Annotated in this window: 196 protein-coding genes, 3 tRNA genes, 11 pseudogenes and 1 riboswitch (2 of these 211 only partly in view); of the genes and pseudogenes, 109 read left to right on the top strand and 101 right to left on the bottom strand. The window is 58.7% G+C overall.

Annotation, left to right across the window (positions count from 1 at the left end; genetic code table 11):
• On the top strand, positions 1-711 hold the 3' portion of the coding sequence (locus ACYZTX_RS15865; RefSeq protein WP_462034859.1) for a TSUP family transporter. It extends 69 nt beyond the left edge of the window; the window shows 711 of its 780 coding nt (coding positions 70-780); its start codon lies beyond the left edge, outside the window; its stop codon occupies positions 709-711.
• Here ACYZTX_RS15865 and nudC read toward each other — a convergent pair.
• Positions 679-1509 (bottom strand): NAD(+) diphosphatase, encoded by an 831-nt coding sequence (gene nudC, locus ACYZTX_RS15860; protein ID WP_462034858.1) that lies wholly within the window; start codon positions 1507-1509, stop codon positions 679-681. The two genes, ACYZTX_RS15865 and nudC, sit on opposite strands and share 33 nt — an antisense overlap.
• Before the next feature lie 6 nt (positions 1510-1515).
• A complete protein-coding gene (locus tag ACYZTX_RS15855) occupies positions 1516-2328 on the bottom strand; it encodes a crotonase/enoyl-CoA hydratase family protein (RefSeq protein WP_462034857.1) in 813 nt (270 codons plus the stop codon).
• Between the two features lie 562 nt (positions 2329-2890).
• Between ACYZTX_RS15855 and glgA the strand changes: the two genes are divergently transcribed.
• From glgA to ACYZTX_RS15775, 16 genes are all read left to right on the top strand, one after another.
• On the top strand, positions 2891-4477 hold the full coding sequence (glgA, locus tag ACYZTX_RS15850; RefSeq protein ID WP_462034856.1) for a glycogen synthase GlgA: 1587 nt from the start codon (positions 2891-2893) through the stop codon (positions 4475-4477).
• 16 nt (positions 4478-4493) lie between these two features.
• Positions 4494-6290 (top strand): malto-oligosyltrehalose trehalohydrolase, encoded by a 1797-nt coding sequence (gene treZ / locus ACYZTX_RS15845; RefSeq protein ID WP_462034855.1) that lies wholly within the window; start codon positions 4494-4496, stop codon positions 6288-6290.
• Complete coding sequence (malQ, locus tag ACYZTX_RS15840; protein ID WP_462034854.1) at positions 6287-8365, top strand: 4-alpha-glucanotransferase; 2079 nt, start codon at positions 6287-6289, stop codon at positions 8363-8365. Before treZ ends, malQ begins: the two co-directional genes overlap by 4 nt.
• Positions 8362-11148 (top strand): malto-oligosyltrehalose synthase, encoded by a 2787-nt coding sequence (locus ACYZTX_RS15835; protein WP_462034853.1) that lies wholly within the window; start codon positions 8362-8364, stop codon positions 11146-11148. The genes malQ and ACYZTX_RS15835 overlap by 4 nt, the downstream gene beginning before the upstream one ends.
• Before the next feature lie 21 nt (positions 11149-11169).
• Positions 11170-11484: a DUF2934 domain-containing protein gene (locus tag ACYZTX_RS15830; protein WP_462034852.1), complete on the top strand. Its 315-nt coding sequence runs from the start codon at positions 11170-11172 to the stop codon at positions 11482-11484.
• A 114-nt stretch (positions 11485-11598) separates the two neighbouring features.
• A complete protein-coding gene (glgX, locus tag ACYZTX_RS15825) occupies positions 11599-13758 on the top strand; it encodes a glycogen debranching protein GlgX (protein ID WP_462034851.1) in 2160 nt (719 codons plus the stop codon).
• A 1-nt stretch (position 13759) separates the two neighbouring features.
• On the top strand, positions 13760-14749 hold the full coding sequence (locus ACYZTX_RS15820; protein ID WP_462034850.1) for an acyl-CoA dehydrogenase: 990 nt from the start codon (positions 13760-13762) through the stop codon (positions 14747-14749).
• Positions 14746-15504, top strand: a complete 759-nt coding sequence (locus ACYZTX_RS15815) for a PIG-L deacetylase family protein (RefSeq protein WP_462034849.1) — start codon at positions 14746-14748, stop codon at positions 15502-15504. The genes ACYZTX_RS15820 and ACYZTX_RS15815 overlap by 4 nt, the downstream gene beginning before the upstream one ends.
• Positions 15501-16100: an SAM-dependent methyltransferase gene (locus ACYZTX_RS15810; RefSeq protein ID WP_462034848.1), complete on the top strand. Its 600-nt coding sequence runs from the start codon at positions 15501-15503 to the stop codon at positions 16098-16100. Before ACYZTX_RS15815 ends, ACYZTX_RS15810 begins: the two co-directional genes overlap by 4 nt.
• On the top strand, positions 16097-16756 hold the full coding sequence (locus ACYZTX_RS15805) for a glycosyltransferase family 2 protein (protein ID WP_462034847.1): 660 nt from the start codon (positions 16097-16099) through the stop codon (positions 16754-16756). The genes ACYZTX_RS15810 and ACYZTX_RS15805 overlap by 4 nt, the downstream gene beginning before the upstream one ends.
• A gap of 120 nt (positions 16757-16876) precedes the next feature.
• On the top strand, positions 16877-17635 hold the full coding sequence (locus ACYZTX_RS15800; RefSeq protein ID WP_462034846.1) for a PIG-L deacetylase family protein: 759 nt from the start codon (positions 16877-16879) through the stop codon (positions 17633-17635).
• A gap of 170 nt (positions 17636-17805) precedes the next feature.
• On the top strand, positions 17806-18606 hold the full coding sequence (locus ACYZTX_RS15795; protein ID WP_462034845.1) for an endonuclease/exonuclease/phosphatase family protein: 801 nt from the start codon (positions 17806-17808) through the stop codon (positions 18604-18606).
• Between the two features lie 429 nt (positions 18607-19035).
• Positions 19036-20109: an autotransporter domain-containing protein gene (locus tag ACYZTX_RS15790; protein ID WP_462034844.1), complete on the top strand. Its 1074-nt coding sequence runs from the start codon at positions 19036-19038 to the stop codon at positions 20107-20109.
• Between the two features lie 243 nt (positions 20110-20352).
• Positions 20353-20877, top strand: a complete 525-nt coding sequence (locus tag ACYZTX_RS15785; protein WP_462037053.1) for a tetratricopeptide repeat protein — start codon at positions 20353-20355, stop codon at positions 20875-20877.
• 93 nt (positions 20878-20970) lie between these two features.
• The gene (locus ACYZTX_RS15780) at positions 20971-21429 is read left to right on the top strand and encodes a sigma-70 family RNA polymerase sigma factor (protein ID WP_462037052.1); all 459 of its coding nucleotides are present in this window, start codon (positions 20971-20973) and stop codon (positions 21427-21429) included.
• Positions 21426-22202 (top strand): anti-sigma factor family protein, encoded by a 777-nt coding sequence (locus ACYZTX_RS15775; protein ID WP_462034843.1) that lies wholly within the window; start codon positions 21426-21428, stop codon positions 22200-22202. The genes ACYZTX_RS15780 and ACYZTX_RS15775 overlap by 4 nt, the downstream gene beginning before the upstream one ends.
• A gap of 143 nt (positions 22203-22345) precedes the next feature.
• On the opposite strand, the gene ACYZTX_RS15770 is transcribed toward ACYZTX_RS15775, so the two are convergent.
• Both ACYZTX_RS15770 and ACYZTX_RS15765 read right to left on the bottom strand, forming a co-directional pair.
• Positions 22346-23647 carry an ATP-binding protein gene (locus tag ACYZTX_RS15770; RefSeq protein ID WP_462034842.1) on the bottom strand — a complete coding sequence of 434 codons (1302 nt, stop codon included), beginning with the start codon at positions 23645-23647 and terminating at the stop codon, positions 22346-22348.
• Positions 23648-23651: 4 nt separating this feature from the next.
• Positions 23652-24353 (bottom strand): response regulator, encoded by a 702-nt coding sequence (locus ACYZTX_RS15765; protein WP_449643681.1) that lies wholly within the window; start codon positions 24351-24353, stop codon positions 23652-23654.
• 294 nt (positions 24354-24647) lie between these two features.
• On the opposite strand from ACYZTX_RS15765, the gene ACYZTX_RS15760 reads away from it, so the two are divergent.
• The 4 genes from ACYZTX_RS15760 to ACYZTX_RS15745 all read left to right on the top strand — a co-directional run bounded on the left by ACYZTX_RS15760 (position 24648) and on the right by ACYZTX_RS15745 (position 30745).
• The gene (locus ACYZTX_RS15760) at positions 24648-25805 is read left to right on the top strand and encodes an efflux RND transporter periplasmic adaptor subunit (protein WP_462034841.1); all 1158 of its coding nucleotides are present in this window, start codon (positions 24648-24650) and stop codon (positions 25803-25805) included.
• 15 nt (positions 25806-25820) lie between these two features.
• Positions 25821-28919 carry a multidrug efflux RND transporter permease subunit gene (locus tag ACYZTX_RS15755; protein WP_462034840.1) on the top strand — a complete coding sequence of 1033 codons (3099 nt, stop codon included), beginning with the start codon at positions 25821-25823 and terminating at the stop codon, positions 28917-28919.
• 190 nt (positions 28920-29109) lie between these two features.
• On the top strand, positions 29110-29751 hold the full coding sequence (locus tag ACYZTX_RS15750; protein ID WP_462034839.1) for a DUF1345 domain-containing protein: 642 nt from the start codon (positions 29110-29112) through the stop codon (positions 29749-29751).
• Between the two features lie 535 nt (positions 29752-30286).
• On the top strand, positions 30287-30745 hold the full coding sequence (locus ACYZTX_RS15745; RefSeq protein ID WP_462034838.1) for a hypothetical protein: 459 nt from the start codon (positions 30287-30289) through the stop codon (positions 30743-30745).
• A gap of 56 nt (positions 30746-30801) precedes the next feature.
• On the opposite strand, the gene ACYZTX_RS15740 is transcribed toward ACYZTX_RS15745, so the two are convergent.
• Positions 30802-31233 (bottom strand): autotransporter outer membrane beta-barrel domain-containing protein, encoded by a 432-nt coding sequence (locus tag ACYZTX_RS15740; RefSeq protein ID WP_462034837.1) that lies wholly within the window; start codon positions 31231-31233, stop codon positions 30802-30804.
• A gap of 71 nt (positions 31234-31304) precedes the next feature.
• Between ACYZTX_RS15740 and tnpB the strand changes: the two genes are divergently transcribed.
• Positions 31305-31664: an IS66 family insertion sequence element accessory protein TnpB gene (gene tnpB / locus ACYZTX_RS15735; RefSeq protein WP_412041168.1), complete on the top strand. Its 360-nt coding sequence runs from the start codon at positions 31305-31307 to the stop codon at positions 31662-31664.
• A 17-nt stretch (positions 31665-31681) separates the two neighbouring features.
• Entirely contained in the window at positions 31682-33235 is a 1554-nt protein-coding gene (gene tnpC / locus ACYZTX_RS15730; protein ID WP_462033115.1) for an IS66 family transposase, read from the top strand.
• Between the two features lie 30 nt (positions 33236-33265).
• Here tnpC and ACYZTX_RS15725 read toward each other — a convergent pair whose 3' ends face one another.
• The 3 genes from ACYZTX_RS15725 to ACYZTX_RS15715 all read right to left on the bottom strand — a co-directional run bounded on the left by ACYZTX_RS15725 (position 33266) and on the right by ACYZTX_RS15715 (position 38692).
• Positions 33266-35329 carry an autotransporter outer membrane beta-barrel domain-containing protein gene (locus tag ACYZTX_RS15725; RefSeq protein ID WP_462034836.1) on the bottom strand — a complete coding sequence of 688 codons (2064 nt, stop codon included), beginning with the start codon at positions 35327-35329 and terminating at the stop codon, positions 33266-33268.
• Positions 35330-35582: 253 nt separating this feature from the next.
• A complete protein-coding gene (locus ACYZTX_RS15720; RefSeq protein ID WP_462034835.1) occupies positions 35583-37214 on the bottom strand; it encodes a hypothetical protein in 1632 nt (543 codons plus the stop codon).
• Positions 37215-37228: 14 nt separating this feature from the next.
• The gene (locus ACYZTX_RS15715) at positions 37229-38692 is read right to left on the bottom strand and encodes a hypothetical protein (protein WP_462034834.1); all 1464 of its coding nucleotides are present in this window, start codon (positions 38690-38692) and stop codon (positions 37229-37231) included.
• A 240-nt stretch (positions 38693-38932) separates the two neighbouring features.
• Here ACYZTX_RS15715 and ACYZTX_RS15710 point away from each other — a divergent pair, with 240 nt between their 5' ends.
• The 3 genes and pseudogenes from ACYZTX_RS15710 to ACYZTX_RS15700 form a co-directional block, all read left to right on the top strand.
• On the top strand, positions 38933-39958 hold the full coding sequence (locus ACYZTX_RS15710; RefSeq protein ID WP_462034833.1) for a LacI family DNA-binding transcriptional regulator: 1026 nt from the start codon (positions 38933-38935) through the stop codon (positions 39956-39958).
• Positions 39959-40035: 77 nt separating this feature from the next.
• Positions 40036-40526 (top strand): annotated as a pseudogene (locus ACYZTX_RS15705) (AP endonuclease); the annotation flags it as partial.
• A pseudogene (locus ACYZTX_RS15700) lies at positions 40519-41109 on the top strand (sugar kinase); the annotation flags it as partial. The pseudogenes ACYZTX_RS15705 and ACYZTX_RS15700, both read left to right, overlap by 8 nt.
• A 316-nt stretch (positions 41110-41425) precedes the next feature.
• Here ACYZTX_RS15700 and ACYZTX_RS15695 read toward each other — a convergent pair.
• The 4 genes from ACYZTX_RS15695 to ACYZTX_RS15680 are packed head-to-tail and all read right to left on the bottom strand — an operon-like array spanning position 41426 to position 43851.
• The gene (locus tag ACYZTX_RS15695; protein WP_462034832.1) at positions 41426-41899 is read right to left on the bottom strand and encodes a DoxX family protein; all 474 of its coding nucleotides are present in this window, start codon (positions 41897-41899) and stop codon (positions 41426-41428) included.
• A gap of 33 nt (positions 41900-41932) precedes the next feature.
• A complete protein-coding gene (locus tag ACYZTX_RS15690; RefSeq protein ID WP_462034831.1) occupies positions 41933-42697 on the bottom strand; it encodes an HvfC/BufC family peptide modification chaperone in 765 nt (254 codons plus the stop codon).
• On the bottom strand, positions 42694-43548 hold the full coding sequence (bufB, locus tag ACYZTX_RS15685) for an MNIO family bufferin maturase (protein ID WP_462034830.1): 855 nt from the start codon (positions 43546-43548) through the stop codon (positions 42694-42696). The genes ACYZTX_RS15690 and bufB overlap by 4 nt, the downstream gene beginning before the upstream one ends.
• 27 nt (positions 43549-43575) lie before the next feature.
• On the bottom strand, positions 43576-43851 hold the full coding sequence (locus ACYZTX_RS15680) for a BufA1 family periplasmic bufferin-type metallophore (RefSeq protein ID WP_462034829.1): 276 nt from the start codon (positions 43849-43851) through the stop codon (positions 43576-43578).
• 244 nt (positions 43852-44095) lie between these two features.
• On the opposite strand from ACYZTX_RS15680, the gene ACYZTX_RS15675 reads away from it, so the two are divergent.
• From ACYZTX_RS15675 to ACYZTX_RS15650, 6 genes and pseudogenes are all read left to right on the top strand, one after another.
• Complete coding sequence (locus tag ACYZTX_RS15675; RefSeq protein WP_462034828.1) at positions 44096-44668, top strand: sigma-70 family RNA polymerase sigma factor; 573 nt, start codon at positions 44096-44098, stop codon at positions 44666-44668.
• The gene (locus tag ACYZTX_RS15670; protein WP_462034827.1) at positions 44665-45306 is read left to right on the top strand and encodes a DUF1109 domain-containing protein; all 642 of its coding nucleotides are present in this window, start codon (positions 44665-44667) and stop codon (positions 45304-45306) included. Before ACYZTX_RS15675 ends, ACYZTX_RS15670 begins: the two co-directional genes overlap by 4 nt.
• 815 nt (positions 45307-46121) lie before the next feature.
• Positions 46122-46265, top strand: a complete 144-nt coding sequence (locus tag ACYZTX_RS15665) for a DUF1652 domain-containing protein (RefSeq protein ID WP_462034826.1) — start codon at positions 46122-46124, stop codon at positions 46263-46265.
• 87 nt (positions 46266-46352) lie between these two features.
• A complete protein-coding gene (locus ACYZTX_RS15660; protein ID WP_462034825.1) occupies positions 46353-47999 on the top strand; it encodes a hypothetical protein in 1647 nt (548 codons plus the stop codon).
• 227 nt (positions 48000-48226) lie between these two features.
• Entirely contained in the window at positions 48227-48493 is a 267-nt protein-coding gene (locus ACYZTX_RS15655) for a DUF421 domain-containing protein (RefSeq protein ID WP_462034824.1), read from the top strand.
• A 32-nt stretch (positions 48494-48525) separates the two neighbouring features.
• A pseudogene (locus ACYZTX_RS15650) lies at positions 48526-48924 on the top strand (NAD(P)-dependent oxidoreductase); the annotation flags it as partial.
• A 177-nt stretch (positions 48925-49101) separates the two neighbouring features.
• Here the strand turns inward: ACYZTX_RS15650 and ACYZTX_RS15645 are convergent.
• The 4 genes from ACYZTX_RS15645 to ACYZTX_RS15630 all read right to left on the bottom strand — a co-directional run bounded on the left by ACYZTX_RS15645 (position 49102) and on the right by ACYZTX_RS15630 (position 54795).
• Positions 49102-50289 (bottom strand): pyridoxal phosphate-dependent aminotransferase, encoded by a 1188-nt coding sequence (locus ACYZTX_RS15645; protein WP_462034823.1) that lies wholly within the window; start codon positions 50287-50289, stop codon positions 49102-49104.
• Positions 50290-50330: 41 nt separating this feature from the next.
• Positions 50331-51956, bottom strand: coding sequence for a methyl-accepting chemotaxis protein (locus ACYZTX_RS15640; RefSeq protein ID WP_462034822.1), 1626 nt, complete (start codon positions 51954-51956; stop codon positions 50331-50333).
• Positions 51957-52301: 345 nt separating this feature from the next.
• Positions 52302-53444 carry a glycerate kinase gene (locus tag ACYZTX_RS15635; RefSeq protein WP_462034821.1) on the bottom strand — a complete coding sequence of 381 codons (1143 nt, stop codon included), beginning with the start codon at positions 53442-53444 and terminating at the stop codon, positions 52302-52304.
• A gap of 238 nt (positions 53445-53682) precedes the next feature.
• Positions 53683-54795: a sugar diacid recognition domain-containing protein gene (locus tag ACYZTX_RS15630; protein ID WP_462034820.1), complete on the bottom strand. Its 1113-nt coding sequence runs from the start codon at positions 54793-54795 to the stop codon at positions 53683-53685.
• A gap of 168 nt (positions 54796-54963) precedes the next feature.
• Here ACYZTX_RS15630 and ACYZTX_RS15625 point away from each other — a divergent pair, with 168 nt between their 5' ends.
• Positions 54964-56274 carry an MFS transporter gene (locus ACYZTX_RS15625; protein ID WP_462034819.1) on the top strand — a complete coding sequence of 437 codons (1311 nt, stop codon included), beginning with the start codon at positions 54964-54966 and terminating at the stop codon, positions 56272-56274.
• Between the two features lie 133 nt (positions 56275-56407).
• Here ACYZTX_RS15625 and ACYZTX_RS15620 read toward each other — a convergent pair whose 3' ends face one another.
• A complete protein-coding gene (locus ACYZTX_RS15620) occupies positions 56408-56770 on the bottom strand; it encodes a DUF6124 family protein (RefSeq protein WP_462034818.1) in 363 nt (120 codons plus the stop codon).
• 465 nt (positions 56771-57235) lie between these two features.
• Between ACYZTX_RS15620 and ACYZTX_RS15615 the strand changes: the two genes are divergently transcribed.
• Both ACYZTX_RS15615 and rarD read left to right on the top strand, forming a co-directional pair.
• Positions 57236-58243, top strand: a complete 1008-nt coding sequence (locus ACYZTX_RS15615) for an aldo/keto reductase (RefSeq protein WP_462034817.1) — start codon at positions 57236-57238, stop codon at positions 58241-58243.
• Between the two features lie 153 nt (positions 58244-58396).
• Positions 58397-59284: an EamA family transporter RarD gene (gene rarD / locus ACYZTX_RS15610; RefSeq protein WP_462034816.1), complete on the top strand. Its 888-nt coding sequence runs from the start codon at positions 58397-58399 to the stop codon at positions 59282-59284.
• Positions 59285-59347: 63 nt separating this feature from the next.
• On the opposite strand, the gene hppD is transcribed toward rarD, so the two are convergent.
• A complete protein-coding gene (gene hppD, locus ACYZTX_RS15605) occupies positions 59348-60424 on the bottom strand; it encodes a 4-hydroxyphenylpyruvate dioxygenase (protein WP_462034815.1) in 1077 nt (358 codons plus the stop codon).
• 252 nt (positions 60425-60676) lie between these two features.
• Positions 60677-61622: pseudogene (locus tag ACYZTX_RS15600) on the bottom strand (DMT family transporter).
• Positions 61623-61701: 79 nt separating this feature from the next.
• Here ACYZTX_RS15600 and ACYZTX_RS15595 point away from each other — a divergent pair.
• The 3 genes from ACYZTX_RS15595 (at position 61702) to ACYZTX_RS15585 (ending at position 64821) form a co-directional block, all read left to right on the top strand.
• Positions 61702-62574 (top strand): LysR family transcriptional regulator, encoded by an 873-nt coding sequence (locus tag ACYZTX_RS15595; protein WP_462034814.1) that lies wholly within the window; start codon positions 61702-61704, stop codon positions 62572-62574.
• Between the two features lie 112 nt (positions 62575-62686).
• The gene (locus ACYZTX_RS15590; protein WP_462034813.1) at positions 62687-64222 is read left to right on the top strand and encodes an EAL domain-containing protein; all 1536 of its coding nucleotides are present in this window, start codon (positions 62687-62689) and stop codon (positions 64220-64222) included.
• Between the two features lie 233 nt (positions 64223-64455).
• Positions 64456-64821: a histone-like nucleoid-structuring protein, MvaT/MvaU family gene (locus ACYZTX_RS15585; protein ID WP_462034812.1), complete on the top strand. Its 366-nt coding sequence runs from the start codon at positions 64456-64458 to the stop codon at positions 64819-64821.
• Between the two features lie 175 nt (positions 64822-64996).
• Here ACYZTX_RS15585 and ACYZTX_RS15580 read toward each other — a convergent pair whose 3' ends face one another.
• Positions 64997-65521 carry a DUF4946 domain-containing protein gene (locus ACYZTX_RS15580; RefSeq protein ID WP_462034811.1) on the bottom strand — a complete coding sequence of 175 codons (525 nt, stop codon included), beginning with the start codon at positions 65519-65521 and terminating at the stop codon, positions 64997-64999.
• A gap of 145 nt (positions 65522-65666) precedes the next feature.
• On the opposite strand from ACYZTX_RS15580, the gene gloA reads away from it, so the two are divergent.
• A complete protein-coding gene (gene gloA, locus ACYZTX_RS15575) occupies positions 65667-66188 on the top strand; it encodes a lactoylglutathione lyase (RefSeq protein ID WP_462034810.1) in 522 nt (173 codons plus the stop codon).
• A 144-nt stretch (positions 66189-66332) separates the two neighbouring features.
• Here the strand turns inward: gloA and ahpF are convergent, their stop codons facing one another.
• The 4 genes from ahpF to ACYZTX_RS15555 form a co-directional block, all read right to left on the bottom strand.
• On the bottom strand, positions 66333-67895 hold the full coding sequence (gene ahpF, locus ACYZTX_RS15570; protein ID WP_462034809.1) for an alkyl hydroperoxide reductase subunit F: 1563 nt from the start codon (positions 67893-67895) through the stop codon (positions 66333-66335).
• Between the two features lie 138 nt (positions 67896-68033).
• A complete protein-coding gene (gene ahpC, locus ACYZTX_RS15565) occupies positions 68034-68597 on the bottom strand; it encodes an alkyl hydroperoxide reductase subunit C (protein ID WP_462034808.1) in 564 nt (187 codons plus the stop codon).
• 145 nt (positions 68598-68742) lie between these two features.
• Positions 68743-68910, bottom strand: coding sequence for a hypothetical protein (locus tag ACYZTX_RS15560; RefSeq protein ID WP_462034807.1), 168 nt, complete (start codon positions 68908-68910; stop codon positions 68743-68745).
• On the bottom strand, positions 68862-69686 hold the full coding sequence (locus ACYZTX_RS15555; RefSeq protein WP_462034806.1) for a hypothetical protein: 825 nt from the start codon (positions 69684-69686) through the stop codon (positions 68862-68864). Before ACYZTX_RS15555 ends, ACYZTX_RS15560 begins: the two co-directional genes overlap by 49 nt.
• A 178-nt stretch (positions 69687-69864) precedes the next feature.
• Here ACYZTX_RS15555 and ACYZTX_RS15550 point away from each other — a divergent pair, with 178 nt between their 5' ends.
• Positions 69865-70884 (top strand): DNA-binding protein, encoded by a 1020-nt coding sequence (locus ACYZTX_RS15550; protein WP_462034805.1) that lies wholly within the window; start codon positions 69865-69867, stop codon positions 70882-70884.
• Here ACYZTX_RS15550 and gorA read toward each other — a convergent pair.
• Positions 70881-72239, bottom strand: coding sequence for a glutathione-disulfide reductase (gene gorA / locus ACYZTX_RS15545; RefSeq protein ID WP_462034804.1), 1359 nt, complete (start codon positions 72237-72239; stop codon positions 70881-70883). The genes ACYZTX_RS15550 and gorA overlap by 4 nt on opposite strands.
• Before the next feature lie 131 nt (positions 72240-72370).
• Positions 72371-73210: a UTP--glucose-1-phosphate uridylyltransferase GalU gene (gene galU, locus ACYZTX_RS15540; protein ID WP_056739849.1), complete on the bottom strand. Its 840-nt coding sequence runs from the start codon at positions 73208-73210 to the stop codon at positions 72371-72373.
• Positions 73211-73477: 267 nt separating this feature from the next.
• Between galU and ACYZTX_RS15535 the strand changes: the two genes are divergently transcribed.
• Positions 73478-73666, top strand: a complete 189-nt coding sequence (locus tag ACYZTX_RS15535; protein ID WP_462034803.1) for a hypothetical protein — start codon at positions 73478-73480, stop codon at positions 73664-73666.
• 140 nt (positions 73667-73806) lie between these two features.
• The gene (locus ACYZTX_RS15530; protein WP_462034802.1) at positions 73807-74088 is read left to right on the top strand and encodes a hypothetical protein; all 282 of its coding nucleotides are present in this window, start codon (positions 73807-73809) and stop codon (positions 74086-74088) included.
• Between the two features lie 11 nt (positions 74089-74099).
• On the opposite strand, the gene ACYZTX_RS15525 is transcribed toward ACYZTX_RS15530, so the two are convergent.
• Both ACYZTX_RS15525 and ACYZTX_RS15520 read right to left on the bottom strand, forming a co-directional pair.
• The gene (locus ACYZTX_RS15525) at positions 74100-74330 is read right to left on the bottom strand and encodes a hypothetical protein (RefSeq protein WP_462034801.1); all 231 of its coding nucleotides are present in this window, start codon (positions 74328-74330) and stop codon (positions 74100-74102) included.
• 72 nt (positions 74331-74402) lie between these two features.
• Positions 74403-74759, bottom strand: coding sequence for a hypothetical protein (locus tag ACYZTX_RS15520; RefSeq protein WP_462034800.1), 357 nt, complete (start codon positions 74757-74759; stop codon positions 74403-74405).
• 212 nt (positions 74760-74971) lie between these two features.
• Here ACYZTX_RS15520 and ACYZTX_RS15515 point away from each other — a divergent pair, with 212 nt between their 5' ends.
• From ACYZTX_RS15515 to ada, 5 genes and pseudogenes are all read left to right on the top strand, one after another.
• Positions 74972-75274 carry a DUF1883 domain-containing protein gene (locus ACYZTX_RS15515; protein ID WP_462034799.1) on the top strand — a complete coding sequence of 101 codons (303 nt, stop codon included), beginning with the start codon at positions 74972-74974 and terminating at the stop codon, positions 75272-75274.
• A 29-nt stretch (positions 75275-75303) separates the two neighbouring features.
• Positions 75304-75480 (top strand): hypothetical protein, encoded by a 177-nt coding sequence (locus tag ACYZTX_RS15510; protein WP_462034798.1) that lies wholly within the window; start codon positions 75304-75306, stop codon positions 75478-75480.
• Positions 75481-75667: 187 nt separating this feature from the next.
• Positions 75668-75745: pseudogene (locus tag ACYZTX_RS15505) on the top strand (2OG-Fe(II) oxygenase); the annotation flags it as partial.
• Positions 75746-75758: 13 nt separating this feature from the next.
• Entirely contained in the window at positions 75759-76439 is a 681-nt protein-coding gene (gene alkB, locus ACYZTX_RS15500) for a DNA oxidative demethylase AlkB (protein WP_462037051.1), read from the top strand.
• A gap of 85 nt (positions 76440-76524) precedes the next feature.
• Positions 76525-77589, top strand: coding sequence for a bifunctional DNA-binding transcriptional regulator/O6-methylguanine-DNA methyltransferase Ada (gene ada / locus ACYZTX_RS15495; RefSeq protein WP_462034797.1), 1065 nt, complete (start codon positions 76525-76527; stop codon positions 77587-77589).
• Here ada and acuI read toward each other — a convergent pair whose 3' ends face one another.
• A complete protein-coding gene (gene acuI, locus ACYZTX_RS15490; RefSeq protein ID WP_462034796.1) occupies positions 77590-78573 on the bottom strand; it encodes an acrylyl-CoA reductase (NADPH) in 984 nt (327 codons plus the stop codon).
• Positions 78574-78762: 189 nt separating this feature from the next.
• On the opposite strand from acuI, the gene ACYZTX_RS15485 reads away from it, so the two are divergent.
• The 9 genes from ACYZTX_RS15485 (at position 78763) to ACYZTX_RS15445 (ending at position 85402) form a co-directional block, all read left to right on the top strand.
• Complete coding sequence (locus tag ACYZTX_RS15485) at positions 78763-79827, top strand: NAD(P)H-dependent flavin oxidoreductase (RefSeq protein ID WP_462034795.1); 1065 nt, start codon at positions 78763-78765, stop codon at positions 79825-79827.
• A gap of 153 nt (positions 79828-79980) precedes the next feature.
• On the top strand, positions 79981-80748 hold the full coding sequence (gene modA / locus ACYZTX_RS15480; protein WP_462034794.1) for a molybdate ABC transporter substrate-binding protein: 768 nt from the start codon (positions 79981-79983) through the stop codon (positions 80746-80748).
• On the top strand, positions 80749-81429 hold the full coding sequence (gene modB / locus ACYZTX_RS15475) for a molybdate ABC transporter permease subunit (protein WP_462034793.1): 681 nt from the start codon (positions 80749-80751) through the stop codon (positions 81427-81429).
• 3 nt (positions 81430-81432) lie between these two features.
• Complete coding sequence (gene modC / locus ACYZTX_RS15470; protein WP_462034792.1) at positions 81433-82512, top strand: molybdenum ABC transporter ATP-binding protein; 1080 nt, start codon at positions 81433-81435, stop codon at positions 82510-82512.
• 75 nt (positions 82513-82587) lie between these two features.
• Positions 82588-83628 carry a DNA topoisomerase IB gene (locus ACYZTX_RS15465; protein WP_462034791.1) on the top strand — a complete coding sequence of 347 codons (1041 nt, stop codon included), beginning with the start codon at positions 82588-82590 and terminating at the stop codon, positions 83626-83628.
• Between the two features lie 72 nt (positions 83629-83700).
• On the top strand, positions 83701-83922 hold the full coding sequence (locus tag ACYZTX_RS15460; RefSeq protein WP_462034790.1) for a hypothetical protein: 222 nt from the start codon (positions 83701-83703) through the stop codon (positions 83920-83922).
• Between the two features lie 125 nt (positions 83923-84047).
• Positions 84048-84278 (top strand): hypothetical protein, encoded by a 231-nt coding sequence (locus tag ACYZTX_RS15455; protein ID WP_462034789.1) that lies wholly within the window; start codon positions 84048-84050, stop codon positions 84276-84278.
• A gap of 305 nt (positions 84279-84583) precedes the next feature.
• Entirely contained in the window at positions 84584-84868 is a 285-nt protein-coding gene (locus ACYZTX_RS15450; RefSeq protein WP_462034788.1) for a hypothetical protein, read from the top strand.
• Positions 84869-85192: 324 nt separating this feature from the next.
• Positions 85193-85402, top strand: coding sequence for a hypothetical protein (locus ACYZTX_RS15445; RefSeq protein WP_462034787.1), 210 nt, complete (start codon positions 85193-85195; stop codon positions 85400-85402).
• A 77-nt stretch (positions 85403-85479) separates the two neighbouring features.
• Here ACYZTX_RS15445 and ACYZTX_RS15440 read toward each other — a convergent pair.
• From ACYZTX_RS15440 to nirB, 5 genes are all read right to left on the bottom strand, one after another.
• A tRNA-Leu gene (locus ACYZTX_RS15440) sits at positions 85480-85566 on the bottom strand.
• A 195-nt stretch (positions 85567-85761) separates the two neighbouring features.
• Positions 85762-85835, bottom strand: a tRNA-Cys gene (locus tag ACYZTX_RS15435).
• A gap of 406 nt (positions 85836-86241) precedes the next feature.
• The gene (locus ACYZTX_RS15430; RefSeq protein ID WP_462034786.1) at positions 86242-86682 is read right to left on the bottom strand and encodes a CBS domain-containing protein; all 441 of its coding nucleotides are present in this window, start codon (positions 86680-86682) and stop codon (positions 86242-86244) included.
• Between the two features lie 40 nt (positions 86683-86722).
• Positions 86723-87100, bottom strand: a complete 378-nt coding sequence (nirD, locus tag ACYZTX_RS15425) for a nitrite reductase small subunit NirD (RefSeq protein WP_462034785.1) — start codon at positions 87098-87100, stop codon at positions 86723-86725.
• Positions 87100-89661: a nitrite reductase large subunit NirB gene (gene nirB, locus ACYZTX_RS15420; protein WP_462034784.1), complete on the bottom strand. Its 2562-nt coding sequence runs from the start codon at positions 89659-89661 to the stop codon at positions 87100-87102. The genes nirD and nirB overlap by 1 nt, the downstream gene beginning before the upstream one ends.
• 1132 nt (positions 89662-90793) lie before the next feature.
• On the opposite strand from nirB, the gene ACYZTX_RS15415 reads away from it, so the two are divergent.
• From ACYZTX_RS15415 to ACYZTX_RS15390, 6 genes are read left to right on the top strand one after another with little or no spacing between them, the layout of a single operon-like run.
• Positions 90794-91216: a nuclear transport factor 2 family protein gene (locus tag ACYZTX_RS15415; protein WP_462034783.1), complete on the top strand. Its 423-nt coding sequence runs from the start codon at positions 90794-90796 to the stop codon at positions 91214-91216.
• Positions 91213-91974, top strand: coding sequence for an SDR family NAD(P)-dependent oxidoreductase (locus ACYZTX_RS15410; RefSeq protein WP_462034782.1), 762 nt, complete (start codon positions 91213-91215; stop codon positions 91972-91974). The genes ACYZTX_RS15415 and ACYZTX_RS15410 overlap by 4 nt, the downstream gene beginning before the upstream one ends.
• Positions 91971-93218: an NAD(P)/FAD-dependent oxidoreductase gene (locus ACYZTX_RS15405; protein ID WP_462034781.1), complete on the top strand. Its 1248-nt coding sequence runs from the start codon at positions 91971-91973 to the stop codon at positions 93216-93218. The genes ACYZTX_RS15410 and ACYZTX_RS15405 overlap by 4 nt, the downstream gene beginning before the upstream one ends.
• Positions 93215-94006 (top strand): DUF1365 domain-containing protein, encoded by a 792-nt coding sequence (locus ACYZTX_RS15400; protein WP_462034780.1) that lies wholly within the window; start codon positions 93215-93217, stop codon positions 94004-94006. Before ACYZTX_RS15405 ends, ACYZTX_RS15400 begins: the two co-directional genes overlap by 4 nt.
• On the top strand, positions 93993-95261 hold the full coding sequence (locus ACYZTX_RS15395; RefSeq protein WP_462034779.1) for a class I SAM-dependent methyltransferase: 1269 nt from the start codon (positions 93993-93995) through the stop codon (positions 95259-95261). Before ACYZTX_RS15400 ends, ACYZTX_RS15395 begins: the two co-directional genes overlap by 14 nt.
• Before the next feature lie 14 nt (positions 95262-95275).
• Positions 95276-95761: a DUF2878 domain-containing protein gene (locus ACYZTX_RS15390; RefSeq protein WP_462034778.1), complete on the top strand. Its 486-nt coding sequence runs from the start codon at positions 95276-95278 to the stop codon at positions 95759-95761.
• A gap of 1 nt (position 95762) precedes the next feature.
• Here ACYZTX_RS15390 and ACYZTX_RS15385 read toward each other — a convergent pair whose 3' ends face one another.
• The 4 genes from ACYZTX_RS15385 to ACYZTX_RS15370 form a co-directional block, all read right to left on the bottom strand.
• A complete protein-coding gene (locus ACYZTX_RS15385; protein ID WP_462034777.1) occupies positions 95763-96284 on the bottom strand; it encodes a DUF3833 domain-containing protein in 522 nt (173 codons plus the stop codon).
• Positions 96285-96303: 19 nt separating this feature from the next.
• Positions 96304-96855: a chalcone isomerase family protein gene (locus ACYZTX_RS15380; protein ID WP_462034776.1), complete on the bottom strand. Its 552-nt coding sequence runs from the start codon at positions 96853-96855 to the stop codon at positions 96304-96306.
• A gap of 176 nt (positions 96856-97031) precedes the next feature.
• Entirely contained in the window at positions 97032-97838 is an 807-nt protein-coding gene (locus ACYZTX_RS15375; RefSeq protein WP_462034775.1) for a GGDEF domain-containing protein, read from the bottom strand.
• Positions 97839-98087: 249 nt separating this feature from the next.
• The gene (locus ACYZTX_RS15370; protein WP_462034774.1) at positions 98088-98684 is read right to left on the bottom strand and encodes a DJ-1/PfpI family protein; all 597 of its coding nucleotides are present in this window, start codon (positions 98682-98684) and stop codon (positions 98088-98090) included.
• 414 nt (positions 98685-99098) lie between these two features.
• A riboswitch (cobalamin riboswitch) is annotated at positions 99099-99301 on the top strand.
• Positions 99302-99441: 140 nt separating this feature from the next.
• Here ACYZTX_RS15370 and ACYZTX_RS15365 point away from each other — a divergent pair.
• The 3 genes from ACYZTX_RS15365 to ACYZTX_RS15355 are packed head-to-tail and all read left to right on the top strand — an operon-like array spanning position 99442 to position 102256.
• Entirely contained in the window at positions 99442-100455 is a 1014-nt protein-coding gene (locus ACYZTX_RS15365) for an ABC transporter substrate-binding protein (protein ID WP_462034773.1), read from the top strand.
• Positions 100452-101468, top strand: a complete 1017-nt coding sequence (locus ACYZTX_RS15360; protein ID WP_462034772.1) for a FecCD family ABC transporter permease — start codon at positions 100452-100454, stop codon at positions 101466-101468. Before ACYZTX_RS15365 ends, ACYZTX_RS15360 begins: the two co-directional genes overlap by 4 nt.
• On the top strand, positions 101465-102256 hold the full coding sequence (locus ACYZTX_RS15355) for an ABC transporter ATP-binding protein (RefSeq protein WP_462034771.1): 792 nt from the start codon (positions 101465-101467) through the stop codon (positions 102254-102256). Before ACYZTX_RS15360 ends, ACYZTX_RS15355 begins: the two co-directional genes overlap by 4 nt.
• Positions 102257-102359: 103 nt before the next feature.
• Here ACYZTX_RS15355 and ACYZTX_RS15350 read toward each other — a convergent pair whose 3' ends face one another.
• Positions 102360-103499, bottom strand: a complete 1140-nt coding sequence (locus tag ACYZTX_RS15350) for a nickel/cobalt efflux transporter (RefSeq protein WP_462034770.1) — start codon at positions 103497-103499, stop codon at positions 102360-102362.
• A gap of 8 nt (positions 103500-103507) precedes the next feature.
• Positions 103508-103783, bottom strand: coding sequence for a metal/formaldehyde-sensitive transcriptional repressor (locus ACYZTX_RS15345; RefSeq protein WP_462034769.1), 276 nt, complete (start codon positions 103781-103783; stop codon positions 103508-103510).
• Between the two features lie 220 nt (positions 103784-104003).
• On the opposite strand from ACYZTX_RS15345, the gene ACYZTX_RS15340 reads away from it, so the two are divergent.
• From ACYZTX_RS15340 to copD, 4 genes are read left to right on the top strand one after another with little or no spacing between them, the layout of a single operon-like run.
• On the top strand, positions 104004-105740 hold the full coding sequence (locus ACYZTX_RS15340) for a copper resistance system multicopper oxidase (protein ID WP_462034768.1): 1737 nt from the start codon (positions 104004-104006) through the stop codon (positions 105738-105740).
• Positions 105741-105751: 11 nt separating this feature from the next.
• Positions 105752-106639, top strand: a complete 888-nt coding sequence (locus ACYZTX_RS15335) for a copper resistance protein B (RefSeq protein ID WP_462034767.1) — start codon at positions 105752-105754, stop codon at positions 106637-106639.
• A 55-nt stretch (positions 106640-106694) separates the two neighbouring features.
• Positions 106695-107066, top strand: a complete 372-nt coding sequence (copC, locus tag ACYZTX_RS15330) for a copper homeostasis periplasmic binding protein CopC (protein ID WP_462034766.1) — start codon at positions 106695-106697, stop codon at positions 107064-107066.
• A 3-nt stretch (positions 107067-107069) separates the two neighbouring features.
• A complete protein-coding gene (gene copD / locus ACYZTX_RS15325; protein ID WP_462034765.1) occupies positions 107070-108005 on the top strand; it encodes a copper homeostasis membrane protein CopD in 936 nt (311 codons plus the stop codon).
• A 155-nt stretch (positions 108006-108160) separates the two neighbouring features.
• Here copD and ACYZTX_RS15320 read toward each other — a convergent pair whose 3' ends face one another.
• The 5 genes from ACYZTX_RS15320 to ACYZTX_RS15300 form a co-directional block, all read right to left on the bottom strand.
• The gene (locus ACYZTX_RS15320) at positions 108161-110062 is read right to left on the bottom strand and encodes a potassium transporter Kup (protein WP_462034764.1); all 1902 of its coding nucleotides are present in this window, start codon (positions 110060-110062) and stop codon (positions 108161-108163) included.
• Between the two features lie 255 nt (positions 110063-110317).
• Positions 110318-111538, bottom strand: a complete 1221-nt coding sequence (arsJ, locus tag ACYZTX_RS15315) for an organoarsenical effux MFS transporter ArsJ (RefSeq protein ID WP_462034763.1) — start codon at positions 111536-111538, stop codon at positions 110318-110320.
• Between the two features lie 9 nt (positions 111539-111547).
• Positions 111548-112552: an ArsJ-associated glyceraldehyde-3-phosphate dehydrogenase gene (locus ACYZTX_RS15310; RefSeq protein WP_462034762.1), complete on the bottom strand. Its 1005-nt coding sequence runs from the start codon at positions 112550-112552 to the stop codon at positions 111548-111550.
• 10 nt (positions 112553-112562) lie between these two features.
• Positions 112563-113276 (bottom strand): arsenical resistance protein ArsH, encoded by a 714-nt coding sequence (gene arsH / locus ACYZTX_RS15305; RefSeq protein ID WP_462034761.1) that lies wholly within the window; start codon positions 113274-113276, stop codon positions 112563-112565.
• 89 nt (positions 113277-113365) lie between these two features.
• Positions 113366-113731 (bottom strand): metalloregulator ArsR/SmtB family transcription factor, encoded by a 366-nt coding sequence (locus ACYZTX_RS15300; RefSeq protein WP_462034760.1) that lies wholly within the window; start codon positions 113729-113731, stop codon positions 113366-113368.
• A gap of 443 nt (positions 113732-114174) precedes the next feature.
• Between ACYZTX_RS15300 and ACYZTX_RS15295 the strand changes: the two genes are divergently transcribed.
• Positions 114175-122844, top strand: a complete 8670-nt coding sequence (locus ACYZTX_RS15295) for a GH36-type glycosyl hydrolase domain-containing protein (protein ID WP_462037050.1) — start codon at positions 114175-114177, stop codon at positions 122842-122844.
• Positions 122845-122903: 59 nt separating this feature from the next.
• Here the strand turns inward: ACYZTX_RS15295 and ACYZTX_RS15290 are convergent, their stop codons facing one another.
• The 4 genes from ACYZTX_RS15290 to ACYZTX_RS15275 form a co-directional block, all read right to left on the bottom strand.
• On the bottom strand, positions 122904-123719 hold the full coding sequence (locus ACYZTX_RS15290) for an SDR family oxidoreductase (RefSeq protein ID WP_462034759.1): 816 nt from the start codon (positions 123717-123719) through the stop codon (positions 122904-122906).
• 280 nt (positions 123720-123999) lie between these two features.
• Complete coding sequence (locus tag ACYZTX_RS15285) at positions 124000-124899, bottom strand: LysR substrate-binding domain-containing protein (RefSeq protein ID WP_462034758.1); 900 nt, start codon at positions 124897-124899, stop codon at positions 124000-124002.
• Between the two features lie 5 nt (positions 124900-124904).
• A complete protein-coding gene (locus tag ACYZTX_RS15280; RefSeq protein WP_462034757.1) occupies positions 124905-127118 on the bottom strand; it encodes a xanthine dehydrogenase family protein molybdopterin-binding subunit in 2214 nt (737 codons plus the stop codon).
• Complete coding sequence (locus tag ACYZTX_RS15275; RefSeq protein WP_462034756.1) at positions 127118-127582, bottom strand: (2Fe-2S)-binding protein; 465 nt, start codon at positions 127580-127582, stop codon at positions 127118-127120. Before ACYZTX_RS15275 ends, ACYZTX_RS15280 begins: the two co-directional genes overlap by 1 nt.
• A 118-nt stretch (positions 127583-127700) precedes the next feature.
• Here ACYZTX_RS15275 and ACYZTX_RS15270 point away from each other — a divergent pair, with 118 nt between their 5' ends.
• From ACYZTX_RS15270 to ACYZTX_RS15225, 10 genes are all read left to right on the top strand, one after another.
• Positions 127701-128591, top strand: coding sequence for a LysR substrate-binding domain-containing protein (locus ACYZTX_RS15270; RefSeq protein ID WP_462034755.1), 891 nt, complete (start codon positions 127701-127703; stop codon positions 128589-128591).
• 357 nt (positions 128592-128948) lie between these two features.
• Positions 128949-129878 (top strand): amidohydrolase family protein, encoded by a 930-nt coding sequence (locus tag ACYZTX_RS15265; RefSeq protein ID WP_462034754.1) that lies wholly within the window; start codon positions 128949-128951, stop codon positions 129876-129878.
• 4 nt (positions 129879-129882) lie between these two features.
• On the top strand, positions 129883-130788 hold the full coding sequence (locus tag ACYZTX_RS15260; RefSeq protein WP_134418495.1) for an amidohydrolase family protein: 906 nt from the start codon (positions 129883-129885) through the stop codon (positions 130786-130788).
• Positions 130789-130922: 134 nt separating this feature from the next.
• Positions 130923-132308, top strand: a complete 1386-nt coding sequence (locus ACYZTX_RS15255) for a UbiD family decarboxylase (RefSeq protein ID WP_462034753.1) — start codon at positions 130923-130925, stop codon at positions 132306-132308.
• An 11-nt stretch (positions 132309-132319) separates the two neighbouring features.
• Positions 132320-132916, top strand: coding sequence for a UbiX family flavin prenyltransferase (locus tag ACYZTX_RS15250; protein WP_449644813.1), 597 nt, complete (start codon positions 132320-132322; stop codon positions 132914-132916).
• Complete coding sequence (locus ACYZTX_RS15245) at positions 132913-133950, top strand: CobW family GTP-binding protein (protein ID WP_403139422.1); 1038 nt, start codon at positions 132913-132915, stop codon at positions 133948-133950. Before ACYZTX_RS15250 ends, ACYZTX_RS15245 begins: the two co-directional genes overlap by 4 nt.
• Positions 133951-134042: 92 nt before the next feature.
• Positions 134043-135410, top strand: a complete 1368-nt coding sequence (locus tag ACYZTX_RS15240) for a nucleobase:cation symporter-2 family protein (RefSeq protein WP_462034752.1) — start codon at positions 134043-134045, stop codon at positions 135408-135410.
• Positions 135411-135422: 12 nt separating this feature from the next.
• Complete coding sequence (locus ACYZTX_RS15235; protein WP_462034751.1) at positions 135423-136811, top strand: amidohydrolase family protein; 1389 nt, start codon at positions 135423-135425, stop codon at positions 136809-136811.
• 81 nt (positions 136812-136892) lie between these two features.
• Positions 136893-138059 (top strand): XdhC family protein, encoded by a 1167-nt coding sequence (locus tag ACYZTX_RS15230; protein ID WP_462034750.1) that lies wholly within the window; start codon positions 136893-136895, stop codon positions 138057-138059.
• A gap of 84 nt (positions 138060-138143) precedes the next feature.
• On the top strand, positions 138144-139001 hold the full coding sequence (locus tag ACYZTX_RS15225; protein ID WP_462034749.1) for a hypothetical protein: 858 nt from the start codon (positions 138144-138146) through the stop codon (positions 138999-139001).
• A 282-nt stretch (positions 139002-139283) separates the two neighbouring features.
• On the opposite strand, the gene ACYZTX_RS15220 is transcribed toward ACYZTX_RS15225, so the two are convergent.
• The 3 genes and pseudogenes from ACYZTX_RS15220 to ACYZTX_RS15210 form a co-directional block, all read right to left on the bottom strand.
• Complete coding sequence (locus ACYZTX_RS15220) at positions 139284-139544, bottom strand: DUF1214 domain-containing protein (RefSeq protein ID WP_462034748.1); 261 nt, start codon at positions 139542-139544, stop codon at positions 139284-139286.
• Positions 139457-139990 (bottom strand): annotated as a pseudogene (locus tag ACYZTX_RS15215) (transporter); the annotation flags it as partial. The gene ACYZTX_RS15220 and the pseudogene ACYZTX_RS15215, both read right to left, overlap by 88 nt.
• Positions 139991-140223: 233 nt before the next feature.
• A complete protein-coding gene (locus ACYZTX_RS15210) occupies positions 140224-140652 on the bottom strand; it encodes an arsenate reductase ArsC (protein ID WP_462034747.1) in 429 nt (142 codons plus the stop codon).
• A gap of 686 nt (positions 140653-141338) precedes the next feature.
• Here ACYZTX_RS15210 and ACYZTX_RS15205 point away from each other — a divergent pair.
• Complete coding sequence (locus tag ACYZTX_RS15205) at positions 141339-141500, top strand: DUF2986 domain-containing protein (protein WP_462034746.1); 162 nt, start codon at positions 141339-141341, stop codon at positions 141498-141500.
• Between the two features lie 158 nt (positions 141501-141658).
• Here the strand turns inward: ACYZTX_RS15205 and ACYZTX_RS15200 are convergent, their stop codons facing one another.
• From ACYZTX_RS15200 to ACYZTX_RS15140, 13 genes are all read right to left on the bottom strand, one after another.
• Positions 141659-143080: a mannose-1-phosphate guanylyltransferase/mannose-6-phosphate isomerase gene (locus ACYZTX_RS15200; protein WP_462034744.1), complete on the bottom strand. Its 1422-nt coding sequence runs from the start codon at positions 143078-143080 to the stop codon at positions 141659-141661.
• 132 nt (positions 143081-143212) lie between these two features.
• A complete protein-coding gene (locus ACYZTX_RS15195; protein WP_462034743.1) occupies positions 143213-144304 on the bottom strand; it encodes a mannuronate-specific alginate lyase in 1092 nt (363 codons plus the stop codon).
• Complete coding sequence (locus tag ACYZTX_RS15190; RefSeq protein WP_462034742.1) at positions 144304-145701, bottom strand: alginate O-acetyltransferase AlgX-related protein; 1398 nt, start codon at positions 145699-145701, stop codon at positions 144304-144306. Before ACYZTX_RS15190 ends, ACYZTX_RS15195 begins: the two co-directional genes overlap by 1 nt.
• Before the next feature lie 11 nt (positions 145702-145712).
• On the bottom strand, positions 145713-147230 hold the full coding sequence (algG, locus tag ACYZTX_RS15185) for a mannuronan 5-epimerase AlgG (protein WP_462034741.1): 1518 nt from the start codon (positions 147228-147230) through the stop codon (positions 145713-145715).
• An 86-nt stretch (positions 147231-147316) separates the two neighbouring features.
• On the bottom strand, positions 147317-148705 hold the full coding sequence (locus ACYZTX_RS15180; RefSeq protein ID WP_462037049.1) for an alginate export family protein: 1389 nt from the start codon (positions 148703-148705) through the stop codon (positions 147317-147319).
• Positions 148706-148746: 41 nt separating this feature from the next.
• Positions 148747-150147, bottom strand: a complete 1401-nt coding sequence (locus ACYZTX_RS15175) for an alginate biosynthesis protein AlgK (protein ID WP_462034740.1) — start codon at positions 150145-150147, stop codon at positions 148747-148749.
• Positions 150144-151358, bottom strand: coding sequence for a PilZ domain-containing protein (locus tag ACYZTX_RS15170; protein WP_462034739.1), 1215 nt, complete (start codon positions 151356-151358; stop codon positions 150144-150146). Before ACYZTX_RS15170 ends, ACYZTX_RS15175 begins: the two co-directional genes overlap by 4 nt.
• A 64-nt stretch (positions 151359-151422) precedes the next feature.
• Complete coding sequence (locus ACYZTX_RS15165) at positions 151423-152904, bottom strand: glycosyltransferase family 2 protein (protein WP_462034738.1); 1482 nt, start codon at positions 152902-152904, stop codon at positions 151423-151425.
• Between the two features lie 73 nt (positions 152905-152977).
• Positions 152978-154288, bottom strand: coding sequence for a nucleotide sugar dehydrogenase (locus tag ACYZTX_RS15160; RefSeq protein WP_462034737.1), 1311 nt, complete (start codon positions 154286-154288; stop codon positions 152978-152980).
• 788 nt (positions 154289-155076) lie between these two features.
• Positions 155077-156312 (bottom strand): saccharopine dehydrogenase family protein, encoded by a 1236-nt coding sequence (locus ACYZTX_RS15155; protein WP_462034736.1) that lies wholly within the window; start codon positions 156310-156312, stop codon positions 155077-155079.
• 27 nt (positions 156313-156339) lie between these two features.
• A complete protein-coding gene (gene nspC, locus ACYZTX_RS15150) occupies positions 156340-157437 on the bottom strand; it encodes a carboxynorspermidine decarboxylase (RefSeq protein WP_462034735.1) in 1098 nt (365 codons plus the stop codon).
• A gap of 126 nt (positions 157438-157563) precedes the next feature.
• Positions 157564-158337, bottom strand: a complete 774-nt coding sequence (locus ACYZTX_RS15145; protein ID WP_462034734.1) for a ParA family protein — start codon at positions 158335-158337, stop codon at positions 157564-157566.
• Between the two features lie 109 nt (positions 158338-158446).
• Entirely contained in the window at positions 158447-159382 is a 936-nt protein-coding gene (locus ACYZTX_RS15140; RefSeq protein ID WP_462034733.1) for a Ppx/GppA phosphatase family protein, read from the bottom strand.
• A gap of 237 nt (positions 159383-159619) precedes the next feature.
• Here ACYZTX_RS15140 and ACYZTX_RS15135 point away from each other — a divergent pair, with 237 nt between their 5' ends.
• Entirely contained in the window at positions 159620-159919 is a 300-nt protein-coding gene (locus ACYZTX_RS15135) for a hypothetical protein (protein ID WP_462034732.1), read from the top strand.
• A 130-nt stretch (positions 159920-160049) separates the two neighbouring features.
• Here the strand turns inward: ACYZTX_RS15135 and ACYZTX_RS15130 are convergent, their stop codons facing one another.
• Positions 160050-160508 (bottom strand): winged helix-turn-helix transcriptional regulator, encoded by a 459-nt coding sequence (locus ACYZTX_RS15130; RefSeq protein WP_462034731.1) that lies wholly within the window; start codon positions 160506-160508, stop codon positions 160050-160052.
• A 138-nt stretch (positions 160509-160646) separates the two neighbouring features.
• Here ACYZTX_RS15130 and ACYZTX_RS15125 point away from each other — a divergent pair, with 138 nt between their 5' ends.
• Positions 160647-161918 carry an MFS transporter gene (locus ACYZTX_RS15125; RefSeq protein ID WP_462034730.1) on the top strand — a complete coding sequence of 424 codons (1272 nt, stop codon included), beginning with the start codon at positions 160647-160649 and terminating at the stop codon, positions 161916-161918.
• 27 nt (positions 161919-161945) lie between these two features.
• Here ACYZTX_RS15125 and ACYZTX_RS15120 read toward each other — a convergent pair whose 3' ends face one another.
• From ACYZTX_RS15120 to ACYZTX_RS15100, 5 genes are all read right to left on the bottom strand, one after another.
• Entirely contained in the window at positions 161946-162872 is a 927-nt protein-coding gene (locus tag ACYZTX_RS15120) for a Gfo/Idh/MocA family protein (protein WP_462034729.1), read from the bottom strand.
• Positions 162872-165808 carry a sensor domain-containing phosphodiesterase gene (locus ACYZTX_RS15115; RefSeq protein WP_462034728.1) on the bottom strand — a complete coding sequence of 979 codons (2937 nt, stop codon included), beginning with the start codon at positions 165806-165808 and terminating at the stop codon, positions 162872-162874. Before ACYZTX_RS15115 ends, ACYZTX_RS15120 begins: the two co-directional genes overlap by 1 nt.
• A 135-nt stretch (positions 165809-165943) precedes the next feature.
• Positions 165944-166639 carry a tRNA (adenine(22)-N(1))-methyltransferase gene (locus ACYZTX_RS15110; RefSeq protein WP_462034727.1) on the bottom strand — a complete coding sequence of 232 codons (696 nt, stop codon included), beginning with the start codon at positions 166637-166639 and terminating at the stop codon, positions 165944-165946.
• A 113-nt stretch (positions 166640-166752) separates the two neighbouring features.
• Complete coding sequence (locus ACYZTX_RS15105) at positions 166753-166980, bottom strand: hypothetical protein (protein WP_462034726.1); 228 nt, start codon at positions 166978-166980, stop codon at positions 166753-166755.
• Between the two features lie 214 nt (positions 166981-167194).
• Positions 167195-167488: a hypothetical protein gene (locus ACYZTX_RS15100; protein WP_462034725.1), complete on the bottom strand. Its 294-nt coding sequence runs from the start codon at positions 167486-167488 to the stop codon at positions 167195-167197.
• Between the two features lie 190 nt (positions 167489-167678).
• Between ACYZTX_RS15100 and ACYZTX_RS15095 the strand changes: the two genes are divergently transcribed.
• From ACYZTX_RS15095 to ACYZTX_RS15065, 7 genes are all read left to right on the top strand, one after another.
• A complete protein-coding gene (locus tag ACYZTX_RS15095; protein WP_462034724.1) occupies positions 167679-168809 on the top strand; it encodes a PAS domain-containing protein in 1131 nt (376 codons plus the stop codon).
• The gene (locus ACYZTX_RS15090; RefSeq protein WP_462034723.1) at positions 168806-170242 is read left to right on the top strand and encodes a sigma-54 interaction domain-containing protein; all 1437 of its coding nucleotides are present in this window, start codon (positions 168806-168808) and stop codon (positions 170240-170242) included. The genes ACYZTX_RS15095 and ACYZTX_RS15090 overlap by 4 nt, the downstream gene beginning before the upstream one ends.
• Positions 170243-170484: 242 nt before the next feature.
• On the top strand, positions 170485-171087 hold the full coding sequence (locus tag ACYZTX_RS15085; protein ID WP_462034722.1) for a dimethylamine monooxygenase subunit DmmA family protein: 603 nt from the start codon (positions 170485-170487) through the stop codon (positions 171085-171087).
• On the top strand, positions 171084-172052 hold the full coding sequence (locus tag ACYZTX_RS15080; protein WP_462034721.1) for a PDR/VanB family oxidoreductase: 969 nt from the start codon (positions 171084-171086) through the stop codon (positions 172050-172052). Before ACYZTX_RS15085 ends, ACYZTX_RS15080 begins: the two co-directional genes overlap by 4 nt.
• Positions 172053-172069: 17 nt before the next feature.
• Positions 172070-173110: a heme-dependent oxidative N-demethylase family protein gene (locus tag ACYZTX_RS15075; RefSeq protein WP_462034720.1), complete on the top strand. Its 1041-nt coding sequence runs from the start codon at positions 172070-172072 to the stop codon at positions 173108-173110.
• 88 nt (positions 173111-173198) lie between these two features.
• The gene (locus ACYZTX_RS15070) at positions 173199-174728 is read left to right on the top strand and encodes an APC family permease (RefSeq protein ID WP_462034719.1); all 1530 of its coding nucleotides are present in this window, start codon (positions 173199-173201) and stop codon (positions 174726-174728) included.
• Positions 174729-174782: 54 nt separating this feature from the next.
• Entirely contained in the window at positions 174783-176207 is a 1425-nt protein-coding gene (locus ACYZTX_RS15065) for a gamma-aminobutyraldehyde dehydrogenase (protein WP_462034718.1), read from the top strand.
• A 130-nt stretch (positions 176208-176337) separates the two neighbouring features.
• Here the strand turns inward: ACYZTX_RS15065 and ACYZTX_RS15060 are convergent.
• From ACYZTX_RS15060 to treS, 3 genes and pseudogenes are all read right to left on the bottom strand, one after another.
• Positions 176338-176469, bottom strand: a pseudogene (locus tag ACYZTX_RS15060) (LexA family protein); the annotation flags it as partial.
• A 170-nt stretch (positions 176470-176639) separates the two neighbouring features.
• Positions 176640-176886, bottom strand: a pseudogene (locus tag ACYZTX_RS15055) (IS5/IS1182 family transposase); the annotation flags it as partial.
• Between the two features lie 33 nt (positions 176887-176919).
• Positions 176920-178986 (bottom strand): maltose alpha-D-glucosyltransferase, encoded by a 2067-nt coding sequence (gene treS, locus ACYZTX_RS15050; protein ID WP_462034717.1) that lies wholly within the window; start codon positions 178984-178986, stop codon positions 176920-176922.
• 593 nt (positions 178987-179579) lie between these two features.
• Here treS and ACYZTX_RS15045 point away from each other — a divergent pair.
• A pseudogene (locus tag ACYZTX_RS15045) lies at positions 179580-180033 on the top strand (DUF411 domain-containing protein).
• Here the strand turns inward: ACYZTX_RS15045 and ACYZTX_RS15040 are convergent.
• Positions 180030-181250 carry an MFS transporter gene (locus tag ACYZTX_RS15040; protein WP_462034716.1) on the bottom strand — a complete coding sequence of 407 codons (1221 nt, stop codon included), beginning with the start codon at positions 181248-181250 and terminating at the stop codon, positions 180030-180032. The pseudogene ACYZTX_RS15045 and the gene ACYZTX_RS15040 overlap by 4 nt on opposite strands.
• Before the next feature lie 150 nt (positions 181251-181400).
• Positions 181401-182855, bottom strand: coding sequence for a TrkH family potassium uptake protein (locus tag ACYZTX_RS15035; RefSeq protein ID WP_462034715.1), 1455 nt, complete (start codon positions 182853-182855; stop codon positions 181401-181403).
• A 382-nt stretch (positions 182856-183237) separates the two neighbouring features.
• Between ACYZTX_RS15035 and ACYZTX_RS15030 the strand changes: the two genes are divergently transcribed.
• The 4 genes from ACYZTX_RS15030 to ACYZTX_RS15015 all read left to right on the top strand — a co-directional run bounded on the left by ACYZTX_RS15030 (position 183238) and on the right by ACYZTX_RS15015 (position 189565).
• A complete protein-coding gene (locus tag ACYZTX_RS15030; RefSeq protein WP_462034714.1) occupies positions 183238-183579 on the top strand; it encodes a hypothetical protein in 342 nt (113 codons plus the stop codon).
• Between the two features lie 99 nt (positions 183580-183678).
• Positions 183679-184935, top strand: a complete 1257-nt coding sequence (locus tag ACYZTX_RS15025; protein ID WP_462034713.1) for a TolC family protein — start codon at positions 183679-183681, stop codon at positions 184933-184935.
• Entirely contained in the window at positions 184932-186416 is a 1485-nt protein-coding gene (locus ACYZTX_RS15020) for an efflux RND transporter periplasmic adaptor subunit (protein ID WP_462034712.1), read from the top strand. The genes ACYZTX_RS15025 and ACYZTX_RS15020 overlap by 4 nt, the downstream gene beginning before the upstream one ends.
• Positions 186413-189565, top strand: coding sequence for an efflux RND transporter permease subunit (locus tag ACYZTX_RS15015; RefSeq protein ID WP_462034711.1), 3153 nt, complete (start codon positions 186413-186415; stop codon positions 189563-189565). Before ACYZTX_RS15020 ends, ACYZTX_RS15015 begins: the two co-directional genes overlap by 4 nt.
• A gap of 328 nt (positions 189566-189893) precedes the next feature.
• Here the strand turns inward: ACYZTX_RS15015 and ACYZTX_RS15010 are convergent, their stop codons facing one another.
• From ACYZTX_RS15010 to ACYZTX_RS14975, 8 genes are all read right to left on the bottom strand, one after another.
• On the bottom strand, positions 189894-190934 hold the full coding sequence (locus ACYZTX_RS15010; protein ID WP_462037048.1) for a sterol desaturase family protein: 1041 nt from the start codon (positions 190932-190934) through the stop codon (positions 189894-189896).
• A gap of 372 nt (positions 190935-191306) precedes the next feature.
• Positions 191307-191531 (bottom strand): Arm DNA-binding domain-containing protein, encoded by a 225-nt coding sequence (locus ACYZTX_RS15005; RefSeq protein ID WP_462034710.1) that lies wholly within the window; start codon positions 191529-191531, stop codon positions 191307-191309.
• A gap of 225 nt (positions 191532-191756) precedes the next feature.
• Positions 191757-191832: transfer RNA gene (locus ACYZTX_RS15000), tRNA-Gly, on the bottom strand.
• Between the two features lie 62 nt (positions 191833-191894).
• Entirely contained in the window at positions 191895-192455 is a 561-nt protein-coding gene (pgsA, locus tag ACYZTX_RS14995) for a CDP-diacylglycerol--glycerol-3-phosphate 3-phosphatidyltransferase (RefSeq protein WP_017339130.1), read from the bottom strand.
• A gap of 32 nt (positions 192456-192487) precedes the next feature.
• Positions 192488-194311 (bottom strand): excinuclease ABC subunit UvrC, encoded by a 1824-nt coding sequence (gene uvrC, locus ACYZTX_RS14990; protein WP_462034709.1) that lies wholly within the window; start codon positions 194309-194311, stop codon positions 192488-192490.
• Positions 194312-194313: 2 nt separating this feature from the next.
• Entirely contained in the window at positions 194314-194955 is a 642-nt protein-coding gene (gene gacA / locus ACYZTX_RS14985; protein WP_008015884.1) for a response regulator transcription factor GacA, read from the bottom strand.
• Positions 194956-195081: 126 nt separating this feature from the next.
• The gene (locus tag ACYZTX_RS14980) at positions 195082-195525 is read right to left on the bottom strand and encodes a GNAT family N-acetyltransferase (protein WP_462034708.1); all 444 of its coding nucleotides are present in this window, start codon (positions 195523-195525) and stop codon (positions 195082-195084) included.
• Entirely contained in the window at positions 195525-196283 is a 759-nt protein-coding gene (locus tag ACYZTX_RS14975; protein ID WP_462034707.1) for a carbon-nitrogen hydrolase family protein, read from the bottom strand. The genes ACYZTX_RS14980 and ACYZTX_RS14975 overlap by 1 nt, the downstream gene beginning before the upstream one ends.
• A gap of 624 nt (positions 196284-196907) precedes the next feature.
• Between ACYZTX_RS14975 and ACYZTX_RS14970 the strand changes: the two genes are divergently transcribed.
• The 11 genes and pseudogenes from ACYZTX_RS14970 to ACYZTX_RS14920 all read left to right on the top strand — a co-directional run bounded on the left by ACYZTX_RS14970 (position 196908) and on the right by ACYZTX_RS14920 (position 211230).
• Positions 196908-197996 carry a 3-deoxy-7-phosphoheptulonate synthase gene (locus ACYZTX_RS14970; protein ID WP_462034706.1) on the top strand — a complete coding sequence of 363 codons (1089 nt, stop codon included), beginning with the start codon at positions 196908-196910 and terminating at the stop codon, positions 197994-197996.
• A gap of 288 nt (positions 197997-198284) precedes the next feature.
• Positions 198285-199166 (top strand): esterase/lipase family protein, encoded by an 882-nt coding sequence (locus ACYZTX_RS14965; protein ID WP_462034705.1) that lies wholly within the window; start codon positions 198285-198287, stop codon positions 199164-199166.
• Positions 199167-199271: 105 nt separating this feature from the next.
• Positions 199272-199556, top strand: a pseudogene (locus tag ACYZTX_RS14960) (peptidylprolyl isomerase); the annotation flags it as partial.
• 135 nt (positions 199557-199691) lie between these two features.
• Positions 199692-201560, top strand: coding sequence for an extracellular solute-binding protein (locus tag ACYZTX_RS14955; RefSeq protein WP_462034704.1), 1869 nt, complete (start codon positions 199692-199694; stop codon positions 201558-201560).
• The gene (locus ACYZTX_RS14950) at positions 201560-202621 is read left to right on the top strand and encodes a microcin C ABC transporter permease YejB (RefSeq protein WP_462034703.1); all 1062 of its coding nucleotides are present in this window, start codon (positions 201560-201562) and stop codon (positions 202619-202621) included. The genes ACYZTX_RS14955 and ACYZTX_RS14950 overlap by 1 nt, the downstream gene beginning before the upstream one ends.
• Entirely contained in the window at positions 202621-203643 is a 1023-nt protein-coding gene (locus ACYZTX_RS14945) for an ABC transporter permease (RefSeq protein WP_462034702.1), read from the top strand. Before ACYZTX_RS14950 ends, ACYZTX_RS14945 begins: the two co-directional genes overlap by 1 nt.
• Before the next feature lie 27 nt (positions 203644-203670).
• Positions 203671-205254, top strand: coding sequence for an ABC transporter ATP-binding protein (locus tag ACYZTX_RS14940; protein ID WP_462034701.1), 1584 nt, complete (start codon positions 203671-203673; stop codon positions 205252-205254).
• Entirely contained in the window at positions 205251-206666 is a 1416-nt protein-coding gene (locus ACYZTX_RS14935; RefSeq protein ID WP_462034700.1) for a sigma-54 interaction domain-containing protein, read from the top strand. The genes ACYZTX_RS14940 and ACYZTX_RS14935 overlap by 4 nt, the downstream gene beginning before the upstream one ends.
• 285 nt (positions 206667-206951) lie before the next feature.
• A complete protein-coding gene (locus tag ACYZTX_RS14930; protein ID WP_462034699.1) occupies positions 206952-208343 on the top strand; it encodes a GntP family permease in 1392 nt (463 codons plus the stop codon).
• A 7-nt stretch (positions 208344-208350) separates the two neighbouring features.
• The gene (hbdH, locus tag ACYZTX_RS14925; RefSeq protein WP_462034698.1) at positions 208351-209124 is read left to right on the top strand and encodes a 3-hydroxybutyrate dehydrogenase; all 774 of its coding nucleotides are present in this window, start codon (positions 208351-208353) and stop codon (positions 209122-209124) included.
• A gap of 150 nt (positions 209125-209274) precedes the next feature.
• A complete protein-coding gene (locus ACYZTX_RS14920; protein ID WP_462034697.1) occupies positions 209275-211230 on the top strand; it encodes an acetoacetate--CoA ligase in 1956 nt (651 codons plus the stop codon).
• A gap of 114 nt (positions 211231-211344) precedes the next feature.
• Here ACYZTX_RS14920 and ACYZTX_RS14915 read toward each other — a convergent pair whose 3' ends face one another.
• Positions 211345-212454, bottom strand: coding sequence for a PilT/PilU family type 4a pilus ATPase (locus ACYZTX_RS14915; protein WP_462034696.1), 1110 nt, complete (start codon positions 212452-212454; stop codon positions 211345-211347).
• Between the two features lie 116 nt (positions 212455-212570).
• Between ACYZTX_RS14915 and ACYZTX_RS14910 the strand changes: the two genes are divergently transcribed.
• Complete coding sequence (locus tag ACYZTX_RS14910) at positions 212571-215108, top strand: hybrid sensor histidine kinase/response regulator (RefSeq protein WP_462034695.1); 2538 nt, start codon at positions 212571-212573, stop codon at positions 215106-215108.
• 67 nt (positions 215109-215175) lie between these two features.
• Positions 215176-215451, top strand: coding sequence for a peptidylprolyl isomerase (locus ACYZTX_RS14905; protein ID WP_007898282.1), 276 nt, complete (start codon positions 215176-215178; stop codon positions 215449-215451).
• Between the two features lie 105 nt (positions 215452-215556).
• Here ACYZTX_RS14905 and ACYZTX_RS14900 read toward each other — a convergent pair whose 3' ends face one another.
• From ACYZTX_RS14900 to ACYZTX_RS14855, 10 genes and pseudogenes are all read right to left on the bottom strand, one after another.
• Positions 215557-216492, bottom strand: a complete 936-nt coding sequence (locus ACYZTX_RS14900; RefSeq protein ID WP_462034694.1) for a sugar kinase — start codon at positions 216490-216492, stop codon at positions 215557-215559.
• 131 nt (positions 216493-216623) lie between these two features.
• A complete protein-coding gene (locus ACYZTX_RS14895; RefSeq protein ID WP_462034693.1) occupies positions 216624-217841 on the bottom strand; it encodes an amino acid deaminase in 1218 nt (405 codons plus the stop codon).
• Between the two features lie 39 nt (positions 217842-217880).
• The gene (locus ACYZTX_RS14890) at positions 217881-218645 is read right to left on the bottom strand and encodes an IclR family transcriptional regulator (protein ID WP_462034692.1); all 765 of its coding nucleotides are present in this window, start codon (positions 218643-218645) and stop codon (positions 217881-217883) included.
• Positions 218646-218777: 132 nt separating this feature from the next.
• A complete protein-coding gene (locus ACYZTX_RS14885) occupies positions 218778-219167 on the bottom strand; it encodes a RidA family protein (protein WP_462034691.1) in 390 nt (129 codons plus the stop codon).
• Between the two features lie 30 nt (positions 219168-219197).
• The gene (locus tag ACYZTX_RS14880) at positions 219198-219989 is read right to left on the bottom strand and encodes an amino acid ABC transporter ATP-binding protein (protein WP_462034690.1); all 792 of its coding nucleotides are present in this window, start codon (positions 219987-219989) and stop codon (positions 219198-219200) included.
• Positions 219986-220648 (bottom strand): amino acid ABC transporter permease, encoded by a 663-nt coding sequence (locus tag ACYZTX_RS14875; RefSeq protein ID WP_462034689.1) that lies wholly within the window; start codon positions 220646-220648, stop codon positions 219986-219988. The genes ACYZTX_RS14880 and ACYZTX_RS14875 overlap by 4 nt, the downstream gene beginning before the upstream one ends.
• Before the next feature lie 8 nt (positions 220649-220656).
• Positions 220657-221319, bottom strand: a complete 663-nt coding sequence (locus ACYZTX_RS14870) for an amino acid ABC transporter permease (RefSeq protein ID WP_462034688.1) — start codon at positions 221317-221319, stop codon at positions 220657-220659.
• Between the two features lie 51 nt (positions 221320-221370).
• Positions 221371-222219, bottom strand: coding sequence for a transporter substrate-binding domain-containing protein (locus ACYZTX_RS14865; RefSeq protein ID WP_462034687.1), 849 nt, complete (start codon positions 222217-222219; stop codon positions 221371-221373).
• Positions 222220-222517: 298 nt separating this feature from the next.
• Positions 222518-222800: pseudogene (locus ACYZTX_RS14860) on the bottom strand (type II toxin-antitoxin system RelE family toxin).
• Positions 222790-223038, bottom strand: a complete 249-nt coding sequence (locus tag ACYZTX_RS14855) for a type II toxin-antitoxin system Phd/YefM family antitoxin (RefSeq protein WP_462034686.1) — start codon at positions 223036-223038, stop codon at positions 222790-222792. The pseudogene ACYZTX_RS14860 and the gene ACYZTX_RS14855 overlap by 11 nt, the downstream one beginning before the upstream one ends.
• A 389-nt stretch (positions 223039-223427) precedes the next feature.
• Between ACYZTX_RS14855 and ACYZTX_RS14850 the strand changes: the two genes are divergently transcribed.
• Entirely contained in the window at positions 223428-223859 is a 432-nt protein-coding gene (locus tag ACYZTX_RS14850; protein ID WP_462034685.1) for a thioredoxin family protein, read from the top strand.
• Between the two features lie 30 nt (positions 223860-223889).
• On the opposite strand, the gene ACYZTX_RS14845 is transcribed toward ACYZTX_RS14850, so the two are convergent.
• The 6 genes from ACYZTX_RS14845 to cobN all read right to left on the bottom strand — a co-directional run.
• Positions 223890-225446, bottom strand: coding sequence for a TerC family protein (locus tag ACYZTX_RS14845; RefSeq protein WP_462034684.1), 1557 nt, complete (start codon positions 225444-225446; stop codon positions 223890-223892).
• A 267-nt stretch (positions 225447-225713) separates the two neighbouring features.
• Positions 225714-226580, bottom strand: a complete 867-nt coding sequence (locus ACYZTX_RS14840; RefSeq protein WP_462034683.1) for a LysR family transcriptional regulator — start codon at positions 226578-226580, stop codon at positions 225714-225716.
• Between the two features lie 380 nt (positions 226581-226960).
• A complete protein-coding gene (locus ACYZTX_RS14835) occupies positions 226961-228607 on the bottom strand; it encodes a phospholipase D-like domain-containing protein (RefSeq protein WP_462034682.1) in 1647 nt (548 codons plus the stop codon).
• 100 nt (positions 228608-228707) lie between these two features.
• Positions 228708-229364 carry a vWA domain-containing protein gene (locus ACYZTX_RS14830; RefSeq protein ID WP_462037047.1) on the bottom strand — a complete coding sequence of 219 codons (657 nt, stop codon included), beginning with the start codon at positions 229362-229364 and terminating at the stop codon, positions 228708-228710.
• Between the two features lie 2 nt (positions 229365-229366).
• Positions 229367-230365, bottom strand: coding sequence for an ATP-binding protein (locus ACYZTX_RS14825; protein WP_462034681.1), 999 nt, complete (start codon positions 230363-230365; stop codon positions 229367-229369).
• Between the two features lie 155 nt (positions 230366-230520).
• Positions 230521-230686: the 3' end of a cobaltochelatase subunit CobN gene (gene cobN, locus ACYZTX_RS14820; protein WP_462034680.1), read on the bottom strand. Its footprint extends 3701 nt past the window's final position; only the last 166 of its 3867 coding nucleotides appear in the window; its start codon lies beyond the right edge, outside the window — the gene reads right to left on this strand; its stop codon occupies positions 230521-230523.

Genomic DNA, 230686 nt, shown 5'->3' with positions numbered 1-230686 from the left:
TTCATCGACGCCATTGCCGGCGGCGGTGGTCTGTTGACCACCCCCGCGCTGCTGACTGCAGGCCTGCCGCCGCATCTGGTGCTGGGCACCAACAAACTCAGCTCGACATTCGGCTCGGCCACCGCCAGTTTCACTTTCTACCGACGCAAACTGTTCCATCCCAGGCAGTGGATGCACGCCATTGTCGGCACGCTGGTGGGCGCGCTGACCGGTGCCGTGGTCGCTCACTACCTGCCAGCAGAATGGTTGAACAAGATGCTCCCGGTGATCGTTTTCGCCTGTGGGCTCTACTTGTTGTTTGGCGGCACGCCGAAAACGCCGCTGGACAGCGACGCACCGATCAAGAAAAAGTGGCAATCGACCCAAGGCTTCGGCCTCGGCTTTTACGACGGCGTGGCGGGCCCCGGCACGGGTGCGTTCTGGACCGTCAGCACGATGCTGATGTACCCCATCGACCTGGTGAAGGCCAGCGGCGTGGCGCGCAGCATGAACTTCGTCAGCAACATTGCGGCACTGTCGGTGTTCGTGTTTTCCGGGCAGGTGGACTGGATCATCGGACTGAGCATGGGCCTGTCGGTGATGGTCGGGGCGTTCTTCGGGGCTCGCACCGCCATCAGTGGCGGTGCGAAGTTCATTCGCCCGGTGTTTATCACCGTGGTGCTGGGCTTGACCGTGCGGTTAGCCTGGCAACACTGGTTCAGCGTGACCTAAGCGCCGCGCCACATAGACGTCGATCAGGTAACGGGCAATCGAGCGTGACGCCGGCAACGGCGGCAAGTCGCGCACGTTGAACCACTGGGCGTCTTCGATCTCGTCTTCCTGACACACGATCTCGCCACCGGCGTATTCGGCGTGAAACCCCAGCATCATCGAATGCGGGAACGGCCAGCACTGGCTGCCCATGTACTGGATGTTCTTGACCTCGATCTGCACTTCTTCGCGAACCTCACGAATCAGGCAGTCTTCGGCCGACTCGCCCGGTTCGGCAAACCCCGCCAACGTACTGTAGACCCCGGTGACAAAGCGCGGCGAACGGGCCAGCAGGACTTTATCGCCACGGGTCACCAATACAATCATGCTCGGCGAAATGCGCGGGTAGCTGCGTAAATCACACGGTTCGCAGTACATCGCCCGTTCCCGGGTCACCTGGCTCATCGCCAGCCCGCAGTTACCGCAGAAGCGGTGTTCGCGGGCCCAGGTGCCGATCTGCGCGGCATAACCAAGCACCTTGTAAACCGCGTGATCGCCCTCGAGCATGAACGCCCGCAGGCCTTTCCAGTTGCAGCCCGGCACTTCGCTGTGACTGCGCAGTTCCAGCAGGTAGACCGGTTCGCCGTCCAGGTGGCCGATGCCATGTTCAGCGAGAATCGACAAATCCTGGCGCTTGAGCCATTCGCGGGGGAACAACGCGCCATTGTCATCGAACAGAAAGCCTTCGGGGCTGCGGGCCACGGCCCAGCCGCCGGGCTGGTCGGTATCCAGTACTGCGGTGGTCCAGCGTGAAATCATTTTTTATCAATCCAGAAATTCGGGTTTCTGTTTGCTCATATGGGCGGCCATGGCCACGCGCAGATCAGTGGATTGCAGCATGGCGGCGTTCCAGGTGGCGACATATTCCAGGCCGTCGTCGATGCGATGGTCGCGCATGTAGCTGATCATCTCTTTGGTGCCGGTGATCGCAATCGGTGACTTGCTGGCGATCTCGCGGGCAATGCCCATGACACCGTCGAGCAGGCTGGCCGTGTCGCTGTAAACGCGATTGACCAGGCCCATGCCACGTGCTTCTTCGGCACCGAAAGTGCGACCAGTGTAAGCCAGTTCACGCAGCATGCCGTCACCGATGATCCGCGGCAAGCGTTGCAGCGTGCCAACGTCAGCCGCCATGCCGATGTCGATTTCCTTGATCGAAAACTGCGCGTCCTCGGCGGCGTAACGCATGTCGCAAGCGGCAATAAGGTCGATGGCGCCACCCAGGCAGTAACCCTGAATCGCTGCCAGCACCGGTTTGCGGCAATGGTCGACCGCATTGAATGAGGCCTGAAGGGCGAGGATTTTGCGGCGCAGCAAGCGCGCATTGCGACCCACGTCCTTGCCCAGCTCATTGGCCACGCCGGCCAGCATCATCAGGTCGATGCCGGAAGAAAAATGCTTGCCCGCACCACTGAGGACCACCACCCGGACTTCGTCAGTGTCGTCCACCCACTGGAAAATCTCGATGATCTCGCTCCAGAAGGCCGCATTCATCGAATTTATTTTTTCCGGCCGGTTGATCTGCACATGGGCGACTTTATCGGCCAGTTCGACGGTGAACGCGGTGTACTGAGACATGGCAGTGATCCTTTTACCGGGGCAGAAAATGAGGCCCGAACTATAACAAGGCATCCAGGCCGGCAGTGGCAGCGGTTCGGCCAAAAACTGGACTTGCCGGCTGCGCACCTTAACAGTGCGAGAGCCCGGCCGCGTTTGGCACATTCATGTGACATCTCAAATATTTTTTGAGGCATAAAGTTAAAAAAACATGCCCTTCGTCGGTGCGTTTCTCCCCCCAAGCGGTACGTCCGTACCTCTTTAAACCGATTGTCGAACAATTTTGCCATCTGGCCTCCCCCGCTCTAAGTTCTGGCCTAGACTCAGTTCCGCGGGGCGAAACCGACGGGTCATAAAGCGGAAAGAAAGTCTAAACTTTTGCCGCTCGTGACGGGTCAGGGTAAAGGTAGGTGCGTTGCGACTGGTGCAATCCTTGCAACGTTTACTCCAGCCATTCTGCTTCAACGCATTGGCAGCGCTTGCTCTCCGATGCGTAGCGCGTTTGCGCCCGGCCACAGGAATTGGCTACGAAATACCGTTTGTGCCAGACCTAAGAATTAGATCAACAACACGGGAGACTCATATGATCAGTACGGCTTTAGATATTCAGGGAGAACGTGCTCATCAGCAGGTCGGCGAAACGAGCGCTGTGAGCGCCCCCAGCCACCAATCGATCAGCGTCCCAGGCACCAAGACGCTGACACCGGTGGCCCATCAGAATCCCAATAAAAAGAAAGTACTGTTCGTAACCTCGGAGATCGCCGATCTGGTGAAAACCGGTGGTCTGGGCGACGTTTCCGCAGCACTGCCGCGAGCCATGGCGCATTTGCATGATGTGCGTGTGCTGATTCCCGGTTACCCGCAAGTGCTGAACAGCGAAAACCCGATTCATATCATTGGTGAGCTCGGTGGTCACGCCGCGTTGCCTCCCTGCAAGATCGGGCGCATGGACATGCCCGACGGTCTGGTCATTTACGTGTTGATCTGCCCCGAGCTCTACGAGCGCGAAGGTTCGCCGTACGGCGCCAACAACGGCCGCGACTGGCCGGACAACCACATTCGTTTCGCCCGCCTGGGTCTGGCGGCCGCCGACATTGCCGCCAATCTTGCACAAATCCACTGGTGCCCGGATCTGGTGCACGCCCATGACTGGCCTGCCGGTCTGGCACCCGCCTACATGCACTGGCGTGGACAACGCACGCCGACGCTGTTCACCATTCATAACCTCGCCTACCAGGGCGTGACCAGTCTCGGGTCGTGCCCGGAACTAGGTATTCCCATGCATGCCTTGCAACAAGAAGGCATGGAGTTCTACGGCAAGATGTCGTTCCTCAAGGCTGGCATGGCCTATTCGAGCCACATCACCACCGTCAGCGCCACCTATGCCCAGGAAATCACCACCCCGGCCTTCGGCTGCGGTCTCGACGGTTTTCTCGCCGCCAAGACCCAGCAAGGTCTGCTCAGTGGTATTCCCAATGGCATCGATGAAAGCTGGGACGCCGCCACCGACACGCACCTGTTCCGCCCGTTCAGCATCGGTGACTGGGATGGCAAAGCGGTCAACGCCGCCCACGTCCGTGAGCTGTTTGGCCTGGACGATAGCGAAGGTCCATTGTTCGCCGTGGTGTCGCGACTGGTCTATCAGAAAGGCCTGGACCTGACCGAAGCTGTCTCCGAATACATCGTCAAATCTGGCGGGCAGATCGCAATCATCGGTCGTGGCGAGCCGGAAGAAGAACAAGCCATGCGTGAACTGGCCCTGCGTTTCCCCGGCCAGATCGGCGTGCGCATCGGTTTCAACGAAACAGACGCCCGTCGCATGTTCGCCGGCAGTGATTTCCTGCTGATGCCTTCGCGTTACGAGCCTTGCGGCTTGAGCCAAATGTACGCCCAGCGCTTCGGTTCGTTGCCGGTAGCCCGCAACACCGGCGGTTTGGCCGACACCATTGAAAACGGTGTAACCGGTTTCCTGTTCGACGAATCCACGGCCGAGAGCTATCAGGAAGCCCTGAGCCGGGCATTCAAGGTGTTTGCCTTCCCCGACCTGCTCAACGCCATGCGTTGCCGCGCCATGGCAGCGCCTTTCAACTGGTGCAAGGCGGTCGAACCGTACGCCGAACTCTACGAACAGCTTGTTACTAAGGCATTGGGTAAATCGAGCAAACATTAAAAAGAGGTTTTCATAGATGCCGTTACGGACCCTTGAGACCTGGCCCCACGGCGCAATCATGCTGGACGCTGAGCACACGCGTTTTGCCTTGTGGGCGCCAGATGCGTTTTCCGTCAGTGTCGAACTGGAAAATGGACAATCCTTGCCGCTAACGCCTCAGGCCGATGGCTGGTTCGTGATCAAGACCCGCTGCCCCGCGGGTACGCGTTACCGCTTCAACATCGACGGCGAGCTTGCAGTGCCCGACCCGGCCTCCCGCGCACAGGCCGGTGATATCGACCGCCACAGCGTGGTGGTCGATCCCCTCGCCTATCAATGGCAAAACAGCACCTGGTCAGGCCGTCCCTGGAACGAAGCCGTCATCTACGAATTGCACGTCGGTGCGCTCGGCGGCTTCAGTGACGTCGAGCAGCACTTGGCCCGCCTTGCCGAATTGGGCATCACCGCGATAGAACTGATGCCGCTGGCGCAGTTTCCCGGCGATCGCAATTGGGGCTACGACGGGGTTCTGTCCTATGCGCCCCAAGCCTCCTACGGTTCCCCCGAACAACTCAAACATCTCATCGACACCGCCCACGGTCATGGCCTGGCGGTGATTCTCGACGTGGTCTACAACCACTTCGGCCCGGACGGCAATTACCTGCATCGCTACGCCAAGGCCTTCTTTAATGAAGACAAGCACACACCTTGGGGAGCGGCCATCGACTTCCAGCGACGCGAGGTGCGTGACTTCTTCATCGACAACGCGCTGATGTGGTTGCTGGAGTACCGCTTTGACGGATTGCGCTTTGACGCGGTGCACGCCATCGAAAGCCCGGACTTTCTCCAGGAACTGGCGCAGCGGATTCGGCAGCAGACCGACCCCGCGCGTCATGTGTGGCTGACGGTCGAGAACGAACACAACCAGGCCAGCTTGCTGCAAGAAGGGTTCGACGCGCAGTGGAACGACGATGGCCACAACGCCTTGCACGTGCTGCTGACCGGCGAAACCGACGCCTATTACGCCGACTACGCCGACAATCCCACCGAACAATTGGCACGCTGCCTGAGCCAGGGTTTTGTGTTTCAGGGCCACACCAACCGACACGGCGAAGCAAGGGGTGAGCCCAGCGGTCACTTGCCGCCCAGCGCGTTCGTACTGTTCTTGCAAAACCATGACCAGATCGGCAATCGCGCATTTGGCGAACGACTGCACCAACTGGCCCATCCAGACGCGCTAAAAGCCGCGACAGCGCTGTTGCTGTTGTCGCCAATGATCCCGCTGATGTTCATGGGTGACGAGTTCGCCGCGCAAGAACCGTTCCTGTTTTTTACCAGCCATCACGGCGAACTGGCGGAACGGGTTCGCGAAGGCCGACGTAACGAGTTTTCCGCGTTTGACGCATTTGCCGATCCGGATAAACGCGAAAAGATTCCCGACCCGAACGCGCGGAAAACCTTCGAAGACTCCCGACCGAATCTGACGGCAAGTCGACAATCCGACATTTATGAGTTGTATCGCCAACTGTTGAAAATCCGCCACGAGCAGATCATGACACGCGTGCCCGGCGCTCACCCGCTGGGTGCCGAAGTGCTCGCGCAAGGCGCGGTGACGGCGCGCTGGCAACTGGGCGATGGCAGTCAGCTGCGTATTGACCTGAACCTCAGCGACACGCCTGTGGTCCACTCCCCGCAGGCCGGCGCTTCGTTGTTGTATGAACATCCCTCGAAGTCCGCCGATCTGCTGGAACAAGGCACCCTTGCCCCGTATTGCGCGCTAGTCAGCCTCACGGCCGCAGACCCTTTGCTACCCCCGGATGGAGAGCGCCAATGAGTGATGCGCAACTGGAAATACTGGCCAGCCGTGCCGGCCTGGCAGTCGACTGGATCGACGCCAACGGCCGCCCACAGAAAGTCGCTCCATCAGTGTTACGCAACGTCCTCACCGGACTCGGCCACCCCGCCAGCACCGCACAGGAAATCGACGCCAGCCTGCTGCAATTGCAAGAGGTGCAACAGACCCGGCATCTACCGCCGCTACTGACCGCAGATTTCGGCGTCGGCCTGAGCCTGGCGCATTACTTTGAGCCCGAAACACCGTGCGAGATCCACCTTGAAGATGGCGCGCGGCTCAACCTGAAACTGGACGCCGAGGCGATGCTGCCCGGTCTGGTCCCGGTCGGTTATCAGCACGTCAACATTGATGGACAATCATTTACCTTGGCCGTCGCGCCCACGCGCTGCTACAGCGTCGGCGATGCCGTCGACAGTCCGATTCCGCGTACCTGGGGCCTGAGCGTGCAGCTGTACTCGCTGCGTCGCACCGGCGATGGCGGGTTCGGCGATACCCAGGCGCTGGAAGACTTGGCCCGTGTGGCCGGCGAACGCGGTGCCGAAGCGTTGGCGATCAGTCCGTTGCATGCAATGTTCAGCAACGACACCCAGCGTTACAGCCCGTATTCGCCGTCCAGCCGTTTGTTTCTCAACAGCCTTTACGCCGCACCGGGCGCCATCCTGGGCGAACGAGCGTTGCGGACCGCGATTGATGCAACCGGCCTGGCGGCAGAACTCAAGCAGCTCGAAGCATCGCCGTTGGTTGATTGGCCGGTGGCGGCCGAAGCCAAACATCGCCTGCTGCAGGCGTTGTACGAAGGATTTGTCCAGGGCGAACACCCGTTGCATGCCGATTTCAGTAGCTTCCGTCACGCCGCTGGCGAAGCCCTGGAAAACCACTGCCGCTTCGAAGCCATTCAAGAAGCCCGCGCCGCCAAAGGTGAAAACCTCGACTGGCGCGAGTGGCCGGAACAATGGCGCGACCCGCGAAGTGCCGCCCTCGCCGAATTTGCCGAAGAAAACGCCGGACGCATTGGCTTCTTCGCCTTCTGCCAATGGCTGATCACGCGCTGCCTGGAACGCGCACAAACCGCCGCCCGCAGCAGTGGCATGAGCATTGGTCTGATTGCCGATCTAGCCGTCGGTGCCGATGGCGGTGGCAGCCAGGCCTGGAGTCGCCAGGACGAATTGCTCGCCTCGCTGACCGTGGGTGCACCACCGGACATTCTCAATCGCACGGGTCAGGGCTGGGGCATTTCCGCGTTCTCGCCCGAAGGCTTGGTACGCAATGGCTTTCGCGCATTCATTGAAATGCTTCGGGCCAACTTCGCCCACGCCGGTGGTTTGCGCATCGATCACGTCATGGGCCTGCAACGGCTGTGGGTGATCCCCAATGGCGCGTCACCCGCCGACGGTGCCTACCTCTATTACCCGGTGGACGACCTGCTGCGTTTGCTGACCCTTGAATCCCATCGTCATCAGGCCATCGTCCTCGGAGAGGACCTCGGCACTGTGGCGGATGGTTTGCGAGATAAGCTCATCGCCCGTTCGATCCTCGGCATGCGCGTGCTGTTGTTCGAACAGGACAACGCGCACTTCAACACAATTCTCGACTGGCCGGACAACGCTCTTGCGACCACGAGCACCCATGACCTGCCGACGCTCAATGGTTGGTGGCATGGCCGCGATATCGACTGGAACGCCCGATTGGGTTTGGTCGACGCTCCGGGTGAAATCGAATGGCGACACCACCGCGAACGCGAACGCGAAGGCCTGCGCCGGGTGTTGAGCGAGGACCCGCAGAACTTTCGCGAAGAGTCCCATGAAACCGATCAGGTGCTCGACGCCGCGATACGTTTCCTCGGTCATACCCGTGCGCCGCTGGTGTTGCTGCCGCTGGAAGATGCCTTGGGCATCGAACAGCAGGCCAACTTGCCAGGCACCATCGACACGCATCCCAACTGGTCCCGACGTTTGCCCGGCAACAGTGAAGCTTTGCTCGACGACCCGGATGCCGCCCGACGCCTGGAACTGCTCGCCTGTGCGCGACTTCAGGCGGCCGAGCGTGACCAATGAATCAAACGATTACCCAACCGCTGCGGGCAACGCAGCGGCTGCAATTTCATAAAGGCTTCACGCTGGACGATGCGGTGCCGCTGGTGCCGTACTTCGCCAGCCTCGGCATCAGCCATGTCTACGCGTCGCCACTACTGAGCGCCCGCGCCGGATCCATGCACGGCTACGACGTCGTGGACCCGACCACCGTCAACCCCGAGCTGGGCGGCGAAGCGGCGTTACGGCGTCTGGTCAGTGCACTGCGCGAACAGAACATGGGGCTGATCCTCGACATCGTCTCCAACCACATGGCCGTCGGCGGTGGCGATAATCCCTGGTGGCAGGATTTGCTGGAATGGGGACGCCTGAGCCCTTACGGCGAGTTCTTCGATATCCAGTGGCATTCACCCGATCCGTTGATGACAGGCCAGTTGCTCTTGCCCTTCCTCGGCAGCGACTACGGCATAGCCTTGCAGGACGGCACCCTGCCCTTGCGCTTCGATGCGCAGAAGGGCACGTTTTATGTCGAGCACTATGAGCATCACTTCCCGATCTGCCCGACCCATTACGGCGAACTGCTCAGAACCGATGACCCACTGCACGCCGAATCGCTGAAGTCGCTGGCAGACCGTTTCACCACCCTGAGCTATCAAACTGACGCCCATAGTCTGGCGATGCCGCTGAAAGCCGAGCTGCGTGAACTGGCCAGTGATCCGGCGATTCTGCAAGCCATCCAGCAAAACCTCAGCGCTTATGACTCGCTCACCGCCGAAGGTTTCCACCGTCTGCACGTGTTGCTTGAACACCAAAGCTATCGCCTGGCCAGTTGGCGCACGGCGGCTGATGACATCAACTGGCGGCGCTTTTTTGATGTCAACGAACTGGGCGGCCTGCGCGTTGAACGCCCCGCCGTGTTCGAAGCCACCCACGCGAAAATCTTCGAACTGGTAGCCGAAGGCCTGGTCGACGGCCTGCGCATCGACCACATCGACGGCCTCGCCGACCCTCGGGGTTACTGCCGCAAACTGCGGCGTCGGGTCGACAGCCTGTCGCCGAATCGGCACCTGCCGATCTTCGTCGAGAAGATCCTCGGCGAAGGCGAAACCCTGCACCGTGACTGGTCGGTGGATGGCACCACGGGTTACGAGTTCATGAATCAGTTGTCGCTGCTGCAACACGCTCCCGAAGGTGCCCACACCTTGGGCGAACTGTGGAATCGATACAGTGAACGGCCCGCCGATTTCCGTCAGGAAGCGCAACTGGCCCGCCAGCAGATCCTCAACGGCTCCCTCGCCGGGGACTTCGAAAGTGTCGCCCAGGCCCTGTTGCAAGTGGCCCGGGATGACGTGATGACCCGCGACCTGACCCTCGGTGCGATTCGTCGGGCGTTGCAGGAACTGATCGTGCATTTCCCGGTGTACCGCACCTACATCAGCCCGCGTGGTCGTTCGGCTGAAGACGATGTGTTTTTCCAGCAGGCTATGGACGGTGCCAGGCTTACCCTTAGCGAGGCCGACTGGCCGGTGCTCGATTGCCTGGCCCGCTGGCTGGGGGGTGAATCATGGCGCAAACGCCCGTTGGGCCGCCCGCGCAAGATGCTCAAACATGCCTGCGTACGTTTTCAACAACTGACGTCGCCGGCGGCGGCGAAGGCCGTGGAAGACACCGCGTTCTATCGCTCGGCGGTTTTGCTGTCGCGCAATGACGTGGGGTTCAGCACCGAGCAGTTCAGCGCGCCGGTGGCCGATTTCCATGCGGCTTGCGCCAATCGCCTCGAAGCATTTCCCGATAATTTGCTGGCCACCGCCACCCACGACCACAAACGCGGTGAAGACACCCGCGCGCGCCTGGCGGTGTTGAGCGAGCGCAGTACCTGGTACGCCGAGCAAGTGCCGCTCTGGCAGGCCCTCGCCCGGCCCCTGCGCGACGACGACCAAATGCCGACGACGGGCGATGAGTTGATCCTCTACCAAGCGATCCTCGGCAGCTGGCCGCTCGATGTGCGCAGTGACGATCAAGCAGCGCTTGAAAACTACACTCAACGTGTGTGGCAGTGGCAACAGAAAGCCTTGCGCGAAGCCAAGTTGCAAAGCAGCTGGAGCGCGCCGAACGAGGCTTACGAACAAGCGGTTCAGCAATTCCTGCAACGACTGTTGCTGAGTCCTGAAGGGGAACTGTTGCGCGCGGCCCTATGCAAAGCGGCCAACAGCATCGCTGCCCCCGGCGCACTCAATGGATTGGCGCAAACCTTGCTGCGCATGACCGTGCCTGGGGTGCCGGACCTTTATCAGGGCGCCGAGTACTGGGACTTCTCGCTAGTCGACCCGGACAACCGCCGGCCGGTGGATTACGCCAGCCGTCAGCAGTCCCTGCAGGCGCCATTGGATTTGCCCGAGCTGTTGGCTAACTGGCGGGACGGGCGCATCAAGCAAACCCTGATCGCGCGTACGTTGAACCTGCGGCTAGAGCACACCGAGCTGTTTCGGCGAGGGACGTATCAAGCCCTTGAAGTCGTCGGCAGCCAGGCTCACCGGGTGCTGGCATTTGCTCGCGAGCTGCAAGGAAAAAGGGCCATCGTGATCGTACCGATACGCTGCGCCGAATGGCTGAAAAACAGTGCCGAACCCCGGATTGACGCGCCGCTGTGGGGCGATACACGGGTCAAATTACCGTTCACCACCCCTGATGAAGATTTGAAGGGACTTTTTTCCAGCGTGACAGTCACACACCACAGAGAGCTGGACATCAGCACCGCGCTGGGGGATTTCCCGATCAATCTTTTTATCCAAACTACCCCAACTTGAGTTCAGTTCAGGAGCATTGCGATGAGTACCAACGATAAACGCATCCGCGAATTTGCCTATCAGATCTGGGAATCGGAAGGAAAACCCGAGGGTCAGGAAGCCCGCCACTGGGAGATGGCCCGCAAGCTGGCTGAAGCCGAAGCCCTGGCACCGAGCAAAGCGCCAAAAGCCGCTGGCAGCAAAACCGCTGGCGCCAAGGCCCCAGCCAGCAAATCCACCAATGGCAAGGCTGGCGAGCCAAAAGCCAAGCCCGCCGCGGCATCGAAGGTGATCCCGCCGGGCGAAAAAGCCACCGAGAAAAAGCCTCGAGCAGCGCGAAAACCGCCCGCTGTCTGACGCCACTCACCGTTGACCTGATTGAATACGTGGCGAGTCCTCTCGCCACCGAGGGCTCGCTCGCCCTCAAAAAAAACCAGAGCCAAGAACTGTCCCCCCTTTGCAGGAGCACCTATGACCAATCCAAAGAAAGCCGCGCCAGAACCTCACGCCGAGGCCTCGCGAATCCGTGAAGGCTTGCCCTTCCCGCTGGGCGCGACCTGGGATGGCCTAGGGGTCAACTTTGCCTTGTTTTCCGCCAACGCCACCAAGGTCGAGTTGTGCATCTTCGATGGCGCCGGCGAGGTTGAACTGGAACGCATCGAACTGCCGGAATACACCGACGAGATCTACCACGGCTACCTGCCCGACGCCCATCCGGGGATGATCTACGGCTACCGTGTCTACGGCGCCTACGACCCGGCCAACGGCCATCGCTTCAACCACAACAAATTGCTGATCGACCCCTACGCCAAACAACTGGTCGGCCAGTTGAAATGGTCTGAAGCGCTGTTCGGCTACACCATCGGCCACCCCGACGCCGACCTCAGTTTCGATGAACGCGACAGCGCTCCGTTTGTACCCAAGTGCAAGGTGATCGACCCGGCTCACACCTGGGGCCGCGACCACCGGGTCAGCGTGCCGTGGGACAAGACCATCATTTATGAAACCCACGTGCGCGGCATCAGCATGCGTCACCCTTCCGTCCCCGAGAACCTGCGTGGCACCTTCGCCGGGTTGATGGTTGATGACGTGCTGGAACACATCCGCAAGCTCGGTGTGTCGACGGTTGAATTGCTACCGATTCACGCCTTCGTCAACGACCAGCATCTGTTGCACAAAGGCATGACCAACTACTGGGGCTACAACAGTATCGCGTTCTTCGCCCCCGACCCGCGCTACCTGGCCAGCGGCAAGATCGACGAGTTCAAGGAGATGGTCGCGCACCTGCACGAAGCCAATCTCGAAGTGATCCTCGACGTGGTCTACAACCACACCGCCGAGGGCAATGAGCAAGGCCCGACCCTGTCCATGCGCGGCATCGACAACGCCTCCTACTACCGCTTGATGCCCGACGACAAGCGCTACTACATCAACGATTCCGGCACCGGCAACACCCTGGACTTGAGTCACCCGTGCGTGCTGCAAATGGTCACCGATTCCCTGCGCTACTGGGCGTCGGAAATGCACGTGGACGGTTTCCGCTTCGACCTGGCGACCATTCTCGGGCGCTACCACGATGGCTTCGACGAACGTCACAGCTTCCTCGTCGCCTGCCGTCAGGACCCGGTGCTGCGCCAGGTGAAGATGATTGCAGAGGCCTGGGATTGCGGCCCCGGGGGTTATCAGGTTGGCAAATTTCCGCCGGGTTGGGTCGAGTGGAATGACAAATTCCGTGACACCGTGCGTGCGTTCTGGAAAGGCGACGACGGCCAACTGGCGGACTTCGCCAGTCGCATGACCGCCTCCGGCGAGATGTTCAATCAGCGTGGTCGGCGGCCGTATGCCTCGGTCAACTTCATCACCGCCCACGACGGTTTCACCCTTAACGACCTAGTGTCGTACAACGACAAACACAACGAAGCCAACGACGAGAACAACCAGGACGGCAGCAACAACAACCTGTCCTGGAACCACGGCGTCGAAGGCCCGACCGACGATCCCGAGATCAATGAGCTGCGTCAGCGGCAGATGCGCAACTTCTTCGCCACGCTGCTGCTGTCGCAAGGCACGCCGATGCTGGTGGCCGGCGACGAATTCGCCCGCACCCAGGAAGGCAATAACAACGCCTATTGCCAGGACAGCGAGATCGGTTGGGTCAATTGGGACCTGAGCGAAGACGGCAAGGCCCTGCTCAAGTTCGTTAAGCGTCTGATCAAGTTACGCCTGGCCTACCCGATCCTGCGTCGCGGTCGGTTCCTGGTGGGCAATTACAACGAGGACATCGGCGTCAAGGACGTCACCTGGCTCGCGCCGGATGGCAGCGAAATGTCCATCGAACAATGGGAGGAAGGTCATGGCCGCTGCCTCGGCATGCTGCTCGACGGCCGCGCCCAGGAAACCGGTATCCGCCGCAAGGGCGCTGACGCCACCCTGTTGTTGGTGGTCAACGCGCATCACGACATCGTCAATTTCCTTCTGCCGGAAGTGCCCGACGGCGTTTTCTGGACCTGCATGATCGACACCAACCAACCGTCGATTCGGGGTCAGGAACGCTTCGAGTTCGATCACGAATATTCGGTCACTGGCCGTTCGCTGCTGCTGTTCGAATTGCAGCGTGAGGAAGAAGAGTGAAATGGACCTTCAGGGATTTCTCCAACGTCAGCCAGCGGATTACGCCGACACTCAGGCGTTAGGCCGGTGCCTGCGCGCGCTGGTCGAGGCGGGTCTCGATCAGCTTCCGCTGCCCGGCGGTGGCCAGACACTGGAGCGATTTCAGCGTCTGGCCGAGGTCGGCGGACATGATCTGGGGTTGTGCAAGTTGTACGAGGGGCATACCGACGCCTTGGCGATCATCCAGCAACTCGGCGGTTCGCCGACGCCTTCCAGCACGTGGGGCATGTGGGCGGCAGAACCCCCGCAGGCGCGAGTGCGGGTCAGCCCGCAGGGGCAGATGGTGGCGTTGAATGGGCGCAAGGCCTGGTGTTCAGGTGCTGCGGTGCTGAGTCACGCCTTGCTCACGGCGTGGGATGAACACGACCGGCAACAACTGGTCGCGGTGGCACTGGACCAACCCGGCGTGACGGTCACTGATCAGGGCTGGCAAGCCGTGGGCATGAGCGCCACCGCCAGCGTCGAGGTGCTGTTCGAAGGCGCTGAGGCGCAAGCCATCGGCGACCCCGGCGACTACCTGCAACGGCCAGGCTTCTGGCAAGGCGGGATCGGCATTGCCGCTTGCTGGTACGGCGCTGCGCAAAGCATCGCCGAGCGCCTGCGCCGTCACTGCGCACGCAGTGAAGAACCCCATGCCCTCGCGCACCTGGGTGCGGTCGACAGTGCGTTGCATGCCGCCGCCCAAGTGTTGCGTACCAGCGCATTGACCATCGACGCCGCGCCACTGGATGACGCCGAACGTTTGGCCCGCCGCGCCCGGGCGGTGGTTGAACACGTCGCTGAACAGGTCGTCCAGCATGTCGGCCACGCGCTCGGTGCCGGCCCCTATTGCAAGGACAGACAGTTCGCCCGACTGATCGCTGACCTGCCGGTATTCCTGCGGCAAAGCCACGCCGAACGGGATCTCGCCGCGCTTGGGCAGCAGGTTCTGACGGAGACATGGCAGTTATGAAAACCAACCCCATTGTCGGCCAGGGAACGCCGCTGCATTTATGGCAAACCTCACACCATCTGGCGCAGTTGCCCGTGACCGACATCCTGACTCTAGTGCCGCAAAGCTCACGTGCAGTGATCATCGCCCCCCATCCAGACGACGAAGTCCTGGGTTGCGGCGGCTTCCTGCAATTACTCGCTGCGGCTGGCCGGCCGCTGCAACTGATCTCCGTCACTGATGGCAGCGCCAGCCATCCCGGTTCCGAGCGCTGGCCAGTGGAACGCCTGAGTGTGGTCCGCCCGCAGGAGTCGGCCCAGGCCCTGCGTCGTCTCGGCCTGCCGCTGCACAGCCTGAAATGGCTGCGCGGTGGTTTCGCCGACAGTCAGGTGGCGGCACGGGAAGCCGAGTTGTGTGAGTTCATCGAACGTCATCTGCGGCCCAACGATGTGGTCTTCACCACGTGGCGCGAAGACGGCCATTGCGATCACGAGGCTGTAGGACGTGCCAGTGCCGAGGCGGCAAAACGGGTGGGTGCGACGCTGCATGAGCTGCCCGTCTGGACCTGGCACTGGGCAACCCCTGAAGACAGTTTCGTGCCTTGGCACCGGGCTCGAAAGATTCTGTTGACCCCAGCCCTGGTGGCGCGCAAACGGCACGCCATTCATGCCTTCGCCAGCCAACTGGAGGGTGACCCGCACATCAGCTTGCCACCGGTGCTGGCGCCCTATGTTTTGGACCGGTTACTGCAACCGTTTGAAGTGGTGTTTCTATGAGCGTCGAGGATCGCTATTTCGACGGTTTGTTCGCCGGCAACGACGATCCCTGGGCTTTCCGTCAACGCTGGTACGAACAGCGCAAACGCGCCATAACGCTGGCCGCATTGCCCCGGCCGCACTACCGCGCGATCTTCGAGCCGGGTTGCGCCAATGGGGAATTGAGCGCTGATCTGGCCACACGCTGCGATCGCCTGTTGTGTTGCGACACAGCAGCCGCCGCCGTGGCGCTGGCTCGCACTCGCCTGAGCGTGTTCGACCACACCGAAGTTCGCCAAAGCCGCTTGCCGGGCGATTGGCCGAGCGAGCAATTCGACCTGATTGTGCTCAGCGAAGTCGGCTATTACCTGGACGCCGAAGACCTCAGGCGCCTGATCGAACACGCCACCCGGTCACTGACCGCCGACGGCCAGCTCCTGGCCTGCCACTGGCGCCCACCGATCGAGGGCTGCCCGCTGAATGCCCGACAGGTCCATGACTTACTCCACGAACAGTTGCACTTGCCGCGCCTGATACTGCATCAGGAGGCCGATTTCCTGTTGGAACTCTGGAGCCGGGAACCGCGCTCCGTGGCCGCTCTGGAGGGCTTGCGATGATTGGCATTTTGATCCCGGCGCATAACGAAGAAGCGTTGATCGAAGCGTGCATACGGGCCGCCCTGCGCGCCGCGTGCCATGAACGGCTGGAGGGTGAAACGGTCCTGGTGCTGGTGGTGCTCGACAGTTGCACTGACCGATCCTCAGAGATCGTTGACTGTTATCCGGTGCATAGCCTGGCGATCGAGGCGCGTAACGTCGGCCAGGCACGCGCCGCTGGCGCACGGTTTCTACTGGATCGGGGGGTGCGCTGGATTTCCTGCTCCGATGCCGACAGCCGGGTCGCCAAGGATTGGCTGGTGGCGCAACTGGACCTTGGCGCTGACGCGGTGTGCGGCACGGTGACGGTCGATCAGTGGAACGCGGCCTTCGATGAGTCGGCGCAAATTCGCTATCACCAGCATTATCAGGCCCGCGATGGCCACCGGCATATCCACGGTGCCAACCTGGGCATCAGCGCCGAGGCTTACCGGCGTGCCGGTGGTTTCGAGCCGCTGGCCAGCGACGAGGATGTGCAGCTGGTGCGGCAACTCGAACGCTGCGGGGCGAAGATTGCCTGGAGCCAACGTCCACAGGTACTCACCAGTGCCAGACTGGACAGCCGTGCTCGGGGGGGATTTGGCGATTTCCTGCGAGACATGGTGCAAACCGGATAAAAAAACTACCGGATGGAACATCGAGGCGACGAATAGCCTTACATGAGCAATACTCTGCTCGCGGCAATCCAGGGTTTGGAGCGCTGCACATTGCTATCAACGAGAACAAGGACGTAGCCCATGAAATCGGTAACCATCAACGAAAGCACCCTGCCAGCACAGATCTGGAACAGCGCCCCGCAACTGGACAACATTCCTGTCATCGGCACTCAGACCCTGGTTCCTGCCGGCGCTCGCGCTGTGGTGATAGCCCCGCATCCCGGCGATGAAGTCGTGACCTGCGGTGGTCTGCTGCAGTTGCTCAGCGCCCTGGGTCATCCCCTGCAATTGATCTCGATCACCGACGGCAGCGCCAGCCATCCGGGCTCGCAACAGTGGTCGGAAAAACGCTTGAGCGTGTTCCGCCCCCAGGAAAGCCTCGAAGCCTTGCGCCGGCTCGGGTTGCCGATGCACAGCCTGAAATGGATTCGTGGCGGCTTCACCGACAACGCCCTGGCCGAACGGGAATTTCAATTGACTCAATTCATTGCCCGCTACTTACGCCCCGGGGATGTGGTGTTCAGCACCTGGTGCGAGGATGGGAACGTCGACCATGACGCCGTCGGCCGGGCCAGCGTCAAGGCCGCGGCCATGGTCGGCGCGTCGTTCAACGAAGTACCGGTCTGGGCCTGGCACTGGCCAACCCGTGATCGAGGGCTCATCCCATGGCATCGTGCGCGCAAGGTGCGCCTGGATACCTGGACCGTCGCGCGTAAAAGCCACGCCACCCACGCCTACGCCAGCCAGCTCGACGGCGAACCGGCCATCGGCATCGCTCCGCTGCTGCCCCCGGTACTTTTGGAGCGGATGCGGTTGCCGTATGAAATTGTCTTCGTCTGAAGATCAAAAGATCGCAGCCTTCGGCAGCTCCTACAGGTGTACGCGCAACATGTAGGAGCTGCCGAAGGCTGCGATCTTTTAGCGTCACAAAGACTTACCGCAAATCGCGCTGAACTGCCCGCCCCCGTATCAGTCGCATACATAAGCAGCCCTGATTTAGAGGAGTGAACGTGACCAATGATTCCAAGTGGCAGGCCGTCGAATCCTCTCCATTGAACACGCCCCCGGCGATTCATCGACTGAGAGTGCTGACAGTCAACACTCACAAGGGTTTTACCGCACTCAACCGCCGTTTCATTCTCCCGGAACTGCGTGAAGCGGTACGCAGTACGTCGGCGGACCTGGTGTTCCTGCAGGAAGTCGTCGGTGAACACGATCGCCATTCCTCGCGCTTCAACGATTGGCCGCAGACCTCACAATACGAGTTTCTGGCCGACAGTATGTGGAGCGACTTCGCCTACGGTCGCAACGCGGTCTACCCCAACGGTCACCACGGCAATGCTCTGTTATCGAAATACCCGATCCGCGAACACCGCAACCTCGACGTCTCGATCACCGGCCCCGAACGTCGCGGTCTGCTGCATTGCGTACTGGACGTGCCGGGGCACACTGAAGTCCATGCGATCTGCGTTCACTTGAGCCTGCTGGAAAGCCATCGCCAACTGCAGCTCCAGCTACTTTGCCAACTGCTCGAATCGTTACCCGACGATGCGCCGGTGATTATCGCCGGCGACTTCAACGACTGGCAGTTGCAAGGCAACACCGCCCTTGCCCGACGCGACTACCTGCATGAAGCCTTCGAGCGCCACCACGGCCGTCCGGCGAAGACGTATCCGGCGCGCTTCCCGCTGCTGCGTCTGGATCGGATTTATCTGCGCAACGCCAGCAGTCATGAGCCACGAATACTGGGGCACAAGCCCTGGACGCATTTGTCGGATCATTTGCCGTTAGCGGTGGAAGTGCATCTGTAGCGGTTCAGCCACACGAACCGCCACGAATGATCGTTTCCAGCCTCATTATTGACAGTAACAATCTGCGAGAAACAGTCAGCAACTGGCTCATTCCGAGCCGCTTGAAGACCGACTGTCGGCTGACAAACGCCTCTGATTCGCGGGTTGCGCGATGATTTTTTGTACAAACAAGAACTTAGATAAGCGCAGAAAAACAATCGCTTGCATCGGCTAAATTAGCCGTACCGCTCATCGTTCACTTTCTTGACGCAGTGCCATCGGTCTTCTTAGCTTCACGTACTACCCCCGGAAATACCACCTGGGGCAAACCCCCAGACACCCGCAAAATCGGGCGGCCAGAGGCTTGCCCCACTACATTCGGTCGCCCCTCATTCGGGGTAGGAGAGACGCCAGAGCGAGATCCAGCATGCGATTGCAAGGTAGACCTCCATGAAAACCTCATTCACCCAACAAGAGATCAAAGTCACTTTCTGCACTGTCTCGAGCTCACTCCTTCTGTGCTCATCCATGGAAGTACAGGCAGGGCCGGCCGAAGAAGAAACCACACCCTGGTACCGTCAGGATGTTCCGGTCATGACCTTGCCCGCCGTCACGATCACCGCCCCCTACCCCGGCCATTTCAGCGCCGCTTCCGATACACGAAGTTCACGCCTGACCATCGAAGACGCCGCACCTTTGGCCTGGGATCAACTGTATGGGCAGGCTTCGCGGCAGGCGCAAACCGATGTTCTGGCTCAGGGGTTTTCTAATCCTGGCAGTAGCGAATCCAAAGGTCCGGCGATCCTGACTCTGCAAAGCGGTAGCGGTCATACCCAGCGCGTCGGACTGGTCGGTGGCATGACTCAGTTACAGGGCAACAACAACGGGCTGCTGACCAGTCGCGCCCTCGCCGACCCCGCCAATGACACCCTCAACCTGGAAGGCCAGAGCCTCGGCGCCTACTGGAGCCTGACCGGGCCCCAAGGCTGGCACGTGGACTTGACGGCCAGCGGCGGTCGGGTCAACGGCTACAGCCGTAACGACCAGGGCGCTCGGCAAGTGACCGAAGGCAGTGCGGTGACGTTGTCGGTCGAGGGTGGTTTCCCCATTGGTCTGAGCGATCACTGGGTAGTCGAACCCCAGGCGCAGTTGATCAATCAACGCATTACCCTGGACACCCCGTATGCCGGCTCCGGCAATGCCTCATCCAGCGACCTGACGTCCTGGAGCGGTCGGGTCGGTGCACGGTTGAAAGGTAGTTACGACATCAACGGCCTGGGAGTCGAACCCTATGTTCGAACCAACGTGTGGCACACGGTGTACACCGGCAATACCGTAACCCTCGATCAGGTCGACAAGATCAGCAGCAGCCGCAATTCATCGACCGTCGAAGTGGGGTTGGGGTTGGTGGCCAGAGTGACGCCCGCCGTGAGTCTTTACGTCAGCGCCGACTACAGCACTGATGTGGATGACAATGATTTGAACGGGGTGATCGGCAGTTTGGGTGTGCGGATGCGCTGGTGAAGATCCGGTTTGAAGAAATGTTTTGTCAGGGCTGACGCCATCGCGAGCAAGCTCGCGATTGGCCTCACCCCCTATCTAACTACCCCTCACCGCCACAAACTACGCAGTTGAGATTTCCTTGCAAAGACCGCTTCAAAGAAATGAATAATTGTTCACCCTGTGGTGTTCACCTCTCATCGCCCATGAGAATTGCCCATGAACAACCCAAGCCTGAACTCGCCGACACGTAACGACCGTCTGACCATGAGCCTGCATTGGCTGACCACCCCGCTGGCGCTCGCCGTCGCGTTTTCCAGCTCGCTTGCATTGGCCGACGGCGATGAAGAAGAACCGGCCAAACCCAACTGCCCCAAAGGCCAGGTCTGGGACAGCAAGCAGCAACGATGCCTGAAGCAGAGCAGCGCCCTGGTACCGGACGCCGACCGCACCGATTACGCTTATCGTCTGGTCAAGGACGGTCGCTATGAGGAAGCACTGGCCCTGCTCGATACCCTCAAACAGCCAAACACTGCCAAGGCCTTGAACTATCGCGGCTACGCCACGCGTAAACTTGGGCGCACCGACGAAGGCATCGGCTATTACCTGCAATCGGTCAAACTCAACCCGCAATACGCGCAGGTTCGTGAATACCTCGGCGAGGCTTATGTCATCAAAGGTCGACGTGATCTGGCGCAGGAACAGTTGCAACAGATCAAGTCAATCTGCGGCAACACCTGCGAGGAATACCAGGACCTGGCCGAAGCCATCAACGATTCATCGAAAACCTGACACACCGAGCAGACGGAGGTCGCCATCGCCAGCGAACATGCTATACGGGCAGAACTGAGCCAGCATCTGGCGCGACTATGGCGCTACGGCCTGCTGCTGTCCCGGCAACGGCATGTCGCCGACGACCTGGTGCAGGCGACTTGCGTGCGGGCACTCGAACGTGCTGTGCAGTTTGTTCCGGGCACTCGTATGGACCGCTGGTTGCTGAGCATTCTGCATTCGATCTGGCTCAACGAAGTCCGCGCCCGAAGGGTGCGTCATGGACAAGGGCTGGTGGATGCCGACAACGCCTTGTCGTTCGACGGTGAATACGCAGCGCAAACCCATGTCCTCGCGGCACAGGTGATCCGACGCGTCGATGCCTTGCCCGAAACCCAGCGGGAAACGGTGTTTCTCACCTACGTCGAGGGTTTGTCTTACCGCGAAGTGGCCGAAGTGCTGGACGTGCCTATTGGCACTGTCATGAGTCGCCTGGCCACTGCACGCGCGAAACTCGCCGAGTACCCGCCCTTGCACACCGTGCCGAACCCTACCGCTGGAGAACGTCGATGAACGACCACGCACGCCCGACAACACCCTCGGATGAGCAACTGGTCGCCTACCTCGACGACCAGCTCGACAGCGAACAGCGCATCCGCATCGACTCGGCCATTGCCGAGGACCCGACGCTCAACCTGCGCCTGCAGTGGCTGGCCCGCAGCAGCCTGCCGTTCAAGGAGGCCTACGATGAATTAGGTCGACAGGCGCCCGTGGACCGCTTGCAATCTATGCTCGACACCTTGCCTTCGCCTGAACGTCCGGCCATGAATCGGCGGTGGTTCCTCGCGGCGGCTGCTGGCCTGGTGGTGAGTGGCGTGTTGGCGGATCGGCTGTTTCTCGGGTGGCAGTTGAGTCAGCAAAAGGAAAACTGGCGCGGGCTGGTGGCCGACTACATGTCACTTTACGTGCCGCAAACCCTCGACCACTTGCCCAGTGACGAAGCCACTCAGCGGGCGCAACTGCGGACCATCGATGCGCGCCTGGGCCTGAATCTTGTGCCGGCGAAACTGGCCTTGCCACGGTCCGAGTTCAAGCGCGCGCAAATCCTCGAATACGACGGTGTCGCCATTGCCCAGATCACCTATCTGGATCCGGCGCACGGCCCCATGGCGCTGTGCGTCACCCGCTCCAACAGCGGCAGCCGGCATTTCGCCCATGAACGTCGGCACGGCATGAATGTTGTCTACTGGGCGGACATGGAACATGCCTGGATGCTGATCGGGCATAACCCGGCGGCGGAATTGGAGGACATGGCGAAATTGTTGAGAAGTCGGCAGAACGCGTAGCAGCTGTCGAGCCCGCGAGGCTGCGTTCGAGGACGTAGTCCTCGCAAATCCTGCATGCACGGTTTGCATGAAAGATCGCGTTAGTTGATTCACGACTGCTCCGCAGCCGAACGCAGCCTTCGGCAGCTGCTACAAAGAACGCGTCAGGCAGGGGTCGGCAACCACAACCTGAACCGTGCGCCGCCCAGTGGCGTTGCTTCAACCGTCAGCGTGCCGCCCTGAGCCTCCAGCGCCCGCCGACTGATCGCCAGCCCCAGACCAAACCCGCCCGTGGCCCGGTCCCGACTGCGATCCAGCCGATAAAACGGTTCGAAAATCCGCTCCCGCTCCTCATCCGGAATACCGATCCCATCGTCTTCGACCCAGATCTCGCATCCCTTCGAGCACACCCGCACACCAATCTGAATGCGTTTTTCGCAGTAGCGCATCGCATTGCGCAGCAGGTTCTGGAGTGCGCGGGCAGTCAGGCGTGGGTCGAGGCTGAAGCGTTCGAGCTGGCCGTGGAGCAGCACGTCGATGACGATGTCTGGCGACTCCAATTCTTCATCGACACTCCCCAGAATGCTGTCGATAAATTCATCCAGCGACACGTAGATCTGCTCTGGCAGCCGCGCCGGGTTTTGCAAACGGCTGTAGGACAACAGTTCCAGCACCAGTTCGTCGAGTTCGCGAATGTGCGCGACCAGACCTTGCAGACGCTCGCGACTGGCGGCGGGCAAATCGTCGGACAGCGCCAGCGCCAGGCCGAAATCCAGTCGTGTCAGGGGCGTGCGCAGTTCGTGAGAGACGGCATTGAGCAGGTCGCGTTGCTGGTTGAGCAGGTTTTCGATGTCGCTGGCCATGGTGTCGAAGACATTGGCCAGGCTGCCGATGTTGGAGCTTTGGGAAATCTGTGTGCGCTCGCTCAAGTGCCCCTTGCCGAAACGTTCAGCGGTACCTTTGAGGCGTTCCAGATCACGCCAGTGCGGGCGCAGCCACAGCAACAGGCAAGCAAGCATGGTCGCGCCGATCAGAACGTTGATGCTCCAATACAACAGGCTGACGTCCATCGGGTCCGGCGGCACGACCATCTCCACCACCGTCTGCCCGTTCAGCGGCGACACCGCCAGGGTGCGCCAGCCCCAGTCACCAATGCGCACGACGTTCTCGCCACGCTGCAGACGTTGCCGCTCATCATGGGTGAAATCGGCATCGTCGTTACCGGTCAAGACGATGTGCAGCGGCTGGAATTCCTTGTCCATCTCCGCAGCCAATGCCGGCCATTGTTCCTTAGGCACCGCATGAAACTGTTTGACGATGAGGGTTTGCAGCCCTCGTGAATAGTCGAGGTTGTAGGTGACGAAGCGCTCATGGAAGAGCTTGATCACCACGTCAGGCACCAGGTAGATCGCCGCGCTGTACGAAACGATCGTCACCAGGTACAGGCGAAACAGGATTCTGAACATCGCCTCAGCATTCCCACTCGGAACGGCTGAACAGGTAACCCTTGCCCCACACCGTCTTGATCTTGCGCGCCTCGCCGGCGTGGTCGTCAAACTTGCGCCGCAGCTTGGAAATCGCCACGTCCACCGAGCGGTCGGTGCCATTGAATTCGATGCCGCGCAGACGTTGCAAAATCTGGTCGCGGCTCAGCACTTCGCCGGCATGCCGAGCAAGCACCACCAGCAGGTTGTATTCACCGCTGGACAGCTCGACCAATTGCTCGCGCCAGGTCACGGTGCGCTCGGAGAGGTCGATGCACAGATTGCCCATCAGGATGCGGTCGTTGGCCGTCTGCGGTTCAGTCAGGCTGCTGCGCCGCAGCAAGGTCCGCACCCGGGCCAGCAACACGCGCGGTTCGCAGGGTTTGGTGACGTAGTCGTCGGCGCCCATTTCCAGGCCCAGCACCTGATCGTGGCTATCATCGCGGGCGGTGAGCATCAGTATCGGCAGCGTTGCCGAATCGGCGCGCAGCAAGCGGCAGACTTGCAGGCCGTCGAGCCCCGGCAGCATCAGGTCGAGGATCACCAGGTCCGGCGGATTGACCCGCGCACGCTCGCGCACAGGGTCGCCACGGCTGATCACGCTGACCGAATAGCCGTTGCGTTCCAGATAGCTGGCGATCAGTTCGGAGAGCGCGGTGTCGTCTTCGACCAGGAGGATGTTGGGCATGGGGTGTTTCCAGAAAGTGCAGTGGCGCCTGATAGACCGCAATCGCGAGCAAGCTCGCTCCCACAAGGGATCTCATGGGGACACAAATTCTGTGAACACCACCGAACCACTGTGGGAGCGAGCCTGCTCGCGATTGCGATCGATCAGGCGCAAAGGAATCAAGTCGCCAAGGATATACGCCCTCACCCGTGCCTGAGTAAAACCCTTACACAATTTCACACAGCGCCTACAAAGCTTCACCGCTACCCTCGTCGCCTCCCCGTAGGATGCCGGGGTCATTATTGGGGTATTTACATGTCAAAGAATCTGCTGGCCAGGCTCAGCCTGATTGCACTGGCGCTGACGCTGAGCGCTTGTGACAAGTCCTCGAATGCTGAAGAGGCGGCAACCCTGGCCACGGTTCGCATCGAGACCCTCTCAGCCCGGCCCCTGTCGATCACCAGCGAACTCAGCGGGCGGATTGCGGCACCACGGATTGCCGAAGTCCGTGCGCGGGTTGCCGGCGTGGTGTTGCAACGGGCCTTCCGTGAAGGCAGCGATGTAAAAAAAGGCGATGTGCTGTTCCGTATCGACCCGGCGCCGTTCAAGGCAGACCTGGACAGCGCTGAAGCGGCGCTGCGCAAGGCTGAAGCCAATGCCTTCCAGGCGAAACTACAAGAGCAGCGCTACGCGCAGTTGATCGAAGGCAACGCCATCAGCGGCCAGGATTATGACAACGCCCGGGCCAGCGTCCGGCAAACCGCCGCCGACGTCGCCGCGAACAAAGCCGCCGTGGAGCGGGCGAAACTCAACCTCGGTTACGCCACCGTCACAGCACCGATTTCCGGTCGCATCGGCCGCGCATTAGTGACCGAAGGCGCACTGGTCGGGCAGAACGAAACCACACCACTGGCGCTGATTCAGCAGCTGAACCCGATTCATGCCGACCTTACCCAATCGACCCGCGAACTCAACGACCTGCGCCGGGCGTTCCGTTCCGGCCAGTTGCAACAGGTCGGTCAGGACCAGGCCAAAGCCACGCTGATCCAGGACGACGGCAGTCTCTATCCGTTGCCCGGCAAGTTGCTGTTCGCCGACATCACCGTTGACCCGGGCACCGGCCAGATCATCCTGCGCAGCGAATTCCCCAACCCGGACCTCGACTTGCTGCCGGGCAGCTTCGTTCGCGTGCGTCTGGAGCAGGCGGTCATTCAGCAAGGCATCAGCGTGCCGCAACGGGCCATCCAGCATGACAGTGCCGGTATCGCCCACGTGTTGTTGCTCGACGCCGAACAGCGGGTCGGCCAGCAACCGGTCGAACTGGGCGCCGTACAGAACGATCGCTGGATCGTCACCAGCGGCCTCAAGCCCGGTGATCGCATCGTCACTGAAGGCCTGCAGCACGCCCGTCCCGGTGAACAGGTGCAGATCGACGACACCCCTCTTCCACTTGCCCAGGCTTCTGGTCAGTAAGCAGGACGCTTATTTATGCCGCAGTTCTTTATCGATCGCCCGGTGTTCGCCTGGGTGGTTGCCCTGTTCATCCTGTTGGCCGGCGCCTTGGCCATTCCACAGCTACCGGTTGCGCAATACCCCAACGTCGCGCCGCCGAAAGTCGAAATCTATGCCGTATATCCAGGTGCCTCGGCGCAGACCGTGGACGAAAGCGTGGTCAGCCTGATCGAGGAGGAACTCAACGGCGCTGACCACCTGCTGTATTTCGAATCCCAGAGTAGTCTCGGCAGCGCCATCATCACCGCGACGTTTCAGCCGGGCACTGATCCGGAAATGGCGCAGGTCGATGTACAAAACCGCCTGAAAGTGGTCGAGTCGCGCCTGCCTCAAGCGGTGACGCAGCAGGGTTTGCAGGTAGAGAAAGTCTCCGCCGGTTTCCTGCTGTTGATCACCCTCACGTCCAGCGACGGCAAGCTCGACGACGTGGCGCTCAGCGATTACTTGGCGCGCAACGTGATGAATGAGATCAAGCGTTTGGACGGCGTCGGCAAAGCGCAGCTGTACGGTGCCGAGCGGGCAATGCGGATCTGGATCGACCCACAGAAGCTGATCGGTTTCAACCTGACCCCGGCCGACGTCAACGCCGCCATCGTCGCGCAGAACGCTCAAGTTTCGGCGGGCAGCATCGGCGACTTGCCGACCCGCACCACCCAGGAAATCACCGCGACCATTCTGGTCAAAGGTCAGCTGTCGACCCCGGAAGAGTTCGCTGACATCGTGTTGAAGGCCAATCCCGACGGCTCTACCGTGCGCATCGGCGATGTGGCGCGGGTCGAGATCGGCAGTCAGGAATATCAGTTCTCCACCCGCCTGAACGGCAAACCGTCGACCGCCGTCAGCGTGCAGCTGGCGCCGGGCGCCAATGCCTTGAGCACCGCGACCCTGGTGCGGGCGAAGATGGACGAGCTGGCGCGCTACTTCCCGGCCGGGGTGGAATACAAGATCCCGTACGACACCTCGCCCTTCGTCAAAGTCTCGATCACCAAGGTGGTTTACACCCTCGGCGAGGCGATGTTGCTGGTGTTTGCGGTGATGTTCCTGTTCCTGCAAAACATCCGCTACACGCTGATTCCAACCCTGGTGGTGCCGGTGGCGCTGATGGGCACCTTTGCGACCATGTTGGCGCTGGGGTTCTCGATCAACGTGCTGACCATGTTCGGCATGGTGCTGGCAATCGGCATCCTGGTGGACGACGCGATTGTGGTGGTAGAGAACGTCGAGCGGATCATGGCCACCGAAGGCCTGTCGCCCAAGGAAGCGACGCGCAAGGCGATGAAGCAGATCACCGGCGCGATCATCGGCATCACGCTGGTGTTGGTCGCGGTGTTCATTCCGATGGCGTTCATGCAGGGTTCGGTCGGGGTGATTTACCGACAATTCTCGTTGTCGATGGCGACGTCGATTCTGTTCTCGGCATTCCTCGCCCTGACCTTGACTCCGGCGCTGTGCGCAACATTGCTCAAGCCGATTGCCCAGGGCGAGCATCACGAGAAACGTGGCTTCTTTGGTTGGTTCAACCGGCGTTTCGAGCAACTGACCGTGCGTTATCAGGGCTGGGTCGCCTATGCGTTGAAACGCACGGGCCGCTATCTGTTGATCTACGGTGTGCTGCTGATCGGATTGGGCGTGTGCTTCAGTCGCCTGCCCTCCTCGTTCCTGCCAGTGGAAGATCAGGGCTACACCATCACCGACGTCCAATTGCCACCGGGTGCGAGCAAGAACCGCACGGTGCAGGTGGTCGAGCAAATCGAAGCCCACAACGCCACTGAACCCGGCGTTGGCGACAGCACGGTGATTCTCGGCTTCAGTTTTTCCGGTAGCGGGCAAAACGCCGCCTTGGCGTTTACCACGCTCAAGGACTGGTCTGATCGGGGCAGCGACGACTCGGCGAGTTCGATTGCCGATCGCGCCAACATCGCATTGAGCCAGATCAAGGACGCCGTGGCGTTTGCGGTTCTGCCGCCGCCGGTGGATGGTCTCGGTACGTCCAGCGGTTTCGAATTCCGCTTGCAGGACCGTGGCGGCCTCGGCCATGCCACGTTGATGCAGGCGCGCAGCGAGTTGCTGGCGGCCGCCGAGAAAAGTCCAATCCTGATGAATGTGCGCGAAAGCGCCCTGGCTGAAGCGCCGCAGGTGCAGCTGGAAGTCGACCGCAAACAGGCCAATGCGTTGGGCGTGTCCTTTGCCGACATTGGTAACGTGCTGTCCACTGCCGTCGGTTCGGCCTACATCAACGACTTCCCCAATCAGGGGCGGATGCAGCGCGTGGTGGTCCAGGCTGAAGGCGATCAGCGCAGTCAGGTCGCCGATCTGCTGAAGATTCACGTGCGCAACAACGCCGGGAAAATGGTGCCACTGTCGGCCTTCGTCCGGGCCAAATGGACCCAGGGGCCGGCGCAATTGACGCGCTACAACGGCTACCCGGCGATCAGCATTTCCGGCGAACCGTCGCCCGGACACAGCACCGGCGAAGCCATGGCCGAAATCGAACGGCTGGTGGCGCAAGGCCCGGCGGGATTGGGCCAGGAATGGACCGGGCTGTCATTGCAGGAACGCTTGTCCGGCAGCCAGGCACCGATTCTGCTCGGGCTGTCGCTGTTGATCGTGTTCTTGTGCCTGGCGGCGCTGTATGAGAGCTGGTCGATTCCGACCTCGGTGCTGCTGGTGGTGCCGCTCGGCGTACTCGGCGCGGTACTGGCCGTGACCATGCGCGGGATGCCCAACGATGTGTTCTTCAAGGTCGGGTTGATCACCATCATCGGTCTGTCGGCGAAAAACGCGATCCTGATCATCGAGTTTGCCAAGAGCCTGTACGACGAAGGCCACGACTTGATCGACGCCACGCTGCAAGCCGCGCGCCTGCGGTTGCGGCCGATTGTCATGACGTCGCTGGCGTTCATCCTTGGCGTGGTGCCGCTGGCGATTGCGACTGGCGCGAGTTCGGCGAGCCAGCAAGCGATCGGCACCGGGGTGATTGGTGGGATGATCACGGCGACGCTGGCGGTGCTGTTTGTGCCGGTGTTTTTTGTGGTGGTGATGAAACTGGTGCGCAAGCGCCATAAGGAAATCTAACCCACAACACCTACCCCTGTGGGAGCGAGCCTGCTCGCGATAACGGTGTAACAGTCAACATGGATATTGAATGTTACGGCCTCATCGCGAGCAGGCTCGCTCCCACAAGGGTTTGCATCGACTTCAGGGTTATGGTCACAACCGACCACCCGGGCTAATGTGTTTGCATCCCCAGGCCTATCGAGTTCACATGCCCTTCCTCGCCCGCACCCACCCTCGCCTGTCCGCCGCGGCCACGCTCGGCGTCGCGGTGGGCATTCTGGCTCCGGCCGACTCGATCATCAGCAAAATACTTTTCGGCTGGAATGCCGGGGTCTGGACTTACCTGATCCTGATGCTCCGGCTCACCGCGCGCGCCAAAGCGCCGGACGTGAAGCGCATTGCCGTGGTCGAGGACGAAAACGCGGGGCTGGTGTTGTTTGTTGTGTGCATCGCCGCGATTGCCAGCCTGGCAACCATCACCTTCGAGCTGTCCGGCAGCAAGGACCTGGAAACCACTCGCAAGCTGCTGCATTACGGGTTTACCGCGTTGACGGTGATCGGTTCGTGGCTGCTGATCGGGGTGATTTTCAGCGTGCACTACGCACGGCTGTTTTACACCTGGGGCGGCAAAGACCCGGCACTGCGTTTTGCTGAAGGCCTGACAACGCCCAATTATTGGGACTTCCTGTATTTCTCGTTCACCATCAGCGCGGCGGTACAGACGTCTGATGTCGGCGTGGCGACTCGGGACTTGCGCAAAATTGTGCTGGCGCAGTCGCTGATCGGCTTTCTGTTCAACACGGCCATTCTCGGGTTCTCGATCAACATCGCGGCAGGACTGTTCAATTGATCGCAGCACAAAGGTTTTAGTCATCACCCTCGACGCGGGCGTTAAAAGAGTCGGCAATCCGACTCGCAGGTGCAGCATGAGAACTCACAACTGGATCGACCTGGCCCAGGACCCCTGACCCGCTATCTGCACTGGCGCGCCCGCTATGGCGAAGCCCCCCGCCTGCCACTGGTTCTGATCGATCCCCAATCTACGTCCGGCAACCCTCAACTCGGATTATGGAGAGCGGCCGGGCTCCAGTGGATAAACCCGGTTGCGATCACCCGCTGCGCGAAGGTATTTCAATAGAAGCATGAGCGCGCTGTTGTTATGTTCTGCCTGGCTTCCTGTCACGGTATAGCAGCGAGCGCTATCAGTGCATATCAGCAGACACCTGGGGTGATGTTTGGTCATTAATTTCACAAATGCCAGTCCTTGTAAACTGTCAACAATGACAGTTTACAACCTGTTCAAAAACGGGCTTTTATAGTTCATCCAGGATTAGGGCCGAGCATGGCCTTTGGATACCTTACTTCACGTAACGGAGACCGAAACCATGACCGCTACAATCAAACCTAACAGCTTTGCAAACGGCAACTACGTCAACGCCTCGGCTTTCGCAACTGGCAAAGAATTTCCGGAATTTATCGCTACTTCCCGACTGATCGAGAGGGTCAAAGCAGGCACCAAAATGACTGAAGCCGTGTTGATTACGGCCATTCATCGACCTGCCCCAAAAACAAAAGCAAAAAACTTGCCTGCTCGAGAGCTGTTGATTTCCATTCCCGCAAACTTCGAAACTGGCGACTATGCATTGAAAAGTCGCGATGATGTGAGTTTCAGCTTCAAAGACGAAGATAACACTATCTACGAAGGTATTTCGGGCAACATCGTGGTGGAGCCGGCCACGGGAGAAAGGGTCAAGGGCACCTTCAAAGTCAACCTCGAAATACCGGGCACTGACGAAAAGACCTTTCTTCTCAAGGGCAACTTCCAGGTGTTGAAGGCTGGATAAACTATTCTGACGCCAATAAAAAAGGGAAGCGGAAGCTTCCCTTTTTTATTAAATGTTTAGAACTTGTAATGAGCCCCCATATTGATGCCGAAGTCTTTGGTGACGTTGTCACCTTTACTGGTGTCCAGTTCAGCATGGAGTTGCCAGCGGTCATTCAATGTCCATGAGGCACCTGCCCCCACTTCGAGCCGGCTCCCCGACAGGTCATTGTTGAACTTGTTATCGTTGACTCGCACTTCGTTGTTTTTCGCAAACTCATGCACAATGGCTGCCCGAATATGCGGTTGCAGTACGCTACCATTGGACAGTGTCATACCGCGCCCCAGCGTCACGCCCACCTTGCCAAGCATGGAGTGCGTTGTGTCGGCGTCAGCCTTCAAGCCGTTATCCAGATTGAAGTCCTTACCCTCCACAGCGGCTGCTTGCCACTGAGTAAACACTTCTGCGTAATACCCGTCCTTGAAGTCGATGTGTTGTATCCGCTCCACGAACCCCACATTCCAAGCGAATAGCTGACAACGGATGCTGTACTCCCGATTTCCATCAGGAGCCCATCACCATGATGCGTCCCAATGCCAGTGTTGAAAAAGTGTACCTCTACCCCAAACCGGTGGACTTTCGAAAGTCCATCGACGGCCTGGCTGCGCTGGTCGAACTGGATATCAAAGTCGCGGTGTTTGACCCCGTGCTTTTCGTTTTTCTGAATCGCCACCGCAACCGCGTCAAGGTGTTGTATTGGGAGCGCAACGGCTTCTGCCTTTGGCTCAAGCGTCTGGAGTCCGAGCGGTTCAAAACTTCACCCGATGAACTGGATGAGGCCATCGTGCTGACGGTGCAAGAACTGAACTGGTTACTGGATGGGTTTGACCTCTGGCGCAACCGGCCGCACAAGGTTTTGACTCCAAGGTTTGTTGCCTGACGGGTATAATCCAGGGCATGCGACCATTGCCCGAAAACCTTCCTGACGATCCTGTACTGCTCAAACAGATGCTGCTTGAGAGTTACGAAGCACGCTCGCGCGAGCAGGAAGTCAAAGACGCTTACGCCACCCACATTGTTGATCTGAAAGAACAGATCAAGCTGTTGCGTGACCGTATCTTCGGGCGCAAATCCGAGCAGACGGTCGAGCCCAACACACCGCAACTGGCACTGTTCAACGAGCCCGAAAGCGAGCCGATGCCTTCAGTCGGCGACGCTGACGAAGAAGTCGTTGCTCCGACTCTACGCCGTGGTAAGCGCAAACCCTTGTCGGCTGATCTGCCGCGTATCGAAGTCATCCACGAACTGCCCGAACACGAACTGACCTGTGCCTGCGGTTGCCGCAAGCATGTGATCAGTGAAGAAACCAGCGAACAGCTGGACATCGTGCCGATGCAGATCCGCGTGATCAAACATATCCGCAAGGTTTACGGCTGCCGTGGCTGTGAAACAGCGCCGGTCACCGCCGACAAGCCCGCTCAATTAATCGAAAAGAGCATGGCCAGTCCAAGCGTGTTGGCGATGCTGCTGACCACCAAGTATGTCGATGGCTTGCCGCTGCATCGTTTTGAAACGGTGCTAAGCCGACATGGCATAGAAATCCCGCGCCAAACGCTGGCCCGCTGGATTATCCAGTGCGGCGAACATCTGCAACCGTTATTGAATCTGATGCGCGAGCGGTTGCTGGAAAGTCCGGTCATCCACTGCGATGAAACCCGCGTCCAGGTACTCAAAGAGCCGGATCGAGACCCGACCAGCCAATCCTGGATGTGGGTGCAAGCAAGCGGCCCGCCGGATCGCAAAGTCGTGCTGTTCGACTACACCTCCAGCCGTGCGCAGGACGTACCGCTGCGTCTGCTGGAAAGTTATCGCGGCTACGTCATGACCGACGATTACGCAGGCTATAACGCGCTGGCGTTGCAGCCGGGCGTGGAACGTCTGGCGTGCATGGCTCATGTACGTCGCAAGTTCGTGGAAGCACAGAAAGTGCAGCCCAAGGGCAAGACCGGGCGTGCCGATATCGGGCTGACGATGATCAACAAGCTGTATGGCATCGAGCGTGAGCTGAAAGACGTCAGCGACGAGCAGCGATTTATCGGTCGGCAGGAAAAGAGCTTGCCGATCCTCGCCCAGTTGAAAAGCTGGCTGGATAAAACGCAGTCCCAAGTGACACCGCAAAGCGTGCTGGGTAAAGCGGTTAATTATCTGGCGAGCAACTGGCTTCGGCTGGAGCGTTACGTTGAAGCTGGTTTTTTACCTATCGACAACAACGCGGCGGAGCGTGCAATAAAGCCGTTTGTGATTGGGCGCAAGGCCTGGCTGTTCAGCGATACACCCAAAGGCGCCACCGCCAGTGCGCAGATCTATAGCTTGGTCGAGACCGCCAAAGTCAACGGCCAAGAGCCCTATACGTGGCTGCGCCACGTACTTGAGCGCTTGCCGCATGCCTCGTCGGTGGAAGACTACGAAGCCTTGCTGCCGTGGAACTGCTCACCGGAAATGCCACGGTAAACGAGAGGCCCACCTGGCGATAGGTGTGCTTCATGGATCGGATACGATGTGTTTACCAAACTCACCCGATACACTCGCGCCCAAATTGTTGTAATGACCCTCGGTTAACCCGCCGTCACTCATCGACACTCTGGCATCGTTTTGGAAATGATTGAGTTTGGCCACAGTATCCAGGTAGTAGCCGCTATCACCGAGCCAGGTACCGTAGAGGCCGATGGATGTGCTATCGATTTCGCCGGAGCTGCCGCGACTCAAGTCGAGATTCGACTTGCTGTAACCGGCAAAAACACCCAGCAATACTTGCTCGCCTGCAATCTGTACCGGGGTGTCGACCCCCATGGAAATCCCGTACTGGTTCTGGCTGTAACCATTCCCGTAAGCATTGTTGCTAATACTGTATCGACTACCGAAAGAGCGGACCCACCCCCCTGTTTGCCCCCCGTTGACACGTAAGTCCCCCATCCGGTTGTTCAATAAAACGGTCTCGCCATAGATCACCGTAGGCGCTACGGCGGAAATCGCCATTACCGCACGGGTCGGTGTGCTAACGACCTCTTTATCGGGTTGCAGGTACCAATTATCTCCTTCCTTGACCAGCCGATAAGTAAACGCTCCGACATCGATCCGATCGTTGACGAGGCCGTATTGAGCGCTTCCTGCGACGCTCTGCACCACCTTGATCGACGAGTCATTGACAGGATCAAGACCTGTGCTGGAGACCAGTAACTGATGATTGCCGGCAGCGCCGCCGGTGACGTTCAACAGATCGCTGATTCCCTTGTTGAAATCAGTGCCCATCTCAAATGTACCGCTGCCCGCGAGATTGGCCACGTTCAGCTGGAAGTATTCCTGATTCCCCCCCAGGCGCACTCTGCCGCCGTTGTTAAGTGTGAGGTTATTAACCGACTGGCTGTCAGTCATCTGCCACAGTGCCTGATTGCTGATGGTGAAATTGGCTACATTGTTCACCTCACCGATCAGGCTGGCACCGTTGGCCAACGTCAGGCCGGCAACACTGCCGGGCGCGGCAGTGACATTCCCGGTCATCACGCTCTGGTTGCTGATTGTGGCATTGGCTACCTCTTGCAAATTGCCGGTGAATGTAGACGCGTTGTCGATCACCACGCTTGAGGCGCCCAGCACGTTGCCGGTCATGCTCGCGCGATTGTTGAGGGTTGCAGAGGTAACGTTCTGTAAATCACCGGTCAACGACGCATTGTTTTGCAAGGTGACGTTGGCCGAACTGCCTGAAGCAACCACGACATTGCCAATCAAGTCACTGTTATCCACGAGAAAACCGGCCGAGGCGCCAGGGCCCACTTCAAGCAGCGTACCGTTACCAGCGATCAGGCTCGAGCCATTGCGTACTTCGATGTTGGCCACGGTGGGGAAGTTCGGCGCATTGATGCCGACCACAATGGCCGAGCCGCTCTGGCCTTCCACACGAGTACTGTCCAGCACGATCGTCGTTGGAATGATCGCTGATGCCTGTGTGTCAGTGCCCACGGTCAAGCCGTTGAGACCACCGGTAATCGTGCTACCAGTGGCAGACAATGAACCCTCAAGCATGCGAATCCCGAAACTGTTGGCGCCGGTGCCTTCGACGGTCGAGTTCTGAACGTTGAGTTCACTGAAACGGTTGCCCGCGATCCCGCCTAGCAAACCTCGAACAACAGCCTGGTTACGCAGGGTCACTGTGGAACCGCCGATACTTGAGACGCCTCGTACAGCCGATATGCCGATTCCTGAGACACTGGTCACCGTTGAATTGCTCAGGATGGCGTTGGCGTTCGTCAGGAAAATACCTTGGGCAAAACCACCTTCCCCTGCTGAGGTGACGCTCGAGTTGGTCAGGTCGATCACCCCACCCGCTGAACTGGTGATACCGAGCGTTGCGGCGCCGGAGCCAATGAGTGCGGCGTTGGCTTCAAGTTGCCAGTTCTCAAGGGGCGTATTGGAATCGATGGACTGAGTGGTGCCCGCCGGGACAGTGGCAGCCTGGATCAGTGATGAATTCAACACGAGGGACAAAAACGAAAATGTCCAGATGCCGATCGATGTTTTGGGAAATGGAAATTGCGGCTTTGACGACATAGTTGAGTCCTACTCGATTGCATTCCGTCAGGAACGAGTCTCCGACTCAAACTGTGAGCGAGCCGGACTAAAGCGGCCGCCAGACTACGGTTTACCTATCAAACCATATGTAGGACAAATCCTTGTGTATGTACGATTTATCCATTTTTATTGTGCGAGGCTCCGTATCTGAACGTAAAAGTCTTCGCTTCCACTGATGAAGACGACAACTAATGCCGCCATCATCAGTAGGAAGACTTACTTCAAGCATCCATTAAGGGGTGGGCTCAGGACGCTCTTGCTCGCAATACACCAGGCTCGAGTTCAAGAGCGCGACGGGAACCGTGACCTGAGACTCAATTCCGTTGACCGTATAAGCGATACGCGCATAACGGGTAGCGGGACGTTGGCCCGGGACGGGACTTGGTAACTGGATCTCTTTGATTGCCGTGTAGTTCGTCAGTCTGAACTCCAGGTCGCCGGTCGCCGGCATAGTCGCTGTAGCTTCGATGCGTGTATTGGGGATGGCAGGGGCACCCACCGCGTTGGTTACCCGGCCTTCAAACACCAGATCCACCGTGGCGCCCGTCGGGATATTGGCGTCGCGCCGGATTCTGATCCGCAGGTTGCGCGCCTGATAAGGCGGCATGGGGCCATTCGCCACGGCCGGGTGGTTGAGGCTCGGACAGTTGATACTGGTAACGACGCGCTCCGGTACGATCGTGTTAGCTGCCGTTCTGAAGGCTGAAACAATAATTTGTGGCACCGCCAAATTGATCACGATCGCCGTCACATCGACTTTTGTCGTAATCAGCTGTTTCATCACGTTGGCGCTGCCAGGGTACTCGATGGTCACGTAAGCCTCTCGGGGATTTCCGTTCGCGGCAGTGCCGTTCCCTTCAGCCCGAATCGTGTCCCACGGCAATGTAGTCGTGACCACCCTATCACCCGCACGCACAGGCACCGGATCGCCAACCTGTTTGCCTTGGTAGTAGAACTTGACAATTTCACGCCCTGTGACAGGTCGATCGAGGTCAGTCCACACAGGCCAGTTCATTATTGCAGCAATTCCTGCCTGCGCCGGGCCAAGCGTGTTGGGTGCCGGCACTGGTGTGCCTGCGCCCTGAATGACCACCGGAGAAATATTGGGGTTTTCCAGCTCCGGCAAGTTCGGTTGTTCCGGCCCGGCGTAAGCAAAGTCGACTACGCCAAATGCGGACGGCGAAACCGGAGTGGGCACAATAGTAGAGCGAGACAGTTCATACCAATACTCGAACTCCACGTCTTCGGCCCCGTTGGGATCTCCGAACACCTGTTCAAAAATCTCGTAATCGAGTTCGAATGTCAGTGGGCCTGGAGTGCCTGCGGGTGGAATCACACGCTCCGGCAAGGCAATAGGCGCACCTGCCTGGTCGGAGGTGATGTACGGGATGATCCGGTCACCGGGTAACGAGTTAAGTGGAAAATCGATTTCCATGATGGCTTTGGTCGGTGCAGGATGCACCGTCGAGAAGGTGATCGGCGTACCGCCGGCAGTGACCGGAATTCTTGGAGCATCGAGCACCGGTGCCGGTGTCCTGACCCTTTGGAATAGGGTGGTGATGGCTGCGTTATTACTGATGTTCCCCGGTAAGTCTTTGAGGTTGTAGGAGTAAAAGTACGTGCCCTCCGGCAGGCCAGCCAGAAACGCATGCGTAACCGTGACAACGCCACCAACGGGTAGAGGCACGTCTTTAACGGCTGCCTCCTCGCCCTGCATCAATGAAAAGGTTGTTTGCGTGGAGATATAGAAGTTGACTTTGTCGTTGCCCGCTTCAAATTTTTGATAAGCGGTGGGGATGGTCAGGCTCAGCCCACCGGCGTTGGCGGGGTCGTTCAACCAGGCGTCGTCGATGACGGCAGGCACCGTCCCCCCCATGGTCAGTGGCGTCGGCCTTGTGCCTGTACCATTGGGCCCACCGGGTTGCCGTTGGTAGGCGCGGTCAAGTCGACCAAGGCTTCGGCGAACGGCCCGGAGGTATCGCTGTTATCGAAGGCATCGTAAATGATGAATGCAAGTTCGTAAGGCGTGTACTCACCGTTCGCATCAAACCTCTCGATCAGTGACGTGACGGAAACATCGAACTCGATCGGAAATGTCCAATCCCCCCCAGGCGCGTCGGCTTTGAATTTGGTCTCGACGACATAAGTGGGATCGAATTCGACAGGGGTTACACCTTTCGGGAACAAATGAAGTTCGACTTTAGCACCACCATCGGGGCTTTTATCGTCAATATCGGCTAACTGCACCTTTATGATCCGGTCTTCCCTGAGTTGCTTATAAGTGAATCGCTTATCCGGCAGTAGGCCAACAATGGTTGGTGGTAACGCTAAAATGCCGACATCTGTTTTAACCTGCATATTCATTTTCGTACACTCCATCGATGAGTTAATTACTGAAACATCAATATTATTACTCAATGAAGAATCACGCGACTGCAGGCTGCATGCTCCTGGCATTGATGCTGTGCAACGTTCAACATGATTTACAGCATTTAAAGAGGTTGAAACTAACCCTCCCTGTGTAACGGGGCCACAAGACGCACTTTCACCCGGAACACCCCGATCTATCTTCACCAAGCCTGGTGACGACTTACCTAAAGCAACGCGATTTCGATAAAGCGTGTACTGGGCCACTGCCGATGCATTTTTTTCCATCGGTTTTATATGTTGTTCGTATTTATCGCTCTCCAGTATGAAATCGAATCCCTTGCTGGAACTGGCGTCTTCTTGCGTCAACCTTTTAGTAAGTTGCAGCGCCGTACCCGGAATCGACCCGACGCCATTCAGACTGGTGAAGCCCTCCCAATCCAGCACGCACTCATCATCCAGAACGAACCGCCCCGGTTGTGCGAGAACATGCACGAAAACCGACTCCCACAACTTCGGCAACGAGCTGCAATTGAGGTACCCCCACAAGGTCGCGCTCGGGAATGTCGGCTCAGCCAGATTGACGGGGATCGCACGCTTTACGGTGAATCGTTGGGGCATTGATGTATCGTCGTTACCGGTATCTTCGGCCGTTACCCGATACCGCAGGCTAATCTCTCCCTCTCGCTGCAGGTATTGCGCCGGCAAAAGGAAAAATGCCGGGATGGTCACTGGCACGGGAAACCGATTACTGTAGAAAAGCGTTTCCTGCGCGGCGCCCGGTTCAAGCACCCAGATCTCCAGCAGATCTCCATTGCCGGGTTTAACGGATGGTGCCTCCCACATCGGAATCAACAACTTCGCACCGACGACGGAAGCTTCGGGCGGTAGCAGACCGTCGGCTCCGACACCGTCAATTCTCAACGGCTCTGCCAATATTCCGATGTTTGCAACACCACTTATTGAAGAGTTCATCCACCGTTCTCCAGGTACAGCGCAAGCCTTCGATCTGAAAGAAATTAAACGTGGTTATTCGCTCGTCGCCTACTGTCACATATGACAGGTTTTGTGACCGTTCGTCGGACTTACGAGATCCATCTGCCTGGCGTGGGGCAAACAAGACTTGACGAGTTGTTGAGTTATGCTGCTTCCTGAAACCGGTTTCACAGCTGAATGATTGACCCTGAATAATTCCAATAAGAAGGCCGCCCATTCGTGAACGATTTCTCAGCTGCCCAACGCAGCCGCGTCACCATGCTGGACGTCGCCGAACACGCCAAGGTCTCCATGGCCAGCGTTTCGCGTTTCATTGGCGACGACCGCGCCCTGCTTTCCGATGCGATTGCCTTACGCATCGAGCAGGCGATCAGCGAGCTCGGCTATCGCCCCAACCAGATGGCCCGCGGCCTGAAACGCGGGCGCACTCGTCTGATCGGCATGCTGGTGGCCGATATCCGTAACCCTTATTCGATTGCCGTGATGCACGGGGTGGAAACCGCCTGCCGTCAGCACGGCTACAGCCTGGTGGTGTGCAACACCGACCGCGATGACGAGCAGGAACGCCAGCACCTGGCGCTGCTGCGCTCGTACAACATCGAAGGTTTGATCGTGAACACCCTCGGCCACCACCGCGACGAGTTGCGCGAACTGCATCGGGAAATGCCGCTGGTGCTGGTGGATCGCAAGGTCGAACAACTCGAGAGTGATCTGGTTGGGCTGGACAATTCGGCAGCGGTCGAACTCGCCCTCGCGCACCTTGAAGAGCGCGGCTATCGCGACGTGCTGCTGGTCACCGAACCTTATGACGGCACCAGTTCGCGGATCGAGCGGGTCAGCAGCTTCAAGGCGCAGATCGAGCAGCGTCCGACACTTCGCGGCACCCTCATCGAAACCGGTAGCGAACTGACCGCACGGTTGAAAACCTTCCTCGAAACGCCCGGCCCCGGCCCGAAAGCGCTGTTCTGCGCCAACGGCATTGCCGCGTTGGCCAGCACCCATTCGTTGCGTGAGCTGAAGTGCAATCTGTTCGAGGACGTCGGCCTGATAGCCCTCGATGATCTGGATTGGTATCCGCTGGTGGGGAGCGGGATTACCGCCCTCGCCCAACCGACGGCCGAGATTGGCGCGAGTGCGTTTGAGTGTTTGCTCAAGCGTTTGCGCGGTGATGACGGGCCGGTGCGGACCCTGGATTTTTCGGCGCGGTTGATTGTGCGTGGGTCGACTCTTGGGAATTTGCGGTGAATGTTATGGCCTCTTCGCGAGCAGGCTCGCTCCCACAGTGGTTACCCACCTTTTTTTGAACAAAAATGAAACCGGTTTCAGAGGTATACAATGCCACCCAGGCCCAAGGTCTCGAAAGTGTGTATTCCTCCCCGATGGAATTGTGGTTGGTTGGCCAGTCCAAACCCAATCCCGAACTGATCTCTGCGTTGCAGCGCGCCCAGGCATTCGGCGCCAAATGGCTGAAAGTGTCCCTGGGCTATTTCACCGACAACAGCGACCTTCAAACCCTGGCCCGCATATTGGGCAAAAGTGCCGTGCAGCTGTTGGTGGAAAATGATCAGCCCCTGCACGGTGGCCGCATCGAACCCTTCCAGCGCTTTTCACTGAAGTCGAGCAACATACCGCCTGCCGCCAGTGACTTGCATCTGTGGGAACAACTGATGCGGCACATGGCCCAAGGCATCATGCGGGCGGCGGAATATCCGCTTATCCGCTGCAAGGCGACGACCTGGTGCAGTTGACCACCGAGCATGTCGCCACCCTCGCCCGCCTCGGTCAATCCCGGTTGGAGAGCGCTAATGTCTGAGATCGATATTCTGTCGTTCGGCGAAACCATGGCAATGTTTGTCGCCGAACAGAACGGTGACCTGGCCGACGTCGGCCGTTTCCACAAACGCATTGCCGGGGCTGACAGCAATGTCGCGATCGGCTTGTCGCGGCTGGGTTTCAACGTCGCCTGGCTGAGCCGGGTCGGCGCTGATTCGCTGGGCCGGTTCGTCATCGACACCCTGGAAAAAGAAGGCCTGGATTGCAGCAACGTCGCCATCGACACCGCGCACCCCACCGGTTTTCAACTCAAGTCGCGCACCGACGATGGCAGCGATCCGGTGGTCGAGTAGTTCCGGCGTGGTTCGGCGTCGAGTCATCTGTCGCGGCAGTCGATCGCGCCTGAGTTACTCAACGCCCGGCACTTGCACGCCACCGGCATTCCCCCGGCATTGTCCGAAACGGCGCGGGAAATGTCTTTCGAATTGATGACCCGCATGCGTGATGCCGAGCGCAGCGTGTCCTTCGACCCGAACCTGCGCCCGAGCCTGTGGGCCAGCACGCAGCAGATGATTACCGAGATCAACCACCTCGCCGCCCTCGCCCACTGGGTGGCGTCGGGACGCATCATGGTTGCGGGCTCCTGATGGATATCGGGAACACAGCATCTGGCTTCAACTGACAGCTTTGAATGTGTACACAGTGGATCGCTTACGGTTTAAACGCTTGCCAGCAAACATCGTGGGTCTTCACCGTATAGGCAACCACTGTCATCTTGAAAGTTCGTTGGATGTGTCGGCCTTTTTACCGATGGTGCCGAACTCGATAGGCGCAGAAATTTCCTCAGCCTCCAGACGTTCAAACAAACGAGCGCGTCCACTTTTTCGACCATCATGTCGCCAAGAGGTGGCTATCCGAGACTGTATAGCAGTCAAAGCATCACTTGATGCCAAGTGGTCGATCCAGCGACATTGCACCTCCACCACGTGCGACGATGAGCAGTAGCAGGCCCGCCCAGGAAAAGTGCGTTGGCCAGGCGTCAGGGTAGACAAACACCTGGATCACAAAAGTCATGCCCAGTAACGCGAATGCTGATAGTCGGGAGAACAGGCCCAGCACAAGAAGCAGTGGAAACAAATGCTCACTGTAGGTAGCGAGATGCGCGGCCAGTTCTGGAGAGATGAATGGCAGTGAGTATTCTGTGCGGAATAGCTCATAGGTACTGGGTGTGATCGTCAAAAATCCACTGACTTTGGTGCGTCCTGATATAAAGAAAATGGCTGCGATGGATAGGCGAGCAACCAGCACCAATAGCGAGTCACCAATCATTAAGCCAAGTCGGTCTGCAATGCGGTTCCAAATGCCACGCAGAGATTTGTCGGCGGTGGACGAAGTATTTCGTATCACGCCCATGATGTGCTCCGTTGGTAAGTTGGTGTTAAGTCTTCACAAAGAGCGATGGGTGTTTACAGCGACGAACGCGTCGGCTCTGAACAAGCGGACAATGAGGTCTTCCAGATCTAAATCAGGCTGAACTTCAAGGGTTTTTTCTGCGGCCAGTTCAAGCGGCAGGTGTGCCGCGCAGGCGTCTAGAAATGTGCAATCCGCAGCACTGGCGGCCTCCCAACAAACCCGACCTTGCTTGCGCGTCAGAAGCGCTCCTTCGCCGCGCCAGTCGAGTTCATCAGGCATGTCCCGCTGTTCGCGATTGAAGCGCCAGAGGGTGTAGGCCGGGTGGTCTGGGAACCAGGCCCAACGGGAAGCGGCCCTCGGTGTGAGCCGGCTACGCGCCAAGTCCTTTTGGGACAGGCTCGCAAATGCGCGCGGATCAATGTCGGGCTCATCTTTAGCGCAATGGACTTCTGTCCAGAGCAGATCCAGGCGGGCGACGTCGCCCAGATAAGACATTTCTCGCGCATGCTCAAAAGCGTCGAGAAAATCCGGGAAGTCAGCGCCGTAGTGCAGCAATCGGGAATCCGTCGGTGGCGACTGCCGGGCATAGATCGCTGCAGCGGCCTTGAGCCACTCTGTACCGACCAAGCGCTCTATTGTGGGAAAGTTCGCGAGTAATGCGTCCGTCGATCCTTTCAATACCGTATTGCGGTACACCATAAAACCGGGCTGTTCGATTAGAGCAGTCATTCCGATCGAATTTCGCTCATATAACGCATCGACGAATGCATCCTGAAAGCTTTCGAGTGATGTGTTCATATCGTCACTTCCGATGGTTGCTTCTTCCCGATGCTCAACAGAGTCTGCGCTCTGTCTCGTTCAGCCAGCAAGACGTCGAATCCTGGGATATTGTCGTCGCGCTCGATCAAGGTCGGGCGCATGCCGATCCGTTCGATAACGCGTTGATACAGCAACCAGACGTCGTCAGCGATGGGAGCATCGTGAGTGTCTATCAGCAACCGCGTATCCCCCGGATCCACTGCGTGGCCTGCCAAATGGATTTCCACAATCGCCTTGGCAGGGAAGGCATCCAGATACGTCGCCGCATCGAAGCCCAGGTTATGCGCGCTGATGTGTACGTTATTGACATCCAGTAGTAACCCACAGCCAGTTCTCACGCTCAGCTCGGTCAAAAAGTCGAGTTCGCTGAATTCATGACCATCCAGGCGTAGGTAATGGGTGGGGTTTTCAATTGCGATATGACGTCCTAGGGCGTCTTGTGTACGTTGGATATTGCCTACGATGCGCTGCAATGCCTCGACCGTACGAGGGAATGGCAGTAGGTCAGGATGATACTGACCACGCCATGCTGACCAGGCTAGGTGTTCGGAAATCAATGCGGGCTGAACGTGATCGGCCAGTGCTTTCAGGCGCTTCAAATGCTTTTCGTCCGGCGGACAATCGGCGGCAAGTGAAAGTGAAACACCGTGCAGCGAAAGCGGGTGTTGGCTCCCAATCGCCTCCAGCCATGCGAGACGGGGGCCACCACCTACCATGTAGTTTTCCGGATGAACTTCGAACCAGAGACCCTCAGCCGTGCAGTCAAGCGCGTCTGGGTAATGGTGCGGTTTCAGGCCGAGTCCGGCCCCCATCTGGAATTCAGTTTTCATGATTGGTGAGCCCCCGTGGTATTACGATTACATAGGCGCGAGAGTGCCCATGCCTTTTGGTGTTTTGATGGAAGTACAAGTACCCACAGGAACGTTTTTCCAGGCATTAGGCTGGTAGTCCACTTTGGCGGTGCCTGCACAGGTGGTACCTGCGCCCGCCTTGCAATCGTTCTTTCCGGCCAGGGAAACGCCGTAACATTTCTCCATGGTGCCTGCTGCGGCAGGAGTCTCTGCGGCCATAGCAGCACCGGCAGCAAACGAAGAGAAGGCAACGGCGAGGGCGGCAAGTTTGAGATTGTTCATGGTTTGTCTCCAGATGATGGGGGTGGCGTCGCATCAGCGCTTGAGCACTTTGGTTGCGATCCAAAAGGTAGTTCGATGGCTTCCTATAACCGGTTACAGCGACCGCAAAATATTTCTCAGATCTGCAAAACTGATTCGCTTGTAACCTTATGCCGGTAACCGCATGTAAGATTCGCTGCCCGTCACCAACGCCGGCTTCGTGCATGAGCGAGATATTTTAATTTCCGTGTAACCCGAGCGAACGATGGAACGAACTACACATAACGACGTGCTGCGCAGTCGAGAGCTCCATCTTCAGGCTCTGTTTATCGCAGGACTGGACGGAGACGAACGGGCTTATCGCACGTTTTTATCGGAGTTAAGTGGTCATCTTCGCGGCTTTTTACGCTCGAGACTTCAGCAGCGACCTGGTGAAATCGAGGATTTGCTGCAAGAGGTTCTGCTGGCCGTTCATAATGCGCGCCAGACGTATCGGGCGGATCAACCGCTGACGGCGTGGGTTTTTGCCATTGCGCGCTACAAGCTCACTGACTTTTTCCGAGGGAAGTCACGTCATGACGTGTTCAACGATTCCCTTGACGATGCGGCAGAGCTATTTGCCGAGCCGCATCTTGAACCTGCGCAGGCCAGTCGCGACCTCAGCAGGCTGCTTGAGCAGCTACCTGAACGTCAGCGTCTACCTATCGTGCACGTGAAACTAGAGGGGCTGTCTGTTACTGAAACCGCTCGGGTGACGGGGTTATCTGAGTCTGCGGTAAAGATAGGCATACACCGTGGGCTTAAAGCACTGGCGTTAAGAGTTAGAGGTGCACGATGAATACTGATGATTTTATTTCCATGCTCGCGTCGGGTGTGGCCCCGGTTGACCATAGGACGCTCGCTAAGCGATTCAGCGGCGCGGTGCTGGCCGGCCTCTTGGGCGCCACTTTGCTCGTAATGGTAATAATGGGCGTTCGTCCAGATCTGGATCAGGTCATAGCAACACCGATCTTTTGGGCGAAAATCGCCTTTGCGCTTTGCCTGATGATCGGTGCGCTGAGCATGCTGACGCGGCTGGCAAGACCGGGTATGGCTCCGGGCTCCGGGAAGTTGCTGATCATTGCCGCAGTCGCAGCGGTGTGGGTCGGCTCCATCTATGTACTCATGGTGGCCGCACCTGACGTCCGCGTCGCGATCATCCTCGGCAATACCTGGCAAGTATGCGCACTCAATATAACCTTGCTGTCGATTCCAGGATTTATTGCCGTGTACTGGGCATTAGGCGGTCTCGCACCCACTCACCTGAAACTGGCGGGTGCCTGCGGCGGACTACTCGCCGGTGCAATGGCGACGATTGCATACTGTCTGCACTGCCCCGAGATGGAAGTGCCATTTTGGGGAATATGGTACTCACTGGGTATGTTGGTGCCGACTATGATAGGTGCGTTACTCGGACAGCTCTGGCTGCGCTGGTAGACAGTCAGGATAACGACAACAATAGTTAGGCCGGTTGCCATTAAGCACCCCGCAGAAAGTGAGGTGTTGTCTTGACTTTGGTCGCTCTGCCGCCGTCAGAAGTCAGTATCGAGAAGTTCCTTCATCTGGTCTATCACTCCAATCGGCGTTCTATTTACCTCGTGGTTAAAGAACTTTTCTGAGCCAGGGATTTGGGGAGCAACGGAACAGAAAGTCCACTTAAGCTCAGTTAGCTCGGTTTCGTGATCTGCCGACAGACCTGCCTGATCAGGTTTTTCATAGATCGCTCATCGACCTGCGCGCTACTGGATCTGGTCTCACTTACTCCCTGGCCGGGAGACTTGTTGTCTGAATAATCAGGATGAGAAAGGCATGGCCGAAGGGAGCTAGGCAGGACACTTCGACAAGGTGTGTTAGGGGTCATGCCGAGATAAGGGAAAAATCAGGACATCAGGCCTGTAATAACATGATTTATTTAGCTTTTAATGGATAGACATTTCGCACAAACAAAAGCGCTCGGAAGTAATGTCGTGAAAAAATCGGAAGTAATTCCTTGAATCACACCCTCTGCACCACATTCAACACTTTAGGGGCGCCTACAGAATTCGAAAAAAATCGTACGCTAAGACTTTGGTTGATAGCTTTCGACAACGATTTACCGTTGACCTAACAACAAAAGAGTCTAATCGTTGCTCGATGGTTACCTAAGCTTGATACTGAACCCGAAGCCAACTCTGTGGCCCAAAAAGGCGCAAATACCACGCCGACCTCACGACTAAGGCCTCTTAGCTTACCGTTGTTGAAAAGTGGCGAAAATGATATCTACATTAGAACTCCGGCATATCATCGAGCAAAGTTTCCTTCCCCTCTGCTATCAATGCACCGCTGACTCGCATACGTCGTTGACGGTGCGTATTTATCAGGGTTTGTACAAAAGATACCTCGCTAACTCGAGATAAACTGCCTGGTAAACCATCACCAGCAGTATGTAAAAAAACGGACAGGCAGCTGCATTCCACCAGAATCATACAAATTAAGGAATCAACATGAAACTGGAAAACATTTACAGAGGTTTGAATGAATCCACTAACGTGAGAGTTTGCATTGCGCCGATTTTCTCCACTTGGTTAGTGATCGCGCTGTCAGCTTGCACGCCGATGGCCGAGGGGAAAAAAGCGGGTCAGCAACCGGATTCGTCAACTCCCACTTCGGAGGCATCGACAGGCGCATCACCGGGGAACGCCCAGGCCGGCCGCGACGTATTTCGCTTCGAAACGTTTGGCAACGAAGGGTTCTGGACCGACGCGATGCGGCTGCCGCAGGGCATGATGCAGGAGAAGGTCACGCTGTTGCAGCTTCTGGAGACCGGATTTCATATCGACGCGGGCGCTCTCGACGAAAACCTGCAGCGCACGCTCGCTCAAGAGTTCAAGACTGACTTATCCGCAGCCAAGGCGACGCGCCTGCACGACCCGGCAGTCGCCTTGAAAGTTATCGAGGCCAACGCCCTGATCGGCGTTGCCGCCAAGGACAGCAACAACGACGGCAAGATCGACCTTCGCCGGGGCGACAAGATAGGCGTCACGTGCGCGATCTGCCACACCATCACCGACGGCTCGGTGGCGGCGATGGCGGGCAAGGGGTCGATCGGGCGGCGTCTCGATGGTCTCGGCACCTTCTCGCTGGACATGGGCAAGGCGCTCGCAATGTCCGCCAATTCCCGTGCCTATTATCCGAATCTGCAGCTCGAACTGGGCGGCGAGACGATAGGGCGAGCCCCCAAAGGTATCGGTCGGGATTCGACCGAGGCGGAGGTCGATGCGTACCTGAAAAACTCCGAGTTCTATCCGCGCGGCACATTCGACGAAACCGCGGACGGCATCGGCAACCCGGTGCAAAACACCCCGTTGTTCCGTCAAGATTTGGCCGGGCCCTATGGCAGCAATGGCCTGCACGAAAAACTGGAGGGCATCAGCAACGCCTCCTATACCACGAACCTTGACCTCACCACCCTTGCCACACCCCAAGGGCGCGAATTACTCATGTTACTCGCAGGAAAAAAAGGTGAAGAGTTACATGCGAACTACGTTCAGATCCTGAAGGAAACGGGGGTCACCGGTTATCCGTTCATCAAGGCATCCAGCGGGCACAAGGCGGGTCACCGCGACACGCCGTCCGGGCGGCAGGTTGATATGCAAAAGTTGCTGGATCTGAAGGCATATTTACACGCTCTGCCGGCACCCAAAGGCGCTACGGTCGATACGTCCATGGCGGGCCGCGGACGAACGTTGTTCCAAGAGAACTGCATCCAGTGCCACAACGCGGACCAAAACAGGCACGTGGCGACGAAGCTCATCAACTTGAAGCAGCTATGGCCGGCGTACGACCCTGTCACGCTGGCGCAGCGCAAGCCGCCCCTGAGCCCGATCGAGAATTCCCCCGGAGGCTATGACGACAAAATGGTCATCATCGACGCGAGCGAGCGCGGCGCGCCGCGGGGGTTGGCCTTGCCGCTGCTGCTCGATCTGGCACGCAAGCCGGCCTATCTCCACGACAACTCGGTTGTTAGCCTCGATGCGCTGCTCGATCCGAAGCGTGGGAGCCGGGAGCCGCACCCGTTCTACGTCGCGAAGCCGGCTCAGCGGGCGGATATGGTGGAATTTTTGCGCGGACTTGATACGACGAGCAAATGATGAGTGAACGCCGGTCTTATGATCGATAATTTTCGACAGCGGGCTGGTCGTCTCAGCATCCGACCTCCCGTCGATGCGGCAGCCGCGGTACATATCGACGGTCACGTCCCAAGAAAACCTAAGGAGCACACCATGGCGGGACTGCTGATGTTCTCGTTATCGTGCTGCTGGCCGAGGTCGCTGGCAACAGATTTGCGTCCGAATACAAGTCAGTTGTGGAGGGGACCGTGCTTGTCGCCACACTTTTATTTTGGACATATTCCCTTGAATGGGTGGCTCATCGTTCTCCTGCGATGGGACGATTTTTGCATGCCACGACTTTGCTCCATATAGAGGACGGAAAAATGCTGCGAAGAAATATGCGAATGGAGCTAATCACGACTGAAGAGTTGATGGCGCAGTTACGCGAAAACGGAATCGAAAATTGTGCTCAAGTCAAACGAGCATGTATCGAGGCAGATGGCAGGATCAGTATTATAAAAATCGAGTCATAATCAGCAGACCGCAGCGCGGTGAATTATTTCCGGCAATATGCAGAGTCTCCGTGGGGGTCGACAACTATGATATCGACTACCTGACCGAGCGGCGAATCCTGCTCAGCAACACCCCGGACGTACTCACCGAAACCACCGCCGACACCGGTTTCGCGCTGATCCTGGCAACCGCCCGGCGCGTAGTGGAACTGGCGGACATGGTTCGCGCCGGCCAGTGGAACCGCAACATCGGCCCGGCGCAGTTCGGCAGCGATGTGCACGGTAAAACCCTGGGCATCATTGGCATGGGGCGGATCGGTGAGGCCCTGGCCCAGCGTGGGCATTTCGGTTTTGGCATGCCGGTTATCTATCACAGCCACTCGCCAAAACCGGCGGTGGAACAGCGATTCAACGCGCAATACCGTAGCCTGCCGGAGCTGTTTCAGCAGGCGAGCGGCACTGGCGGGTGAGCGGCCGGCGAATCTGGTGAATGTCGGGGCGTGGAAAGGCTGAGGAATTCGGCGCCTGTCAGTCAGTCTTCGCGAGCAGGCTCGCTCCCACATTCGACCGCGATCAAATGTGGGAGCGAGCCTGCTCGCGAAGAGGCCATCAAGTCCAACACAAAACTGTCAGGCGCGCCGCGCTTCCAGAAGGTCCGCCGCACACAACGCAATTCGCTGGCACGCATCCGCCAGCTTCAGCTGATCCACCACCAACCCCAATCGAATATGCCCCGCCGCGCTCGGCCCAAACGCTTCACCGGCCAGCACCGACACGCCGTAACCTTCCAGCAGCCGCTCGGCAAAACTCTGGGCACACAACCCGGTCTGGCGCACATCGACCATCACGAACATCCCGCCATCAGGTCGAATCGGTCGGATGCCCGGGCAATCACGCAGACTCGCGCACACCAGGTCGCGACGCTGGCGATACTCCTCGCGCATCAGCGCCACTTCCGGCAAATCCGCATCGAGCGCCAATTGCGCAGCGTTCTGGATGAAATCCGGAATGCCAAACAGCATGCACAACGAAAGATGCTCCAAGTGGTCATTCAAGCGTTTCGGACCGATCACCCAGCCCACTCGCCAACCGCTCATGGCGTGGGATTTGGACAGACTATTGATGGTCGCCGTGCGCTCGGCCATGCCCGGCAGACTCGCCGGGCTGATGTGCTCGCCTTCGTACAACAGATCGCTGTAAACCTCGTCACTGATCAGCCACAGGTCGTGACGAACACAGAGCGACGCCAACTCCTGCCAGATCATCAGCGACAAACTGGCGCCGGAAGGATTGTTCGGACTGTTGAGCAAAATGGCGCGGGTTTTAGGTGTGATCAGCGCCGCGACATCCGCCGGATCGACCCGAAAGCCGTTCTCGGGACGCACCGCCACCGGCACCACCTTGGCTCCACAGGCACCGAATACGCCTTCATAGGTCACGTACATCGGTTCGGCGACGATCACTTCATCGCCCGGGTCGAGCAAGCATTGCGCGACCGAATACACCGCACATTGTGCACCCGGCAGCACAATCACATGGTCGGCATCCACGACTTGACCGCTGCGCTGTCGGTGACGGTTGGCGATGCTGTTGCGCAATCCCTGACTGCCGCGTACTGCCGGGTAGTGGGTATCGCCGTCCAGCAAGCTGTCGATGCACGCCTGAATGATGGGCTGCGGCGTATCGAAGTCGGGATCGCCGATCGATAGCAGCAGCACATCAATGCCTTGCTCACGTAACTCCAGTGCTCGGTCATGAATTTGCCAGGCCGCAGCGCCGTCACCGGCGATTCGTTTGGTCAAGGCTGAGTAGCGCATGTATTTCTCCAGTCGCGCGGGTTCCAAGCCTCAACCCTATCTCAAATCACGAAACGCGCCACCATGGCATTTAAATCCACGGCCAGGCGCGACAGTTCGTGAGTGGCGGCGCTGGTCTGGTTGGCGCCAGCGGCGGACTGGGTGGCCAGGTCGCGGATGTTTACCAGATTGCGGTCGACTTCGCGGGAAACCTGGGCCTGTTCTTCCGAAGCGCTGGCGATCACCAGGTTGCGTTCGTTGATCAGTTGGATCGACTGGGTGATCTGCTCCAGCGCGACACCGGCGGCGCGGGCCATTTCCAGGGTGCTTTGGGTGCGTTGATTGCTTTGCTGCATCGACGAAACCGCTTCGCCGGTGCCGTTCTGGATGCCGGCGACCATTTTTTCGATTTCCTGGGTCGATTGCGCGGTGCGATGGGCCAGCGCCCGGACCTCGTCCGCCACCACCGCAAAACCGCGCCCGGCTTCACCGGCACGAGCGGCCTCGATCGCGGCGTTCAGCGCCAACAGGTTGGTCTGTTCGGCGATGGCGCGGATCACGTCCAGCACCTTGCCGATGTCGCGCCCCTGAGCGGCCAGGCCTTCGATCATCACCGAGGTGTTTTGCACATCGTGGGTCATGGTCTGGATCGCGCCGACGGTTTCCACCACACGGTCGCGGCCTTCGCGGGCCGCCTGGGTCGACTGATTCGAGGCTTCGGACGTCGACACCGCGTTGCGCGCGACTTCTTCCACAGCGGCGGTCATTTCGTTGACGGCAGTGGCGGCCTGTTCGATTTCGTTGTTCTGCTGTTGCAGTCCGCGGGAGGCTTCTTGGGTGACCGTGCTGAGTTCTTCAGCGGCGGCACCCAGTTGGGTGGCGGAGCCGGCGATCTGTTCGATGGTTTTGCGCAGGTTAGTTTGCATCGTGGACAAGGCACCGAGCAAACGGGCCGGTTCGTCCTTGCCGTCGATGTCGATGGTTTTAGTCAGGTTGCCGCCCGCAATGGTTTCGGCCGCCTGGAGCGCACGGTTGAGCGGCGTGACGATGCTGCGGGTCAGCAGCCAGGCCAGCAGCACGGTCATCAGCGCCGAAATCACCACCACTGCGATGATGCCGGTCACGGCGTTGCTGTAGTGCTCACCCGCTTCGGCCGAGGCGGTTTTCGCATATGTGTTGTTGAACGCTACCAGTTTGTTCAACTGCTCGCCCATCTGGTCCGTACCGTCCTTGATCCGGGTGTTAATCAGCGTGCGCATCTCATCGAGTTTGTTCTGCCGCGACAGCTCCAGCATCTGATTCTGGTCTTGCATATAGTTGTCCAGTGTTGTCGTGAACGTCTCGTACAGCGCGGCTTCTTCCGGGGTGGCCGGCAACGCTGCATAACTGGCTTGTGCGCTGCGAACCTTGTCGACCAGCACGCCGATGCGCGTCTGCGCTTCCTGCAACGCGTTCGGATCACGGTTGACCAACACCCGGAAAGAAAGAATGCGCAGGCGCAGCATGTTTTCTGTCAGGTTGCCGAGAAACACGATGCTGGGCAGCTGCGTGGTTGCCATGTCGATGGAGGCTTGGCGGATGGTCGACATGCGGTTCACGGCAAACACACCCAGCACGATGACGAGCAAGGCAATGAAGGAAAAACCCAGGAAGGCTCGAGGCGCGATATTCAGATTACGCAGTGACATAGGATGATTCTCGGGTGATTGAGGCTGCGAGCATCCTTGCCGTGATCGCTGAATGGCGGGCGATGGCGCGCGCGGTTTCAGCTTGGCGCCACTGTTGGAATTGGTTTGTGTGGGCCTATTGGCTGTATCGGCTGGGGATGAGGATTCCTGCGGGGATTGGAGAAAAATATTTCACCGAATTACATGTAGCAGCTGCCGAGCCTGCGAGGCTGCGTTCGGCTGCGAAGCAGTCGTGAAGTCATGCGGCGCGGTGTGTCAGGAAAAACCGGTTGCCGGATTTACGACTGCTTCGCAGTCGAACGCAGCCTCGCAGGCTCGGCAGCTGCTACAGGTGATCGTACGGTTTCAGGCTTTGCGGGCGGCCACCCGCCAAACCCGCGCAACATCAATGGCCCGCTCCCGCAACAACCGCGAGGCCTCGGCACACGCCTGCTCCAGGGTCATCGGCCCACTGGCCAAGGCAAACGCAGCATCAATGCCATGTTCATACAGCGCCTGATAACCCTCGCCCAGTGTCCCGGCGATGACGATCACCGGCACGCCCTGCTGCCGAGCGATACGCGCCACACCAAACGGCGTCTTGCCGCGTAGGGTCTGCGCATCGAAACGGCCTTCTCCGGTGATCACCAAATCGGCGCCCTTGACTGCAGCGTCGAGGCCGACCAGTTCAGCGATCACTTCAACGCCGGCCTTGAACTGCGCGCCCAGAAACGCTTTGGCGGCAAAGCCCAGCCCTCCCGCCGCACCGCTGCCCGGTTCTTCACGTACGTCGTTGTTCAGGACCTGAGCGCACCGTTCGGCGAAGTGCCCAAGCGCGATATCCAATTGCTGGACTTGCTCGGGCGACGCGCCTTTCTGCGGGCCGAAAATCGCTGAGGCACCATGAGGGCCGCACAGTGGGTTGTTCACGTCGGCGGCGATGTCGAATCGCACCTCGGCCAGACGCGGATCGATTTCACTCATGTCGATTCGCGCTAATTGCGTGAGCGCCAGACCGCCCGGTGCAAGCGTCTGGCCCTGTGCGTCCAGCAATTTCACACCTAAGGCCTGCATCGCCCCCGCACCGCCGTCGTTGGTGGCGCTGCCACCAATCGCCAGAATGACCCGTTGCGCTCCGGCGTCGAGCGCGGTGCGGATCAATTCGCCGGTGCCGAACGTGCTGCTGATGCAGGCATCACGCTGGCCTGGCGGAACCAGTTGCAGGCCACTGGCCTCGGCCATTTCGATAATCGCCGTGTGGCTTTGGGGCAACCAGCCCCAGGCGGCCTCAACCGTTGCGCCGAGCGGCCCGCGGACGTGGGTTCGGCGCAGTTCGCCCTCGCACGCCGCCAGAATCGACTCGACGGTCCCCTCCCCGCCGTCAGCCATCGGGCATTTGACCAGCTCTGCATCGGGCCAGACCTCAGCCAATCCTTGGGCAATGGCATCAGCCACACCCTGGGCACTCAGGCTGTCCTTGAACGAATCGGGGGCGATGACGATTTTCATGCGAATTCTCCAGTTCCAATACGTTCCATGCTGCCAGCAGGCAAGAACAATAACGCCGGTCCGCTGCACAAGCGGGCATGCCGATTATTGTTCATTTCCACAAACCCCTTCTCCATTCACATCGATCAATGTAGGAGCTGCCGCAGGCTGCGATCTTTTGATCTTGCTCTTTTCGGGCTCGCTGAAAATCAAGATCAAAAGATCGCAGCCTGCGGCAGCTCCTACGGGATCGTGTGTATCAGTCGGTTTGGGGCAGGAGTTGCACACCGAGATAAAGCGCGAGCATCCCGTCCAGCCTGAGCGGGTCGACGCCGCTGAGCTCGGCAATTCGCTCCATCCGATAACGCAGGCTGTTGCGGTGGATGCCCAGTGCATCGGCACAGGCCTGGCTCTGGCCGTCGTGATCGCACCAGCTGCGCAGGGTTGCCAGCAATTGGCCGTTGCCATCCTTGGCGATGACTTTGCGCAGCGGTTTGAGCAGCTCGTCCAGCGCGTCGTCGTTGCGGTGCCGCCAGAGCATCACCGGCAACCGGTAACGGGTGAGCGTCAGCAAACGGGAGTGCGGCAACACATCGCGCCCATAGGCCAGCAAGTCGCCGACACGGCGATAACAGCGGCGCAGTCCGGACAGCCCATCGGCCTGCCCTCCTACGGCAATGCGCAGGATGTTCCAGCCCAGGCCATCGAGCTTCTCCAGCAGCCGATCATTCTCGATCGCCTGGCTAGCTGGCCGGCACCAGAGCAACGAGGACTTGGCCGAACTCACACACCAACTGTCCGCGTAGCGCGACATCAGCCAGGCGCTGAGCGCCTCGACGGTTTGCCCCGGACCGTGTTCCATCCCTAACTCGAACAGATACGGCACCCGCGTCATCTGCGGCTTGAGCCCCAGCTGTTGCGCTTCATCGATCAGCCGCGGTGAATCCCCGGCCTCACTGAGCAGCAATGCCAGCAGATCGTCGCAACGCTGACGCCGCCATTGCTGTTCGGCCTGCTGATTGCGCTGGCCGACCAACATCTCGGCGGTCATCCGCACCAGTTCGGCGTAGGTGCGCAATTGCTCGGGTTCGCCGGTGATGCCCAGCACGCCAATCAAGCGCTGATCGAGCAACAGCGGCAAGTTGATGCCCGGCTGCACCCCTTTGAGATGAATCGCTGTCTGGGCGTCGATCTCCACCACCCGCCCGTTGGCCAGCACCAGTTGCGCGCCTTCGTGACGGGTGTTGACGCGCTCAGGTTCGCCGCTGCCGAGAATCAGCCCCTGGCTGTCCATGACGTTGACGTTGTACGGCAGGATGGCCATCGCCCGGTCGACGATGTCCTGGGCCAGGTCGTGATCGAGTTCGAACATAGCGGTGATCCTTGAAAGCGTGATGGGCGGATTGTTCACCCGCACAGGCCTTGGTTGCAAACCCTGTGCTCAGGCACAAAGACAACGACCCAAGGGGTGGCCGAGACTCGTTGGGCGATCAACGTTACCCTTTGCATCGCAAAAAATCATAATAAAGAGAGAGCTGCCATGTCACAGAGCGCCGCCACTACCCAGGCCATCGTTGACGAGAAAAACGCCGTCTACAAACGCATTACCCTGCGTTTGATTCCCTTCATCTTCATCTGCTACCTGTTCAACTACCTCGACCGGGTGAACGTTGGATTTGCCAAGCTGCAGATGCTCGACGCACTGAAATTCAGCGAAACCGTGTACGGCCTCGGGGCCGGGATCTTCTTTATCGGCTACGTGCTGTGCGGCGTACCGAGCAACCTGGCCCTGACCAAATTCGGCCCGCGCCGCTGGATCGCGCTGATGATGATCGTCTGGGGCTCGCTCTCGACCTGTTTGCTGTTTGTCACCACACCCACCGAGTTCTACACCCTGCGCCTGTTCACCGGCGCGGCCGAAGCCGGATTCTTTCCGGGCGTGGTGCTTTACCTTTCGCAGTGGTTCCCGACCTTCCGCCGTGGCCGCATCATGGCACTGTTCATGTCGGCGATCCCCGTGTCCGGCCTGCTCGGCAGCCCGTTTTCCGGCTGGATCCTCAATCACTTCGGCGCCGGCCAAGGTGGCTTGGCCGGCTGGCAATGGCTGTTCCTGTTGCAAGGTATCCCGACAGTGATTCTCGGCGCGCTGGCGTACTTCCTGCTCAGCGACAGTTATGCCAATGCCAAATGGCTCACGCCGTTCGAGCGCTCGGTGCTGGAAGCCGACCATGCTGAAGACCTGGCCAACAAACCGAAAAGCACCACCGACTCACTGCTGGCGGTGTTCAAGAACCCGGCGATCTGGGCGTTTGGTCTGATCTACTTCTGCATCCAGAGCGGCGTCTACGCGATCAACTTCTGGCTGCCCTCGATCATCAAGAACCTGGGCTTCAGCGATAACCTGGTGATCGGCTGGCTCAGTGCGATTCCGTACCTGCTGGCGGCGTTGTTCATGTTAATGGTCGGCCGCTCCGCCGACCTGCGCAAAGAACGCCGTTGGCACTTGGTGGTGCCGATGCTGATGGGGGCATTGGGTCTGCTGATCGCCGTGAACTTCGCCGCCAACCCGGCCATCGCCATCCTCGGTCTGACCATCGCCACCATGGGCGCCCTCACCGGCCTGCCGATGTTTTGGCCAGTGCCCACTGCGCTACTCAGCGCGGGTGCTGCGGCGGGTGGTTTGGCGTTGATCAACTCCATGGGGCAGATGGCGGGTTTCCTCAGTCCGTATCTGGTGGGCTGGGTCAAGGACAGCACTGGTTCGACTGATGCGGCGTTGTATGTGCTGGCGGGTGTGATTGTGTGCGGGAGTTTGTTGGCGTTGCGTATGACGCGGACGTTGCGGGTGTAAGGCATCACCGCTGAACGCGCTCTCCAACAAAAACGGCCCTTTCGGGCCGTTTCTTATTTTGCGCGTACACAGGCTTTTGTGGCGAGGGGGTTTACCCCCTCGCCACAGGAAAGTGCTCACTTCAGAATCTGCGCTAACCCTGCGGATCGACGTTATCCAGCACCCGGTTCGCCGTGATCTCCGCCACCATGATGCTGTTCGAAATACCCAAAAGCGCGTAACGCGACTCACCCTCCAGATGATCCACCAACTGGTGCACCATCACATCGACCGAGGCCAGCGTTTCAACCAGATAAACCGCCAAGGTTTCGGTCGTGGCCTCCGGGTCCACGGTAAACAGGGTGCTGCGTGTTCGCGGGGTGGCTTTGATGTCGGCACTTGACGGGAAGTGGAAGTCGAGAGCGCGTTCGGCGGCCTCGTTGAGTTTTTTGGAATCGGCGGTTTCGTAGGGGGAAACGTCGTCCGATTCCGGAGGATTTGGCGTTGGTTTGAACATAGATGAAACTCCTTGCATCGTAAAAAGGAGCCATCACCCTCGCTACCAAACGAAGGGTGGCGGCCATGCGCAGGTTGGTAGACCGGGATGCAAGGAGACCGGCGCGCCCGAAAGCGCCCTGTGCATGACCACCATAAAACCGAGACGAAAAACGCCACGAATGGTGAGCTGTACACCTTGCATTAACCCGGGGCTACCAAACCCCATCGCTGTTTTTCAGCGACGGGGTAACGATAAGATCCGGGGCCAAGGCGCACAAGCCGGCGGATTCTGGCGCAGTCGTAGGCAATGACGCAAGGATGTGTAGCCTCGCAGACAGTTCCGAGAGGCTACTTAAACATTACTTTTTATTGCCCTCTCGACGCTGCCTCTGTCAGTCGAACATCGAACTCAATATTTCCGTTTGCCCCGCCCCACCATTCTGGTATTTGATTGAGCCTTTCCCACCGGTAAAAGGATTTAGTCATGAGCTATCGCACGCTGGGTCATTCGGGTTTGCAGGTATCCACCCTGACCCTGGGCACCATGATGTTCGGCGAACAGACCAGCACCGAAGATTCCCTGCGGATCATCGACAAGGCTTGGGACCAGGGCGTCAATTTCATCGACACCGCAGACGTTTACACCAACGGCCGATCCGAAGAGATCGTCGGCGAAGCGATTGCCGGCAACCGCCACGAATGGGTGCTGGCGACCAAGGTCGGTTTCGGCCCGGTGGACGGTGTGCCGAACCGCAGCGGCCTGAGTCGCAAGCACATTTTCAATGGTATCGACGCCAGCCTGACCCGTCTCGGTACCGACTATCTCGACATCTATTACCTGCACCGCGAAGACCACAACACGCCACTGGAAGTCACGGTGTCGGCCATCGGCGATTTGATCCGCCAGGGCAAAATCCGCTACTGGGGCCTCTCGAACTACCGTGGCTGGCGCATCGCCGAGGTAATTCGTGTGGCCGATCAACTGGGCGTCGATCGGCCGGTCATCAGTCAACCGCTGTACAACATCGTCAACCGTCAGGTGGAAACCGAGCAGATTACCGCCGCGCAAAACTATGGCCTCGGCGTGGTGCCTTACAGCCCGCTGGCTCGCGGTGTGCTCAGCGGTAAATACGCACCCGACGTGACTCCGGACGCCAACAGCCGCGCGGGCCGTCAGGACAAACGCATTCTGGAAACCGAATGGCGCGTCGAATCACTGCGCATTGCTCAGCAGATCCAGCAGTACACCGAAGGCCGCGGCGTGGGCATCGTCGAATTCGCCATCGCCTGGGTGCTCAACAACAGCGCCGTCACCTCGGCCATCGTTGGACCGCGGACTGAAGAACAGTGGGATGCCTACACTAAGGCTCAGGCGGTGAAGATTACGGCGGAGGATGAAGCGTTCATTGATTCGCTGGTTGTGCCTGGGCATGCGTCGACGCCGGGGTTTAATGATGTGAGCCACTTTGTGTCGGGGCGAAAACCGCGCTAACAGCAAAAGATCGCAGGCTTCGCCAGCTCCTACATAGATTGGTGTACCCCAGTAGGAGCTGCCGAAGGCTGCGATCTTTTATCTGGCGACACATTCTCCGACCGAACCACGTATCCTCCGCACCCTTTTAACGTTCAACCCCGCGAGGACAGTTTGTCTAAAGGTATCGCTCTATCGGTTTCAGCCTCGGTGCTGTTTGCCGTCATGTATTACTACACCTCGCTGCTCTCGCCTTTGAGCGGCGTGGAAATTTTCGGCTGGCGGATGCTGCTGACCCTACCGTGCATGACCGTGTTCATGGTGGTCTCCGGTGAATGGAAACGCGCGGTCGCCATCCTTCGCCTACTGGGCGGCAAACCCAAGATACTCGCCGGCCTGATCGTTTCCTCGACGCTGCTTGGCCTTCAGCTCTGGCTATTTATGTGGGCGCCGCTCAACGGCTATAGCCTTGACGTGTCACTGGGCTATTTCCTGTTACCGCTGTCCATGGTTCTGACGGGGCGAATCGCTTATGGCGAGCGGTTGTCCTACCTGCAAAAGGTTGCCGTGTTTTTCGCCTCTCTCGGTGTGCTCAATGAGCTGTATCAAGTGGGCGGATTCTCTTGGGCGACGTTACTGGTCGTCGTCGGATACCCGACCTATTTCATCCTGCGCAAGTGGCTGGCCACAGATAATCTTGGTGGTTTGTGGGTGGACATGGCCTTGATGCTGCCAGTGGCGTTCTGGTTCGTTCAGGGCGGTGAACAGGGTTTCGGCGTGTTCGATCAACATCCGTGGCTGTCGCTGCTGATCCCGTTGCTCGGGGTGATCAGCGCTTCGGCGTTGGTGGTCTACATCATCGCCAGCCGGCTATTGCCGTTCAGCCTGTTCGGGTTGTTGAGCTATGTCGAGCCGGTGCTGTTGCTCGGCGTTGCGTTGCTGCTGGGGGAAAGCATCAAGGCCGGTGAGTGGCTGACCTACATCCCGATTTGGTTGGCGGTGGTTGTGCTGGTGTTCGAAGGGTTCAAACACCTGGTCCGGCATCGACGAAAATCGTTGTAGGACCGACACGAAAAAGCCCGGCCAGCATTGCTGCTGACCGGGCTTTTTTACATCTGAAACGGCTTAGTCGGTGGAGAGCACGCCACGACGAACCTGGTCGCGCTCGATGGATTCGAACAACGCCTTGAAGTTACCTTCGCCGAAGCCATCGTCGCCTTTACGCTGGATGAATTCGAAGAACACCGGGCCCATCAGGGTTTCCGAGAAGATCTGCAGCAGCAGACGCTTGTCACCCGACTCGGACGAACCGTCCAGCAGAATGCCGCGCGATTGCAGTTGATCAACCGGCTCACCGTGGTTCGGCAAACGGCCTTCGAGCATTTCGTAATAGGTTTCCGGCGGCGCGGTCATGAAGCGCATGCCAATGCTTTTCAAATGATCCCAGGTCTTGATCAGGTCATCGGACAGGAAGGCCACGTGCTGAATGCCCTCGCCGTTGAACTGCATCAGGAACTCTTCGATCTGCCCGGCACCCTTGGACGACTCTTCGTTCAGCGGGATTCGGATCATGCCGTCCGGCGCGGTCATGGCCTTGGAGGTCAGGCCGGTGTATTCGCCTTTGATGTCGAAATAACGGATCTCGCGGAAGTTGAACAGCTTCTCGTAGAAGTTGGCCCAGTAGGCCATGCGACCGCGATACACGTTGTGGGTCAGGTGGTCGATGATCTTCAGGCCGGCCCCGACCGGGTTGCGGTCAACGCCTTCGATGAACACGAAGTCAATGTCGTAGATCGAACTGCCTTCGCCGAAACGGTCGATCAGGTACAGCGGCGCACCGCCGATGCCTTTGATCGCTGGCAGGTTCAGTTCCATCGGGCCGGTTTCGATGTGAATCGGCTGGGCGCCAAGTTCCAGGGCTCGGGCAAACGCCTGCTGGGCATTCTTGACGCGGAACGCCATGCCGCACACCGACGGACCGTGCTCGGCCGCGAAGTAAGAAGCGACGCTGTTAGGTTCGTTGTTGAGGATCAGGTTGATCTGGCCCTGGCGATACAGGTGCACGTCTTTGGAACGGTGGGTCGCGACCTTGGTGAAGCCCATGATCTTGAAGATCGGCTCCAGGGTATTCGGGGTCGGCGATGCGAACTCGATGAATTCAAAGCCCATCAGGCCCATTGGGTTTTCGTATAAATCTGCCATGGTTGGCGCCTCATCATTTTTTTATCAATTAACGGATCGTTAGTTGCTAGCAATGCTGAGACCGGCGGGTGGCGCGCAGGAGATGCCCCGCACGCTGCGGGCGAGAAAGTCACCGTAGATCAATTGAAACCCAAAACTCTTCATTGTCGACCCAAGGCTCTTGCGGGCGAGGCTTCTGCTGCCAGAAGACGATTATTCTTATATGCGTAACCCGATTCTACACAGCGTAAATCGGTTTGTCCGCCTTCTGTATCAAATCCCCTTTTTCCCTGCTCGCGCAAGGGGTTTGTTGCACAGGAAAATCCCCGCGAGGATCAGCCCGCCGCCAAGGCACATCGTCAGGGTCAACTGCTCGCCCAACAGCAGCACACCGAGGATCACCGCCGTCAGCGGGTTCAGGGCGATGAACACGCCTGAACGCGTCGCGCCGATTTTTCGAATGCCGTCGGAAATAGCCGATATAGGCCAGCGCCGAACCCAATACGCCCAGGTACATCAGGCTCAACCACTGCATTGGTCCGAGGCTGGCGAGTACAGCAATACTCAACTCACCGCGAACAGCACTGGTCACCCACAGCATCAGCGTGCCCATCAGAATCGAGTACGTCACCGTTTGCACCGGCCCCAGGGTTTGATTCAGGTCTTTGGAGAATAGCGAATAAACGCCCCAGCCGAGCACGCAGCCGAAAATCAACAGATCGCCGATCCAGGCATCGGGATTGCCGGCCAACAATTGTGGGTTACGGCTGACGATCACCAGGCTCGCTCCAGCAATACAGATCGCAATCCCGATGACTTTTGCTCGACTCAAGCGCTCCTTGAATAGCAACCATGATGCCAGGCCGATCACCGCCGGGTTCAACGCCACGATCAATGACGCCCGCGAGGCATTGATGTAGTGCAAGCCATAAAAGAAGCACAGGTTGTAGAAAAAGATCCCGAAAAAACCCAGCAGCGCCAATTGCAGCCATTGCCTCGGGTTGGGCCTTGCGAGAGGCACGCGGGCCAGTAGCAGAAACACCAGCAACGCCACGCTGGCCAAAAAGAATCGCAGGCTGGCGGCAAACAAGGGGCTGAGGCTGTCAACCAGAAACCGCCCGGCGACAAAGGTGCCGCCCCAGATCATGGTGACTGCCGCCAGTTTCAGATAAACCGACACATCCGAAGGGTTGGACAGGCTCTGCTCACAGGTTGTCATAGGTTTCCAGAACGAGATATCGGGGAAGATGACGTATCATCTGGCTAATACCTTGTCATCGTAAAATGAGCAAACACTCATGACCCTTACCCAACTGGAGATTTTTTCTCTGGTCGCCGAGCTTCACGGTTTTACCGCGGCAGCCCATCGCTTGGGGATTTCCCAATCCGCGGTCTCTCATGCCCTCAAGTCGCTGGAACAGGAATTGGGCGTGGAGCTGCTGCGTCGGCATCAGTCCCAGGTCGAACTCAGCGATATCGGCCAACAGCTTTTGCCGCGCGCCCGGGCGATGCTGGGCCTGGCCAATACCTTGCGCCAGGAAGCGGCCGATGCGCGCGGAATGAAACGCGGTACCTTGCGCATCGGCTCATTCGGCCCGACCTCATCGATCAAACTGCTGCCGCTGATCCTGCAGCACTACCGCGCGGCTCACCCGGGCATCGAGGTCCACATTGACGAAGGCCCGGACCGGCAGGTGATCCAGTGGTTGGAGGAGCGTCGGATCGATATCGGCTTCGTGGTGTTGCCCGAGGAGCGGTTCGACACCTTTGCGCTGATCGAAGACCAAATGGTCGCACTGCTGCCCGTCAATCATCCGCTAGCCCGTCGCGACAGCCTGAGCTTGAGCGATTTGTGTAACGACCCCTTTGTGTTGACCGAGGCCGGGTCTTCGGAACTGGTGTTGCGGCTGTTCAGTGCCGCCCGGCTGACACCGAACGTCCGTTATCGCTGCTCGCAACTACTGAGTACGCTGGATACCGTTGGCCGAGGCGATGCGCTGACGGTCGTGGCTGAAGGCTCATTGCCCGACGGCCGCGACAGTCGCCACGTGAAAATACCACTGTCGCCTCCGGTCGCACGTCAGGTGGGTCTGGCGGTGCTGGACCAGCGCCAGTCATCACCTGCAGCGCTGGCTTTTATCAAATTGGCCGAGGGTCTGAACTACCCCTGAGCGGCACACGTGCCAAGAGCCAACTATCATGGCCTCTACTTGAACTCTTTTTTGAAGGCGCCCCGCCCTGCCAGCATTTGAGAGCCCTATTTCATCGTCAAAGGTTTCGCAAATGCCGCTGAACGTCAAATATCGCCGCAAACGCAGCGTCAGGATCGCTGTGACGCTACTGAGCGGATTACTCCCGGTACTGCTGGGGTTCGCCATTCTCTATATGCAGGCTGAACGCGCACTCAAACACAGCACCGAGCAGACCGCCGAAGAAGCCATTCATCAATTCGAATTGATGCTCGACAACACCGCTCAGGCCGCGCACGAATTGCTGCCGCTGGCGGGCCAACATTGCAACGACGTCAAACTGGCCTTGCGCGAACAGGTCACCCGCCGTCCATTCGTGCGCTCGACCAGTCTGGTGCAGGACAACACCCTTTATTGCAGTTCGCTGTTCGGTGACTATCAGGAGACGGTCAATCCCGGCGACTACACCCAGGGCAAGTTGTGGCTCATGAACGGCAACCCGGTCACGCCCAACACCGCATTGCTGGTGTATCGACTCAGTGAAGGAAAGCAAGGGGCGCTGACCACCCTGGACGGTTACCACCTGAGTAATGTGCTGCGCCTGATCGGTCGCAAGACAGTGCTGCTACTGCAAGTCGGCCCCGATTGGTTGTCCGCCGATGGCAAGGTCCACGAAGGTGCCCTGCCCGCCTTGCCGGTGGCGCAAAGCACACTGACGTCCTCGCGTTATGCCTTCACGGTGGCGGCCGGCTTCCGCGAAGGTGAAACCTGGCGTTACATGACCAGCGAGTATCCATCGCTGTTCAGTTTGCTGATCTTCTTTGGTGTGGTTTCAGGCGCAATCGGGCACGTCCTGCAGAAGCGCTCGTCGTCGCCCAGCCATGAAATGCAGCGCGCTCTGGAAGCTGCGGAGTTCATTCCGTACTTTCAGCCTGTGGTGCATGGCGCCAACAAAAGGTGGTCGGGCGCCGAGGTGCTGATGCGCTGGAATCATCCAAAGGAAGGTCTGGTGCGTCCGGATCTGTTCATTCCGTTTGCCGAACACTCCGGGTTGATCGTGCCGATGACCCGCTCGCTGATGCAGCAGACCGCCGCATTGCTGGCGCCTGTTTCATCCTCGTTCGAGGGCGCTTTCCACATCGGCATCAACATCACCGCCAGCCACTGCAAGGACCTGGAACTGGTCAAGGATTGCCGCGAATTCCTCGGTGCCTTCGCACCAGGTGCCGTCTGCCTGGTGCTGGAGTTGACCGAGCGTGAACTCATCGAGCCGACGGCCATTACCCACCAACTGTTCGAGCAGCTCCACGCGCTGGGCGTGATGATCGCCATTGATGACTTCGGCACCGGTCACTCAAGCCTTGGTTACTTGCATCAGTTCAACGTCGACTTTCTGAAAATCGACCAGAGTTTTGTCGCCATGATCGGTGTTGATGCGCTTTCACGGCACATTCTGGACACCATCATCGAACTCTCGGTCAAGCTCGATCTGGGTATCGTCGCCGAAGGCGTGGAAACCGTAGAGCAAAGTGATTATCTGACCGCTCACGGCGTGAACTTCCTGCAAGGTTATCTGTTCGGCCGGCCGATGCCCGGCGCAGAGTTCATTAACGCATTAAGTCACCATTAACTAGCGGCTCTAAGCGACGAGACAAGGAGACCGCGCACCCATTTGAATCAAAAGACTACTGTTGTTACATGAAGAAAAAGACAGGATTTACTCTTGGCCAATTAACTACTACAATTTTTCATGCCTGCGCAAGATTGGCAGGTGAGCCACTATCACCGAGTCGCTTCAAGGCTCTTGGCTTATAGCTTTGTTTGCGGTTGGTATCAGCCAAACACACTATTGGAGTAAAGATATTGTCCAGACTCGCTGAATTTCGTGCAGCTGAAAAGGCCCTTCAAGAGCAGCTCAAACAGCTGGAATCCCTGAAGAACGATGCCGGGCTCAAGAAAGAAATCGAATTCGAAGAAAAGCTCCAGGGGCTGATGAAAACCTACGGCAAGAGCCTGCGTGACATCGTCGCCATTCTCGATCCGAACCCGGCAAAATCCGGCCTGCTACAGGCAACAGCGCCTAAAACCCGCCGCGCACGCGTGGTCAAGGTTTATCAGAATCCGCACACCGGTGAACTGATTGAAACCAAGGGTGGCAACCACCGCGGACTGAAAGCCTGGAAGGAACAATACGGTGCAGCTACCGTTGATTCCTGGCTGCGCGGCTGAGCACTCGCGGTGACAAAAAAAGCCCTGCCAATGCAGGGCTTTTTCATGGACACCTTCTAAATGCAACGATTGACGTCGATCAACTCACTACTTGTTGAATAACTTTGGGTTTAGTCCTTTTGGGTATCTAAAAATTTCAGAAGGCGCTGAAACCGGCAGCCATTGAAATCCTTAACTAAAGTTTCAAGCTGTTACGGGCTGCCTCTATTTCATCCTGACTTGCCTTATAAACCTCTGCCTGCCCCGCGTAGGAAAGAACATAGGCCTTATCGCCATCCACGGCGGCAACCAATGTTTGAGAGAGCACATGCCTACCGTTCTGCGTGATCGTGCAGGTAGTTTCCAGCGCTGATAAGCGGCTCAAGGTCGCCGGGTGAATCTTGTTGCAGACACTTTGATAACCGCCTTGAAAGAAGTCCTTCTGCACCGACTTGCGCATCTCCAGCAACACGCCTTGCAGATTCACCTGATGACCGCTTTCCACCTGAGTCATGGTCAACTCCATCACCATCACCGGCGTGCCGCCCTGATCGTTTTTCACCGCGCGCTGGCGGAACACCTGGGCGTTGGCGGCATCGTGCGGGACGGCTTCGACCTCCCAGCCGCTGGGCCAGGTCATGATTGGCTCGTCTGCGTCGGCGCAGGTAACCGCTGAAAGCACGCCAATCAGGACGAAGGTCGATTTACAGAATCGAGTCATTGCGATGGACACTCACGGATAGAACCGTAAAGTTTGAGCTTCGCCCGTCTGTCAGGCAATAGCCGACGGTTTGGGTTTGGTGATGTCCGAACCCTTGCGTATCATTGTCGCCATTCGTTAGCCCCACTTATTTTCCGGAGGGCCCATGAGCCTGCACGAATTGAACACCTTCCCAGGCGTGACTGCCCAACCTGACACCGCCACACAGAAGTTCGTCTTCAACCACACCATGCTGCGGGTCAAGGACATCACCAAGTCCCTGGATTTCTACACGCGCATCCTGGGTTTCTCGCTGGTAGAAAAACGCGACTTCCCGGAAGCCGAGTTCAGCCTGTACTTCCTGGCGCTGGTCGATAAAAACCAGATCCCGGCCGACGCCGGCGCTCGCACTGAGTGGATGAAGTCGATCCCCGGCATTCTTGAGTTGACCCACAACCACGGCACCGAGAACGACGCGGATTTCGCCTACCACAACGGCAACACTGACCCGCGCGGTTTTGGCCACATCTGCATCTCTGTGCCGGACATCCGCGCTGCCTGCGAGCGCTTCGAAGCGCTGGGCTGCGATTTCCAGAAACGCCTGAATGACGGCCGCATGAAGAGCCTGGCGTTCATCAAGGACCCGGATGCTTACTGGGTTGAAATCATTCAACCCGCACCGATGTAATCAAAATCAAAAGATCGCAGGCTTCGCCAGCTCCTACAGGGTTCTGTGTACACCCGTAGGAGCTGGCGAAGCCTGCGATCTTTTGAGTCACACACAAAAAACCCCATGATCGCTCATGGGGTTTTGTGTTTTCAGCATCGGGTTTTATGCCGGCGCGGAGGTCCGGATCAAGTGATCGAATGCGCTCAGGGAGGCTTTGGCGCCCTCACCCACCGCAATCACGATCTGCTTGTACGGCACGGTGGTCACGTCACCGGCAGCGAACACGCCCGGCATCGAGGTTTTACCACGGGCATCGACGATGATCTCACCGCGAGGCGACAACTCGATGGTGCCTTTGAGCCAGTCTGTGTTGGGTAACAGACCGATCTGCACGAAGATCCCTTCCAGCTCGACGCTACGCAGTTCGTCCGACTGGCGATCCTTGTAACGCAGGCCATTGACCTTTTGACCGTCGCCCATCACCTCGGTGGTTTGCGCACTGGTGATGACGGTGACGTTCGGCAGGCTGTGCAACTTGCGCTGCAAGACCGCATCGGCGCGCAGCTGTACATCAAACTCCAGCAGCGTTACGTGAGACACGATACCCGCCAGGTCGATGGCCGCTTCGACGCCGGAGTTGCCGCCGCCAATCACCGCCACACGCTTGCCTTTGAATAGCGGACCGTCGCAGTGCGGGCAATACGCCACGCCTTTGTTGCGGTATTGCTGCTCGCCCGGGACGTTCATTTCACGCCACCGCGCACCGGTCGCCAGGATCACAGTCTTGGCTTTCAGGGTCGCGCCGCTGGCGAAGTGAATTTGGTGCAGCTCACCGTTCTTGCCCGGCACCAACTTGTCGGCGCGTTGCAGGTTCATGATGTCGACGTCGTATTGCTTGACGTGTTCTTCCAGCGCCACCGCCAGTTTCGGCCCTTCAGTTTCCTTCACGGAGATGAAGTTTTCGATGGCCATGGTGTCCAGCACCTGCCCACCAAAACGTTCAGCCGCTACACCGGTGCGAATGCCTTTACGGGCTGCATAAATTGCGGCCGAAGCACCGGCCGGGCCACCACCGACGACCAGTACGTCAAACGCTTCTTTGGAGTTGATCTTCTCGGCCTGACGCTCGATACCGCTGGTGTCGATTTTGGCGAGGATTTCTTCCAGGCCCATGCGGCCCTGGCCGAAGTTCACGCCATTCAGGTAAACGCTTGGCACGGCCATGATCTGACGATCATCGACTTCGGCCTGGAACAGCGCGCCGTCGATGGCGACGTGGCGGATGTTCGGGTTGAGCACGGCCATCAAGTTCAACGCCTGGACCACGTCCGGGCAGTTCTGGCAGGACAGCGAGAAGTAAGTCTCGAAGCTGAACTCGCCTTTGAGCGAACGAATCTGTTCGATCACCTCAACGCTGGCCTTCGAAGGGTGGCCGCCGACTTGCAGCAAGGCCAGCACCAACGAAGTGAATTCGTGACCCATCGGGATGCCGGCGAAACGCAGGCTGATATCAGCACCCGGGCGGTTGATCGAGAACGATGGCTTACGCGCATCGTCACCGTTGTCGAGCAAGGTAATCTGGTTGGAAAGACTGGCAACGTCTTTCAGGAGTGCAAGCATTTCCTGGGATTTCGCACCGTCGTCGAGGGAGGCAATGATCTCGATCGGCTGGGTGACCCGTTCCAGGTATGACTTCAACTGGGCTTTAAGATTGGCGTCCAACATACGGGCGATTTCCTTGATTTTGTATAAAGTCGATTCGAAAAAAAACGCCCGAGCGAATCTCGCCCGGGCGTTTTTTAAAGGGCGGTTGCAGCTTACTTAGGTGCGGAAACCCGCCCTGGTGAGGCTTTTCTCACAGACTTAGATCTTGCCGACCAGGTCCAGGGACGGAGCCAGAGTGGCCTCGCCTTCTTTCCACTTGGCTGGGCAGACCTGGCCTGGGTGAGCAGCGACGTACTGAACAGCCTTGATTTTGCGCAGCAGTTCGGAAGCGTCACGACCCACACCGCCGTCGTTCAGCTCGACGATTTTGATCTGGCCTTCAGGGTTGATCACGAAGGTGCCACGGTCAGCCAGACCTGCTTCTTCGATCAACACGTCGAAGTTGCGGGAGATGGCGTGAGTCGGGTCGCCGATCATGGTGTACTGGATTTTGCCGATGGCTGGCGAAGTGTTGTGCCAGGCAGCGTGGGCAAAGTGGGTATCGGTGGAAACGCTGTAGATTTCGACGCCCAGCTTCTGGAACGCGTCGTAGTTGTCAGCCAGGTCTTCCAGTTCGGTCGGGCAAACGAAGGTGAAGTCGGCTGGGTAGAAGAACACGACAGACCACTTGCCTTTCAGGTCAGCGTCCGACACTTTTACGAAGTCGCCATTTTTAAAGGCGTCAGCTTTGAACGGTTTAACTTGGCTGTTGATGATAGGCATCAATGACTCTCCGTCAGGGTTGAAAAGTTTGGTTGAGAAGTTGATGGAGTGAATCCTACCCACTCGATGGCCGGATGGCTCATTGGCAAAGCTCATGCTGCTCATTGGTTTTCGCTATTAGCCGCACGTATTAATAGAAGAAAACCTACTTAGCAGCGCCAATGGTTTTTTCCGCGAGGGGCGTCATCCCGAGAAACGGGCTGGCTTCAACATAGCGCATGGCGGACTTCATATCCTTCCAGCCCACGTAACTCATCAACGACTTCAAATCCCAACCGCTTTGATGGGCCCAGGTTGCAAAGCCGCGTCGCAAGGAGTGACTGGTGTAGTGCTCGGCCGGGTGCCGGCACGTTCCAGCGCCTGGCGCAGTAACGGAATCACGCTATTGGCGTGCAGCCCCTCCTCGCTCAAGTTGCCCCAACGGTCGATGCCACGAAACACGGGGCCGCGGACCAGTGCGGCTTCGGTGATCCAGTCGACGTAGGCCTGCACCGGACACAGGCGCTGCAATGCCGGGGTCTGGTACGTCTTGCCGAGGTTTTCGCGATCACTCTTGCTGCGCGGCAAGTAAAGCGTGATGCCTGACTGGGCGATGGCCTTCACGTGCTCGATCTGTACCCGGCACAACTCATCGCTACGAAAGCCGCGCCAGAAGCCCAACAGGATCAGCGCCGTGTCGCGCCTGGCCCGCAGGAGTGCAGGTTGATCATTTTGAGTCCTTGCTTGTGTAGCCTCCCGCTCCAGCCAGGCAACCACCTGCTCGAGATGCTGAAGCTGCAACGGTTCGGCCTGTTTCTCCTGAGCCGGGTGCAGCGCGCGAATGCCCTTGAAGACCTTGCGCACCACCGGCGCCTTGGTGGGGTCGGGAAAACCCTGGCTGTTGTGCCATTGCGCCAGTGCTGACAAGCGCAACTTCAAGGTATTGATCGACAGCACGCCCGCGTGAGCCACGAGGTAGCGCGCCACGCTGTCGCTGGTCGCCGGCAGGAAGCCGCCCCAACTGACTTCGAAATGCTCGATAGCCGCCCGATAGCTGCGACGGGTGTTGTCGCGCGTGGCGGCCTGCAGGTAACGATCCAACTCAGTCATCGGCTCAATTCTCTAAAACGTACTGCTTTGGCGGGTGATAACGCGCAACAGTACCCATCACACGGGGTAATACCAGTATATCCCGCATGAATACTTGTCGTATTTTAAGTTTTCATTAGGCGTGGTACATTGTGTACTTTAGTGGCATGTACCACAGTACGAAATCGTAGGAGAACTCATGGCTCGTGGCGGTGTAAACAAAGCGGTGGTCCAAGCGGCGCGCCTGGCGATTCTGGCTCGCGGCGAAAACCCAAGCATCGATGCGGTACGGATCGAGATGGGCAACACGGGCTCGAAAACCACGATTCATCGCTATTTGAAGGAATTGGATAACGGCGCCGACCGCGTCGAAGTGGCGCCGGAACCGATTGATGACGAGCTGGCGGGACTGGTTTCCCGGCTGGCACAACGACTCAAAGAGCAGGCGCAGGAGCCCATCGATCAGGCCCTCGAGCAATTTGATAAACAAAAGAAAGCGCTGGATACGCAACTGCATGAAGCCCAGCAGGCCAACACGCAATTGCATCAGCAATACGAGATTCAAAGCCTGGCACTGACTCAAGAGTCCGAAGCCCTGCAAGAAACCCGCGCCATGCTGCAGACCGAACAAACCCGCAACGCCGGGCTGAACCAGGCGCTGGCCGATTTCGAATTACGCTTGAAAGACAAGGATGAGCAGATCCGCTCCCTTGAAGAGAAACACCTGCATGCTCGCGACGCACTGGAACACTACCGCAACGCAGTCAAAGAACAGCGCGAGCAGGAGCAGCGCCGCCACGAAAGCCAGGTGCAGCAGATTCAGATGGAATTGCGCCAGGCCCAGCAGAGCGCATTGGTGCGCCAGGATGAGATCACGCAACTGCACCGCGACAACGAGCGTTTGTTGACGGAGAACCGTGGCACCTTGAGAGAGCTGAGCCTGCTGCAGGATCAACTCAAACAAACCAACGCTCGACAGGATCAGTTGCTGGAACAGGTCAATCGTATCGACAGCGAACGCACCCTCCTCCAGGAACGCTTGCGCGCAGCCTTGCTGGAAAGCCAGTCGCTGAAACAGAACATCGACGAGCAGTCGCAGATAAACAAAGGTTTGGAAATTGAGCTGCTCAAGACTCAGGCGAGCCTGGATGAGCGCGTGCGCCTGGCGGCCGTCATTGCGACAGCGCCAGACGCATCAGAGCCCCAAACCGACGATTAACCCGCGGCCGGCGTGCGCATCGTGACGAACTCTTCGGCGGCGGTCGGATGCACGCCGATGGTTTCATCGAAATCGCGCTTGGTGGCGCCAGCCTTCAAGGCAATTGCGAGGCCTTGAACAATTTCCCCGGCATCCGGACCGACCATGTGGCAACCCAGAACCTTGTCGGTCTTGGCGTCCACTACCAGTTTCATCAGGGTGCGCTCCTGGCATTCGGTCAGGGTCAGCTTCATCGGACGGAAACGGCTTTCGAAGATCACCACATCGTGCCCGGCCTCCCGGGCCTCTTCCTCGGTCAAGCCGACCGTGCCGATGTTCGGCAAGCTGAACACCGCGGTTGGAATCATCTTGTAATCCACCGGGCGATATTGCTCAGGCTTGAACAAACGTCGCGCCACGGCCATACCTTCGGCCAGCGCGACGGGTGTCAGCTGAACCCGGCCGATCACATCGCCCAGCGCCAGGATCGACGGCTCAGCAGTCTGATACTGCTCGTCAACCTCGACGAAACCTTTCTTGTCGAGTTTGACGCCGGTGTTTTCCAGCCCAAGATTATCGAGCATCGGCCGTCGACCCGTGGCGTAGAAGACACAATCTGCCTCCAGCTCACGGCCATCCCTGAGGGTCACCTTCAGGCTGCCATCGGACTGTTTGTCGATACGTTCGATGTCGGCGTTGAACTGCAGGTCCATGCCGCGCTTGGTCAGTTCTTCCTGCAGGTGTTTGCGTACAGCACCGTCGAAGCCGCGCAGGAACAGTTCTCCGCGATACAGCAACGTGGTCTCGGCACCCAGGCCGTGGAAGATCCCCGCAAATTCGACGGCGATGTAACCACCGCCCACTACCAGAACGCGCTCGGGCAACTCTTTGAGGAAGAACGCCTGGTTGGAACTGATCGCGTGTTCGTGCCCCGGAATTTCCGGAATCTGCGGCCAGCCGCCGGTAGCGATCAGGATGTTTTTGGCGGTGTAGCGCTCACCATTGATCTCGACCTGGTGCGGATCAACGATTTTGGCGTGGCCTTCATGCAAGGTCACGCCGCTGTTAACCAGCAGATTGCGATAGATGCCGTTCAGGCGATTGATCTCGCGATCCTTGTTGGCGATCAGCGTCGCCCAATCGAACTTCGCTTCACCCGGCGTCCAGCCAAAACCTTGCGACTGCTCGAAGTCTTCGGCGAAGTGTGCGCCGTAGACCAGCAGCTTCTTCGGTACGCAGCCGACATTCACACAAGTGCCACCCAGGTAGCGGCTCTCGGCCACAGCCACTTTCGCGCCAAAACCGGCAGCAAAACGCGCAGCCCGCACACCGCCGGAACCGGCGCCAATCACATAAAGGTCAAAATCGTAGGCCATTTTTTCAATCTCCTCGGCAGTCCACAAGCATACCCGCAGACATCCGTTGGGCAAGCGCTGCAAACGATATGGGGACAGAAAATGAAAAAGCCACCCGAAGGTGGCTTTCAATACAAGTGGATCAGAAGCTATCAGTAAGCCTTGCCAGTCTTGTAGAAGTTCTCGAAGCAGAAGTTGGTCGCCTCGATGTAGCCTTCAGCGCCACCGCAGTCGAAACGCTGGCCCTTGAATTTGTAGGCAATCACGCAACCGTTCTTCGCCTGCTTCATCAGGGCGTCGGTGATCTGGATCTCGCCGCCTTTACCTGGCTCAGTTTGCTTGATCAGCTCGAAAATGTCCGGAGTCAGGATGTAACGACCGATGATCGCCAGGTTCGAGGGAGCGTCTTCCGGAGCCGGTTTTTCGACCATGTTACGCACGCGGTACAGGTCATCAGCGATCAACTCGCCAGCGATCACGCCGTACTTGTTGGTTTCCTGCGGATCCACTTCCTGGATCGCGACGATGGTGCAGCGATACTGCTCATACAGCTTGACCATCTGGGTCAGTACGCCGTCGCCTTCAAGGTTGACGCACAGGTCGTCCGCCAGCACCACGGCGAACGGCTCATCACCGATGAGCGGGCGGCCAGTCAGGATCGCGTGACCAAGGCCTTTCATTTCGGTCTGACGGGTGTAGGAGAACGAGCACTCATCGAGCAGTTTACGGATACCAACCAGGTATTTTTCCTTGTCGGTGCCCTTGATCTGGTTTTCCAGTTCGTAGCTGATGTCAAAATGGTCTTCCAGAGCGCGTTTGCCGCGACCGGTCACGATGGAGATTTCGGTCAACCCAGCGTCCAGTGCTTCTTCGACGCCGTACTGGATCAGTGGCTTGTTTACCACCGGCAGCATTTCTTTGGGCATGGCTTTAGTCGCTGGCAGGAAGCGAGTACCGTAACCGGCTGCTGGGAACAAGCATTTCTTGATCATATAAGTCCTTGAAAGGGCTGTGTGTACGAGTTTCGGCGCAGTCTAATCAGGCGGCGTGCACCTTACAATGCCCCGCACTGGCTAACCAATGCCATCATAGAGAAATATTCTCGCGGATAGTTCCCGAGATAGCTCCGCAGCCCTTTATAGATAGCACAGGCCATCAGATCTGCACGGCCGCGAATCGCACCACCCTACACCATCAGCACCCGTTGAGTGCTTTTGGCGCTATCATTGCGCAATTGAACCAGTCAACGAGGCAGATAGATGTCGGAAGCAAAAAGCGTCAACGGATTCCTGATCAATCAGGCAAAAGACGGCCAGTGGTGGGTAGACAGCGTAGGCGGTGAAAATATCGCCGGGCCTTTCCCTACCGAAGCGTCGGCGATTGAAGTGGCATCCGTATTGGAACTCGAACACCCAACCGTCAAACGACGCGGCAAAGACAAGACTTGATCTGAGCCAAATGCTTGACCAAGCCCTGCCTCACGCAGGGTTTTTTTGTGATTACCTGCAACGAAGTGGCCATTCGCTATAACCTTTTGATGCCAGCGCTGTCACTGGCTCAGCCCCATCATCCTGACGACGACAACGACATGAATAAATTTTTGCCACTGATTGCGGTACTGGCCCTGAGCGGCTGCGCTACTTCCGAAACGACTTACCTGAACAACGGCGAGCAAGGCCTGGCCATCGACTGCTCCGGGGAAGCCAACTCCTGGGCGACTTGCTACGAAAAAGCCGATGCCTCTTGCGCCGGCACCGGCTATCGAATCGTCGGCACCGACGGAACACCTTCTTCCAAGGAAAGCGAGAAGACGCTGGGCGTCGACGTCGGTAACTACAAGAACCGCAGCGTCGTGGTGGTCTGCAAGTAAGGCGCCCTGTCCTACATGTGAATTTCGGCGAACTTGATCCCGAGGCCGCGCACCGTCTCGATCAGGTCGTCGAGACGACTGAAGGATTCGACTTCATCGTTTTCATCCACCAGAAAATAACTGCGCCCGGCGCTCTTCTTGAAAAACACGATCCATTCTCCCGAATTCGCCGGATTTTGAATCACGTGGGTGGCAGAGATGTGACCTTCTGCATGGCACTCCCGTACCTGCTCTCGCTTCATGCTTGACTCCAAAAATGACAATGCCGCCAAAGCGCTGCTTTGACGGCATCGGTGCTGACGGGCGACAGTCTATCAGCCGGAAATGCACGCAGTAGCGGCATTGCGTACGTCCATTGGGCGCAATGGCACATTGGAGATGCGCTCATGCAACTTGATGCTGCTGCCAGTGGAGCGGTCTTCGATATCAAATACGGCGGCGGGTCCCGAGGAGAACTTCTGCGGCACGATAACTCGCATACCGTCCTTATGCGGCTCGACTTGCAGGGCTCCCCGGCTGCTGGCCAGTTTCTCGGTCAGGCATTGCGCGTATTCATGAGGTTTCTTGCCTGAAATCACGCTCATGGTGGGCAACGTCTCATTGATCTCAGTGACACTCGCACAACCACTCATCGCTATCGCCATAGGCAGGACCAGCACACCCCACTTCATACAACACCTCCGATAAAGACACTCCGACACTACAAATGCTGTTTTTCTCCGAGGCTTGCTGGGTTTATCGCTCATAGAATTCCGTATAACTGTTTTTAATTGTCAAAGCGGACCCCGACGGCCGGATAATAACCCGTTCGGGCTGATAAACTGCGCCAATCGCCCATGCTATCGTTTTGATTTTGTAGAAAAAGCCCTTCTGGAGGCGCCTCATGAAATTTATCCACCAGCGCGAGCACCTCAACGAAGACGACATCGTCGTCATTCAATGCTCCCAAACATGCAACATCCGCTTGATGAACGACGCCAATTTTCGCAGCTTCAAGAATGGCGGCCGCCACACTTACCATGGTGGTGCATTCGACACCTTCCCGGCCCGGATTACTGCACCGAGTACCGGTTTCTGGAACATCACCATCGACACGGTCAACAGTCGGCCGATCAGCGTGACTCGCAAACCGACCCTGACTCACACCATCAAGATCATCCGCCGCTCCAGCACGAAACTGAGCTGAGTGACACCCAGACACGAAGACAAGCAGGTATGACCGTGGCCCAAACGACCAAGTACGTCATCAAATACAAACTCAATGGTGAGCGTCGCTTCGAATTTGCCCAGCTTGCAAAAGGCACTGAAGAAGAAGCCAAGGCCGCGCTGGACGCCATTCATGGTCCGAGCGAAGACGTCATCAGCGAAATCAGCGTCAGCAAAGCGCTGTAACGAGATCCGGAGCGACAACCAGGACGTCTGCTCCCCCGTCTGAAATTCGACCACAAGCGCCGGAGTGACCACCCACTCACCGCGCCCTAGACTGGCCACCTCAACCTTGGGTTAAGGCGTCAGAACATGTCTACTTCCTCGATTCGGTTCATCAGCGGCAGTTCCAGTCTGGGCGTCCTGCTGCTAAGGCGTTTGTGGCTATTACCGGGTCACCCTGCGCCACGGCGTGAGTCGCCTGCACAGTGGAAAACGGCATACCCTTTGAATCATCTTTCACGATACGTTATGACCCCATGAACCCGACCACCTTCGACTTGTTTGCCGACGCGGAACCCGAGCAACAACCCCGACTCGATCAGATCGGCGAACAATCCTGCGTCCTCAGAGGCTTTGCCCTGCCCTGGCTGGATCAGTTACTGCCCGCACTGGACGCGGTTCTGACGGCTGCACCGTTTCGACAGATGATCACGCCCGGAGGCTTTACCATGTCGGTAGCCTTGAGCAGTTGCGGCGCGCTGGGTTGGACCACCAATCGCAGCGGTTATCGCTATACCCGCAATGATCCGCAAACCGGCCTACCCTGGCCGAAAATGCCCGACGTGTTTCTCGAACTGGCACAAGCGGCGGCGCGGGAAGCGGGGTTTGCGGATTTCGTGCCTGATTCCTGCCTGATCAACCGCTATGTTCCCGGAGCGAAGATGTCGTTGCACCAGGACAAGGATGAAGATTCCTACGCAGCGCCCATCGTTTCAGTGTCGCTGGGATTGCCGGCGATGTTCTTGTTCGGCGGCTTCGAGCGCAGCGATAAAAGCCAGCGGATACCGCTGTTGCATGGCGACATCGTGGTCTGGGGCGGTGTGGATCGCTTGCGGTATCACGGCGTTTTGCCGATCAAGGACGGCCAACACCCGCGACTGGGCGAACAACGGATCAACTTCACCTTTCGCACTGCTGGATGAAGCCTTCGAATTCGACCGCAAGACCCGGGGTGCAGCGACCCCGTCGGCTGGTTAATCTGAATGAAACAGGTCAGGACAGTAAGCCATGACAAGCCAGTCGACAAAGATCGCCACCGAAAATGATCCTCGCTGGGCCGCCGTCGTTGCGCGCGATCCCCGAGCAGACGGACAGTTTGTGTACGCGGTGAAAACCACCGGTATTTACTGTCGCCCCAGCAGCCTGGCGCGTTTACCGAAACCGCAGAACGTCGAATTCTTCGACACCGCCGAGCAGGCGCAGGCGGCGGGTTATCGCCCCAGCAAACGAGCCGCGAAGGATCAAAGCGACGTCGCCGCGCAACATGCCGCGACCGTGGCCGCCGCGTGCCGCCAGATTGAAACTGCGGAAAATCTGCCTGTACTGAGCGAACTGGCCTTTGCTGCCGGCCTCAGCAGCTTTCACTTCCATCGGGTGTTCAAAGCGGTTACCGGTCTGACGCCCAAGGGATACGCCACGGCCCATCGTTCACGCAGGGTCCGTGAGCGTTTGGCGGACGGAGGCTCAGTGACCGACGCGTTGTATGACGCCGGCTTCAACTCCAACAGTCGTTTCTATGAAGCAGCCGATCAACTATTGGGCATGAAACCCGGTGATTACCGCGCAGCAGGCCAGAACAACGACATTCGTTTTGCCGTTGGCCAGTGTTCCCTGGGAGCGATTCTGGTGGCGAAGAGCGAACGGGGAGTTTGCGCGATCTTGCTGGGAGATGATCCGCACCAACTGGTCTGCGAGCTGCAGGACAAATTTCGGCGTGCGAATCTGATTGGCGCCGACCACGCGTTCGAGCAACTGATCGCCAAAGTGGTAGGTTTTATTGAAGCGCCGGCCCTGGGTCTGGACTTGCCGCTGGATGTTCGCGGCACCGCTTTTCAGGAACGAGTCTGGCAAGCCCTGCGGGAGATTCCCGCTGGCTGCACCGCCAGCTACGCCGATATCGCCCAGCGAATCGGCGCGCCAAAAGCGATGCGCGCCGTGGCGCAAGCCTGCGGTGCGAACACCCTGGCGGTGGCGATTCCGTGCCACCGCGTGGTGCGCAGCGACGGCAACCTGTCAGGCTATCGCTGGGGCGTAGAACGCAAACGGCAATTGCTGGAGCGTGAAGCCCTGTAATCAGCGATTCACATCCACCACAACCCGCCCGCGTAATTGCCCCGCGAGCAACCGCGAAGCGGCGTCGATCGCTTCACTCAAGCCGATTTCGTGGCTGATCAACGGCAGCAAGGCGAAGTCGAGATCCTTGGCCAGACGATTCCAGGCCAATACTCGCTTGGCTTTCGGTTGAGTCACGCTGTTGATCCCGGCCAGGGTCACGCCGCGCAAAATGAACGGTGCGACTGAAGCCGGGAAGTCCATGCCTTGCGCCAGGCCACACGCGGCAACAGTGCCGTTGGCCTTCGTGCCGGCACAGGCGTTGGCCAGGGTGTGACTGCCGACTGAGTCGATAACCGCCGCCCACCGCTCCTTCGCCAATGGTTTGCCCGGCTCGGACAGCGTAGCGCGGTCGATGATTTCGCTGGTGCCCAGTTGCTTGAGGTAATCGTGCTCGGAGGTTCGGCCAGTGGACGCGACCACCCGATAGCCGAGCTTGCTCAGCAGTGCGATAGCGAAACTGCCTACACCGCCATTGGCGCCGGTGACCAATACTTCGCCTTGGTCGGGCGTCACGCCATTGTGTTCCAGCGCCAGGATGCTCAGCATCGCCGTGTAACCCGCCGTGCCGATGGCCATCGCTTGCGCCGCGGTGAATGCCTTGGGTAGCGGAATCAACCAGTCGCCGTTCAAGCGCGCCTTCTGCGCCAGTCCGCCCCAATGTCCTTCGCCAACACCCCAGCCATTGAGTAGGACCTGATCACCGACCTTGTAGTCCGGGTGCCCACTGACTTCGACAGTGCCTGCCAGATCGATCCCCGGCACCATCGGGAATTTTCGCACCACCGGGCTACTGCCGGTGATCGCCAGGCCATCCTTGAAATTAAGCGTGCTGTACGCCACACGCACCGTCACATCGCCCTCGGGCAGTTGATCGTCATTGATCTCTTGCAGTGTGGCGCGGTACCCGCTGTCGTCTTTGTCGATCAAAATGCCTTTGAACATCGCTGCCTCCCAATGGAATCACTCAGTTGTGGTGCAGTTGAAATAACACATAGACACATTTTGTCGTACTCGACTTTACGCCAAGAGTGGCACACGAAACGAAAACTCGACTGGCCTTGTATCAGCTATTGCTGATACAAAAACTGTCCTACCGTCCCTGCCCTGTTATGACGTCGGAGAAACTTTCAAATGAGCAAATGGCCAGACACCCGCATTCTTGACCTGCTTGGCATTGAGCTGCCGATCATCCAGGCGCCCATGGCCGGCGCGACCGGTTCGGCCATGGTTATCGCAGCCAGTAACGCCGGCGGCCTGGGCTCGATGCCCGCCGCCATGTTGACCGTCGATCAGTTGCGCGAGGAGCTGAAAACGATTCGCCAACACACTCAGCGCCCGATCAACGTCAACTACTTCTGCCATCAGCCACCCGTCGCCGATGAGCAACGCGCTCGAGACTGGAAGAATCTGCTGGAGCCCTACTACCGGGAACTTGGCGTGGACTTCGACGCGCCGACGCCGGTGTCCAATCGAGCGCCGTTCGATAACGCGGCCTGCGAAGTGATCGAAGAGCTTCGCCCCGAAGTCGTGAGTTTCCACTTCGGCCTGCCGGAAAAGTCGCTGCTGGAGCGCGTGAAAGCCACGGGGGCGAAAGTGCTCTCGTCAGCCACCACCGTTGAAGAGGCGATCTGGCTCGAGCAGCACGGTTGTGACGCGATCATCGCCATGGGGTACGAAGCCGGTGGCCATCGGGGCATGTTTCTCAGTGATGATCTGAGCAGTCAGGTGGGGATCTTTGCGCTGGTACCCCAGATCGTCGACGCGGTGAAAGTGCCAGTGATTGCTGCCGGCGGTATCGCCGATGCACGAGGCGTCGCGGCGGCTTTGCTGTTGGGGGCTTCGGCGGTGCAAGTGGGCACGGCGTACTTGTTTACGCCAGAGGCCAAGGTCAGCGCCTCTCATCACAAAGCGTTGCGCACCGCCAAGGAAAGTGAGACGGCCGTCACTAACATTTTCACCGGACGCCCGGCGCGTGGAATTCTGAATCGAGTGATGCGCGAACTCGGGCCAATGAGCGCCAAAGCACCGGCCTTCCCGCTCGCGGGTGGTGCGCTGATGCCATTGCGGGCCAAGGGGGAAGCGGATTTCAGCAATCTCTGGGCGGGTCAGGCATTCACGCTTTGCGTTGAAATGACCACGGCTGAACTGACCCGGAAGCTGGCTGAGGAAGGATTGGCCAAGTTGGTTCGTCGGTAACGCACTTCCCCTGTAGCAGCCTTCGGCTGCTGCAGGTTTATGCGTGGTCTCAACAACGCGCATCCAACACGTTCCGTTTGCAGGCATTTCGCTATATATTCCGCTATATAGCGTTTACTCCCTCGCAGCACTTGCCTACCACGGAGCCGTTTCATGACCATTCGTGCCTCACGTTTTGCCCCCACTAGCCTGGCAACCCTGCTCGCAGTGTTCGCTTTCGGGTCAGCCCAGGCGGACGAAGTCCAGGTTGCCGTCGCCGCCAACTTCACTGCACCGATTCAGGCGATCGCCGCCGATTTCGAGAAAGACACCGGGCATAAACTGGTCGCTTCCTATGGCGCAACCGGGCAGTTCTACACCCAGATAAAGAATGGCGCACCGTTCGAAGTGTTCCTTTCGGCGGACGACACCACCCCGCAAAAACTCGAAGCCGAAGGCGACACCGTCAAGGGCTCGCGATTCACCTACGCCATCGGCACTCTGGCGCTGTGGTCGGCCAAGGAAGGTTACGTCGACGCCAAGGGCAAAGTGCTGAGCGACAACCCGTATCAACATCTTTCCCTCGCCAACCCGAAAGCCGCGCCTTATGGCCTGGCCGCCACTCAAGTGCTCGCCAAGCTGGACCTGACTGACAAGGTCAAAGCCAAAATCGTTGAAGGCCAGAACATCACCCAGGCCTACCAATTCGTCTCCACCGGCAATGCCGAACTCGGTTTTGTGGCCTTGTCGCAGATATACAAAGACGGCAAAGTCACCAGCGGTTCGGCCTGGATTGTTCCAGCCGACATGCATGACCCGATCAAACAAGATGCGGTGATCCTCAACAAAGGCAAGGACAACCCGGCTGCCAAGGCGCTGGTTGACTACCTCAAAGGCCCGAAAGCCGCCGCTGTCATCAATTCCTACGGTTACCAACTCTAAATGACGCTATCGAGTGCCGACTTTTCCGCGATCTGGCTGACCCTGAAACTGGCGTCGCTGACGACAGTCATCCTGCTGGTCATCGGCACTCCGATTGCGTTATGGCTGTCGCGCACTCGCTCGTGGTTGCGCGGCCCGGTCGGGGCGATCGTCGCCCTGCCCCTGGTGCTGCCACCGACGGTGATTGGCTTTTACCTGTTGCTGGCGCTAGGCCCTAACGGGTTTGTCGGCCACTTCACCCAGTCACTGGGGCTCGGCACCCTCACGTTCAGTTTTGCTGGGCTGGTGATCGGCTCGGTGCTCTACTCGATGCCGTTCGTGGTCCAGCCACTGCAAAATGCTTTTTCTGCCATCGGTACTCGCCCATTGGAGGTGGCCGCGACCTTGCGCGCCAATCCCTGGGACACGTTTTTCAGCGTGATCCTGCCGCTGGCCCGCCCCGGTTTCATCACCGCTGCCATTCTCGGCTTCGCCCACACCGTCGGTGAATTCGGCGTGGTGCTGATGATCGGCGGCAACATTCCCGACAAAACCCGCGTGGTCTCGGTGCAGATCTACGATCACGTCGAAGCCATGGAATACGCCCAGGCCCATTGGCTGGCCGGGGCAATGCTGGTGTTCTCCTTTGTTGTATTGCTGGCGCTCTACTCCAGCCGTAAAACCAAAACGGGCTGGAGCTGATCGATGATTCATACCCGTCTAAAACTGACGTATTCGGGGTTCACCCTGGAAGTGGATCTGCAATTGCCCGGCCGCGGGGTCACCGCACTTTACGGTCATTCCGGTTCAGGCAAGACCACCTGCCTGCGCTGCATCGCCGGCCTGGAGAAGGCTGAGCAGGGTTTCGTCCAGGTCAACGATGAAGTCTGGCAGGACAGCGACAAGAAGATATTCGTACCGCCACACAAACGTGCGCTGGGTTACGTCTTCCAGGAAGCCAGCCTGTTTCCCCATCTGTCAGTGCTGGCCAATCTGGAGTTCGGCCTCGACCGCATTCCTCGCCAACAGCGCCGGGTCGACATGGCTCACGCGACTGAACTGCTCGGGATCGGCCATCTGCTGGATCGCCATCCGCAGAATCTTTCGGGCGGCGAACGCCAGCGCATCGGCATCGCCCGGGCCCTGCTCACCAGCCCCAAACTGTTGCTGATGGACGAGCCACTGGCAGCATTGGATAGTCAGCGCAAAAACGAAATCCTGCCGTACCTGCAGCGACTGCACGATGAACTGGACATCCCGGTGCTGTACGTCAGCCATTCCCAGGATGAAGTCGCGCGGCTGGCCGACCACCTCGTCTTGCTCAGTAACGGCAAGGCGCTGGCCAGCGGCCCTATCGGCGAAACCCTGGCCCGTCTCGACCTGCCCTTGGCGCTGGGCGACGACGCCGGCGTGGTGATCGAGGGGCGTGTCAGTGCCCATGACGCCGACTACCAGTTGCTGACCCTGCAACTGCCCGACACTCCCCTGAACATTCGAGTGGCTCACTCACCGATGACACTGGGTCAGGCGCTGCGCTGCAAGGTTCAGGCGCGGGATGTCAGCCTGAGCCTGCACAGCGTCGAGCACAGCAGCATCCTCAATCGCCTGCCGGTCACCGTGATCAGTGAAATGGGCGCGGACAACGCCGCCCATGTGCTGATCCGTCTGGATGCTGGCGGCACCCCACTGCTGGCGCGGATTACCCGCTACTCCCGGGACCAATTGGGCGTGCATCCCGGCCAGCAACTCTGGGCACAGATCAAGGCGGTGGCGGTGCTGGCATAAATCCGCTGGCACCACTGTAATGGCGCATGGTCAATGGCTGTAACGGCCCCTGATCTGTCGCCAAGGACTATCGCCATGCCCGATAACGCGCTGCCCGATGTACTGCCATCCGACCTGCATTACGTCGATGATACCCAGCCCGGCATCACCCGTAAGAAACTGCGCGGCAAGTTCTGCTATTACGACCCTGCGGGTCAGCGCATCACCGATAAAGATGAGATCAAGCGCATCAACGCCCTCGCCGTGCCCCCGGCCTACACCAATGTGTGGATCTGTGCCGATCCGCGCGGCCATCTGCAAGCCACCGGCCGTGATGCCCGAGGTCGCAAGCAATACCGTTATCACCCGCGCTGGCGAGAAGTGCGCGATGCCGACAAGTATTCGCGCTTGCGGGACTTCGGCCTGGCCCTGCCGAAACTGCGCAAACAGCTTGAAGCACTACTGGCGGCTCCCGGTTTCAGCCGCGACAAGGTCATGGCCACGGTCATCACCTTGCTCGATGCGACGCTGATCCGGGTCGGCAACACGCAGTACGCTCGGGACAACCGCTCCTACGGCCTGACCACCCTGCGCAACCGTCACGTCGAGGTCAACGGCAGTGCGATCCTGTTCCAGTTCCGCGGCAAGAGCGGCGTCGAACATCAGATCACTGTGAAAGACCGGCGCCTGGCGCGGATTATCAAACGCTGCCTGGAAATTCCCGGGCAAAACCTGTTTCAGTATCTGGATGAAAACGGTGAGCGCCACACCGTCAGTTCCTCCGACGTCAACGCCTACCTGCAAACCCTCACCGGCGCCGACTTCACTGCCAAGGATTACCGCACCTGGGCTGGCAGCGCGTTGGCGTTGGCGGTTTTGCGGGAACTGCAGTGGGAGCCCGAGTCGGATGCGAAGCGGCATGTGGTGGAGATGATCAAGAACGTTGCCAAACAACTGGGCAACACCCCGGCAGTCTGCCGCAAGTGCTACATCCACCCGGCGGTGCTTGATGGCTTTCTTCTCGGTGCGTTGTCTGAACTGCCCAGGTCACGGGCGCGCAAAGGGCTCAGGGCAGAGGAAGTCGGGCTGGCAGTGTTTTTGGAAATGAGTGTCGCAATGGCTGAGGCGACGAACTGACCTGTCTATTTTTTGCACGATCGCAAATGGCTTCTATAGTTGTTGTGAACCTGAATTAGCTGCGGTGGCGCCATGGAAGACATTTTCGTTGTGAAGCGTTGCACCAAGATCATCATCCATGGCCGCCGAGCCGGAGAAACCAGCCATCCGCCACCGGACGCCGCCTTCTGGTATCGCATCGCCGATACTCGAACTCATGGCTTCATCGGTGACGGTTTTGCTCGTGAAGAAGACGCCGAACATGAATGCTGGCATTTAAATGCCAGGTCACAAGTGACGGCCCGACAAGGCTAAGGTCACCTGCCTTTTACGGGTCTATACTGAGAAAGCTGAAGGAACAGCGACCCCATCGGCAGAAAGCTCGCTCCTCGCGGGCTTTTTGTTGCCAACTACAGGTTTCTTGAACGGAGGTGTTTGCCATGTCCGAAAAAGAGTCCATCACCACGCTGCTCACGCTACTCGACTCCCGTCAGGCTCGCCTGGCAGCGGCGTGCAAGGAAATTGCCGACTGGGTCGATCATCAAGGCGGTCACCCGACGGCCCTAAGAATTCGTGATCGTCTGAACGACATCGAGAAAGACGCGCCACTGATTCGCAATACACTGTCGTCACTAAAGCCTGTCGACAAGCCCCTGCCGCGGTTCAGATGATTCGATCTGGACACCTTCAAGGACACGGCCTGATTCAGGACGCATGAACGGCGACATGGTCGTCACCGTATGCGTCCTTGCCTGATCGCTTTCTGGTACATCCCCACCCGGCCTGGCGCTGGGCTTTTTTGTTGCTTGGTCTATTTCACACGATGTTCACATCTCAGGCTTTACATTGACCGGACTCCTTTGAAGAACCCCCCTGGCCCGCCCGCATGCGGGCCTTTTTTTTGCGCATTACGCAGGCAACGAACGTCCCCCTACGCTGGAGGTCAAACGATTACACGTCACCAAGGAGGCGTCTGATGGTTACTCACTTCAAAGTCAGCGGGCATTTGGCCTGCGGTCACAAAGGCAGCAAACTCGTCTCAACCAGCGAACTTACCCGGGTGAAATGCAGAAGCTGCCGCAACACCGACGCGTTCAAGGATGCGCGTAAAGACCAGCGCAATGCTACACGCCGCGCCGCACGCAAAGCCAAAGTCACGCACACTGCCATTGACTGGCGTGCGTCTTGGGTCGAACGGCTCACCGCCATGGATGGACTGCAACGATTGCCTCGTGGTTTTACCGGTCAGCCGTTCGTCTAGCTGACAACTTCGGCGGCTGAATCGAACTCACTCGATTCGGCCGCTGACGCCATGCGCTGCTTGTCTGCTTGCATCCCGGACTCGATTGTTTTTGTTACGCCGGCGTGCGCTTCCGTTGAGATAACGGGTGTGCGTTAGTTAAATAATCTTTGACTGATGCACGCTGAACTTATTGTTAGTTTTCTTATTGGTCGTCAGGACTGCGTGAGCGTGGTGCGCACCATCGCCATGCATTTTTTGGCGGCAAACAGATTCCTCGACTAGGGTTCTATCGAACCAAATTGCGCCGACGGTATTGGCGGGCACTCATCAAGGAGGGGACAGATGAAATCAATTCGTGATACTGAGAAAACCTATCGCACCTGGTCCAGCCCAATCTTGCTTGAACTCAAGGAGAGAGAGCACCAGCTGGACGCTGCAGCCCGCCAGGCCCTTCAAAATGTCTTGGCGGAGAGAAGGCTTGTCAATATCGGCAACCCTTCTGGCGATGATCGACGAGGGGCTAATCCAGCGACTGACGGCCGGCATCAATAGCTGTGACCGAAAAAATAGCAGGCCAGAAACAAACAAGGGTTTGCATCAGCTTTCGCTCGCAAACCCTTGATTTAAGATGGTGCCCGAAGCCGGAATCGAACCGGCACGCCCTTACGAGCGGGGGATTTTAAGTCCCATGCGTCTACCAGTTTCGCCATTCGGGCGGTAGCGCGGTGAAGCAGTCTGAAGACTGTCAAATAACGATCTGGCAGTTCTGACGCTTGTGCAGCAGAGGGGGAAATATATACATCCCGCTCCGGTGAAGCAAGTTCGCATCGGCCCTTTTCAAGACTAAATCTTGCAGGGCAACGGAAATAAAAAAGCTCCGTAAATCATAGATCTACGGAGCTCGTTTAAAGTGGAGGCCGAGGTCGGAATCGAACCGGCGTAGGTGGATTTGCAATCCACTGCATAACCATTTTGCTACTCGGCCTCAAGCATCAGATGTCATGTAGCACAACATCAAACGCGTACAAACTTGGAGTAAGATACGTGATCTAACTCCTTGAAAACATTGAGCTTTTTCAGCGGTCAGTGCTTTCGATGGCGTGAATTATGTACTGATTTCCCGAGGCTGGCAACCCCTTGATTTCAAAAAAAATTCCGTCAGGTGGTTTCTATCTTTCAAGGGGGTTGCTCAGCCCTTCCGGCCGGGATCGTCCGTTACGTCTCCTACCGCGATCAACGGTTCAATGCCCCACTCCCCATGCAGATACCAATCCCTCCGATCATTTTGGCCGGATGCATCGTCAGGACAGTGGGTTTCTGGAGACTACAGAGCCCGGTTGGCACCGATCAAGAAACGCGCGAAGCCCCAATTCACCGTGGCACTGACCGGTTCAGTGCCCGCGAATGTAATGCTCCAGTTGCCGAATCAGATCCGCCTGTTCGACGATGGCTTCCTTGACCAGATCACCAATCGATAACAGACCGATCAGTTCGCCGCCGTCCACCACTGGCAGGTGACGCAGATGACTGTCGGTCATGACCGCCATGCAACGCTCGATGCTCTGCTGACTGTCCGCTGTCACCACGGGCGCACTCATAATGTCGCGCACCGGCGTTCCGACCGAGGAGCGCCCCTGCAGCACGACCTTGCGCGCATAGTCGCGCTCGCTGATCACGCCGACCACCTGCCCGGCCTCGATCACCGGAAGCGCGCCCACGTTCTTTTCGGCCATTATCCTCAGGGCTTCCAGCACCATTTCATCGGGCGCGATGCTATGCACCTGGTGGTTTTGCACGACCTTGAGTTTCAGCAATTGTGCGGCTGTTTTCATAAGTGCCTCCGATAAGGATACGCGATGCTGTTGATCACCCTCATGCCACCCCGACTTCCACCACACCGCTGTTCAACCGCACGGGCCAGACACGCAGACGCTGTTGCGGGTACTCAAGGCAAGTACCGTCCTCAAGGCGGAAATGCTGCTTGTAGATCGGTGATGCAACGACCAGATCACCCTTGATGCTGCCGACCAACCCGCGACCGATCACATTCGCCCCGGATTGCGGGTCATGGTTGTCGATGGCATAGAGGGACCGCCCCTCGGCACCCGGCAGGTAGAACAGCGCCACTTGTGCGCCGTCGAGCCAGACGACGACGCCGGAGTTGCTGACCAGGTCCTGTTGCTCGCACACCGTTTGCCAGGCCTCGATGTGTTCCAGGGAATCGATGCGTTGGGTATTGGACTGGCTCATCAGGCAATCTCCTCGATGACAGGGATAAGGTTGAGTTCGGCGGCCATGATCGGACGCCGCTGACCGCGTTCCTGGACAAAGTGAATATCCGGGTCCGGGCGCTTATCGTTGACGAAGGTACGGAAGCGCTTGAGTTTTTCCGGATCTTTGAGGGCATTCGCCCATTCGCATTCATAGCGATCGACGACCAACTGCATTTGCGATTCAAGTTCCGCGCCAAGTCCGAGGCTGTCGTGGATGATCACGTCTTTAAGGTAATCGAGGCCGCCTTCCAGCGTTTCACGCCACACCGAGGTGCGCTGCAGTTTGTCGGCGGTGCGGATGTAGAACATCAGGAAGCGGTCGATGTAGCGGATCAGGGTCGCATCGTCGAGGTCGGTGGCGAACAGTTCGGCATGGCGCGGACGCATGCCGCCGTTACCGGCGATATATAGGTTCCAACCCTTCTCGGTGGCGATCACCCCGACGTCTTTGCTCTGGGCCTCGGCGCATTCCCGGGTGCAACCGGATACTGCGAACTTGAGCTTGTGCGGCGAGCGCAGGCCCTTGTAGCGATCCTCGATGGTCAGGGCCATTTGCACGCTGTCCTGCACGCCATAACGGCACCAGGTACTGCCAACGCAAGACTTCACCGTGCGGGTCGATTTGCCGTAGGCGTGCCCGGTTTCGAAACCCGCTTCGATCAGCTCGGCCCAGATGTCTGGCAATTCATGCAACTGCGCACCAAACAGGTCGATACGCTGGCCGCCGGTGATTTTGGTGTAGAGGTCGTATTTCTTCGCCACCACACCGATCGCGATCAGTTTGTCGGCGGTGATCTCACCACCGGGGATGCGCGGCACCACCGAATAGGTGCCGTTTTTCTGCATGTTGGCCATGAAGGTGTCGTTGGTGTCCTGCAGCGGCACCAGCGACGCGTCCATGATCGGCTGGTTCCAGCACGACGCGAGGATCGAGCCCACCGCCGGTTTGCAGACGTCGCAACCGGTGTGGCCGCGGCCATGCTTGGCCAGCAGTTCTTCGAAGGTGATCACCCTTTCTACCCGCACCAGCGCATAAAGCTCCTGGCGGGTATAGGCAAAGTGTTCGCACAGGCTCTTGTCGACGCTGACGCCACGGGCAATCAACTCATGCTCGAAAACCTGCTTCAGCAGCCCGGCACAACCACCGCAACCGGTGCAGGCCTTGGTCTGCGATTTGAGCAGGCCGAGGTCGGTGCAACCACCGTCAATGGCCGAGCAAATGGAACCCTTGGTGACGTTGTGGCACGAGCAGACCGTTGCCGACTCTGGCAAGGCGCCCGGGCCCAGGGTCGGCGCGCCTTCGGACGACGGCAGAATCAGGCTGGCGGGTTCCGCCGGCAGCGCAATCGCGTTCTGCATGTATTGCAGCAGCGTGTCGTAATAGCTGTTGTCACCCACCAGCACCGCACCGAGTACGTGCTTGCCAGTCGCATCCACCACCAAGCGTCGATAGCTGGCCGTGGTTTCGTCGATGAACTGATAACTGCGCGCGCCCGGCGTGCTGCCGTGCGCGTCGCCGATGGAGCCGACATCGACGCCCAGCAGCTTGAGCTTGGTTGACATGTCCGCGCCCATGAACGGCTCGGCCGCCTCGTTGCACAACAGTGCAGCGACGCCGCGCGCCATCTGGTAACCGGGCGCAACCAGACCAAAAATGCTGTCATTCCAGGCGGCACACTCGCCGATAGCGTAGATGTTCGGATCGCTGCTCAGGCATTGGTCGTCAATCACGACACCGCCACGTGGGCCGACTTCCAGCGAGCATTGGCGAGCCAGTGCATCTTGCGCACGGATACCGGCGGAGAACACGATCAGGTCGGTTTCAAGAAATTCGTCATTGGCGAAATTCATCCGGTAGCGGTATTCCTCGCCGGCGCTGATCGATTGCGTTCCGCGCGACAGGTGCACACCGACGCCGAGCCGCTCGATCTGCGCCTTGAGCGCCAGGCCACCGTACTCGTCCAACTGCACCGGCATCAGGCGCGGGGCGAATTCCACCACATGAGCTTCCAGCCCCAGGGTTTTCAGGGCGTTGGCCGCTTCCAGGCCCAGCAAGCCACCGCCGACCACCACACCGCGTCGGGCGTTGGTCGCCGCGGCACGGATGGCGTCGAGGTCTTCAAGGGTGCGATACACCAGGCGCGAATCGCCCTCGGCGCCTTCGATTGGTGGGACGAACGGATAGGACCCGGTGGCCAGCACCAATTTGTCGTAGGAGACACACCCTTGACCGGTGATCACCTGGCGACAGACGCGGTCGATTTCCAATACCGGCACACCCAAATGCAGGGTGACGCCCGGGGTCTGGTACAGCGAGGCTTCACCGAGGGCCAGCGACTCGGCATCACGACCGGAGAAATACTCGGAAAGGTGCACGCGGTCGTAGGCACGCATCGGCTCTTCGCTGAAGACGTGCAGCCGATAGTGATCAAGGGCACCGCGTTCGATCAGCTGCTCGACACAATGATGTCCGACCATGCCATTGCCGATCACGATCAGCGTTTGCAGCTTGTTCAAAGTGGCAACACTGGAATTCATAAGAGACACCCGTCTATAGCTGTTCAAAAAGCAAAAAAAAACGCCTGAAACCTTACGGTTCCAGGCGTCTTTGCCTGTTCATTTACGGTGTCAGGTCAGGCATCTATGCCGGATCCACCGATGTTGCCCACGACCTGTTCGGCCAATCGATCGTCGTTGACCGAAGGGGCTGCCCACTCGACTGCGTTCACAGTGGGCCTGAACAGTGTCTTGCAGACTTTGTGCCAGTCGGCCATTGGCCGTATTTGCGTAGGTAAACGTTGACTACGGGTGCCCATGAAAGCCCGATAGTTGCCTTCGCATAGTGCAGAGGCGTGGTGCGCGGCCTTATAAAAGTGCACGAATGAGCGGCCTCGATGTTTGCACGATGGGCGGTTTGCACAGTGCTTTGTAAAGGCGTGGGTGGCGCTTGAGTTCAGCGGCTGGTGCTGAACTCAATACCCGAAAGGTTCCATTCTCTGAGTCAAATCCCTGACCAATACAGGCTGTGGGATCAAGCCATCAAGAGCGCACTACGGAACCTGTGACCGGTAGATTCCCCGAAACGAGGAGGAGTTCATATGCGCTACAGACCTTGCTGCACTGATATTTTTTCAAGTGACTGCATCCAGCTTGTCCTCTAGCGGGTAGTACATCTAGCAGCCATGCGCCGCTGAGCTGATCACCCTTCTGGAGAGATTTGCATGAACGTTAAACGATTCCTCTGCATTGTCAGCGCTGCGCCTGCTAACACCACATTGTCGGGTAAAGCGACGGCTGCTCATGCATGTCCCCACCACCAAAGCCCGCGCAGCGAACCGGAGAGACATGATTTGTCTCCAGTGAAAAGGAACTAGCCCCTACTAACACTCTTAGCCGGCCAACCGGTGAAATAGTTGTACAAAAAAATTGACTTGTACAGCAATTATTCTATTCTTTAAAAATTGTACAAAATGCTTAGCGCTGTACAAGAAAAGAAGGGGAAGTACCATGGTCGACACCGCAGACACCGGCAAAATCGAAATCAGCACCTCATCCAAGCGAAGTGACCTGTTTGGCATTGCGAGTTACCCAGGACAGATTGTCCACGTCGCCAGAAGACACCAGCGAACGCTGAATTCGAGCAGGAACCTGCCATCAATGGAGACGCATCGTGACTGACTTCCTGCGGTGTTTTGCCAACGACTTCGCTGCGCTGGACGCCAGCAATTTGCACAAACTTAAGGAGCTGTACAGTCACGATGTGCGCTTCAGTGATCCACTACATGAGATCCAAGGCCTGACAGCGCTGCAAGAATATTTTACAGAGCTATACGCCAACGTCAGCGAGCTAGGTTTCACGTTTCACGGCTACGACCAGGTGCAAGACGGCATCGGTTACCTGCGCTGGACCATGCAATATCACCATCCTCGCCTGCGCCGTGGCCGACTAATAGAGGTCGATGGCTGCTCGTACCTGCTGTGGCACGAGAAGGTGTACCAGCATCGCGACTACTTCGATGCAGGTGCTCTGCTCTATGAGCACCTGCCGTTAATGGGGACAGCGATTGGCTGGTTGAAAGGGAGACTGGCATGAAACGCATCTGGCTCACCGGCGCCAGCAGCGGCATCGGCGCCGCCCTGGCGGAGATTCTACTGACCCAAGGCCACTTTCTGGCCATCACCGCGCGCAATGTACAGGCCCTGGAAAAATTACACGCGGAGTACCCGCAGCAGGTACTTCTGCTGCCAGGCGACCTGACCGATCCACGCGAAGTTCGAGCCATGGGCGAGCGAATCGAGCAACTCTGGGGCCACCTGGATCAGGTCATCCTAAACGCTGGCACCTGCGAGTACCTGGACGTTGGCACCTTCGAAGCCAACATGATTGAACGCGTGATGCGGGCAAATTTGTTTTCCGCGGCCTACTGCGTGGAGGCAGCCCTGCCGCTATTGCGCAAGGCGCAGCGACCTCATCTGGTGGCGGTGTGTAGCTCGGTTACCTACCTGCCATTACCTCGCGCCGAGGCTTATGGCGCCTCCAAAGCGGCTATGCGTTACCTGTTTCAATCGCTGCGCATCGACTTGGCACACGAGGGTGTCGACATCACTCTTGTCAGCCCGGGCTTCGTCGATACGCCGCTCACGCAACAGAATGATTTCCCAATGCCTATGCGCTGGCCAGTCAACAAGGCTGCCGACTACATTGCCACCCGGCTAGAAAGACGACCGCTAGAAATCTCATTTCCCGGGCCATTCATCGCCGCCCTGCGCGTATTAGCGATATTGCCTCAACGCCTGCAACTGATGCTGGGCAAACTCATGGCGCGTCCCGTCACAGAAGAATCATCGTGAAAATAGCCATCATCGGTAGTGGTATTTCCGGCCTGACCTGCGCCTACCTGCTCAACCGTAAGCACGACGTCACCGTATTCGAGGCCAGTGACTGGATCGGCGGTCACACCCACACTGTTGATGTTGAGGTAAAGGGCGAGCGCTATGCCATCGATACTGGTTTCATCGTCTTCAACGACTGGACATATCCCAACTTCATCCGTCTGTTGGATCAACTCGGCGTGGCCTCGCAACCCACCGAGATGAGCTTCTCGGTTCAGGATCCGAGTTCTGGCACTGAATACAACGGCAACAACCTCAATGGCCTGTTTGCCCAGCGGCGCAACCTGCTATCACCCGGCTTCTGGGGCATGTTGCGCGACATCTTGCGCTTCAACCGCGAGGTATTGCGTGACCTGCACGAACAACGCATAGCCGCCGACACCACCCTCGGAGCCTACCTGCGGCAAAACGGCTACGGTCCGCGTTTTATCGAACATTACATAGTCCCTATGGGGTCGGCGATCTGGTCGATGTCACTGGGCGACATGCAGCGTTTTCCGCTTCAGTTCTTCGTACGCTTCTGTAAAAATCACGGGCTCCTGTCGGCCACCAATCGGCCACAGTGGCGTGTGGTCAGCGGTGGCTCGCGCAGTTATGTAGCACCGCTGAGCGCCGGATTTGTCGAGCGTATCCGCCTCAATTGTCCGGTGTATCGTGTGGTACGTGACATCGCAGGAGTGAACCTGCACAGCTCCGCCGGCATGGAGCGCTTTGACACCGTGGTTTTCGCCTGTCACAGCGACCAGGCATTACGCCTGCTGGCGGCTCCAAGCCAAGCCGAACGGGAGATACTCGGCGCACTGCGTTACGCCGAGAACGATGTGGTGCTGCACAGCGACACCCGTCTGCTGCCGAACCGTCGCTTGGCCTGGGCAAGCTGGAATTACCGCCTCGGCGGCTCAGCCCAGCAACCGGCCGCTGTCACCTACAACATGAATATCCTGCATGGGCTCCAGAGCGACACCACCTTCTGCGTTAGCTTAAACCAGACCGCAGCCATTGACCCGAGCAAAATCCTCGACCGTTTCCGCTACGCCCATCCGCAATACAGCCATGCAGGACTGATCGCACAGGCACGTTGGCAAGAACTACAAGGCGCTCAAAACAGCTACTACTGCGGCGCCTACTGGGCCAACGGTTTCCATGAGGACGGTGTGGTGAGCGCCTTGCGCGTGGCAGCGGCTTTCGGAGAACAACTGTGAACAGCGCACTGTACCGCGGCTGGGTCAGCCACCGCCGGCTGCTTCCGCGCGTCCATAAGTTTCGCTACCGCATGGGTATGCTCTACCTGGATCTTGCAGAACAATCCCAGGTGCTGGGCTTATCGTGGCTCGCCGGACATTCGCGCTGGGCCGCCTTCGCCTTCCGCGAAACCGACTACCTGCCGCTTTTCACCCGCCAGGGTATGACATTGAGCGATGCCGTACGTCAGCGCGTGGAGCAGGCCCTCGGTCACGCTCCGCAGGGAAGGATCTGTCTGCTCACCCAGCCGCGCAGTTGGGGGCTGTCCTTCAATCCGATCAGCCTGTTTTACTGCTTCGAATCCGACGGCAGTCTGGCCGCCATCCTCTGCGAAGTCAGCAATACCCCTTGGCGAGAGCGTTACCACTACGTACTGCCGACCCACGCGAGCGGTGAGTCACGCCATAGGGTCGCCAAGAGTTTTCACGTCTCGCCCTTCCTGCCTCGCGATCTGGAGTACCGCATGCATTTCTCTGCTCCCGAGCAAACGCTGCACGTGACCATGCAGGACTGGCAGGGCGAGCAAAAAATGTTTGAAGCTGGCCTGGGCCTTGAGCGCATCGAACTGACGCGCCAAAGCCTGCACCGCCACCTTCTGGACTTCCCCTGGATGACCGGCAAGACCCTGCTCGGCATTTATTGGCAGGCCCTGCGTCTGTTGCTCAAGCGTCTGCCACTGTTTTCCCATGAAGCGGCCAGCGGTGAATACGGCACCGCGAATCTGGAGTCTCGTCATGACAAATCCTAGCCTGAATCCCTCCAGCACCTGTGGCTCTGCTGCCAACGGGGTAAGCGCCCGACTGCTGAAGAAAGGGGTCTTGCGCCAGCTGGCACAACTGCGCCACGGACATTTGGTGATCATCGTCGACGGTGAGCGCCTGAGCTTCGGCGAGCCTGGCGCTGTTCTGCATGGCGAGATCGAAGTGCTTAATGCGGCCCTGTGGTCGATGGTGGCGGTGAATGGCTCAATTGGCGCTGGCGAGGCCTATATCCAGGAGTACTGGAGCAGTCCCGATCTGACTGCGGTGATCCGCATTTTCGTTGCCAACCTCGACGTGCTGGATGGAATGGAGCGCGGCCTGGCACGTATGCGCCGTCCACTGGTAAAAGCCCTGCACTGGCTCAACCGCAACACGCGCCAGGGCTCGCAACGCAACATTTCAGCGCACTACGACTTGGGCAACGCGCTGTTCGAACAACTGCTGGACCCCACCATGATGTATTCCGCAGCCATGTTCCGCTCCACCAGCGACAGCCTCGAACAAGCCCAAATGTACAAGCTGGAGTGCATCTGCCAAAAACTCGATCTCAAACCCAGCGACCACCTGCTGGAGATCGGCACTGGCTGGGGCAGTATGGCGCTGTATGCGGCCACCCACTATGGCTGCAAGGTCACCACCACCACGCTGTCCCGAGAGCAATTTGCGTACACGAAGCGCCGAATTGAGGAGCAGTGTCTGCAAGACCGCATTACCCTGCTGTTGCAGGACTATCGTGACCTGACGGGCAAATACGACAAGCTAGTATCGATCGAGATGATCGAGGCAGTCGGCCACCGCTTCCTGCCCACCTACTTCAAACAGTGCGCCCATCTGCTCAAAGAACACGGGCTTATGCTATTGCAGGCCATCACCATTCGGGAACAGCGCTATGAGCAGGCGAAAAAAACGGTCGACTTCATCCAGCGCTACATCTTCCCGGGCGGTGCCTTGCCTTCGGTGAGCGCCATGCTGCACACCATCAGTCGCGACACTGACCTGAACCTTCACCACATGGAGGACTTCGGCCTTCATTACGCACGGACTCTTCGCATGTGGCACGATAACCTGCGGCGCAGCCGGCACAACCTAGAAGCACTAGGCTACGACCAGACGTTCTATCGCCTCTGGGAGTTCTACCTGTGCTATTGCGAAGGCGGCTTCCTGGAGCGAGGTATCGGCACCGCGCATCTATTACTCGCCAAACCCGGGGCACGACCGGAGCCCTTCGGCCTAAAGGCGTGAGCAGGCGGGGCCGGTTGTTGCTGAACGCAGGGCTGTTCCAACTCGGTTGGTTCGCCTGCGTGTTTGGCGCGCAACGACCTTGGACGTTGCTGATTGCAATCGCATGCCTGGCTACACACCTGCGTTGGATTGCCAACGACCCAAATGAATGGCGCATTCTGTTGCGGGTGGCAACCTGCGGTTGGGTCCTGGACAGTATTCTATTGCACCTCGGGCTGTTCTCCTTTTCAGATGCCACTATTGTTCTGCCGCTATGGCTGGCAATGCTTTGGCTGCTTTTCGCCAGCACTTTGCGTCACAGCCTGAGCTGGACAAAGCGGCCTTGGTGGATGGGCAGCCTACTAGGGGCCTTTGGCGGGCCGCTCTCCTATTTGGGCGGCGCCAGGTTAGCAGACGTGGGTCTACCGCTAGGTGTTTGGCCTAGCGCTCTGCTAATCGCATTGATATGGGCGATGTTGATGCCGGCGCTGCACTGGATAGCCGGACAGCATGCACGTTGACTCAAGACTTGCGGAAGAACAAGGTGATCTGGCCTACCTCCACCCCGAACTTGGTCATGAACGAGCGATTGATCATGGTGTTCTTGTCCATTAGGTACATCCAGTCGTCCAATTGAACCTGATATACCTTTCCATCCACCGGTAGGCTCAGCACATATCGCCAGCGCAGTGTATTGCCTGCCACCTCACCAAGCGCCTCGCCTACCACGTCGCCAGCGGTTCCGCGCCATTGGCTAGAACCAACTGGAGTTAGCGTCCACACCCTTTTTTGCTTAGTACCATCGCTGTAAGTAAATGATTCGTCGAGGATCAGCCTGCTACCTTCGGAGTGGCCATTGATCTCCACGTGGAAGCGCTTGGTGACCTCGCCAGAACGCTTTTGAAACATACCCCAGGCTTCGACCCGGCCCTCAAAGAATTCGCGCAACTCAAGCGTGGGCGTCTCCTGTCTGTAGGTGTGCACATCCACCCGGCTGCAACTTGCAAGGCCAATGCATAGCAGCAATATCCATATCTTCAACATGTGCATTTCCTCAACGGTCTCAGGGTTTAGCTGCGCCCAACAATTGGGCGCGCAGCTCCGGGTCGCGTGTTCGGGGGTCAAGCCAGATGGAAAAAAAGGCTTTGGCGAACGCATCATCCCTCACCACATGCTGTAGGTTCTCGCCGACGTAAAAACGTGCGCCCTCTCCAGGCAAATAGACTCCAGTGATGCGGTCACCGGCGCGCACATCGACAAACGCCTGCTGCATCTCCCACTCCCAGCGGACCATCAGCTCTGAATTCAGGGAGTTGGGTGAAAGGCGACGGATTTCCTTGATGCTGGCCTCAACCAGATCATCGCGACTAATAGTGCGACTGTAGGTCAGCTCTAGCGCAAAGGGCACATCTGCACCCAGCGGTTCTCCGGCAATCAGGCGTGGGCTCCAGAGCTGCGCAGTGTAGATAGAGAAACCGAACACGCGCATCTCCCCGCTACCCATCCGACGAGCTTCGGGTAAAGCCTCGCGCCAATCAGCAAATAGTTCTGCACTCTGGAGCATCAGAACAAGACAGATAAGGTGGCGGATTAAGCGGTCCGTCTGCATAGCCATGCAAAGACCTCGTTAAGACTCAATAGACGCCTTTAAAAGTTATACCAAATTATTATTTTGTACAGCTAATACCTCAAAACCGGACCTCGAGTACGTTGGCCAGTTGTAGCAGCTGCCGAGCCTGCAAGGCTGCGTTCGGCTGCGCAGCAGTCGCAAAACCAGGCACTACGATCTATCTACTCATACACCGTCACCCGATTGCGCCCGGCATTCTTCGACGCAAACAGCGCATGGTCCGCCCAGGCGATCAGGTCGGCGTAGTTGATCGTGGGCTGGCTCAGGTCGGCCACCCCCAGGCTGATGGTGAAACGTATGCTCTGGCCGTTGTGCAGCACTTCCAGCCCTTCGACTGCCTTACGCAGACGCTCGGCGAAAACCCTTCCACCGGTCTTGTCGGTGTCCGAAAGCACCACGCCGAACTCTTCACCGCCATAACGCCCAGCCACATCGGTTTCGCGCACATGCTCGTGGATCAGCCTGGCGACTTCCTCGATGACCTTGTCGCCCGCCTGGTGACCATAGGTCTCGTTGACCCGCTTGAAGTGGTCGATATCCAACATCACCAGGCTGGTGGCATTGCCATAACGCTGGTGCCGAGCATAGGCGACTTTCAGGCTTTCTTCCCAATGACCGCGGTTGTATAAACCCGTCAGCCGATCGGTTCTGGAGAGTTGCTGCAATTGCGCATTGGCGGCCTGGAGCTGATGCCGGTTGGTGGCGACGTCGGTGACGTCATAGATCACCAGGCAAATATGGTTAATTTTGCCGTCGGTGGAGCGCAGCGGTAACAGCGTGGTGTTCTGGTACATGAACTCTTCCTGACCGGTGATCGGTTGGTAGTTCTTGAACCGCACCAGATACGGGCGCTGCTCCCAGATAGTGAACGCTGGCGTGCCCAGGGTAGCGACGCTTTCCACCTTGCGGCTGAACCATTGGCGGTCGATTTCGGGAAACAGACTTAAGAAATTCTGATTTTGTGTCAAAGTGCCCACCTTTGGGAAGCTTGTTGTAATGCACAAGTTTGGGATAGGCCTTCTGCGACCAACTTTTCGGCGCTTCATAGAGTTCATCAGGAAACACGCTGACCGCGACCGGAATGTTGACGCCCTTGACGGCGAAGAATGTCGACTTGTTCTCGTAATAAAGGGCTGACGGGCCCGACAGTGACACTCGTCGTCGATTTCGCTCAGTCGTAAACAATCAGACATCGGCCAAAGCGGTCATAGAGAGCTTTAAAGGTACGGCGAAATGTTTGCCATTGCGCGCGTCACGTAGATCTCCTTTTCTCCCACCGGCGCCACATAATGAATCGCACTGCGTGCAGCCTCGACGCCTTCCAGACGGGCGATGAACCAGGCGGCTAGATACTGCGACGACAGGCACCCTCCAGCCGTCGCGACGTTTCCCTTGGCCACGAAGGGCTGATTGAGCACTGCCACGCCGACCTCCTCGACCCACGGTTTGGTGGTCAGGTCCGTGCAGGCCGGAATGTCGTCCAGTAGGCCCAGTTTGGCAAGTATGAGCGTGCCCGAGCACTGAGCGCCCAGCAGCTGACGCGTCGAGTCGAATTTCAGGCGAGACATCAGCGTGGCGTCAGCGACGACGTCCCGGGTCTTTCTCCCACTACCCACAAGTACAGCGTCCGCACCGCATGCGTCCTCGAGCGACGTCTGCGACTCGATCAGCACGCCGTTCATCGACAGCACCTTATCCGTGGGACTGGCGATAGATACCCGCCAACCGGGCCGCTGGACCCGGTTGAGGATGCCCAGCGCGATCAGCGAGTCGAGTTCGTTGAAACCTTCGAAAGTCAGGATGGCGATGTGCATCAGGAGCCTCGTGCGAGTGGAGACGTTGTTGGCGTCATCGTAAAATCGACAATCAGTACATGCAAAAAATTGTCATGGATACATGACGACATGCCACAGCCCACAAGCTACTGATTCAGAAAGTTCACGTGCCCCCCCCACTGCCGCGAAAGTATTCGCGGCAGTGGGTGCTGATTGACAGGCAGAACAGCATCACACCCCGTTTGGATAGTTGATTAACGACTAAAGGTGAACCGCCAGGAAGGCTCGCAAAAATGGACGTTATTAAAATGGAGTCGTGTCGATTAATACCGATAAGTTGCCTGCACTGAAATTCCTTTCGCACTGTTTTCGTAGTTGGCACTGTATTCCGGTTGAAGACCGGAGTTGTTCTACTGCGATTCCCACCCAAAGCGGTCGGTGGTGATATTCGACATGATCGACTACCATGCCGGCCGCCGGTTTCCAAACGGGATTAATAGGGAATCCGAGATGCCTGACACGGCATCAAACGGAACTGCCCCCGCAACTGTAGGTGCTGAGCCTGCTCCTGAACTGCCACTGGGATCACTCCCGGGAAGGCTGGAGCCTGGCGACGACGCATCAGTCAGGAGACCTGCCGGCCAAGCAAATCACTAACCGGCGGGGTGTCCGGGAAGGACATCCTTGCGCCGAGCGTCACCTCAGTGATCGGCACTTCACTGCTTTAATGGCAGCGTTCGATGATGTGTTTCCAGTCCGTACCCCTGCTCTTGTACGGTCAAATGGAGATTGCGTCATGTTGCTGTCCCGCCCTGCCACCCTCGTCACTGCCCTGGGTCTGTCCACCCTCGCCCATGCGGCCCCGACCCACTACCCCCTGACTGTTGAGAACTGTGGCAGCACACTGACGTTTCAGCAGGCGCCGAGCCGTGCCGTGACCATTGGCCAGGCTGGCACTGAAATTCTCTACGCCATGGGCCTTGGCAACACGCTGGTCGGCACTTCGCTGTGGTTCAACGATGTGCTGGCCAAGTACAAGCCAGAGAACGACACGATCGAACGCCTGGCCGATAACGAACCGAGTTTCGAGGCGGTGATCGGCAAGCGTCCGCAGCTGGTAGCAGTGGAACTGGAGTGGATGGTTGGCCCGCAGGGCGTGGTCGGTACTCGCGAGCAGTTTCACGAACTGCAGATCCCGACCTACCTGATGCCCTCCGACTGCGAAGCCAAGGACAACCTGGTCGGTGCCGACGGCACACGTCTGGAGGCGTTCCGCATCGACAGCCTCTACAAAAGTATCAGCCAATTGGCTGAAATCTTTGACGTGCAGGAACGTGGCCAGCAGCTGAACGCCCACCTCAAAGCCAGCCTGGCCAAGTCCATTGCCACCGTACAGAACAAGGATCTTAAGCACACCAGTGCGCTGTTCTGGTTCTCCAGCGCCAGTCTGGATATCGACCCCTATGTCGCCGGGCACAAGGGCATTCCCGACTTCATGTTGAACACGTTGGGAGTGCGCAACGTGGTGGAGTCCGATGAAGAATGGCCCACCGTCGGCTGGGAAACCATCGCCAAGGCCAACCCGACCTTCCTGGTCATCGCACGCATGGATCGCCGTCGCTTCCCGGCTGACGACTATCAAAAGAAACTGCAATTCCTGCGCAGCGACCCGGTGACCCGCAACATGGACGCCGTGAAAAACAACCGCATCATCATCCTTGACGCCATGGCCATGCAGGCCAGCGTGAGAATGTTCGACGGTCTTGAAATCCTGTCATCAGCCATCAACGGCTACGACCTGCCGAAATGACCGGGACGTTGATTCGTACGCTGCTGGCATTTCTGACACTGCTGCTTGCCGTGATTGCCGGTGTGGCCATCGGTGAAACGAGCATCGAACCGAGCGTGGTGTTCCAGGTACTGGCCAACAAACTGTGGACTGCCGGTTATGTCCTCGACCCGATAGACGAAGGCATCGTCTGGAATTACCGCCTGACCCGCGCGCTGGTGGCAGCCGCCTGCGGTGCGGGCCTGGCCACCTGCGGGGTGATCTTGCAATCGCTGTTGCGCAACCCGCTGGCCGATCCTTATCTGCTCGGTATTTCCGCTGGCGCCTCGACGGGCGCGGTGCTGGTGGCATTGCTGGGCCTCGGCGGGGGGCTGATTTCGCTGTCGGTCGGGGCGTTTGCCGGTGCTGTTGCTGCCTTCGCCGTGGTTGTTTTACTGGCCCGTGCCAGCGGCTCACCTGGCGGTACCGGGCAGATCATCCTGGCGGGGATTGCCGGTTCGCAATTGTTCAATGCGCTCACGGCATTTCTGATCACCAAGTCGGCCAGTTCCGAACAGGCCCGCGGCATCATGTTCTGGTTGCTCGGCAACCTCAGCGGCGTGCGCTGGCCATCGGTGTGGCTGTCGGTGCCCGTGGCATTGACCGGTCTCGCGGTGTGCCTGTGGCACCGTCGGGCGCTGGATGCCTTCACTTTTGGCGCCGACTCAGCCGCCTCGCTCGGCATTCCGGTACGCCGAGTGCAATTTCTGTTGATCAGCTGCGCCGCACTGGTGACGGCAGTGATGGTGTCGATTGTCGGCTCCATCGGTTTCGTCGGACTGGTCATCCCCCATGCCGCGCGACTGCTGCTGGGCACCCGGCATGCGCGTCTGCTGCCGGCGAGTGCGCTGGGTGGTGCAGTGTTTCTGATCGCCGCCGATGTCCTCTCTCGAACGCTGATCAAAGGCCAGGTGATCCCGGTCGGCGTCATCACTGCACTGGTTGGTGCGCCGGTGTTCGCGTTGATCCTGATCGGTCGGAGGAATGCCCGATGAATGCAGCCTCGCCTGTTATCGACGAATCTGTACTACGTTGTTCCGCCCTCGGGTTTCATGTCCGCGACGCTGAGTTGCTGCACGACATCCACCTGGACATCCGTCGTGGTGAAACCCTGGGCCTCGTCGGGCCCAACGGTTCGGGAAAATCCACGCTGCTCAAACTGCTGGCCGGCGTGCGAATCCCCAGCCGGGGAGACATCCACCTCAACGGCCAGAGCCTCAAAACGCTGTCACGGCGAACCATCGCGCAAACCCTGGCGGTGGTTGAGCAACAGGCCGACACCCTGGATGCCATCAGTGTGTTTGATGCTGTAGCCCTGGGTCGAACGCCGTGGCTGTCGGCCTTGAGCCCGTGGTCGAGTAAGGACGATGCCATCGTCCTGCAAGCGCTGCGCGACGTCGATGCGGCGCACCTGAAAAACCGTACCTGGCACAGTCTGTCCGGCGGTGAACGTCAGCGTGTCCACATCGCTCGCGCCCTGGCCCAGCGCCCGCAGATTCTGTTGCTGGACGAACCGACCAATCACTTGGATATCCAGCATCAGCTCGCCATTCTAAAAGTTGTACAGGCACTGCCGGTGACGACATTGATTGCCCTGCATGACCTGAATCAAGCGCTGACCTGTGATCGATTGGCGGTACTGGAACGCGGCCGATTGGTCGCCCTCGGTAAGCCACTTGAGGTGCTGACCCCGCAACGCCTGCGGGACACGTTCGGCGTGCAGGCGCATTACCTGATCGACCCTTTCGACGGCGCGCAGATTCTGCGATTTCGCTCTGTTTGACTCGCTGACCAATCCCGAGCGGCGGAACTCGGGAAGGACGAACAGACGCACCACTTCCACGGCCTTTAATCCACGGTTCTGCCCAATGATTCAAAAAACCGACCTAGGCAGTACTCAAAGCAATCCAGCCATGAATCCCCACGTAAAGTCCGACACCGATGATAAGCACGCTGGACAGATAAGGTGCGCGACGCGCAACTGCGCCAAGCCAAGGCCAGCGATTGGAAGCTTGTTTAGCGCCAATGGCCGCCGCCGCACCGACGGATACCAACGTAAGCGCTAAACCAAGGCTGAAACACAGTACTAGCATGCCTCCCAAGGCGACTTCTTTGACTTGAAGGCAGAGCAGCAGAACGGTGATAGCCGCAGGGCAAGGAATCAGCCCCCCCGTCAAACCGAACATGACGATCTGGCCAGTGGTGACCTCACGATTGGTGAAGCGCTTACGGATATCGTTGGCATGGGCACGCTCATGCGCATCCTGATAACCGTCAATCGACAGTTCCAGGCCTTCCAACTCGGAGTGCTCGTGAGTGTGTCCGTGCTCCTGGTAATCCAGATCGTAATCATGGGAATGGCCTGCATGCACAAGACTCAAGCGAGCACTAAACTCATGAGGCTCAGGAATATCGGCGGTCGATTCCAGGAAACCTCCGCGCTCGACGAACGAGAACGCTTGAATGCTGCCATCTGAACGGGTAGTCGTCAGTCGAACCTGTGCCGCTGACCAGGCATGACCACTCAACACCTTCATGCGCCAGTGTGGTGGCATTCCCTGCTCGAAGATCGACATCTCGATCCGCCCGTGGCCCGTGTCAATGCGATGAGTCTCATCGTGATGAGCATGGTCATGTTCGCCATGATGGTGATCATCTCCTTGCTCGAACTTGAACATCTGTTCGCCGCGCCAGGTACGCCACAACATCCACACCGCAATCAGAATGATCAGCGCGGAGGACGCAAGCAGGAAGTAAGGCTCAGTAGTTTGAGCGTCCAGACCTTTGCCCAGATACATGCCACCGATGGCAACCAACCACACCACTGCGGTGTGCGAGACCGTTGCGGCCAAGCCCAGCAGCATCGCTTGTTTCACCGATCCACGAATGGCGACGATGAACGCTGCCATCATGGTCTTTGAATGGCCGGGCTCAAGCCCGTGCAACGCACCTAGCAGTATCGCGCTCGGGAAGTAGAGCCACGCGTGGGTGCCACCCTGTTGAAGCAGTTCTGCAAAATTTGGCATGACAGGATCTACTTCGAGTAACGACGGATGGCTTCGAGCAACTCTTCGACACCTTTAGCGCGCTCTTCATCGCTCAATTCAGGGTTCGCGACGTGAGCGTGCGCGTGTGCTTCTATAATTTCATCCATCAGACCATTCATTGCCCCGCGTGTGGCCGCGACAAGATGCAGCGTTTTGGCACAGTCAGCGTCCGACTCCAGCGCTCGCTCGATAGCCAAAACCTGACCGGCGATACGCCGAACACGCTTCAACAGGTCGTCTTTTTGCCCATGAACATGCGACATACCCTACCCCCCTATCCTATACTGATGCGCATGTTCACTCTGAAACCAGGCATTAGCAATGCCAGCATTCGAGTGGGTCACGGCCAAGGCTGCGGGTGAAGCTGACAAAACCGTAATCTTTGGCTCAGCCTTCTGAAAGGTTGCACCCATTACCCTCTTCATCGAACTTGGCAGTATCTCCTGTTTGCTCTGTCATCCGACTGACTGGGAACAAAGCGCCATGCAACCTGAAACATCAAGACGAACCTTTGTGAAGGGGCTCGCCGCCGCCGGGATTCTCGGCGGCCTCGGGCTATGGCGTACACCTGTCTGGGCGATCACCAGCCCCGGCGAGGCGAATGTCCTGGCCGGTACCGATTTCGACCTGTTCATCGGTGAAACCCCGGTCAACATCACCGGCAACCCGCGCACCGCGATGACCATCAATGGCGGCATACCCGGCCCCCTGCTGCGCTGGCGCGAAGGCGACACAGTCACGTTGCGGGTGAGGAACAAACTCAACGCTGACACTTCCATTCACTGGCACGGCATTCTGCTGCCGGCCAACATGGACGGCGTGCCGGGCCTGAGCTTTCACGGCATCGAACCGGGCGGGATGTACGTCTATCAATTCAAGGTTCGGCAGAACGGCACTTACTGGTACCACAGCCATTCAGGCTTACAGGAACAGTCCGGCGTTTACGGGCCGTTGGTGATCGATGCGAAGGAGCCGGAGCCTTTCCAGTACGACCGCGACTATGTGGTGATGCTGACCGACTGGACCGACGAAGACGCCGTCGACCTGATGAAGACGCTGAAAAAACAGTCGGACTACTACAACTACAACAAGCCCACCGTGGGTGATTTCATCCACGACGTGAGCGAGAAAGGTTGGGGGGCCACGGTTGCCGATCGAAAGATGTGGGCCGAAATGAAGATGAACCCCACGGACCTGGCCGACGTCAGCGGCGCAACTTACACCTACTTGATGAACGGCCAGGCGCCGAACTCGAACTGGACGGGTGTGTTCCGGCCGGGCGAGAAGTTGCGCCTGCGCTTCATCAATGGCTCCGCCATGACGTACTTCGACGTGCGTATTCCCGGGCTGAAAATGACGGTGGTCGCTGCGGATGGGCTGTACGTCAAACCGGTGAGTGTCGATGAGTTTCGCATTGCGGTGGCGGAGACCTTCGATGTGATTGTCGAGCCGACCGAAGCGGCTTACACCTTATTCGCCCAATCGATGGATCGCACTGGCTATGCCTGTGGCACGCTGGCGGTGAAGACGGGTGTGTCCGCGCCGATACCACCACTGGACCCGAGGCCTCTGGTGACCATGGATGACATGGGCATGGGCGGTATGGATCACGGCAGTATGGGCGGCGACATGGAGGGCATGGATCACAGCCAGATGACGGGTATGGATCACAGCGGCATGGCTGGAATGGGCGAAATGCAGTCCCATCCCGCGACGGAAAGCAACAATCCTCTGGTAGACATGCAGGCCATGACCACCTCACCCAAACTCGATGACCCTGGCCTCGGCCTGCGCAACAACGGCCGCCGCGTCCTGACCTATTCCGACCTGCGCAGCACCTTCGAAGACCCGGATGGCCGCGAGCCCAGTCGTACTGTCGAACTGCACCTCACTGGCCACATGGAAAAATTCGCCTGGTCGTTCAACGGCGTGAAATTCTCCGACGCCGAACCCCTGCGCCTCAAATATGGCGAGCGGATCCGGGTGGTGCTGGTCAACGACACGATGATGACCCACCCCATCCATCTGCACGGCATGTGGAGCGACCTCGAAGACGAGAACGGCGAGTTCATGGTGCGCAAACACACCATCGACATGCCGCCCGGTTCCCGACGCAGCTATCGCGTCACCGCCGATGCGCTCGGCCGTTGGGCCTATCACTGCCATCTCCTGTACCACATGGAAATGGGCATGTTCCGTGAAGTTCGCGTGGAAGAATGAGGCGCCTACCCATGACCAGACTCACTCCCCTCTCATTGGCACTCGTGACCGCGAGCCTGACGCTCTCTTCGGCGATGGCCGCCACCGACGACATGCAGAACATGGATCACAGCCAGATGCAGGGCATGGACCATAGTCAAATGCAAAGCATGGACGACGGCCAGATGCAGCCCGCCGCGCCGACCGAAAGCCGCACGCCGATCCCGCCGCTGACCGATGCCGACCGTGCCGCCGTGTTCGTCAGCCCGGACGGCCATAACGTGCATGACTCCGCGCTCAACTACCACTTCCTTGCTGACAAACTCGAATGGCAGGACGCCGATGATGGCAGCACCCTGGCCTGGGATTTCTCAGGCTGGATCGGGGGCGACATCGACCGCCTGTGGCTGCGCTCCGAAGGCGAACGCACCAACGGCAAGACCGAAGATGCGGAAGTCCAGGCCCTCTGGGGCCACGCCATCTCCCCGTGGTGGGACCTGGTGACCGGCGTTCGCCAGGATTTCAAACCCGGCGACCCGCAAACCTGGGCGGCATTCGGTGTACAAGGCATGGCGCTGTACAACTTCGAAACCGAAGCTACGGCGTTCATCGGCGAAGGCGGCCAAACCGCTGCACGACTGGAAGGCGACTACGACATCCTGCTGACCAACCGGCTGATTTTGCAGCCAACCGCCGAACTTAATTTCTACAGCAAGAACGACCCGCAACGAGGCATCGGTTCCGGCCTGTCCAACACCGAAGCGGGCCTGCGCCTGCGCTATGAAATCCGCCGGGAAATCGCGCCCTACATCGGCGTAACCTGGAACCGCACCTACGGCAAAACCGCCGATTACGCCAACGATGAAGGTGGAGATCGCAGCGAAGCACGCCTGGTCATTGGCGTTCGCCTGTGGTTCTAAACGCACTGACTCAACAACCAAAAAAACAACCGCTTAAAGCGGTAAGAGGCCTCGCATGCGCATTCTCAAAACCACCGCTGTTGCCATTGGGCTGCTCATGAGCACATTCGCTCAAGCGCACCCGAAACTGCTCTCCTCCACCCCGGCAGAAGGCGCGGACGGCGCGGCCCCCGGCAAGATCGAACTGCACTTTTCCGAAAACCTCATGACCCAGTTCTCCGGCGCGAAGCTGGTCATGACCGAAATGCCCGGCATGGCCCACTCCCCGATGCCCATGAAGGCCAAAGTCTCCGGCGGTAGCGACCCGAAAACCATGGTTATCACGCCGCTCTCACCGTTGCCCACTGGAAGCTATAAAGTCGAATGGCGCGCGGTGTCATCGGACACTCACCCGATCACCGGCAACGTTACCTTCAAAGTGAAGTGATGGATGAGCGATTCGGCCAGCATTGCCCTGCGGTTTGGCTTGTATGTGGATTTGATGCTGTTATTTGGGGTGGCGCTGTTTGGGCTCTACAGCCTCAAAGGGCAGGAACGGGTGTCGGGGGTGGTGTTACCGTTCCGGTTGATGCTGCTGGGGGCGGCGGCGCTGGGCGTACTGGTTTCTGTCGCCAGCATGGTGATGATGGCGAGCGCCATGAGTGGGGAGTCGGACTTCACCGAGCTGCGTCCGCATATTGAGATGATGGTATTTGAGACGGACGTAGGGTTGGCCTGGGTCGTGCGAATCATCGTGTTGGTTATTGGCGGTTTAGCGGTGATGCTCAACCAACGTGCGCCTGGCGTTAGCTTGTTGGTCGCAGCTATTGCCGGCGGTATCGCCCTAGCCAGTCTAGCCTGGAACGGTCATGGGGCGATGGATGAAGGCAGTCGTCGTTATTGGCATTTTGCGATGGACATTCTGCACCTACTGGCGGCGGGAGCCTGGCTCGGTGCATTAGTCGCTTTTGCCTGGATGGCAAAGCTTGACACGCTGCAAACCGAAAAGAGCATCAGATTGTTGGCCCGGGCCGTTACCCGATTTGAATCTGCGGGCGCATTGATCGTAGTCGTCATCACGGTCACAGGCGTCGTGAATTACCTGTTCATCGTGGGCCCAAAACTCGATGCCCTGCTTCTAAGCACCTATGGGACTTTGCTGATCATCAAAGTGCTGTTGTTTGCCGGGATGCTGGTACTGGCCGCATGGAACCGATTTCACCTTGGCCCGCTTTTGGAGCGGTCGTTGCGGGAGGGTGAATATCGAGTGGCGGTTAATGCGTTAAGGCGTAGCGTGTTGGTCGAATTATCGGCGGCGGTTTTGATTGTGGGGCTCGTGGCTTGGCTGGGAACGTTGAGTCCCGAAATGGAGATAGCATCCAAATAGCGCCGCCATCGTCATCATCGTTCTGTGGGGAGCCGCCCTACTCGCCCTATGGAGAGTATTCGCTTAATGTGTGTACTCCCCACGTCGGCCTCTCCGGAGATTACGACACTTGCCCGAGCAGAAAGCACTGAACAGCTATCTGACTTTGTTTGCCCTTACATCTCTACTTGGGTGCCCAGCTCAATAACCCTATTCAGTGGCAACTTGAAGTATTTCAGGTTGCTGTTGGCGTTCTTCAGCAGAAACGCGAAAAGACTCTCCCGCCAGCGTGCCATACCCATGCGCCTGGTGGGGATCACCGTCTCCCGACTGAGGAAATAGGTCGTGCGCATCGGGCTGAAATCCAGCTCATTCAAGTGACAGAGACTCAACGCTTGGGGTACGTCGGGCTCCTCGATAAAACCAAAGTGCAGACTGACCCGGAAGAACCCTTCGCCATAGGCTTCAACCTCAAACCGCCTGTCAGCACTCACGCGAGGACTGTCTTCGGACACCACGGTGAGCAGTACCACTTGCTCATGCAAAACCTGGTTATGCAGGAGATTGTGCAGTAGCGCATGCGGAACAGCATCTGCCCTGGCCGTCAGAAAAACCGCCGTGCCTTGTACGCGATGGGGAGGCTGCGTACGGAGGCTACTGATGAATAGTGGTAGTGGAAGCGCGCTCTCATCCAGCCGCTCAACAATAATCTTCCTGCCCCGTTTCCAGGTGCTCATCAAGATGAACAGGCCAATGCCGGCAATCACCGGGAACGCACCGCCTTGAAAAATTTTCGGCGCGTTGGCCGCGAAATACAGGCTGTCAACCAACAAAAAACCGAGAAGCATCGGTATGGCCAGCCAGCGCGGCGTTTTCCAAAGGAGCAGGACGACGGCCGAGGATAAAATTGTCGTGATCAACATGGTGCCCGTCACCGCGACGCCATAAGCGGCGGCCAAGGCACTGGATGACTCGAAACCAATCACCAGCAGCACGACACCGACCATCAACGCCCAGTTAACCGTGCCGATGTAGATCTGCCCCTGCTCCTGGCTGGAGGTATGCTGGATAAACATGCGAGGGACGTAACCCAGTTGAATGGCCTGGCGGGTCAGAGAGAAAGCCCCGGAGATCACTGCTTGAGAAGCGATGATAGTGGCCAGGGTAGAAAGCGCGACCATCGGCAGCAGGGCCCAGCTCGGCGCGAGTAGATAGAACGGATTGCGCACAGCCTCCGGGTTCTCCAGGATCAACGCACCTTGGCCAAAATAATTGAGTACCAGCCCCGGCAACACCAAAATGAACCATGCACGAGAAATCGGTTTGCGACCAAAGTGGCCCATGTCGGCATACAGTGCTTCAGCACCCGTCAATGCCAACACGACAGCGCCCAAAATCGCCACACCCATGCCCGGATGAACCACGAAGAACTGCACGGCCCAAGCAGGGTTAAGCGCTTGCAGCACTTCGGGACGCTGCAAAATACCGTAGATCCCAAGGGCACCCAGCACCACAAACCACAGCACCATGACCGGGCCAAACAGGATGCCGATTCGAGCCGTGCCATGTTTCTGTATCAAGAACAGCGCGACCAGCACGATCACTGACAAAGGCACAACCCAGTGCTCTATTCCATCAAACGCCAGCTGTAGTCCTTCAACCGCAGAGAGCACCGAAATAGCCGGGGTGATCATGCTGTCCCCGTAAAAAAGTGCCGCACCGAACAGACCGAGCAGAACCAGTACCTTGCTCATGTGCGGATAAGGTGCTGATGCGCGGCGGGCTAACGCCGTCAACGCCATGATGCCGCCCTCACCCTGGTTATTGGCACGCAGGATGAACAGCACGTATTTGATCGAGACTACCCAGATCAGTGACCAGAAGATCAACGACAGAATACCTAGTACTCCATCGTGATTTACCTGAACGCCGTAGTGGCCGGAAAATACTTCTTTCAGCGTGTAGAGGGGGCTGGTGCCAATGTCTCCGTAAACGACCCCGACAGCAGCGACGAGCAAGCCCACTCCTGAGGTTTTGGATGGGGAGTCTTCGTTTGCAAAGGTCGCTGTCTCACTCAAGGGGCGCTTCTCTCAATTAGCGGGGAGTCACTGCACGCCATCCTTGGGCAATACATTTTTCCAGGGCCATCGGAAAAGCAAGGCACATGGACGATCGAAAAAATCGCGGCCAGTATCGTTGCGGGCAAAAACACCTACCGTAAAGAAATCGTAAAAACATTACGGCAGGCTTACAACTGCCTCTAACACTGCCTGCCTCACATCAATTGCCTGACGGTTGATAGCGATTGGCTGCAAACTACTTTCAGTGTGGTTTCACATCGCCCTGGCATGCCTCGGCAACCCGATAGAAATCAGCGCTGCGAGCAGCACGAAGGCGCTCGATATCCATAAGCACGCCCCCAGCCCATGCACCTGATAAACCCAGCCGGAGAGCACCGTGCCGATCAGTCGCCCCATGGCATTCGACATGTAATAAAACCCCACATCCAATGACACGCCATCTTCCTTGGCGTAGGACACGATCAGGTAGCTGTGCAGCGAAGAGTTCACCGCGAACAGCGCACCAAAGACCATCAGTCCGCCGAGCAACACCGCCTGTTGCGACAGCCCGGTGTTTAGCCCGAGCGCAATGGCCGCTGGCAGACCCGCCAGAGCAAGTGCCCACAGAAATGCCGCACGACCATCCGGTACGTGCCCACGTTTCTTTCCGGTGATGTTGGGCGCAAAGGATTGCACGATGCCGTAGCCAATCACCCAGGCCGCAAGGAAGCCGCCGACCTTCCAGAAGTCCCAGCCGAAGACGCTGCTCAGGTACACCGGCAAGGCCACCACAAACCAGACGTCGCGGGCACCGAACAGAAACATCCGCGCCGCTGAGAGGATATTGATCGCCCGGCTCTTGGACAGGATGTCGCGAAACTTGGGCTTGGCTTTCGCTTTGCCCAGGTCCTTATTCAACAGAATCAAGCTGCTGATCCAGATCAGCGCCAGGACACCCGCCATGGCCAGCAAGGCACCTTTGAAGCCGATCAATGCCAGCAAGGCTCCGCCGAGAAAGAAGCCCACACCCTTGAGTGCGTTCTTCGAACCGGTGAGGATCGCCACCCACTGGTAGAGCTTGCCCTGCTGCCCATCCGGAACCAGAAGCTTGATGGAGCTTTTGGCACTCATCTTGTTCAAGTCTTTGGCAATTCCCGACAGAGCTTGAGCGCCCATCACCCACGGGATGGTCAGCCAGGCTACCGGAACGGTCAGCATCAGCAGCGCCGCGACCTGGATGCCCAGCCCGATGTTCATGGTTCGGTTCAGCCCCAGCCGGGCGCCGAGGTAGCCACCCACCAGGTTGGTGATCACGCCAAAGAGTTCGTAGAACAGAAACAACGCCGCGATTTGCAGTGGGCTGTAGCCCAACGCGTGAAAGTGCAGCACCACCAACATGCGCAAAGCGCCGTCGGTGAGGGTGAAGGCCCAATAGTTACCCGTCACGAGCAAGTACTGCCGCACTTGCGGAGCGAGGGCTGACAACGCTTTCATGACCGCTCCTTAGACTGCCAGACCGACCATTCTGGCCAGCTCGACCGTGCGATTGGCATAGCCCCATTCGTTGTCGTACCAGGCATAGAGTTTGACCTGAGTGCCGTTGATGACCATGGTCGACAGCGCATCGATAATCGATGAGCGAGGGTCGGTACGGTAGTCGATGGACACCAGTGGACGCTCCTCGAATCCGAGAATGTCTTTAAGCTCATTCTCGGAAGCGTCCTTGAGGAACTGGTTCACTTCTTCGACGGTCGTGGCGCGCTCGACCTCGAATACACAGTCAGTCAGCGAAGCGTTGGCCAGCGGCACGCGTACGGCGTGACCATTCAGGCGCCCACGCAGCTCCGGGAAGATTTCGGCAATGGCGGTGGCCGAGCCGGTACTGGTTGGAATCAGGCTCATGCCTGAAGCACGCGCACGGCGCAGATCCTTGTGCGGCTGATCGAGAATGCTTTGGGTGTTGGTCAGGTCGTGGATGGTGGTGATCGAACCGTGGCGAATGCCCAGCTTCTCGTGGATGACTTTCACCACTGGCGCCAGACAGTTGGTGGTGCACGAAGCGGCGGTGACGATGCGATGTTCAGCCGGTTTGAACAGCTGATGATTGACGCCCATGACGATATTCAGCGCGCCTTTTTCCTTCACCGGGGCGCTGACCACTACGCGCTTCACGCCTTGGTCGAGGTAAGCCTGAAGCACCGCGACGGTCTTCATCTTGCCGCTGGCTTCAATCACCAGATCGCAGCCCGACCAATCAGTGTCGGCAATCGCCTTGTTGGCCGTTACCTTGATTCGTTTGCCGTCGATGACGATGCTGTCGCCCTCGGAATCGGCCTGGTAGTTCCACCGACCATGCACCGAGTCGAAGTTCAGCAGGTGCGCATGAGTCGCCGCATCACCTGCTGGATCGTTGATCTGCACGAATTCGAACTCTGGCCAGCTCCAGGCTGCTCGCAGCGCGAGTCGACCGATCCGACCAAAACCATTGATGCCAACTTTGATAGTCATGTTTCCCCCTTCAAATGGAGCGCTGATTGACACGTTTCATGAGTTCATCCGCCGACTCTTTGCGTTCGGAATAACGATCGACCAGATAGTCCTGACGGTCGCGAAGCAGCAGCGTGAATTTCACCAACTCTTCCATCACATCAACGACACGGTCGTAGAACGGAGAAGGTTTCATCCGGCCGTTATCGTCGAATTCCATATAGGCCTTCGGTACGGAGGATTGATTGGGGATGGTGAACATGCGCATCCAACGTCCCAGCACTCGCAGCTGATTGACCACGTTGAACGACTGCGAGCCGCCGCACACCTGCATGACGGCGAGGGTTTTGCCCTGGGTCGGGCGTACCGCGCCCATCGCGAGAGGCACCCAATCGATCTGAGCCTTGAAGACCGCGCTCATGGAACCGTGACGTTCTGGAGAGCACCAGACCTGCCCTTCGGACCACAGCATCAGCTCGCGCAGTTCCTTCACACGGGGATGATCGTCGGGTGCGTCATCTGGCAGCGGTAAACCTGACGGATTGAAAATCCGCGCCTCGGCGCCGAAGTGCTCCAGCAGTCGAGCGGCCTCCTCTACCAGCAGGCGGCTGAAGGAGCGCTCACGGGTCGACCCGTACAGCAGCAAAATGCGCGGCTTGTGGATGGAGGTCTTCTCGATACCTAGTTTGTCTGCCGAGGGGACATCGGCCAGTTCTGCATCGAGTTGGGGGATAGCGTCAAACATAGTTTTTGTCCTGCGCAACGGCGCTCGTGGAGTCATCGAACCAGAGGCGTTTCAATCAGAGCGCAACACCGTCACGGTGTGCGACAAGGCTACAAGCTTGCACAGCAGGCAAGTGCCCGTTCAGGGCGGTCGCCCATTTCATCAAGACGTTTGGCGTCAGGGCTCAACCAATGCTTGTTGCTTTCGAGCACAGTGGTCAGCACTTGATGGACCCAATCCGGGAGATTCGGGTGCAGCCGGTAATACACCCATTGGCCTTGCCGACGGTCCGACAGCAAACCGCAACTGCGCAGCTGCGCCAGGTGTCTGGAGACTTTTGGCTGACTCTCGTTCAACGCGCAGGTCAGCTCGCAAACACATAGCTCTCCTTCACGGGTGATGAGCATCATCGTACGGACCCGAGTGTCGTCAGCCAGGCATTTGAAAACAGTGGTCGGTGTCAGATCGTCAGCCATATCGTTTCTCAGTGTTTGTTTTTGACCAAGATGAACATCTTGATGCGCTCATGAGCTTATATACGATTTACCGAATATATGTTTTTCCGCATATAAGGTAAAGGCTCAGCGGCAAATTAATCCTGACCTGCCGCAATTGACCATGATTTAGCTGAAACTACCCTCCAACGGGTGAAACCCCCCGTCCAGCCAGAAGCAGTCATTTTCCACTCGGGTCGGCATGCCCATCAATTCGCAAGTCAGGTGGACATTACATTCCGATCAGCGCTGACACAGCTATGCTCGCTAGCATACAGACATCAGCCAACTCCTTTGGCAGACTCGAGCCTGCCGTCGTTGTGTGCTGCAAAGTGCTCGTGACGCAGCCATCAGGTCTCGAGCTGCGTCGGGAGCCCTCCCACCCTCATCACTCCATTCGTCGAGGGCGTGTCATGCAAGGGAACATGGACAGTCATTGGACCCACGTCTTCTTCCGGTTCTGGCGTTTGCCTGCCATTTACTATCGCCAGTGGAGCGAATCACGTCGTAAGTTCGAGTACGAATCGCTGCTGCGCTCGGAGTTGTTCAGCGCCGAACAGATGGCCAGCCATGGAACCCTGCTTGCCCAACAGCACCGTATTAGTGGCCACTCGTCGAAAGACTCGATGCTGGCGCGCCTGGCCGACAACGAGGCGACGCTAGCCAGTAGCTGCAAGGCGCTCACTGCTGCACCGTTGTCCGCCCGGCGTGCAACCCCGGCAGCTGAATGGCTGCTGGACAACTATTATCTGGTCGAAGAACAAATCCGCACCACCAAGTCTCACCTCCCCCGAGGCTACAGCCGTGAGTTGCCGCAACTGGCCGATGGCCCGTCGGCCGGATTGCCACGGGTCTACGACATCGCTCTGGAGACCATTTCACATGGTGACGGCAGGGTCGATGAGGAGAGTCTGAGCCGTTTTGTAGTGTCCTATCAGACGATCACACCACTCACGATTGGGGAATTGTGGGCGATTCCAATCATGCTGCGGCTGGCTCTGATCGAGAATCTGCGGCGAGTAGCCTCGCGAGTCATGGCTAACTGGGATGACCGCAACCTGGCCAATGACTGGGCCGATCACTTGATCGAAACCGCCGAGCGCGATGCCAAAAGCGTGGTCCTGACGGTCGCTGACATGGCGCGCTCGGAGCCGCCGATGACCTCGTCATTCGTCGCTGAACTGGCGCGACGGTTACAAGGGCAAAGTGCCGCACTGATACTGCCATTGGCCTGGATCGAGCAGATGCTCAGCGAGTCAGGACTCAACATCGAACGCCTGGTGCAGGTGGATGCCCAGCAGCAAGCCGCTGATCAGGTGTCCATCAGCAACAGCATCGCCAGCCTGCGTCTGCTGTCGGCCATCGACTGGAAGGAGTTCGTCGAACACCTGAGCCACGTCGAGCATGTGTTACGCACAGACCCGGCAGGGATCTACGCGCGTATGGATTTCGCGACCCGAGATCACTATCGGCATGTGGTCGAACGCTTGGCCAAGAACTGTGACCAGGCTGAAAAAAGTGTTGCGCAAGCGGCCATCGCCCTGGCCGATGCCCGGATAAGGCCCCCGCCCGAGGGTGACGTGGCTGGACATGTGGGTTACTACCTGGTGGGCCCTGGACTCAATGAGCTCGAGCATCGAATCGCCGCCCGAGTGCCCTTCGGCGAGCAATGGCCCCGCCTGTTGCTTCGCGCACCGCTGACCTTCTACTTGGGTCTGGTGCTGGTCCTGTCAACGCTGTTCGCCTGGCCTTTCCTTGAGGCCGTTTATCGCGAAGCAAGGCCTGGATACGTGCTGGTATTGCTCGCGATACCTACGTTGCTGATGTCCAGCCGCCTGGCTATCGGGCTGGTCAATGGGCTGATCACTCTCACCATGCCCCCCAGCATTCTTCCCCGACTGGACTACAGCCAGGGTATCCCTCTGCAAGCGCGCACGTTGGTGGTCATTCCCACCCTGATAGCCCATTGCGCGGATGTCGAAGAGTTGGTCGAAGGCCTGGAAGTACGCTTCCTGGCCAATCGGGATGCCAATCTGCACTTCGCCCTGCTCACCGATTTCATGGATGCCCCGACCCAGGAGCTGGAGCAGGATGCAAGCCTGATGTTATTGGCGCGGCGGTTGATTGAAGGGTTAAATCAAAAATACCCCGATCCACACAATGACCGCTTTTTCCTGTTGCACCGACCAAGACGCTGGAACGAGGCCGAGCACACCTGGATGGGCTATGAACGCAAACGAGGCAAACTCGCCGAGCTCAATGCCCTGCTGCGAGGCCGGGGCCAGGAGTACTTTTCACTGATCGTCGGCAATATCCAGGCACTGACTGCCGTTCGTTACGTGATCTCCCTCGACACTGATACCCAATTACCGCGTGATGTAGCACAGCGATGCATCGGCGCGATGGAGCACCCGCTCAACCACCCCGTGTTCGACCCGCACAAGGGCCATATCAGCAGCGGTTATGCGATTTTGCAACCACGAGTGGGCATCAGCCTGCCGAGCACTGCACGCTCTTCCTATGCCCAGCTGTTCGGAAACGATGCAGGCGTCGATCCTTACACCCGCGCTGTTTCGGACGTCTATCAGGATCTTTTCCAGCAGGGTTCATTCATTGGCAAAGGCATCTACGCCGTGGATGCTTTCGAGCACGCCCTGGAAGGCTGTTTCCCGGAGAACCGCATCCTGAGCCACGACCTGATCGAGGGGTGTTATGCCCGCTCGGGGTTACTCAGCGACGTGCAATTGTTTGAAGAATACCCCGCCCGTTACAGCTCCGACGTCAAGCGCCGGCATCGCTGGATTCGCGGGGACTGGCAGTTGCTGCCTTGGGTCATGCCCTGGACACCCAAGGCAGGTGGAGGGCTAGAGCGCAATCGTCTTTGCGCCTTGGCGCGCTGGAAAATTTTTGACAATCTTCGGCGCAGTCTGGAGCCGAGCGCTTTCCTGATAATGTTGCTGTGGGGCTGGCTTGGAGCAATGGAGCCGCGTTCATGGACCTTCGCTGTGCTTATCCTGGTACTGATCCCACCGCTATCGAGCGCCTTGCAGGAGCTCATGAACAAAACCGTCGACGTTCCGATCGAGCAGCATTTGACCGCGGCCCTGGGCACCTCCAGCCGACACTTTTTGCGGGCGGTCCTTCCTCTGGTCTGGCTGCCGTTCGAAGCGTTATACAGCCTGGATGCAATTGGCCGTACGCTGTGGCGCATGCTGATCAGCAAGCGTCGTCTGTTGCAGTGGAACCCTTCACGGGAAGTGGAACGCAGCGACAGCAACACGCTATCCGAGCTGTACCGCACGATGTGGATAGCCCCATTGCTGACGACGGTCCTTTTTGTACTGTTACTGCCCACTCCGAGCGTGCTCGCCTTGGCCGGCCCCTTTTTGGTGCTGTGGCTGACGAGCCCGGCTGTCGCTTGGTGGCTCAGCCGGCCTTCCCCCCGGGCGAAGTTCAAACCTTCAACGCAGGAGCTGCGCTTCTTGCGCTCCCTGGCGCGCAAAACCTGGGCGTTCTTCGATCAATACGTTGGTCCGGCCGACAACTGGTTACCCCCTGACAACATCCAGGAGCAGCCCCACCTTGCCATTGCACACCGTACATCGCCGACCAATATGGGCATGGCGCTGCTGTCTCATCTGGCTGCGCACGATTTTGGCTATCTGAGTGGCGAGCGGCTGCTGGAGCGCCTCGATCAGTCCTTGTCCAGCATGGCTGGCCTTGAGAGCTACCGCCGGCACTTCTACAACTGGTATGACACCTTGACACTCAAGCCCTTGCCACCGCTCTACGTATCGACGGTAGATAGCGGGAATCTGGCAGGGCTGCTATTGACCTTGCGCCCAGGGCTGTTGGACCTGATTGATGCGCCACTGTTTGATCTGCGGGTGGTCAATGGGCTGATCGACACCCTGAATGTGCTGCAAGACACGCTGCTCACCGCGGGCCTGGACGACGCCGAGGTACGAACCCTGCAAGACGAAGCGCTCGTGGCGCAGGCGCGGATTGTTTCGAACCCTGACGACGCCCCCGAGACGCTCCTGACCTTGCTGGAGCGCATGAATGCACCCACTGCCCTCAGCGACTTGGCGACGGTCGGTGAGGCCGCTTTTTGGCTCAAGGCATTGTGCGCGCAATGTCAGGATCTGCAGGCCGAGTTGCTGCGCTTTAGACTTCCGCCCGCCATCGACAGGGCAGAGCCGCTGGCACTCAGCTGGCGCCAATTGGCGCAACTCGATGTCGCTCGCTGGTTGCCGGCTCAGCAGGCTCAAGTGACGTCCGTGCAGCGCCTGGCTGTGCAGCGCATTGCCTCGGTCACCCGCCTGGCCAATCTGGCCGACACGCTGGCGAACATGGACTTCTCCTTTCTCTATGATTCCCGGCGCAATCTTTTCGCTATTGGCTATAACGCCAGCGACCACAAGCTGGATACGGGTTATTACGACTTGCTGGCCTCGGAGGCGCGACTGACCAACTATGTGGTTATCGCTCAAGGCCAGTTACCTCAAGAAGGCTGGTTTAGCCTTGGAAGGCTGCTCACCAGCAGCGGCGGCATACCCGTGCTGCTGTCATGGACAGGCTCGATGTTCGAGTACCTGATGCCCATGCTGGTAATGCCCAACTACGAAGGTACCCTGCTCGACCAGACCTGCCGCGCAGCGGTCGCCTTGCAGATAGAGTACGGCAATCAGTTGGGCATTCCCTGGGGGGTTTCCGAGTCGGGTTACAACATTCAGGATGCTCACTTCAACTACCAGTATCGCGCATTCGGTGTCCCAGGCTTGGGTCTCAAGCGAGGCCTTGGCGAAGACACCGTTGTCGCCCCCTATGCCAGCGCCCTGGCGCTGATGGTGGCTCCCGAGGCCGCGTGTCGGAACCTGCAGCGACTTGCCGCGCTGGGCCTGGCCGGGCGTTATGGCCTGTATGAAGCCGTGGATTTCACCGAGGCGCGCTTGCAACGCGGGCAGCCTTGCGCAGTCGTCTATTCCTTTATGGCGCATCACCAGGGCATGAGCCTGCTGGCGCTGACTTTCCTGCTGCTTGACCGTCCAATGCAGCGACGTTTCGAATCCGACCCGCAATTCCAGGCGACCACCCTGTTGTTGCAGGAGCGTGTGCCGAAGACCGCCGCACAGTACCTGCATGCCGCAAGCGCGCCGGCTGCGGACCGGGCCTCACGAATACATGAAACCAAGCTTCGAGTCTTTTCCGATCCTGACCGCAAACGCCCTGCGGTGCAGTTGCTCTCCAACGGCCGCTACCATGTGATGGTCAGCAGTGCCGGCGCAGGTTACAGCCGCAGCAACGAGATAGCGGTCACCCGTTGGCAAGAGGACTTCACCTGCGACAACTGGGGTATGTTCTGTTACCTGCGCGATGTTGCAAGCGGCACGTTCTGGTCCGCCGCGCACCAACCGACGTTGCGCCATCCGGAAAGCTACGAAGCCATCTTCACTGATGCCCGTGCCGAATTCCGTGTACGCGAGCAAGACTTCGACACGCATACCGAAATCGTCGTATCACCGGAGGACGACATCGAGTTGCGCCGCTTGCATATCACCAACCGCGCGCAAACGCGCCGCAGTATTGAACTCACCAGCTATGCCGAGGTAGTGCTGGCTTCTGCCATCAGCGATGCGATGCACCCAGCCTTTAGCAATCTGTTCGTGCAGACCGAGCTGTTGCACCCGCTGCAGGCAATCATCTGCACGCGTCGTCCACGTTCCAGCCAGGAACCAGTGCCCTGGATGTGTCATTTGCTGGCAGCGCATGGTGTAGATGTCGATGCGCTCTCCTACGAGACCGACCGTGCGCGCTTTATCGGTCGTGGGCGCAGTGTCGTGGCCCCGGCGGCAATGGACGATGAGGTCGAACATTTATCAGGAACCGCCGGCCCGGTACTTGATCCGATTGTAGCGATACGTTGCCGCATCACCCTGGACCCCGGTCAGACGGCGATCATCGACCTGGTGACCGGCCTTGCCGACAGCCGTGACAACTGCTTGCACCTGATCGACAAGTACCGCGACCGTCATTTGGCCGATCGCGTCTTTGACTTGGCCTGGACCCATAGCCAGGTGCTGCTGCGCCAGCTCAACGCTTCATTGAGCGACGCGCGTCTGTTCGAGCAGATGGCCGCGTCGATCATCTACGCCAGCGCTGCATTACGGGCCGAGAGCAGCGTGCTGGTGGCCAACCGGCGTAACCAGTCCAGCCTCTGGGGCCAGGCAATATCGGGCGACTTACCCATCGTGCTGCTGCAGATCAGTGATCTGGCTAACATCGAGTTTGTGCAGCAGGTGGTCAAAGCTCATGCCTATTGGCGTCAGAAGGGCCTGTCGGTCGATCTGGTGATCTGGAACGAGGATCAGGCCGGCTATCGCCAGCAACTGCAAGACCTGATTATGGGCCTGGTGACCTCGGGCAGTGAAGCGAGCCTGGTCGACCGTCCTGGCGGGATTTTTGTGCGGCAGGCACAACAGTTGTCGGGCGAGGACCGGACACTGATGCTATCGGTGGCCCGCCTGGTCCTCAATGACGGCCACGGCAGCCTGGCCGACCAAGTCCATCGGCGCCGCGCGGACCCTCTGCTCCCCAGGCTCGAACCGAGTCTTATGCGAGTGGAGCAACCACCTGTGGTTTGTGCCGCACAAACCGACCCTGCCTTGTTATTGAGCAACCCCTTCGGTGGCTTCAGCCCGGACGGTAACGAATACGTAGTGACCCTGCGACCCGGCCAACCCACACCCGCGCCTTGGGTCAATGTGCTGGCCAATGCGCACTTCGGCACGGTGATTTCCGAAAGCGGCGCAGCTTACACCTGGAGCGAGAATGCTCACGAATATCGCCTCACCCCTTGGCATAACGACCCGATCTCTGACCCCAGCGGTGAGGCGTTGTACCTGCGCGACGAAGATACCGGCCACTTCTGGTCGCCGACCCCGCAACCCTGCCCAGGTAGTGGCCTTTACCGTACTCGCCATGGTTTCGGCTACAGCGTATTCGAGTATGAAGAGGACGGCATCCAAACAGAGTTGTGGGTCTATGTGGCGCTGGATGCACCGATCAAATTCTCGCGCCTGAAAATTCGCAATACCAGCGGCCGGCCGCGGCGCTTGTCGGCAACGTGCTATGTGGAGTGGGTACTGGGGGACCTGCGCAGCAAGTCGGCCATGCATGTGGTCACGGAGGTGGACCCCTTCAGTGGCGCGCTATTCGCGCGCAACGCCTTTTCGATCGAGTTCTCCGGGCGCGTCGCCTTTCTCGACACGGATTCGACGGGGCGCAGTTTTAGCGGTGATCGTGCCGAATTTATGGGTCGCAACGCAAACCTGAAAACTCCGGCAGCACTGACTCGTGCCCGACTGTCTGGACGCTGCGGTGGTGGTTTCGACCCGTGCGCAGCGATGCAGGTCGCACTGGAACTGGCGGACGGCGAAAGCCAGGACGTGGTGTTCCGTCTCGGGGCCGAGCAGGATGCCAAATCAGCCACCCACCTGGTGCAGAAATACCGCGGCGCCAAGGCCGCGGCGGGTGAACTGGACGCTGTGCGTATGCATTGGCGCACGACCTTGGGGGCCATACAAATTCAGACGCCCGATCCAGCCATCGATGTGTTGGTCAATGGCTGGCTGATGTATCAGGTCATCGCGTGCCGCTTCTGGGCCCGTAGCGGCTATTACCAATCCGGCGGGGCCATTGGCTTCCGTGATCAATTGCAGGACAGCATGGCAATGATCCATGCCGACCCGGCTGCCGCGCGCCGGCACCTGCTGCTCTGCGCCGCGCATCAGTACCCCGAAGGTGACGTCCAACACTGGTGGCATCCACCGTTAAGTCGGGGTGTGCGAACGGGCTGTTCCGACGACTTCCTCTGGCTGCCCCTGGCAACCAGCCGCTACGTGTCCATCACCGGTGATCGTAGTGTACTGAGAGAAGTGGTGGGTTATATCGAGGGACGCGCACTGAATGCTGGCGAAGATTCCTACTACGATCTGCCCGGCACTTCGCAACTCCAGGAAAGCCTCTACCAACATTGCGTGCGCGCCATTGAGCATGGCCTCAAGCGCGGAGTCCATGGGCTGCCGTTGATGGGGGGCGGAGACTGGAATGACGGAATGAATCGGGTCGGCGAGCAAGGCCTTGGTGAGAGCGTCTGGCTTGGCTTCTTCGGCTACGAGGTGCTGCTGCAATTCTCCAGTACTGCGCAGCTGGAAGGCGATATGGTCTTCGCCCAGCGTTGTACCGACCAGGCCGCAACCTTGCGTGTGAGCCTGGAGAATCAGGGTTGGGATGGCGCTTGGTACCGCCGCGCTTACTTCGACGACGGCCAGGTATTGGGCTCTGCGAATAACGAGGAATGTCGTATCGATTCGATAGCGCAAAGCTGGTCGGTGCTCAGCGGGGCTGCATCGCAGGTACGGTGCCGAACGGCCATGGATTCACTGGATCTGCACTTGGTCCGGCGCGATACCGGTGTGGTGTTATTACTGGACCCGCCGTTCGACAAGGGTGCACTGGATCCTGGTTACATCAAAGGCTACGTACCCGGCGTACGCGAAAACGGAGGCCAGTACACGCACGCTGCTGTCTGGGCAAGTATGGCCTTCGCCCGTCTCGGCGACAGCGACAAGGCGTGGGAGCTGCTGCGCATGATCAATCCCGTCAGCCGTCGCAGCGCTGCACAAATCGAAACGTACAAGGTTGAGCCTTACGTGATGGCCGCCGACGTCTACGGGGTTGTGCCCCACACAGGGCGCGGCGGATGGACCTGGTACACCGGATCGGCGGGCTGGATGTATCGACTGATCGTCGAATCACTACTGGGACTGACACGCTGCGCCAACTCGCTGCGCATTGAACCGGTGCTGCCAGCCGATTGGCCGGGTTTCACCCTCCACTATTGGTTCGGTGCAACCCTCTACCACATCGAGGTGCGCCAAAACGAAGACGCAACACCCACACTCAGCCTGGATGGCAAGCTACTCACCGATGCGACGTTAGGACTGCTGGACGATGGGATCGAACACCGCATTCTGGCGACTTGCCCGAAACCTGCGGCGGTGAATGAGGGGCGCATCACATCAACTTCTTAATGACAGATGTAACAGGGACTCTGAGCGATAGCGCAGTGAGAGCCCGTTTTGGACCAGGCTTAGCTGTCATCCACTGCGGTGGGTGTCGCAGCCGTGCCTGCTAAGAGACCGCCGTCAATGTTGAACTCACTGCCGGTAATGTACGTCGCTTCATCCGAGGCGAGTAACAGTGCCAAGGCCGCGACTTCTTCGGGCATCCCGAACCGTCTGAGTGGTGTATCTCGAACCACTGCGGCCATTCGCTCTTCACGACCCGCGTCGGCGCCTAACATGGGCTCCCACATTGGCGTGAGGATGGCCGCCGGATGAATCGAGTTGCACCGAACTTTGAGGCCTTGCTCGGCGCAGTAGAGAGCCACCGTCTTTGTGTGATTGCGAACTGCACCTTTGGACGACGCGTATGCCGCGGCACCCGGAATGCCAACCAAACCGGAGCGGGAGGAGATGTTGATAATGGAGCCTGATCCTAGAAGTCGCATGGCGCGAATGGCGTACTTGCAACCGAGGAATACACCGTCGAGATTGGTATGATGCACTGCGTGCCAGTCCACCAGACGCGCATGTTCCGGATCGTGCCGCACGGCGCCCTGCTCAAATCCGGTAATACCTGCGTTGTTCACTAAGACGTCTAACCTGCCGCGCTCCTTTAAGATTTTCGTCGTGACTCGCTGCCAATCCTCTTCGCGCCGCACATCAAGGCGCAGATAACTGGCGCGGTCACCGAGTGAGTTTGCAATAGTTCTGCCGAGTTCGTCGTTTATATCAGTGACGTAAACAAAGCAGTCCTCCTGCACGAAGAGTCGCGCAATCGCGGCACCAATCCCTTGGGCCGCCCCTGTAACGACCGCAGTCTTGGAAGTGAGTTTATTGTCCATATTGATGCAGCGCCTCCCTTGGCTTGATGCGTGCGAAGCGTGAAAACACCAGTCTACGCCGTGCCGTCGCCTCGAAAAAGCGTCCGCTCCCGAAACAGCTTTCCTCCGCCGTCGGCTGAGCGTGAACGTCGCAGCTTCGGCCAATTATTCTATTTACGGTTCGTTAAGGTGATGGCGAAATTATGTTGTCGTGACATAACGTGCTGATCTTTCAAGCTTCGAGGGGGGTCGAGTCAAATTCACGAATCGCTCGACGCATCGGCAGCTCCAGCGTGATCGTTCAGGGTCGGCCACCGCGTTCTTTCAGGACTAGTTCGCGCAACGTATCGAGAAACAACTTGAGCACCGGCGAGTCATCGTCTGCGCGGTAAGTGGCGTACAGCGGCACTTCCGGCAACGCTGGGGTCAGGCGGCGGAACACCAGCCCGGCTGGTGCCAGCTGCTCGATGGACGCTGGCAATAACGCCACACCGAAACCGGCTTGCACCAGGCTGAGCAAGGTTTGAACCTCGATCACCTGTTGGCGGATTTGTGGGGTAAAACCGGCCTTGATGCAGCACTGATAGAGAAAATCAGCAAACCGCGACTGCTTGAGTTCCAGCGCCACAAAAGGCTCCTGTGCCAAGTCCGCCGGCGCCAGGCTTTCGCATCGAGCCAAAGGATGATCGACAGGCATGACCACGCGAATCGGCTCGTAGATCAGCAGTTCATTGCGCAACTGCGGATCGTCATAGCCGACCCGGAACACACAGGCATCGATGCGTTTCTCCTTCAACGCCACGACCTGTGCCGCCGGCGTCATTTCATGCAGCCGCCAGGACACCTGAGGATAGCGCTCGCGGAAAAGGTGTAAGGCCCGCGGCAGCACGCCAACCATCACCGAACTGATCATGCCGATTTCCAGCTCGCCCAACTGACCACGACCGGTCTGACGAGTCAGGTCCAGCGCGCGGTTCAGTTGTTCGAACACAAGCGGCGCCTGTTCCTTGAGCATCTGTCCGGCCGCCGTCAGCTCGACCCGGTGATGACTGCGCTCGAACAGCGGTGTACCCAGTTCCTCTTCCAGCAGACGAATCTGCTGGCTCAGCGGCGGTTGGCAAATGTGCAAACGCGTGGCAGCCCGGCCAAAGTGCAGCTCTTCAGCAAGGGCCATGAAATACCGCAGCAATCGCAAGTCCATGACGGCTATCCCAGGGTCAGCGGCGTCGAGCGCTGGCGCACACCGGTCAAGCTGAACAGCGCATTGGCGATGGCCGGGACCACCGACGTGCTGCCCAGTTCACCGACACCTCCAGGTTTGCTCGGCTCGCCGTCCAGTACCAGAATATCTATCGCCGGCATGTCCGACATGCGGGGCACCCGGTAATCATGGAAGTTGCTCTGCACCACCCTGCCCTGTTTGATGTCCATGCGGTCGAACAGCGCGTGGCCGAGGCCCCACATCAAGCCGCCATAGATCTGCTCTTCGACACCGCCCGGCGACACCGCCAGGCCGCAATCGACCACGCAAGTGAGCTTATCGACCTTGATCACACCGTCTTTTTTCGAAAGCCTGGCGACCACCGCGATGAAGCTGGTGTAACCCTGATTGGTGGCGATCCCCAAGGCTGTCCCTTCCGGCAATGGCTGGCCCCAACCGGCGCGTTCGGCGGCACTCTTCAGCACCGCGACGTGCCGGGGCCGTTCGTGCATATGGGCCAGGCGAAAGGCCAACGGATCCTGTCCCGCGCCGTGTGCCAATTCGTCCATGAAACTTTCGACGGCAAACACATTGGGAATGAAACTCACGGAGCGATACCAACCGCTGGGCACGTTGCTTTCGTGCTTGACCCAGACCAGGTCCAGATTCGCAGGACGATAAGCAAAGTCCCACGCGGTGATGGCTTCGGTCGTGCTGTAGTCCATGTGGTCGGGGCGTTCGAAATAGCCTGGTTCCCACTGTTCCGGTGAAGCCGGTGAGACCGCGTCAAGTTTCAACGCCGTGAGTTTGCCCTGAGCGTCCAGCGCACCTTTGACTCGATGCAGAGTCGCCGGGTGCATGAACAGCGAACGCATTTCGTCTTCACGGCTGTTCATCAACTTGACTGGCACCTTGGCCTCCTGCGCCAGGTAGGCCACTTCGAACAACCAGTACTTGGCCTCCCGCGCCCCGAAGCTGCCGCCGGACACCAACTCATTGATGGTGACCTTATCCTTGGCGATCTTGCACACCTTTTGCGCAGCCTCCAGCGCCGAGGATGGCACCTGAACGCCGCCCCAGTAGGTGATGGCGTTATTCTTCACCTCGGCGGTGATGCAGATCGGTTCCAGCGGGTTCTGCACCTTGTACGGCATGAGGTAATCGGCTTCGAGCAGCTTCGCGGCTTTCGGCCACTGAGCGCTGACATCCCCCGCCGCCATGGCGGACACCCGCTGTGCATTCTTGTCGTCGATGGCCGCCGCTTGCGCCGTCGCCAGTTGATCGCTGTCGAAACCGGCCAGGGGTGAATCGCTCCATTGCACCTTGAGCAACGCACGACCCTGTTGGGCGGCCCAGTAATTGTCCGCGAGCACTGCGACGCCTTCCTGATTGCCGCCCAGCACATCAGGCCGGCCGGGAATCGTGATCACCTTACGCACGCCCGGTACTTGCAACGCCGTACTGGAATCCACCGCGACAACCTTGGCGCCGACCACTGGCGTGCGCTGAATCACCGCCACCAGCATCTCTGGCAATTCCACGTCGATGCTGTACTTGAAGCGCCCGCACACCTTGGCCGCCGCATCGCGCTTGTGCCGCAGTTTGCCAATGTACTTGAACTGCGCGGGGTCCTTCAGAGTGACCTTGGCCGGTGCTGGCAATTTCGCGGCAACACTCACCAGCTCACCGTAACCCAGGCTGCGTTTGCTCGCGGAATGCACCACCCGGCCCTCTTCGGTTGTGCAACTGTCGGGACTGACTTTCCATTGCTTGGCCGCCGCAGTGATCAGCAGTGCACGCGCCGTGGCACCGGCCATCCGCAGGCGATCGTATTCCAGCGAAACACTGGTGCTACCACCCGTCGAGTAGACTTTCCATATCGGGTGAATGTAGGTTTCAAAGAACGGATTTTCCGGCGATATCACCTGCACGGTCATCGGGTTGACGTCCAGTTCCTCGGCCACGCAAGCGGCCAATGCGGTGTGGGTGCCTGTGCCGGAATCGTGTTTGTGCACCACCAGCTTCACCGTGCCGTCGGGCAATACCCGAACCCAGGCGTTGGGCTCGAATTCACCTGCAGGCGCAGGTCCTTTCAGGTCCGTGGCGGCTATGCCTGAGGGCAGATAGAAACCAATTGCCAGGCCGCAGGCAACAGTGCCAGCCTGCTTGAGAAAGAGACGGCGCGGCAGTTCTTTCTGTGTGTCGTCGATAAACGTCATCACGCCTCCTTCGGCGCAGCAGCTGCGCGCTTGATGGCTTTATTGATTCGCCCGTAAGTGCCGCAGCGGCACACGTTGCCGGACATGGCGTTGCGGATCGAGTCATCGGTGATTGTCGCACCGGTGTTGAGCAACGCGGCCGCGGACATGATCTGCCCGGATTGACAGTAACCGCATTGCGGGACATCTTCGGCAACCCAGGCCAGTTGCAGCGGATGCTGTTCGGTGGGCGACAAGCCCTCGATGGTGGTGATGCTGTGCCCCGCCACGGCGGCGACCGGCAGTTGGCAGGAACGTACTGCGACACCGTCCAGGTGCACGGTACAGGCACCGCACAGGCCCATGCCGCAACCGAACTTGGTGCCGGTGAGTTTCAAGTGATCTCGCAACACCCATAACAAGGGCATGGAGGGCGATGGCTCTACCAGCTCGTGTCGTTCGCCATTTATCGTGAATTCGATCATTGTCAGGCTCCAAGAGAGCGGCCCGTCTTTGTGCAGGCCTGGTCGCCGATTATTGGGAGCCTGTGCAAAAACGGGCCAGCGACGATTTCTGCCATCTTGTGTAAGTAGGACTAACAGCATGTACAAGCGATACCCGTCGGTGCAGTCCATGAGTGCATTCATCCAGGCCGCGCGCAGCGGAAGCTTCTCCAGTGCCGCGCGCAAACTCGACCTGACTCACAGCGCTATCAGCCAGCAGATCCGCAGCCTGGAAGACTTCATCGGCCAGCCGCTGTTCGTCCGCGAAGGCGGCGGCAGTAACCTGACCGATGCCGGGCAATTGTTTGCCAGCGTGCTGTCCGACGGCCTGGCGCAGATCGACCGGGCGCTGTCCTCGGTGAAAAACCGCAGCGTCGCGCAACGGCTGACCCTTGATGTCGACAGTGAACTGGCCCAAAGCTGGCTCAATCCACGGCTACCGGAACTGCTCGATTTATTGCCTGACCATCAAGTGGTATTGCTGTCGATGCCGCGCTCGGATCGCAGCTCGTTCGAGCGGGTGGACCTGGCGTTGCGGTACGGGTATGGCGATTGGGAAGACTGCGAGATGACCCAGATCTGCGGTGATCGGGTGACTGCGGTGGCTTCACCTGGGTTGCTTGAGCGCTATGGATTGCAGGTGCCGATCACACCGGCGCAAGTGCTGGAATTGCCGTTGTTGGGGTATACGCGGCGCTCGTGGATTCCTTGGCTGGATGCGGCAGCAATGGCGCCGACCGAGCCGAATGCGCGGGTGGTTTTCGATAATGCGGCCAACCTGATTGCAGCGGCCGAAGCCGGGGTTGGCGCGGGATTGGTGCGCGGGCTGCTAGCGGCGGATGCGTTGCGCGCGGGGCGTTTGGTGGAGCTGAACGACGCGCAGATTCCGGCGCATTACAACCTGTATGCGGTGTGGCCACCAGGGCAGGCCGAGCGGGTGGCGCCGGTGGTTGAGGTGATCAAGACTTTGGCTCAGCAAACGCTGATCTGACGCCTTCGTCGGATCGCCGCCCGGAGCAAGCCCGCTCCCACATGTTGATCGGTGCCAGACACAAATCCTGCACTCATTGAAGATCCCCTGTGGGAGCGAGCTTGCTCGCGAAGAGGCCGGCACAGACACCACAAAATCCCGGCCGATATCGAACACATATCAACACCCCGCCCAATTAATATTGTACGAACCCCAACCCCTCTTCCAATACTTCCCCCCAAGCAGCCAGCGTCCCGAGCCGGATGTGACCAGGCGAGGGAATGCGCAGCACTATGCGCATAGAAATGGCCGATTGCCCGGGACGTGGCTGCTGCGAACCGCAAGGTTCCCTTCCCCGCTATCAGGAGATCGACTTCAATGATCATCGATATCAGTTGCTATCCCACCGACCTGGTGGACCTCGCCTGGAGGCATGACGGTGACCCGTTCACCGGCGAGCGTCTGCTGGAGATGATGGATGGCCCGTATATGATCAACGGCAAACCTCGCCGCATCGACAAAGCCTTCATCCAGCCACCACAAGGCAACACTATCTACACCTGGACCGACGGCGACCTCACCGGACGCGAGTCCATCGATGCCTACATGGCTTACACGCTGAAGATGGTCCAGACCTACCCGGATCGCTTCATTGGCTGCTTCGTCTACAACCCGCGCTGCGGCGTGGAAAACGGTGTCGAGGCGATTGAGCGCTACGTCAAGGAACACGGCTTCAAGATGGTCCAGATGCAGGCCAACATGCACGCCTATCGCCCGGACCGTGCGCTGGACTGGGTCCGTCCGGCCTTCGAGAAATGCGCCGAGCTGGGCATCCCGGTCAAACTGCACACCGGCGACGGGCCGTACAGCATCCCGTCGGAATGGGTGCCGATGATCAAGGAGTTCCCCAACGTCGATTTCATCATGGCGCACTTCGGGGTGCAGACCGGTGGCGTCTACGTGTTTGAACCGATGCAATGGGCGATGGAATTGCCCAACGTTTACTGCGAATCGGGCTGGTGCCTGCAATCGCGAATCGTCGAATTCGCCAAGGTCCTGCCGACCCACAAAATCCTGTTCGGCACCGACACCCCGCCAAACGAACCGGGCATGTGGCTGCGCCTGCTGGAAGTGCTCTGTCATGAGCCGCCGCAAGGTCTGAATCTCGACGAGGACACCCTCGAAGAATACCTGGGCAACAACACCGCACGGATGATCGGCCTCGAACCGACCCCGCCGCCACGGTCCGTGTCCGAAGCCGAGGCGCAGTTGAAGCGCCCTGTCACTACCCAACTGGCCAGGAGTTGAACCGATGATTATCGATACCCATCTGCACCCCACCAACCTGGTCGACGAGGCCTGGCGCCACACCGGCGAACCGTTTACCGGCGAGCGCATGCTCAAGCTGATGGACGGCCCGTACATGATCAACGGCAAACCGCGCCGCATCGACATGGGTTTCATCCAGCCGCCACCCGGCAACACCGGTTATCGCGACGGCAACCGGCGGGGCCGCGAAGGCGTGCGCGACTACATGTCGTACATCGCAGAGCTGTGCATGAAGTACCCGGATCGGTTCATTGGCAACTTCAACTTCAACCCGCGCTGGGGACCGGAAAACGGTGCGGCAGAGCTGGAGTTTCATATCAAGGAATACGGTTTCAAGATGCTCAAGCTGCACGCCAACATGCACGGCTATCGTCCCGACCGGGCACTGGACTGGCTGCGGCCGGCGATGAAAGTCTGCGCCAAGTACAACATCGTGGTGCTGATCCACACCGGCGACGGTCCGTACACCATCCCGACGATGTTCTACCCGATCATTCGCGAATTCCCGATGGTCAACTTCATCATCGGTCACTTCGGCATCCAGACCGGCGGCAACTACTCGTTCGAAGCGTTCTGGATGGCCATGGACACGCCGAACGTGTACTGCGAATCCGGTTGGTGCTTCCAGTCGCGGATCGTCGAGTTCGCCAAGGAGCTGCCGCGCAACAAGATCGTCTTCGGCACCGACTCGCCGCCGAACGAACCGGGCATGTGGTTGCGCGAACTCGAAGTCCTGTGTTCGCCAGCGCCACAAGGCCTGGGGATTGATGAGGATCACCTTGAGGATTACCTGGGCAACAACATTGCCCGGTTGTGCGGCATCGAACCGACACCGCCACCCAAGGATCTGATCGAGGCGGACATTCGTCTGACCACGACCTACCTCTAAGCGTTTTAAAACCAGAGCAAAGCGGCTTTCCAGGCGTACAGATGAGCCCGGCGTTCGATCGACCGGCAGGCCAACGGCTTGTCGATCGAACGTCACCCTCAGCCCTGCACGCCTGCTTTTTACGAGGTGAAACCATGACCCTCTCTACGCTCGGCGATACCCAGGACTTTCACGATTTCATCGACGCCTATCGCCGGCAGTACCCGGACGATGTGCTCACCGTCCACGAATCTCTTTCGGCCGATCAGGACGTCACCGCCCTGGTCGATGCCCTGGCCACACAAGGCCGCGACCCGCTGCTGATCTGCGAAAAAGTCGGCAACCTCGGTGTGCCGGTGGCGACCAACCTGTTCGCCTCCCGAACCCGCATCGCACGGATCTTCGGTGTCACCCCGGCGCAACTCCACGAAACCTTCCAGGCCCGCGCCAATCATCCGATCGCGCCCCGCTACGTCGAAACCGGTCCGGTACTGGACGAGATCTTCGAAGGCGAAGCCGTGGACCTGGCACTGTTGCCGATGCTCAAGCACTTCGACAGTGACCGTGGCCCGTACATTACCAACGCGATCATCATCGCCGAAGACCCGGTCACCGGAATTGCCAACATGAGCTATCACCGCTCGATGCGCCATGCCCGGCAGACCCTCGCCACCAGCCTGCATTCGCGCGGTCACTTGTGGCGCATGCTGCAAACCGCTCGCGAGCGCGGTGAAGAATTGCGCGTGGCCATGGTGGTCGGCGCCCATCCGCTGTTTATGCTTGCCGCAGCAGCACGTTTGCCGTTCGGTAGCGATGAACGCGCAGTGGCAGGTGGCCTGTTTGGTGCGCCGTTGGAACTGGTCAAGACCCCGCTTTATGGCATCGGCGTACCGGCCTATGCCGAGTTTGTACTGGAAGGCGCCATCGATCCGGCGGCCTATGCCGAGGAAGGTCCGTTCGGCGAGTTCAGCGGCTATTCCTCAGACCGTTCAACCAATAACGTGCTGCGCATCGACACCCTCATGCGGCGCAAGGACGCTTGGCTGGTGGACGTGGTCGGCGGACGGTACGCCGAACACCTGACCCTGGCGCGCCTGCCACGGGAAGCGGAAATGAGCGAAAAACTCAAGGCACGCTTCCCCGCCGTCACCGCCGTGCACTACCCCAACTCCGGCACGCACTTTCACTGCTACGTGGCGCTGGATCAAAGCCGCGACGGCGAGGCGCGGCAGATCATGCTCGCCCTGCTCGGCTGGGACCCGTACCTGAAAACCGTAATCGCGGTGGACAGCGACATTGACATCAGCGACGACAGCCAGGTGCTGTGGGCATTGGCCACACACTTTCAGCCGCATCAGGACATCTTTGTCATCGACGGCTTGCCCGGCAGTCCACTGGACCCATCGTCCTCGGTCAACGGCACGACTTCGCGCATGGGGCTGGATGCTACTCGCGGTTCGGGGTTCGACGGGATCAAGGCGCAGTTGAATCAAGACGTCGTCGAACGCGCGCGCAATCTGCTCAAGAGCTATCAATCGTGAACCGCCAGCGGATGGTGGTCGGCATCAGCGGCGCGTCCGGCTTCATTTACGGCGTGCGCTTGCTGGAGTTGCTGGCTGAACTGAATATCGAAAGCCACCTGATCATCAGCCGGGCCGCGCTGCTGACCATGGCCCATGAAACCGACTACAAACTGGCGGACGTCACCGCGCTGGCCAGCCACTACCACCGGGCCGACGACGTGGCTGCCGGAATCGCCAGCGGTTCGTTTCGCTGCCTGGGCATGGTGGTCGCGCCGTGCTCCATGCGCACGTTGGCGGAGATTGCCACCGGCTCCTCCTCGGGGCTGATCGGCCGCGCTGCCGACGTCACATTGAAAGAACGCCGGACCTTGGTGTTGATGGCCCGGGAAACGCCGCTGACCCTCGCCCACCTGCGCAACATGACCGCCGTCACCGAAATGGGCGGGATCATCGCCCCACCGGTGCCGGCCTTCTACGCCCGCCCGCAAAACCTTTCGCAAATGGTCGATCACAGCCTCGGCCGTGTCCTCGACCTGTTCGGCCTCGACGCCGGGACCGCGCTGCGCTGGGGTGAACCCGGCCCATCGGCCACCGGCCATTTCGCAACAACCAAGGAGCTCGCATGAACAGCCCATTCAACGCCCCTACCCCGAACCGCAAAATTCCGGTGACCATCCTTACCGGTTTCCTCGGCGCCGGCAAAACAACCCTGCTGAACTACATCCTCAGGGAAAACCACGGCCGCAAGATTGCCGTGATCGAAAACGAATTCGGCGAAGTCGGCATCGACGGCGACCTCGTGCTCAGCTCTGAGACCGAAGAAATCTACGAGATGGTCAACGGCTGCGTGTGCTGCACCGCCGAGGTTCGAGAGGACCTGGTGCGCATCGTCCGCGAACTGGTGGCGCGCCCGGTGCGGCTGGATCACATCTTGATCGAGACCAGTGGTTTGGCCGATCCGTACCCGGTGGCGCAGAGCTTCTTTATCAACGACCCGATTGCGGATGAAGTCGAACTGGACGCCATCGTGACCATGGTCGACGCCAAGCACATCGCCCAGCATCTGGAGGATTTGCAGTTGGATGGCGTGGACAACCAGGCAGTAGATCAGATCGTCTGCGCCGACCGCATTGTGATCAATAAGGTCGATCTGGTGAGCGAGGACGACGTGGCAGCGCTGCGCGGCAAGATTCGTGGGTTAAACGCCACGGCGGACCTGGTGACCTCCAGCTACGCCGAGATCGACCTGTCGAAGATTCTCGGCATCGGTGCGTTCGAGTCGACGCAGAAGCTGATGGAAATCGGCTCTGAGCACGATCACCACGCCGACGAACACCACCATGATTTGGATCATGACCACGATCCGAGCGTGTCGTCAGTCGGCATCGCCGTGGACGGCGCCGTGAATCTGCTCGCCTTCCACCAGTGGATCAGCGAGTTGCGCGATGAGCAGGCCGACAACCTCTACCGAATGAAAGGCGTGCTGGCCGTCGCGGATCAGGATCAGCGTTACGTGCTGCAGGGCGTTCACAGCCTGGTCGAGTTCCGTGCCTCCACCTCATGGGGCACGGAACCACGCTCCAGCAAGATTGTGTTCATCGGCCGCGACCTGGACCGCGCGGCGTTGAACCAAGGCTTTGCCGCCTGCCTGGCAGGCTGAAAAAACGGCATCGGAGCCGGTGGATGGCGGCTCCGGGCTCACAGAACGAATACCCCTCTCTACAGCATAAAAACAGCAAGAGGTGATTCCCCATGTCGTCAGCCACATCCCCATCAAAAACCCCTTCCACCGTCCACCCGGTCGACCAGATTCTGCCGGTCCGCCAAATGCTCACCCTTGGCCTGCAACACATGGCCGTCTCGTACATCGGCGCCATCGCTGTGCCGTTGATTGTCGCCAGCGCCCTGAAAATGTCCCAGGCCGACACCGTGGTGCTGATCAGCACCACGCTGTTCTGCTCCGGCATCGCCACGATTTTACAAACCGTCGGTTTCTGGAAATTCGGCGTGCGTTTGCCGATCTTGCAGGGCGTGGCGTTCAGCAGTGTCGGCCCGGTCATCGCCATCGGCACCAACCCGGAGGTGGGGTTCGCCGGGGTCTGCGGGGCGGTGATCGGCGCGGGGATCTTTACGATGCTCGTCGCGCCGTTCGTGGGCCGATTGCGTCGGTACTTTCCGCCGGTGGTCACCGGTTGCATTGTCACGGTGATCGGTTTGCAGCTGTTCCCGATTGCCTATGAGTGGATCGGTGGCGGCCGCAACGCCAGTGATTTCGGGGCGCCGGCGTACCTTGCCGTCGCCGCCGTGGTGCTCTCGACCATTCTGTTGGTCAACCGCTATGGTGGGCCGATGATGCGCAACATGGCGGTGCTGATCGGGATGCTGGTGGGTGCGGGACTGGCTTACGGCCTGGGCATGGGCAGTTTTCACAGCGTGCAGGAAGCGCCCTGGCTCACCGTGCCTTACCCGTTCTACTTCGGCCTGCCGACCTTCAGCCTGATCCCGATTGCGACCATCGTGGTGGTGATGATCGTGCAGATGGTCGAGTCCATGGGGCTGTTCGTGGCCATCGGCGACATCGTCGACAAACCGGTAGAAGAAAAACAGGTGATCAATGGCCTGCGCGCCAATGGCCTGGCGAGCACCATCGCCGGGATGTTCGCCGCGTTTCCGTTCATTGCCTTCATGGAGAACGTCGGGCTGGTGATTTTGACCGGCGTGCGCAGTCGCTGGGTAGTGGCGATCAGCGGTTTGCTGATGTGTTCCGTGGCGCTGGTGCCAAAGGCTGGGGCGATCATCGCGTCGATGCCGACCGCCGCCCTCGGGGGTGCCGGGATTGCCATGTTCGGGGTGGTCGCCGCAGCGGGCATTCAGACCCTGGCCAAAGTCGATTACGAGCGCAACCGCTTTAACGTGTTGATCGTCGGTTTCACCATCGCCGCCGCCCTGGTGCCAGTGCTGACGCCTGCCCTGTTCAAGCAAATGCCCGAGTGGTCCCAGCCGTTCCTGCACAGCAGCGTGGTGATTGCCTGCCTGGTGTCGGTGCTGCTCAACGCGGCGCTCAACGGCGTCAGCGTTCCCGACAGCGCAGCCACCAAGCCTGCGCCCCACAGCCTCTGACTGGAGAAGCACATGACTCAACTTCAAAACATCCTGATCAAAAACCCGGTGGCGGTGATGACCGGCCTGCGTGGCCCGCGAGCCCGGGCCGGTGCTGTAGACATTCGAGTGGTGAACGGGCGCATTGCCGAAATGGCTGCGGGCCTGGTTGCGCAACCCGGCGAACGAGTGATCGATGCCCGCAACTCGGTGGTCTACCCAGGCTGGATCAACACGCACCATCACCTGTTCCAGAACCTGCTCAAAGCCGTGCCCGAAGGTTTGAATCAAGACCTGCAAGGCTGGCTGGCCAGCGTGCCCTACCCGCGCCTCAACCGTTTTACCCCACAACTGGCGCAGATCGCCGCGCGATTAGGCATGGCCGAGTTGCTGTTGTCGGGGGTAACGACCTGCGCCGATCACCATTACCTCTATCACGCCAACGGCACAACCGAGACCGGCGACCTGCTGTTCGACACGGCTGACGCGTTCGGGATGCGTTTTGTTTTGTGCCGGGGCGGCGCACTGGAGTCCGCCAGCGCTCATCCGGGATTCTCGAAAACAGCGCTGCAACCGGAGACGCTTGAGCAGATGGTCGGTGACATCGAACGGCTCAAATCGCTGTACCACCAGGACACGCCGGATGCGATGCGTCGAGTGGTGGTGGCGCCGACGACACCGACCTTCTCGCTGCCGCCGACCTTGCTGCGCGAGCTTGCCCACACCGCTCGCGGCCTCGGGTTGCGCTTGCACACGCACCTCTCGGAGACGCAGAACTACGTCAACTTCTGCCGCGAGAAATACAACTGCCTGCCGGTGGAATTCGTCGCCGAACACGAATGGCTCGGCCCAGACGTCTGGTTCGCCCATGCCGTGCACCTGCAACCGGGGGAAATCCGCATGCTTGCGCAGACCGGCACCGGGATTTCGCACTGCCCGGTGAGCAATGCGCGTCTGGGCAGTGGTATCGCTCCGGTGCCGCAAATGTTCGAGGCTGGCGTGCCAATTTCCCTCGGGGTGGACGGCGTGGCGTCCAACGAGTCCGGGAGCATGGTTGGTGAAGCGCACACCGCATGGCTGATCCATCGCGCCGAGCAAGGCGCGTCGGCCACTACCGCCGAAGACGTGATCCATTGGGGTACGGCCGGTGGCGCTCAGGTGTTAGGGCTCGGTGCGGTGGGAACATTGGAAGTCGGACAGGCTGCGGATCTGGTGGTCTATGGCCTCGACCATCCACGGTTCTTCGGCTTCCACGATATCGCGCTGGCGCCGGTGGTCGCGGGTGAGCCGATTGCCGTGCGGTACAGCATGGTCGGGGGGCGACTGGTGGTCGACGACGGCGTGATTCCAGGTCTGGACCTGGAGCGCATGCGTGCTGAAGCGTGGGAGGGGGTGGAGCAGTTGATGCATGTCGTCGACTGATCCAACCGCCAACACAACCCCCTGTTGGAGCTGGCTTGCCGGTTCCAACAGGTTGCGCACCGACTTTTGGGATAACACACCATGTCCGGCCTCAACGACCTCCTCCAAGCCATTGAAACCTGCGCCCGGCAAGGCGAAGAAACCGTCCTCGCCACCGTGGTCAAGGTCGAAGGTTCGGCCTACCGCCGCCCTGGCGCACGCATGCTCATCCCCCTCCACGGCCGAACCATCGGCACCGTCAGCGGCGGATGCCTGGAACAGGACCTGGCCAAAAAGGCCTGGTGGCTGACCGATTCCGGCGAGCCGGTGGTGCGCCGCTACAGCACCGGCGCCACCGAAGATGAAGACGACGACCAAAGCGCCCTGACCTTCGGCCTCGGCTGCAACGGCACGGTTTTCGTCATGCTCGAACGCCTGCGCGCGAAGACCCCGTCATTGGCCATCGAACTGTTGCGACAGGTGCGTGACAGTCTGCAACCCGCGGCCATGGCGACCATCATTGCCACGTCTCGCCACACGTCAGTGCGGGTCGGTGATCGGGTGATGTCGCACGCAAGCCCCGCGCTGCGCAATCGCGCACTCGACAGCAGCATCCGCAAAGACCTGCGCAAAACACTCACCGAGAAAAAATCCTCTTTGCGGCTCTACACCGATGCCCGTGGAGAAGTCGAAGTGTTCTTCGAATACGTGGCTCCGCCCCCGCGTCTGGTGATCTTCGGCGCCGGCCACGACGCCCAGCCACTGGTGCGCATGAGCAAACTGCTGGGCTGGCACGTCAGCGTGATCGACAGCCGCAGCCACTTTGCCCGCCCTGAACGCTTTCCGCAGGCCGATGCGGTCATCGTCGCGAACCTCGACGCCTCCATCGTCCTCGGACCGTTGATCGAGGGGGCCGCGGTGGCCGTCATGACGCACAGCTACCGCCAGGACCGACACTGGCTCGGCCAATTGCTGCAAGGCGCACCGGCCTACATCGGCCAACTCGGCCCCCGCGAGCGGACCGAGCGCTTGTTGACCGACATTCGCCAACATAATCCTGCCCTGAATGCATTGCTACAGCTGCACTACCCAATGGGCCTGGACCTTGGCGGCGATGCGCCCGAAAGCGTCGCGCTCTCGATTCTGGCGGAGATGACGGCGGCGTTGAATCTGCGTAACGGCGGGATGCTCAAGCATCGGAGCAAACCGATTCATTACGTGGATTTGCTGGTCTGTGAAAAGTTGGAGGCAGTGGCAGCGGTCGAGTGAGCGGGCTTCAAACGGCGACAGTTTTTCGGCACCTATAACAAAGTCCATCAAGCCGAAGTGGACGACTACTCAAGGAAATGAAAGATGCAGAACCGCACGTTTCTCGTTCGGCAGACCTTTGCCATCAGTACTTTGTTATTGACGACGGCCACTTCATTGCAAGCTGCCGACTGGAGCGATAACTCAATCAGTTACTGGTATGGCACCCACTTCGCCGAGCCGGGCATCGATGGCCCGATCGCCAAGCACATCGTTGAGTTCACTCACGTTGACGGATACAAATACGGCAGCAACTTCCTCGACGTGCAGGTGTTGTTTTCCGATAAAGACGATCCAGCCAACGGCGGCGACAACGGTGCTACCGAGGTGTATGCGATATATCGCCATCAACTTTCACTGAATAAAATATCCGGCCAGGATTTCAAGTGGGGACCCGTTCGGGACTGGTCACTGTCGGGTGGCGTCGACTGGAACACTAAAAACACTGCCTTCGCGCCGGCAAAACGCATGCTCGTCATCGGCCCGACGATCAATTTCAACGTGACAGGTTTTTGGGACTTCAGTGTGATGTACCGCTCCGAGCGCAACCACAATGGCTTGCCGTTCGCCCAGGAGCACGATATCCGCTTCAACGACACGTACTACCTGGAAACCGCCTGGGAGATTCCATTTCAGCTCGGTTCGGTACCGCTCAAATGGAAGGGCTTTGCCAACTTCATCCCGCCCAAGGGCAAGGACGGCTTCGGCAACGACAGCGTGAGCGAAACGCTCGTGCACGCCACTGTACTTGTGGACGTGGGCGAGTTCATTTTCGGCAAGAAAGATACCTTCTTTGCCGGGGTGGGTTACGAATACTGGAAGAACAAGTTCGGTAACAACTCTGCCAACACACCTGGCACCGAAGCCAACACGCCGTTTCTGAATCTGGAATGGCATCTGTAATGCTCCAATCAGAAGGCACACCGTCTTACACGGACAGTTGCATTGGGCTTACCGACTCCATGGAATGTCCGCACTAATGCGTGGGAGTTGACCCTACAACTTAGCCTCGGACCGGAAGCCGGGCGGTGTGCTGACCAGCTCATACAGATAAACCTCAATGTAGCCCGAGGTCTGCGACAGGCAGCAATCGGCAAAAAGCGGTCATTTTCGAACTGTCGAACAATGGCTGAACGCGACTGGCAAATTTACCCATCGCGACCGACGCACATTTCACCGCACTCCTCACTCGATCAATTCGAAATCCGGCAGTTTGAAGCTCTTGTTGTTTAGCGCCTCGGTGCCGCCGTAAAAGCGCATGGCGGGAAGCGGTCGCTTGCCGGCGGTTGGAATCCAGTTGCTTTCAAGCCCACCGGGGGATTTGGGGCCGATGCAGATGGTTACGCTGCCGTCGGCACTTCGAGGCCCCAGATATGGTTGGCAAGAATGCCCCGAGTCCAGCCGTTCGATTGTTTCAACGCGACTGCGGTCGGGCCAATCCCCCATTGCTCGCTACCGAGCAACTCGTCACTGCCGGTAGGGATCAATATCGCCGGGCCAGCGCCGAGTATCCAGCCACTGTCAGTGGGGTTTTTCGGCGAGAAGAAAAAACTCTGCGTGATATCGCCGACACCAGATTTATCCGCCGCGCCATTGCGCGCCAGGCCGTGTTGGTCGATGACAGGCAAAATAGTGCGAGAGATGAGGTTCCAGTCATCGTTCAACGTAAAAGGCAGCACTGGCTGTATGTTAGTGACGCTGTGCATGCCATCACCGGTCGGCCCCATCTTTTGATCCCAGTTGTACTGCACTGGAAGGCTGTACATGGCGGCGACCGGGTTGAGGGCCTTCTTGGCCAGTTCTGCCGAATCCTCGGCTTGGGTCGTGGGCACGAAGCACAACGAAGCGGCCAATGCCGAGGCGGCGTATTTCCATCGTTCTTTTGAATTCATTGCTAATCACCTGTAATCGACAAAAGCGCGCAGCAATTGATTAGCGTAGGCAACAGTGGTCAATGTGCAATTTTTTCCAAAGATTGAAACGTCTGGGAAAGGTGTTTGACGGGTAGGTGGCGATTAAAACCACCGGCAATTGGTTAGTCTTTTTCCCTCCGTCCATCGCTGGTTTCGACTGAAAACTGCAGACAAATATCGACGCCTTGCTCGTCTGCCGGTCGGTTTTAACCTTAATCATCAGCGCTTGAATGTCTCATTTTTACAGTGACGAACATTTTGATGCGGTCGTGAATTTCCTGGAGAGCATGTCGAAAAGGCTCATGCTTTTCACTGGTTGCAGGATCCTCAAAATTCCACGAAATCACGTTGTCAGAGATCGGCATCCTGTCTGCCTCTTCCGATGACTTGTCACACAGCGTGATGACGTAGTGGAACGGCTGCCCTTCAAACTCGCCGATTGACTTGCTGCGCAAGCCGGTTGCTTCGACGCCGATATGATCAAGCGATTCAAGCGTGCGCGGGTCGACCTCACTGGGTTCCAGACCCGCACTGAAGGCTTCAAAGTGTTCGGGATCGGTATGTCTGAGGAGAGCTTGCGCCATCAATGAACGAATGTCATTTTTAGCGCAGACGAACAGCACCCGGGATTTTTCGGTCATGATCAACTCCCCTCTCTCGAGACAGTGAACGGGACAACGGTTGCTGTTATTAGAGCAGTCTTTCTGCCTGCGGGGAGTCTTGGCCGATGGGAAGCACGCGCTAGCAGACGAGGATCGAAGAATTGTCATGCGCCTGTCATCTGTCGCCTGCGTTCGGCCTCTGGGAAAGGGGCGGCAGATCTACAGCTAAAGCAACAGCAACGGCAGAAGCAACGGCAAGATCAAAAGATCGCAGCCTCGCTTCGCTCGACAGCTCCTACAGGGAAATGCGTTCACTTGAAGCCAGGCCGGCCGGTAGGCCGCCTCGCGTTGGCGTTTGCGGTGCACGCCCCCTCACGCCCTGAGCCTGTCCGTCAACCTGCGACTACCTCCAACGCCCCCTCGCTACGCATATGTGTGTGCCTGGAAACATCGAGCTTAAGTGAACAGCATTACGCCACTGAGCGGGCTTTTTTGCCTTTGACATCAGGCAACAATCGGCCAGAAACGGGCGCTTCGGGTATCGGGAACTCAACAACCTAGCCACTGCCCCCGATTCACGCTTACCATACTCCCAACTCGTATTACCGTGGCTGCTGAACCCGGTACTCACGAGGAAATGACCATGGAAAGAACCCGCGCCTGGAGACGCACACAGGCCCGTAAACGCGGCAATGATTCAAGAGCTTACAAGCCGAGTAGAAAATATGAATCGTCGTAAAAAAATAAAGCAGTTATTAAAGGCTCACGCCAAAAAGGCCAGTGCCAAACTGGCACCGCCAAGCAAGTCTAAATACATTAGTAAAGCTGACCGATTGAAACTAGCTTCTGAGTCCACTCACGACTCAATCATTTCCTCTGAGAGCTGATCTATGGATCTTAAGCACCACCGGAGTTTACAAATAGCATCTATGCCCTCCCCTAGAGCCCGCCAACCGCGGGCTTTCTGATTTCTACGGTTCTACCCCAACGAGGCTCGCGTATCTTCCTCGTTCGATAAACGAGCCAACGATTCTGGTAAGTGGGCTTAACTCTGGACCTGTTGGCTCCTGCCGTAGACATCTTCCAGGCGCTCGATATCGTCCTCGCCCAGGTAGCTGCCGGACTGCACCTCGATGATTTCCAGCGGGATCTTGCCGGGGTTGGACAGGCGATGCACCGAAGCGATCGGGATGTAGGTGGACTGGTTTTCAGTGAGCAGGAAGACCTTTTCGTTGCACGTCACCTGGGCGGTGCCGGAGACCACGATCCAGTGTTCGGCACGGTGGTGATGCATTTGCAGGGAAAGCTGCGCGCCAGGTTTCACGGTGATGTGCTTGACCTGGTGACGGGTGCCGCTGTCCACCGAATCGTAACTGCCCCAGGGGCGATACACCGCGCAATGGCTCTGGGTTTCCGAGCGGCCTTTGGCATCGAGCGCATTGACCAGTTTTTTCACGTCCTGCACGGCATCGCGGTGCGCGACCATCAATGCATCCTTGGTTTCTATCACAACCAAATCGTCCAGTCCTAGCAGGGTCACCAGCTTGCTACTGCCATGCACAAAGCAATTGCGGCTGTTGTGGCTGACGACATCGCCCTTGAGCACATTGCCATCGGCGTCCTTGTCATGCACATCCCACAGCGAAGACCAGCAACCGACATCACTCCAGCCAGCACTTAGCGGGACGACGCAGGCGCGGCTGGTGCGCTCCATCACCGCATAGTCGATGGAGTTGTCCGGGCAGCATTCAAAGGTGACCCGATCAATGCTGGTCACGCCTTCACTGCTGCGGCTGCGCTCCAGGGCCAGCACGCAGGTGTCGTACATGTCGGGTTCGTGAGTGCGCAACTCGTCGAGATAGCGGCTGGCACGGAACAGGAACATGCCGCTGTTCCAGAAGTACTCGCCGGACCGGACAAATTCGCTGGCGGTTTGCTGGTCGGGTTTCTCGATAAACTTCTCGACCTTGAAGGCGCCGGCGCCAGCATCGTCGCAGGCGGCCTTGATATACCCAAAGCCGGTTTCCGGACGCGTCGCCGGAATGCCGAACAGCACCATATTGCCTTTGAGCGCCTCTTCCTGCGCATGTGACAGCGTGGCGCGCAAGGCGGGTACGTCACTGATCACATGGTCGGCAGGAAGCACCAGCAGCAACTCATCGCGGCCCTCAGCGATCAGCTTGAGGGCCGCCAGCGCCACCGCCGGCGCGGTATTGCGGCCGAAAGGTTCGAGCAGTATCGCCTGCGGCGTACAGCCGATGGCGGCGAGTTGTTCATTGACGATAAAGCGATGCTCCTGATTACAAACCACGATCGGCTTGGCGATACCCTCGAACGCCAGGCGCTGCAGGGTCTGCTGAAACAGCGACCCCTCGCCTGCCAGACTCAGGAATTGCTTGGGATACAACTTGCGCGACAACGGCCACAACCGCGAACCACTGCCACCGGACAGAATGACTGGAATCATTTCACCTCCTCCCGCACCTTCATCACTCGACATGAAGGCGCTTCAAACAGCGAAGGACTGCCTTCTCTTTTACAACACAAGCTCAATTACGAATGACCCCACCGGGTATCCAGAGCGTGTTGGTTGTTACATTTATTCTTTCTGGTCAGCAAATAGCTGGGTGATGTCGCCGCCCAGGCGGTAGGTTTTCATCGGTTCGAACGATTGGCGCCAGCGGTCGGTTTGCGCCGAGCAGTCGTACAACGCGCAGTAAGGTTCCAGCCAGGCAAACTTGCCGTCCTCGTTGAGGTCCTCAAGTTCTTGCTTGTAGCCGGTCTTGCGTTCAAACGAGCGTGGATCCTTGATCCCTTCCTCGACCCGCGCCGCCAGACGCCGCATGGCGCCGTGGTTTTCTTCACGCAGGTCGACGTCATTGGCTCGGGCAAAGGCAGCGATCATCATCAGCGGACCCATCGCATAGTTGTGGTAAGCCAGTGCGCGGGTGTCGCGGCCCAGTTCGTTGGGCAGATAGCCGTCTGCATCGACTTGGGAAGCACCGATGCGAAACTGCGCTACCGACCAATCGAACAGGTTGCGCCGGTCGACCACCACCGAGGCCGCCATGACGGCCCAGGCTGCCCAATACTGGTGATTGTTCAGGCGGTCCAGCGGCTGGTCGCGCCAGTCCTGCACCACCTGATCGGCGACCTGGCCGATCCAGATCTCGATTGGCCGGGTCTGCGCCTCGCGGCCCCTCAATGGCTGCGAACTCGAATACTTGAGCCGCAGATAGGCCGAAGAAATACTGCCCAGCGCCCATTTGCGCATCGACTTGCCGGTATGGGTGTAGGTGGTACTCAGCAGCGCCTGCGCCCTGGCCCAATCGCCCAGCCAGCTCAGGGTGCATTCCACATGGCCGGCGCGGCCGAGCCGTAAATAAGCTGCGACTTGTTTGTTGACGCCTTTCTCCAGTTCGTTGATATCAGCTGACATTTGCTTGTAGCGTTGGTTGGATTGCGCGTTGAACTGATCACGTGCCTTGCCCGAGCCCTCGTACTTACTGGGGATCAACAGGTCACCGGTATAGGGTTTGGGCGCCGCCGGACAGCTCGGCACGTCGCCCTTCTTGTCCACGGCCGGCGCGTAATAGCCCTGCAGCGGGCGGAGTTGAGCGGCCACCGCCTGCACGGTCGGCCCCATCAGAATCAAGGCCACGCCAAAGGCGGCCCAATGCCCCTGGCGCATCAGTGCCCCTCCGTCTGCGCAGTGCGCAGGGATGTTGTCTCAGAAATGACCGGCTTGGCGCACAAGCGAGCCGAGAGCTCCATGGAGGTCGCCCCAAGGGGTGGCTGCACGTCCATGGAAAGAAAAGTCAGTTCGTCCCAGTCCGCATCAGCGCGCAGCTCGAAGGCGAAGCGGCCCTGGGTGTTGACACTCGACGCACGGCTCAAGTTGATGTTTTCCTGGCGACCGTTCATGTAGGTCAGGGTCGCGCTCATCAGGTGCACGGCGGGATCGGCGAACCTGAGGTCGACCTGATAACGATTGCCCTTGATCGGATACACATTGCCGCCACCGCCGTTGAACAACACCTGATTGCGCCCGCTGTGCAGGGTCGAATGGCTTTTGAGCAGCGGCGCCTGGATGTCGCAGCCATCGCTCAGCGCCGCCATCGCCTGCCGGTAGAAGCTGGATTTCTGGATGCTGTCGAGATTATCGGTTTCCCACACCAGCACCGTCGGCGGGCGCTTCTGAAAGTCGTCGCTGAGCAGGTAGGCGATCAACGAATCATCGTAGCCACCGCCCGGAACACTGAAGTTGCTGACCGGCGTCTGCAGATACTGTTCGAGGAAACCGGCAAAGTTGAACGCCTCGCCGCTGGCGCTGGTACCGATCAATGCGACCTTGGCGGGGACCTTGGAGTCGTCCTGGGCCCGGGTTTGATAACGGGTGACAAACTGCGCCGCATAACCGTTGCCGCAGATCTGTGCGGCGGCTTTTTGCAACGAGCCAGAGCGTCCCAGCAGGCCGGCCGGCTGGCTGGCAAAGACCTGATGCGGCAACGCCTTGAGCACATCGTTGCCCCTGAGCGTCTGGGCCACCAACTGGGCGCTGCGTTCGGCGCCATAGGGCGTCCAGTTGTGATCGCCCTTGAAGTAGAAGGGCTGCCCGGCTGGCTGCGGCGCACTCAGCAGGTTGGTAAAGTCGGGGACCTGAACGCCCAAGTCGCGCACCCGGACCAGCGTTTGCAAGTAGTTCTGCCGGGCCTTGGTCTGATCGAAGTTGGCCAGTTCCAGCGGCGTCAGGCGGTCGGCATGCAGCAAGCCGCGGCTGGGTGGCATCACCAGCACCAGCTCGACCCCGCGCTGGGCCAGCCCGTCGCGCAGACGCTTGAGGGCCTTGTAACCGCTCTCATCGAGGCCGAAGTCAGTGCGAAAATCGCTTTGGGTGCGAAAGAGCCACTGGTCCTTGGCCTCCACCAGGGTCGCGTAGTTTTTCAGCGCCGGCTGCTCGTAAAGTGTCGCCTGTGCCGCTTGTGGGCACAGCTGACAGCAGGCCTCGGCCGTGTATTCCGGCTGTGCCTGTCCCCACGTCGGCACAGACAGCATGCATAGCGCGGCATACCCATGGATTGTTTTCATCAGCAGGCTCCTCAAAGTTTCACCGGCAGAATCAATGCGGCTTCACGGCGACGCAGGAGAATGTCCATCAAGTCGCCCTGCACCTCCCCCAGCAAACCGGTGAAGGCAAGGCCGTCCTGTTTCTGCGGCGCCAGAAAGGTCAAGTCATAGAGTTCCAGACGCGACGGTGAAAATACGGTGATGGGGCTGGAACCGTTGCCGATCAGCTTGCCGCCGACCACGGTGAGCGACAGCTTGGCTTCGAAGGGGTCTTCCTTGAGATCGCGGTCGGTGCCGCGCAAATCCTTGATGTGGCCGTAGATGCCGGTCAGGGCATTGGCCATCAGCTCGTTTTCATACAGCCGCACACCAGTACTGTTACGCACCCGAATCCCATGGCGGTTATTGTCGATTGCGCGGTTGCGCCAGAGCAGGTTATTGCCGCTCTCATACAGAGTTATGCCGTCGGAGAGGTTCTTGTAGGATTCGTTGTAGGCCAGCAGGTTATTGACGCTGGAACGGTCCAGGACGATGCCCGACAGGTGGTTGTTGTAGGCGCGGTTGTAGATGATCCAGCTGTCGTTGACCTCGCGTGAGAGGATGATGCCGTGCTTCTTGCGGGTACCAAATGCGTCGTTGTGGGCAATGATCAGCCGGCGCGAACGGTCGTGCGGGTCGATGCCATAGACGATGTTGTCGCGGTAGGAATTGCCGAGAATCACCACGTCGTCGGCCTCATAACAATAGAAGCCGTACCAGTTGTCGACGAACTCCGAATTGAGCAGCCAGCCGGTCGGCCGCTTGCGCTTCATCTTCGGCGCCATGCTCGGGCTGTACTGGGAAATACTCACGCCATAACTCTTGCTCGCGGTGTAGCCAAAGCTGGCGATGGTGCTGTTGACGATGTACGTCTCGGTGCCGCCCCAGGACACCAGGAAAGGCCGGAACTCCCCCTCTTTCTTGTACCAGGCCGGGCTGTTGTTCTTCTCGCTCCAGGCGCTGACCTTGGAGTCGGTGATAAACAGTTTGCCGTCATTGACCAGAAAGGAACCGCCCTCCTGAGACAATCGCAACTCCTTGACCGACTTGTCGATATGCAGGGTCCCGCCGGGACGTATGACGATTGGCAAGCGCGCCAGAAACACCCCCGGCGCAGTTTCGCGCAAGGCCGTCGGTGGCAGGCTGCGCGCCAGTTGCGTCAGGCTCATGTAGCCACCGTCGATGAAGATCGCCACCGGCATTCGCTGCTGGCGCACCACCCATTCCTTGAGACGATCCTTGCCGCCGATGAACTCGTCGAGCGCGTTTTCCTTGAGCATCGGCTGGATCAAGGCACGGCCAGCGGGTTTGTAGGAAATCTTCGCCATGGCTGCCTCGGCCGTATAGCCGGACAGGTCAGGGATCTTCGGCTCGCTGATCAGCAAGGGTTTTCCCGGCGCCTCGCTGATGGTATAGCGCGGTGCGAAGACGACTCCCGCCGCGCTGACAGCCGCGGTCTGCACCAACAGCAGACCGGCGAGCAACAGCCCTATCTTGACGACACTGTCCATAAGCCTCACTCATCAAAATAAATGCAACCTGGTGTGATCAAGGCGCTGTTGCCCACAATGGCATCACGGCGGGCAACAACCCGAACCTAGATTTTCCAGACGAAATCAACGAACGCCCGGTGCATGCTTGAATCGGTATCGCTGGCGTAAGCGTCGCCCGGGAAGAACACGCCGAGGCGCAAGCGGACCAGTGCCGAGGGTTCGTCAACCCAATCCACCATGCTCGCGGGCAACAGGCCTTGTTTGAAGTACTTGGTCATGACCAGATCGACTTCCTGGCCCAGGTCCTTCTCACCGTCCACCAGTGCCGCATTGACGATCCCGCCGTCGCCGGTGTCCTGCTGGTCATCTACCCGCCAGAAACGGTGGTAGACAAGGCTGGCGTCGTAGTCCTCGCGCAACTGCCAGGAGCCGAACAATGTAGCCACCTGGAGGTTGCTCAGTTCACCGCGAAAGGCTTCGCCGAAGCGGTGTACGCGCGAACGCGTGCCGGTGTAGTTCGAGCGGTTGCTCTGCAGGCCGGTTTGCTGGAACTGCTGCTCGTTGTCACTACCGCCGCCTTCGCCGCGGGCCGCGGCAGCGCCGAGGCGCCAACTGTCATCGATGTTCCAGCGCAGGCCCAGGTCCGCGGCCCAGGCGTCAACGTCACCACTGTTTTCCCCTGCCGCAATGCGGTTGCCATTGGCGTCGACCACGCTGTTGAGGGTGTCGCGACTGCCGGTCAGCCAAGTGCCGCTGAGCCAGTAATTGACCGGCATCGTCGAGCGATAGTTGTAGCCGTCGCCGTTCGCTTCAAGACCGACCCAGGTCAGGCTGCCGGTGTTAGTCTTGTCGAGCGCATCGATCTGCTCGCCTGCATCGGGCAGACTGCCGCTGTCCTCAACGTGATGTACACGCAGGCCGAACCAGTGATTGGGCGACCATTGCGTAGAGACGTCGGCGAACGCATGGGTGCGGTCTTCGTCTGCGGGCGCCAGGTCGCTCACGTCAGTCCGGTAGTCGGAAAAGCGCTGGGCGGCACCGAGGTGGGCGCGCAGCAGAGTGGTCTCGAAGGTCCAGTTGAGCGCTTCGATGTTGGTGTCCATCCACTCACCGCTGTCCTCGCGCAAACGCTGGCGCCCCAAGCGCAAATGCTCGCCCGGATAGGCGCTGATGCCCGAATAATCGACCCAGAACTCGCGTAGCGCCAAGTAGCTGTCATCGGTCTCACGGGCGTTACTTTCGTCGACGCCATTGTTCACCGTATCGGTGTCGATGGTATCGGTCGCGGCCACCGCCTGCCCCATCACATAGGCACTCCAGTTACCCCACTGGCCATAGGCCCAGGGGCGCAAGTCGATGCCAACACCGTTGACCGTGCCTCCGGGCGCGGTGCCCAGGTCACGGTCTTCCTGCGACTCGGCGGTAATTTTCACATCCAGACCGAAATTCTTCGGTGCCACTTCCGCCGCCAGCACCAGACCGGCGCTGCACATCAGCGAAACCCCAAGACCACATCCTGCCAACAATGCTTGCTTCATAGTAAGTCCTGTCCATTTTCCGGAGTTTGCAGTCTGGCTAGGGCCGCGCCCGTCAGACGAGCCTGGGCTTCCCCCTCAAGCAAGGGCTGCGCGATTTTCCTTTCTGCCGGGGTCAGCCCCGACTGCAGGGCCGACAGCACTGGCTCTGCATTCACCACGCCCTGGCGCTGCGCGAGTTGCGCAAAGACAAAGGCATTGATCCGATTGACCTTGACCCCGCGGGAGTCGGAAAACATGTGCGCCAGGGCCAGGTCGGCATTGGGCGAACCGTTGCGCGCCGCCAGCAGCAAATGTTGCAGCGCCTTCTGCGGTTCGACCTGGCCCAGATAACCGCGCCGGTACAACTGACCCAGGTAGTAATGTGCCCCGACTTCACCGGCCGCGGCCGCCTTGAGCAAATGCTCTTCAGCCAGACGCGGGTCCTGCGGCAACCATTTGCCGAGGTAATACAGCCGCCCGGTCAGCAGTTCCGCCCGTGGGTCGCCCGCCTCGCGCCCGCGCTGCAAGGCCGAGAGCAATTGCGGCGCATCGCCTTGTACGGGGTAATCGTTGATCAACCTTGCCAGGCTGGTCCAGGCCGGCGCATAGACCGGCGCCAGTTCCTCGAGCAGGCGCTGGGCGCTTTGTGCATCGGCCGGGCCTTCGAGGGTTGGCGACGACAGAACGCGCGCCACCGACTCGACCCGCAAGGGCGCTACTCGTCCTTCGCGCCAACCCTGGCGCAACTCCACCAGCAAGGCCGCTTGCGCCTTGGGCTGGGCGCGCATTCGGTTGAGGGTGGCCAGCTCCACATAACAGGCATCGAGTACCGCCAGCCGAGCCCGGCACATCTGCTCGATCTGCGGCAGGTGAGCCTTATAGGTGCCCTGATTGCGGTAAATCAGAATCTGCGCCAGATCCGCCTCGACAATGCCTTGGGCGCGCCAGCTATCGACCTTCTTCTGCGGATCCACCCCAGGCGCCAGTTGCGGGTAGCTCAGGTACAACAACGTCAGCGGTACCACCGCACTGAACTCGCCTTTATCCAGCGCGCCTTCCAACAATTGCCGGGCCTCGCGCACTTGCTTGGGATCAGTCGGTCCCTGACGCAGCAACAAGCGGCCCAGACGTGACTGCGCCTTGACCGACTCCGGCGCGGCCTGCCGGTACAAGCCTTCAGCCTCTTTCAGGCTCGCCGGGTCGCCCGCCGACGCCGTCAGGTCGCCCATCCCGGCCTGGGCATCGGCATAGCCGTCCTGGGCCAGCGCCGCATAGTGCTTGCGTGCCGTTTCATAATCGCCGCGCAACATGGCCTCGCGCGCCACCCCCTGATCCGGCAGGGTGCCGCAACCCTGACTCATCGTCAGAGCAGCGGCCAGCGCAGAAAACCGCAGCCCCGATCGCCATGCGCCGTTCATTTTCCGGCCGCCATGGCTTTATTCTCCCAGGCGTTCTTCACCCAGGTATTGGCCGCCCAGGCATTCTTCACCCAGGCATTGCTCTGCAGGTTTTCGATACTGACCTCCACCGGACGCCCGGCGAGATCGGTCTGCAACGCGCTGTCAGGCTCAATGGTGACCCGCAGGTCGGAGGCCAGGCCGCCGTTGTCCAGCACCACCGTGGCGATTTTGCCCGTGCGTGGCTGTTCTTCACCAACCAGTTGGAAGCTCACTGCCTTGCCAGGCTGGATCTTGGCAAAATTCTTGAAGGGGAAGCGCGCCTCAATGGTCGCCACACCGTCGATCGGCATCAACTCGTATACCGTGGTGCCCTTGCCGACGACCTGGCCGTCCGGCACCAGCTGCGCCACCACCCGGCAATCGCAAGGGCTGGTCAGCGAACCTTGCAGGGTCCGGCTGAACAGGCGCTCGAGGTTCTCCGGGGTCGCCTGCCCGGGCGGCAAGTTGCCTTTCATTACATCCAGCAGCGAGGCGGAAAAAGTTGCCAGCGGGGCTCCCTTGGACACCACCGCCCCCACCTTGACCAACGATTTGACGCTGCCATCGCGCGGCAGGCCGATCAACTGGCCGGGTACGTTGACCCGCGCCGATTCGGCGTGCGTGACGAAATAAATGCCATACAACTGCTGCAGCACATAACCAAAGGCAGCCAGTCCCACCAGGAAAATCAGCAGGCTGACCGTGGTCGCCCGCAAGCGTGCGAAAAAGCCCAGGCCATTGCCGCTTTCGTGCTTTCGCGGCCGGGTGAAGTTGTCACGCTGCTGGGTTGCGAGCATGTCACCCAGGCTGATCACCCCTCCCGAGAGGTAGGAGGTGATCAGATAACGCAATGCGGAGATCGCGCGCGGAGGCAGGTTGTGGAACTCGCAACCCACCCGCAGCCCCTCGCTGCATACCGAGCGCACGACAAACTCCACGTCGATGGCAAACCCAAGCGCATCGACCTGAAACACCAGTTTGCCTTTGTGCTGTCGGCCCAGGATCAGCGGTGTGTCCGGCTGACTCAGGCTGAAGCCACCGGCCGACAAGTCGATCAGCTCGCAATCGAACGCCTCCCGGCCCTGTCCGTGAAATTTGATTCTCGCCGGCAGATTCAGCCGCGCATGCTGACGCTGCACCTCTGATTCATGCACGACATTGTCATCAACAGCAATAACGGCTGTGTTCATAACGCGTTCCTTCCCATCGATTGAGTCCGATCCGGCACGGCTGCCGACTGCCCTGATTCCTGCGCTACACCACCCACATCAGCAGCGCGCAAAACACACTGCCGGCTGAAAAGGTCATGGCCCGCGACGACCAGGTATTGAACCAGCGTTGATAGCTGGCCAGTCCGCGGTCGAGTCTGGTTTTCTGGCGCGTCCACGATTGCCGGTCGAGACGGAAGAACACATAGATCTTCACCATGGCGCCGACCAACTGGTTGTAATAGAGAATCAATGGATAAGCCGGGCCGACCGGGTGTCCCGAAGCCAGCAACAGCAGACTCAGGATCAAGCGAGTCACACCGATCCAGAGCACATAGATCAGCAGGTAGGCCATGCTGTATTTGAGGCTGGCAATGATCGCTATTGACGGCCCGAGCAGGCTGGCCCACATCGAGACGCGTTGGTCGATCAGCACCAGCGAGGTGAACCAGCCCAACCGCTGCACGCCCAGGTGCAGGGCCCGCGAGTTCTGCCGCAGGTTATTGCCATACCAGCGGAACATCAGCTTGCGGCTGGCCTTGAAGAAGCTCTTTTCCGGTGGGTGCTCAACCGTGTTGATCGCCGCATCGGGCACATAAAAGGTGTCGTAGCCCAGCCGCATCAGGCTGTACCAACTGGACTTGTCATCACCGGTCAGGAAGCGGAAACGCCCCAGGCGCCAGTGCTGCAGATAATCGCTTTCAACGTCTTGAATAAAACCGGGGTCGGTCACCACCTGGGCGCGGAAAACCGACATTCGCCCGGTCATTGTCAGCACTCGCTTGCCCAGTGCCATCGAACACATATTGATGTGCCGCTGGGCGAACCGCAGCTTGTGCCATTGGCTCATCAGGTAGCTTCCGCGCACCTCGCAGAACTCATTGGTGGTCAGCCCGCCGACTTTCGGGAACAGCTTGAACCAGGGCACGGTCTGACGCACGAGCCCGGGCGAAAGCACGGTGTCGCCATCGACCACCGCCACCACCGCATCGGCATCCGGCAAATGCCGGGAGATCGCCCGAAAACCATGGGCCAGGCCGTCACGCTTACCGGTGCCGGGAATCCGCACGAAGCTCAGCTTCACCTGCTTCGGTGGGTTATAGCTGTCCCAGAGCGCTTTGATCAGCAGCTCATCGGCCAGCTCGACGATGGAACAAACCACCGTGGTCGGGTAACCACAGCCGATGGCCTCCTCGATCACCGAGCCGTAGACCTGCGCCGTGGTCAACGCATCGATACGAAAACTGGTGACCAGCAAAAACACTTGCGACGGATCGGCACTGCTGCCCAACCGGGTGACTTTGCGCCTGTAATAAGGGAATACCAGATAAAGGAACAGCACCCCCCGCAGGTAATGGATCGCGCCCATCGAATAACGCCAGATACCGACCGCCCCCAGCAACAGGAGAAAGTCCCTGGACTCGGGATCGAACACTGTGCGCGGCAACAACAGTGCAAGCCCCATCAGCGCGGTGACGTAGAACAGCCAGCCCGCCGCTTCGCGTAAGTAAACCCTGGAATTCGCCATACATGGGACCCCCTGTTCGATAAACCAAGTTGCTCGGGGCGCGTCAGCTCCGCGTCCCGCTCAAGCGCCTCGCTTACCAGCAAATACCCTCGAGCCGATCGTCACTGGCGTGCGGCATGAAGCCCACGAGGTCGACCACCTGCTTGCCCTCGGGCACCTGAAGCGCAATGGCTTCGAAGGACTCGTCACTGTTACCCAGCACGATCACGTCCGCCTGGTCGATCACCTTCGCAAGGTCAGCGCATAACAGCGAAGCCAGGTGCGGAATCTTCGACTCGATGTATTCCTTGTTGGCCCCGTAGATACGCGCGTACTCAACGTTGCGGTCGAAGATATGCAGGTCGTAGCCCTTGCCGATCAACATCTCCGCCAACTCCACCAGCGGGCTTTCGCGCAGGTCATCGGTGCCCGCCTTGAAGCTCAGGCCGAGTAGCGCGACACGCCGCTTGCCGAAACTGCTGATAATGTCGAAGGCTCTCTGTACCTGCACCGCATTGCTGCGCATGATCGAGGCCAGTAGCGGGTGCTCGACGTCCATTTGCCCGGCGCGGTAATTCAGCGCACGCACATCCTTGGGCAGGCAGGAACCGCCAAACGCGAAGCCGGGGCGCATGTAATAACGCGACAGGTTGAGTTTGGTGTCCTGGCAGATCACGTCCATCACATCGCGACCGTCCACGCCGGCGGCCTTTGCGATATTGCCGATCTCATTGGCGAAGGTCACTTTGGTCGCGTGCCAGACGTTGCAGGTGTACTTGATCATCTCCGCCACTTCGATGCTCCTGCGCAGGAGCGGCGCGTCCAGCTCTTGATAGAGCGCGGCAAGCATGTCACCGCTGCGCTGGTCAAGTTCACCGATCACCGTCATGGGCGGACAGTTGTAATCCTTGATCGCGGTACTTTCGCGCAGAAACTCCGGGTTGATCGCCACGCCGAAGTCGACCCCGGCCTTCTTGCCGGAACAGTCTTCAAGTATCGGGATCACCACGTTCTTCACGGTGCCCGGCAGAACCGTGCTACGCACTACGACCGTATGCCAACCGTCCTTGTCGTGCAGGGCTTCGCCGATCTCGCGGCAAACCGACTCTATGTAGACCAAATCCAGATCGCCATTCTTCTTGCTGGGGGTACCGACGCAGATGAACGAAATATCCGTGCCCATCACTGCCGCCTTCACATCACCGCCACCTCGCAGCCGCCCAAAACTCACCCCTTGCTCGAGCAGCGGTTCCAGGTCCGGCTCAACGATGGGCGACTTACCCTGGTTGATCAGGTCGACCTTGACTTGCGAGACATCCACACCAATTACGTCATGACCGCGAGCACAGAGACATCCCGCACATACAGCGCCCACGTACCCCAAACCAAATATGCTGATCCGCATTGGTGAATCCCCCGTATACCCTGATTCAGGAAGGCCATCGGCATGCCGCGCCGGCCAACAGTCGCTCTAGCGCGCCAACTAACCGGCAGTTAGGTACAACTTTATTCTCAACCCCACTCGTAGAAATTGGAGTGTAGACAAACATTAAACAGGCACTGTCATTTTATAAAAAAAATTTCGAACACTTCGCGCCGCCAACATGCGCAGTTAGACCAGCAAGGCGAGTGCCAATATCGACAACACCTCAACTCTTAAAAAACATTAATAAAATCAGATTGATATAAACATTATCGGGCATAACAACTTGAGCAAAAACTGTATCCACGCACCAAAAACAAGCAGACGCTTACGGTGCTTGCTGAGTAGACACGCCTAAGGCCCTGACACGGTGCGACGTCAACGTTAAGCGCGCCTTATTAAATTCACCGCACAGTGTAAAGCAAATGAAACACGTCAATTTTTTAATAACTATTTATTGGCGCTTATATAAAGAGCAATAGTAAATTTCTTAACGTAAGCTCGTGTTGATAACTGGAGATGGACAGCGAGTTGAAAAAATCGACCCGCCTCAAGTTTTCAACGTCTGTAAGAGTGAGAGTTAGTCGTTAAGCTTAAGCTCGGAGTTTCGTCAGCTACTGTCGTTGACGACCGGTTGAAGTCGCAGTTGATTGCTTGCCCTCAACAAGCCCAACAAATGAGGCACAAACCAAAACGCCGCTCAAAGAGCGGCGTTTGTGCGTTTAGAGCGGGAAACGAGATTCACCTGTATTTCAGGCATCGCAGGCGTTTCAGCTCCAGGGACGGTCTCCATTCTCGTCCTTGATCCGGGTCGGCAGGCCCATCACATCCAGCGCCTTGAGGAACGGCTCAGCCGGCAGCTCTTCGACGTTGACCATACGCTGCACGTCCCACTCGCCACGGGCGACCAGCAAGGCTGCGGCCACGGGCGGCACGCCAGCGGTATAGGAAATGCCCTGGCTGTCGGTTTCTGCGTAGGCGTCTTCATGATCGGCCACGTTGTAGATGAACACCTCGCGCGGCTGGCCATCCTTGGTGCCCTTGACCAGATCGCCGATGCAGGTCTTGCCGGTGTAGCCAGGGGCCAGCGAGCTCGGATCAGGGAGCACGGCCTTGACCACTTTCAGCGGCACGACTTCCAGGCCTTCGGCGGTCTTGACCGGCTGTTCGGAAAGCAGACCGAGGTTCCTGAGTACGGTGAACACATTGATGTAGTGCTCGCCGAAGCTCATCCAGAACCGCACGTTGGGCACGTTGAGGTTCTTCGACAGCGAGTGCACTTCATCGTGGCCGGTCAGGTACAGGTTCTGCGCCCCTACGACCGGCAGGTCGTCAGTGCGTTTGACTTCGAACATCGTGTTACTCGTCCACTGGCTATTCTGCCAGCTCCACACCTGTCCGGTGAATTCGCGGAAGTTGATTTCCGGGTCGAAATTGGTGGCGAAATACTTGCCATGGGAACCGGCATTGACGTCAAGAATGTCGATCGAATCAATGCGGTCGAAATACTGTTGCTGCGCCAGCGCTGCATAGGCGTTGACCACACCCGGGTCGAAGCCCACGCCGAGAATGGCGGTGATGTTCTTCTCTTTGCACTCCTCGAGGTGGTTCCACTCGTAGTTGCCATACCAGGGCGGTGTCTCGCAGATTTTGCCCGGTTCTTCGTGAATGGCGGTGTCCAGGTAGGCGACACCGGTGTCGATGCAGGCACGCAGCACCGACATGTTGAGGAACGCGGAACCGACGTTGATGACGATCTGCGATCCGGTTTCGCGGATCAGCGCCTTGGTCGCTTCGACATCCAGGGCGTTCAGCGAGAAGGCCTGGATTTCGGCGGGCACTTTGAGGCTGCCCTTGGCCTTGACGCTGTCGATGATGGCCTGGCATTTGGAGATGCTGCGCGACGCGATAGCAATACGACCGAGTTCATCGTTGTGCTGTGCGCACTTGTGGGCCACCACCTTGGCGACACCTCCTGCACCAATGATAAGTACGTTCTTCTTCAATTTTTCTCTCTCTCCTTCTCAGCCAGCTTACGAAAGGCTGGACATGTAGTCGTTGTAACCAAACTCACGAACCACCTCGACACTACCGTCGAGTTGTTTCACTACGATGGACGGCATTTTCAGGCCATTGAACCAATTCTTCTTGACCATGGTGTAACCCGCGGCGTCGATAAACGACAATCGGTCGCCGATGGCCAGCGGACGATCAAATTGATACTCACCGAAAATGTCTCCGGCCAGGCAGGACTTTCCGCACACCATATAGGTGTGCTCGCCTTCGCTGGGCGTCAGCTTGGCATTCAGGCGATAGATCAGCAGATCGAGCATGTGGGCTTCGATGGAGCTGTCCACGACTGCCAGGTGCTTGCCGTTGTAAAGGGTGTCGAGCACGGTGACTTCCAGCGAAGCGCTCTGAGTGATAGCGGCTTCGCCCGGCTCCAGGTAGACCTGCACGCCGTATTTCTGCGAAAAGGCCTTGAGGCGCGCGCAGAATTCGTCCAGCGCATAGCCTTCACCGGTGAAGTGGATGCCGCCACCGAGGCTGACCCACTCGACCTTGTGCAGCAGGTGGCCAAAGCGCTCTTCAATGGTGCACAGCATTTGGTCGAACAGGCCGAAGTCGCCGTTCTCGCAGTTGTTGTGGAACATGAAGCCAGAGATCTGGTCGATGACCTGCTCGATTTTCACCGGGTCCCACTCGCCCAGACGGCTGAACGGCCGCGCCGGGTCGGCCAGCAGGTAATCCGAGCTGCTCACCTGCGGATTGACCCGCAGACCGCGCACCTTGCCTGCTGAAGCCTCGGTGTAGCGCTGCAACTGGCTGATGGAGTTGAAGATGATCTTGTCGCAGTTGTCGAGCATCTCCTCGATCTCGTCGTCGGCCCAGGCCACGCTGTAGGCGTGAGTCTCGCCAGCGAACTTCTGTCGTCCGAGCTTGAGCTCATAGAGCGACGACGACGTGGTGCCGTCCATGTATTGCTGCATCAGGTCGAATACCGACCAGGTGGCGAAGCACTTGAGTGCCAGCAGGGCCTTGGCCCCGGACTGTTCGCGCACATAGGCGATCTTCTGCATGTTCGCCAGCAGCTTCTGTTTGTCGATGAGGTAGTACGGCGTTTTGATCATTTCGAGGAGCCTCCGGCAAGGCCAACCAAAAAAGGATGCGCATTGTGCCTTCACTGACTGCATATCGAAAGAGCAGAAAGCGCTGCTCGCTGAACACTGACTCGTTACACTTCGAAGCCGCCCCGCTCAGGCCTGGCTTTCAAGCAAACTGAACAGCTTCACGAATTGCCGGGTCAGCTTGTGTTGCGGTTCCAGATGGATCAGCGGCCTGCAGGCTTGATGCGACTCACGCATCTTCACCGAACTCATCAGGTACGCAGGCAACACCGGCATGTTCTCGGCAATTAGCTCGTCGAGCAATTGTTGCGGCAGGGCGTTGCGAACCTGGAATTGGTTAACGACGATGCCCTCAACTTCCAGCCTCTCGTTATGATCACTTTTGATCTCCTCGATTTCTCTCAGCACACCGTAAATCGCTTGGCGAGAAAAGCTGTCGCAATCGAAAGGGATCAAACAACGGTCAGCGGCAATCAGCGCCGAAACACTGTAAAAATTCAGACCGGGCGGCGTATCCATATAGATCCGCTCATAGTCTTCATCGAGCCTGTCCAGCAGCTTACTGAGTTTCTGAATTTTGTAGCGTGTCTCGAGTTTGGATTGCAGATCGCTCAGCTCCGACGAGGCAGCGATTAAATGCAAGTTGGCGAAGGGGGTTTCATGGATATTGGCTTGCGCCTTCTTCGATGCAGGGCCTGGAAACAGTGTCTGTTTGAAGAAGTCGGCGATCCCGAGGGGAATATCGTCGCCGCTGAATCCCGTCAAGTAGTGAGTAGCATTTGCTTGGGCATCCAGGTCTATCAGCAAGGTGCGATAGCCCTCGAAGGCACTGATGGCCGCGAGGTTACACGCAATGCTGGATTTACCGACGCCACCTTTTTGATTAAAAACCACACGTCTCATGAAATGTCCGAAAAATGAGCATAGGTGGACATCATGTCTTTCCCTGGGTTCTATACACGTTAAGCACTGTAAAAGCGGGTTCCTGCTCTACAAGGTTGCGATGGGTCGATCAGTGTCTAGACATCAGACCATGGAGAACGCCGAACCTCAGACCCGGCTCGGAAGGCATCATATGCGAGACACCAAACACCTTGAATGCCGCCAGCATGAGCACCAGACCGCCAGGCAAGATGCTCAGGCGATGGCTTTGCAAGCCCGCCAATCTGAGCTGTTTGACATGCCCCACTTCAAGCAGGCGCAACGACAAGCGCAACAGGCCGCTGTAAGTGATGCCGCTCTCACCGAAGTCGTTCAAACCATTGGCCTTGAGCACTTTGGCCAGCATCCGTGCTGTGCCTGAAGAACCTATAACCTGCTGCCAACCCTGCGCGCGATAACGTCGCGCCACTTTTTCAAACTGCAGAGTGGCGACACGCTCAGCCTCCAGGAGCGCTTGTGCCGTGATACAGCCTCCCTGAAAGTAGCGTGCGCCGAAGGTGCCGCTGCCAATGGCAATACTCTCGGTCATCAGGGGCCGAGCGCCCTGCCCCAGAATCAATTCAGTGGAGCCGCCCCCGATATCCACGACCAGTCGCCTGTTTTCTGTACCGGGTATCGTATGGGCAACACCGGCGTACACCAGTCGGGCCTCTTCATGCCCAGAGATGACGTCAATACGAAAACCCAGGTGCCGCTCCGCGCTGGCTAAAAACAGTTGAGCATTGTCGGCTTCGCGCACGGCACTGGTCGCCACTGCCCGCACACGACCGGCTTCGAAACCGCGTAACTTTTTGCCAAATCGCGCGAGCGCTTGCCACCCCCGATCCAGCGCCAACTCGTCTAGCGCTCCGCCTTGAGACCCTTCCGCCAAACGGACTGGCTCACGCAAGGTTTTCACTTCCTGGATCACGAACCCCTGATTCCGTCTGACTGACTGGCCGATCATCATGCGAAACGCATTGGAACCAAGATCAATGGCTGCAAACAGGGACGCGTCTCCTTTCATGGGGGATTCCTTGCAAATTCATCAACCAGCAGGTGAAACCTGCTGAACGCTCTGGATGGTTTGCGAGGATCTTGCCACGGGCAAGATGACGCTAAGATGACACCCTCTACCCTCTACCCTTTACGAATGAGCAGACACCATGCTCATGCTCTCGGGTCTAGCAGGCGCAATACCGTCTAATCTGAGTAGAGTACGACTACAAATATGTCTCTAGCCTCTTGATACAGGGGAAATAGGATGACCGTGAAAACAGTGCACCAATGCTCGTCATGGGTCCTACTCTCCTTGCTCGCCATCAACCTGGTGCTGACAGCGGGATGTGCAGGCAAAGCTGCCACGGCTCGCTACTCGGCCCCAAGCGTAGGCTCAAGCTGCTATGCAAAAGCGCTACCCTCTGCGGGCGAGGGCGGCCTGGCTTGGGGCGCCACCTTGAGCATGGCGCGCAAAAAATCCCTGGATAATTGCATACGCTATGCCGGCCGATCCGGTGGCACGCCGAATACCTGCAAAGTGGTGTTGGCGGAGTGCAGAAATTAATAGAGCGACAGCGCAGCGGGCCGAGGGCAGCTGATTCACACACCCATTTTTTTAACTGAGGTGGCCGGGCAGCCGGCCAAGTATTCGTTGATCTCGTCTTTCTTCATGAAACCGTGAGCCTGCTGTCGATTCACGACTCGCCATCAACAAGTCTCACCCTGTGGCAGTCAGAGGGTCCAAGTTTCTGACCGCTTGATGAGCGAACTTCAATCGGCAGCAGAGGCTGGCCGGACTCGTTGTCCATCAGTACAGAACGCGTCTCCTGTGGCTTGAACAAGTAACGTTCGCCCCACTGCCTCATGCTGACCACAACCGGAAAGATCTCCCGTCCTTTGTCCGTAAGGACGTACTCCTTGTAAGCGCTTCCATCTGACGCCGGTCGAACGTCGAATACACCGACCTCAACCAGCGTTTTCAGTCGCGATGCCAGAATATTTTTGGCCACGCCCAAGCTCTTTTGAAATTCGCTGAATCGACGAATGTCATCAAAAGCGTCGCGGATGATCATAAGTGACCAGCGATCCCCAATTGCCTCCAGTGTCCTTGCTACCGGGCATTCACTGCTTTGCGGTGAAGCGTCTTCGACCATCTTTTTTGACCTTCCGGAATGTGGATTTGCCCAGTCTGCCCACCAGCCTGACGCAATGTGGTTGCAAATCAAAACCGGATACAGCAACAATTGAATCTAGTTTTTAATTGAAACCAGCTTAACGCCACGGAGGCGCGCATGCCAGCAGATGCCGATTCAGCCACCAAACCCTTCGCCAGGCAGGCTTCGCAATCACCGCCTGTGGAGACCGGAGAACGCAGCAGGACTGACCGGCCTTCAGGGCTTTCTCCGTCGCTCACGCTGTTGTTTTCTGTCACCTGCGCGCTTGCAGTCGCCAACGTTTACTTCGCACAACCGTTACTCGATTCAATGGCTCAGAGTCTGGGTGTGGACTCATCAATGATCGGGGTTGTGGTGACTGCTACTCAGATGGGTTACGCGCTGGGGTTGCTGTTCATCGTCCCACTGGGCGATTTGGTAAACCGTAAACGGCTGATTCTGACTCAAGTACTGCTGTCTGCGGTTGCGCTCGCGGCAGTCGGCGCAGCACAGCAATGGCTGGCCTTGTTGGGAGCCATGATCGTGATGGGCTTGTTGGCAGTGGTCGTTCAGGTGCTGGTGGCCTATGCCGCCGTGCTGGCAACGCCATCACAACGCGGGCAGGCAGTGGGGACGGTCACCAGTGGCATTGTCCTGGGCATTCTTCTGGCGCGGTTTACCGCTGGCCTGATTGCGGACATCGCAGGTTGGCGCGCCGTTTACTTTGTGTCCTCAGGATTGATGCTGGCCATCGCGACGGTGCTGTGGAAAGTGGTGCCTGTCACAGCGCCGCCACGGCATCAAGACGCCTACCTGGCGCTCATAAGTTCGCTCTTCAAACTGTTCATCACCGATCGCACTCTACGCGTCAGGGGCCTGCTGGCCTTACTGATCTTTGCCGCTTTTTCCGTGCTGTGGACGTCCATGGTGCTGCCGTTGAGCGCCCCGCCGCTGTCACTTTCACACACGGCCATCGGCATGTTTGGCCTGGCCGGCGTCGCCGGTGCCCTTGCTGCCAGAAGAGCCGGTCGCTGGGCCGATCAAGGTCTGGGGCAACGAGTGACCGGCATTTCGCTGGGGCTCCTGACGCTTTCCTGGTTGCCCATCACTTTTGCCGAGACGTCCCTGATCGCGCTGGTCTGTGGAGTGGTGTTGCTCGACTTCGCGGTGCAGGCAGTCCACGTCACCAACCAGAGCCTCATTTTCGCTGCACGACCCGACGCCCAAAGTCGCATGGTCGGCGCCTACATGTGCTTCTACTCGATCGGCAGTGCGCTGGGGGCGGCAGCGGCAACCCAGGTTTATGGGCTTTGGGGCTGGATGGCCGTAAGCCTGTTGGGCGCCTTGATCAGCGCTACTGCGCTGGTCCTGTGGTTTCTCACGTTTCATTTCTCAACGACCCATCGCTGAAGCGTCTCCGCTTTTACCTACCGGCCACTACTCATAGAACGGCTCAACCAGCGCCCGACTCCCAACAAAAAAACTGTCGGCAACCAGTCGCAGCGGCTGAAGGTCCAGATCACTGGCTTTGTCGCCGATCAGCTGTTGAAAATGTCGATACACCGCCGCGTACTCGCCCTCCTCCGATACGGCCTGGCGCACGCCATCAATACTCAACAGTGCGCCACCGTTGTCCAGTCGCAGGATGCCTTCGGTGCAGCGAATCTCGATGCTCCAGAGTTCCTCATGACCGTGGTCGAAATCGAACTCCGCGCGGACATCGAGGTGGCGCGCGTCAGACATTTTGATGGAAGCGGCAATAGGCGACTGGCAGTTGCTGGGGACTCGCAGTTCGGCAGACTCAACAAACAGCGGCAGCGCCAGCAGATGGGTTGCAATCGACAAGGCATTGATGCCGGGATCGAACACGCCCAGGCCTCCGGGTTGCCAGATCCATGCCTGGCCGGGGTGCCACTTGCGTACGTCTTCCTTCCAGTCGATGTGTACGCTTTGCAGGGTGCGGCTGGCCAGCCAGTCACGGGCGGCTTCGATGCCGGGCGCGTAGCGTGAATGCCAGGCGAACAAACCGCTGACGCCTTGCTCACCGGCCTGATTCACCAACGCCATCGCTTCACCCAATGTGGCGCACGGCGGTTTTTCGACCAGCACGTGTTTGCCTGCGGCCAGCGCTTGTTGCACCAGCGCGAATCGTCCTTGCGGCGGTGTGCAAAACGCAATCGCATCGACGTGCGGGCCGTTTTCGAGCAGCTCGCCCAAGGATTGAAAGTTCTCTACCCCGGCGCAGGGCCGCCCTTGCGTTGCGACAGACACCAACTGGAACGCAGAATTGGCGTTGATAGCGGGGACGTGTTGATCCTGGGCGATCTTGCCGTAGCCCACCAGACCGAGACGGATCGGTTGCATCAATGACTCCTGTTTTTTTGTTTTGTCTTGGACAAATCCTGACGACCAATCAGCGAACTCGCCAACAACGCCTCCAACCCCATCGGCTTGGCAAAATAATAACCCTGGGCCTGCCCTGCGCCCATTTCGTGCAGCAAGTTCAGCGTTGCTTCATCCTCGACACCTTCGGCCACCACACTCAGGTCCAGCGATTCGGCCATCCGCACAATCGCCCGGACGATCGCGCGACTGCGAGCACTGGTGGTCAGTTCGAGGACGAACGACTTGTCGATCTTCAAGCCGCTGAAACGGTATTGATGCACATAGCTCAGGGATGAAAACCCTGCGCCGAAGTCATCGAGCACCACCGACATGCCGTTGTCGGCCAATTGCTGCATGTTCAGCCGGGCAATCGCCGGCTCAGCCACCAGCGCACCTTCGGTCAACTCCAGGCATATCCGCGACGGCGCGACCCGGTGCTGCGCCAACAGAACAAGCACATCACTGGCAAAGTCCGGGCGCGTCATGCTGTGGCTGGAGCAGTTTACGTGCACCGCAGGCCAATTGGCGTGCTGGGGTTGTGCGAGGATCATTGCGATGCTGGTGAGCATGTACAGGTCCAGTCGACCGATCAGGCGCAAACCTTCGACATCCGGCAAAAACTCCCCCGGGGCGATCACCCGGCCGCCAGGCTGATGCCAGCGGATCAGCGCTTCAAGGGCCACCAGTTCGCCGCTTTCAACGCTGACAATCGGCTGGAAATACGGCAGCAGTTCGTCGGTACGTTTGAGCGCATTGCGCAACGCCCCCTCACGTTCAACCTGGTCCGAGACTTCACGGCGCACTTCCTGATTGAACACCGCGTAGCTGTCACGCCCGGCACTCTTGACCCGGTACATCGCCGCATCGGCATCGCGCAGCAAGTCGGCTGGCTCGTGATGAAACTGACTGTCGGCGCTGACAATACCGATACTGCAGGACGAAAAAACTTCATGGCCATTAATGAAAAACGGCAGGTCAAACGCCGCCAGGATCCGTTCGGCGATTTCGATCACCACGTCCAGCGGCGCCTCTGGCGCGAGCACCGAAAACTCATCGCCCCCCAGGCGCGCCAGCATGTCGGTGTCGCGCAGACAACCGCGCAGACGGTGGGCGGCCTGCATCAACAGCAGGTCGCCAAAATGGTGGCCGAGGCTGTCGTTGACCATCTTGAAACGGTCGAGGTCGATGAACATCACCGCCAGGTGCCCGCCTTCGCTGCCGAACCGCGACCAGGCCAGATTGAGGCGCTGTTGCAGGTAGGTACGATTAGGTAGCCCGGTCAGCGCATCGTGGGAGTTTTCGTGCTGCAACTTGGCATTGGCGTGATCGAGCTCGCGGGTGCGGTTCTGCACCCGGGCTTCCAGCTTGAGGTTGGCGGCATGGATCGCTTCGGCGGCCGTGCGTCGCGACAACGCGGTGTCAATGTGCCGCGACACGAAAGTCAGCAGTTCCTGGTCACGCAGGGTATAACGCACCTGCGAGGTATAGCTTTGCACCGCCAGCACGCCACGTACCACATCGCCATCGAACAATGGAATGCCCAGCCAGGAGTAGGATCGGACATATTCATCGGCCAGTTCGATTTCACCGTGCACAGACAATCGGTCAGCCTCGCCGGGGTCAATCAGACAAGGTCGACGCTGTCGGATAACGTACTCAGTCAAGCCCCGACGACCACGCCGTGCCACCGGGCAGGTCGTCTGCCGCTCATCGACATAGTACGGAAATGTCACTTCACCGGTCGCGTCGTCGAACAGCGCAATGTAGAAGTTCTGCGCGAACAGCAGATCACCGACAATGCCATGCAAGGTTTGAAACAACTCAGCCATGTCGCCGGGCTGGCTAGACAGTTCAGCAATCTGGAACAGCGCGCTCTGCAGGTGTTCGGCGCGCTCTCGGTCTGCCACTTCTTGCCTCAATGCGTCGTTGAGTGCCGAAAGCTCCAGGGTGCGACGCATCACCGTCGCTTCCAGGTCCTCTCGGTGCAGAATCCGGTCCAGTGCCATGGCCACGTGGCGGGCCACCACCAGAAACAGCGCGCGATCTTCAGCGCTGTAGGTACGAGAAACGTCGTAGACCTGCATCGCAAGCATGCCGAATACGTCATCCGAGGCGTTTTTCAACGGTGCGCCCATCCAGAACTCGGGACGATCACCCACGCAGTAGAAACGGTCCTCGGCCTGAGCCGCGAGAATGCCGGCGGCGTCGATCAGCAACGGCTGGCCGGTGGTCAACACTTGGCCGGTCAGCGACAGACGCGAAAGATCCAGGTATTCGTAGTTCTCGGACTCCAGGGCATCAACGTCGATGATGTCGACGTAATACGGGTAGTCAATCTTGCCACTGTGCGGGTCATACAGCGCGAGATAGAAGTTCTCGGCGTCGATCAGGCTGGCCAGCAGCCGATGAACCCCCACCAGAAACACTGACCGGTCGCGGGTCGAACTGGCCAGGTAGGTAATTTCATACAGCACACGCTGAGTAATTTGCGCGCGGGCAAGGGTATTGGTCTGTACCTGAACGCCCAGGCGCTGGGCAAACGCGGCGAGCGCTGGTTCTGCGGCATCTTCGAGGGGCGCGAGCAGCCAACCCAGCACACTTTCGCCTCGTCCGGTCGGCCAGCGGTGCACGCGCCAGCTCAGGCAAAAGGCTTCGAACTCTTCATTCGCAACGCTTGACGGCCACTGCACCCGTGGGTCGCCCTGCCCGACCAAATGCATTTGTTCACCGGCGCGGTACACCACCCACGCAGTGGTGTGGACCCAGTTACGCGCTGAGTCCAGCAATTGCTCTATCGTGTCGTCATTGCCAACGTAGGCCATGCCGGTAGTATCCGAATGCCCTTTTAGTTGAAATGCGACATCGTCGCAGTCGTTCGATTGCCGCGGGGAGTCGGTCAATGGACTAAAACTCATCAGCGCTCCCTGAGCCAGAAACTGGCGGTACTCACTTACTGGTGACTAGCAATGTGCCAGTGAACTTCCCGTTTAAAGCTTATAGAGTTTTTATTCAATAGTTTTATTCGCTTTGGTACAAACACCAGGCCGGGCTCAAGCCAGCAACTCGGTGATCCACCGGGCTTGCCGAGCGACGTCCTGCACTTTCTCCTCGGGCACGGCCTGCCGCGCCCGGGCGAAGTGGGTCAGGGTCTGCTGCTTATGGCGCAGGATGCGCTGCCACTTGGCCAGGAACGCCGAGTTGCGTGCCCGCATCTGCAGCGGGCCGAAGTACAGCTCCTCGGCGGTGTACATCACCGGCCCGACGCGCTCGGCGACGATGATTTCGTAGTCGAAGCGGTTTTCCCGCAGCAATTCCTCGCAGAGGATGCGGTAGCCATTTTCCATCAGCCATTGGCGCAGTGGCTGCTCGCCGCCGTTGGGCTGCAGGATCAGGCGCTCCTGTCCGCTCAGGCGCGCCTTGCCGCTGTCGAGGATGTCGCGAATCGTCTCGCCGCCCATGCCGCAGATGCTGATCGCCGTGATTCCGTCTCCCCGCTCGATCGCCGCCAGGCCACTGGCCAGGCGCACGATGATCCGCTGGTCCAGGCCGTTCTCGCGCACGGTGCGTTCGGCGGAACGGAACGGCGTCAATGCCACCTCGCCGGCCACCGCCGCGGCGATGGCGCCACGGCGCATCAACGCCACTGGCAGGTAGCCGTGATCCGAGCCGATATCGGCCAGGCGCGCACCGGCTGGCACATGCGCCGCCACGCGCTCCAGGCGCATGGACAATGTCTGTTCGTTCAACTGCAGTTCCTTTTCACCACAAACGTCCGGCACCTTGGGCATGACAACTAGCGTCGCATCATGCTTGGCGGGAGAGGCAGGATAAAGTGTCGGCGCGGGTCACATCAACCGGGTTAACCGACGACCTTTATCTGCGTCAGCCCTACCCGCTCAGCCTGCTCTAAAATCTGCTCAGGTGTGGCGTCCGCATTGGGCATGATCAGGCTGTTCTCTCCATCCCCAAAATGCAGCTGTAACAGGTGCATTGCCGCCTCATGGACGGGTAGTTGAGGCTGCTTGAGTTCGAACATGTGGGTGCGGGGCTCGCCGTTGAACAGGTATTCCAGGGTGAAGTTGCGCATGGTGGGATCCTCGTAATGGGAGAAGTGCAGCTGACTATCCTGACTTATTGGTCAGTTCTTAGTTCAATTGCTTGGCTTAGCCCTCCCATTTGAATCTTAGGCACGCTGTAGTCGCAGACAAAAAAAGCCCCGCGACCGAATGCGGTGCGGGGCAAAAAATTGGTTGGTTGCGGCCAACCAAAGGAGCTCTGTAGAAAGTGTTTACGGGCCGGGGTCAGATGCACTCCTGTGCTGCGCGCTCAAAACTCGAAGGCACCAAGTTCGAGGCCAGCAAGTGCCACTCGTAGATGAACACCTTGCCGCCGTTCCCTGCCTTGTAGGCTTCCAGCACGTTGTCCGCCGAGACTTTGCTCGGCACCACGATCCGGTAGCTGCGCTGGGTCTGGGACGGCATCGCCCAGGCAATATGACCATGGCGCAAGTTGTGCGTCTGCTCGACGATGTGGCAAAAGTGAACCCGGATTAGGCACGACGATACCGGTGGGCAGTGGACGTAGAGTGCGGCCATAAACAGAACTAAGCTGACTCTCCAAGTGCTGCGAAAATGCACATTTCGCTGCAATATCACAGCGTTTACTCACTCACAGGCCCTTAAACTTCAATGTTTACAAGCCTTGTAGTTGGCATGCGATATGCCCAGCTTTACTTGCCTGAGTGTTTCAATCAGGTACCCATAAGCCAAATCGAGCCGATCAATCGTGGATACCCTGAATTTACTGGCCAACAAAGTCCAACCCCTTTCAAGCACCGTAAGTGCTGACGGGCAACTCGTCAGTCTGTCCGCCAGCCTGAGCGATCAATTGGGTTATGCGCCAGAGGAGCTGCTGAATCAGCCGATTGAACGTATCTACAGCGTCGAGTCAGTGCGTGTCTTGCAGTTGCTGTTCGCTAATCCTCCTGCCGACGAGCAAGTCCAAAGCCTGGAGCTGACCCTTATTCGCCACAACGGCGGTCTGCTTCAAGTGGTCGCTTGCGGTCTTTTGGAGTGGCGCTCGGTTCAACCGGCGCGCCTGCACCTGCTGAAGATTCCACTTGGGTCGCTGGGACATCGGCTGCGGGAAATGCACAACGCCAATGAAGTAATGAGCCAGATGTTGCAGAGCGCAAAGGTCGCCTACTGGTGCATCGAGTTCGCCGAGGCGGTGGACATCAATACTTCGCCGGATGAAATCGTCCGCCAGGTATTCGAAAACGACTCCCACTGGCGCCTGTGCAACCGGGCCATGGCCGACGTGTATGAGATGCCATCGGATGTCGATTTCAACCAACAACCGGTTCGCCTTTACTGGCCTCGCAGCCCGGCCAACGAGGAATTCGTGCGGCGCCTGATCGAAGCCGGTTTCAGCGTCGACTGCGCACTCTCGGTGGATCGGCGTCACGATGGTTCACCGGCCTACGTCGAGAACGATGTACGCGCAACCATCGTAAACGGGCATCTACTGCGCATGTGGGGCAGCATTCGCGACGTCAGCCAGGAATTGCGCATGCAGCACGACGCCGAGCAGCGCATCGATGCCTTGCGCCGGGTCTTCGATGCGGTGCCGGATGCGGTGCTAGTGATCGACGAACATCTGCAACCACAATGGCGCAACGCAGCCTTCGAAGAGACCTTTGGCATTACCCATGGCGCCGGCATCGCTCGACTGTTGCTGGATAACGCCCTGCCCGAGCGCACCTGGCACAGCCTGCCGCTGCCCGATTTGAGCGGGCGAGACTTGAACTTCAATGTGCATTGTTCGCGCATCCTGATTCGTGAAGGCGTGGCCTGGCGGGTCGCGGTGTTTCGCGAAAGTCAGGGCGTGCGCCGTGCGCAAGAGTTGCACCCATGAAAGACAAGAACCTGCCACCCACGCTACAGATGGGCATGCGCTCGTCAGTAAATGTCAGCAGCGAAGTTCTCGGCGCATTGCTGGAAACACCCGCGCTGCACGCCTTACTCGACAGCTTCAGTGAAGCGCTGATGGTGACGGACGGTGAAGGCCGGGTGCGTTTTCTCAATCTGGCCGCCGAGCGCATTAATCGACTTTCCAAACAGCAAGCCGTCGGGCTGTCCGACAGTGAGTTTTACCAACGCTCGGCATTGAATTACGACGACTTGCAGGCAGCACTAAATCGCGGCGGTAACAGCGCCTTGACCCGCTCACGGGAAGGCCGGGCTCTGCTCAGCAGCACCCACGCCATCCCCACTGGCGCCTACGAAAAACCGTTCAGGATGTTGACTCAGAAAGACTTCGACGGTAGTCAGCCTCAGCGTCGAGCATCGCTGGGCAACCGGCCAGTAGAGCCGCAAGGTCTGCGCGATCCCCAAGACAGTGCCCTACACTTATCACCTCAGCTATCGAGCATCGCCGACACCGGCGTGCGCGCCTTCCGACGTCGCGCGCGGTTGTTACTGCTTGGCGAGCCTGGCGTCGGCAAGACCGCCATTGCCCAGCATATCCACCGTGCGGCCGGCTGGGGTGATCGCCCATTTATTCACGTTAACTGCGGGAGCATTCCGGAGAGCCTGTTCGAGTCGGAGATGTTCGGCTATGAGCGTGGCGCGTTTACCGGCGCACTGCAGGGCGGCAAGCAAGGCTATATCGAGGCGGCTTCGGGCGGGACCTTGTTTCTCGATGAAATCGGAGAAATTCCTCTGCATGTCCAGGCCAAGCTGCTGAAATTCCTTGAGGACAGTACTATCCAGTCTGTCGGATCGCCCCTGAGCAAAACGGTACAGGTGCAAGTCATTGCGGCCACCAACAAGGACCTGCGTCACTTGGTGAGCATTGGTGAGTTTCGCGCCGATCTCTACTATCGCCTCGCCGTCCTGCCGGTAGAAATTCCGCCGTTGCGCCAGCACCGGGATGACTTGCCGTTTCTCATCGACATCCTGTTGAGCCGCATCAATGGCGATCGCGAGCCCTCATTGAGTCTGTCTGCGGGCTGCCGGAAGCGGCTGATGGACTATGATTTTCCGGGCAATATCCGCGAGCTGGTGAACATCTTTGAACGGCTGGCCGTCCTCGCCGACGATGAAGCGCAGGAGCATCATTTGCCGGCTGAATTGCTCGAGCCGGTGCGCCCTCAGGAACGTTTGGAACCCTCGGTTACGGACGATAAACCGGAGGACAACTCAGAACAGAATCTCAAGCTTCAAGTCCAGTATTTCGAACGCCAGGTCATCCTCAGGGCCGTACATCTATGTGGCAGCAAGCGCAAAGCCGCGCAGCACCTGGGCATCGACATCGGTACGCTGATCCGCAAGCTCCAACGCGACTGAATCGCCCCGGCACAGGGATGTGTCCAACTCCCATCTTTTCGCATAAAGCGCTGCAAAAACGCCTACAACCGTGGCTATTTCTGCCTGCACCTTACGCCAACAATGCTATAAAACCCTTTAAATTCAACTAGTTGAATATTTGGCACGACCTATGCTCCTGCTATCTGCACCCCATCATCGTTGGGCTATGCAACAGAGCCGGCTTCCATCAGCCGAGCCGGTAGTGAGGAGGAATAATAAAAATGTTGATCACCGGGATCAAAAGTCGACCGATCTACGACCGGTTGCAACCACTGCCGGGAGGTATCAGGCACATCATTGCCGGGCAAGGCAGCGGCGGTCAGGCCATGTTGCGCTTGCTGGGTGATATGGCCGGCCTGAATCGACCGATCACCTTGCTGTACTCCCAGGAGTCGTTTTCCGGCCAGGACTTCCTGGACCAATTGCATCAGCACACCGAGCATCCATTGCACGTGCATGCCTCTAACCAGGCACTGATCGACGAGTTGAAGACCCTACTCGGCGAAGCGCGCATGGGCACTCGTCTTTACCTCGCAGGTTCTGAAAGTTTCCTCGGTAGTGCCATGCAAGTGGCCACGCATTTCGACCTGAATCGCGACGAGGTGCTTCGCGAGCACTCTGGAACGCTGGTCCGTCGCGTCTGGTGCGTGCACTGCGACAGCTACACCGAAAACGTCACCCAACGCGTCTACGACTGCCCCGGTTGCGGCCTGACGCTGGTGGTTCGCGATCACTATTCCCGGCGGCTGGCAGCCTTCCAGGCGGTCAAAGCCGATGCCGAAGTCCCGGGTGAATTGCCTGAAGCCGAGGAGCTCGACACATGAGCCAGAACAATGGGACGCTGAATCTGCGCGTGGACCGAATCGAATCGGTAACCCCGGAAATCAAACGCTTCACCCTGGTCTCGCCTACCGGCGCGCATCTACCGGCGTTCTCCGGCGGCAGCCACGTCGTGGTGCTGATCGCCAATCAAAACAACACCTTGCGCAACCCCTATTCGCTGTTGAGTTCGCCCTACGACACCAGCAGCTATCAGATTGCCGTGCGCCGAGTAGAGAGCGGTCGCGGCGGTTCGGTCTTGCTGCACGACAACGTCAGTGAAGGCGATCTGATCGAGGTCACGCCACCGGCCAACCTCTTCCCGCTGATCAAACAGGCGCGCCTGCACCTGTTCATCGCCGGTGGGGTCGGCATCACGCCGGTCATTTCCCAACTGGAAGAATTGCGCCTGAGCAAGGTGCCCTTCGAGCTGCACTACGCGGTGCGCGGCGAAGAGCACGCCCAGCTCGGCAAAGAGTTGCAGGCGACCTACGGCGAGCAGGTTCACCTGTATCGCAAAGGCATTGAGTCGCGCATGGACATTCGCCGAATCCTCACCGGCCGCCCGCTGGGCAGCCACGTTTACGCGTGCGGTCCAGACAGCATGATCGACGCCACCCTGACCTGTGCCCGCGACCTTGGCTGGACCGACAGCCATGTGCACTTCGAACGCTTCCTTGAACAAACCAGCGGCGGCGAAGCCTTCAGTTTCACCCTCGGCCGCAGCGGCGCGACGATCGAAGTTTCGCCGGACCAGACCATGCTCGAAGCGGTGGAAGCCGCTGGCTACACCATGCCCTACCTGTGTCGTGGCGGTGCCTGTGGTCACTGTGAAACCGAGGTATTGGAACTCGACGGCGAGCTGCTGCACACCGATGACTGGCTGTCCGACGAAGACAAAACCAGCCGCAAGAAAATCATGCCCTGCGTATCCCGCGCCAAGTGCAATCGCCTGGTCATCGACCTCTGATCGACGGAGACATAACAATGAATATCAAATTCAATCCCGACGAAACCTACCGCGACGATTACACCTTCGCTAACAGCCCGGAGACGATCGCCCGCGCACCCTTCCCGTTCCCTGATGACGACTACATGTACTCGATGAACCTCGAGCCGCATGTCTCGGTCGGCGACGGTGCGTTTCGCGCCGCCTTCGATATCGATGAACACTACATCAGCGAGTGCCGGGACCGCGCGATCACCCTGGAGAAAGATCCGGGTATGCACTACGTCTCGGCGCCGCACATGATGGAGGCGCAATGGGATTTGCTTGAACTGATCATGGAATCCTACGCCCGGGACTATCCGCAGTACTTCAGCCTGGCGCGTGAAGGTCGGCAGTGGCATTGGACCAACCGTCTGCTGGACATCGACGATCACTTTACTTTCGGCGATCCGACTACCCTGCCCTACGAGCCAATGGAATACGTGACCCGTCAGGCCCAGGGCGATTGGGTGCTGCAAGAAGAACGCGACGGCACGTTGTACTGGGGTGCCGGGATCGCTACCCAGCGCGCCGATTATTCCCTGCGTTTCAACCTCGGCATGAGCTGGGAAGAGTTCCATGGGCCGGTGCCGTTGGTGAAGGAAATCGGCATGCTCGACCGCGCGCTGAAGTTTTTGCTGCGTCTGCGCACCGGCCACCCGGTGCGTCGTTTGAACTGGTCGCTGACCGTCAATCCGCGCCTCGAAGTCTCGGCTGAAAGTCTGCCGGAATGGGCGCCGGACCGCACCATCGTCACTGCGGAAAACGCCGGCAAGCTGGTGTACCTGCGTATCGAGTTGCAGCCGCTGCATCGCCTGCCGCGCAGTAACGCCATCGTCTTTCCGATTCGCACTTACCTGCTCAGCCTCGAAGACATCGCCACCAATCCGGCGTGGGCCCGACGCATGCACCGGGTCCTGCGAGACTTGAACCAGCAACTGGTCGATTACAAAGGTTTCAGCCGCTACCGCGATGCCGCCGTCGAATGGCTCTCCAAGTACGACGACGGCCGCGACAGCGAGACCAAAAAACAGGCTTGAGTCTGACATTTACTACAACAAGAAACTCAAATAAGCGGGACAACCCGCCAGTACTGCAATCAACTGCCATTGATAATGAGGAAATAAAATGAGTGGCTTATCCAACGCGCGTGCAAGCGTCGCCGATCAGGATGCGGAACAACTCCGCGCCCTCGGCTACAGTTCGGATTTCAATAGAAGCATGAGTCTGTGGGAGAACTTTTCCCTGGGCTTCACCTACCTGTCGCCGGTCGTCGGTGTCTACACCTTGTTCGGTTTGTGTCTGGCCGCGGGCGGCCCGCCGATGTTCTGGTCCTACCTGCTGATCGGTGCCGGCCAACTGTTGGTGTGCCTGATTTTTGGTGAAATAGTTTCCCAGTTCCCGATCTCCGGCGGTGTCTATCCTTGGGCCCGTCGTTTGGTAGGCAAGCGCTGGGCATGGATGGTCGGCTGGGTCTATGCGTGGGCCTTGTGCGCAACCATCGCCGGAGTAGCGGTCGGTGCGGGACCCTATCTGGCGATTATGCTGGGCTTCAATCCCGGTCCCGAGGCCAATATCTATATTGCCCTGACGATCATCCTGCTCTCGACCTGCCTTAATCTGGTGGGTACCAAACTGCTGGCACGAGTCGCAATGTTCGGCTTCCTCTGCGAGCTGGTCGGGGCAGTTCTCGTTGGTGGTTACCTGCTGATCTTCGAGCGTCATCAGCCATTTAGCGTGCTGTTCGACACCTTCAACCTTGAAGTCAACGGTTCGTACTTGCCGGCGTTCCTCGCGGCATCCTTGGCGGGTCTGTTCCAGTACTACGGCTTCGAGGCCTGCGGCGATGTCGCCGAAGAAACCCCGAACCCGGGCAAGCGCATTCCTAAAGCCATGCGCATGACCATCTATATCGGCGGCGCAGCAGCGATGTTCGCCTGCCTCGCGCTCATTCTTTCGGTGCCGGACATGGCCAAGGTGCTGGCCGGTGAAGATACCGACCCGGTCGCTACCATCCTGGCTAACGCCTTTGGCCCGGTTGGTTCGCGACTGGTCATGGCGGTGGTGATGGTGTCCTTTATCTCTTGCGTGTTGAGCCTGCAGGCAGCGGCCAGCCGTCTGTTGTTCGCTTATGCCCGTGATGAAATGATCGTTGGTAGCTCGCTGCTCAAACGACTCTCGGGCAACCACGTGCCGTCGTTCGCGTTGCTCATCAGTGGACTGGTGCCCGCAGCGATTGTCTGCCTGGGAATGTTCATGGCCGATGCGGTGGCGACCATCGTCGGCTTCGCGGCGATTGGTATCTACGTCGCGTTCCAGTTGATCATCGTCGCGGCATTAATCGCTCGCGCCAAGGGTTGGCGCCCGAATGGCCAATTCACGCTCGGCGCCTGGGGGCTTTGGGTGAACCTGGCCGCACTGGTCTATGGCGTTTGCGCCATCGTCAACATGGTCTGGCCGCGATCACCGGATGCGCCTTGGTACATCAACTATTCGATGATCCTGACGACTCTGGTGGTGATGGGGGTCGGCCTGGTTTACATGCTGCTCGGCAAGCCTTACGACAAAGGTACGGCCCCTGCGGGCGATGCCTGGAAGCTCTCCAAGCCGCTTGCCAAACCCGATGATAATTCGGGCATGCCGGTACAACAGCGCTGACAAAGTGCCAGGGAAGTTTCACTTCCCTGGCCTATAAAAAACAGAGGAACAGTCATGCAAACCAAACTGCTGATCAATGGCCAACTGGTCGACGGCGAAGGTCCCGCCCAACCGGTGTTCAACCCGGCCCTCGGCCGTGTGCTGGTAGAAATCAACGAAGCCAGCGAAGCGCAGGTCAATGCCGCCGTGCGTGCCGCCGACAGCGCCTTCGAAACCTGGTCGCAAACCACCCCGAAAGAACGCTCGCTGCTGCTGCTCAAACTCGCCGACGCCATCGAAGCCCACGGCGAAGAACTGGCCAAACTGGAATCGGACAATTGCGGCAAGCCTTACAGCGCCGCGCTGAACGACGAGATCCCGGCGATTGCTGACGTGTTCCGTTTCTTCGCCGGCGCCAGCCGTTGCATGAGTGGATCGGCGGGCGGTGAATACCTGCACGGCCACACCTCGATGATCCGCCGCGACCCGGTCGGCGTAATCGCATCGATTGCGCCGTGGAACTACCCGCTGATGATGGTCGCCTGGAAAATCGCCCCAGCCCTGGCGGCCGGTAACACCGTGGTGCTCAAGCCGTCGGAACAAACCCCGTTGACCGCGCTGCGTCTGGCGCAACTGGCGTCGGAAATTTTCCCGGCCGGTGTGCTTAACCTGGTGTTCGGCCGTGGTCCTACGGTCGGCAGCCCACTGGTCACACACCCGAAAGTGCGCATGGTCTCGCTGACCGGTTCGATCGCCACCGGTTCGAACATCATTTCCAGCACCGCCGACAGCGTCAAACGCATGCACATGGAACTGGGCGGCAAGGCCCCGGTGATCATCTTCGACGACGCCGACATCGATGCTGCCGTGGAAGGCATTCGTACTTTCGGTTTTTACAACGCCGGCCAGGACTGCACCGCCGCCTGCCGCATCTACGCGCAGGAAGGCATCTACGAAAAATTCGTCGAGAAGCTCGGCGAAGCGGTCAGCAGCATCAAGTACGGCGTGCAGGATGATCCGTCGACCGAGCTCGGTCCGCTGATCACCGCGCAGCATCGCGACCGCGTGGCCGGGTTTGTCGAGCGTGCCGTGGCGCAACCGCATATCCGTTTGATTACGGGCGGCAAGGTTGTTGAGGGCAATGGCTTCTTCTTCGAACCGACGGTGTTGGCCGACGCTCAGCAGGACGACGAAATCGTCCGTCGCGAAGTGTTCGGGCCCGTCGTGTCGGTGACCAAATTCACCGATGAAGCGCAGGTGCTGGGCTGGGCCAACGATTCCGACTACGGCTTGGCGTCGTCGGTCTGGACCTCTGACGTCGGTCGCGCGCATCGCTTGTCTGCACGCTTGCAGTACGGCTGCACCTGGGTGAATACGCACTTCATGCTGGTCAGCGAAATGCCGCATGGCGGTCAGAAACTGTCCGGTTATGGCAAGGACATGTCCATGTACGGGCTGGAGGACTACACCGTGGTGCGGCATGTAATGTTCAAACACTGATTGCTACTCAGTGAGCCGTGTCGCTTTCGGCGCGGCTCTGAACCGAACCACCTACGACTTTTTGCTCACCGTCCAGTTAGCCATCGTCACACTATTGCAGTCGATCAGCGCAAACACCTGCTCCAATCTTTCAGACATGGCTGCGCACACTGCTGGTGATCACGCCCCAGATCGAAAGCTCATCGCCCTCAAGCACGTACCGCGGTGGGTACTTCGGATTCTCCGACAGCAGGATCATCTGACTTCCCCGCTTGCACAGTCGGCCGTTGCTCGCTGAGTCACGCAACGGGAAACCAGCCGGTTTATGTCTGTCACCAAAAGGCCGCTTTTGGCCCAGAGTGTGTAAAAACGCTCATGACCTCATCGTCTTGGGTCATCGACGTTCGTTGGCTAAGCGATCGCTCGATCAATGCTCCGAGTCGCATCGGTCGTGCGTCGTTCCGTGCTCGGTGTACACTGCGATTTCAACGCGCAGCCTTGGCATTTCGAACGCCAGTAACGATGCAATTTCAGGCCTTTTTCGACGTAGGAATAATGCCAGATCAGCGACTCTCCAGCCTGGCAAATTCGTTTTTCCCGCGTCATAGAGGAAGGCATCGTTATTGAAACGCCCGTCAGCCTTGGCTCCAGAGGTCATCGGCTTGGGCACATAGGCGGTGATGCCTGCATTGTGGCAAGCCTGACAGGGCCGTCAAACTCTCCGGCGCAGTGCCTAGATCATCGGCGAGCTACTGACCACACGCAGTGCCAATCCTTCATAGGCATCCAGCGTGATGGTGAACTCGCCCTCGGGCGTGAGATCGCCTTCGACCCGCTCATTGATGATGTCAACCACCGGCCCCGGGGCAATATTGGGCAGGTGCAGGGTTTCGGTGATCGGAGTCGAGCCGAAGTTCAGCGCAGTGATTTGCGTGCCTTTGCCGGCCGGTAATTCGTGGACCATGATCAGCAGCCCCGGGTGCTCGACATCCGGCACCAGAATCTGGCGGCTGGCCGCAATATCGTAGGAACGCCGAACAGCCAGGATTTTCTTCAACTGTGAGGCAAACGAATCCGGGTCTTTTAATTGACTGTTCAGGCTGCCGTACAACGTTTTCGGGCGTGGCATCTGACCCGCCGAAAAAGGCGCGTCTGGATTGAGATCAACCAGATCGTAGGCACCGCGATGAATCCAGCGCGTATCGCCGTCGAGCATCAAATGCGCGACCTGTTCTGCCGGCAACGGCAATGCGCCCACAAGGTCCCAGCCAGACAACGCGAAAACGCCCGGTTGCATCGCGTTGTACATCACCAACAGCAAATGAATCTGGCGTATCTGTTGAATATCCGCGGGGGTAATCGCATCGAGGTCGCGAATGCCGAGCGCTGCCGTGATAATGCTGGCGGTGGTACAGGACACGCCGTTGGTGACGAATTTCAGGTTATAGGGAGCGTGCTCTCCGGCCAGGCGTTCGTACATCTGCTCGCGAATGTGCTCGCGCAAGATGTTGCCGGGAAAAGTCTGGCCCTGGTAGAGAAAGGTGTCATGGGCGTGCAGGGTCCAGAAATGCACCAACTCAAGGGTCAGTTCGTCATGGTTCTGCAAGGCATGAATCAGCGAGCCCGGATCGATGCCGAAAGTGTGCATCTGACGCAGCATCAACCGCAGAAATTCAGTATCGCCCATCAGCAATGCATGCTGGTAGGCGGGTCGGGTGATGAAGTCGTACGAGAGATCGGCACCCCCGTGGGACATAGCGGCGATATCGTCAACGGTCAGGTTCAGTTCCTGAAAGCTGAACCCGCCGGCCTTGCGAATCGCACCGGCCAGCAACTGGTTGCCGGTGATCGATAATGGATGGCTTTCAGACCAGGCGGTGCCGTCGAGTTTGCGTTCTACACCGAGAAATCCGTTGGCATCCAGACGCAGAATTTTCGCCCCCATGACATCGATGGCGTGCAGGGCGTCTCCAATAATCATCTGTTGTGCGGCAAAGGTCGGGTCCAGCCAGTTCAACGACGGTTGCCCCTCCTTGAAGTAGTGCAGGTAAACCCAGCGTCGCGGCTTGCCATCAACGCCCACCACGATCGGTGTCGCACTCCAGTCGGTTTCCTTGACCCCTGGCTCGAAGAAGATCACCCGTTGCAGCTGGCCGACGATGTAATGCTTGTCTCTGAGCACGTCGACCTGCAGCGGATTTAGATTCTGTGCATCACGACCTTCGGCAACGTCAGGTAACAGCGGCCAGTCCTCCTCGCGGATTTCCACCATGTGGTAGAGCCCCGGGTAGTCTTCATACGCCATCTCGGCCAAGCGAAAATCCGCGCCTTTGCCAGTATGAGACGGGATGACGTCATCGATGATGACCGCATTGTGCGCGGCAGCCATACGGGTCAGCGCCTGAAGTTGCGCCTCGGTGCCCAGCTGCGGGTCGATTTCGAAACTGATGCGGTCAAAATTTCCGTCAATCGTGGGCGTGTGTTCGAGGCCCTTCAAGCCGCCAGACATTTTCAGCGGGCCATTGTGAATAGCCTGGATACCGATTTTCGACAGCGCGTGCCATAAGGTTTCATCACCCAAGGCCTCCAGCACCGTGCCATTTTCGCTAGTCACAATGGACGCCGGATACGCGGTGAACCACACCGAAGCCAGGGCAGTAGCATCACGGGGCCGAGTATGAGCATAAGGCTGTTGCCACAATCGACCTTGCCCAGAGTAGAGTTTGGCCCGCTGCCTTGCGGCATGAAGCATCGATTGCTCAACCAGCCATTCCACATGGTTTTTCTCAGCCGCCGTCATAAAAACAATCACCTGTTGTCATGAAAAAAAACGCTCTCGGCCATCGCATCTATACCTGCACCAATGGCACTGCTCGTTTTTATAAGAGGCCCTGACGTGGCATTCGTTGCATCGAATCAGGCGGCGTGGCGCTGGGGCTCCACTTTTCTCTGGACGAAAAAAATGGACCTCTTTTCAGAGATCCATTTTTTAATGCTTGGAGCGGGAAACGAGACTCGCATCTGGCGTCCTACCCATTGAAATCTAAGGGGTTTCTTTTCCTCAGGAAGCAGGAAAGGACTCAATTCTGGACTTGTTTTCAGGGTGTATCAAGAGTAAAAAAAGAGCATTCCCAAGCCACGCTATCGAGTTCTACCTACAGCCAATCGGGGGAACAGTCATGAGGTCAACGGTATCAATTGCGCTGGATTGACTCGGAGTTCAGACCACCACCGAAAAACCAGGTCGAGCGGCGCCTCGTTTACGCCGCAGGCGTGCCTAAGCGTGTATCGGTCGCGGGCAAGTGATTGCCAAGCATGCTCTAAAACGTGTTCACACAGCCTCGGTCTATTCCGGCGCTTGGTGACAAGCAGAAATCGGCCAACTCTATTGCTATTAGCCCGACTTCCCCTAATTACATCAGCTCTCATTCATCTAGCTTCGCAGCAGAACCCCTGACAATCGATATTTATCGTGACGCTAACTGTGGATGCTGTAGGAAGTGAATGCAGCACCTTGAAGCCAACGGCTTCACCGTCGTTGATCATGTAGAAACCAACATGAGCGCGGTCAAGCAGGACCTGGGGGTTGTTACGCGTCTCTCGTCATGCCACACCGCGGTGATCAACGGAAAGTTTGTTGAAGGCCACGTACCTGCTGAGCAGAATAGTTGCTTTGAGCAAACGCGACGACCTTATAGGGATTGCTGTGCCGGGCATGCCGGCAGGCTCGCCTGGTATGGAGGTCGGTGGGAAGCAGGATGCTTATCAGGTCATCGGCCTGAGCAAAGCAGGTACTGACCAAGTGATTGCCGAGTACCCGGCAAACTGGTTTTCAAACTTTCCTTAATTCTTGCGTGGTCCGGGATCATGCAAGCAACGTGTGCTCTTACTACGTTGTGCTATCAGCAGTATGAGCGCTACCGCAGAAAAAATTGCTCCGGCATAAAACGTCATTGCTGAACCATACGTTTGCCAAAGTAACCCCGCAATCCCGCTTGCCAGCAACATGGATACACCACTCACCAGATTGAAAATCCCGAAAGCGGTTCCTTTTAATTCTGCCGGTGACGTGTCAGCGACAAGAGCAGCCAGTAACCCCTGACTGAATCCCATATGAAGTCCCCATAGGGCGACGCCGAGTATCAACATTGAAACGGACTCGGCGCTGGCTAGAACCAGATCGGACAAGATCAGCAATATCAACCCGCCCCCGAGAAGACTTGTGCGGCTTACACGGTCAGAGACCTTCCCCACAGGGTAGGCCGAGAACGTGTAGAACAAGGCCATCACCACCATCACTATAGGCACCCAGGTTGCAGACAGTCCTGTTTGCTGAGCGCGCAAGACCAGGAAGGCCTCGCTAAAACGTGCCAGGGTGAACAATGCGCCAATTATCACCACCCACCAATAAGCCGGCGAAAAGCTGTAGAGCAGTTGTAGCCGTATGGGTGAACGAAAGCGCTGAGCTGACGGCTCATGTTCGGACTCATCGACGCCAACAAAAATCAGACTGACTGCTACCAACGCCGGTATCACCGCGATCCATAACACCAGTGGAATGTTTTCACTGAAGGCATACATCAAGCCGATGGCTACTGCTGGCCCGAGGAAGGCCCCTATCGTATCCATGGATTGACGTAAGCCGAAGCAAGCGCCACGGATTTCCGGTGGCGATACATCAGCGACCAGGGCATCACGTGGAGCGCCGCGAATACCTTTGCCAATCCGATCCAGAAAGCGTGCGGTGAATACCATTTCTGCGGAGTGGGCCAGCGGAAAGAGCGGCTTGGTGAGTGCAGCCAGTCCGTAGCCGAGCAACAGCAGGCCCTTGCGTCGTCCGAAATAATCGCTGATGGCGCCTGAAAAGACTTTAACGATCAGGGCCGTCGCCTCCGCAATACCCTCGATCAGCCCCAGGGTGATCATGCTGACGCCTAGAGAACCCACCAGATACATCGGCAGCAGGCTATGAACCATTTCTGAAGACAAGTCCATGAACAAGCTGACGAACCCTAACGCCCAGACCGTACGGGGGATGCTACGTGTCGCAATTGTCTGGGACATATTCAAGTTTCCTTGGCTATTGCCCGCAAGTGTATTTGCTGCATCCAGTGGTTCTGTTGCGGCAAGATCACATTGAGCTATCAGCTCAACAAGCGGGATACGATACCAGGTGTTTCGCGGCATCGAATAAACGCTCTCCTACCAACCCAATTAGTACCTCCAAAAGACGGGTGTGAGCAGCACCAGCACGGTCAGAATTTCCAGCCTACCCAAGAGCATGCCCACCGTCAGCAGCCATTTTGCTGCATCCGGCAAGGTCGAGAAGTTACCTGCTGGACCAATGATCGTGCCCAGTCCGGGACCCACATTGCATACTGCGGTGGCCGCACCGCTTAAGGCCGTCGTCCAATCAAGACCGATAAGCGCCAACCCCAGGGCAATGCCACCGATGGTAATGGTAAAAAAGAATGAAAAGGTCAACAGTGAACGTGCGATGTCTTCGTCGATGGGATGGTCGTTGTATTTTTTCCGAATCACCGCACGAGGATGAATCAGTTGTTTCAGGCTGCCCATCAGCAATGAAGAGGCTACTTGAAAGCGGAAAATCTTCAGTCCCCCCGCCGTAGACCCAGAGCAGCCGCCAACGAAGGTCAAATAGAAAAACAGCAAAACAGAAAAGCTGCCCCATAAGGTGTAATCCCCGAGGGCTAAACCCGTGGTGGTGACCACAGAGGTTACATTGACAGCCACGATACGAAACGCTTCCCACCAGCTGTAGTCACTGTTAAAGCACAACCACGTACCAAATAGCAGCCAGGTAATCACCAGAAACCCGATGAACCCTCGCACCTGGTGGTCTTTTAATAACGCACTTTTGTTGCCCCGGAGTGTGGCGACATACAAGGTGAAAGGCAGGCTACCGAGAATCATGACAACCACGGATACCCAATGAACAGCCGGTTGAGGCCAGTGCGCCAGGGATGCATCCGAAGTTGAAAAGCCGCCCGTTGAAATAAATGACATCGCATGATTGATCGCTTCGAAAGGCGTCATGCCCGCTACCCATAGCGCCAGAGCGGCCACCCCGGTCAGCCCGAGGTAGAGCACCAGAATATATTTCGCCGCGACATGAGAGCGTGGTGTGACTTTCTCTGACCAGTCTGAAGATTCTGTCTGAAACAAACGCATGCCGCCGACTCGCAACAAAGGCAAAATCGCCACGGCCATGCCGATAAAACCAATTCCCCCGAGCCAGTGCAGCATCGAGCGCCAAATCAGTAATCCTGGAGACGCGGTATCCAGCCCCGTCAAAATCGTCGAGCCGGTGGTGGTGATGCCGGACATCGTTTCAAAAAACGCATCGGTGTAGCTGATGTGATGGATGAGCACCATCGGCAAAGCCGCAAAGGCGCAGACGACAACCCAACTGGCCGTGGTCAACAGGTACATATCTCGTGGACGAAGTTGGGCAACCTCTGGACGCCCGCGAATAATCAGCGCCAGCCCACAGACGAAGGTGATCAGGCTCGACCAGAGAAACGCCGACAGATCATCACTGCGTTCATAAACCACCAGTGTGAACATGGGAATCACCATGCTCACGGCCAACGTGATCAAAAAAACACCCAGAATAAACCCGATAAGCCGCAGTGCTGCAATGGACATAAAAAATGCCTGGTCGATGAGCGCCGCACAGTATCAATAGACTCAATATGGCTGCCCGTAAAATTTGCGTAAAGTTCACCGGTGGAACTGAGTCCATCTGATCGTCATTAGCCATCTGCGCGAACGCTTAGCCAAAGCGTCGTGACTGACAATGTCCGCTGTCAGTGTGGACCCCAAAGCTTCTGCTACTGTGACATATGGCCCGCTGGACCGGTTGAAGTGATGCGAACGACATGCTATGAGCTGCAACTATTTCCTATGTTCAGGGCGTTGGACTTGGCTGTTTAGCGAATTCCTGTATCTAGCAAAGGAGGCTATCCGGCGGGTTCTACCTGACAGATTCGTAATTGTATAGCCCGTTACCAGCGACTAGACTCCTCGCATGAAAGGCTATCTGCGGTGTTGCCTCATTTTCCTGATCAGCTTGGCGCTTCCCCTGAGCGGGATGGCGGGCATTCAGTCACCGATAGAACCTTGTCCTATGCAAACGACGGGCATGACCATGATGGGTGATGTGAGCCAGGACTGTTGCGTCGACATAAGCAACTCCGCCGATCACGGCAAAACCTGCAAACCTGGCCAGGAATGCAGGAGCGCCAGTCTGCTACAAGTGTCGTTTGGTAAACCTGCCGCCCGTTTGTCCAGTCCGCAGATGCTGACAATCTTCAGCGACCTCCTCCCTACTCAGGCCCCGTCCGGGGTGTGGCGACCGCCTCGCGCTTGATTCCTGTACCACACTGAGCCGCTCCCGCCCTGGCGCGGGATGGCATTTCTGCGCGCGAGCCCAAGAGGCGCGCAGTGGATCATCACAGGAATCTTGAACATGAATTCCAAGTGCTACTGCACCGGTTGGCCCCTCGTGACTGCCCTGGCGGCAAGTGTGCTGGCATTGCCCACCCTTGCCGCGCCGCTGACACTCGACGAAGCCTTGCGCCTTGCCGAAACCCATGCACCATCGCTGACTGCCCAAGCGGCCAAACTGCAAGCCGCCAGCAGCGCCGCCATTCCAGCCGGCGAACTACCCGACCCGAAGCTACTGCTGGGCGTACAAAACTACCCCATCGGTGGCCCTGACCGCTGGCGCCTCGAGCAGGACTTCATGACCATGCAGATGGTCGGCGTCATGCAGGAGGTACCCAACCGTGACAAGCGTAGGGCGCGAATCGAAGTTGCCGAGGCATCCGTAGATCGCGCCGCGGCCGAAAGCCGTGTCGAGCGACTGAACGTTCGTCAGGCCACTGCGCTGGCCTGGATCAGCAGCTACTCCGTCGAGCGTAAAGAGGCGCTGTTTCAGGATTTTTACCGGGAGAACCGTCTTTTGGCTGATACCGTCCGGGCGCAGATCGCCGGAGGCCGTGGTCAGCCTGCCGATGCAGTAACGCCAAAACAGGAGGCGGCTCAGTTGGCGGAACAACAAGACGACCTGATCCGTTTGCGGGCACAAGCCAGAGCAGCTCTCAGACGCTGGATAGGTCTGGCCGCCAATGACCAGCCCGTCGGCAGCTTGCCCGAGTGGCCCATCGACGCTTCGGGTTACCCGCATAAGCTGCAACATCACCCCGCACTGGCGGCGTTCGTTCCAATGACTCGAGAAGCGCAGGCCAAGGTCCGTGAAGCAGAGTCGGAAAAGCAGTCCGACTGGAGTTGGGAACTTGATTACCAGCGCCGCGGCCGTCAGTTCGGCGACATGATCAGCGTGCAGTTCACGTTCGACCTGCCACTGTTCCCCGACTCCCGACAAAACCCGAAGATCGCCGCCAAGCATGCGGAACTGAATCAGTTGGAGGCCGAGCGCGAAGCGCTTGCACGCGAGCACACCCAGCAATTGGAGGATGACCTGGCCGAATACGAGCGTCTGAACCGTGCCGTGCGCCGCAGCCAGGACAGCCTGTTACCGCTGGCCCAGGAAAAGGTCAAGCTCAGCATGGCCAGTTACCGCGCCGGTAAAAGTGACTTGGCGACGGTCATCGCTGCTCGGCGCGAACTCATCGAGACCCGCCTCAAGCAGGTCGACTTCGAAGAACAGCAAGCCCTCACCAGTGCTCGCTTGTATTTTGCTTATGGGGACGCCAATCAATGAGCTCTCGAATCTGGAATGGGGCTTTGCTGGCAGGCTTCTCGATTGCCCTGGGCGCCGCCGGTGGTTACTGGTTCGCTCAGCAGCGTATGACTGCAGTGTCTGAGACTACCGCCGAACAGGCCCCTGAAACACAAGACGAACGCAAAATACTGTATTGGTACGACCCGATGTCCCCGCAGCAGAAGTTCGATAAACCAGGCAAATCGCCCTTCATGGACATGGAATTGGTACCCCGATACGCTGATGCTGCGGCGGACAGTGCGGCCATCAGTATCGATCCCAGCCTGACCCAGAATCTCGGCTTGCGTCTGGCCACAGTCACTCGCGGCATGCTTGCTTCCAGCCTGGACGTGGTCGGTGTGCTGGCATTCAATGAGCGAGATGTTGCGGTGATTCAATCGCGAACTGCTGGCTTTGTGGAGCGGGTGTATGCCCGTGCTCCAGGCGATGTACTCAAAGCGAATGCGGCGTTGGCCGATATCCTGGTCCCGGAGTGGGCCGCTGCTCAGGAAGAATTCCTCGCACTTAAACGTAACGGTGATGCTGACTTGCTGGCGGCGGCACGCCAACGGCTGCGCCTGACGGGAATGCCGGCGACACTGATTACTCAGGTAGAGCGCAGCGGCAAGGTCCAGCCAAACCTGACCCTCACCAGTCCCATTGGTGGTGTGCTGCAAGCGTTGGATGTACGCGAGGGAATGACGGTGGCCGCCGGCGAGACCCTGGCACGCGTCAATGGTTTGAGTAGCGTCTGGCTGGCCGTGGCCGTTCCAGAGTCGGAGACTGGATCGATCGTCGTCGGTCAACCGGTAGAAGCACGCCTGCCTGCCTTCCCCGGGACTGTGCTCAACGGCACGGTCAGCGCGATTCTGCCCGAAACCAATCCGGACAGTCGCACTATTCGCGTACGCGTCGAACTACCCAACCCTGACGGACGCCTCAGACCCGGTATGACGGCGCAGGTGCGCCTGAATCGTTCGACTGAGCAAAGCGTGTTGTGGGTACCGAGCGAAGCGCTCATTCGCACCGGCCGACGCGTCCTGGTGATGCTCGCCGAAGACGCGGGTCGCTACCGACCCGTAGAGGTGCAACCCGGGCAGGAAAACGAAGGCAAAACGGTGGTATTGAAAGGTCTGGAAGAAGGCCAGCAGGTGGTCAGCTCTGGACAGTTCCTGCTCGACTCTGAGGCCAGTCTCAAGGGCATTGCCGCGAGAGCGCTGGAAGTTCCAGCACCTACCGCCGCAGCCTTCGCCCTGCATGAGGCCGATGGCCAGGTTGTCGAGATCAACAGCAACGACGTGACCCTCGCCCATGGGCCGTTCAAGACGCTGGGCATGCCGGGCATGACCATGACCTTCCCGTTGGCTGACCCGGCGCTCATGCAAGGACTCAAGGCGGGCGACAAGGTTCGGATCTCTGTGAGCCAAACCGATGATGGGTTGCGCGTTGAACGCCTGGAAAATACCGGGGGTCAGCCATGATTGCCGCCCTGATTCGCTGGTCAGTCGCCAACCGCTTGCTGGTGCTGCTGGCGACGATCTTCGTCACGGTCTGGGGCGTCTGGTCGGTTCAGAGTACGCCGATCGATGCACTTCCGGATCTCTCTGATGTTCAGGTGATCATCCGTACCCCTTACCCGGGACAAGCGCCGCAGATCGTTGAGAACCAGGTGACCTACCCATTGGCCACCACCATGCTATCGGTGCCGGGGGCCAAGACCGTGCGCGGTTATTCCTTTTTCGGCGACAGCTTCGTGTACGTGCTGTTCGAAGACGGCACCGATTTGTATTGGGCCCGCTCGCGGGTGCTGGAGTATTTGAGTCAAGTCCAAAGCCGCCTGCCGGCTTCCGCCAAACCGTCCTTGGGGCCAGACGCCACGGGAGTGGGCTGGATCTATCAGTACGCACTGGTGGACCGCAGTGGCGGACACGACCTGGCGCAACTACGCGCCTTGCAGGACTGGTTCCTCAAGTTCGAACTCAAGACCCTACCGAACGTTGCCGAAGTCGCCACCGTGGGCGGCATGGTCAAGCAGTATCAGATCCAGCTTGATCCGTTCAAACTCGCCAGCCTGGGTATTACTCAGGCTGAGGTGACCGAAGCTATCGGCAAGGCCAATCAGGAAACCGGTGGTGCTGTGCTGGAGCTGGCGGAAACCGAGTTCATGGTGCGCGCCTCAGGCTACCTGAAGACGCTGAATGACTTTCGCGCGATTCCACTCAAGCTTGGTGCTGCTGGCGTACCGGTGAATCTTGGCGATGTAGCCACTATCCAGCTGGGACCGGAGATGCGTCGCGGCATCACCGAACTCGACGGCGAAGGCGAGACCGTCGGCGGCGTGGTGATTTTGCGCAGCGGCAAAAACGCTCGCGAGACCATTGCCGCGGTCAAGGCCAAACTCGACGACTTGAAAAGCAGTCTGCCGGCCGGGGTAGAAATTGTCACCACCTACGACCGTAGCAAGCTGATCGACCGCGCGGTAGAAAATCTCAGTCACAAACTGATCGAGGAGTTCATCGTCGTCGCGTTGGTCTGTGGGATCTTCCTCTGGCACCTGCGCTCATCCCTGGTGGCCATTATCTCGCTGCCGGTGGGGGTACTGATTGCCTTCATCGTCATGCGCTACCAAGGGATCAACGCCAACATCATGTCTCTGGGCGGGATCGCCATCGCCATCGGCGCCATGGTCGATGCCGCCGTGGTGATGATCGAGAACGCCCACAAAAAGGTCGAGGCATGGTACGCGGCCCATCCCGGCGAAGAGCTGAAGGGCGAACATCACTGGCATGTGATGACCGAAGCGGCGGCCGAGGTCGGGCCGGCGCTGTTCTTCTGCCTGTTGATCATCACCCTGTCGTTCATTCCGGTGTTCACCCTGGAGGCGCAAGAGGGCCGCCTGTTTGGCCCCCTCGCCTTCACCAAGACCTACGCCATGGCAGCGGCGGCGGGACTGTCGGTGACCCTGGTGCCGGTGCTGATGGGTTACTGGATTCGCGGACGGATCCCCAATGAACAACAGAATCCGTTGAACCGTTGGTTGATCAGGCTCTATCAACCGGCCCTCGACGCGGTGCTGCGTCGTCCCAAAATCACCCTGCTGGTCGCGCTACTGATCTTTCTCAGCGCGCTATGGCCGATCTCTCGCTTGGGTGGCGAGTTCCTCCCTGCGCTGGACGAGGGCGACCTGCTCTATATGCCTTCGGCTTTGCCAGGGTTGTCGGCGCAGAAAGCGGCGCAGCTGTTGCAACAGACTGACCGTCTGATCAAGACCGTCCCCGAGGTCGAACACGTCTTCGGCAAGGCTGGCCGCGCCGAAACCGCCACCGATCCGGCACCGCTGGAGATGTTCGAGACCACCATCCAGTTCAAACCACGCGAGCAGTGGCGCTCAGGGATGACCCAGGAAAAACTGGTGGAAGAACTGGATCGAGTGGTACGAGTCCCGGGGCTGACCAATATCTGGATACCACCCATCCGCAACCGCATCGACATGCTCGCCACCGGGATCAAGAGTCCAATCGGGGTGAAAGTTGCCGGCACCAACCTGACCCAGATCGATGCGGTTACTCAGGCGGTTGAGCGCGTGGCCAAGGACGTGCCCGGGGTCAGTTCAGCCCTGGCTGAACGGTTGACCGGTGGCCGCTACATTGATGTGGATATCGATCGCAAGGCTGCTGCCCGCTACGGGCTGAACATCGCCGATGTGCAGTCGATCGTTGCCGGCGCTATCGGTGGTGAAAACATTGGGGAGACCATTGAAGGGCTCGCGCGCTTCCCCATCAACGTGCGTTATCCCCGTGAGTGGCGTGACTCGCTCGGTGCCTTGGAGCAGCTGCCGATCTACACCCCTTTGGGGAGTCAGATCACCCTCGGCACTGTGGCAAAGGTCAAGGTCAGCGACGGCCCTCCGATGCTCAAGAGCGAGAACGCCCGGCCTTCCGGCTGGGTGTATATCGACGTGCGTGGCCGGGATATTGCCTCAGTGGTCGCCGACCTGCGCCGGGTTGTCAGTGAGCAGGTCAAGTTGCAGCCTGGAATGAGCCTGAGCTATTCAGGGCAGTTCGAGTTTCTTGAACGGGCCAACGCACGGCTCAAGCTGGTGGTGCCAGCCACGCTGTTAATCATTTTCGTGCTGCTGTACCTGACGTTTTCCCGATTCGACGAGGCTTTGCTGATCATGGCCACCTTGCCATTCGCCCTTACAGGTGGGGCGTGGTTCCTCTACCTGCTGGGATTCAACCTGTCGGTGGCTACTGGCGTCGGTTTTATCGCCCTGGCCGGTGTGTCTGCCGAATTTGGTGTGATCATGCTGCTCTACCTGAAGAACGCCTGGACCGAGCGAGAAGACGCCGGTGATAACACTGAGCGTGGGTTGATCGCCGCGATTCGTGAAGGCGCGGTGCAGCGGGTCCGACCCAAGGCCATGACAGTGGCCGTCATCATTGCCGGCCTCTTACCCATCCTGCTGGGCAGCGGCACCGGTAGCGAAGTGATGAGTCGTATCGCCGCGCCCATGGTCGGCGGCATGATCACCGCGCCCTTGTTGTCCTTGTTCGTCATTCCGGCAGCTTACCGCTTGATGCGCCGCCGACGCCTCGCTGTTGAACCCACCAAAACTCGGCGAATGTGACGATCACTTCATCGCAAAACGGGTTACATGGACTGCTTGGACAAAAAAAAGGCGCCTAACTCAGGCGTCTAAATCATGTAGCGTTTGAGTTTCGTGCCGAGGGAATGGCAGCCCCCATCGCTACAGGGTGCGGAATTCAGCCTGACCTGGATCTTTGCCTTGAGGCTTCGCTCCCAGCCGGATATGCGACTGCTCCGCTGTGACCTGACAGGTTTGGAAAACCTTTACTCACTGCTCGTGGTGCGTATCTCTATAGGCCCACTAGAGGATCAGCAGCAGGCCGCTGGATACAGCACGCAGCGCCGATGAGCTGTGTATCAGACACCCATTACGAATAGGGCGTTTCGCAAGCTCCGGGCGGAGCCGTCTGCGGGCGTTTCGCCAGGAGGATCTTGCGGGCTGTTTCCACAAAGGGAGTGACGATCAGGCTGTAGATCGTCAGGTAGCGGCCGTGATCCTGTTCCCCGGTGCCGAACCGGATGAGCTCGGGCTTCGAGGTGGTGACATAAAGCGTACCGAACATCCAGTCCCAGAGTGACAGGTTGGTACCGAAGTTCTTGTTGAAATGTCGGGGCGCGTCACTGTGGTGAATCTGGTGCTGGGCCGGGCTGTTCAGCACATGCTCGAACGCTGGCCCGAACGAAAGCCAGACATGGCTGTGACGCAAGTTTGCCGCAAACCCGTTGAGGATGAACACCAGATAGGTCACGCCAAACAAGGTGTAACGGCTGATCTCCCCGCCACAGGCGTACCAGAAGACACCGGCGTAGGCGCTGAGGCAGACGGCGGAAGTCAGTTTTTCGACAATTTTTTCCACAAAGTGAACCCGGCTCGCAGTCGCCGGTACCAGGACGGGCGCCGAATGATGGACTTTGTGAAACGCCCAAAGCCATCGGGAATGAAAGGCCCGGTGCGCCCAGTAATGCGTAAAATCCTTCACAAGGAACACCCCCAGCCCGTAGAGCAGGGAAAGCGAGAGGTTCTCACTCAGTTGCGAGCGCGCGCCCCAAAGGTTGGTGAAAAAAGCGATGTAATCCCCGGAGCGTAGGATATAGGGGTCTACCAGGCCGACGATGGGCAGCACCAGCGCGACTTTCAGGATAGCCCGCACGAAATAGTACCGGTAATCCAGCAACGCCGAGCGATGGAAGTGAACCCGACTGCCGCCGATGAACTGCCCGAACGAGTGCGCGTCGGTGAGCCCGCGACGCTTCCTGAATCGGAACAGGCTGTAAGCGATGCTGTAGGACGTGAAGAGAAACAGTACACCGAAGCGGCCGTTCAGATCGAAAATGCCGAAAAACTGGTCGGTGACAGGCTGAATCACCAACTCATTCAGGTAGTCATAGATAAGTGATAGAACATCCACGAAAGGCTGGCCTCCGTCAAAGGGAGGGCATTGTAAATCAGATAGGAACTGCCAAAACATTTTATGCGTGGTGTTCAGCCCAAGGTGCGGCTGGCGCTGACGCAGTGGAAATACGATCAAACGTGGGAGGAATGGTGACAGATTTTTTTTTAATAATCAGACCGTTCGCTTCTTGCCATTTTTGACCGTCAGGTCTGGGTGCTTTGGGTCGATAGCGACGATCAAGCGTAATGCCTACTCGTGCACCTGCCAAACTCAATGCATTGAAATCGCGCCAGCGCTAATAGACCGCTTCGAAGGTGTTTTCCGTGGCCAGACGTGAGGCATTGCGTTCTTGTCGCCGACGGATGCGCGGATCGACACCTCTGGCGATCAACATCCCGGCAAAATTTCACGCAAAGCGCGTGCATCCCGCAAACCAATTTCAGGATAGGTACCGAGAGACATACGGGGTTGCTTATCCGCCCAGGAAAAGCGGAAGTGCCAGCACTTGGCGCCTTTCGTAATCACGAAAAGGGCGAGGCCGTCGTAGTCAGGAAGGGTGTAGTTCTTGGCTCGGGGTTTGGCCTGCCGGACTGCAGTATCGGTGAGAGCCATCGCACAATCTCCATCTCGTTTGGATGGAGGAGATTCGTACGGTTTCCAGTGAGGCGAGTACCACAAAAAAGTGATCTACCAAGCGCCGGATTAATGTACTAAAAAATGTACTAAAAAATCGTGGCTGGTAGTGGTTTCGTGTGGAACTTACTGGAACGAAAAAAGAGGCCGAAGCCTCTTGTTTCAATCTCTACAAACTTCGATGGAAGTCAGCAGAATAATATTTGGAGCGGGAAACGAGACTCGAACTCGCGACCCCGACCTTGGCAAGGTCGTGCTCTACCAACTGAGCTATTCCCGCGTCTTGGTGTGGCGCATTCTATAGAATCCAGAAGCCTCGTCAACACCTTGATTCAAAAAAGTTTATTTCTTTTCCACGTCGGTCTTCAGATGCGGCCAGGCAGCCCGCAGATATTGGACCATGGACCACAACGTCAGGCCCGCGGATATCAGCAGCAAGGCGTACCCCACCAGCACCCAGAACGTGAAATCCGACGGATTCGCCAGCAGAATCACTAAGGCTAGCATTTGCGCGGCGGTTTTCCATTTGCCCAGGTTCGACACGGCGACGTGAGCGCGTGCACCGAGTTCGGCCATCCATTCGCGAAGTGCCGAGACGACTATCTCGCGACCGATGATCACGGCGGCCGGCAGCGTGAGCCACAGGTTGCCATGTTCTTGCACCAGCAACACCAGCGCAACAGCGACCATCAGTTTGTCAGCAACCGGATCGAGAAAAGCCCCGAACGGCGTGCTTTGTTCCAGTCGGCGGGCCAGATACCCATCTAGCCAGTCTGTGGCGGCAGCAAATGCGAAGACCGAGGCGGACGCCAGGTAGCTCCATTGATAAGGCAGGTAGAACAGTAAAATGAAGATCGGAATGAGCAGGACGCGTAGTACGGTAATCAGATTAGGGATATTCATCGGCACAACTGGCTACGAGGTGAGGGGGCATTCTACTCGCTGTGCAGATTTGCATAAATCAACTCTGCGAGCTTTTTACTGATCCCGGGGGCTTTGGCGATTTCTTCGATGCTGGCACGAGACAGCTCCTGCAATCCACCAAAATGTTTCAACAAATCGCGGCGGCGGGTCGGTCCGACACCGGCGACGCCTTCAAGTGTAGACGTTCGACGGGTTTTCCCACGACGTGCGCGGTGTCCGGTAATCGCGAAACGGTGAGCTTCGTCGCGTATCTGCTGGATCAAATGCAGCGCGGGAGAATCGCCGCGCAAGGTAAATTCGTGGGCAGCATCGTTCAGGTACAGGGTTTCGAAACCGGCCTTGCGCGTGGCGCCCTTGGCCACACCCAACAGAATCAGGTCAGGCACCGCCAGCTCATTGAGCACGTCGCGGGCCATGGACAACTGCCCCTTGCCACCGTCCACCAGCAAAATGTCCGGTAGCTTGCCCTCCCCGTCCTTCAGTTTGCTGAAGCGTCGAGTCAGGGCCTGGTGCATCGCGGCGTAGTCATCGCCAGGGGTGACGCCTTCAATGTTGTAGCGGCGGTAGTCGGACTTGATCGGACCTTCGGGGCCGAACACCACGCAGGAGGCTACGGTCGCTTCGCCGCTGGAGTGACTGATGTCGTAACACTCCAGACGCTGTGGTGGCTCGTCCAGGTTCAGCACTTCTGCCAGCGCATCGAAACGTGCGGCAACGTGTTGACGATTGGCCAGGCGTGCACCCAGTGCCTGTTCGGCATTGGTGACCGCCAACTGCTGCCAGCGTGCTCGCGTGCCACGAACCCGATAACTGATGGTCAATTCCCGACCGCGTAGCTCTTCGATGGCCGCGATCAGGGTCGGAAAGTCTTCGTGAACCACGTTGACGATCAGTTCGCTCGGCAAGTCGCGTTCGGGACTGCTGATGAAGTACTGGCCGAGAAACGCCGCCATGACTTCGGAAACGTCTTCTTCAATACCCACCTGCGGGAAGAAGTTCTTGCTCCCCAGCACCCGCCCGCCGCGCACACTGATCAAATGAACGCAGGCACCACCCGGATTGACGAACGCGGCGATCACATCGACATCGCCGGTCCCGCCTTCCATGCTCTGCTGGTCCTGAACCCGGCGCAGTAATGAAATCTGATCGCGCAACTCGGCCGCACGCTCGAACTCGAGGTTGATCGCCGCCTCTTCCATTCCTGCGGACAACTCATCCGTCAGCGCATTGCTGCGCCCCTCAAGGAACATCACCGAGTGCCGCACATCTTCGGCATACACCTCGGGCTCCACCAGCCCGACACAGGGCGCCTTGCAGCGTTTGATCTGGTATTGCAGGCAAGGACGCGTGCGGTTCTTGTAATAGCTGTCTTCGCACTGACGAACGAAAAACGTCTTCTGCAGCAGGCTCAGGCTTTCACGAATCGCACCGGCGCTGGGATAAGGACCGAAATATTTGCCCTTGGCCTTTTTCGCGCCGCGATGGATGCTCAAGCGTGGAAACTGGCCATCCGAGAGAAAGACGTAGGGGTAGGATTTGTCGTCGCGCAGCAGGATGTTGTAGGGCGGACGCCACTCCTTGATCAGCGTCTGCTCAAGCAACAAGGCTTCGGTTTCATTGGCCGTAATCGTCGTTTCGACCTGAGCGATACGAGCCACCAGCGCAGCGGTCTTGGGCGCAAGACCGGATTTGCGGAAGTAACTCGACAGACGATTCTTGAGGTTCTTGGCCTTGCCGACGTAGAGCAGGCGTGCCTCGCTGTCGAACATGCGATACACACCGGGACGCCCACTGACTGTCGACAGAAAGGCGCTGGGATCGAAGGTTTCAGTCATTTTCAGAGGCTGGCATCAACCATGCCGTGACGAACCGCCAACAGCGTCAGCTCGACATCGCTGCTGATCGAAAGCTTTTCGAAAATGCGGTAACGGTAGGTATTCACTGTTTTTGGCGACAGGCAGAGCTTGTCGGAAATGATCTGGACTTTCTGACAGCCGACAATCATCAACGCGATCTGGATTTCCCGCTCCGACAAAGCGTCGAAAGGCGAATCATTGGTCGGCTGGAAGGATTTGATCGCCAGCTGCTGTGCAATCTGCGGACTGATGTAGCGTTGCCCGGCGAATACCAGGCGGATGGCCTGGACCATTTCCGGCAGCCCGGCACCCTTGGTCAGATAACCCGCGGCACCCGCCTGCAACAACCTTGTAGGAAACGGATCTTCTTCACACACGGTGACCGCGACGACTTTGATATCCGGATGGCTGCGCAATAGTTTGCGCGTAGCTTCAAGACCACCGATACCGGGCATCTTGACGTCCATCAGCACCACATCGGGTTTCAACTCACGCGCCTTGAGCAAGGATTCTTCCCCTGACTCAGCCTGGCCGACTACTTGCAGGCCATCGATGTCAGCCAGCATTCGTGTAATGCCTGTACGAACGAGATCATGGTCATCGACTACTAGCACCCTAATCAAGCAGACACCTCGCGATATGGTCCTATTGGGTTGCCGACACCTTAGCAAAAAGGAACTGGCAGACCTAGCGGCAAGCGTCATATAAAAAGTTTCAATACGTCTTGAAAGGCTTGTCGTATGCGTGTTTCAGCCAGGCAAGGCATCGATATCGCGCTGCATTCTCAGGAAACACTCGTCCGTACCGACGACCTTCAGGCCCTTTCTCTCATACAACCCTTGCGCAGGGTTGTTTTCAAAAACCGTCAAACGCAATGCCGGACGCCGCTCCTTGCGCGCCATGGCGAATACCTGATCAATCGCCCAGGAACCGGCGCCCTGCCCTCGAAACGCTTCGATGACATGCAACTCGCGGATGTACAAGGCTTTGGCATCACGACTCAGACTGAAAAAGCCCAGCAAGGTCTCGCCGCGCACAATCAACCAGTTCTCGCGCCCTGCCCAGCCCACATCGAAACCTTCGTCCTGCCACAACAAATCGTGCTGAATGTAATAGCGCAGCATATTTTTGCGGGTCAGTTCACGAGCGAAGCCGAGGTCCCGGAGCGTCGCCGGGCGTAATTCAAATGCCATCAAGCCTCCGCAACGGCCACTATTTGCCCCTTCCAACTGTCAGCATCGCGGCGAGCCACGACCATCAGGTTGCCTGTTCCCGGTGCGGCCGCAATCAGCGAGCCGTCCGACGCCCAGATTGCGCTGCGGCCTGCCGATTCCCAGCCACCCGTCGTACCGCCATGGTTGGCCATCAGGACCGCCATCGAATGAGTACTGGCGTAGCCTTGCAACAACGCGGTATCCGGGGCGTAGCCGTTTTCCGTGATGAGTACGCCCGCGGCATAGAGATCGGCGCCTTGCTGTGCCGCCGCGGCGGCATGACTGGCGTGAGAGAAATCCGCACACACCGCCAACGCGACCGTATCGGCACCCATGGTCAGGGTTGAACCGCCGGTTCCCGGTGCAAATGCCACCTCTTCGCCTGGATGCAGGTGCTGCTTGCTGTAGATTCCGAGCGAACCATCGACGCCCAACACCAGCGCCCCGATCAATACTGGCGAATCCTCCGACAGCCGAATCGGCATCCCGACGACAGTCGTCACACCGACTTCCCGCGCGAAATCCCGCAGCGGCTGCAGAGCCTCGGCGTGCGGCGCAATGGCCAATTGCGCCGCGAGTCCACGCTCGTACCCGGTCAGCGATAGCTCAGGGAACACCAGCAATTGCACGCCCTGCTCCGCGGCCACCTGCATGAAGCGCTGATGCCACACAATGTTTGCGGCAAGGTCACCGGCGATGGAAATCGATTGAGCAGCAGCGATGGTCAGGGGCTTCATGATTCGTCCTTGTGACGTTGCATATAGCAAAGCATAAAGTGTGTCACAACCGGTGACGCACTCAAGCGATAGAAAACGCCGCCGGTGATCGATAGCATTTTCTGATTGAATCCGCGTACCGGCCTCGAGTAAGCTCGGCGCATTCATCGGAGAACGTCCATGTTCAACACCCTCTTACAGCTTCACACTGCCAGCGCCCTGCGCTCGGTTGCGGCTGCTCGGGTGAATGACGTCTGTGCTCCGGTCAGCTTTTATGTTGGGTATTGGTTTAGCCACTGGCGCGCCTGATACCTACACGGCGCCCACTTTAAACGGGTCGCCACCAGAGAATTCTCAACCCCCGGCCGGCTTCCCGACCGGGGGTTTTGTTTTTTCAGCCCCGCACATTTTTAGCGACACACCAGACAACCAGAGGATTCAAAAATGAACTACGCCACTTATTACCGTCACGACAGTTTTACCGCCTGGCGATTTACCAGCTTCCGCTCGGGACAGCCTGCCGCCTCCGATCGGTCACCCACAGGTGGCAAGCACACACACGCAGCCAATCCGGCCAATTGTCGAACACCCCAGTAGGGCCGAGTGCGCGGGAACGAACCCGCCGCCTGCCCAGGAAGCCCGAATATGAACTCGTCCGTCTCCGCTCTACCGCTGTCCACCTTGAGCCCTGCCAATGAAGCGCTGACCTTGCGTCTGCCAAGCTCATTGCAACTCAAACAGCAACTGCCACTCAGCAATGCCCTGAGCCAGCAAGTCGACGCCCACCGCCAAGCGGTTCGCGCGATCCTCAACGGTGAAGATTCCCGTTTGCTGGTCATCGTCGGCCCCTGCTCGATTCACGATCCAAAGTCCGCCCTCGAATACGCCGGCAACCTCGCCCGCCTCGCCGCCGACGTCAGCGGTGAAATACTGCTGGTGATGCGCGCTTACGTCGAAAAACCCCGCACCACCGTCGGTTGGAAAGGCCTGGCCTACGATCCCCACCTGGATGGCAGCGATGACATGACGGGCGGTTTGACGCTGTCCCGCAAGTTGATGCGCGAAATGCTCCGCCTGGGACTGCCGATTGCCACCGAACTGCTGCAACCGATGGCCGCCGGCTACTTCGACGACCTGCTGAGCTGGGTCGCTATTGGCGCTCGCACCACCGAATCGCAGATCCACCGTGAAATGGCCAGCGGCCTGAGCATGCCGGTCGGCTTCAAGAACGGCACCGATGGCGGTGTCGGTGTTGCCAGTGACGCCATGCGGTCCGCCGCCCATCCGCATCGCCATTTCGGTGTCGATAGCCAGGGTCACCCTGCAATCATTCAGACCCCGGGCAATCCCGACACCCACCTGGTATTGCGCGGAGGCCATCGCGGGCCGAACTACGACTGCACGAGTGTCGCCCAAGTGCACAGCGATTTGACCAAACTCAAAATCCCGGCCCGGATCATGGTCGACTGCAGCCATGCCAACAGCGGCAAAAACCCGTTGCGTCAGCCGGCGGTGTTCAACGACGTGCTTGAACAACGCCTGCAAGGTGACCGATCGCTGATTGGCATGATGATCGAGAGCCATCTGTTCGAAGGTTGCCAGCCGCTGGGCCCGTCAATGCGTTACGGCGTATCGGTAACGGACGGCTGCCTTGGCTGGAGCGGGACGGAACAGCTGTTGCGCGAGGCAGCCGACCGGCTCAGCGCACAGAGCCGGGATCAACAACCGGCGTGAGCCACACCCCTCGTCCAGCCCTCAATAGAGGACTGGACGTCGGAATCGAGACACGATTAACAGGCAAATGGTGTTCCCGAAGTAGGCCATCACAGAAAAACGCTCTGTTACAGATAAAAAGATGTCCAAATATTCCGACCAAGACTTCATCTACTTTCGAGATTTCGTACATTTTCTATTCCGTTTTCATCAGGTTATAGCGGCTTTTTCATACAACGTCGAACAGCGGGTGTGCTTTAGAGTGAGCCCATCAACACACCTCTGAACGACCTCGAAAAAGGAAAGAACATGCTACGGAATGCAACCACTCAATATCCGATCCTGTTGGTCCACGGGCTCTTCGGCTTCGACCGCATCGGGAAGATCGAACTCTTTCATGACGTCAAGCAGGCCCTCAGGAGTGCAGGCGCAAGAGTGTTTATCCCGCACTTGTCGGCTACCCATAGCAATGAAGTCCGCGGCGACCAACTCCTGGCGCAGATCGAACGAGTGCTGGAAGGAACCGGTGCGAGCAAAGTCAACTTGATCGGTCACAGCCAAGGCGCACTCGCCGCACGTTATGCGGCGGCGGTCGCACCGCAAGTCATCGCTTCAGTGACTTCCGTCAGCGGACCGAATCACGGCTCGGAGCTGGCTGACTTCTTGCGCAAGGCGTTGACGCCCGGGCGCCTGCCGGAACACGTCGCCGAGACGGTTGCCACCTTGTTCGCAGACTTTCTGTCATTGCTCAGTGGTAATCGCCAACTGCCGCAAAACGCCATCGCCGCGTTGAATGCCCTGACCACGGAGGGTGTGGGCGCATTCAACGACAAATACCCTCAGGGATTGCCGAAAACCTGGGGTGGCAAGGGTCGCGAACGGGTCGACGGCGTACGTTATTACTCCTGGAGCGGCACCCTGCAGGGCGATATCCTCGACAAAGGGCTAGATGCCCTGAATCCTCTGCACGGGTTTCTCCGCGCCTTTTCCCGCTACTTCACCACCGAAGCCGAGCAGAACGACGGCATGGTCGGCCGCTACAGCTCTCATTTGGGTAAAGTGATCCGTTCCGACTATCCGCTGGATCACCTGGACAGCCTCAGCCAGACCGCCGGCCCGTTGCGCAAGGGCATCGACCCGATTGCCCTGTATGTGCAGCATGCCGTGCGACTGAGAAATGCCGGCCTATAAAGGCGTGCCCTACCCGCCTGTGCGGTCTGGACGGAACTTTGAGAAGAAATAGACCACTGAATCCGGTAGGCTCCGCACTTTACTGAACATTGAAAGGAGAATTTTGCCATGCCTAAAGCCACTGCCCGTCACATCCTCGTTGCCTCGGAAGCCAAGTGCAACGAACTCAAAACCCAGATCGAAGGCGGCGCCGATTTCGCCGAAGTCGCCAAAGCCAACTCCACGTGCCCGTCCAGCCGCCAGGGCGGTGATCTGGGTTCGTTCGGTCCAGGCCAGATGGTCAAGGAATTCGACACCGTGGTCTTCAGCGCACCGCTCAACGTGGTGCAAGGCCCGGTCAAGACCCAGTTCGGTTACCACCTGCTGGAAGTGACCAGCCGCCAGGACTGATCAGCCCTTAAGTTTTCTGCACGACGGCCCGCCTTTTGGTGGGCCGTTGTGTTTGGGATACGTGATACGAGTGGCGAGGGACGCGCCGCTAGCGTACAAATTGTGGTTATTGACCACCCGGCTCTAAGGCTGACAATGCGACTGGCTTTCCCTACTTTGTTGTTCACTGCCGTGACCCTGTTGTTGGGCGTCACCGGTGTGAATGCAGCACCGCAACATGCGTTGACCGTGTACGGTGAACCGGCGAAGTATCCTGCCGGCTTTAGTCATTTTGCCTACACCAACCCGCAAGCCCCCAAGGGTGGCACGATGCGCCGCTCGGCAATCGAAATCGGTCAATTCGACCATATCTTGCCGTACATCGATAAAGGCATTGGCGTCACACAGATCGACGGCCTGCTTTACTCGCCACTGGCCCAGCGTTCGCTGGACGAGCCTTACACCGTGTACGGTCTGGTGGCTTCGATGATGGAGCGCTCGGACGACGGTTTGTTCCTGCGTTTCTACCTGAACCCCAAGGCCCGTTTTGCTGACGGCAAACCGATCACGGCCGAAGACGTGCGCTACACCTTTGACCTGTTGATGACCCAGGGCAGCCTGCGTTATCGCACCCAATTCGCCGACGTCAAAGGCGTAGAAGTGGAATCACCGCTAACGGTTCGGTTCGACTTTAAAAGTAATGAGAACCGCACCCTGCCCCTCGATATCGCGACCTTGCCGGTGTTTCCCGAGCATTGGTGGAAGACCCGCGATTTCGCCAGTGGTGGCGGTTACGAGCCGCCTTTGGGCAGCGGGCCCTACAGGGTGGGCAAGGTTGACTCCGGTCGCAGCATCACCTTCGAGCGTAATGCCGATTGGTGGGGCAAGGATTTGCCGGTCAGCCGCGGCCTCTACAACTTCGATCATTTCAACATCGAGTACTTCGGCGATACCGACGTCGCCCGCCAGGTCCTGCGTGGCGGCGCCTACGACTACAACCGCGAATTTTCTGCCACCGGTTACTCCATCGGCTACGAAAGCCCGGCCCTGAGCGACGGGCGCCTGCAAAAGGCGCATCTGGCAACACAAGCCCCCCAACCAGCTCAGGGTTTTGTGTTCAACCTGCAAAACCCGATGTTCCAGGACCGTCGAGTACGCCAGGCACTGGTCATGCTCTGGGATTTCGAGTGGAGCAACCGGCAGATGATGCGAGACATGTACATCCGTCAGCAGAGTTTCTTTTCCAACACCGACCTCGCCGCCCGGCACCTGCCGGACGCTGGCGAGCTGGCGATTCTCGAACCGTTGCGCGGGCAGATCCCCGACGAGGTGTTCACCCAGGTTTTCGAAGCACCGAAAACCGATGGCAGCGGCCTGATACGCGACAAACAGTTGCAGGCACTGGACTTGCTCGAACAGGCCGGCTGGAAACCCGATGGTGATCAACTGGTCAACGCCAAAGGCGAGCCGCTGAGCTTCACGTTCCTGGTCAGCCAGAACGGCATGGACCGATTGCTGCTGCCCTATAAGCGCACCCTGAAACAGATCGGCATCGACCTGAACATCCGTCGCATCGACTCGTCCCAATACGTGAATCGCCTGATGAGCCGCGACTACGACATGATCGTCACCGGCTACCCGGTCACGACTTCGCCAGGGAGTGAACTGTTCAATTACTTCGGCTCGGCCTCGGCCAACGACCCTGGCGCCAATAACTACATGGTCCTGAAAAATCCGGCGATCGACACACTGCTCACCGGACTGGTCCGCGCCACCACCCAGCCCGAGATGCTGCGCTACGCCCATGCGCTGGACCGGGTGCTGCAATGGAACTACTACTGGATTCCCAACTATTACCCGCCAGGCACCTCCACCGTGTGGTGGAATCGTTTCGGCAGGCCCAACGAGCAAGCGAGCAATGACGAAGCCATCGAGAGCTGGTGGGAAATAAGCACCACGCCGTTGACCAACCAACAGATGACGGCTGAGCAAATCAGCCGTGGCAAACCCGGAGGGCCGCACTGATGTGGGCTTACATACTGCGGCGTCTGCTGCTGATCATTCCGACGCTGGTGATCATTCTTCTGGTCAACTTCATCATCGTCCAGGCCGCGCCGGGCGGCCCGGTGGAGCAGGCCATCGCGCACTTGCAGGGCATCGGTGGTGCGAGCGTCGGCGGCGGTTCCGGCGAGAACATGTCCGGCACCTCCCGATCCAGTCGCGGCCTCGACCCGCAACTGATCAAGGACATCGAAAAGCAATACGGCTTCGATAAGCCGGCGCACGAGCGCTTGTGGCTGATGCTCACCAGTTACGCGCGCCTGGACTTTGGCAAGAGCTTTTTCCGCGGCACGACCGTCACCGACCTGATCCTGGAAAAAATGCCGGTGACCATTTCCCTGGGGCTCTGGGCGACGCTGATCACCTACCTTGTGTCGATTCCTTTAGGCATCCGCAAAGCCGTGCACCACGGCAGCCATTTCGACATCTGGAGCAGCACCGCGATCGTCATCGGCTATGCCATGCCGGCGTTCCTGTTCGCGATGTTCCTGATCGTGGTTTTTGCCGGTGGCACCTCGCTGAACTGGTTCCCGGTGCGCGGGCTGGTCTCGGACAACTTCGAGTCACTGTCGACCGTGGGCAAAATCGCCGATTACTACTGGCACCTGGTATTGCCAGTCACCTCGCTGGTGATCGGCGGGTTCGCCACGCTGACCATTCTGACCAAGAATTCCTTCCTCAATGAAATCACGCGCCAGTACGTGGTCACCGCCCGTGCCAAGGGCCTGAGCGAACGCCGAGTGCTTTACGGCCACGTGTTTCGCAACGCCATGCTGCTGGTGGTCTCGGGGATTCCCCAGGCGTTTATCAGCATATTTTTCGCTGGTTCCTTGCTGATCGAAGTGATCTTCTCCCTCGACGGCCTGGGTCGCATGAGCTACGAAGCCGCGGTTTCACGGGACTATCCGGTGGTATTCGGTTCGCTGTTCATCTTCACACTGTTCGGTCTCTTGATAAAACTCGTCGGCGACCTCTGCTACACCCTCGTCGACCCACGTATCGACTTCGCCGCGAGGAACGCCTGATGTTCAAGCTCTCGCCGTTAGGTCGTCGTCGTTTCGAGCGATTCAAGAAAAACCGTCGCGGCTGGTGGTCACTGTGGTTGTTTGTCGGCCTGTTTCTGTTGACCCTCGGTGGCGAGCTGATCGCCAACGACAAGCCGCTGATCGTCAGCTATCAGGGCTCACTCTACTTCCCGACCCTGAAGCGTCATACCGAGCAGGAATTTGGCGGCCAGCTGCCGTTTCAGGCGGACTACCGCAGCGATTATGTGCAGAAGCTGATTCACAAGGACGGTGGCTGGATGCTATTCCCGCCGATCCCCTTCAGCGACGACACACCGAACTATGACCTCAATCAACCGACGCCCAGTCCTCCAACGAAGGTTAACTGGCTGGGCACCGACGACCAGGCGCGGGACGTGTTGGCCCGAGTGATTTTCGGTGCACGGGTGTCGATCCTGTTTGCCTTGATGCTGACGTTTGTCAGCGCACTGATCGGCATCGCTGCCGGCGCCCTGCAAGGCTACTACGGCGGCTGGGTCGACCTGATCGGTCAACGGTTGCTGGAGGTTTGGTCGGGGCTGCCGGTGCTGTATCTGCTGATTATCCTGTCGGGTTTCGTCGAGCCGAATTTCTGGTGGTTGCTGGGGATCATGGCGTTGTTCTCCTGGCTGGCCCTGGTGGACGTGGTGCGCGCCGAGTTTCTGCGCGGACGCAACCTGGAATACGTCAAAGCCGCCAGGGCGCTGGGCCTGACCGACCGCAAAGTCATCGTCCGGCACATCCTGCCCAACGCGATGAACGCGACCCTGAGCTACCTGCCGTTCATTCTGACCGGGGCGATCTCGACCCTCACAGCGTTGGACTTCCTCGGTTTCGGCATGCCCGCCGGCAGTGCATCGCTGGGCGAGCTGATCGGCCAAGGCAAGCAGAACCTGCAAGCGCCGTGGCTGGGATTGACGGCGTTTTTCACCCTGGCGCTGATTCTTTCTTTGCTGGTATTTATCGGGGAGGCGTTACGTGATGCTTTCGATCCCCGATCTTGATCCGAGATCATGATGCGGACTGTTGATATGAGTAACAACCTGATCGAAATCCGTGACCTCCGCGTGGCCTTCAGCGGCCAGACCGTGGTGCGCAATCTGTGCCTGGACATCCGCCCCGGTGAATGCCTGGCGCTGGTGGGCGAGTCGGGCTCCGGTAAATCGGTGACTGCTCACTCGATCCTGCAACTGCTCCCCGAAATCGGCACCGAAACCAGCGGCAGCATTCGTTATCGGGGCCAGGAACTGGTTGGCGCCGATGCCAAGGTTCTGCGCGAGTTGCGCGGTAACCGCATCGCGATGATCTTCCAGGAGCCAATGACCTCGCTCAACCCGCTGCACAGCATCGAAAAGCAGATCGGCGAAACCCTGCTCCTGCACAAGGGCCTGGCCGGCAAAGCGGCGCAAGCACGGATTCTCGAGTTGTTGCATCTGGTAGGCATTCAGAAGCCCAAAGAGCGGCTCAAGGCCTATCCCCATCAACTGTCCGGCGGCCAACGGCAACGGGTGATGATCGCCATGGCCCTGGCCTGCGAACCGGAGTTGCTGATCGCTGACGAGCCGACCACAGCGCTGGATGTGACGGTGCAGCGCAAGATCCTGCTGCTGCTCAAATCCCTGCAACAGCGTCTGGGCATGTCGCTGCTGCTGATCAGCCACGACCTCAATCTGGTGCGCAGCATTGCCCAACGAGTGTGCGTGATGAAGGCCGGGGAAATCGTCGAGCAGGCACCTTGCGAAACACTGTTTACCGAGCCGAAACACCCTTACAGCTGCGTATTGCTGAACGCCGAACCGGAAGGTGAAGCCCTGCCCCGGGACGAGCGCGAGAACGTGCTGGAAGTGGACAATCTGCGGGTGCAGTTCGCCCTCGGTGGCGGGCTGTTTCAGCGCAAGACTTATCTAAAGGCGGTGGACGGTATCAGCCTGAATATTCAGCGCGGCAAGACGCTGGGCATTGTGGGCGAATCCGGTTCCGGCAAGTCGACGCTGGGTCAGGCGATCCTGCGCTTGCTCGATTCCGAAGGTGGCATTCGCTTTCAAGGTGAGGCGCTGGACGGTCTGACGCAAAAGCAGCTTCGACCATGGCGCAAGAAGATGCAGGTGGTGTTTCAGGACCCCTTCGGCAGCCTTAGCCCACGGATGTCCGTGGCGCAGATCATCAGTGAAGGTCTTGAGGTGCATAGCCAGTTGACGGCGGACGAATGCAAAGCCGAAGTGATTCGGGCACTGGAGGAAGTTGGTCTCGACCCGCAAAGCCGTCATCGCTACCCGCACGAGTTCTCCGGCGGCCAACGCCAACGCATCGCCATCGCCCGGGCGCTGGTACTGAAACCGGCGCTGATCCTGTTGGACGAACCGACCTCGGCGCTGGATCGCACGGTGCAAAAACAAGTGGTCGCCCTGCTCCGCCAGCTTCAGGAAAAACACGGCCTGACTTACTTGTTCATCAGCCACGACCTGGCGGTGGTGCGCGCACTGGCTCACGACATGATCGTGATCAAGGACGGCAAAGTCGTGGAAAGCGGTGCCAGCCACGACGTGTTCGATTCGCCGCAGCATCCGTATACCAAAGAGCTATTGGCGGCGGCGCATGTTGGGGCCGTTCGATGAACACCACCGAAAGCCTCAAGGACTACCAGCGCGTTCGCCTGCTGGCGATCCGTTCGTTGTTCGAGATCATCGAGCAGTCGAGTGAAGGTACGGTGATAGTCGACCGCGATGCGAACATCGTCTGGATGAACGAGCGTTATGCCCGACGCTTCGACCTGGAATCGGCGGAAGTAGCCATCGGCAAGTCCTGCGAAAGCGTGATCCCCGGCAGTCTGTTGCGCGAGGTGGTGCGCACGGGGCGACCGATTTTGCTCGACATGCAGGACACCCCCAAAGAGCCGCTGGTGGTGATGCGCCTGCCGATTCATGACGACGCCGGTGTGGTGATCGGCGCCATCGGTTTTGCGCTGTTCGACGAATTGCGCAGTTTGTCCCCGATGCTCAAGCGCTACATGAGCATGCAGGAAGAACTGGCGTCCACCCGCTCGTTGTTGCGGGCGCGGCAGACCAAGTACAACTTCGCCCACTTCATCGGCACCAGCGCCGCCAGCCTGGAAGTCAAACGCCGCGCCCGACGCAGCGCCAGCGCCGAATCCCCGGTGTTGCTGCTGGGTGAAACCGGCACCGGCAAAGAGCTGCTGGCCCAGGCGATCCACGGCGCTTCGCCGCGCGCGCACAAAGCCTTCGTCAGCATCAACAGCGCGGCGATTCCCGAATCGTTGCTGGAAGCGGAATTCTTCGGCACCGCGCCCGGCGCGTTTACCGGTGCCGATCGCCGGGGCCGCGCCGGCAAGTTACAGATTGCCCAGGGCGGCACACTGTTCCTCGATGAAATCGGCGACATGCCGTTACCACTGCAAAGCAAATTGCTGCGGGTCCTGCAGGAAAAAGAATTCGAACCGGTGGGCTCCAACGAAGTGATCCAGAGCGATGTGCGGGTGATCGCCGCGACCTCCACGGATTTGCAGGCCGCGATTAAACGCGGCGAATTTCGCGCCGATTTGTATTACCGCCTCAACGTACTGCCGATCCAGGTCCCGCCGCTGCGCGATCGCCTCGACGATCTCCCGGCTCTCAGTGAAGCCATTCTGGAAGAACTGCGCAGTCAACACGAATTGAACCGCGAAGCCCTGAACCTACTGGGTCAACATGCCTGGCCGGGGAACATTCGCGAACTGCGCAATGTGCTGGAGCGGGCGGCATTGCTCAGTGATGACTTGATGCTGAATGCCACAGATATCCGCGCGGCGATTGGTACGTTCACACCGGTAGCGCGTGCGGCGCCTGTCACGATTGTTCCGGTTGCGCACGAGACTTTTGGTGAAGCTCGGGAGCGGTTTGATCGACAGTTGATTGAGGTAACCCTCGCGCAATGCGGCGGGAAGGTTGTTGAAGCGGCGGCGCGATTGGGACTGGGGCGGTCGACGTTGTACAAGAAGATGGTGGCGTTGGGGATTGCAGAGTCTCCGTAACGAGACACAAATCTCCATCGATAGACAGACCTTCGCGAGCAGGCTCGCTCCCACCCTTGACCGCATTTCTACAAGTTGAACACTCAACCTGTGGGAGCGAGCCTGCTCGCGAAGAGGCCTTCAAAATCGACACATGTCTCCAAATAGAGACGAAAACCTCAAGCGCGCCATGAAAATCTGAAAAAAATCCATATATTTCAATGTCTTAACCGTCTGGCACGAAACTCGCTATAGCCCTCTCCCACAAAGGATCCACCCTACAAAAATAAAATCCAGGAGACACACATGAGTGTGATCATTGCCTTGGCAGCCCTTACGCTGCTGATGCTTGCCGCTTACCGTGGCTACAGCGTTATCCTTTTTGCCCCGATTGCCGCCCTCGGCGCCGTTCTGCTCACTGACCCTTCCGCCGTCGCCCCTGCCTTCACCGGGGTGTTCATGGAGAAAATGGTCGGCTTCATCAAACTGTATTTCCCGGTGTTCCTGCTCGGTGCGGTGTTCGGCAAACTGATCGAACTGTCTGGCTTCTCGCGCTCCATCGTCGCCGCGGCGATTCGCCTGCTCGGCACCCGCCAAGCGATGCTGGTGATCGTGCTGGTCTGCGGCCTGCTGACTTACGGCGGCGTGTCGCTGTTTGTGGTGGTGTTCGCGGTCTATCCGTTTGCCGCTGAAATGTTCCGCCAGAGCAATATTCCCAAGCGGCTGATTCCGGCGACCATTGCCCTCGGTGCATTCTCGTTCACCATGGACGCCCTGCCCGGCACCCCGCAAATCCAGAACATCATCCCCAGCACCTTCTTCAATACCACCGCCTGGGCCGCGCCTTGGCTGGGCTTGATCGGCTCGATCTTCGTTGTCTGCGCCGGCATGCTGTTTCTCCAGCGCCAGCGCAACAAGGCGCAGCACGCCGGTGAAGGGTATGGCACCGATCTGCGCAACGAGCCGGAAACCGCTGCCAACATCAAACTACCAAATCCGTGGATCGCGGTGTCGCCGCTGCTGGCCGTCGGCATCATGAACCTGCTGTTTACCCAGTGGATTCCGCAGTGGTACGGCAAGACCCACAGCCTCGCGCTGCCGGGCATGGCCGCGCCGGTGACCACCGAAATCGCCAAGCTCACGGCGATCTGGGCGGTGCAGGCCGCCCTGCTGGTCGGCATCATCATGGTACTGGTGTTCGGCTTCCAGACGATTCGCGGAAAACTCGCCGAGGGCAGTAGAAGTGCGGTCAGCGGTTCGTTGCTGGCGGCGATGAACACCGCGTCGGAGTACGGTTTCGGTGCTGTGATCGCCTCCTTGCCGGGCTTCCTGGTATTGGCCGACTGGCTCAAAAGCATTCCCAATCCGCTGGTCAACGAAGCGATTACCGTGACCCTGCTCGCCGGTATCACCGGTTCTGCATCGGGCGGCATGAGCATTGCGCTGGCGGCCATGGCCAATGACTTCATCGCAGCGGCCCACGCCGCCAACATTCCACTGGAAGTGCTGCACCGCGTGGCCGCGATGGCCAGTGGCGGCATGGACACCCTGCCGCACAACGGCGCGGTGATTACCTTGCTGGCGGTCACCGGCCTGACCCACCGTGAAGCCTACAAAGACATTTTCTGTATTACGCTGATCAAGACCCTGGCGGTTTTTGTGGTGATCGGTACTTTCTACGCCACTGGCATTGTGTGAGGTATTCATGACAACTCTTTCGGGCAAGACTGCACTGGTCACCGGTTCCACCAGCGGCATTGGCCTGGGCATTGCCCTCAGCCTGGCCAAGGCGGGCGCCAATCTGATCCTCAACGGTTTCGGTGATGCTTCCAAGGTGATTGCTGAAGTGGAGCAGTTCGGCGGCAAGGTCGGCCATCACCCGGCCGACGTCAGCAATCCTGAACAGATCGCCGACATGATCGCCTACGCCGAACGTGAGTTCGGCGGCGTGGACATTTTGGTCAACAATGCCGGCATCCAGCATGTGGCACCGGTCGAGGATTTCCCGGTGGAGCGCTGGGATTCGATCATTGCGATCAACCTGTCGTCGGTCTTCCACAGCACCCGTTTGAGCCTGCCAGGCATGCGCGCCAAGGGCTGGGGACGGATCATCAACATCGCTTCGGTGCATGGCCAGGTCGGGTCGGTGGGCAAGGCGGCTTACGTGGCGGCCAAGCACGGGGTCATCGGTTTGACTAAAGTTGTGGGTCTGGAAACGGCCACCACCCATGTCACCTGCAACGCCATCTGCCCGGGTTGGGTGCTGACGCCGCTGGTGCAGAAGCAGATTGATGATCGCATCGCCAAAGGGGTCGACCCGCAGCAGGCGCAGCATGATTTGCTGGCCGAAAAGCAGCCGTCGCTGGAGTTCGTCACGCCGCCGCAACTGGGCGAGCTGGTGCTTTTTTTGTGCAGCGAAGCGGGCAGCCAGGTGCGTGGCGCGGCGTGGAATATTGATGGTGGGTGGTTGGCGCAGTAATCAGCCGCTAAATCGCGTTATCGTTCTTCGCGAGCAGGTCGGATCGCCGCACCGTCGCTCCCACAGGGGATCGCATTTCAATGTGGGAGCGCCGGTGCGGCGATCCGACCTGCTCGCGAATGGATCTGAAGACATAAGAAGAGGCAAGCCATGTCCGACATCCTCTGGCAACCCAGCGCCAAGCGCATCGGCAAGACCCGCATGGAGGCCTTTCGGCGCTTCATCAATCAACGACACAACCTCCATGTCGACGACTACCCTGCCCTGCACCAATGGTCCATCGATCAGCGCGAGGCGTTCTGGCAGGCCATCGTCGATTTCTTCGACATCCATTTCCACGATCAACCGGACGCTGTGCTGGTCGAAGGCGCGCAAATGCCCAGCGCCCAATGGTTTCCCGGCGCTACCCTGAACTTCGCCGAACACCTGCTGCGCCGTCGCGACGATGCCGTGGCCGTGGTGGCCATCGGTGAAAACGGCCAACGTGAACAATTGACCTGGGCCGAACTGGCAGAGCATGTCGCCGGTTTTCAACAGAGCTTGATCGCCGCCGGCGTCGTCGTTGGCGACCGAGTGGCCGCGTGCATGCCGAACACCTGGCAGACCCTGGTGGCCATGCTCGCCACCACCAGCCTGGGGGCGATCTGGTCCTGTTCTTCGCCGGACTTCGGCACTCAAGGGGTGATCGATCGCTTCGGCCAGATCGAACCGACCGTGTTGATCACCTGCGCCGCTTACCGCTATGCCGGCAAGGAAATCGACCAGACCGCCAAGGTCAATGAAATCCTCGAACGCTTGCCGTCCTTGAAACAGCTGATCGTCGTGCCTTACGCCCGGCCACAGGCGCGCATCGAGGACTTTAAGACTCGGGCCAACGTGACGCTCTGGGAGGATTTCTACGAGGCTGGCGGCGAACCGGATTTCGTTCCCGTGCCCTTCGCGCATCCGCTGTACATCCTCTATTCCAGCGGCACCACGGGCGTGCCCAAATGCATCATTCACAGCACCGGCGGCGTGTTGCTGCAACACGTCAAGGAACATGGCCTGCATTGCGATCTCGGCCCCGGCGATCGTTTGTTCTACTACACCACGTGCGGCTGGATGATGTGGAACTGGCTGGTCTCGGCGCTGGCCGTGGACAGCGCGGTGGTGCTGTATGACGGCTCGCCGTTTCATCCTGCCACCGAGCGCCTGATCGATCTGATCGACGACGAACGCATCAGCGTCTTCGGCACCAGCCCCAAGTACCTCGCAACCCTGGAAAGCAGCGGCGTCAAACCTCGCAAAAGCCATGACCTGAGCAGCCTCAAAACCCTGCTCTGCACGGGTTCCGCGTTGTCGCCCCAGAGTTACGACTATGTCTACCGCGACCTCAAGGCTGACCTGTGCCTGGCCTCGATGTCCGGCGGCACCGACATCGTCTCGTGTTTTGTGAACAGCAATCCGCTGCAACCCGTGCGCCGTGGCGAGATACAAGGCAAAAGCCTGGGCATGGCGGTGGAAGTCTGGAACGACGACGGCCAGCCTGTGATCGGCGAAAAAGGTGAGCTGGTGTGCACCCGGCACTTTCCGGCAATCCCCATCGGGTTCTGGAATGATCTTCAGCAGGAAAAGCTTCGCACCTCGTATTTCAGTCAGTTCCCCGGCGTCTGGGCCCAAGGCGATTACGCTGAACAATTGCCCCATGGCGCGATGATGATCCACGGACGCTCCGACGCCGTACTCAACCCCGGTGGCGTGCGCATCGGCACGGCGGAAATCTACCGCCAGGTGGAGAAGGTCCCGCAGGTACTGGACAGCGTGGCCATCGGTCAGCAATGGCTGGATGACGTTCGGGTCGTGTTGTTCGTACGTTTGCGCGACGGCGTCGAATTGGACGAGGGGCTTGAGCAGCAGATCCGCCAGGTCATCCGCGCCAACACCACGCCACGGCATGTGCCGGCGAAGATTGTCGCGGTGACGGACATTCCACGGACGATCAGTGGCAAGGTTGTCGAGTTGGCCGTGCGAAATGTGGTGCACGGGCAGAAGGTAAAGAATACCGATGCCCTGGCCAATCCTGAGGCGCTTGAGCAATTCCGCAACCGCCCCGAACTCAACGACTGAAACACAACCTGTGTAGGAGCTGCCGAAGGCTGCGATCTTTTGATCTTTAGCGACATCATTGGCGCCATAAAATCAAAAGATCGCAGCCTTCGGCAGCTCCTACAGGGGGCGGTGTCAGTCCATCAACCCCCATTCACCCGGCGGTGCATGGGGGACCGGTGACGCTTCGGTGTGCAGCTTTAGCCGTAACCTCAAATTGTTCACCGAATCCGCATGTTTGAGCGCTTCTTCCTCTTCAATCGCCCCCTCGACGACCAACGCGTACAACGCACCGTCGAACGTCTGCATTCCCAGTTCCACAGACTTCTCCATGATCCCCTTCAGTTCTGAAAACTCATTGCGCCGAATCAGGTCGCCGATGGTCGGCGTCCCGAGCATCACTTCTACCGCCGCCCGGCGCCGACCGTCGCGGGTGCACACCAGGCGCTGGGAAACGAAGGCCTTGAGGTTGTTGCCCAAATCATTAAGCAGCTGTGGCCGGCGCTCTTCAGGAAAGAAGTTAATGATCCGGTCCAGCGCCTGATTGGCGTTATGCGCATGCAGGGTGGAAATGACCAGATGGCCGGTATCGGCAAACGCCAGCGCGTGCTCCATCGTCTCGCGGTCACGGATTTCGCCGATCAGCACGACATCCGGTGCCTGACGCAGCGTATTTTTCAATGCAGCATGAAAACTGCGAGTATCGACGCCAACCTCGCGCTGGTTGATGATCGACTTTTTGTGCCGATGGACGTACTCGACCGGGTCTTCGATGGTGATGATGTGGCCACTGCTGTGGCGATTGCGGTAATCGATCAATGCCGCCAGCGAGGTGGATTTGCCAGAGGCGGTGGCGCCGACGAACAGCATCAAGCCTTGTTTGAGCATCACCGTCTCGAGCAGCACCGACGGCAGCTTGAGGTCTTCGAAACGCGGAATGTCGAGTTTGATGTTGCGCGCCACGATCGACACATCGTTGCGTTGTTTGAAGATATTGACCCGAAAACGCCCGACACCTGTCAAAGAGATCGCCAGGTTCATCTCCAGCTCCCGATCGAACTCCAAACGTTGTTCGGCGTCCATGATGGACGCGGCAATGGCCGCAATTTCTCCCGGTTTGAACGGCTGATCGGCCAAGGGTTTAAGCACACCGTCGAACCGTGCGCTGGGGGGCGCACCGGTGGACAGGTATAGATCGGAGCCATCCTGATTGGCCAGGAGCCTCAACAGCGAATCGATTTCCATGGCAAAAAGCACCCGCGAAGCATTCAATGAACAGAAATGACCCACAATGGGGCATCCAGCGTCTACCGCCTCAGGATAGTTGACGCCGCCACACCGACTAAGTGCAGGACATGTTGATGAATGCATCACCGACCGGCAGCGATGCCCAGGCCTTGATTGCCCGACTGGACTGGAGACGCAGCCCGCTGGGCGCGGCCAGTACCTGGCCGCAGAGCTTGCGAACCGCCGTGGACATCGTGATTCATTCGCCGATGCCCATGCTGTTGTTGTGGGGTCCGCACCTCACGCAGATCTACAACGATGGCTTTGCCCTGCTGGCAGGCAGCAAGCATCCCCACGCTTTCGGACAGCCGACGCACCTGATCTGGCCAGAGTTAAAGGAATTTACCGACCCCATTTACAGCGCCGTCCTACAAGGACAGGTGCGGACCTACAGCGAACAGCGCTTCACCGTGCAGCGCGATGGCCATGATTCCGACTTCTGGCTGGACCTGACCTACAGCCCCATCCGCGATGAAAGCGCACAGGTCGCCGGGATTCTGGTCACCGCCATCGAAACCAACGAAAGACGACGCATCGCCCTCGAACTCGAACAGCGCTCGGCCGCCAGCCTCAAGGCCCAGCACGAAACCGAGGAGCGCCTGCAACTGGCCCTCGCCGCCACAGACGCCGTCGGCACCTGGGATTGGGACATCGGCGAGGATCGCTTCATTGCCGACACCCACTTCGCCCAATTGCACGGCATCGACCCGCTGCTGGCCAGCCAGTTGCCCATCAGCGCTTACCTCCAGGGGGTGCACCCGGAAGATCGCGCCATGGTCACCCGCAGCATCAAGCACTCCATCACCCAAGGCACCGAGTACGCCGAGGAGTATCGCCTGCTGCAACCCGACGGTCAGCTGCGCTGGGTGTTTGCCCGGGGTCGTTGCTACAAGGACCACCATGGCCGGCCGATTCGTTTCCTCGGCGCTGCCCTGGACCTGACTGAACGTAAACACACCGAGCAAGCCTTGCGGCAAAGTCAAACCGAGCTGCAACTGATCATCAACGCCATGCCGATCCTGATCAGCTACGTGGACAGCGAGGAGCGCTTTCGCCTGAACAATGCGGCCTACCTCGATTGGTACGGCCTGACGCCTCAGGAGCTCTATGGCAGAACCATCCGTGAAGTATTGGGTGAAGAAGCCTATGCGTTGCGTGCCGAACACATCGTCCAGGCACTGTCCGGCAGGTCTTGTTGTTTCAGCATCAGCACCCCGCACCGTGACGGCAGCATCCGCCATGCCCTGATGAACTACTTGCCGCGCCACGGTGCGGATGGTGCGGTCAATGGGTTCTACATCTTTGTGATCGACGAAACCGAGCGCAAACAGACCGAAGAAGCCCTGCGCAACCTCAACGAAACCCTTGAGGAACGCGTTGTCGCCCGCACCCAACAACTGGCCGAAGCCAACCAGCGGCTGCAGAACGAGATGTTCGAACGCGAGCGCGCCGAAGAAGCGTTGCGGCATGCACAGAAGATGGAAGCGCTCGGCCAGCTCACCGGCGGTATCGCCCATGACTTCAACAATATGCTCACCGGGATCATCGGCAGCCTGGATTTGATGCAGCGTTACATCGCCGACGGGCGCGCCGCCGAGGTGGGCCGTTTCACCGAGGCGGCAGTATCCTCGGCCAACCGTGCCGCCGCCCTGACCCATCGCCTGCTGGCGTTTTCCCGGCGTCAGTCACTGGATCGCAAGCCGCTCAACGCCAATGACCTGATCCATTCCCTGGAAGATCTGCTCAGCCGGACCAAGGGCGACCACATCGAGCTCACACTGCAACTGGCCGATGACGTCTGGCCGGTCAGCACGGACGTCAGCCAGCTGGAAAACGCCCTGCTCAATCTGGTGATCAACGCCCGGGACGCCATGCCCGATGGCGGTGAGTTGCGGATCGAAACGGCCAACGTTTACCTCGACAGCAGTGACATCAACACCCTGGAACCGGTCAAGGCCGGGGATTATCTGATGATCGCCGTCAGCGACAACGGTACCGGCATGACACCGTCGGTGCTGGCCAAGGCCTTCGACCCGTTCTTCACCACCAAGCCCATCGGCCAGGGCACCGGTCTCGGGCTGTCGATGATCTATGGTTTTGCCCAGCAGTCGGGTGGGCATGTCAGCCTGTTCAGCTTGCCGGGCCAGGGCACTAGCGTGCGTCTGTACCTGCCGCGGCTACACGCCTCAGAGCCAGAAAACATCCTGATGCCGGTCACCAGCGAGGCGCCGGCCGCGATTGCCGGTGAAACCGTGGTGTTGGTGGAGGATGACCCGGCGGTGCGCATGCTGGTGCTCGACCTGCTCAAGGAGCTGGGTTACCACGCCCATGAAGCCGAAGACGCGAAGACCGCCCTGCCCCTGCTGGAATCCGACCTGCGGGTCGATTTGCTGGTCACCGACGTCGGGCTGCCGGGAATGAACGGTCGGCAACTGGCGGAAATCGCGCGCCAGCACCGCCCCCAACTCAAAGTGCTGTTCATGACCGGTTATGCGGAAAAAGCCGCCGAGCGCCAGGGCTTCCTGGAGGAAGGCATGGACATGGTGTCAAAGCCCTTTTCCATTGACCTGTTGGCTAACAAGATTCGCGCGATGATCGGTCAACCGGACTGAGTTAAGGCATAATCGCGCGCCCCCCCGCTGGCACCAACATAGCCACCACCGTTGCAAGGTACTGCTCATGAAAGCTCAAGCCCGCCATATTCTGGTGAAAACCTCGGAAGAAGCCGAACAGCTCAAACAACGCATCGCCAAGGGCGAAGCCTTCGATGTACTGGCCAAGAAGTATTCCACCTGCCCGTCCGGCAAGCGCGGCGGCGACCTTGGTGAAGTTCGGCCCGGGCAGATGGTCGGGGTCATCGATGCCGTGATCTTCAAAAAACCGCTGCGCGTGGTGCACGGGCCGATCAAGAGCAAGTTTGGTTATCACCTGGTGCAGGTGTTTTACCGGGATTGATGGATCATTGTAGGAGCTGCCGAAGGCTGCGATCTTTTGATCTTGCTCTTTTAAATCAAGATCAAAAGATCGCAGCCTTCGGCAGCTCCTACAGAGGATTGCATTTCAATCTTTGGGGATCAGCGCTCCTGGTACTTGAATCACCCGGCTCGCCAACCGATGCCCCGCTTGCGCAGCCTCAACCGGACTGCCGCCCTTGAGCCGACTGGCCAAATACGCCGCACTGAACGAATCCCCCGCCGCCGTGGTGTCCACCACTCGCTCAACGACCTGAGCCGGCACTTCGAACGACTCTCCATCACAGCGAATCAGACAGGCCTCGGCGCCACGCTTGAGCACCACTTCAGGCGTGCCGATCTGCTCGTAAGCAGCAAACACCGCCTCACAATCAGAAAAATGAAACAACGCCTGCTCGTCATCGACGGTCAGCAACGCCAGGTCGACATAGGGCAGAACGCTGCGATAAGCCGTCCGAGCCTCTTCAACCGATGCCCACAAACGTGGCCGGTAGTTGTTGTCAAATACGATCCGCGCATCCCGCTGCCGGGCTTCGATCAGGGTATCCAGCAACTTCTCCCGCCCCTGCACACCCAGTACCGCCAGGGTGATACCGCTGAAATACAGCACGTCGTAATCCGGCAGCGCGGCCAGGATCGGCGCGGCGGCTGGGGTCGTAAAGCAATCACGGACTGCCGCTTCATTGCGCCAGTAGAGAAAACGCCGCTCGCCGGCGGCGTCAGTCTGGATGCAATACAAGCCGGGCAAGCGACCGGGCAAGCGCTGGACCATGCCCAGTCCGATGTTTTCGTCGGCCCAGCTCTGGCACATGGCATCGCTGAAACTGTCGTCGCCCAGCGCGGTGACGTAATCCACGGTGCCGCCCTCGCCCAACGCCCGGGACAGGTAGACCGCCGTGTTCAAGGTATCGCCACCGAAACTCTGTTGCAGGCTGCCGTCGGCGCGTTGCTGCAACTCGATCATGCACTCGCCGATCAGGGCGATGCGTGGGGTGTTGGGGCCGAGGGTGCTGATGGTGTTCATTGTTCTTGGGGTCTCAGGTGTTTCTGCGTTGTCTGGTAGGGCCCTTTCGCGAGCAGGCTCGCTCCCACAATGGAATGCGTTCCCCTGTGGGAGCGAGCCTGCTCGCGAAGGCCGCGCCTCGGCCTGGAGCCTTAGAAACAGGTTTCCATGGTTTCGATGACATTAAGTTGCTCATCCACCAGACACCCGGTACGCCACTTGTCGAACGTCAGGCACGGATGGGACGTGCCGAACGAAATGATGTCCCCCACCCGCAACTCAACGCCCGGCGCTACGGTCATGAACGCATGCTGGTCCATCACCGCCGTCACCTTGCAGGCGCTGACGTCATCGCCCGTCGCCGGCACTACACCGGCCTTGTAGCGCAACAGCGGCACCGGCAAACCGGCGTCGTAGGCCACGTCGCGTTTACCCAGGGCGATCACCGCAAACCCCGGCTCCGGCAACGACTGCACATGCGCCCAGACTTCCAGCGCCGGGCGCAGGCCCTCGTGCAGATCGCTGCGGCGGTCGAGCACGCAGCATTGCGCCTCTTTGTAGATGCCGTGATCGTGCGCCACATAGCTGCCGGGACGCAGCACACTGAGGAAACGCCCACCGGCGTTCTGCGCTTCGAATGATTCAGCGATCAGGTCGTACCAGGCCGAACCCGATGCGGTGATGATCGGCTTGGCAATGGCGAACGCTCCGCTGTCCTGCAACTGCACGGCCAGGCGCACCAAAGAAGCAGCGAACGCTCGGATGCCGCTCTCCGCGTGATCGCCGTGAATCACCCCTTCGTAACCTTCGATGCCGGTCAGCGCCAGGGCCGGTTGCGCAGCAATGGCCTTGGCCAGTGCGACCACTTCCTCTTCCGTGCGGCAACCGCAACGACCGCCGACCACGCCGTACTCGATCATCACGTTCAGCCGCACGCCGCGCGAGGCGAAATAAGCGCCCAGGTCAGCGACGTTGTCCGGGTGATCGACCATGCAATGGAAGTCGAAAGCCGGATCGGCCAGCAGGTCAGCGATCAACGCCATGTTCGGCGTACCGACCAATTGGTTGGCCATCAGGACCCGATGCACGCCATGGGCGTAAGCCGCGCGGGTTTGCGTGGCGCTGGCCAGGGTGATGCCCCAGGCACCGGCGTCCAGTTGGCGCTGAAACAGCGCCGGGGTCATGCTGGTTTTGCCGTGGGGCGCGAGTTCCGCACCACTGTTGCTGACAAACGCCTGCATCCAGCGAATGTTGTGTTCCAGCGCTTCGCGGTGCAGCACCAATGCAGGCAAGCTGACGTCGCGCACCAGGTTGGCGCCCGCGTGGGCGAAACCCTTTTCCACGGCAGCCGTATTTTTGGCAGAAGACATGGTCGAACTCCTCACATTCGCGGCCGCAGGCAGCCGCTGTTATTCGTTGATGCGACGGGCCAGGTTGTTGGCACTGTCGATCAGCACCCGGCGATAGTCGTTGTAGTTGTTCTTGGCATCGGCCCGGGGGGCGACGATGCACAGGGTCGCAATGGCCACGCCGTTGGCGTCTTTGACCGGGGCGGCGAAACAATGGGTAAACGTGTCGGCGACGCTATCGAAAGAGAAGAATCCATCGATACCGGCCTGACGAATCTCCTGGAGAAACTGTGCAAGCGGCAGGCGCTCGCCGTTGGGCAGGATGAAGTCGTCGTGATCGATCAGGTCGACGATTTCCTGGTCGCTCAGATGCGCCAGCAAGAGGCGCCCGGAAGCGGTCCAGGGAATCGGTGCGTTCTCGCCGATGTCCGAGGAAATGCGGAAATGCCGCTCGCCCTCTTTCATCAATGCCACGGTGTACTTTCGTCCGTTGAGCAGGCACATCTGCGCGGTTTCGCGGGTCTGGCTGACGATCTCCTGCAAGGCATGATCGGCCTCGCGGGTCAGGTCGAAATGGCGCAAGTGCGCCTGCCCGAGGAAGTACAACTGACGGCCGAGGTAGACGTGACCGTCCTTGCCCACGGGCTCGAGAATGCGCCGTTCCAGCAGGGAGGCGACCAATTCGTAGACCGTGGATTTCGGGCTGCCGATGCCGCTGGCGATTTCGTTCGGGCGCAGGGGCTTGCCGACTTCCTTGAGGAAATCGAGGATATCGAACGCCCGGTCCAGACCGCGAGCCCGGCGCTTGATGGTGTCTTCGGTCATGTCTGTGTTCCCATTCAAAGTCGCCCTGTAGGAGCTGCCGCAGGCTGCGATCTTTTGATCTTGCCCTTGTGGCTTGTCCAAAAGCGCCAAAAGATCGCAGCCTTCGGCAGCTCCTACAAGAGCGATCGCGGTTCAGGCCTTTTTCTTGTACGCAACACAGTCAATCTCAACCTTGCAATCGACCATCATGTTCGCCTGCACACAGGCCCGCGCCGGTGCGTGTTCGCTTTTGAAGTACTCGGAAAACACCTTGTTGAAGCTCCAGAAATCCCGCGGATCTTCCAGCCACACGCCGGTGCGCACCACGTCTTCCAGGCCATAACCGGCTTCTTCGAGAACGGCGATCAGGTTCTTCATGGTCTGGTGAGTCTGCTCGACGATGCCGCCCGCAATGATCTCGCCGTCCAGCGCCGGCACCTGGCCGGACACGTGCAGCCAGCCATCGGCTTCAACGGCGCGGGCAAAAGGACGGGGCTGGCCGCCACCGGCGGTGCTGCCGGTGCCGTAACGAGTAATGCTCATGAGTGTTTCTCCTGATTGAAAAGTGAAAGGTCAAAAACGCGTGTTCTTGAGAAACTCCGCCAGACGTGGCGATTGCGGGCGTTCGAACAGTTTCTTGGGGGGCCCCTGCTCTTCAATCCGGCCCTGATTCATGAATACGATCTTGTCCGAAACCTCGAAGGCAAAACGCATTTCGTGGGTGACCAGCAACATGGTCATGCCTTCATCGGCGAGCCCCTTGATCACGTTCAGCACTTCGCCGACCAGTTCCGGGTCGAGGGCCGAGGTCACTTCGTCGAACAGCATCAGGCTCGGGTTCATCGCAATCGCCCGGGCAATCGCCACACGCTGTTGCTGACCGCCGGACAACTGACCGGGATAGTGGTCGCGTCGTTCCAGCAAGCCGACCCGTTCCAGCCATTTCTCCGCCAGGGCAACAGCTTCATCCTTGTGCAGCTTTTTGACCTTGAGCAGACCGAGGGTGACATTCTGCAACGCCGTCAGATGCGGAAACAGGTTGAACTGCTGGAACGCCATGCCGGTCATGGCCCGATGCCTGGCGATGACTTTTTCCGGGTGACGCACGCGCTTGCCGTTGATCTCGTCATAACCGATGGACTCGCCATCGAGCACGATTTGTCCGCCTTGGAATTCTTCGAGCATGTTCACGCAACGCAGCAGCGTGGTCTTGCCCGAGCCGCTGGAACCGATCAGCGTCACGACGTTGCCGCGCTGCATGGCCAGGTCGACGCCCTTGAGCACTTCAAGCTTGCCGTATTGTTTGTGCAGGCCACGGATGTCCAGCAGCGCCTGATTCTGTGTCGAAACTTGAGGTTGAGTCATGGCAAATCCACCCGCTTTTCAATGTGCCGGCCGAGTAATTCGATGGCGTAGTTGATGACGAAAAACAGAAATCCGGCAAACAGGTAAAACTCCAGCGTCATGAAGGTGCGGGCGATGATTTGTTGCGTGCTGAGCAACAACTCAGCCACACCGATCACCGACAACAGCGTCGAAGCCTTGACGATCTCCGTGGACGAGTTGACCCAGGTCGGCAAGATCTGCCGCAGCGCCTGAGGCAACAGCACGTAGCCGAGCGATTGATAAAACGTCAGGCCGATGGCCTTGCTCGCTTCCATCTGACCACTGGGCAGCGCTTGCAACGCGCCGCGAACAATCTCGGCGACGTGGGAGCCGCAAAACAGCGTCAGCCCCAACGCGCCGGCCTGAAACGCACTGATCTGCCAGCCCAGCGCAGGCGCCATATAGAAGCAGGCGAGCACCAATACAAACACTGGCGTGCCGCGAATGATGTCGACGTAAAACCGAAACGGCGCACGCATCCAGAACTTGCCGTAGGTCAGCACCAGACCGGTGACAATACCGACCATCGTGCCCAACAGAATCGCCAAGGCCGAGACCTGCACACTGGTCAGAAAACCTTGCCACAGGACTTCCCGCGCTACCCATAACTCATGCAACCAACTGGGGGATTCGTACATGTGGCCTCCTATCGGCGAATCGCCAGACGCTGCTCGAGGTAACGCAGCATCATGGCAATGAGGTAACAGGCCGCCACATAGAGCGCTGTGGTCACCATCCAGGTTTCAATCACCCGGTAGCTCTCGACATTGATCTTGCGCGCGTAATAAGTCAGCTCCGGCACGGCAATCGCAGCCGCCAACGAGGTGTCCTTGAACAGCGAGATAAAATTGTTCGACAAGGCCGGCAGTACATTCCGCAGCATCACCGGCACAGTGACGTAAGCCTTGACCTGCCACTCACCGAGACCGATTGCCAACCCGGCTTCACGTTGTCCCTTGGGAATGCTCAACAACCCGCCGCGGAACACTTCGGTCAGATAGGCCCCGGCATACAGCGACAGCGTGATGATGAACGACGGGATCTTGTCCAGACGGATCCCCAGGCTCGGCAAGGCGAAGTAGATCAACAGAATCAACACCAGAATCGGCGTGTTACGGATGACCGTCACATACACCGACGCCAGCACCCGCAATGCGCGGTGCTTTGAAAGCAAAGCAAACGCCATCATCAGGCCGATCACGCAACCGATGGCGATCGACACCAGCGCCAGTTCAAGGCCCAGACCGAGCCCCACCAGCAAGGTGTCGAAATCGCGCCACACGGCGGCAAAGTTCAACTGATAGTTCATGGTCAGCAGTACCTTGAACGGGGCGATCGGAACCGCCCCGCTCTCACGGGATCATTTGAATTCGACGGGGAAGCCAATCGCGGGAGTCGGCAAATCGACTCCGAACCACTGCTTGAAGGACGCCGCGTAAGTCGGGAACTCAACGCCGGTCATGGCTTCATGCAGGGCTGTGTTGACGAAGTTCAGCCAGTCTTGATCGCCGCGTTTGACCGCGCACGCGTAGGTTTGCGGGCTCCAGGCGAAAGCCGGACTGCGATAGCGTCCCTGGTTTTGCACCATCAGGTATTTCACCGACGATTGATCGGTGGCAGCGGCATCGGCGCGGCCGGAGTTCACCGCCTGATACATCAGGTCCACGCTGTCGTATTGATCAACCTTGGCGTTAGGCAAGGCCTGATGCACTAACTCTTCGGCGTACACGTTCTGCAGCACCGCCACCGTCACGCTGTCGCCGGCGCCTTTAAGGTCTTCGATTTCCTTGTACTTGCTGTTGGCCGGTAACAGCAGGCCGACACCTTCGCGGTAGTACGGCAACGTGAACGCCACCTGCTGCGCACGGCTGGCGGTGACGGTAATGAACTGACAGCTCATGTCGACCTTGTCGGTCAGCAAATTGGGAATCCGCGCATCGGACGACTGCACCACGAACTCGACCTTGCTCGGGTCGTTGAACAACCCTTTGGCCACCATTCGCGCGATATCGATATCGAAACCCTGCAACTTGCCGTCCGCCCCCTGGAAGTGCCACGGCGCATTGGTACTGCCCGTGCCCACAATCAGTTTCCCGCGGGCCAGCACGCTGTCGAGCTTGCTGTCCGCCGCCTGGGCCACGCCCATGGCAACAGCCGAAGCTGCGAGAACAAAAACACACGCTTTAAACAAGGAAGGTCGGCATTGCATGGCAAGCACTCCAGGGTGATGTTTATTCCGCTATACCGGAACTAGGTATGTAACAACGGAATAGACAGCAGAAAGTGTGCCACAGGATGAGGGGGGGGATGTTGGGGAGATTGAAAAGTGTTTTGAATCAGATGGATGGATAAAATACAGAACGGACATTACGAAATGGGCAGCTGAGAGATCGCTACCTTTAGCTACAAAGTGCGGGTACCTGGTTCACAGTCGGAGTTTTGATGAGCTGATTCGGTGCGGTGCTGCATTAGACTGGGCAGCCGGAAAATGAAGTTACCAAGGACCATCAGCGATCGGCTGCATTCTTGTAAACATCGCTCCGCTCTCTTTTGCCCACGGCAATCACGGTCACTACCAGCACATCATCAAGGACGCGATATACCATTCGATATCCGGCACTACACAGCTTGATTTTGTAAGCATTTTCCAAGCCCGCTGAGTCGGTCAGCGGGAACGTGGGGGTTTACAAGACGCTCCTGAAGTTTCCTTTTGAACTGGCCCTTCAGGTTTACTCCGAGTTTTTTCCATTCTTTCCAGGCTTTTTCTGAGAACTCCAGCTCATAGGTCATCAATCGAAACCCTTATGGTCGGATCATTTTCCCGCTCGTTACAAAGGGCAAGTAACTCCAAGTCATCCAGGCGATTCATCATGGCTTCGTACTCTTTGGCGGGAACACAATAGAAAGCCGGCTCATTGCGGTTAAGGATTGCAACGGACAGGCCACCGCCAGCAGCGACTGTACCCATCGGATTTTTTTTCAGTTCAGAGATGCTAGCCACCACCTGCGAAAGCACGATATGTGTCATGAAGTTATTCCTTAGGGTGCTTTTAGAAGTGCTAAAAAATAGCACTCCAAAGCGTATCTGCCTCTGTCTCTTTTGTCATAAAGGAGGCGCTCAGTGCTTGCCGCTTTTTGCCCTTCGATTGGATTGATCTTGCGCTCCAGGTTCCCACTCATCTGTTCGGACACTCCTTTCCTAAAGCCCCTGACTGTCTCCGTTGAGGAATGAACAAAAAGTATCACGCCACACGCTTCCGGCTTTCCGTGTTTCCTGTCGGGTTGGTCCTGCAACGCGGTAAGGAGTGTCCTGGTTTACGTAGGAAAACCTACCTGTTATTTCTGACAGTAGACTGATCGCGGCTGACTCCTTTACTGTCAACAGGCACTCGATGCACGATGAAAAAGGAGGTTTCAATGAGCTCGAAAATCGCTCGCAAAGCGCTGGCCCCGGTCTACCGCAAGGCCCTGAAAACCTGGCGTCCAGTGATCTTGTACTTCGGCAGTCAACACTGTCCCGCCTGTGAAATGGCCGGACCGATCTTTCGCCAGATTGCTGAGCCGTATCGGCTTCAGGCCCAAATCTACATGTTGAACACCAGTGAATCGCCTCGGCATCCGGACGTCACTGGCACCCCGACCGTGCTGTTTTACAAGAATGGGAAGCTGATGAAGAGGCTCAAGGGCATTGGCACTGAGCAAACCCTGCAGGAAGACTTCGCCAGGCACATCGGCCAGGTGAAACCGGCAATGGTGCTCCGTAAACCGGGTCACGATCTGGCGTGGTTGCGCCAAACCCTACGCAGACTGTGCACTGTTCCTCGGGCGCACACGTTGATCGGGGTTTGAGAAATGATCGTTCCCGCGCGTGGGAACGATCTAAACAGCGCGCACCAGCAACACCCGCGTCACCCGCCGCTCTTCAACCGCCGCCACCGTGATCCGCCAGCCTTTCCACTCATGGCTGTCACCAATCATCGGCAGGCGATCCAGCAGGCTCACCACCAGCCCGGCCAAGGTCTGATAGTCGTCGGTGGGCTCTGCCGCAAACCCGGTCCGCTGTCGCACCCGCGCCAGGTTCAACGCGCCGCTGACCATGAATCCACCCTTCTCCTCGACCACATCCGGGCCCTCGATTTCGCTGGCGTCTGGCAACTCGCCGGCGATCGATTCGAGAATGTCAGTCATGGTCAACACACCGACGAAGTCACCGAACTCATTGACCACAAACGCAATGTGAGTCGAGGCGTGGCGCATCTGTTCCAGGGCATTGAGGATCGAGTAACTGTCCAGCAAGTTGATGGTCTTGCGCGCCAAATGCTCAAGACCAGGCTGGTTGCCGGCCAGGTATTCCTTGAGCAATTCCTTCTTGTGCACAAAGCCCAGCGGCTCATCCACCGCGCCATCGCGAATCAGCGGCAGGCGTGAATAGGACGAATGCATCAGGCGCGTGCGAATGGCTTCGGCATCGTCGGACAGGTCGATGTGATCGACATCAGCGCGCACAGTCATCAAGGTGCGGATCGGTCGCTCGGCGAGTTGCAGCACACCACTGATCATCACTCGTTCGCGACGGTCGAACAGCTCTACGCTCTGCGCTTCGCCGTTGTCCAGCATGTCGGCAATATCCTCGCCAACCTCCTCCACCGCCAGCTTGCGACCACCAAGCAAACGCATCACGGCGTGGGCCGTGCGCTCACGCATCGGTCGCAGGCCCTGCATCGATCTTTTACGGCGAGCCCGGGCAATCTGGTTGAAGATCTCGATCAGGATCGAAAAACCGATGGCCGCGTACAGGTAGCCCTTCGGTATGTGGAACCCCAGGCCTTCAGCGGTCAGCGCGAAGCCGATCATCATCAGAAAGCCCAGACAGAGCATGATCACCGTCGGGTGTTCATTGACGAAACGGGTCAGCGGTTTGCTGGCGACGATCATCAGGCCGATGGAAATAATCACCGCGATCATCATCACCGCCAGTTCATCGACCATGCCCACAGCGGTAATCACCGCATCCAGGGAGAACACCGCATCAAGCACCACGATCTGCGCCACGATCGGCCAGAACATCGCATAAGCCGCATTAGAAGCGCGCTGACCGACATGGCCTTCGAGTCGCTCGTGCAATTCCATGGTGGCCTTGAACAACAAGAACACACCACCGAACAGCATGATCAAGTCGCGGCCGGAGAAGCTCTTGTCGAACACCTCGAACAACGGCTGAGTCAAGGTCACCAGCCACGAAATACTCGCTAGCAGGCCCAGGCGCATAAGCAACGCAAGGGACAAACCGATGAGCCGCGCACGGTCGCGTTGCTCGGGCGGCAGTTTGTCGGCAAGGATTGCGATAAACACCAGGTTGTCGATGCCCAGCACCAGTTCCAGCACAATCAACGTCAACAAGCCCAGCCACGCGGTGGGGTCAGCTATCCATTCCATAAAAACGTCTCGATCTCTTCAGTGAATTCAGAATGCCGGGCACGGCAAGGCGCGGCGCAGAGGCCGTGGCGGTGAAATGACAAAGGGATTCGGAAGTCGGAAGACCGGATGCTTCGCGTGCATCAAGACCGCGCGGTTGCGCGAGGAGAAAGGATAACTGGGAGGCTCCGAGAGGGTGTTCATGCAGGTCCTGAAAGGAAAAAGGCCTTGGAGCGTACAGGCGAAATCGACATTTCCTACAGTCGGAAATCATTACAAAATCTGTAATCAGCGCTTTTTGACCCGCTCGATATACCGCTCCACCGCGGGTGATTTTTCGAATCGCCGATGGATCAACGACAACCAGGAGTTCGCCTCACACCCTTTGATCGGCCGGTACAAGACCCCGGGCAGACTGACATGCCCGACCACCGATTCCGGCACGACTGCCACGCCCTGCCCCAACGACACCAGCGCTATGACCGCCACCAGGCCACCCGGTTGCGCCCCCAGTTTCGGCGCAAACCCGCCCTCGGCGGCGACTTGCAAAGTGCCGCTGATTTGCTCCGGCAGGATGAACGTCTCGTTCTGCAAGTTTTCCGGGGCAATCTCTGGCAGACGGCACAGCCAGGACTCGGCCGACAGCGCCAGCACAAAACCTTCTGCATCCAGGCGAATGGCTTCCAGGCCTTCAGGCAAGGTCATCGGTGAGCGGACATAGCCAATATCGAAACGCCCCTCGACCACCATCACCGGCAATGACGCCATGGGACTTTCCCGTACATTCAGGCTGACGTCAGGACACTCGCGACTGAAGGCTTGCACCTGTTTCTGCAGCAAGCCCGAATACACCGCCGAAGCCACGTAACCCAGTTCGATATGGCCAATATCCCCGCGCCCGGCACGCTGGGCGTTGTACTGAGCGTATTCGAATTGCCGCACCGTCGCCTCGGCCTCGATCACCAGCGCGGCGCCGGCCTCGGTCAGGCTGACTTCACGTGTCTGGCGCACGAACAATCGCGTGCCGAGTTCGTTCTCCATGTCCTGGATCTGTCGAGTCAAGGTCGGCGGTGCGATACCGAGTTGTTCGGCGGCGCGGGTGAAGTTGCCTTGCCGGGCAACGGCCAGAAAATAGCGGAAATGGCGAATATCCATCGGTGCGCTAGCTCAAAGGTAATGGAGTGACAAGGCGTGCCTAACAAAGAAAGCACCAACCGGCGATAAGCTGCACTGACTTTTACAGTAGAGAAACGCTGCCATGTCCGTCAAACACAAGGTGATCCCGCGACTGACGTTACTCACAGCCTCAGGGAATGCGCTGTTCCTCGACACCGCGGGCGATCAAGGGTGTCGGTGCAGCATTGCTGCTGACCTCAGCCCTCGCCTCCATCGGCCACACGTTTCACGATGAAGTGGAACGAGCCAAGGCTCTGATGCGTAATCCAATCCCCGTCCCCTCGACTGCTGCCGTCGGCGTTAAGGCTAAAATGACGCCAATACACGCTCGACATTCGCTACCAGCCCCGCGAGTGTGTTTACCGTCCTGAAAAACGCAATCTGGATAGCTGACGCAAATCCCCGTCGAGGTAATAGTCATCGGTCCAGCGGTCATCCGCCGCCAACGGCTGGACCTGCTTGAGCGCGAGTTTCTTGGCGAAATAGCGAAAGCGGTAATGCTCGTAAAATCGTAGCAACTCCAGTCCATAACGGTCCGCCAGATCGGTATTGCCGCGAATGATCAAGTAGTTCTCGTCATTGCCATTGCTGGCCGCGGCACTGAGGTTATGGCTGCCGCTGATGATCGTCGGTGCATCGCTGGTGAAGTCGGTCACCACGGCTTTGGTGTGCACCAGCAGGTTGCCCTTCTGGCCTTTCATGTTCTCTCTGAGCCAGCCTTCCAACCCGGTGTTGAGCAGCGCGGTGGCGGCGAATTCGGCGGTGCGGTCGGCGTGAAAACCGGTGATGCGGCTGGCGGTGTTTTGCAGGCCGTAACGCAAAATATCGTCGTGGGGCTGGCCGAGCAAGGCGTTCAGGATATCGTCGGGCAAGGCGAACGCGGTGACGAACAGCACGTCCTTTTTCGCGGCGCTGATGATCTCGACAAACTCACCCAGATCCCCTTTGCCCGAGCGCGGCGAGAACCCTGCGAACATCGGTTGCAGCGGATCCATCGGGTTGTTTTGCGTGAGCCAGTTTCGGGTGGCGCCGACATCCGCCGGGTGGGTCCAGACCTGCTCGAAGGTGTGCAGATAGCTGGCGCTGACTCGCGTGTCGTCCAGCACATGCACCACGTTGGCCTGACGGTAGACGCCGTTGGGGGTGAAATTGGTGCTACCGCAAAGCACCGCTTCGGGCTGCCGTTGCCCCGCTGCGTCGAGCCGGCTCAGCACCATGAACTTGTTGTGGAAGATGTTGTGGGTGACTCGCCCGCGCTTTTTCTCTGCCGGGATATTTTCCAGGCTGGCTTCGTTCATGGCGGTGTCCTCATCACCCGGCTGGGCGTGATACAGCACGCGAACGTTTACCCCCCGTGCAAACGCTGCATTGACCGCATCGACGATAGGCTGCAATTCATACTCGTAGATGGCAATGTCCAGCGCCCACTGAGCATCCACCGCACGCTCAATAAAACCCAACAGACGCCCGAGCAAACCGTTTTCCAGCCATTGCCGCGGGGCATCCGGCCAGGCTTCGATGGGCAGGTTTTTGTTGGCGCTGATCAGCGCGTCGAGCTCGGGAAATTTACGCTGGAACGCCTGGCTGGCGGCGACCGCACGGTTGAAGATCACGCTTTGGTTATTCGGCAGGCCATTGTCGGAAGTGACTGTCACTTCCAGGTATTCACCCAGTTGCGGCGCATCAACGGTGCCGTAAGCCAGGTGGATTCGGTAATGGATCGTCATCCCCGGATTGACCGCGTAATCAGCCCAGCGAAATTTCTGCAATGGCGCGATATCGCTGGGGGTGGCGTGAAAGTGGGGAAACGTATGCACCTTGCCGGGGAAGGTCAGCCTGTTGAACAGAAACAGCCAGGGCTTGGGGCCTTGCTGTTTTTCGATGGCGAAACCCAATAGGCCTTTGCGGCGGGGTTCGGCCAGGTCCATGGCCAATAGCACGCCGTTGGTGCCGGCGTAGGCCTTGACGCGGAAATCATCCTGATGGTTGGTGGCTAGAACGCGCATGACTCACTCCTGTGAAGATCAAAAGATCGCAGCCTTCGGCAGCTCCTACAATAAACGGCGTACATCGGTAGGAGCTGCCGAAGGCTGCGATCTTTTCGGTTCACTCCATATCATCGATATGCCGGTACTGAGCCTGCAATTGATTTGCCAAGACTTTAGCCCGTCCAAGCCGAATCGGCCCGCGTTCGATGTCGATCAGCAGCCCCGGACAATCAAGCGCCGGCAACCTTGACCAGTCCTTCAATCGGCCATCGGTGACCAACAACAATCGCTGCTGTTCCGCCGGAAAGCGTTTTTGCCGTGCTGTCAGCCAATGCCCCGCCTCACCCAGCGCCGCCAGTAACGGTGTGCCACCGCCCGCTCCCAGGCCATCAAGCCAGTTGCGCAAACCGGCGGAGGCTTTCAACCCTTGCACTTGCCATTTCGGTAGATTGCCACTGGCCGTCAGCAATGCCAGGCGCGCACGCTGGCGATAGGCGTCGTCGAACAACTGCGCCAGCAAGCCCTTGGCATCGCTCAACGCCTGATGGCGGCGGGTCGAGGCCGAGGCGTCGACGATCACCAGCCACAGTTCGTGGGGCGAACGGGTGCGCAGGTGAAACAAGACATCGTCGCGTTGACGCGGGCGGCCATTCAGCAACGTACCGGGCCAGTTGATCGAGCCGCTGCGCGCCGCGTGACGTTTACCCTGTTTGCCATTGTCCAGCCGTCCGGCGCGGGGTCTGGCATTCGCCCCCGCGTCAGATCGAGGGCGAATGCCTAGGGCTTTTTTGGCCAGCTCGGCACTTCACGTCGTGCGCCGACCGTTAACGCCTGGGCGGGCATTTCACCCCATTGACCCTGGCCTTCGCTCGGGTTGGCGTTTTGGGTCGATGGCGGCTGACTGTGGTGCGGCGCCGGTGGCGACTGCTCGCGGCGGCGATGGCGCAAGGCAAACTCGGCGACGGCGTCGATATCTTCCTCGGCGATTACGCTCGCCCCGCGCCACGCTGCATGGGCACGCGCCGCGCGCAACCAGACCAGGTCGGCCCGCAAGCCATCGACGCTGGCGGCAAAGCAACGCTCGGTAATCTGCGCCAGCGCATGATCGTCGAGCGGGATGCTTGCCAGTGTGCTGCGCGCCTTCTGGCAACGTTCGCGCAAAGACTGCTGTTGGCTTTCCCATTCAGCGCAGAAGCTGTCCGGATCGCTGTCGAAATCCAGCCGACGGCGGATGATCTGACCACGCTCGGCCGGTGCTGTGTGACCACTGAGGGCGACGTTCAGGCCAAAACGGTCGAGCAGTTGCGGACGCAGCTCACCCTCTTCCGGGTTCATGGTGCCGATCAGCACGAACTTCGCTGAATGCCGATGGGAAATGCCGTCACGTTCGATCAGATTGGTGCCGCTGGCGGCCACATCCAACAGCAGGTCCACCAAGTGATCGGGCAATAAATTGACCTCATCAACGTAGAGCACACCGCCGTCAGCCTTGGCCAGCACACCGGGGGAAAACTGCGCGCGCCCATCGCTCAGGGCGGCGTCGAGGTCGAGGGTGCCGACCAACCGTTCTTCGGTGGCGCCCAACGGCAATGTCACGAATTGGCCGCTGGCCAGCAGATCCGCCAGGCCTCGGGCCAGCGTTGACTTGGCCATGCCGCGGGGGCCTTCGATGAGTACGCCGCCGATTTTCGGGTCGATGGCGGTCAGGTAGAGGGCGAGTTTCAGATCGTCGGCGCCGACCACGGCGGAGAGAGGGAAATGGGGGGTGTCGGTCATTGTTAATACTCGGTCATGGTCGGTAGCAGGTACACCTTGTACCTGTGGGAGCTTGGCTTGCCCGCGAAGGCGTCCGGTCAGTCAATATCAATGTTGAATGTGAGGGCCTCTTCGCGGGCAAGCCACGCTCCCACAGGGTTAGCGGTGCCGCAGAGTTAGCTGTCTTCTTCTATGTCGAGCAACAAATTTTCTAGCGCTTCGCGATACTCACCCGGCTCCTTCCACATCCCCCGCTGCTGCGCCTCCAGCATCCGCTCAGTCATGTCACGCAACGCATGCGGATTGTGCTCACGTACAAAATCCCGGGTCGCCGGGTCCAGC

The sequence above is a fragment of the Pseudomonas sp. MDT1-17 genome (genome assembly GCF_054898105.1).
This window is presented reverse-complemented; position numbering and strand designations above follow the sequence as displayed.

Bases quoted from the DNA above. Each gene is read 5' to 3' on its own strand.
- ACYZTX_RS15485 (WP_462034795.1), top strand. From the start codon at position 78,763: ATGAGCAAATGGCCAGACACCCGCATTCTTGACCTGCTTGGCATTGAG.
- ACYZTX_RS15745 (WP_462034838.1), top strand. From the start codon at position 30,287: ATGACCGCTACAATCAAACCTAACAGCTTTGCAAACGGCAACTACGTC.
- ACYZTX_RS15120 (WP_462034729.1), bottom strand. From the start codon at position 162,872: ATGCAACCGATCCGTCTCGGTCTGGTGGGCTACGGCAAGATCGCCCAG.
- ACYZTX_RS14915 (WP_462034696.1), bottom strand. From the start codon at position 212,454: ATGGAAATCGATTCGCTGTTGAGGCTCCTGGCCAATCAGGATGGCTCC.
- arsH (WP_462034761.1), bottom strand. From the start codon at position 113,276: ATGTTTGACGCTATCCCCCAACTCGATGCAGAACTGGCCGATGTCCCC.
- hppD (WP_462034815.1), bottom strand. From the start codon at position 60,424: ATGGCAGATTTATACGAAAACCCAATGGGCCTGATGGGCTTTGAATTC.
- treS (WP_462034717.1), bottom strand. From the start codon at position 178,986: ATGACGGCGGCTGAGAAAAACCATGTGGAATGGCTGGTTGAGCAATCG.
- ACYZTX_RS15025 (WP_462034713.1), top strand. From the start codon at position 183,679: ATGAATTCCAAGTGCTACTGCACCGGTTGGCCCCTCGTGACTGCCCTG.
- ACYZTX_RS15165 (WP_462034738.1), bottom strand. From the start codon at position 152,904: ATGGCGAATTCCAGGGTTTACTTACGCGAAGCGGCGGGCTGGCTGTTC.
- ACYZTX_RS15070 (WP_462034719.1), top strand. From the start codon at position 173,199: ATGAGTGGCTTATCCAACGCGCGTGCAAGCGTCGCCGATCAGGATGCG.
- ACYZTX_RS14845 (WP_462034684.1), bottom strand. From the start codon at position 225,446: ATGGAATGGATAGCTGACCCCACCGCGTGGCTGGGCTTGTTGACGTTG.
- ACYZTX_RS15100 (WP_462034725.1), bottom strand. From the start codon at position 167,488: ATGGCCGCACTCTACGTCCACTGCCCACCGGTATCGTCGTGCCTAATC.
- ACYZTX_RS15355 (WP_462034771.1), top strand. From the start codon at position 101,465: ATGAATGCAGCCTCGCCTGTTATCGACGAATCTGTACTACGTTGTTCC.
- ACYZTX_RS14900 (WP_462034694.1), bottom strand. From the start codon at position 216,492: ATGAACACCATCAGCACCCTCGGCCCCAACACCCCACGCATCGCCCTG.
- algG (WP_462034741.1), bottom strand. From the start codon at position 147,230: ATGGACAGTGTCGTCAAGATAGGGCTGTTGCTCGCCGGTCTGCTGTTG.
- ACYZTX_RS15615 (WP_462034817.1), top strand. From the start codon at position 57,236: ATGAGCTATCGCACGCTGGGTCATTCGGGTTTGCAGGTATCCACCCTG.
- ACYZTX_RS15385 (WP_462034777.1), bottom strand. From the start codon at position 96,284: ATGTTGAAGATATGGATATTGCTGCTATGCATTGGCCTTGCAAGTTGC.
- ACYZTX_RS15520 (WP_462034800.1), bottom strand. From the start codon at position 74,759: ATGAAGTGGGGTGTGCTGGTCCTGCCTATGGCGATAGCGATGAGTGGT.
- ACYZTX_RS15430 (WP_462034786.1), bottom strand. From the start codon at position 86,682: ATGAAAACAGCCGCACAATTGCTGAAACTCAAGGTCGTGCAAAACCAC.
- ACYZTX_RS14880 (WP_462034690.1), bottom strand. From the start codon at position 219,989: ATGACTCAACCTCAAGTTTCGACACAGAATCAGGCGCTGCTGGACATC.
- ACYZTX_RS15450 (WP_462034788.1), top strand. From the start codon at position 84,584: ATGGTTACTCACTTCAAAGTCAGCGGGCATTTGGCCTGCGGTCACAAA.
- ACYZTX_RS15725 (WP_462034836.1), bottom strand. From the start codon at position 35,329: ATGTCGTCAAAGCCGCAATTTCCATTTCCCAAAACATCGATCGGCATC.
- ACYZTX_RS15270 (WP_462034755.1), top strand. From the start codon at position 127,701: ATGTACAAGCGATACCCGTCGGTGCAGTCCATGAGTGCATTCATCCAG.
- ACYZTX_RS14950 (WP_462034703.1), top strand. From the start codon at position 201,560: ATGTGGGCTTACATACTGCGGCGTCTGCTGCTGATCATTCCGACGCTG.
- ACYZTX_RS14865 (WP_462034687.1), bottom strand. From the start codon at position 222,219: ATGCAATGCCGACCTTCCTTGTTTAAAGCGTGTGTTTTTGTTCTCGCA.
- ACYZTX_RS15800 (WP_462034846.1), top strand. From the start codon at position 16,877: ATGAAATCGGTAACCATCAACGAAAGCACCCTGCCAGCACAGATCTGG.
- ACYZTX_RS14965 (WP_462034705.1), top strand. From the start codon at position 198,285: ATGCTACGGAATGCAACCACTCAATATCCGATCCTGTTGGTCCACGGG.
- malQ (WP_462034854.1), top strand. From the start codon at position 6,287: ATGAGTGATGCGCAACTGGAAATACTGGCCAGCCGTGCCGGCCTGGCA.
- ACYZTX_RS15635 (WP_462034821.1), bottom strand. From the start codon at position 53,444: ATGAAAATCGTCATCGCCCCCGATTCGTTCAAGGACAGCCTGAGTGCC.
- gorA (WP_462034804.1), bottom strand. From the start codon at position 72,239: ATGGCCTACGATTTTGACCTTTATGTGATTGGCGCCGGTTCCGGCGGT.
- glgA (WP_462034856.1), top strand. From the start codon at position 2,891: ATGATCAGTACGGCTTTAGATATTCAGGGAGAACGTGCTCATCAGCAG.
- ACYZTX_RS15510 (WP_462034798.1), top strand. From the start codon at position 75,304: ATGACCGTGGCCCAAACGACCAAGTACGTCATCAAATACAAACTCAAT.
- ACYZTX_RS15265 (WP_462034754.1), top strand. From the start codon at position 128,949: ATGATCATCGATATCAGTTGCTATCCCACCGACCTGGTGGACCTCGCC.
- modC (WP_462034792.1), top strand. From the start codon at position 81,433: ATGATTCATACCCGTCTAAAACTGACGTATTCGGGGTTCACCCTGGAA.
- ACYZTX_RS14895 (WP_462034693.1), bottom strand. From the start codon at position 217,841: ATGTCTTCTGCCAAAAATACGGCTGCCGTGGAAAAGGGTTTCGCCCAC.
- ACYZTX_RS15445 (WP_462034787.1), top strand. From the start codon at position 85,193: ATGAAATCAATTCGTGATACTGAGAAAACCTATCGCACCTGGTCCAGC.
- bufB (WP_462034830.1), bottom strand. From the start codon at position 43,548: ATGAAAACTGAATTCCAGATGGGGGCCGGACTCGGCCTGAAACCGCAC.
- hbdH (WP_462034698.1), top strand. From the start codon at position 208,351: ATGACAACTCTTTCGGGCAAGACTGCACTGGTCACCGGTTCCACCAGC.
- ACYZTX_RS15245 (WP_403139422.1), top strand. From the start codon at position 132,913: ATGAACAGCCCATTCAACGCCCCTACCCCGAACCGCAAAATTCCGGTG.
- ACYZTX_RS14905 (WP_007898282.1), top strand. From the start codon at position 215,176: ATGAAAGCTCAAGCCCGCCATATTCTGGTGAAAACCTCGGAAGAAGCC.
- ACYZTX_RS15645 (WP_462034823.1), bottom strand. From the start codon at position 50,289: ATGCGCTACTCAGCCTTGACCAAACGAATCGCCGGTGACGGCGCTGCG.
- modA (WP_462034794.1), top strand. From the start codon at position 79,981: ATGACCATTCGTGCCTCACGTTTTGCCCCCACTAGCCTGGCAACCCTG.
- ACYZTX_RS15370 (WP_462034774.1), bottom strand. From the start codon at position 98,684: ATGCACATCGCCATCCTGACTTTCGAAGGTTTCAACGAACTCGACTCG.
- ACYZTX_RS15285 (WP_462034758.1), bottom strand. From the start codon at position 124,899: ATGGACTTGCGATTGCTGCGGTATTTCATGGCCCTTGCTGAAGAGCTG.
- ACYZTX_RS15535 (WP_462034803.1), top strand. From the start codon at position 73,478: ATGTCGGAAGCAAAAAGCGTCAACGGATTCCTGATCAATCAGGCAAAA.
- ACYZTX_RS15715 (WP_462034834.1), bottom strand. From the start codon at position 38,692: ATGAACTCTTCAATAAGTGGTGTTGCAAACATCGGAATATTGGCAGAG.
- ACYZTX_RS15410 (WP_462034782.1), top strand. From the start codon at position 91,213: ATGAAACGCATCTGGCTCACCGGCGCCAGCAGCGGCATCGGCGCCGCC.
- ACYZTX_RS15065 (WP_462034718.1), top strand. From the start codon at position 174,783: ATGCAAACCAAACTGCTGATCAATGGCCAACTGGTCGACGGCGAAGGT.
- ACYZTX_RS15395 (WP_462034779.1), top strand. From the start codon at position 93,993: ATGACAAATCCTAGCCTGAATCCCTCCAGCACCTGTGGCTCTGCTGCC.
- ACYZTX_RS15525 (WP_462034801.1), bottom strand. From the start codon at position 74,330: ATGAAGCGAGAGCAGGTACGGGAGTGCCATGCAGAAGGTCACATCTCT.
- ACYZTX_RS14850 (WP_462034685.1), top strand. From the start codon at position 223,428: ATGAGCTCGAAAATCGCTCGCAAAGCGCTGGCCCCGGTCTACCGCAAG.
- ACYZTX_RS14935 (WP_462034700.1), top strand. From the start codon at position 205,251: ATGAACACCACCGAAAGCCTCAAGGACTACCAGCGCGTTCGCCTGCTG.
- ACYZTX_RS15195 (WP_462034743.1), bottom strand. From the start codon at position 144,304: ATGCGCCAGGGGCATTGGGCCGCCTTTGGCGTGGCCTTGATTCTGATG.
- ACYZTX_RS15580 (WP_462034811.1), bottom strand. From the start codon at position 65,521: ATGACTCGATTCTGTAAATCGACCTTCGTCCTGATTGGCGTGCTTTCA.
- ACYZTX_RS14870 (WP_462034688.1), bottom strand. From the start codon at position 221,319: ATGAACTATCAGTTGAACTTTGCCGCCGTGTGGCGCGATTTCGACACC.
- ACYZTX_RS15820 (WP_462034850.1), top strand. From the start codon at position 13,760: ATGGACCTTCAGGGATTTCTCCAACGTCAGCCAGCGGATTACGCCGAC.
- ACYZTX_RS15210 (WP_462034747.1), bottom strand. From the start codon at position 140,652: ATGACCGAAAAATCCCGGGTGCTGTTCGTCTGCGCTAAAAATGACATT.
- ACYZTX_RS15160 (WP_462034737.1), bottom strand. From the start codon at position 154,288: ATGCGGATCAGCATATTTGGTTTGGGGTACGTGGGCGCTGTATGTGCG.
- ACYZTX_RS15030 (WP_462034714.1), top strand. From the start codon at position 183,238: ATGAAAGGCTATCTGCGGTGTTGCCTCATTTTCCTGATCAGCTTGGCG.
- ACYZTX_RS15130 (WP_462034731.1), bottom strand. From the start codon at position 160,508: ATGGTCGAAGACGCTTCACCGCAAAGCAGTGAATGCCCGGTAGCAAGG.
- ACYZTX_RS15205 (WP_462034746.1), top strand. From the start codon at position 141,339: ATGAATCGTCGTAAAAAAATAAAGCAGTTATTAAAGGCTCACGCCAAA.
- arsJ (WP_462034763.1), bottom strand. From the start codon at position 111,538: ATGAAAGCGTTGTCAGCCCTCGCTCCGCAAGTGCGGCAGTACTTGCTC.
- tnpB (WP_412041168.1), top strand. From the start codon at position 31,305: ATGATGCGTCCCAATGCCAGTGTTGAAAAAGTGTACCTCTACCCCAAA.
- ACYZTX_RS15240 (WP_462034752.1), top strand. From the start codon at position 134,043: ATGTCGTCAGCCACATCCCCATCAAAAACCCCTTCCACCGTCCACCCG.
- ACYZTX_RS15680 (WP_462034829.1), bottom strand. From the start codon at position 43,851: ATGAACAATCTCAAACTTGCCGCCCTCGCCGTTGCCTTCTCTTCGTTT.
- ACYZTX_RS14885 (WP_462034691.1), bottom strand. From the start codon at position 219,167: ATGAGCATTACTCGTTACGGCACCGGCAGCACCGCCGGTGGCGGCCAG.
- ACYZTX_RS15260 (WP_134418495.1), top strand. From the start codon at position 129,883: ATGATTATCGATACCCATCTGCACCCCACCAACCTGGTCGACGAGGCC.
- ACYZTX_RS15835 (WP_462034853.1), top strand. From the start codon at position 8,362: ATGAATCAAACGATTACCCAACCGCTGCGGGCAACGCAGCGGCTGCAA.
- ACYZTX_RS15530 (WP_462034802.1), top strand. From the start codon at position 73,807: ATGAATAAATTTTTGCCACTGATTGCGGTACTGGCCCTGAGCGGCTGC.
- ACYZTX_RS14920 (WP_462034697.1), top strand. From the start codon at position 209,275: ATGTCCGACATCCTCTGGCAACCCAGCGCCAAGCGCATCGGCAAGACC.
- ACYZTX_RS15365 (WP_462034773.1), top strand. From the start codon at position 99,442: ATGTTGCTGTCCCGCCCTGCCACCCTCGTCACTGCCCTGGGTCTGTCC.
- ACYZTX_RS15785 (WP_462037053.1), top strand. From the start codon at position 20,353: ATGAGCCTGCATTGGCTGACCACCCCGCTGGCGCTCGCCGTCGCGTTT.
- ACYZTX_RS15230 (WP_462034750.1), top strand. From the start codon at position 136,893: ATGTCCGGCCTCAACGACCTCCTCCAAGCCATTGAAACCTGCGCCCGG.
- ACYZTX_RS15790 (WP_462034844.1), top strand. From the start codon at position 19,036: ATGAAAACCTCATTCACCCAACAAGAGATCAAAGTCACTTTCTGCACT.
- ACYZTX_RS15135 (WP_462034732.1), top strand. From the start codon at position 159,620: ATGACCGTGAAAACAGTGCACCAATGCTCGTCATGGGTCCTACTCTCC.
- ACYZTX_RS15670 (WP_462034827.1), top strand. From the start codon at position 44,665: ATGAATACTGATGATTTTATTTCCATGCTCGCGTCGGGTGTGGCCCCG.
- ACYZTX_RS14835 (WP_462034682.1), bottom strand. From the start codon at position 228,607: ATGCGCGTTCTAGCCACCAACCATCAGGATGATTTCCGCGTCAAGGCC.
- ACYZTX_RS15140 (WP_462034733.1), bottom strand. From the start codon at position 159,382: ATGAAAGGAGACGCGTCCCTGTTTGCAGCCATTGATCTTGGTTCCAAT.
- ACYZTX_RS15085 (WP_462034722.1), top strand. From the start codon at position 170,485: ATGTTGATCACCGGGATCAAAAGTCGACCGATCTACGACCGGTTGCAA.
- ACYZTX_RS15555 (WP_462034806.1), bottom strand. From the start codon at position 69,686: ATGACTGAGTTGGATCGTTACCTGCAGGCCGCCACGCGCGACAACACC.
- ACYZTX_RS15295 (WP_462037050.1), top strand. From the start codon at position 114,175: ATGGACAGTCATTGGACCCACGTCTTCTTCCGGTTCTGGCGTTTGCCT.
- ACYZTX_RS15105 (WP_462034726.1), bottom strand. From the start codon at position 166,980: ATGCGCAACTTCACCCTGGAATACCTGTTCAACGGCGAGCCCCGCACC.
- ACYZTX_RS15225 (WP_462034749.1), top strand. From the start codon at position 138,144: ATGCAGAACCGCACGTTTCTCGTTCGGCAGACCTTTGCCATCAGTACT.
- ACYZTX_RS15080 (WP_462034721.1), top strand. From the start codon at position 171,084: ATGAGCCAGAACAATGGGACGCTGAATCTGCGCGTGGACCGAATCGAA.
- ACYZTX_RS15760 (WP_462034841.1), top strand. From the start codon at position 24,648: ATGTCAAAGAATCTGCTGGCCAGGCTCAGCCTGATTGCACTGGCGCTG.
- gloA (WP_462034810.1), top strand. From the start codon at position 65,667: ATGAGCCTGCACGAATTGAACACCTTCCCAGGCGTGACTGCCCAACCT.
- ACYZTX_RS15005 (WP_462034710.1), bottom strand. From the start codon at position 191,531: ATGGCTCTCACCGATACTGCAGTCCGGCAGGCCAAACCCCGAGCCAAG.
- ACYZTX_RS15275 (WP_462034756.1), bottom strand. From the start codon at position 127,582: ATGATCGAATTCACGATAAATGGCGAACGACACGAGCTGGTAGAGCCA.
- ACYZTX_RS14930 (WP_462034699.1), top strand. From the start codon at position 206,952: ATGAGTGTGATCATTGCCTTGGCAGCCCTTACGCTGCTGATGCTTGCC.
- ACYZTX_RS15695 (WP_462034832.1), bottom strand. From the start codon at position 41,899: ATGGGCGTGATACGAAATACTTCGTCCACCGCCGACAAATCTCTGCGT.
- copC (WP_462034766.1), top strand. From the start codon at position 106,695: ATGCGCATTCTCAAAACCACCGCTGTTGCCATTGGGCTGCTCATGAGC.
- ACYZTX_RS15830 (WP_462034852.1), top strand. From the start codon at position 11,170: ATGAGTACCAACGATAAACGCATCCGCGAATTTGCCTATCAGATCTGG.
- ACYZTX_RS15665 (WP_462034826.1), top strand. From the start codon at position 46,122: ATGATATCTACATTAGAACTCCGGCATATCATCGAGCAAAGTTTCCTT.
- ACYZTX_RS15465 (WP_462034791.1), top strand. From the start codon at position 82,588: ATGCCCGATAACGCGCTGCCCGATGTACTGCCATCCGACCTGCATTAC.
- ACYZTX_RS15015 (WP_462034711.1), top strand. From the start codon at position 186,413: ATGATTGCCGCCCTGATTCGCTGGTCAGTCGCCAACCGCTTGCTGGTG.
- ACYZTX_RS15380 (WP_462034776.1), bottom strand. From the start codon at position 96,855: ATGGCTATGCAGACGGACCGCTTAATCCGCCACCTTATCTGTCTTGTT.
- pgsA (WP_017339130.1), bottom strand. From the start codon at position 192,455: ATGAATATCCCTAATCTGATTACCGTACTACGCGTCCTGCTCATTCCG.
- ACYZTX_RS15220 (WP_462034748.1), bottom strand. From the start codon at position 139,544: ATGGGGGATTGGCCCGACCGCAGTCGCGTTGAAACAATCGAACGGCTG.
- ACYZTX_RS15170 (WP_462034739.1), bottom strand. From the start codon at position 151,358: ATGAACACAGCCGTTATTGCTGTTGATGACAATGTCGTGCATGAATCA.
- ACYZTX_RS14825 (WP_462034681.1), bottom strand. From the start codon at position 230,365: ATGACCGACACCCCCCATTTCCCTCTCTCCGCCGTGGTCGGCGCCGAC.
- ACYZTX_RS15675 (WP_462034828.1), top strand. From the start codon at position 44,096: ATGGAACGAACTACACATAACGACGTGCTGCGCAGTCGAGAGCTCCAT.
- ACYZTX_RS15280 (WP_462034757.1), bottom strand. From the start codon at position 127,118: ATGACGTTTATCGACGACACACAGAAAGAACTGCCGCGCCGTCTCTTT.
- ACYZTX_RS15620 (WP_462034818.1), bottom strand. From the start codon at position 56,770: ATGTTCAAACCAACGCCAAATCCTCCGGAATCGGACGACGTTTCCCCC.
- treZ (WP_462034855.1), top strand. From the start codon at position 4,494: ATGCCGTTACGGACCCTTGAGACCTGGCCCCACGGCGCAATCATGCTG.
- ACYZTX_RS15255 (WP_462034753.1), top strand. From the start codon at position 130,923: ATGACCCTCTCTACGCTCGGCGATACCCAGGACTTTCACGATTTCATC.
- glgX (WP_462034851.1), top strand. From the start codon at position 11,599: ATGACCAATCCAAAGAAAGCCGCGCCAGAACCTCACGCCGAGGCCTCG.
- ACYZTX_RS15235 (WP_462034751.1), top strand. From the start codon at position 135,423: ATGACTCAACTTCAAAACATCCTGATCAAAAACCCGGTGGCGGTGATG.
- ACYZTX_RS14910 (WP_462034695.1), top strand. From the start codon at position 212,571: ATGAATGCATCACCGACCGGCAGCGATGCCCAGGCCTTGATTGCCCGA.
- ACYZTX_RS15345 (WP_462034769.1), bottom strand. From the start codon at position 103,783: ATGTCGCATGTTCATGGGCAAAAAGACGACCTGTTGAAGCGTGTTCGG.
- ACYZTX_RS15755 (WP_462034840.1), top strand. From the start codon at position 25,821: ATGCCGCAGTTCTTTATCGATCGCCCGGTGTTCGCCTGGGTGGTTGCC.
- ACYZTX_RS15515 (WP_462034799.1), top strand. From the start codon at position 74,972: ATGAAATTTATCCACCAGCGCGAGCACCTCAACGAAGACGACATCGTC.
- ACYZTX_RS15340 (WP_462034768.1), top strand. From the start codon at position 104,004: ATGCAACCTGAAACATCAAGACGAACCTTTGTGAAGGGGCTCGCCGCC.
- ACYZTX_RS15765 (WP_449643681.1), bottom strand. From the start codon at position 24,353: ATGCCCAACATCCTCCTGGTCGAAGACGACACCGCGCTCTCCGAACTG.
- ACYZTX_RS14980 (WP_462034708.1), bottom strand. From the start codon at position 195,525: ATGGCATTTGAATTACGCCCGGCGACGCTCCGGGACCTCGGCTTCGCT.
- ACYZTX_RS15360 (WP_462034772.1), top strand. From the start codon at position 100,452: ATGACCGGGACGTTGATTCGTACGCTGCTGGCATTTCTGACACTGCTG.
- ACYZTX_RS14890 (WP_462034692.1), bottom strand. From the start codon at position 218,645: ATGACCGAAGACACCATCAAGCGCCGGGCTCGCGGTCTGGACCGGGCG.
- ACYZTX_RS14840 (WP_462034683.1), bottom strand. From the start codon at position 226,580: ATGGATATTCGCCATTTCCGCTATTTTCTGGCCGTTGCCCGGCAAGGC.
- ACYZTX_RS15290 (WP_462034759.1), bottom strand. From the start codon at position 123,719: ATGGACAATAAACTCACTTCCAAGACTGCGGTCGTTACAGGGGCGGCC.
- ACYZTX_RS14955 (WP_462034704.1), top strand. From the start codon at position 199,692: ATGCGACTGGCTTTCCCTACTTTGTTGTTCACTGCCGTGACCCTGTTG.
- ACYZTX_RS15640 (WP_462034822.1), bottom strand. From the start codon at position 51,956: ATGTCACTGCGTAATCTGAATATCGCGCCTCGAGCCTTCCTGGGTTTT.
- ACYZTX_RS15145 (WP_462034734.1), bottom strand. From the start codon at position 158,337: ATGAGACGTGTGGTTTTTAATCAAAAAGGTGGCGTCGGTAAATCCAGC.
- ACYZTX_RS15690 (WP_462034831.1), bottom strand. From the start codon at position 42,697: ATGAACACATCACTCGAAAGCTTTCAGGATGCATTCGTCGATGCGTTA.
- ACYZTX_RS15200 (WP_462034744.1), bottom strand. From the start codon at position 143,080: ATGATTCCAGTCATTCTGTCCGGTGGCAGTGGTTCGCGGTTGTGGCCG.
- ACYZTX_RS15770 (WP_462034842.1), bottom strand. From the start codon at position 23,647: ATGTTCAGAATCCTGTTTCGCCTGTACCTGGTGACGATCGTTTCGTAC.
- ACYZTX_RS14855 (WP_462034686.1), bottom strand. From the start codon at position 223,038: ATGACACATATCGTGCTTTCGCAGGTGGTGGCTAGCATCTCTGAACTG.
- tnpC (WP_462033115.1), top strand. From the start codon at position 31,682: ATGCGACCATTGCCCGAAAACCTTCCTGACGATCCTGTACTGCTCAAA.
- nudC (WP_462034858.1), bottom strand. From the start codon at position 1,509: ATGATTTCACGCTGGACCACCGCAGTACTGGATACCGACCAGCCCGGC.
- ACYZTX_RS15335 (WP_462034767.1), top strand. From the start codon at position 105,752: ATGACCAGACTCACTCCCCTCTCATTGGCACTCGTGACCGCGAGCCTG.
- ACYZTX_RS14970 (WP_462034706.1), top strand. From the start codon at position 196,908: ATGAACTCGTCCGTCTCCGCTCTACCGCTGTCCACCTTGAGCCCTGCC.
- ACYZTX_RS15810 (WP_462034848.1), top strand. From the start codon at position 15,501: ATGAGCGTCGAGGATCGCTATTTCGACGGTTTGTTCGCCGGCAACGAC.
- acuI (WP_462034796.1), bottom strand. From the start codon at position 78,573: ATGTTCAAAGGCATTTTGATCGACAAAGACGACAGCGGGTACCGCGCC.
- galU (WP_056739849.1), bottom strand. From the start codon at position 73,210: ATGATCAAGAAATGCTTGTTCCCAGCAGCCGGTTACGGTACTCGCTTC.
- ACYZTX_RS15310 (WP_462034762.1), bottom strand. From the start codon at position 112,552: ATGACTATCAAAGTTGGCATCAATGGTTTTGGTCGGATCGGTCGACTC.
- ACYZTX_RS15625 (WP_462034819.1), top strand. From the start codon at position 54,964: ATGTCACAGAGCGCCGCCACTACCCAGGCCATCGTTGACGAGAAAAAC.
- ACYZTX_RS15775 (WP_462034843.1), top strand. From the start codon at position 21,426: ATGAACGACCACGCACGCCCGACAACACCCTCGGATGAGCAACTGGTC.
- ACYZTX_RS15750 (WP_462034839.1), top strand. From the start codon at position 29,110: ATGCCCTTCCTCGCCCGCACCCACCCTCGCCTGTCCGCCGCGGCCACG.
- nspC (WP_462034735.1), bottom strand. From the start codon at position 157,437: ATGATCAAAACGCCGTACTACCTCATCGACAAACAGAAGCTGCTGGCG.
- nirB (WP_462034784.1), bottom strand. From the start codon at position 89,661: ATGAATTCCAGTGTTGCCACTTTGAACAAGCTGCAAACGCTGATCGTG.
- ACYZTX_RS15035 (WP_462034715.1), bottom strand. From the start codon at position 182,855: ATGTCCATTGCAGCACTGCGGCTTATCGGGTTTATTCTGGGTGTTTTT.
- ACYZTX_RS15040 (WP_462034716.1), bottom strand. From the start codon at position 181,250: ATGTCCCAGACAATTGCGACACGTAGCATCCCCCGTACGGTCTGGGCG.
- ACYZTX_RS15125 (WP_462034730.1), top strand. From the start codon at position 160,647: ATGCCAGCAGATGCCGATTCAGCCACCAAACCCTTCGCCAGGCAGGCT.
- ahpF (WP_462034809.1), bottom strand. From the start codon at position 67,895: ATGTTGGACGCCAATCTTAAAGCCCAGTTGAAGTCATACCTGGAACGG.
- ahpC (WP_462034808.1), bottom strand. From the start codon at position 68,597: ATGCCTATCATCAACAGCCAAGTTAAACCGTTCAAAGCTGACGCCTTT.
- ACYZTX_RS15180 (WP_462037049.1), bottom strand. From the start codon at position 148,705: ATGTGCAGCGCCGGTCTGGTGCTGGCGGCGGAAGTGGCACCGAAGAAT.
- ACYZTX_RS15175 (WP_462034740.1), bottom strand. From the start codon at position 150,147: ATGAACGGCGCATGGCGATCGGGGCTGCGGTTTTCTGCGCTGGCCGCT.
- ACYZTX_RS15300 (WP_462034760.1), bottom strand. From the start codon at position 113,731: ATGGCTGACGATCTGACACCGACCACTGTTTTCAAATGCCTGGCTGAC.
- ACYZTX_RS15190 (WP_462034742.1), bottom strand. From the start codon at position 145,701: ATGAAAACAATCCATGGGTATGCCGCGCTATGCATGCTGTCTGTGCCG.
- uvrC (WP_462034709.1), bottom strand. From the start codon at position 194,311: ATGACTGAAACCTTCGATCCCAGCGCCTTTCTGTCGACAGTCAGTGGG.
- ACYZTX_RS14940 (WP_462034701.1), top strand. From the start codon at position 203,671: ATGAGTAACAACCTGATCGAAATCCGTGACCTCCGCGTGGCCTTCAGC.
- ACYZTX_RS14975 (WP_462034707.1), bottom strand. From the start codon at position 196,283: ATGAAGCCCCTGACCATCGCTGCTGCTCAATCGATTTCCATCGCCGGT.
- ACYZTX_RS15090 (WP_462034723.1), top strand. From the start codon at position 168,806: ATGAAAGACAAGAACCTGCCACCCACGCTACAGATGGGCATGCGCTCG.
- ACYZTX_RS14875 (WP_462034689.1), bottom strand. From the start codon at position 220,648: ATGTACGAATCCCCCAGTTGGTTGCATGAGTTATGGGTAGCGCGGGAA.
- ACYZTX_RS15550 (WP_462034805.1), top strand. From the start codon at position 69,865: ATGGCTCGTGGCGGTGTAAACAAAGCGGTGGTCCAAGCGGCGCGCCTG.
- ACYZTX_RS15590 (WP_462034813.1), top strand. From the start codon at position 62,687: ATGCCGCTGAACGTCAAATATCGCCGCAAACGCAGCGTCAGGATCGCT.
- ACYZTX_RS15805 (WP_462034847.1), top strand. From the start codon at position 16,097: ATGATTGGCATTTTGATCCCGGCGCATAACGAAGAAGCGTTGATCGAA.
- copD (WP_462034765.1), top strand. From the start codon at position 107,070: ATGAGCGATTCGGCCAGCATTGCCCTGCGGTTTGGCTTGTATGTGGAT.
- ACYZTX_RS15815 (WP_462034849.1), top strand. From the start codon at position 14,746: ATGAAAACCAACCCCATTGTCGGCCAGGGAACGCCGCTGCATTTATGG.
- ada (WP_462034797.1), top strand. From the start codon at position 76,525: ATGACAAGCCAGTCGACAAAGATCGCCACCGAAAATGATCCTCGCTGG.
- nirD (WP_462034785.1), bottom strand. From the start codon at position 87,100: ATGAGCCAGTCCAATACCCAACGCATCGATTCCCTGGAACACATCGAG.
- ACYZTX_RS15115 (WP_462034728.1), bottom strand. From the start codon at position 165,808: ATGAGTTTTAGTCCATTGACCGACTCCCCGCGGCAATCGAACGACTGC.
- ACYZTX_RS15660 (WP_462034825.1), top strand. From the start codon at position 46,353: ATGAAACTGGAAAACATTTACAGAGGTTTGAATGAATCCACTAACGTG.
- ACYZTX_RS15075 (WP_462034720.1), top strand. From the start codon at position 172,070: ATGAATATCAAATTCAATCCCGACGAAACCTACCGCGACGATTACACC.
- ACYZTX_RS15595 (WP_462034814.1), top strand. From the start codon at position 61,702: ATGACCCTTACCCAACTGGAGATTTTTTCTCTGGTCGCCGAGCTTCAC.
- ACYZTX_RS15460 (WP_462034790.1), top strand. From the start codon at position 83,701: ATGGAAGACATTTTCGTTGTGAAGCGTTGCACCAAGATCATCATCCAT.
- modB (WP_462034793.1), top strand. From the start codon at position 80,749: ATGACGCTATCGAGTGCCGACTTTTCCGCGATCTGGCTGACCCTGAAA.
- ACYZTX_RS15250 (WP_449644813.1), top strand. From the start codon at position 132,320: ATGGTGGTCGGCATCAGCGGCGCGTCCGGCTTCATTTACGGCGTGCGC.
- ACYZTX_RS15630 (WP_462034820.1), bottom strand. From the start codon at position 54,795: ATGTTCGAACTCGATCACGACCTGGCCCAGGACATCGTCGACCGGGCG.
- ACYZTX_RS15855 (WP_462034857.1), bottom strand. From the start codon at position 2,328: ATGTCTCAGTACACCGCGTTCACCGTCGAACTGGCCGATAAAGTCGCC.
- ACYZTX_RS15455 (WP_462034789.1), top strand. From the start codon at position 84,048: ATGTCCGAAAAAGAGTCCATCACCACGCTGCTCACGCTACTCGACTCC.
- ACYZTX_RS15350 (WP_462034770.1), bottom strand. From the start codon at position 103,499: ATGCCAAATTTTGCAGAACTGCTTCAACAGGGTGGCACCCACGCGTGG.
- ACYZTX_RS15020 (WP_462034712.1), top strand. From the start codon at position 184,932: ATGAGCTCTCGAATCTGGAATGGGGCTTTGCTGGCAGGCTTCTCGATT.
- ACYZTX_RS14945 (WP_462034702.1), top strand. From the start codon at position 202,621: ATGTTCAAGCTCTCGCCGTTAGGTCGTCGTCGTTTCGAGCGATTCAAG.